170 protein-coding genes, 2 tRNA genes, 1 pseudogene and 1 riboswitch are annotated in these 169,833 nt (G+C 68.0%); of the genes and pseudogenes, 105 read left to right on the top strand and 68 right to left on the bottom strand.

Annotation, left to right across the window (positions count from 1 at the left end):
* Positions 1-254: 254 nt before the first annotated feature.
* From AB0P21_RS31625 to AB0P21_RS31615, 3 genes are all read left to right on the top strand, one after another.
* The gene (locus AB0P21_RS31625; protein WP_363701245.1) at positions 255-833 is read left to right on the top strand and encodes a hypothetical protein; all 579 of its coding nucleotides are present in this window, start codon (positions 255-257) and stop codon (positions 831-833) included.
* Positions 833-1,732 (top strand): nucleotidyl transferase AbiEii/AbiGii toxin family protein, encoded by a 900-nt coding sequence (locus AB0P21_RS31620; RefSeq protein WP_363701243.1) that lies wholly within the window; start codon positions 833-835, stop codon positions 1,730-1,732. Before AB0P21_RS31625 ends, AB0P21_RS31620 begins: the two co-directional genes overlap by 1 nt.
* Before the next feature lie 160 nt (positions 1,733-1,892).
* Positions 1,893-2,633 (top strand): GntR family transcriptional regulator, encoded by a 741-nt coding sequence (locus AB0P21_RS31615; protein WP_363701241.1) that lies wholly within the window; start codon positions 1,893-1,895, stop codon positions 2,631-2,633.
* Here the strand turns inward: AB0P21_RS31615 and AB0P21_RS31610 are convergent.
* Positions 2,630-3,079, bottom strand: coding sequence for a MarR family transcriptional regulator (locus AB0P21_RS31610; protein WP_363701239.1), 450 nt, complete (start codon positions 3,077-3,079; stop codon positions 2,630-2,632). The two genes, AB0P21_RS31615 and AB0P21_RS31610, sit on opposite strands and share 4 nt — an antisense overlap.
* A gap of 124 nt (positions 3,080-3,203) precedes the next feature.
* On the opposite strand from AB0P21_RS31610, the gene AB0P21_RS31605 reads away from it, so the two are divergent.
* Complete coding sequence (locus AB0P21_RS31605; protein ID WP_363701237.1) at positions 3,204-4,646, top strand: glycoside hydrolase family 36 protein; 1,443 nt, start codon at positions 3,204-3,206, stop codon at positions 4,644-4,646.
* A 4-nt stretch (positions 4,647-4,650) separates the two neighbouring features.
* On the opposite strand, the gene AB0P21_RS31600 is transcribed toward AB0P21_RS31605, so the two are convergent.
* Positions 4,651-5,808, bottom strand: a complete 1,158-nt coding sequence (locus AB0P21_RS31600; RefSeq protein WP_363701235.1) for an ROK family protein — start codon at positions 5,806-5,808, stop codon at positions 4,651-4,653.
* 102 nt (positions 5,809-5,910) lie between these two features.
* On the opposite strand from AB0P21_RS31600, the gene AB0P21_RS31595 reads away from it, so the two are divergent.
* The 5 genes from AB0P21_RS31595 (at position 5,911) to AB0P21_RS31575 (ending at position 10,600) form a co-directional block, all read left to right on the top strand.
* On the top strand, positions 5,911-7,200 hold the full coding sequence (locus AB0P21_RS31595; RefSeq protein ID WP_363701233.1) for an extracellular solute-binding protein: 1,290 nt from the start codon (positions 5,911-5,913) through the stop codon (positions 7,198-7,200).
* On the top strand, positions 7,197-8,075 hold the full coding sequence (locus AB0P21_RS31590; protein WP_363701231.1) for a sugar ABC transporter permease: 879 nt from the start codon (positions 7,197-7,199) through the stop codon (positions 8,073-8,075). The genes AB0P21_RS31595 and AB0P21_RS31590 overlap by 4 nt, the downstream gene beginning before the upstream one ends.
* On the top strand, positions 8,075-8,917 hold the full coding sequence (locus AB0P21_RS31585) for a carbohydrate ABC transporter permease (RefSeq protein ID WP_363701229.1): 843 nt from the start codon (positions 8,075-8,077) through the stop codon (positions 8,915-8,917). Before AB0P21_RS31590 ends, AB0P21_RS31585 begins: the two co-directional genes overlap by 1 nt.
* A 196-nt stretch (positions 8,918-9,113) precedes the next feature.
* Positions 9,114-9,680, top strand: a complete 567-nt coding sequence (locus AB0P21_RS31580) for a VanZ family protein (RefSeq protein WP_363701227.1) — start codon at positions 9,114-9,116, stop codon at positions 9,678-9,680.
* A 203-nt stretch (positions 9,681-9,883) separates the two neighbouring features.
* Entirely contained in the window at positions 9,884-10,600 is a 717-nt protein-coding gene (locus tag AB0P21_RS31575) for a hypothetical protein (RefSeq protein WP_363701225.1), read from the top strand.
* Positions 10,601-10,890: 290 nt separating this feature from the next.
* On the opposite strand, the gene AB0P21_RS31570 is transcribed toward AB0P21_RS31575, so the two are convergent.
* Entirely contained in the window at positions 10,891-12,168 is a 1,278-nt protein-coding gene (locus AB0P21_RS31570; protein WP_363701223.1) for an FAD-binding oxidoreductase, read from the bottom strand.
* Positions 12,169-12,257: 89 nt separating this feature from the next.
* Complete coding sequence (locus AB0P21_RS31565; RefSeq protein WP_363701221.1) at positions 12,258-12,740, bottom strand: Lrp/AsnC family transcriptional regulator; 483 nt, start codon at positions 12,738-12,740, stop codon at positions 12,258-12,260.
* Positions 12,741-12,899: 159 nt separating this feature from the next.
* On the opposite strand from AB0P21_RS31565, the gene AB0P21_RS31560 reads away from it, so the two are divergent.
* Genes AB0P21_RS31560 through AB0P21_RS31540 form a run of 5 tightly spaced genes read left to right on the top strand, consistent with a single transcriptional unit; the run spans position 12,900 to position 18,307 of the window.
* The gene (locus tag AB0P21_RS31560; RefSeq protein WP_363701220.1) at positions 12,900-14,087 is read left to right on the top strand and encodes a spermidine/putrescine ABC transporter substrate-binding protein; all 1,188 of its coding nucleotides are present in this window, start codon (positions 12,900-12,902) and stop codon (positions 14,085-14,087) included.
* A gap of 5 nt (positions 14,088-14,092) precedes the next feature.
* Complete coding sequence (locus AB0P21_RS31555; protein ID WP_363701218.1) at positions 14,093-15,217, top strand: ABC transporter ATP-binding protein; 1,125 nt, start codon at positions 14,093-14,095, stop codon at positions 15,215-15,217.
* Complete coding sequence (locus tag AB0P21_RS31550; RefSeq protein WP_363701216.1) at positions 15,214-16,122, top strand: ABC transporter permease; 909 nt, start codon at positions 15,214-15,216, stop codon at positions 16,120-16,122. The genes AB0P21_RS31555 and AB0P21_RS31550 overlap by 4 nt, the downstream gene beginning before the upstream one ends.
* Entirely contained in the window at positions 16,119-16,928 is an 810-nt protein-coding gene (locus AB0P21_RS31545; protein ID WP_363701214.1) for an ABC transporter permease, read from the top strand. Before AB0P21_RS31550 ends, AB0P21_RS31545 begins: the two co-directional genes overlap by 4 nt.
* Complete coding sequence (locus AB0P21_RS31540; protein WP_363701212.1) at positions 16,925-18,307, top strand: FAD-dependent oxidoreductase; 1,383 nt, start codon at positions 16,925-16,927, stop codon at positions 18,305-18,307. The genes AB0P21_RS31545 and AB0P21_RS31540 overlap by 4 nt, the downstream gene beginning before the upstream one ends.
* On the opposite strand, the gene AB0P21_RS31535 is transcribed toward AB0P21_RS31540, so the two are convergent.
* A complete protein-coding gene (locus AB0P21_RS31535; RefSeq protein WP_363701210.1) occupies positions 18,304-19,695 on the bottom strand; it encodes an aspartate aminotransferase family protein in 1,392 nt (463 codons plus the stop codon). The two genes, AB0P21_RS31540 and AB0P21_RS31535, sit on opposite strands and share 4 nt — an antisense overlap.
* Positions 19,696-19,851: 156 nt before the next feature.
* Between AB0P21_RS31535 and AB0P21_RS31530 the strand changes: the two genes are divergently transcribed.
* The 5 genes and pseudogenes from AB0P21_RS31530 to AB0P21_RS31510 all read left to right on the top strand — a co-directional run bounded on the left by AB0P21_RS31530 (position 19,852) and on the right by AB0P21_RS31510 (position 25,287).
* Positions 19,852-21,468, top strand: a complete 1,617-nt coding sequence (locus tag AB0P21_RS31530; RefSeq protein ID WP_363701208.1) for an amidohydrolase — start codon at positions 19,852-19,854, stop codon at positions 21,466-21,468.
* Between the two features lie 61 nt (positions 21,469-21,529).
* Positions 21,530-22,954 carry a gamma-aminobutyraldehyde dehydrogenase gene (locus AB0P21_RS31525; protein ID WP_363701206.1) on the top strand — a complete coding sequence of 475 codons (1,425 nt, stop codon included), beginning with the start codon at positions 21,530-21,532 and terminating at the stop codon, positions 22,952-22,954.
* Positions 22,955-22,968: 14 nt separating this feature from the next.
* Positions 22,969-23,859, top strand: a complete 891-nt coding sequence (locus AB0P21_RS31520) for a BadF/BadG/BcrA/BcrD ATPase family protein (RefSeq protein WP_363701204.1) — start codon at positions 22,969-22,971, stop codon at positions 23,857-23,859.
* 19 nt (positions 23,860-23,878) lie between these two features.
* A pseudogene (locus tag AB0P21_RS31515) lies at positions 23,879-23,962 on the top strand (N-acetylmannosamine-6-phosphate 2-epimerase); the annotation flags it as partial.
* A 68-nt stretch (positions 23,963-24,030) separates the two neighbouring features.
* Entirely contained in the window at positions 24,031-25,287 is a 1,257-nt protein-coding gene (locus tag AB0P21_RS31510; RefSeq protein WP_363701202.1) for a hypothetical protein, read from the top strand.
* A gap of 4 nt (positions 25,288-25,291) precedes the next feature.
* On the opposite strand, the gene AB0P21_RS31505 is transcribed toward AB0P21_RS31510, so the two are convergent.
* Positions 25,292-27,355 carry a YhgE/Pip domain-containing protein gene (locus tag AB0P21_RS31505; protein WP_363701200.1) on the bottom strand — a complete coding sequence of 688 codons (2,064 nt, stop codon included), beginning with the start codon at positions 27,353-27,355 and terminating at the stop codon, positions 25,292-25,294.
* Positions 27,352-28,068, bottom strand: a complete 717-nt coding sequence (locus AB0P21_RS31500) for a hypothetical protein (protein WP_363701198.1) — start codon at positions 28,066-28,068, stop codon at positions 27,352-27,354. Before AB0P21_RS31500 ends, AB0P21_RS31505 begins: the two co-directional genes overlap by 4 nt.
* Positions 28,069-28,124: 56 nt before the next feature.
* Between AB0P21_RS31500 and AB0P21_RS31495 the strand changes: the two genes are divergently transcribed.
* The gene (locus tag AB0P21_RS31495; RefSeq protein WP_363701197.1) at positions 28,125-28,730 is read left to right on the top strand and encodes a TetR/AcrR family transcriptional regulator; all 606 of its coding nucleotides are present in this window, start codon (positions 28,125-28,127) and stop codon (positions 28,728-28,730) included.
* A gap of 89 nt (positions 28,731-28,819) precedes the next feature.
* Positions 28,820-29,605 (top strand): hypothetical protein, encoded by a 786-nt coding sequence (locus AB0P21_RS31490; RefSeq protein WP_363701195.1) that lies wholly within the window; start codon positions 28,820-28,822, stop codon positions 29,603-29,605.
* Here the strand turns inward: AB0P21_RS31490 and AB0P21_RS31485 are convergent.
* Both AB0P21_RS31485 and AB0P21_RS31480 read right to left on the bottom strand, forming a co-directional pair.
* Positions 29,602-31,176, bottom strand: a complete 1,575-nt coding sequence (locus AB0P21_RS31485; RefSeq protein WP_363701193.1) for a molybdopterin-dependent oxidoreductase — start codon at positions 31,174-31,176, stop codon at positions 29,602-29,604. The genes AB0P21_RS31490 and AB0P21_RS31485 overlap by 4 nt on opposite strands.
* Positions 31,177-31,256: 80 nt before the next feature.
* A complete protein-coding gene (locus tag AB0P21_RS31480) occupies positions 31,257-31,811 on the bottom strand; it encodes a MarR family transcriptional regulator (protein ID WP_363701191.1) in 555 nt (184 codons plus the stop codon).
* Between the two features lie 196 nt (positions 31,812-32,007).
* Here AB0P21_RS31480 and AB0P21_RS31475 point away from each other — a divergent pair, with 196 nt between their 5' ends.
* Positions 32,008-32,802, top strand: coding sequence for a hypothetical protein (locus AB0P21_RS31475; protein ID WP_363701189.1), 795 nt, complete (start codon positions 32,008-32,010; stop codon positions 32,800-32,802).
* Positions 32,803-32,813: 11 nt separating this feature from the next.
* Complete coding sequence (locus AB0P21_RS31470) at positions 32,814-34,331, top strand: type IV secretion system protein (RefSeq protein ID WP_363701187.1); 1,518 nt, start codon at positions 32,814-32,816, stop codon at positions 34,329-34,331.
* Between the two features lie 112 nt (positions 34,332-34,443).
* Here AB0P21_RS31470 and AB0P21_RS31465 read toward each other — a convergent pair whose 3' ends face one another.
* A complete protein-coding gene (locus AB0P21_RS31465; RefSeq protein WP_363701185.1) occupies positions 34,444-35,634 on the bottom strand; it encodes an FAD-dependent monooxygenase in 1,191 nt (396 codons plus the stop codon).
* 107 nt (positions 35,635-35,741) lie between these two features.
* Here AB0P21_RS31465 and AB0P21_RS31460 point away from each other — a divergent pair, with 107 nt between their 5' ends.
* Positions 35,742-36,200: a MarR family transcriptional regulator gene (locus AB0P21_RS31460; RefSeq protein ID WP_363701183.1), complete on the top strand. Its 459-nt coding sequence runs from the start codon at positions 35,742-35,744 to the stop codon at positions 36,198-36,200.
* Between the two features lie 56 nt (positions 36,201-36,256).
* Here AB0P21_RS31460 and AB0P21_RS31455 read toward each other — a convergent pair whose 3' ends face one another.
* Positions 36,257-36,904, bottom strand: a complete 648-nt coding sequence (locus tag AB0P21_RS31455) for a GNAT family N-acetyltransferase (RefSeq protein WP_363701181.1) — start codon at positions 36,902-36,904, stop codon at positions 36,257-36,259.
* 70 nt (positions 36,905-36,974) lie between these two features.
* Here AB0P21_RS31455 and AB0P21_RS31450 point away from each other — a divergent pair, with 70 nt between their 5' ends.
* Complete coding sequence (locus AB0P21_RS31450) at positions 36,975-37,901, top strand: hydroxymethylglutaryl-CoA lyase (RefSeq protein ID WP_363701179.1); 927 nt, start codon at positions 36,975-36,977, stop codon at positions 37,899-37,901.
* Positions 37,902-37,927: 26 nt separating this feature from the next.
* On the opposite strand, the gene AB0P21_RS31445 is transcribed toward AB0P21_RS31450, so the two are convergent.
* The 3 genes from AB0P21_RS31445 to AB0P21_RS31435 all read right to left on the bottom strand — a co-directional run bounded on the left by AB0P21_RS31445 (position 37,928) and on the right by AB0P21_RS31435 (position 40,601).
* A complete protein-coding gene (locus tag AB0P21_RS31445; RefSeq protein WP_363701177.1) occupies positions 37,928-38,761 on the bottom strand; it encodes a helix-turn-helix transcriptional regulator in 834 nt (277 codons plus the stop codon).
* A gap of 70 nt (positions 38,762-38,831) precedes the next feature.
* Entirely contained in the window at positions 38,832-39,527 is a 696-nt protein-coding gene (locus AB0P21_RS31440; RefSeq protein ID WP_363701175.1) for an EcsC family protein, read from the bottom strand.
* Between the two features lie 159 nt (positions 39,528-39,686).
* Positions 39,687-40,601, bottom strand: a complete 915-nt coding sequence (locus tag AB0P21_RS31435) for a class I SAM-dependent methyltransferase (protein ID WP_363701173.1) — start codon at positions 40,599-40,601, stop codon at positions 39,687-39,689.
* A 97-nt stretch (positions 40,602-40,698) separates the two neighbouring features.
* Here AB0P21_RS31435 and aat point away from each other — a divergent pair, with 97 nt between their 5' ends.
* Positions 40,699-41,367 carry a leucyl/phenylalanyl-tRNA--protein transferase gene (aat, locus tag AB0P21_RS31430; RefSeq protein ID WP_363701171.1) on the top strand — a complete coding sequence of 223 codons (669 nt, stop codon included), beginning with the start codon at positions 40,699-40,701 and terminating at the stop codon, positions 41,365-41,367.
* Here the strand turns inward: aat and AB0P21_RS31425 are convergent.
* A complete protein-coding gene (locus tag AB0P21_RS31425) occupies positions 41,357-42,046 on the bottom strand; it encodes a TetR/AcrR family transcriptional regulator (RefSeq protein ID WP_363701169.1) in 690 nt (229 codons plus the stop codon). The genes aat and AB0P21_RS31425 overlap by 11 nt on opposite strands.
* A gap of 124 nt (positions 42,047-42,170) precedes the next feature.
* Here AB0P21_RS31425 and AB0P21_RS31420 point away from each other — a divergent pair, with 124 nt between their 5' ends.
* Entirely contained in the window at positions 42,171-42,632 is a 462-nt protein-coding gene (locus AB0P21_RS31420; RefSeq protein ID WP_363701167.1) for a nitroreductase/quinone reductase family protein, read from the top strand.
* Between the two features lie 6 nt (positions 42,633-42,638).
* Here AB0P21_RS31420 and AB0P21_RS31415 read toward each other — a convergent pair whose 3' ends face one another.
* On the bottom strand, positions 42,639-43,421 hold the full coding sequence (locus AB0P21_RS31415) for a DUF899 domain-containing protein (RefSeq protein WP_363701165.1): 783 nt from the start codon (positions 43,419-43,421) through the stop codon (positions 42,639-42,641).
* A gap of 130 nt (positions 43,422-43,551) precedes the next feature.
* Positions 43,552-43,980, bottom strand: coding sequence for a DUF1016 N-terminal domain-containing protein (locus tag AB0P21_RS31410; RefSeq protein ID WP_363701163.1), 429 nt, complete (start codon positions 43,978-43,980; stop codon positions 43,552-43,554).
* Between the two features lie 342 nt (positions 43,981-44,322).
* On the opposite strand from AB0P21_RS31410, the gene AB0P21_RS31405 reads away from it, so the two are divergent.
* The 5 genes from AB0P21_RS31405 to AB0P21_RS31385 all read left to right on the top strand — a co-directional run bounded on the left by AB0P21_RS31405 (position 44,323) and on the right by AB0P21_RS31385 (position 48,649).
* On the top strand, positions 44,323-45,402 hold the full coding sequence (locus AB0P21_RS31405) for an adenosine deaminase (protein WP_363701161.1): 1,080 nt from the start codon (positions 44,323-44,325) through the stop codon (positions 45,400-45,402).
* A gap of 42 nt (positions 45,403-45,444) precedes the next feature.
* On the top strand, positions 45,445-45,960 hold the full coding sequence (locus AB0P21_RS31400) for a GNAT family N-acetyltransferase (protein WP_363701159.1): 516 nt from the start codon (positions 45,445-45,447) through the stop codon (positions 45,958-45,960).
* A 67-nt stretch (positions 45,961-46,027) separates the two neighbouring features.
* The gene (locus AB0P21_RS31395) at positions 46,028-46,723 is read left to right on the top strand and encodes a PadR family transcriptional regulator (RefSeq protein ID WP_363701157.1); all 696 of its coding nucleotides are present in this window, start codon (positions 46,028-46,030) and stop codon (positions 46,721-46,723) included.
* A gap of 160 nt (positions 46,724-46,883) precedes the next feature.
* Entirely contained in the window at positions 46,884-47,873 is a 990-nt protein-coding gene (locus tag AB0P21_RS31390) for an ATP-binding cassette domain-containing protein (protein WP_363701155.1), read from the top strand.
* On the top strand, positions 47,870-48,649 hold the full coding sequence (locus tag AB0P21_RS31385; protein ID WP_363701153.1) for an ABC transporter permease: 780 nt from the start codon (positions 47,870-47,872) through the stop codon (positions 48,647-48,649). Before AB0P21_RS31390 ends, AB0P21_RS31385 begins: the two co-directional genes overlap by 4 nt.
* Before the next feature lie 4 nt (positions 48,650-48,653).
* On the opposite strand, the gene AB0P21_RS31380 is transcribed toward AB0P21_RS31385, so the two are convergent.
* A complete protein-coding gene (locus AB0P21_RS31380; protein ID WP_363701151.1) occupies positions 48,654-49,607 on the bottom strand; it encodes a helix-turn-helix domain-containing protein in 954 nt (317 codons plus the stop codon).
* An 83-nt stretch (positions 49,608-49,690) separates the two neighbouring features.
* On the opposite strand from AB0P21_RS31380, the gene AB0P21_RS31375 reads away from it, so the two are divergent.
* Positions 49,691-49,963: a hypothetical protein gene (locus AB0P21_RS31375; RefSeq protein WP_363701149.1), complete on the top strand. Its 273-nt coding sequence runs from the start codon at positions 49,691-49,693 to the stop codon at positions 49,961-49,963.
* Between the two features lie 84 nt (positions 49,964-50,047).
* On the opposite strand, the gene AB0P21_RS31370 is transcribed toward AB0P21_RS31375, so the two are convergent.
* The gene (locus AB0P21_RS31370; protein ID WP_363701147.1) at positions 50,048-51,229 is read right to left on the bottom strand and encodes a peptidoglycan DD-metalloendopeptidase family protein; all 1,182 of its coding nucleotides are present in this window, start codon (positions 51,227-51,229) and stop codon (positions 50,048-50,050) included.
* Between the two features lie 123 nt (positions 51,230-51,352).
* Here AB0P21_RS31370 and AB0P21_RS31365 point away from each other — a divergent pair, with 123 nt between their 5' ends.
* From AB0P21_RS31365 to AB0P21_RS31355, 3 genes are read left to right on the top strand one after another with little or no spacing between them, the layout of a single operon-like run.
* Complete coding sequence (locus AB0P21_RS31365; protein WP_363701145.1) at positions 51,353-53,584, top strand: NB-ARC domain-containing protein; 2,232 nt, start codon at positions 51,353-51,355, stop codon at positions 53,582-53,584.
* 33 nt (positions 53,585-53,617) lie between these two features.
* A complete protein-coding gene (locus tag AB0P21_RS31360) occupies positions 53,618-54,136 on the top strand; it encodes a hypothetical protein (RefSeq protein ID WP_363701143.1) in 519 nt (172 codons plus the stop codon).
* A gap of 41 nt (positions 54,137-54,177) precedes the next feature.
* The gene (locus AB0P21_RS31355; protein ID WP_363701142.1) at positions 54,178-55,002 is read left to right on the top strand and encodes a class I SAM-dependent methyltransferase; all 825 of its coding nucleotides are present in this window, start codon (positions 54,178-54,180) and stop codon (positions 55,000-55,002) included.
* Positions 55,003-55,008: 6 nt separating this feature from the next.
* Here AB0P21_RS31355 and AB0P21_RS31350 read toward each other — a convergent pair whose 3' ends face one another.
* Together AB0P21_RS31350 and AB0P21_RS31345 are read right to left on the bottom strand one after the other, a co-directional pair.
* On the bottom strand, positions 55,009-55,152 hold the full coding sequence (locus AB0P21_RS31350) for a hypothetical protein (RefSeq protein ID WP_363701140.1): 144 nt from the start codon (positions 55,150-55,152) through the stop codon (positions 55,009-55,011).
* 79 nt (positions 55,153-55,231) lie between these two features.
* Positions 55,232-55,741: a CbrC family protein gene (locus tag AB0P21_RS31345; protein WP_363701138.1), complete on the bottom strand. Its 510-nt coding sequence runs from the start codon at positions 55,739-55,741 to the stop codon at positions 55,232-55,234.
* Positions 55,742-55,816: 75 nt separating this feature from the next.
* Between AB0P21_RS31345 and AB0P21_RS31340 the strand changes: the two genes are divergently transcribed.
* Positions 55,817-56,674: a DNA-formamidopyrimidine glycosylase family protein gene (locus AB0P21_RS31340; protein WP_363701275.1), complete on the top strand. Its 858-nt coding sequence runs from the start codon at positions 55,817-55,819 to the stop codon at positions 56,672-56,674.
* 10 nt (positions 56,675-56,684) lie between these two features.
* Here the strand turns inward: AB0P21_RS31340 and AB0P21_RS31335 are convergent, their stop codons facing one another.
* Positions 56,685-57,665 carry a hypothetical protein gene (locus tag AB0P21_RS31335; protein ID WP_363701136.1) on the bottom strand — a complete coding sequence of 327 codons (981 nt, stop codon included), beginning with the start codon at positions 57,663-57,665 and terminating at the stop codon, positions 56,685-56,687.
* A 148-nt stretch (positions 57,666-57,813) separates the two neighbouring features.
* Between AB0P21_RS31335 and AB0P21_RS31330 the strand changes: the two genes are divergently transcribed.
* From AB0P21_RS31330 to AB0P21_RS31315, 4 genes are all read left to right on the top strand, one after another.
* Entirely contained in the window at positions 57,814-58,131 is a 318-nt protein-coding gene (locus tag AB0P21_RS31330; protein ID WP_363701134.1) for a rhodanese-like domain-containing protein, read from the top strand.
* A gap of 148 nt (positions 58,132-58,279) precedes the next feature.
* Positions 58,280-61,711, top strand: a complete 3,432-nt coding sequence (locus tag AB0P21_RS31325) for a phosphodiester glycosidase family protein (RefSeq protein WP_363701132.1) — start codon at positions 58,280-58,282, stop codon at positions 61,709-61,711.
* Positions 61,712-61,762: 51 nt separating this feature from the next.
* Entirely contained in the window at positions 61,763-62,395 is a 633-nt protein-coding gene (locus tag AB0P21_RS31320) for a flavin reductase family protein (protein ID WP_363701130.1), read from the top strand.
* Complete coding sequence (locus tag AB0P21_RS31315; RefSeq protein WP_363701128.1) at positions 62,392-63,309, top strand: LD-carboxypeptidase; 918 nt, start codon at positions 62,392-62,394, stop codon at positions 63,307-63,309. Before AB0P21_RS31320 ends, AB0P21_RS31315 begins: the two co-directional genes overlap by 4 nt.
* On the opposite strand, the gene AB0P21_RS31310 is transcribed toward AB0P21_RS31315, so the two are convergent.
* From AB0P21_RS31310 to AB0P21_RS31300, 3 genes are read right to left on the bottom strand one after another with little or no spacing between them, the layout of a single operon-like run.
* A complete protein-coding gene (locus AB0P21_RS31310) occupies positions 63,302-65,104 on the bottom strand; it encodes a S9 family peptidase (RefSeq protein WP_363701126.1) in 1,803 nt (600 codons plus the stop codon). The genes AB0P21_RS31315 and AB0P21_RS31310 overlap by 8 nt on opposite strands.
* A 57-nt stretch (positions 65,105-65,161) precedes the next feature.
* Positions 65,162-66,940 (bottom strand): ABC transporter ATP-binding protein, encoded by a 1,779-nt coding sequence (locus AB0P21_RS31305; RefSeq protein ID WP_363701124.1) that lies wholly within the window; start codon positions 66,938-66,940, stop codon positions 65,162-65,164.
* Positions 66,937-68,700, bottom strand: coding sequence for an ABC transporter ATP-binding protein (locus tag AB0P21_RS31300; RefSeq protein WP_363701122.1), 1,764 nt, complete (start codon positions 68,698-68,700; stop codon positions 66,937-66,939). The genes AB0P21_RS31305 and AB0P21_RS31300 overlap by 4 nt, the downstream gene beginning before the upstream one ends.
* Before the next feature lie 228 nt (positions 68,701-68,928).
* Here AB0P21_RS31300 and AB0P21_RS31295 point away from each other — a divergent pair, with 228 nt between their 5' ends.
* Positions 68,929-69,903 (top strand): winged helix-turn-helix domain-containing protein, encoded by a 975-nt coding sequence (locus AB0P21_RS31295; protein ID WP_363701120.1) that lies wholly within the window; start codon positions 68,929-68,931, stop codon positions 69,901-69,903.
* A 3-nt stretch (positions 69,904-69,906) separates the two neighbouring features.
* Here AB0P21_RS31295 and AB0P21_RS31290 read toward each other — a convergent pair whose 3' ends face one another.
* Positions 69,907-70,935 (bottom strand): (p)ppGpp synthetase, encoded by a 1,029-nt coding sequence (locus tag AB0P21_RS31290; protein ID WP_363701118.1) that lies wholly within the window; start codon positions 70,933-70,935, stop codon positions 69,907-69,909.
* A gap of 166 nt (positions 70,936-71,101) precedes the next feature.
* On the opposite strand from AB0P21_RS31290, the gene AB0P21_RS31285 reads away from it, so the two are divergent.
* The 6 genes from AB0P21_RS31285 (at position 71,102) to AB0P21_RS31260 (ending at position 76,998) form a co-directional block, all read left to right on the top strand.
* A complete protein-coding gene (locus AB0P21_RS31285; RefSeq protein WP_363701116.1) occupies positions 71,102-72,295 on the top strand; it encodes an ATP-binding protein in 1,194 nt (397 codons plus the stop codon).
* Between the two features lie 101 nt (positions 72,296-72,396).
* A complete protein-coding gene (locus tag AB0P21_RS31280; protein WP_363701114.1) occupies positions 72,397-73,227 on the top strand; it encodes a DUF3152 domain-containing protein in 831 nt (276 codons plus the stop codon).
* A 66-nt stretch (positions 73,228-73,293) separates the two neighbouring features.
* A complete protein-coding gene (locus tag AB0P21_RS31275; RefSeq protein WP_363701112.1) occupies positions 73,294-74,133 on the top strand; it encodes a hypothetical protein in 840 nt (279 codons plus the stop codon).
* On the top strand, positions 74,130-74,792 hold the full coding sequence (locus tag AB0P21_RS31270; protein WP_363701110.1) for an alpha/beta hydrolase: 663 nt from the start codon (positions 74,130-74,132) through the stop codon (positions 74,790-74,792). Before AB0P21_RS31275 ends, AB0P21_RS31270 begins: the two co-directional genes overlap by 4 nt.
* 22 nt (positions 74,793-74,814) lie before the next feature.
* Positions 74,815-74,943, top strand: a riboswitch (TPP riboswitch).
* Positions 74,938-76,272 carry a cytosine permease gene (locus AB0P21_RS31265; protein WP_363701108.1) on the top strand — a complete coding sequence of 445 codons (1,335 nt, stop codon included), beginning with the start codon at positions 74,938-74,940 and terminating at the stop codon, positions 76,270-76,272. Its footprint overlaps the riboswitch before it by 6 nt.
* A gap of 45 nt (positions 76,273-76,317) precedes the next feature.
* The gene (locus tag AB0P21_RS31260) at positions 76,318-76,998 is read left to right on the top strand and encodes a methyltransferase domain-containing protein (RefSeq protein ID WP_363701106.1); all 681 of its coding nucleotides are present in this window, start codon (positions 76,318-76,320) and stop codon (positions 76,996-76,998) included.
* Between the two features lie 87 nt (positions 76,999-77,085).
* On the opposite strand, the gene AB0P21_RS31255 is transcribed toward AB0P21_RS31260, so the two are convergent.
* Positions 77,086-77,652 carry a methylated-DNA--[protein]-cysteine S-methyltransferase gene (locus AB0P21_RS31255; protein ID WP_363701104.1) on the bottom strand — a complete coding sequence of 189 codons (567 nt, stop codon included), beginning with the start codon at positions 77,650-77,652 and terminating at the stop codon, positions 77,086-77,088.
* Positions 77,645-78,139, bottom strand: a complete 495-nt coding sequence (locus AB0P21_RS31250) for a sigma-70 family RNA polymerase sigma factor (protein ID WP_363701102.1) — start codon at positions 78,137-78,139, stop codon at positions 77,645-77,647. Before AB0P21_RS31250 ends, AB0P21_RS31255 begins: the two co-directional genes overlap by 8 nt.
* Positions 78,140-78,517: 378 nt before the next feature.
* Between AB0P21_RS31250 and AB0P21_RS31245 the strand changes: the two genes are divergently transcribed.
* Genes AB0P21_RS31245 through AB0P21_RS31225 form a run of 5 tightly spaced genes read left to right on the top strand, consistent with a single transcriptional unit; the run spans position 78,518 to position 83,038 of the window.
* Positions 78,518-79,084: a flavin reductase family protein gene (locus AB0P21_RS31245; protein ID WP_363701100.1), complete on the top strand. Its 567-nt coding sequence runs from the start codon at positions 78,518-78,520 to the stop codon at positions 79,082-79,084.
* 21 nt (positions 79,085-79,105) lie between these two features.
* Positions 79,106-80,161, top strand: a complete 1,056-nt coding sequence (locus tag AB0P21_RS31240) for an ABC transporter substrate-binding protein (RefSeq protein WP_363701098.1) — start codon at positions 79,106-79,108, stop codon at positions 80,159-80,161.
* Positions 80,158-81,003, top strand: coding sequence for an ABC transporter permease (locus AB0P21_RS31235; RefSeq protein WP_363701096.1), 846 nt, complete (start codon positions 80,158-80,160; stop codon positions 81,001-81,003). The genes AB0P21_RS31240 and AB0P21_RS31235 overlap by 4 nt, the downstream gene beginning before the upstream one ends.
* Positions 80,979-81,704, top strand: coding sequence for an ABC transporter ATP-binding protein (locus AB0P21_RS31230; RefSeq protein WP_363701094.1), 726 nt, complete (start codon positions 80,979-80,981; stop codon positions 81,702-81,704). Before AB0P21_RS31235 ends, AB0P21_RS31230 begins: the two co-directional genes overlap by 25 nt.
* Positions 81,701-83,038, top strand: coding sequence for an LLM class flavin-dependent oxidoreductase (locus AB0P21_RS31225; RefSeq protein ID WP_363701092.1), 1,338 nt, complete (start codon positions 81,701-81,703; stop codon positions 83,036-83,038). Before AB0P21_RS31230 ends, AB0P21_RS31225 begins: the two co-directional genes overlap by 4 nt.
* A gap of 182 nt (positions 83,039-83,220) precedes the next feature.
* Here AB0P21_RS31225 and AB0P21_RS31220 read toward each other — a convergent pair whose 3' ends face one another.
* Complete coding sequence (locus tag AB0P21_RS31220; protein WP_363701090.1) at positions 83,221-84,114, bottom strand: nucleotidyl transferase AbiEii/AbiGii toxin family protein; 894 nt, start codon at positions 84,112-84,114, stop codon at positions 83,221-83,223.
* Complete coding sequence (locus AB0P21_RS31215; RefSeq protein ID WP_363701088.1) at positions 84,111-84,692, bottom strand: type IV toxin-antitoxin system AbiEi family antitoxin domain-containing protein; 582 nt, start codon at positions 84,690-84,692, stop codon at positions 84,111-84,113. The genes AB0P21_RS31220 and AB0P21_RS31215 overlap by 4 nt, the downstream gene beginning before the upstream one ends.
* A gap of 151 nt (positions 84,693-84,843) precedes the next feature.
* On the opposite strand from AB0P21_RS31215, the gene AB0P21_RS31210 reads away from it, so the two are divergent.
* Positions 84,844-85,512 (top strand): Type 1 glutamine amidotransferase-like domain-containing protein, encoded by a 669-nt coding sequence (locus AB0P21_RS31210; RefSeq protein WP_363701086.1) that lies wholly within the window; start codon positions 84,844-84,846, stop codon positions 85,510-85,512.
* Positions 85,513-85,521: 9 nt separating this feature from the next.
* Here the strand turns inward: AB0P21_RS31210 and AB0P21_RS31205 are convergent, their stop codons facing one another.
* Positions 85,522-86,049: a GNAT family protein gene (locus AB0P21_RS31205; RefSeq protein WP_363701085.1), complete on the bottom strand. Its 528-nt coding sequence runs from the start codon at positions 86,047-86,049 to the stop codon at positions 85,522-85,524.
* A 122-nt stretch (positions 86,050-86,171) separates the two neighbouring features.
* Between AB0P21_RS31205 and AB0P21_RS31200 the strand changes: the two genes are divergently transcribed.
* Both AB0P21_RS31200 and AB0P21_RS31195 read left to right on the top strand, forming a co-directional pair.
* Entirely contained in the window at positions 86,172-86,816 is a 645-nt protein-coding gene (locus AB0P21_RS31200) for an SRPBCC domain-containing protein (RefSeq protein ID WP_363701083.1), read from the top strand.
* A 36-nt stretch (positions 86,817-86,852) separates the two neighbouring features.
* Positions 86,853-87,344, top strand: coding sequence for an SRPBCC family protein (locus tag AB0P21_RS31195; protein WP_363701081.1), 492 nt, complete (start codon positions 86,853-86,855; stop codon positions 87,342-87,344).
* 6 nt (positions 87,345-87,350) lie between these two features.
* Here AB0P21_RS31195 and AB0P21_RS31190 read toward each other — a convergent pair whose 3' ends face one another.
* A complete protein-coding gene (locus tag AB0P21_RS31190) occupies positions 87,351-88,322 on the bottom strand; it encodes a zinc-binding alcohol dehydrogenase family protein (RefSeq protein ID WP_363701273.1) in 972 nt (323 codons plus the stop codon).
* 13 nt (positions 88,323-88,335) lie between these two features.
* Positions 88,336-88,755, bottom strand: a complete 420-nt coding sequence (locus AB0P21_RS31185) for a helix-turn-helix domain-containing protein (RefSeq protein WP_363701080.1) — start codon at positions 88,753-88,755, stop codon at positions 88,336-88,338.
* A 96-nt stretch (positions 88,756-88,851) separates the two neighbouring features.
* On the opposite strand from AB0P21_RS31185, the gene AB0P21_RS31180 reads away from it, so the two are divergent.
* The gene (locus AB0P21_RS31180; protein WP_363701078.1) at positions 88,852-89,781 is read left to right on the top strand and encodes an SDR family NAD(P)-dependent oxidoreductase; all 930 of its coding nucleotides are present in this window, start codon (positions 88,852-88,854) and stop codon (positions 89,779-89,781) included.
* Here the strand turns inward: AB0P21_RS31180 and AB0P21_RS31175 are convergent.
* On the bottom strand, positions 89,778-90,479 hold the full coding sequence (locus AB0P21_RS31175) for a DUF998 domain-containing protein (protein WP_363701076.1): 702 nt from the start codon (positions 90,477-90,479) through the stop codon (positions 89,778-89,780). The genes AB0P21_RS31180 and AB0P21_RS31175 overlap by 4 nt on opposite strands.
* Before the next feature lie 54 nt (positions 90,480-90,533).
* On the opposite strand from AB0P21_RS31175, the gene AB0P21_RS31170 reads away from it, so the two are divergent.
* Positions 90,534-91,181, top strand: coding sequence for a TetR/AcrR family transcriptional regulator (locus AB0P21_RS31170; protein ID WP_363701074.1), 648 nt, complete (start codon positions 90,534-90,536; stop codon positions 91,179-91,181).
* Here the strand turns inward: AB0P21_RS31170 and AB0P21_RS31165 are convergent.
* The gene (locus AB0P21_RS31165) at positions 91,156-91,641 is read right to left on the bottom strand and encodes a hypothetical protein (protein WP_363701072.1); all 486 of its coding nucleotides are present in this window, start codon (positions 91,639-91,641) and stop codon (positions 91,156-91,158) included. The two genes, AB0P21_RS31170 and AB0P21_RS31165, sit on opposite strands and share 26 nt — an antisense overlap.
* 365 nt (positions 91,642-92,006) lie before the next feature.
* Here AB0P21_RS31165 and AB0P21_RS31160 point away from each other — a divergent pair, with 365 nt between their 5' ends.
* The 4 genes from AB0P21_RS31160 to AB0P21_RS31145 all read left to right on the top strand — a co-directional run bounded on the left by AB0P21_RS31160 (position 92,007) and on the right by AB0P21_RS31145 (position 95,092).
* On the top strand, positions 92,007-92,408 hold the full coding sequence (locus tag AB0P21_RS31160) for a helix-turn-helix domain-containing protein (protein WP_363701070.1): 402 nt from the start codon (positions 92,007-92,009) through the stop codon (positions 92,406-92,408).
* 107 nt (positions 92,409-92,515) lie between these two features.
* Positions 92,516-93,394: a glycerophosphodiester phosphodiesterase family protein gene (locus tag AB0P21_RS31155; protein ID WP_363701068.1), complete on the top strand. Its 879-nt coding sequence runs from the start codon at positions 92,516-92,518 to the stop codon at positions 93,392-93,394.
* Between the two features lie 269 nt (positions 93,395-93,663).
* On the top strand, positions 93,664-94,080 hold the full coding sequence (locus AB0P21_RS31150) for an ATP-binding protein (RefSeq protein WP_363701066.1): 417 nt from the start codon (positions 93,664-93,666) through the stop codon (positions 94,078-94,080).
* Positions 94,081-94,123: 43 nt separating this feature from the next.
* Positions 94,124-95,092 (top strand): DUF5926 family protein, encoded by a 969-nt coding sequence (locus AB0P21_RS31145; protein ID WP_363701064.1) that lies wholly within the window; start codon positions 94,124-94,126, stop codon positions 95,090-95,092.
* A 228-nt stretch (positions 95,093-95,320) separates the two neighbouring features.
* Here the strand turns inward: AB0P21_RS31145 and AB0P21_RS31140 are convergent, their stop codons facing one another.
* Positions 95,321-96,520: an arginine deiminase gene (locus tag AB0P21_RS31140; protein ID WP_363701062.1), complete on the bottom strand. Its 1,200-nt coding sequence runs from the start codon at positions 96,518-96,520 to the stop codon at positions 95,321-95,323.
* A gap of 216 nt (positions 96,521-96,736) precedes the next feature.
* Between AB0P21_RS31140 and AB0P21_RS31135 the strand changes: the two genes are divergently transcribed.
* The 3 genes from AB0P21_RS31135 to AB0P21_RS31125 are packed head-to-tail and all read left to right on the top strand — an operon-like array spanning position 96,737 to position 99,384.
* Positions 96,737-97,492, top strand: a complete 756-nt coding sequence (locus AB0P21_RS31135; RefSeq protein ID WP_363701060.1) for a glycosyltransferase — start codon at positions 96,737-96,739, stop codon at positions 97,490-97,492.
* Complete coding sequence (locus tag AB0P21_RS31130) at positions 97,489-99,057, top strand: DUF2029 domain-containing protein (protein WP_363701058.1); 1,569 nt, start codon at positions 97,489-97,491, stop codon at positions 99,055-99,057. The genes AB0P21_RS31135 and AB0P21_RS31130 overlap by 4 nt, the downstream gene beginning before the upstream one ends.
* A gap of 9 nt (positions 99,058-99,066) precedes the next feature.
* Positions 99,067-99,384, top strand: a complete 318-nt coding sequence (locus AB0P21_RS31125) for a cupin domain-containing protein (RefSeq protein WP_363701056.1) — start codon at positions 99,067-99,069, stop codon at positions 99,382-99,384.
* 37 nt (positions 99,385-99,421) lie between these two features.
* Here the strand turns inward: AB0P21_RS31125 and larC are convergent, their stop codons facing one another.
* Together larC and larB are read right to left on the bottom strand one after the other, a co-directional pair.
* The gene (larC, locus tag AB0P21_RS31120) at positions 99,422-100,696 is read right to left on the bottom strand and encodes a nickel pincer cofactor biosynthesis protein LarC (RefSeq protein WP_363701054.1); all 1,275 of its coding nucleotides are present in this window, start codon (positions 100,694-100,696) and stop codon (positions 99,422-99,424) included.
* A complete protein-coding gene (gene larB, locus AB0P21_RS31115; RefSeq protein WP_363701053.1) occupies positions 100,693-101,421 on the bottom strand; it encodes a nickel pincer cofactor biosynthesis protein LarB in 729 nt (242 codons plus the stop codon). Before larB ends, larC begins: the two co-directional genes overlap by 4 nt.
* 96 nt (positions 101,422-101,517) lie before the next feature.
* On the opposite strand from larB, the gene AB0P21_RS31110 reads away from it, so the two are divergent.
* Complete coding sequence (locus tag AB0P21_RS31110; protein WP_363701051.1) at positions 101,518-102,033, top strand: DUF4446 family protein; 516 nt, start codon at positions 101,518-101,520, stop codon at positions 102,031-102,033.
* On the opposite strand, the gene AB0P21_RS31105 is transcribed toward AB0P21_RS31110, so the two are convergent.
* Positions 102,030-103,625, bottom strand: coding sequence for a diacylglycerol kinase family protein (locus tag AB0P21_RS31105; RefSeq protein ID WP_363701049.1), 1,596 nt, complete (start codon positions 103,623-103,625; stop codon positions 102,030-102,032). The genes AB0P21_RS31110 and AB0P21_RS31105 overlap by 4 nt on opposite strands.
* A gap of 104 nt (positions 103,626-103,729) precedes the next feature.
* Between AB0P21_RS31105 and serS the strand changes: the two genes are divergently transcribed.
* A complete protein-coding gene (gene serS / locus AB0P21_RS31100) occupies positions 103,730-105,004 on the top strand; it encodes a serine--tRNA ligase (RefSeq protein WP_363701047.1) in 1,275 nt (424 codons plus the stop codon).
* Positions 105,001-105,792, top strand: a complete 792-nt coding sequence (locus AB0P21_RS31095) for an HAD family hydrolase (RefSeq protein ID WP_363701045.1) — start codon at positions 105,001-105,003, stop codon at positions 105,790-105,792. The genes serS and AB0P21_RS31095 overlap by 4 nt, the downstream gene beginning before the upstream one ends.
* Positions 105,793-105,954: 162 nt before the next feature.
* On the opposite strand, the gene AB0P21_RS31090 is transcribed toward AB0P21_RS31095, so the two are convergent.
* Complete coding sequence (locus AB0P21_RS31090) at positions 105,955-106,509, bottom strand: WhiB family transcriptional regulator (RefSeq protein WP_363701044.1); 555 nt, start codon at positions 106,507-106,509, stop codon at positions 105,955-105,957.
* 519 nt (positions 106,510-107,028) lie between these two features.
* On the opposite strand from AB0P21_RS31090, the gene AB0P21_RS31085 reads away from it, so the two are divergent.
* Positions 107,029-107,844, top strand: a complete 816-nt coding sequence (locus tag AB0P21_RS31085; protein WP_363701042.1) for an HAD family hydrolase — start codon at positions 107,029-107,031, stop codon at positions 107,842-107,844.
* Between the two features lies 1 nt (position 107,845).
* Here the strand turns inward: AB0P21_RS31085 and AB0P21_RS31080 are convergent, their stop codons facing one another.
* Positions 107,846-108,469: a bacterial proteasome activator family protein gene (locus tag AB0P21_RS31080; protein WP_363701040.1), complete on the bottom strand. Its 624-nt coding sequence runs from the start codon at positions 108,467-108,469 to the stop codon at positions 107,846-107,848.
* A 33-nt stretch (positions 108,470-108,502) separates the two neighbouring features.
* Positions 108,503-109,033: a CGNR zinc finger domain-containing protein gene (locus tag AB0P21_RS31075; RefSeq protein ID WP_363701038.1), complete on the bottom strand. Its 531-nt coding sequence runs from the start codon at positions 109,031-109,033 to the stop codon at positions 108,503-108,505.
* Positions 109,034-109,058: 25 nt separating this feature from the next.
* On the opposite strand from AB0P21_RS31075, the gene AB0P21_RS31070 reads away from it, so the two are divergent.
* Positions 109,059-109,223, top strand: a complete 165-nt coding sequence (locus AB0P21_RS31070) for a hypothetical protein (protein WP_363701036.1) — start codon at positions 109,059-109,061, stop codon at positions 109,221-109,223.
* Positions 109,224-109,260: 37 nt separating this feature from the next.
* On the opposite strand, the gene AB0P21_RS31065 is transcribed toward AB0P21_RS31070, so the two are convergent.
* The 4 genes from AB0P21_RS31065 to AB0P21_RS31050 are packed head-to-tail and all read right to left on the bottom strand — an operon-like array spanning position 109,261 to position 113,824.
* Positions 109,261-111,900, bottom strand: a complete 2,640-nt coding sequence (locus tag AB0P21_RS31065) for an FtsX-like permease family protein (protein WP_363701034.1) — start codon at positions 111,898-111,900, stop codon at positions 109,261-109,263.
* The gene (locus AB0P21_RS31060) at positions 111,900-112,619 is read right to left on the bottom strand and encodes an ABC transporter ATP-binding protein (protein WP_363701032.1); all 720 of its coding nucleotides are present in this window, start codon (positions 112,617-112,619) and stop codon (positions 111,900-111,902) included. The genes AB0P21_RS31065 and AB0P21_RS31060 overlap by 1 nt, the downstream gene beginning before the upstream one ends.
* Positions 112,616-113,206: a PadR family transcriptional regulator gene (locus AB0P21_RS31055; RefSeq protein ID WP_363701031.1), complete on the bottom strand. Its 591-nt coding sequence runs from the start codon at positions 113,204-113,206 to the stop codon at positions 112,616-112,618. The genes AB0P21_RS31060 and AB0P21_RS31055 overlap by 4 nt, the downstream gene beginning before the upstream one ends.
* Positions 113,207-113,251: 45 nt before the next feature.
* Positions 113,252-113,824, bottom strand: a complete 573-nt coding sequence (locus AB0P21_RS31050; protein ID WP_363701029.1) for a TetR family transcriptional regulator — start codon at positions 113,822-113,824, stop codon at positions 113,252-113,254.
* A gap of 74 nt (positions 113,825-113,898) precedes the next feature.
* On the opposite strand from AB0P21_RS31050, the gene AB0P21_RS31045 reads away from it, so the two are divergent.
* Positions 113,899-114,318, top strand: coding sequence for a VOC family protein (locus AB0P21_RS31045; protein ID WP_363701027.1), 420 nt, complete (start codon positions 113,899-113,901; stop codon positions 114,316-114,318).
* A 3-nt stretch (positions 114,319-114,321) separates the two neighbouring features.
* Here AB0P21_RS31045 and AB0P21_RS31040 read toward each other — a convergent pair whose 3' ends face one another.
* Genes AB0P21_RS31040 through AB0P21_RS31030 form a run of 3 tightly spaced genes read right to left on the bottom strand, consistent with a single transcriptional unit; the run spans position 114,322 to position 116,543 of the window.
* Positions 114,322-115,299: an NAD(P)H-quinone oxidoreductase gene (locus AB0P21_RS31040; protein ID WP_363701025.1), complete on the bottom strand. Its 978-nt coding sequence runs from the start codon at positions 115,297-115,299 to the stop codon at positions 114,322-114,324.
* Complete coding sequence (locus tag AB0P21_RS31035) at positions 115,280-115,960, bottom strand: aminoglycoside phosphotransferase family protein (RefSeq protein WP_363701023.1); 681 nt, start codon at positions 115,958-115,960, stop codon at positions 115,280-115,282. The genes AB0P21_RS31040 and AB0P21_RS31035 overlap by 20 nt, the downstream gene beginning before the upstream one ends.
* A gap of 10 nt (positions 115,961-115,970) precedes the next feature.
* Complete coding sequence (locus tag AB0P21_RS31030) at positions 115,971-116,543, bottom strand: NTP transferase domain-containing protein (RefSeq protein ID WP_363701021.1); 573 nt, start codon at positions 116,541-116,543, stop codon at positions 115,971-115,973.
* Positions 116,544-116,610: 67 nt separating this feature from the next.
* Here AB0P21_RS31030 and AB0P21_RS31025 point away from each other — a divergent pair, with 67 nt between their 5' ends.
* The 5 genes from AB0P21_RS31025 (at position 116,611) to AB0P21_RS31005 (ending at position 121,572) form a co-directional block, all read left to right on the top strand.
* Positions 116,611-117,402 carry a carbon-nitrogen hydrolase family protein gene (locus AB0P21_RS31025; RefSeq protein ID WP_363701019.1) on the top strand — a complete coding sequence of 264 codons (792 nt, stop codon included), beginning with the start codon at positions 116,611-116,613 and terminating at the stop codon, positions 117,400-117,402.
* Between the two features lie 65 nt (positions 117,403-117,467).
* Positions 117,468-118,505 (top strand): Rv2231c family pyridoxal phosphate-dependent protein CobC, encoded by a 1,038-nt coding sequence (cobC, locus tag AB0P21_RS31020; protein ID WP_363701017.1) that lies wholly within the window; start codon positions 117,468-117,470, stop codon positions 118,503-118,505.
* Between the two features lie 119 nt (positions 118,506-118,624).
* Positions 118,625-119,338, top strand: a complete 714-nt coding sequence (locus tag AB0P21_RS31015) for a hypothetical protein (RefSeq protein ID WP_363701015.1) — start codon at positions 118,625-118,627, stop codon at positions 119,336-119,338.
* 5 nt (positions 119,339-119,343) lie between these two features.
* The gene (locus AB0P21_RS31010) at positions 119,344-120,570 is read left to right on the top strand and encodes a cupin domain-containing protein (protein ID WP_363701013.1); all 1,227 of its coding nucleotides are present in this window, start codon (positions 119,344-119,346) and stop codon (positions 120,568-120,570) included.
* Between the two features lie 450 nt (positions 120,571-121,020).
* Positions 121,021-121,572, top strand: a complete 552-nt coding sequence (locus AB0P21_RS31005; protein ID WP_363701011.1) for a sucrase ferredoxin — start codon at positions 121,021-121,023, stop codon at positions 121,570-121,572.
* Between the two features lie 105 nt (positions 121,573-121,677).
* On the opposite strand, the gene AB0P21_RS31000 is transcribed toward AB0P21_RS31005, so the two are convergent.
* The 5 genes from AB0P21_RS31000 to AB0P21_RS30980 all read right to left on the bottom strand — a co-directional run bounded on the left by AB0P21_RS31000 (position 121,678) and on the right by AB0P21_RS30980 (position 126,306).
* Positions 121,678-122,280, bottom strand: a complete 603-nt coding sequence (locus AB0P21_RS31000) for a gamma carbonic anhydrase family protein (RefSeq protein ID WP_363701009.1) — start codon at positions 122,278-122,280, stop codon at positions 121,678-121,680.
* Between the two features lie 282 nt (positions 122,281-122,562).
* Positions 122,563-123,786 (bottom strand): MFS transporter, encoded by a 1,224-nt coding sequence (locus tag AB0P21_RS30995; RefSeq protein WP_363701007.1) that lies wholly within the window; start codon positions 123,784-123,786, stop codon positions 122,563-122,565.
* A 74-nt stretch (positions 123,787-123,860) separates the two neighbouring features.
* Positions 123,861-124,439: an MFS transporter gene (locus AB0P21_RS30990; protein WP_363701005.1), complete on the bottom strand. Its 579-nt coding sequence runs from the start codon at positions 124,437-124,439 to the stop codon at positions 123,861-123,863.
* Complete coding sequence (locus AB0P21_RS30985) at positions 124,391-125,092, bottom strand: MFS transporter (RefSeq protein ID WP_363701003.1); 702 nt, start codon at positions 125,090-125,092, stop codon at positions 124,391-124,393. The genes AB0P21_RS30990 and AB0P21_RS30985 overlap by 49 nt, the downstream gene beginning before the upstream one ends.
* A 245-nt stretch (positions 125,093-125,337) precedes the next feature.
* Entirely contained in the window at positions 125,338-126,306 is a 969-nt protein-coding gene (locus AB0P21_RS30980; RefSeq protein WP_363701001.1) for a family 43 glycosylhydrolase, read from the bottom strand.
* A 185-nt stretch (positions 126,307-126,491) separates the two neighbouring features.
* Here AB0P21_RS30980 and AB0P21_RS30975 point away from each other — a divergent pair.
* From AB0P21_RS30975 to AB0P21_RS30950, 6 genes are all read left to right on the top strand, one after another.
* A tRNA-Ser gene (locus AB0P21_RS30975) sits at positions 126,492-126,580 on the top strand.
* Between the two features lie 56 nt (positions 126,581-126,636).
* Positions 126,637-127,284, top strand: a complete 648-nt coding sequence (locus AB0P21_RS30970; RefSeq protein WP_363700999.1) for a TetR/AcrR family transcriptional regulator — start codon at positions 126,637-126,639, stop codon at positions 127,282-127,284.
* A complete protein-coding gene (locus AB0P21_RS30965) occupies positions 127,281-128,432 on the top strand; it encodes an FAD-dependent monooxygenase (protein ID WP_363700997.1) in 1,152 nt (383 codons plus the stop codon). Before AB0P21_RS30970 ends, AB0P21_RS30965 begins: the two co-directional genes overlap by 4 nt.
* Before the next feature lie 102 nt (positions 128,433-128,534).
* Positions 128,535-128,690: a hypothetical protein gene (locus tag AB0P21_RS30960; RefSeq protein WP_363700995.1), complete on the top strand. Its 156-nt coding sequence runs from the start codon at positions 128,535-128,537 to the stop codon at positions 128,688-128,690.
* Positions 128,687-128,872 (top strand): cupin domain-containing protein, encoded by a 186-nt coding sequence (locus AB0P21_RS30955; protein WP_363700993.1) that lies wholly within the window; start codon positions 128,687-128,689, stop codon positions 128,870-128,872. Before AB0P21_RS30960 ends, AB0P21_RS30955 begins: the two co-directional genes overlap by 4 nt.
* A 250-nt stretch (positions 128,873-129,122) precedes the next feature.
* Positions 129,123-130,124 (top strand): class I SAM-dependent methyltransferase, encoded by a 1,002-nt coding sequence (locus AB0P21_RS30950; protein WP_363700991.1) that lies wholly within the window; start codon positions 129,123-129,125, stop codon positions 130,122-130,124.
* A 27-nt stretch (positions 130,125-130,151) separates the two neighbouring features.
* Here AB0P21_RS30950 and AB0P21_RS30945 read toward each other — a convergent pair whose 3' ends face one another.
* A complete protein-coding gene (locus AB0P21_RS30945; protein WP_363700989.1) occupies positions 130,152-130,967 on the bottom strand; it encodes an alpha/beta hydrolase in 816 nt (271 codons plus the stop codon).
* A gap of 203 nt (positions 130,968-131,170) precedes the next feature.
* On the opposite strand from AB0P21_RS30945, the gene AB0P21_RS30940 reads away from it, so the two are divergent.
* Both AB0P21_RS30940 and AB0P21_RS30935 read left to right on the top strand, forming a co-directional pair.
* Entirely contained in the window at positions 131,171-131,905 is a 735-nt protein-coding gene (locus tag AB0P21_RS30940) for a class I SAM-dependent methyltransferase (RefSeq protein ID WP_363700987.1), read from the top strand.
* Positions 131,906-131,919: 14 nt separating this feature from the next.
* Positions 131,920-132,471 (top strand): dihydrofolate reductase family protein, encoded by a 552-nt coding sequence (locus AB0P21_RS30935; RefSeq protein WP_363700985.1) that lies wholly within the window; start codon positions 131,920-131,922, stop codon positions 132,469-132,471.
* On the opposite strand, the gene AB0P21_RS30930 is transcribed toward AB0P21_RS30935, so the two are convergent.
* The 5 genes from AB0P21_RS30930 to AB0P21_RS30910 form a co-directional block, all read right to left on the bottom strand.
* Complete coding sequence (locus AB0P21_RS30930; RefSeq protein WP_363700983.1) at positions 132,459-132,752, bottom strand: nuclear transport factor 2 family protein; 294 nt, start codon at positions 132,750-132,752, stop codon at positions 132,459-132,461. The two genes, AB0P21_RS30935 and AB0P21_RS30930, sit on opposite strands and share 13 nt — an antisense overlap.
* Positions 132,752-133,222: a nuclear transport factor 2 family protein gene (locus AB0P21_RS30925; protein WP_363700981.1), complete on the bottom strand. Its 471-nt coding sequence runs from the start codon at positions 133,220-133,222 to the stop codon at positions 132,752-132,754. The genes AB0P21_RS30930 and AB0P21_RS30925 overlap by 1 nt, the downstream gene beginning before the upstream one ends.
* A gap of 58 nt (positions 133,223-133,280) precedes the next feature.
* Entirely contained in the window at positions 133,281-134,219 is a 939-nt protein-coding gene (locus AB0P21_RS30920) for a sigma-70 family RNA polymerase sigma factor (protein WP_363700979.1), read from the bottom strand.
* A complete protein-coding gene (gene trpD, locus AB0P21_RS30915; RefSeq protein ID WP_363700977.1) occupies positions 134,204-135,241 on the bottom strand; it encodes an anthranilate phosphoribosyltransferase in 1,038 nt (345 codons plus the stop codon). Before trpD ends, AB0P21_RS30920 begins: the two co-directional genes overlap by 16 nt.
* 173 nt (positions 135,242-135,414) lie before the next feature.
* A complete protein-coding gene (locus tag AB0P21_RS30910) occupies positions 135,415-136,290 on the bottom strand; it encodes an SDR family NAD(P)-dependent oxidoreductase (RefSeq protein ID WP_363700975.1) in 876 nt (291 codons plus the stop codon).
* A 100-nt stretch (positions 136,291-136,390) separates the two neighbouring features.
* On the opposite strand from AB0P21_RS30910, the gene AB0P21_RS30905 reads away from it, so the two are divergent.
* Entirely contained in the window at positions 136,391-137,194 is an 804-nt protein-coding gene (locus tag AB0P21_RS30905; RefSeq protein ID WP_363700973.1) for a helix-turn-helix transcriptional regulator, read from the top strand.
* Here AB0P21_RS30905 and AB0P21_RS30900 read toward each other — a convergent pair.
* Complete coding sequence (locus tag AB0P21_RS30900) at positions 137,185-137,946, bottom strand: glycoside hydrolase family 16 protein (protein ID WP_363700971.1); 762 nt, start codon at positions 137,944-137,946, stop codon at positions 137,185-137,187. The genes AB0P21_RS30905 and AB0P21_RS30900 overlap by 10 nt on opposite strands.
* Before the next feature lie 92 nt (positions 137,947-138,038).
* Here AB0P21_RS30900 and sigJ point away from each other — a divergent pair, with 92 nt between their 5' ends.
* Positions 138,039-138,917 carry an RNA polymerase sigma factor SigJ gene (gene sigJ, locus AB0P21_RS30895; RefSeq protein ID WP_363700970.1) on the top strand — a complete coding sequence of 293 codons (879 nt, stop codon included), beginning with the start codon at positions 138,039-138,041 and terminating at the stop codon, positions 138,915-138,917.
* Between the two features lie 56 nt (positions 138,918-138,973).
* Positions 138,974-140,257, top strand: coding sequence for an FAD-binding oxidoreductase (locus tag AB0P21_RS30890; protein ID WP_363700968.1), 1,284 nt, complete (start codon positions 138,974-138,976; stop codon positions 140,255-140,257).
* Between the two features lie 58 nt (positions 140,258-140,315).
* On the opposite strand, the gene AB0P21_RS30885 is transcribed toward AB0P21_RS30890, so the two are convergent.
* On the bottom strand, positions 140,316-141,293 hold the full coding sequence (locus AB0P21_RS30885; protein WP_363700966.1) for an SH3 domain-containing protein: 978 nt from the start codon (positions 141,291-141,293) through the stop codon (positions 140,316-140,318).
* 179 nt (positions 141,294-141,472) lie between these two features.
* Here AB0P21_RS30885 and AB0P21_RS30880 point away from each other — a divergent pair, with 179 nt between their 5' ends.
* From AB0P21_RS30880 to AB0P21_RS30860, 5 genes are all read left to right on the top strand, one after another.
* A complete protein-coding gene (locus AB0P21_RS30880) occupies positions 141,473-142,252 on the top strand; it encodes an enoyl-CoA hydratase/isomerase family protein (RefSeq protein WP_363700964.1) in 780 nt (259 codons plus the stop codon).
* Positions 142,253-142,360: 108 nt separating this feature from the next.
* Positions 142,361-142,516, top strand: a complete 156-nt coding sequence (locus tag AB0P21_RS30875; protein ID WP_363700962.1) for a DUF6131 family protein — start codon at positions 142,361-142,363, stop codon at positions 142,514-142,516.
* A 181-nt stretch (positions 142,517-142,697) separates the two neighbouring features.
* Positions 142,698-143,051: a YciI family protein gene (locus AB0P21_RS30870; protein ID WP_363701271.1), complete on the top strand. Its 354-nt coding sequence runs from the start codon at positions 142,698-142,700 to the stop codon at positions 143,049-143,051.
* A complete protein-coding gene (locus tag AB0P21_RS30865; RefSeq protein ID WP_363700960.1) occupies positions 143,048-144,280 on the top strand; it encodes an RNA polymerase sigma factor in 1,233 nt (410 codons plus the stop codon). Before AB0P21_RS30870 ends, AB0P21_RS30865 begins: the two co-directional genes overlap by 4 nt.
* Positions 144,281-144,503: 223 nt before the next feature.
* Positions 144,504-145,199 carry a hypothetical protein gene (locus tag AB0P21_RS30860; RefSeq protein WP_363700959.1) on the top strand — a complete coding sequence of 232 codons (696 nt, stop codon included), beginning with the start codon at positions 144,504-144,506 and terminating at the stop codon, positions 145,197-145,199.
* 27 nt (positions 145,200-145,226) lie between these two features.
* On the opposite strand, the gene AB0P21_RS30855 is transcribed toward AB0P21_RS30860, so the two are convergent.
* Together AB0P21_RS30855 and AB0P21_RS30850 are read right to left on the bottom strand one after the other, a co-directional pair.
* Positions 145,227-145,775 (bottom strand): DUF4240 domain-containing protein, encoded by a 549-nt coding sequence (locus AB0P21_RS30855; RefSeq protein ID WP_363700957.1) that lies wholly within the window; start codon positions 145,773-145,775, stop codon positions 145,227-145,229.
* A gap of 195 nt (positions 145,776-145,970) precedes the next feature.
* Positions 145,971-147,083, bottom strand: coding sequence for a LacI family DNA-binding transcriptional regulator (locus AB0P21_RS30850; RefSeq protein ID WP_363700955.1), 1,113 nt, complete (start codon positions 147,081-147,083; stop codon positions 145,971-145,973).
* A gap of 369 nt (positions 147,084-147,452) precedes the next feature.
* On the opposite strand from AB0P21_RS30850, the gene AB0P21_RS30845 reads away from it, so the two are divergent.
* From AB0P21_RS30845 to AB0P21_RS30795, 11 genes are all read left to right on the top strand, one after another.
* The gene (locus tag AB0P21_RS30845; RefSeq protein WP_363700953.1) at positions 147,453-148,958 is read left to right on the top strand and encodes a sugar ABC transporter ATP-binding protein; all 1,506 of its coding nucleotides are present in this window, start codon (positions 147,453-147,455) and stop codon (positions 148,956-148,958) included.
* Positions 148,955-150,022: an ABC transporter permease gene (locus tag AB0P21_RS30840; RefSeq protein WP_363700951.1), complete on the top strand. Its 1,068-nt coding sequence runs from the start codon at positions 148,955-148,957 to the stop codon at positions 150,020-150,022. The genes AB0P21_RS30845 and AB0P21_RS30840 overlap by 4 nt, the downstream gene beginning before the upstream one ends.
* On the top strand, positions 150,012-151,091 hold the full coding sequence (locus AB0P21_RS30835; protein WP_363700950.1) for an ABC transporter permease: 1,080 nt from the start codon (positions 150,012-150,014) through the stop codon (positions 151,089-151,091). Before AB0P21_RS30840 ends, AB0P21_RS30835 begins: the two co-directional genes overlap by 11 nt.
* Positions 151,092-151,117: 26 nt before the next feature.
* Positions 151,118-152,209 (top strand): rhamnose ABC transporter substrate-binding protein, encoded by a 1,092-nt coding sequence (rhaS, locus tag AB0P21_RS30830; protein ID WP_363700948.1) that lies wholly within the window; start codon positions 151,118-151,120, stop codon positions 152,207-152,209.
* Between the two features lie 17 nt (positions 152,210-152,226).
* Entirely contained in the window at positions 152,227-152,562 is a 336-nt protein-coding gene (locus AB0P21_RS30825) for an L-rhamnose mutarotase (RefSeq protein WP_363700946.1), read from the top strand.
* A gap of 1 nt (position 152,563) precedes the next feature.
* Positions 152,564-153,721: an L-rhamnose isomerase gene (gene rhaI, locus AB0P21_RS30820; RefSeq protein ID WP_363700944.1), complete on the top strand. Its 1,158-nt coding sequence runs from the start codon at positions 152,564-152,566 to the stop codon at positions 153,719-153,721.
* Positions 153,718-155,757, top strand: a complete 2,040-nt coding sequence (locus AB0P21_RS30815) for a bifunctional aldolase/short-chain dehydrogenase (RefSeq protein ID WP_363700942.1) — start codon at positions 153,718-153,720, stop codon at positions 155,755-155,757. The genes rhaI and AB0P21_RS30815 overlap by 4 nt, the downstream gene beginning before the upstream one ends.
* Before the next feature lie 11 nt (positions 155,758-155,768).
* Positions 155,769-157,229: an L-fucose/L-arabinose isomerase family protein gene (locus AB0P21_RS30810; RefSeq protein ID WP_363700940.1), complete on the top strand. Its 1,461-nt coding sequence runs from the start codon at positions 155,769-155,771 to the stop codon at positions 157,227-157,229.
* A gap of 10 nt (positions 157,230-157,239) precedes the next feature.
* Positions 157,240-158,685, top strand: coding sequence for a rhamnulokinase family protein (locus AB0P21_RS30805; protein ID WP_363700938.1), 1,446 nt, complete (start codon positions 157,240-157,242; stop codon positions 158,683-158,685).
* A gap of 616 nt (positions 158,686-159,301) precedes the next feature.
* Positions 159,302-159,565: a LuxR C-terminal-related transcriptional regulator gene (locus AB0P21_RS30800; RefSeq protein WP_363700936.1), complete on the top strand. Its 264-nt coding sequence runs from the start codon at positions 159,302-159,304 to the stop codon at positions 159,563-159,565.
* Positions 159,566-159,708: 143 nt separating this feature from the next.
* Entirely contained in the window at positions 159,709-163,632 is a 3,924-nt protein-coding gene (locus tag AB0P21_RS30795) for a family 78 glycoside hydrolase catalytic domain (RefSeq protein ID WP_363700934.1), read from the top strand.
* Between the two features lie 3 nt (positions 163,633-163,635).
* On the opposite strand, the gene ilvA is transcribed toward AB0P21_RS30795, so the two are convergent.
* Complete coding sequence (gene ilvA / locus AB0P21_RS30790) at positions 163,636-164,877, bottom strand: threonine ammonia-lyase IlvA (RefSeq protein WP_363700932.1); 1,242 nt, start codon at positions 164,875-164,877, stop codon at positions 163,636-163,638.
* A gap of 260 nt (positions 164,878-165,137) precedes the next feature.
* Here ilvA and AB0P21_RS30785 point away from each other — a divergent pair, with 260 nt between their 5' ends.
* On the top strand, positions 165,138-166,004 hold the full coding sequence (locus AB0P21_RS30785) for a hypothetical protein (RefSeq protein WP_363700931.1): 867 nt from the start codon (positions 165,138-165,140) through the stop codon (positions 166,002-166,004).
* A 71-nt stretch (positions 166,005-166,075) separates the two neighbouring features.
* Here AB0P21_RS30785 and AB0P21_RS30780 read toward each other — a convergent pair whose 3' ends face one another.
* The 3 genes from AB0P21_RS30780 to AB0P21_RS30770 all read right to left on the bottom strand — a co-directional run bounded on the left by AB0P21_RS30780 (position 166,076) and on the right by AB0P21_RS30770 (position 169,280).
* A complete protein-coding gene (locus tag AB0P21_RS30780) occupies positions 166,076-167,035 on the bottom strand; it encodes an acetylxylan esterase (protein WP_363700929.1) in 960 nt (319 codons plus the stop codon).
* Between the two features lie 51 nt (positions 167,036-167,086).
* Positions 167,087-167,545 carry a hypothetical protein gene (locus AB0P21_RS30775; protein WP_363700927.1) on the bottom strand — a complete coding sequence of 153 codons (459 nt, stop codon included), beginning with the start codon at positions 167,543-167,545 and terminating at the stop codon, positions 167,087-167,089.
* A 151-nt stretch (positions 167,546-167,696) separates the two neighbouring features.
* On the bottom strand, positions 167,697-169,280 hold the full coding sequence (locus AB0P21_RS30770; protein WP_363700925.1) for an LCP family protein: 1,584 nt from the start codon (positions 169,278-169,280) through the stop codon (positions 167,697-167,699).
* 250 nt (positions 169,281-169,530) lie between these two features.
* On the opposite strand from AB0P21_RS30770, the gene AB0P21_RS30765 reads away from it, so the two are divergent.
* Positions 169,531-169,620, top strand: a tRNA-Ser gene (locus AB0P21_RS30765).
* The last annotated feature ends 213 nt before the right edge of the window (positions 169,621-169,833 follow it).

The following is a 169,833-nucleotide window of genomic DNA, read 5'->3' as shown; positions in this document are numbered from 1 at the left end:
ACAAGAACAAGAACAAGAACAAGAACAAGAACAAGAACAAGAACAAGAACAAGAACAAGAACAAGAACAAGAACAAGAACAAGAACAAGAACAAGTCTAAAGGGGGAGGTGCCTGGTGGCCGAGCGCTTCAAGCGACCGCTCTTAGAGGGGCGGCAGGCAGGAGGGCCAGTGGCACGCGTGTAGGAAATCGTACCCCTCAGCATCCTCAAGGGGTACGATTTCCTACATGGACGCATCTCGGTTGGAGCAGCGGATGGCGGTGCTGCCTCCGACGTTCACCGCGGCACATGCCTACGAGGCTGGACTGTCTGACCGAGACCTGGTGACGCTGGTCAGCGATGAATCAGTGGATGAACTGTCGCGCGGTGTCTACCGGCGGACAGATGCTCCGGAGACCGCTCATCTCGATCTGCTGGCAGTGCACCTGCGTGTTCCCCGTGCCGTCATCTGTGGCGAGTCTGCCCTTGCCCTTCATGAACTGATCGACGACATCCCTGCTGCGGTCCATATCGCCGTACCGCGGGGCGCGCTACGCCCTGCAATCTCCTATCCGCCGGTTGTTGTCGCGCAGTACGCGGTCAAGAACTTCGACCTCAACATCGAGCAGTACGAAGCAGCCGCAGGGGAGTTCGTCCCGGTCTATGACGCGGCCCGGAGTGTGGTCGATGCCATGCGCCATCGTCATCGCATCGGCCAAACGCTGGCTGTGGCCGCACTCGCCCGCTACGTACGAACCAGCGGGCCAGATGGGATCGGCGCCCTTCAGCAGATCGCTCGCCAACTGAACGCACTCTCCATCATCCGACCGGCCGTCGAAGCGGTGCTTGCCTGATGGTCAATCCCACTCGTGACACCACCGCTGGTCGGGTCTACAACGACCTGCGTAATTCCGCACGTCGAGCCAAGCGCTCGACGGACGAGGTCATGATCGAGTACGTCCTCGAACGGTTTCTCTACCGACTGGCCACCTCTCCGGCCGGTGGTACCAACTTCGTCCTCAAGGGTGGCCTGCTGCTGGCGCAGTTCGGCGCGCGCCGTACGACGAGAGACATCGACATCCTGGGACAGGCCTTCAGCGGTGACGACGCTGAGATCGTCCGGCGCATCACGGAGATCGCCGGAACCGAGGTCGACGACGGCGTGCTGTTCGACGCCGCGAATCTGAAGACCGTCCCGATCCGTGAGGACGGCCGCTATCACGGTTTGCGCCTGGTGATGCCGGCCTCCATCGCCCGCGCGCGTCTCAAGCTGCAGCTCGACGTCAGTCTCGGTGATCCCGTGACTCCAGAACCGCAACTCATCGACTACCAGCAACTGCTGAGCTCAGAGACCTTCAGCATCCTCGGCTACCCGCTCGCAACCGTCATCGCCGAGAAGCTCTCGACAGCCATCGAACTTGGCGACCTCAATACCCGAGACCGGGACTACGGCGATCTCTACCGCCTGCTGCGGAGCAACGCCTTCGGCGCCGACGAAATCTGGACTGCGCTCGCGACCACTGCCGCGTACCGAGGGATCACCTTGAGACCGCTCAGCTCGGTTATCGCCGATCTTCCGCAGCAGCGGCAGTCTTCCTACGCCGCCTGGCTCCGACGTCAAGGCTCAGCCGCCAGCGGGTATCCGACCGATTTCACGGACACGGTCGCGCTGGTCGCAGCCTTTGCGGACCCGTTGATCAGAGGCGAAGCGCAGCGCCGGAAGTGGGACTCTGGCCACGGTCAATGGAACTGACCCGTCGGCGAGAGTGACGGTGGCACTAGTTCCGGCTTCGCCGAAGTAGATCAGCTACCGATGGAAGCCCTTCTGTGGTTGGTTTTTGACGTCCAGGCTCGAAGGTTTCACTGGTTTCGAAAGGGTTTGCGGGGACCCTTGGCCAGTGTTAGGGAGGGGGATGCACAGTTCACTGCCCGGGAAGGCCGCTGAGATTCGGGCGTTGTTGCTGAGCTTGATCGACACGTTGGCGGAGGGGGCCGCGCTGCCGCCTGAGCGGGAGTTGGCGGTGCGGTGGAACGTGGCTCGGATGACGTTGCGGCGGGCTGTTGACGAACTGGTGATCGAGGAGTTGCTGGTTCGCCGGCATGGGAGTGGGACGTACACGGCTCGGCCGAAGGTGGCCAAGTGGTTGGGGATAATGGGGTTCTCCGAGGACATTCGGCGGCGGGGGATGCGGCCGGGGAGTCGGATGCTGGAGTTTCGGCGGGGGAAGGCTGAGCGGGCGGCGGCGCGGCGTTTGCGGATTCCGGTGGGGGATCCGGTGGTCACCTTCACCCGGCTGCGGATGGCTGACGAGATGCCGATGGTGGTGGAGCGGACCACGTTGCCGGGGAGTTATGTGCCGGGGCTCGAGGCTGAGGACCTGAGTGGATCGCTGTATGAGTTGCTGGGGAGTCGGTACGGCATCGAGTTGGTGAGTGGTACGTCGAAGTTGGAGCCGGTGATGCCTGACACCAAGACGGCCGACTGGCTCAACATCCCGGGGACCCAGCCGTGCTTGGCCTTGCACGGGGTCAGCTTCGATCGGCGTGAGCGGGTCTTCGAGTACACGTCGGGTGTGTACCGCGGTGATCGGTACGCCTTCACCGCCGAGCTGCGGATGTCGCCGACGGTGCGAGCCGACGCCAAGGGGCTTTAGCGGTTCTTCTGGTGTTCGACGATGTCCTGGAAGGCTGCCTTGAACGCCGCGTACTTCTCGCGGCCCAGCCGGCGGGCGTGACGCTCCTGCATCGTGGCCAGGATCTTGTCGGCCGCGGCCATCTGGGCCTGGCCGCGTTCGGTCGGGCAGACCAGTTTGGCGCGCCGGTCGGCGGGGTCGGGGCGGCGTACGACGTAGCCCAGCTCCTCCAGCTCGTCGACCATCGTGCCGATCACCTGTTTGTGCTGGCCGGACTGCCGGGACAGCTCGGTGGCCCGGATGCCGTCCACCTCCAGATACGCCAGTACTGCGCCGTGCCGCGGGTGCAGGTCGTCGTACCCGAGCTCGGCGAGCTTGCCGAACAGCTCCCGCTGGACGGCGAACAGAAGCTGCCCGGACAGCATGCCGAGATCAGGGTTCGTCCGGGTGCGCTCCGCCCGGCTCATCAGCAGTCCAAACACTTGATAGTCACCGCACTTGACTATCACACACCAAAAGTAGTTGCCTCGTCACTCTTTTGGTCTGGTCCGAACTCTGTTGCTGTACTGCCTGTTCCGGTTAGCGTTCCTCATGGAGCGCATCGCGGTGGTCGAAGTCGACCTGGGGGTCGGTCGCGTTTACGAGCACGGGTGGCAGAGTTGCAGCCCGAGCAGTGATCAGCCGGTCACAGGCCGGGGTCATGGTCCGAGTTCGCCCGAGTCGCAGGCAACGAGTTGTCGCCCTGGGGTCGAGCGTCCGTCGACCGGATTCCAGGGTGAGGGGTTGCTGGCCGTAGTACCGAAACCTGGTACTACGCACGTCTTCGCGACGACCAGGCCCGACCTCATACCGTCGATCCGCGCGACCCTCACCGGTACGACGCTCGTCGTCGAAGCCGATGGTCCGGTGGAGCACGTTGTCATCGAACGGCCGCTGTACGACGCACTCGGGGTCTGGGCGGAATCGTTCGCAGCCAAGCCTGCGGTGATCCGCGCTTCGCCGACCGCGTGGTCGTCGTGGCACGAGTACGGCGCGGCTGTCACTGACACCGATGTCCGGGAGAACGTCGAGGGGATCGCGAAGTACGAGCTGCCCGTTGACGTGATCCAGATCGACGACGGATGGCAGTCGAACATCGGCGATTGGCTGCGGCCGTCCACTCGGTTCGATCGCTACAGCAGCTTCCACTTCCACGGGCATCGGCTGATCCAGTCGTCGCTGGAAGGGCTGACCGGGATCACCGACTTCATTCGGATGTCGGGGTACCGGCCGGGGATCTGGGTCGCGCCGTTCATCGCCGGCGCCGACAGCGCGGTGCTTCGGCGGCATCCGGACTGGGCTGGGGCGTCGATCGGGAATGGGTGGAATCAGGAGCTGTTCGCGCTTGATCTGGCCAACGCCGACGTCCGGTCGCATCTGGTCGAGGTCTTCGGTGAGCTGGCGCAGTACTTCGATTACTTCAAGCTCGACTATCTCTTTGCCGGGGCGCTCTCGGGGTTGTCGCTGTACCGCGAGGCGCTGAGCGAGATCCGGGCTGCGGTTGGCGATGCTTATCTGGTGGGGAGTCGCGCTCCGATCCTGCCGAGCGTCGGGCTGGTCGACGCGATGCGGGTCGGGCCTGATGTGGCGCCGCACTATGAGCCACTGGCTGCTGACGATCTGGCTGGTGCGTCGCAGAGGTCTGCCGCGCTGACCACCGAGGCTCGCGCTTGGCAGCACGGCCGGTTCTGGGTCAACGCTGCCGACTCGCTGATCGCGCATCCGTCGGTGGAGCGGCGGGCTGACTGGGCGGATGTTGTTGCGCAGTACGGGGGGCATCGGACCAGCTCGGACAATATCCAGGCGTTGGATGGGTGGGGGTTGGAGATCACGCGGACGCTGTTGGGGTCGGTGCCGGCGCCGGTGCCGTTCGGGTCCGACAGCTATCCACCTGTTCCGTCGGTGGTTGTGACAGGACCGACGGGGGTTGTTACGCCGGTGGTTCTTGCTACTGCGCCGCCGGACGGGCTGGAAGGTCTGCCTACTCCAGCTTGAGCTGCTATCCCGTGACGGAGTCGGGTGCTTCCACTCTTGCTAGTAGGTGTTCTGCGGCGTGGGTGGTGGCGGTGGCTATCGCGCCTACCAAGCTCGCGCGGTCGCCCAGTGCCGACCGGACGATAGTGGGAGGAATCGGCAGCGCCGAGGAGAGTTCCGCGACGCGTTGAGCGAGGAAGTCGTTGTCGCCGATGCCGCCGCTGAGGATGACTGTTTCCGGGTCGACGACGGCGCAGATGGCGGCGACGATCTCGCTGATTCGGCGGCACTCGTCCTCCACCAGCGACACCGCGGCGGGGTCGCCCAGGCGGGCTCGTTCGAAGAGCTCGGCGACGTCGGTCAAGGCGGGGTCGAGGGCTTGGGCCTCCCGCAACAGCGCCTTGCCGCCGGCCTCGTCGGCGCTCGACGGCGTACCGCGGCGGTGCGCGTGTCCGGTCGGCAGGAACGCGACCTCGCCGGCAGCGCCATGAGCACCACGCAGCAGTACGCCGTTGTGCATGATCCCCGCGCCGACCCCGGTCCCGATCGCGATCACCGCGAACATCGACGCATCCGCCCCGGCGCCGTGTCGCTGCTCGCCGATCGCTGCGAGGTTGACGTTGTTCTCCAGCAGCACCGGCCCGTCGATCGCGTCGGACAGCTGCGAGTAGAAGTCGTACGGCTGGTCCTCGCCGACGTTCCACGCATACCGAACCATCGGATCGTGCGGATTCACCACCCCAGGAATCGACACCCCCGCGGCCAGCAGCGGCACGCCGACCCGATCAGCTGCAACCCGCGCCTCGACGAGCAACTCAACAGCCTGCCGTACGACGCTCGCCGCGCCGCGCGCCCGAGTCGACCGCTTCAGCTCGACCAGCGGCGTCCCGCTGAGGTCGCAGACCGCCGCCCGAAGGTTCGTGCCGCCGATGTCCACCCCGGCGACACAACCAGCAGCAGCCGGTACGCCGTACAGCGTCGCAGTCCGGCCAGGTAGACCACTCCGCTGCGCCACCGGCTCGGCGAGACCCAGCGACTCGAGCCGCTCCATCGCGGCAAAGACAGTCGGGCGCGACAGTGCGCACGCCACCGCGAGCTCCGACCGCGTCTGTGGTCCAGCAACCGTCAGCAGCTGGGTCAGCACGACGCTCGCGCTGGGAGTGCCGCTCACAACACGGTTCATGCGTCACCTCCGGATAGGCCTTGACTCCCGCCTCGGAGCCTGATGATACTTCCGATAAGTTAGGCAGGCTGCCTAACAAACTCGGACCAGGCGGAGTGAGTGATGGCAGCGATCGACAGGCGGACCGTTCTTCAGGCGACCGGCGGACTCGGGCTCGCGGCGTTCCTCGCCGCGTGCGGCGGCGGCAAAGGCGCCGGCACCGGCGACCAGGGCAGCGGCAAGGGCGAGGTACGCGCGCTGTTCATGAAACAGGCGGGGTACTCCGAGGACGACATCACCAAGATGACCGCCGCCTTCACCAGCGCGAACCCGGACATCACCGTCAAGCCGGAGTTCGTCGCCTACGAGGCGCTGCACGACAAGATCGTCGCGGCCGGCCCGGCGGGCACGTACGACGTGGTGCTGATCGACGTGATCTGGCCGGCCGAGTTCGGCGGCAAGAAGATGGTCACCGACGTGACCGGTCAATGGCCGAGCGAGTGGAAGTCGGGCATGCTGGCCGGCGCGGTCGCCACCGCGGAGTACGACCAGAAGCTGTACGGCGTGCCGTGGATCATGGACACCAAGTACTTCTTCTACAACGAGTCGCACCTGCAGTCGGCCAAGGTCGACGCGGCCGGCCTGGACACCTGGGACGGCGTGCTCGCGGCAGCCCGGAAGATCAAGGCGACGGGCGCAGCGAAGTACCCGCTGATCTGGTCCTGGCAGCAGGCCGAGGCGCTGGTCTGCGACTACGCGCAACTGCTCGGCGCGATGGGCGGCAAGTTCCTCGACGACTCGGGCAAGGCGGCGTTCAACACCGGCGGCGGGGTTCAGGCGTTGGAGTTCATGCGGCAGACGATCGTCGACGGGCTGACCAACCCGGCCTCGACCCAGTCGCTCGAAGCCGATGTCCAGCGGGTCTTCCAGGCCGGGCAGGCGAGCGCGGTGCTCAACTGGACCTACATGTACGGCGCGGCCAACGACGCGAAGCAGAGCAAGATCGCCGGCCAGGTCAAGGTGCTCCAGACCCCCAAGGGCTCGGCCGGCCGGCCCGGTGTCAATGGCGGGATGGCGCTTTGCGTCACCACCGGCAGCAAGAACCAGGCGGCGGCGTTCAAGTACATCAGCTACCTGACCAGCCAGCCGGAGCAAAACAAGTACGCGCTCGACTCGCTGCCGGTGTGGAAGTCGTCGTACGACGACGCCGCGGTCGTGAAGACCAACCCTGCAGTTGTTCCGCAGGCCAAGAAGCAGCTCGACGACCTGATCCTGCGACCGCAGGCGCGCAACTACAACGCCATGTCCCAGGCGCTGCAGGCCGAGCTGCAGAACGCGTTGCTGGGTCGCAAGCCCGCTCAGAAGGCGCTGGACGACGCCGCCGACAAGGCAAACAGCCTCCTGCAGTCGTGAGCAAGACCTCAGCACGCGGCGAGGGAAAGTTCGCGCTCTTCCTGCTGCTCCCGGCCGCCCTCGTCGTCTTCGGTGTCGTCCTCTACCCCGTCATCCGCACCCTGCTGATCTCGCTCTACAAAGTCGACAGCGCCATGCCCGGCAGCTACCCCTTCGCCGGAATCAGCAACTACACAAAAGTTTTCAGCGACCCCTCCTTCTACCCGGTCCTCGGTCACACCGCGTACTTCACTCTCATCTCAACCGCCGTCGAGCTGGCGCTAGGCATGGGCGTAGCCCTGCTGCTCAACGCGCCGCTGAGATTCCGCTGGCTCTGGCGCAGCCTCGTCGTGCTCCCCTGGGCCCTCCCGACGATCGTCAACGGAGCCCTCTGGCGCTGGATCTACAACGGCCAGTACGGCGTACTGAACCAGCTCCTCGGCACCGACACCCAGTGGCTCGGCTCACCCGTGCTCGCGCTCAACATGGTGATCGTCGCCGACGTCTGGAAGAACACCTCGATCGTCGCGTTCTTCCTGCTCGCCGGCCTGCAGACGATCCCCGGCGAGCTGCGCGAGGCAGCCGTGATGGACGGCGCCGGCACGCTGCGCACCTTCTGGTCGGTCGTCGTCCCACTGCTCAAACCGAGCATCGCGGTCGTCCTCGTACTGCGCACGATCGAGGCGTTCAAGGTGTTCGACATCATCTACGTGATGACCGGCGGCGGTCCCGCCTCGGGCACCCAGACCGTTGCCTACTACACCTATCTGCAGGCGTTCTCGAACCAGCTCTTCGGGTACGGCGCCGCGCTCGCCTATCTGATCGTGATCGCGGTCGGCGCGCTGGCGATGTTCTACCTGCGGATCCTCCGGCAGAACCAGTTGGCAGGTGTCTGATGCGCACTCGACCTCATCCCGTGCTCTACGTCTTCTGCGCCGTCCTCGCAATCGTTGTCCTGGGCCCCTTTGCCTGGCTGGTGATCTCCAGCCTGTCGCCGGCCAGCGAGTTGACCGCAGGCACGCTCTGGCCGGACCACCCGACGCTGGAGCGGTACCGCGACATCTTCACTTCGTCGGCCGGCGGTGACAACGTGGCCGGCACCTTCCGGATCGCGATGCTGAACAGCCTGATCGTCGCCTCCTGCACGACGCTGATCTCGCTGGTCGTCGGCTCACTGGGTGGGTACGCGTTCGCGCGGCTGCGGTTCCGCTTCCGCCGTACGACGTTGTTCGCGTTCCTGGCGATCTACATGCTGCCGCCGATCGCGCTGGTGATCCCGCTCTACCTCGCGATGGCGAACCTGCAGCTGCTCGACACCAAGCTCGGCCTGATCGTCACCTACTGCTCGATCGTGACGCCGTTCTGCCTGTGGACGATGAGCAACTTCTATCTCAGCCTCCCGGTCGAGCTGGAAGACGCAGCGCGGGTGGACGGCTGCACGCGGCTCGGTGCGCTGGTCCGGATCGTCCTACCGCTGGCTCGGCCGGGGATCGTCGCCACCGCGATGTTCGGCTTCCTGCTGGCCTGGGACGAGTTCCTATACGCGCTGATCTTCACCTCGACGACCAGCGCGAAGACGATCCCGGTCGCGATCGCCGAGTTCACCGGCAAGTTCTCCTCGGACTTCGGCCTGGTCGCGGCCGGCGGCGTACTGGCTGCGCTGCCGCCGGTGATCCTCGCGTTGCTGTTCCAGCGCTACATCGTGAGCGGCCTGACCGCGGGCTCGGTGAAGGGATGACTGAAACCATGTCCGCTTCGGTCTGCTGCAAGTCTCGATAGGCACCGATTACTGCCCCAGCGGAGAGCCTGGTCGATCGTTGGGTCACAGACAGCCACCATCTTGCAGCAACCTGCAATCGAACAGCCTATCTTGAACGACTTTGTCACGCTTAGCCGGTGGCTCCTTCGGGAGCTACGCCTTTGAAAGGTGATGCATGGTTCAGTTGTGGCGTAGCTTCGGGGGACTTGTCCCGCTTTTGGGCTTGGTGGTGATCGGCCTGGCTGTCTTGCTGCCGATGATTAGGCGCTCATCTCGCCAACGGCGGCGGTTCATCATCAACGCCCTCCTTGTTGGATGGTCGCTTGGAGTGGCTGCGGTGACCTTGTCGCCGGCGGCCGGCCAGCGCGGGCGTGCAGTGGAGGCCATCCCGTTGATGAGCATTGCGGACCTGGTGACCAACTCGGTCGACTGGCAAGTTCCAGCCGCGCAGATCGGCGGCAACGTTCTGCTGTTCGTGCCGCTGGGCATCTTGTTGATGGCGAACGCTCAGAGCGGAAGTCTGCCGGCTGGGATCCGACGCGGCTGCCTCGTAGCAGCAGTGGTAGCGGTCGTGATCGAGGTCGCGCAGTACATGCTTGGGTTCGGCCGCGTCGCATCAGTCGACGACATCATCTTGGCAGTGATCGGCACAGCAGCCGGAACGCTCATCGCCGCGGTTGTAACTCGCCGCCTCCGTCCAGCAGGTACACGCAAGCCAGTTGTCCGGTCACTTCCAAATTGACGTAGCACCGGGTGAGGACAGCGCATCGACCATGACCTTCTGGCAGCACCGCTACGACGGCCGCATCAACTTCACCGTCTTGACCCAGCTGTGGCTGCGCGAGTCGCTAAGGCAGCCTTCGGCGCGCCGCTGACACAGTGTGATCAGCTGCTCACTATGCTCACAATAGTGATCACGTACGCAGAATTGTGGGCACGGTAGCGGTGGACTTCAGTACCCCGATCAGCACCGTCATCCCGTCCCTCGACGGCCCCGTCCTCCAGGTCCTCGCGCGCTCCGACCGCATGCTGTCCGGTCGCCAGGTGCACGCCCAGGCCGGCACCGGCAGCGTCGCAGGCGTCCGATTGGTCCTCCAACGCCTGGCCTCCACCGGCCTGGTCCACGTCGACGAAGCAGGCAGCTCGCTGCTCTACCGCCTGAACCGCTCCCACCTGGCAGCCCAAGCCGTCGAACTCCTGGCCAACCTCCGCGCCACCTTTGCCGACACGCTCGCAGCCAACATCGCCTCCTGGCGCATCCCACCCCTGCACGCCAGCCTGTACGGCGCTGCCGCCCGCGGCGCCGGCAACCACAAGAGCGAAGTCACCCTGCTGCTGATCCGCTCCGACGAGGTATCCACCGACAACCTCCTCTGGGAAGAACAAGTCGGCGGCCTGATGAGCGACATAGTCGAACTCACCGGCAACCCGGTAGACGTAGACGAACTAAGCCTCCGAGACCTCGCCAACCATCATCACGCGGCTGTCCCCGTCATCGAAGACTGGCTCCACCACCCCACGCTCCTGCACGGCCCGGCCCTCCAGGCCCTACTCTCCGGCCGAGCCAGCATTGAACGCCCCATCCTCGCCGACCTACCAACCCTCCCCGACCTGGCTAACTTCCCCACCTTCCCAGCCCTAACAGCCACCGCCACCCACTAGCTCAGTCCGAGCCGCAGGTTGTCTACTGGCGCGCGGCACGCAGGCTGTGGTTGCTCGCCGCCGGCGCGCAGGAGAGTGCCTGAGGGGTACGCCGGGTGGTGGCTGGCAGAACACCCCTGCGCGCCGGCGGCGATCAGTCACCGCGAGCGTTCCGCGCGCCAGACGCGGCGGGACGTGGAAGCCGCCACCCACCTACCAGTGCGACCTGCTCGCCAACACCTCCTGCGCGCCGGCGGCGATCAGCCACCGCGAAGGTGCCGCGCGCCAGACGCGGCGGTGGAGGGGGCAGGTCATCCACCAAGAAGAGGCGACATCAGGCGGGCGATTCGGCTGTTGCGGCGGGTTAGGCATTCCTCCGTGTCGGCGGCGGTCATCGCTCGCAGGCCGGCGTTGATGCCGAGCCAACGCAGAGGTTCCGGCTCCCAGCGAGGGGAGCGGTGGTCTACCCAGGGGAGGTGAATCAGCCGGGTGTCGCGGCGGAGGATCAGGTCGGTGAGGGTGCGGCCGGCGAGGTTCGTCGTACTGACGCCGTCGCCGACATAGCCGCCCGCCCAAGCCAGGCCCGACTGATGATCGATGCCGACCGAGGCGCACCAGTCGCGTGGTACGCCGAGGGGGCCGCCCCAGGCGTGGGTGAAGGCGACATCGTCCAAGCCGTCGAACAACGAGCGCAACGTCGACTGCAGGGCACCGAAGACTCGCGGCTCGACGTCGAAGGAAGGCTTGACGCGCGAGCCGAAGTGGTACGGCGCGCCGCGCCCGCCGAAGGCCAGTCGGCCATCAGCCGTCCGCTGGCCGTAGATCACCAGATGCCGATGGTCGCTGAAGGTCGGCCGATCAGCCAACCCGATCTGATCCCATGTTGCCTCAGGCAATGGTTCGGTCGCCACCATCAGCGAGTAGACCGGTGCCAGCGTCCGCGCCTCGCCGGCCAGCGACGGCGTGAAACCCTCGGTCGCTCGCACGACCACCTCAGCCCGCAGTACGCCGTACTGCGTCACTGCCTGCCCAGCCGAGATCGACACCACCGGCGTGTGTTCATGGATCGTCACCCCAAGCCGCTCGACCACAGCAGCAAGCCCGCGCACCAACTTCCCGGGATGAAGCGCAGCGCAGTGCGGCGTAAAGGTTGCCCCCAGCACCTTCGTCGCCCGCACCTGCGAAGCAACCTCGTCCGGCTCCAGGAACCGAAGATCACCCGGCCCCCACTCACCCGCCTCTGCAACCTCGGCCCGAGCGCGAGCCAGTTGAGCGGCAGTGCGAGCCAGCACGATCGTGCCGCCCTTGTGGTAGTCGCAGTCGATCCCCTCGGCCGCGCTCACCAGGCCGACCTCGTTCACCGACGCCTGCATCGCCCGGTGCATAGCGATCGCCGAGTCGCGGCTCGAGAGAGAAGCCAACCGCTGCGACGACACCGGAAACAGCGCCGAACACCAACCCCCATTACGCCCCGACGCCCCGAACCCCACCGTCTCCGCCTCGAGCACCACGATCCGCAGCGAAGGATCCGCCTTGGCCAGGTAGTACGCCGTCCACAACCCCGTGTACCCCGCACCAACGATCGCCACGTCAGCATCCCGGTCACCCGCCAGCGCCGGCCGACCCGCAGCACCCGAAGCCCCCGCAGCGGCCGAAGCATCCGGAGCCGCCCAGAGAATCAGCGCACACCCCACGAATACGTCTGCTTGACCAACTTCAAGTACACAAACGTCTCCGTCCCCTTGACCCCAGGGATCGCCCGCACCTGCTCCGACAGCACCCGCAGCAACTGCTCGTCACTCTCGCAAAGCACCTCGGCCAGCAGATCGAACGACCCAGCCGTGATCACCACGTACTCGATCTCGTCCATCGCCGCCAGCGCCTCGGCGATCGGCTCCAGCGCACCCTCCGCCTTGACCCCGATCATCGCCTGCCGGGCGAACCCCATCTCCAGCGGATCGGTCACCGCAACGACCTGCATGATCTCGGCCTCGGTCAGCCGCTGCACCCGTTGCCGGACGGCGGCCTCGGACAACCCGACCGCCTTCCCGATCGCGGCGTACGACTTGCGCCCGTCCAGCTGGAGCTCGCGGATGATCGCCTTGGCCGTGTCATCGAGCAGTACTGCGTTCTTGTCGGGGTTCCCCGTGCGTGCGGTCACCCTGCAGATCCTCTCAGCGCCCCCGGGCCTAGGCAAGCGGCCTTACCGGAATCCGTTGCGAAATGAGCATTCAACTGCGGAATCCCTTGTCTTGGCGGAAACCGTTTGACAGTATCGCCCGCGAACGACCCTCAGGAAAGACCCTGCCAGGGAGGTCAGATGAGCCCTCGTCCGCAGCCTGTCGTCGGGCGCCGGGCCGTACTCCGGGGCGCCGCGCTCGGGCTGGGCGCCGCGGGGCTGCTGAACGCCTGTGGCATCCCGGCCGCGAAGCAGAGCGCCGACAGTTGCCTCAGCACCGACAAGTCGGCGACCGAGAAGACGCTGATCTTCTCCAACTGGCCGAGCTACATGGACGAGTCGGAGGAGAAGGTCAACGGCCAGACCGTGCTGCCGACGCTGGTCGACTTCGAGAAGCAGTCCGGCCTGAAGGTCACCTACACCGCCGACGTCAACGACAACTCCGAGTTCTACGCCAAGGTCCGCGACCAGCTCGGCTCCTGTCAGCCCTGTGGCCGCGACATCTTCGTGCTGACCGACTGGATGGCCGCCCGCACGGTCGGTCTCGGCTGGATCCAGAAGCTCGACCACGTCAAGATCCCGAACGTCGACAAGCACCTGCTCAAGCAACTCAAGGCACCCCGCTGGGACCCGAATCGCGACTACAGCGTGCCCTGGCAGACCGGTCTGACCGGCATCGCCTACAACGCGAAGTACACGAAAGAGGTCGGCAGCTATGCCGATCTGCTCAGCCGCAGCGATCTGAAGGGCAAGGTCACGCTGCTGTCCGAGATGCCCGACACGATGTCGTTCATGCTCCGGCTGGACGGCGCCGACCCGGGCAAGTTCGACGACGCCGCCTGGAGCAAGGCACTCGACCGGCTCAGCGGGTACGTCGCCTCCGGGCAGGTCCGCCGCTTCACCGGCAACGACTACGTGCAGGACCTGAACGCCGGCAACATCGTCGCCTGCGAAGCCTGGTCGGGTGACGTGCTCGCGCTGCAGGCCGACAACCCCGACATCAAGTTCGTCGTCCCCGAGGAGGGTCTCGGGCTCTGGTCGGACAACATGCTGGTGCCGAACAAGGCCACTCACAAGACCAACGCCGAAGCGCTGATGAACTACTACTACGACCCGGAGGTCGCGGCCACGCTGGCGGCCTGGGTCAACTACATCTGCCCGGTCGAGGGCGCCCGCGAAGCGATGGAGAAGATCGATCCCGAGCTGGTCGACAGCCCGCTGATCTTCCCCGACCAGACCATGCTCGACAAGACCTTCGCGTTCATGCCGCTGGACACGGCCAAGGCGAAGCTCTACGAAACCGACTTCAACCTCGCGATCGGGGGCTGACCGCCATGACTGCTGACCTAGTGCTGACCGGGATCAGTAAGGAGTTCGCCGGTCACCACGCCGTCAAACAGCTGGACCTGACCGTGCCGCAGGGCGAGTTCTTCGCACTGCTCGGCCCGTCCGGCTGCGGCAAGACCACCACCCTGCGGATGGTCGCCGGCCTGGAGGAACCGACCACCGGGACGATCAGTCTCGGCGAGCAGAACATCACCGGACTGCGGCCGTACAAGCGGCCGGTCAACACCGTCTTCCAGAACTACGCGCTCTTCCCGCACCTGGACATCTTCGAGAACGTCGCCTTCGGGCTGCGTCGCCGCAAGATCAAAGAGGTGCAGCAGAAGGTCGACGAGATGCTCGAACTCGTCGAGCTCGGCAGCTACGGCAAACGCAAGCCGGGGCAACTGTCCGGTGGCCAGCAGCAACGGGTCGCCCTCGCCCGCGCGCTGATCAACCGGCCCCAGGTGCTGCTGCTGGACGAGCCGCTGGGTGCCTTGGATCTCAAGCTCAGAAGACAGATGCAGATCGAGCTGAAGCGGATCCAGACCGAGGTCGGCATCACCTTCGTGCACGTCACGCACGACCAGGAAGAAGCGATGACGATGGCCGACACGATCGCCGTGATGAACGGTGGCGTGATCGAGCAACTGGGCTCACCGGCCGAGCTGTACGACCTGCCGGCCACCACCTTCGTCGCCAACTTCCTCGGCCAGTCCAACCTGGTCCGGGCGACCATCGTCGGCCAGACCGACGGCAACCTGGTGGTCGACGTCCAGGGCAGCAAGGTGGTTGTGCCGGTACCGCGCTGCCGCGTCACCGAGGGCGATGTCTGGATGGGGATCAGACCGGAGAAGGTCTTCCTCGCCGAGGCAGGTTCGGAGGAGGACGCCGGCGCGAACGTACTCCGCTCCGCGGTGGTGACCGATGTCAGCTACATCGGCGTCAGTACGCAGTACCTGGCGAAGTTGCCGTGGGGGCAGGAGCTGACCGTGTTCGAGCAGAACACCGGGGCTCGGGAAGCGCTGAAGGTCGGGGACGCGGTGGATCTGCACTGGCAGCCGTCCCACACGTTCGTGCTCGACGCGGCACAGGACGCGAAGGCCGGCGTCGAGGACATCGCGGACGCGGGATGAGCGCCCTCGGTCAACTGCCCGGCCCCGCAGCGGCGGCGTCGGCGTCGGCGAAGCCTGAGCGGCAAGGACGCAGCCTGACCGGGTATCTGCTGCTGCTTCCCGGCGGGCTCTGGCTGATCCTGTTCTTCGTGGTACCGATCGTGTCGTTGCTGGCGGCAAGCCTCTACAACCCGGACGGCTCGATCGAGGCCGGTTTCTCGATGACCTGGAGCTTCCACAACTACGTGGACGCACTGGCCGACTACGCGCGCCCGTTCGGTCGATCGCTCTGGTATTCGTTGCTGACAACGGCTTTCTGCCTACTGCTCGGCTATCCGCTCGCCTACGCGATCGCGTTCAAGGCAGGGCGGTGGAAGAACTTCCTGCTGGCGTTGGTGATCGCGCCGTTCTTCACCAGCTTCCTGATCCGCACGCTGTCGTGGAAGCTGCTGCTCAGCGACAACGGTTTCGTCGTGGACGCTCTGAAGGCCGTGCACATCCTCGGCTCCGACGGTCGTCTGCTGGCGACCACGGCCGCGGTGGTGACCGGGCTGACCTACAACTTCCTGCCGTTCATGATCCTGCCGCTCTACGCCAGCCTGGAGAAGATCGACCACCGGCTGATCGAGGCAGGCGGCGATCTCTTCGCCGGGCCGATCACCACCTTCCGCACGGTGACGCTGCCGCTGTCGATGCCCGGCGTCGTGGCCGGCACGTTGCTGACCTTCATCCCGGCGGCGGGCGACTACATCAACGCCCAACTCCTCGGTACGCCGAAACAACGGATGATCGGCAACGACATCCAGCGACTCTTCGCGGCCGGTGCCTACCCGACCGCCGCCGCGCTGTCGGTCACGTTGATGGCGGCCATCGTCGTCCTGGTCCTCTTCTACGTCCGCCGGGCCGGAACGGAGGAGTTGGTATGACCAGAGTCGGCCGCTGGATCGGCCAGCACCTGATCCTGTTCCTCGGACTGCTCGTGCTGCTCTACCTGTTCGCGCCGATCTTCGTCGTGATCCTGATGTCGTTCAACGCGCCCAAGAGCAAGCTGTCCTACACCTTCGACGGCTTCACCTGGGACAACTGGCAGCACCCGTGCCGGCCGTTCGGCCTCTGCGACGCGGTCGGCACCAGCCTGCAGATCGGGCTGGCCTCGACCATCGTGGCGACCGCGCTGGGCACCCTGATGGCGTTCGCGATGGTGCGCCAGCGGTTCCGCGGCCGGGCGGCCACCAACCTGTTCATCTTCCTGCCGATGGCGTCGCCGGAGATCGTGCTCGGCTCGTCGCTGCTCGCGCTCTTCGTCTCGTCCGGCTTCGGCGGCCGGCTCGGCTTCTGGACGATCCTGATCGCGCACGTGATGTTCTGCCTGTCGTTCGTCGTCGTCACGGTGAAGGCGCGGCTGACCGGGATGGACTCCCGGCTCGAACAGGCGGCGATGGATCTCTACGCCAACGAGTGGCAGACGTTCTGGCGGATCACCTTCCCGCTGGTCTTCCCCGGCATCCTGGCCGCCGCGCTGCTCAGCTTCTCGCTGTCCTTCGACGACTTCATCATCACCAACCTGAACGCCGGTACGACGGTGACGTTCCCGATGTTCGTCTGGGGCTCGGCGCAGCGCGACATCCCGCCGCAGATCAACGTGATCGGTACGGCGATGTTCCTGCTCTCGCTGGTTCTCGTCCTCGGTGGTGAGCTGGCTCGCCGCAGACGAAACGCTCGTGTCAGATGAGCGAGCTGCCTGCGCTCCGCGACGCCCAGCCCCGCGTCTTCTGGCTGGACGACCCCGCCGCGCCCCGACCCACTGACGCCCTGGTCGGCGCCCAGCGCGCCGATCTCGCCGTCGTCGGCGGCGGCTACACCGGCCTCTGGACAGCACTCCGAGCCAAGGAGCGCTACCCCCACCTCGACATCGTGGTGCTGGAAGCCTCGACCTGCGGCAACGCGGCGAGCGGCCGCAACGGCGGCTTCTGCGACGCCAGCCTGACCCACGGTTTCGGCAACGGCCGAGCCCGTTGGCCGGACGAGCTGGAGACGCTCGAGCGACTCGGCGCGGAGAACCTCGACGCCATCGGCGCCACCATCACGAAGTACGGGATCGACTGCGGCTGGGAGCGCACAGGTGAGCTGACTGTCGCGACGGCGCCCCACGAACTGGCAACTCTGGCCGAAGAGGCCAAGGCTCGCCAGGCTCTAGCTCACGACGTCAAGCTCCTTGACGCTACCGAAGTCCGCGCCGAGGTCGACTCCCCCACGTACCTGGGCGCTTTGGCCGACTACACCGGCACGGCGCTCATCGAGCCGGCCAAACTCACCTGGGGACTCAGACAAGCCTGCCTCGACCTCGGCGTACGGATCCACGAGTTCTCACCAGTCACCGGCCTGAGCGGCAACTCGTTGCGCACAGCAACAGGATCCGTCCGAGCCGACCGGATCGCCCTGGCCACCAACGCCTTCCCGTCACTGCTCAAGCGACTGCGCCTCTACACCGTCCCCGTCTACGACCTCGTCCTGATGACCGAGCCGCTCTCACCCGAGCAACTAGCAGCGATCGGCTGGCAGCACCGCCAAGGCATCGGCGACGCCTCGAACCTCTTCCACTACTACCGCCTCACCCGCGACAACCGGATCCTCTGGGGCGGCTACCTCCCGCTCTACTACTTCGGCAGCCGCATCGACCCGTCCCTCGAGCAGCGCGACAGCATCCACGAGATGCTCGCCCGGCACTTCTTCGCGACCTTCCCCCAACTCGAAGGCCTGCGCTTCACCCACCGCTGGGGCGGCGTCATCGACACCAGCACCCGTTTCTGCGCCTTCTTCGGTACTGCGTCCGCCGGCCGCGTCGCCTACGCCCTCGGCTACACCGGCCTGGGGGTAGCGGCGACCCGCTTCGGCGCCGACGTCATGCTCGACCTCCTGTACGCCGAACAAACCGAGCGCACCGAACTCCAGTTGGTCCGCGACCGCCCGCTGCCGTTCCCGCCCGAGCCGATCCGGGCCGCCGGCATCCACCTGACCAGATGGTCGATGGCCCACGCGGACTCCCACGCGGGCCATCGCAACCTCTGGCTCCGAACCCTCGACCGCCTGGGCCTCGGGTTCGACTTCTAGAGCTTGGTTTCTGCTTCGGTCAGGACGGAGCGAAGAATCTGCTCCATCTCGTCGAAGTGCGCCTGGTCGCAGATCAGCGGCGGCGACAACTGGATGACGGGGTCGCCGCGGTCGTCGGCACGGCAGTACAGACCGGCGTCGAACAGCGCCTTGGACAGGAAGCCGCGGAGCAACCGCTCGGACTCCTCGCCGTCGAAGGTCTCCTTGGTCGCCTTGTCCTTGACCAGTTCGATCCCGTAGAAGAACCCGTCACCGCGGACGTCGCCGACCAGAGGCAGGTCGAGCAGTTTCTCGAGCGTCGCACGGAACTCCCCCTCGGTGTCCCGGACGTGCTCGTTGATGCCCTCACTCTCGAAGATGTCGAGGTTGGTGAGCGCGACGGCCGCGGAGACCGGATGACCCCCGAAGGTGTAGCCGTGGGCGAACGACGCGTGCTGCTGCAGGAACGGCTCCATCAGCCGGTCCGAGGCGATCATCGCGCCCAACGGGGAGTAGCCGGAGGTGAGACCCTTCGCGCAGGTGATCATGTCCGGCTGGTAGCCGTACCGCTCGGCGCCGAACATGTGGCCGAGCCGCCCGAAGGCGCAGATCACCTCGTCGCTGACCAGCAGTACGTCGTACTGGTCGCAGATCTCGCGGACCCGCTCGAAGTACCCGGGCGGCGGCGGGAAGCAGCCGCCCGCGTTCTGCACCGGCTCCAGGAAGACGGCCGCGACGGTGTCGGGGCCTTCGCTCTCGATCGCGACGGCGATCTGGTCGGCGGCCCAGCGGCCGAACGCGACCGGGTCGTCGCCGTGGATCGGCGCGCGGTAGATGTTCGTGTTGGGGACCCGGAAGGTCGACGGCACCAGCGGCTCGAACTGCTGCTTGAGCTCCGGGATGCCGGTGATCGAGAGCGCGCCCTGGGTGGTGCCGTGGTACGCGATGGCCCGGCTGATCACCTTGTGCTTCAGCGGCTTGCCGGTCAGCTTGAAGTAGTTCTTGGCCAGCTTCCAGGCGGTCTCGACGGCCTCGCCGCCACCGCTGGTGAAGAAGACCCGGTTGAGGTCGCCGGGCGCGTAGTTGGCCACCCGCTCGGCCAGCTCGATCGCCTTCGGGTGCGCGTAGGACCACAGCGGCATGAAGGCCAGCTCGGAGGCCTGCTTGGCGGCGGCCTCGGCCAGCTCGGTGCGGCCGTGACCGAGCTGGTTCACGAACAGGCCGGCCAGCCCGTCCAGGTAGCGCTTGCCGTGGGCGTCGTAGATGTAGGCGCCGTCGCCGCGGACGATGATCGGGACCTCGGCGGTCTGGTAGCTGCCCATCCTGGTGAAATGCATCCAGAGGTGGTCGCGCGCGGACTGCTGCAGGCGGGCGAAGTCGGCGTCGTCAAGGGCGTCGGACGGCATCATCGGATTCCTTATCTCAAGCTGACCTTGGTCGCCATCCTGCCTGCCGAGGTCACGGACTGGCAAGTGATTTCGTCTGCGTGTGGCCGATATCCTGCCGATGTCAGCAGTTGCTGAGGCACTTTTCTGCGGATTCCGTACAACAAGGAGGACACTCGGGTGGACACCCTGTTCGTCAACGGCTCGGTCTTCAACGGCCTGCGGTACCAACCAGGCTGGTCGGTCGTGGTCCGCGACGGCCGAATCCTCTCGGCCGGTCCCGGCAATGACCTCGGAGGCCCGAACGCCGAAGTGGTCGACCTGCAAGGCGGTCTCCTCGTCCCCGGCTTCGTCGACGCCCACATCCACCCGGTCCAAGGCGGACTCGAGCGAGCCCGCTGCGACCTCTCTCCGGTCTCCGGCCGGGAAGCGACCCTCGCCACGGTCTCGCAGTACGCCGAAACGCACCCCGATCGCGAGTGGATCCTCGGCGGCGGCTGGCACCAACCCGACTACCTCGGCGGCGCCCCGACCGCAGCCGACCTCGACCTTGTCACCGGCAATCGCCCGGCCTTCCTAGTCAACGCCGACCACCACGGCGCCTGGGTCAACTCCCGCGCCCTCGCCCTGGCCGGCATCGACGCCCGTACGCCGGACCCCGCCGACGGCCGGATCGAACGGGCACCCGACGGCACCCCGACCGGCACCTTGCACGAAGGCGCGATGGACCTGGTCGGCCGTATCGTCCCGCCGACCACTCACGAGGAGCAGGTCGCCGCGCTGCTCGGAGCGCAGGCCTATCTCCACTCGATGGGCATCACCGGCTGGCAGGACGCGATCCTCGGCGACTACGCGAACCTCTCCGACTCGACCCCGGCGTACGTCGAACTCGCCCGCTCGGGTCGCCTCACCGCTCGCGTGAACGGCGCTCTCTGGTGGCGCCGCGACCAGGGCGCTGAGCAGCTCCCGAGCTTGGTCGATCGCCGCGAAGCCCTCCGTGAGTTCCCGCGACTCAGAGCCGGCAGCGTCAAGATCATGCAGGACGGCGTCGCCGAGAACTTCACCGCCGGCATGCTCGACCCGTACTACGACGGCTGCGGTTGCCGCACTGCCAACGCGGGCCTTTCCTTCGTCGACCCACTCGCCCTTCGCGAACACGTCACCGCGCTCGATGCCGCCGACTTCCAGGTCCATGTGCACGCCATCGGCGACCGCGCGGTCCGGGAAGCGCTGGATGCCTTCGAGGCGGCGCGATCGGCCAACGGCGAGAGCGATCAGCGGCATCACATCGCCCATCTGCAAGTGGTCCACCCCGATGACATCGGCCGGTTCGCGGCGCTGGGCGTCGCGGTGAACATGCAGGCGTTGTGGGCGGTCTACGAACCGCAGATGAACGAGCTGACGATCCCGTTCCTCGGGCCGGAGCGGACCGGATGGCAGTACCCGTTCGGTGATCTGGCGCGGTCGGGTGCTCGGCTCGCGTGCGGCTCGGACTGGCCGGTGTCGAGCCCGGACCCGTTGGCCGCAGTACAGGTTGCGGTGAATCGGCAGACGGGTGACGGGGAGTACGAGGCGTTCTTGCCGGAGCAGGCGCTCGACCTGGCGACGGCGCTGGCGGCGTACACGTCGGGGAGTGCGTGGGTGAACCATGCCGACCAGACCGGGCGAATCGCGCCGGGGATGCTCGCGGATCTCGCGGTGCTCGACCGGGACCCGTTCGCGCAGCCGGTGGAGGAGATCGGCTTGACGACGGTGGTGGCGACCTTTGTCGAAGGTGAGTGCGTCTTCGGCGCGTGAATCCGTTGTCGATTGCCAGCAGGCCTACCGAATCCGTTGTGGATGCCATTAGGCTCCCGGCATGCAGACGCTCTCGAATCTTGTGGATGGCAAGCCGGCCGGCGCACTCGGCGGTGCGACGTACGACCTGATCGACCCGACCACCGGTGAGGTCTATGCGCAGGCGCCGAAGTCCGGCGCGGAAGACGTCGACCAGGCGATGAAGGCGGCGGACCGGGCGTTCGAGACCTGGCGGGACACGACGCCGGCCGAGCGGCAGCGGATGCTGCTGAAGATCGCGGACGCGCTGGAGACGCGGGCCGACGAGTTCACCCGGGTGGAGAGCGAAAACACCGGCAAGCCGATCGCGCTGACGGCTTCGGAGGAGCTGCCGCCGTGTGTGGATCAGCTGCGGTTCTTCGCCGGGGCTGCGCGAGTGTTGGAGGGGCGGTCGGCCGGGGAGTACATGGCTGGGCACACCTCCTGGATCCGGCGGGAGCCGATCGGTGTCGTCGGTCAGGTGACGCCGTGGAACTACCCGCTGATGATGGCGATCTGGAAGATCGCGCCGGCGTTGGCCGCGGGCAACACCGTGGTGCTGAAGCCGAGCGACACCACGCCTGCGTCGACCGTGCTGCTGGCCGAGCTGTGCAACGAGTTCTTGCCGCCGGGTGTTTTCAACGTCGTCTGCGGCGATCGGGACACGGGCCGGGCGTTGGTGGATCACGAGATCCCGCAGCTGGTCGCGATCACCGGCTCGGTGCGGGCGGGGATGGAGGTCGCGTCTGCCGCGGCCCGGCAGCTCAAGCGCACGCACCTCGAGCTTGGCGGAAAGGCGCCGGTGATGGTCTTCGACGACGCCGACCTCGAAGCGGCGGCTGAGGCGATCGCGGGCGCGGGGTACTTCAATGCCGGCCAGGACTGCACCGCGGCGACCCGCGTGCTCGCCGGCCCGCGGATCCACGACGACTTCGTGGCGGCCCTCACCGAACAGGCGCGAGCCACCAAGACCGGCCGGCCCGAGGACGACGTCGCGTACGGCGCTCTGAACAACGCCGACCAGCTCCAACGCGTCAGCGGTTTCGTCGACCGGCTGCCCGACCACGCCGCTTTGCAGACCGGCGGCAACGCCATCGGCGACCGCGGCTACTTCTACGAGCCCACCGTCGTGTCAGGCCTGAACCAGGACGACGAGGCGATCCAGCAGGAGATCTTCGGCCCGGTCATCACCGTCCAGCGCTTCTCCGACGAGGACGAGGCGCTCCGCTGGGCCAACGGCGTCGAGTACGGGCTGGCCTCCTCGGTCTTCACCCGCGACCACGGCCGCGCGATGCGGATGGCCCGCCGGCTGGACTTCGGCTGCGTCTGGATCAACACCCACATCCCGATCGTCGCCGAGATGCCGCACGGTGGTTTCAAGAACTCCGGCCACGGCAAGGACCTGTCCATGTACGGCCTGGAGGACTACACCCGGATCAAGCACGTGATGTCGAACATCGAGGTCTGAGGCACCATCGCCTGATGACCCACCTGGCCTTCGACGGCGGGCAGTCCGCCCTCCGCCTCCGAGTCCTGCCCAGCGGAGTCGTGGCGGAGGGACCTGGCCATACCCACAGCAGCAACAGCCTGCAAGCAACGCTCGACGCCGTCCGGCTGACAGCGGCCAAGGCGGACCTGCCTGGCGGCGAGCCGATTGAGGTCGTGGCGCTCGGACTCACCGGCTTCCCGGCGGACCCCGCGACCGCTCGCGAGCTTGCCAGAGGAATCGCCGAGATCCTGCAAGCCACCGAGGTCCGGCTCACCCAGGACATGGTGACCGCCCACTCCGGCGCGTTACCCGGCGGCTACGGCGTAGTGGTTGCCGCAGGTACTGGCCTCGTCTGCCTGGCAGTTGATCGAGACGGCTCCTGGCACAAGATCGACGGCCACGGCTACCTCTTCGGCGACGCCGGCAGCGCGTTCGCGATCGGCCGCGCGGGCCTCGTCGCAGTGCAACGTGCCAGAGACGGCCGCGGCCCCGCGACAATCCTGGCCGACACCGAGCTCGATCCGATCAGCCTCTACGGGGCCCCGACCATCGTCGACGACATCGCCCGCTTCGCCCCCGCAGTACTGCGTGCCGCCGCCGCCACCGATCCAGTTGCCCAAGGCATCCTTTCGTGCGCGGTCGCCGACGTCGCCGAGACGATCACCACCGCAGTGAGCCGTCTCGCGGGCCGCGAGCCGGTCCCGGTCGCCTGCGTGGGCGGGCTCTTCGCCGGCGCCGGTGACCAATTCACCGAGCCACTCCGAGCAGCCCTGCCTCAACGCGCCCAGCTGACCGAGGTAGCCGGCAACTCACTCGACGGCGCCGCCCGCCTCGCCACCGAACCACCCGGCCCGTACGCCGACCTGCTGGTGATCCACCGATGATCCCCCAGGCAGTCTCGTCGTGTCCTGCCAAGCCGCCCCCGGCAATCCACTCTTCTCCCCCGAGGCAATGGCCCTGATGGCCCGCGCAGCCGAAGCCGGTGGAGGTCACAACTCGGTTGGTAGCCGCGACATCCAGGTTTGGTGGACAGCGCTGTGACGCAGGGTTAGAACATGAGCGAGCTACTGCTGGCGGCGGCCTCGCTGGACGTGACCCCGCCGCCGGGTCACAACCTTGACGGGTACTCCGCACGCGAAGGCGTCGCGACCGGTACGGCGGACCCACTGCGCGCGACGCTGATCTGGCTCAGCACCGAGGACTCACCCGGCGTGCTCTGGTTGAGCCTGGACGCGGTCGCAGCCGGTACGGCGCTGACGGCCGAGCTGGCTGCAGCCGCCGGAGCAGCGGCCAGCATCCCGCCGGAGTGCGTACTGGTCTGCGCCTCGCACACACACTCGGCACCATCAGGCTGGACCGGCCAGATCCATCCGGTCATCCCCGCGCTGCGAGAGCCCGCCGTGTACGAGCCACTCGCCGCCGCGATCGCCGCGACCCCGCTGGACCGTCACCCCGTTCGCGCGACCTGGCGCTCGATCGAGGTGATCGGCGTCGGGACCAATCGCCACCGCCGGAACGGGCCGCACGACAACACCGCAGGCGTTCTAACGTTGAACTCCGTCGCCGACGGCACGCTCAGCGCAGTACTGCTCGACTTCGCCTGCCACCCCACGACGTACGGGCCCGAGAATCTCCTGTACTCCGCCGACTGGCCCGGCGCTGCCCGCGACGCCCTGGCTGCTGACGGGCAAGTGGTGGTGGGCTTTCTCCAAGGCGCTGCAGGCGACGTCAGCCCCCGCTTCACCCGCCAGGGCCGCGGTGCCCCCGAGGTCTCCCGCCTGGGCGGCTTGCTGGCAGCCCGAGTAGCCGAAGCCCTCGCCGAGCCAGGCCTCGACCTGCCGTCCGCCGCCCCCACCATCCATCGCGCGACCGTCAGCCTGAAGGTCCGCGACCTCCCCACCCCCGCCGACCTGGCAGCTGTCGTCAACACCGCCGAAGCAGGCCTCCGCGGCGGCCTCGACGACCCCACCCAACGAATAGCCCAAACCCGCCTCGACGGTGCCCGTGGCCAAGCCCTGATGGCCGCCGCCCAACTCCCGGCGGCTCTGGACCTCCCCATCAGCGTCGTCAAACTAGGCGACGTCGCCTGGGTCCACCTCCCGGTAGAACTCTTCGCCAGCCACGGCTGCTACCTCCAGGCTGACAGCCCCCACCCCATCACCCGGGTGATCGGCTACACCGACGGCTACTTCGGCTACCTGGTGGACCCCGACGCAGCCCACCACGGCACCTACGAAGCTCTCATCACGTACTTCGACCAGCCAACCACCCAACAACTCCTCACCAGCGCGACCGAGTTGCTGTCGAGCTAGAGGACTAGAGGACCAGCTCCGGTTGGAGCTTCTTGGCGGGCCAGACGCGTTGTTTGCGGGCTGCCAGGGAGGAGGCGGCGAGGCCGGCGGCCAGCCAGGCGAGCAGGACCAGGAGGTCCTTGGGGAGGCTGTCGCCGGGGCCGCCGTACATGAGGTGGCGGACGCCGTCGATCGCGTAGCTCATCGGGAGCACGTGGTGGAAGAAGTAGAGCGGGGCCGGGATCGTCTGCCAGGGGAAGGTGCCGCCGGCGCTGACCAGTTGGATCACCATCAGGACCAGGCCGAGGAACTTGCCGACCGCTCCGAACCAAGCCGACAGGGCGTGCAGGATGGCCACGAAGGTGATCGAGGTCAGCATCAGGTAGCCGACTGTCAGCCAGGGATGGGCTGTGTCGATGCCTAGGCCGAAGATGACCGCGGTGAAGACCAGTGCTGCCTGGATCGAGCCGAAGATGGCCGGGGGAAGCCAGCCGCCGAGGGCGACGCGTACCGGTGCCTGCAGGCCGGCCAGGGCACGGGGCGACAGCGGGCGGACCAGCAGGAAGAGGACGTAGGCGCCGATCCAGCAGGACAGGCTGAGGAAGAACGGGGCCAGGCCGGCGCCGTAGCTGTCGGCAGTGGCTTGGGAGTCGTTCTTCAGGCCGACTGGAGCGCCGAGAGTCTCCGCGACTGCCTTGCGGGCTTCGGGGCTCGGGTCCGGGATCTGCTTCGCGCCGTTAGTCAGCGCGGTGTTCAGCTCTGTTGCGCCGGTCTTGAGCTTGCCGACGCCGGTAGAGAGGCTGTTGACGCCAGTGAGCAACTGCCCTTGTCCGGTGACGGCCTGCTGCTCACCAGCCGCGAGCTGCGAGGCGCCGGACTGCAGGGTGCCGATACCGCTCTTCAGCTGCGTCGCACCAGTGTTGAGCTGACCTGCGCCGGTCGCAGCGCTGCTGATGCCGCCGGTCAGTGCCGGGGTAGCGTCTGCAAGCTTCTGCGCGCCGGTCGCGACCTGCCGGGCTCCCGATGCGAGCTGGGTCAGCTGCTTCGAGGTCGACTGGATCTTGGTGTTCGCCGCGACCACCGGGCCGCGGAGCCTCGCCGTCTCGGCGGCGACCTGGTTGATCTGCGTCTGGGTGAAGCCACGTGCCTTGAGCCGCGCAGCCAAACCTTGGTCGAACGTCGTCAGGTCGCTGAGCAGCGCGCTCGACGCGGTCGCCACCTGCTTGCCGACACCCGCGATCTGTTCGTTGCCATCAGCAACTTGATCGGCGCCGTTGGCCAGCTTCCTCGTGTCGGCGGGCAAGCTCGCCGTCTTGGTCTTGAGCGTGCCGAGCCCGGAGCTCAGCTGCCCGGCGCCGTTCGCGAGATCACCGGCGCCCTTCGAAGCCTGCGTGAGTCCACCATTCAGCTTGGTCGCACCGGCGGCCAGTTGCTGCTGTGCGGTGTTGAGCTGACCAGCCCCACTCTGGAGCTTGCCGACACCGGTGGCGGCCGACGTGAGACCGCTCTGCAGCTGCCCGGCGCCGCCCGCTGCCTTGGTGATCTGACCGTGGATGGTGCTGAACCCGGCCAGCAGCTTGCTCGCCGCCGTCTCGCTCACCTGCGCCGCGACCGACTTGGTCACCTGCGCGACGACCTGGTTGGCGATCGTGTGGGCCAGGTAGTTGTTGGCGTCGTTGGTCAGCAGCTCGAGATTCGCCTGCCGGGGCTGGAACTCCGCACTCGACGCGAGATCCGCCGAGAACGTCTTCGGCAGCACCAATGCGAACTCGTACGTCCCGTTCTCCACACCCTCGGTCGCCTCGGCGCGATTCACCTGGTGCCACTCGAAACTCTTCGACTTCACCAGCTCTTCGGCGACCTGCGGGCCGACCGACAGCTTCTCGCCGGTCGACAACGTCGTACCGGAGTCCTCGACCACGACCGCGGTCGGCACCTGGTCGAGCCGTCCGTACGGGTCGTGGTTGGCGTAGAGGTAGAGGCCGCCGTACAGGGTCGGGACGAGGATCATCGCGATCACGGCCAGCTTCGGCAGCCGCCCCGCGGTCAACCGCCGCAGCTCGCTCATCGCCATCCGGATCGAGGTCATGCTTCGTCCTTCTTCTCGTCAGTCTCTGGTGCTGCTTCTTCTGCGGGCTCTTCGACCTCGACCGGTACCACGGGCTCGACCTGCACGGGATCGGGCTGATTCACCGACCCCATCTGTGCCGCCTCGACACCCAGCAACCGCGCCGAGGCGTCGGCACACGTGATGATCACGCCGTACCCACGCGATGCCAGCTCCCGGCCCACCTCGTACCAGTCGTGCGGATCGCCGCCGAGCCGGTCCGGCATCGTCAGGATCACCACCTTGACCTCAGGTCGCGCCACGGTCAGCTCGGCCAGCATCCTGGTCCGCACTCCTACCGGCAGGTGCTCCCACCGCCGCTCCGCGAACTCCGCCCACTCGTGCTCCCTAAGCCACGCGTCGACCGCCTTGCGGCCGGCCTTGCGTCCAGCGATCGCCAGCTCCTCGCCGACCACGGTCGACACCGGCAGGGCGTCCTCGGGCTCGGTGATCCCCGGCGCATCGACCACGGCGACCCGCTGCCGCAGTACGCGCTCGTCGGTCGAGCCGTCCAGCTTCACCTCCCCGCCGTTCGGCTTCAGCCGACCGGAGAGTCCGAGCGCGACAGCGACATGACCAGGTCCGGGGTACCCCGCGAGCAGGACCAGCTGATGGTCACTGACATTCACCGATGTCGCGTGCAACATCGGCGCGTGCGGACCCTGCACGCTGATCGCGTAAGCCTTGAGTTCCATCGAGCGACCCCGTTCAATACGGTTGTGTATCCAATACAGAACTGTATCCTACTGTCATGGAACCGCCCAAGCGACGTCGCTCAGCCACCCGGGCCCGGCTGCTCGAAGGTGCCCTCGAAGTCTTCGCCGAGCGTGGTTTCCACGGCGCCTCGGTGGAGGACATCTGCGATCGGGCCGGGTTCACCCGCGGCGCGTTCTACTCGAACTTCGGGTCCAAGGACGAGCTGGTGCTCGCCCTGTTCCAGGCGACCACGGATCGCCTGCTGGAGCAGATCGCCGCGCTGCTGCCGGACCTTGCGAATCAGCCAGGGACGCTGCTGGACGCAGTACTGGGGTTACTCGACGAGGCCGCCCCGGACCAGCGGCAGTGGCACCTGATCTCCACCGAGTTCACCCTGCACGCGCTCCGGCATCCCGAGGCCGCGACGGCGCTGAACCAGCAGCGCGCGATGTTCCGCGATCAGCTGACCCGGCTGGTCGAGGAGATCACCCAGGCGAGCGGGCTGCGGCTGTCGGTCCCGCCGCAGCAGTTCGTCCGGCTGGTGATCGCCGTCCACGAAGGCGCCCGGGCGCAGAGTCTGCTCGAGCCCGATCTCGTACCGGCCGGCTCGCTGGAACACACCTTCCTGCCGCTGGTGCTGGACGCGATCTCCCGCAAATGAGGGGCGACATCGCCCGGGCGTGGCGGCCTCGACGGGTGTAGCGTCTTTGACCTACTCGCACCCGGCGGCGTCTTTGGGGGATGGACACCTTGAGCAAAGGTGGGGACCACTCGAGACGATCCGGCTATGCCTTCCTGCTCGACATCGAGGTCGAGCAGGGCGATGCCGGAGTCACGGTCGTGCGCCTGGTCGGCGTGCTGTCGATCGCGACCGTACCGCGGGTTCGCGCCGCGTTGCTGAAGTGTCTGGCCGACCGGCCGACGGCCGTCATCGTCGACCTGGAGCTGCTAGCGGTCCAGCACGCGGTCGCCCTGAACGTCTTCGCGGTCGCGGCTCGGCAGGCGGCGGTCTGGTCGGGCGCTGAGCTGCTGCTGGTCTCGGGCCCCGGACTGGAGGGCCGGCTGAAGCCGCGCGCTCGGGTGCTGGGCAGGTTCGTCCGGATCTACCCGAGCATGGCGGTCGCGAAGGCGTCGACACGTCGGCCGCCGCTTCGACGCCTGGCGCTCCGGTTGCTGCCCGCCGGCCCGTCCGCGGCTTGGCTCGCGCGACGTCAGGTCCACGAGATCCTGGCTGAGTGGAGTTGCGGTGGACTCGATGCAGACGCCGCATCGATTGCCAGCGAGCTCGCCACCCATGCGATCCGTTGCTCCGACAGCGAGCCGATCCTGCGCCTGGAGTTGCGCAGTGACCTGCTGACGGTCGCGGTGACTTATCACCAAGCACCGGGTGTGACCAAGGAACTGGAGCCTCTCGGCCTCAGCATCATCACGGCTCTCGCCAAAGTGAACGGGACCTCGCCGACGCACACGGGCGGGACGGTCGACTGGTGTGTCCTTCAGGCCGATCCGACCCCGAACGCCGAGCCGCCCGGTTAGCCGACCTTGATGTCGACGCTGTGCAGCCCGGTCGAGCCGTCCGGTGCGGGCGGTGCCTGCGACTCGACCTGAGGGTTGCCCTCGGCATCGAACGCGCGAACCTGCAGGACGTGGTTCCCCCGCGGCGCGTCCCAGCTCCAGTGCCACTGCCGCCAGGTATCGACGGACGCGTCACTGGCCAGCTCGGCCTGCTGCCACGGGCCGCCGTCGACCCGGACCTCGACCTTCGAGACCCCGACATGCTGATCCCACGCCACGCCGGCCACCGTGACCGGCCCGGTCGACGCCTTCGACCGCGGCACGTCGATCCGCGACGACAGCTTGATCGGCCCGAGAGCCGACCAGCCGCGCGGCGTCCAGTACCCCTCGAACTGGTCGAACCGGCTCACCTCGATCTCGGTCAGCCACTTCGTCGCCGAGACATACCCGTACAAGCCCGGTACGACGATGCGCACCGGGAACCCGTGCTCGACCGGCAACGGCTGCCCGTTCATCGCGAACGCGAGCATCGACTCGCGATCGTCGGTCAGCGTGCTCAGCGGCGTACCGGCGGTGAATCCGTCCTTCGATGTCGACTTGATCGCGTCGGCATCAGCGGATGGCCCGGCCTCGGCCAGCAGGTCCTTCAGCAGTACGCCGGACCAGAGCGCGTTGCCGATCAGGTCACCGCCGACCTCGTTGCTGACACAGGTCAGCGTGACCCACTTGTGCACCACCTTGCGCTTCAGCAGCTCCTCGAACGACAACTCGATCTCGCGGTCGACCATCCCGTGGATGCGTAGCTTCCAGTCGCTCGGCATGATCAACGGCACCGACAACGCGGTGTCGATCCGGTAGAAGTCCTCGTTCGGCGTCGCCCACGGACCAGCTCCCACAGCCTGTACTCCGGCCGGCGGGTCGAGGCTTGGCGGGAGCGGCAGCTTGAGCGCGTCGCGGGCATCCGTGACGGCTGCCCGGCGGCCACCGACGACCTTGCCGAGCGCGCCGACCGCGATCGTGCCCAGCGTCACGCCGGTGGAGAGTTGGAGGAAGCCTCGGCGGCTGACGCCGTCCTGAGGATCGCTGACCAGGCCGGCCAGCCTGGTGGCGAAGAGGCGGAGCATGAGCAGCGCGACGATGCCTGCCACGAACGACGGGGCGAAACCGGTCTGGCCGGCGTCAGGTCGCGTCGAGGCTGCCAGGACGGCAAGGCCTGCGAGGACGATGACCACCGCTGCGCCGGCGGCGTACCGGCGTACGGAGAGGATGCCGCCGAGTGCGGCGAAGGCGAGCAGGACGATCAGGATGCCGGTCTTGAGCGCGGTCTTGTCGTGCGTCCCGAAGAGGGAGATCGCGAGATCCTTCAGCCACGGCGGGACCCGGTCGATGAAGGCCGACCCGATCGCGACCACCGGGGTCTGACGGGTGCCGAGCAGCGCGGCGGCGACCGAACCGGCGGCCAGGCCCGCGAGGGCGGCGAGAACGCCGCCGATAGCCGATCTGAGGAGCAGCCCGCTCCGGGCGGTGCGTACGGGAGCGCCGCCCCCGGGGGTGCTGAACTCATGCGGCGATCGGACCAGAGGTTGGCTCACGTCTCAACAATTGCTCGATGCGGCGCCCGGCACCAGCCAGACGCCGCATCCGTTAGTAGCGGGTAATGCGATGACTTGATTCAGACTCGGTCTGCCGCGGGGAGCGGACCGAGGTTGGGCCGGCCGTTGGGCCAGCGACGGGCGTTGTCGCGAACGCGACGGAGTCGGCCGAGGACGAGTTCCTGCTCGTCCGCCAGCTGGGACATCCACAGGCTGTCGATCTCCAGGAGGTGGTCCGGCAGCGCTTCGCGCAGCCGCCGCTTTCCCTCCTCCGTGAGAACCGCATACGAGCCGCGGGCGTCATCGGGACAGGGCTCCCGGCGCACCAGACCGAGATTCTCGGCGCGGTCGACCAGCCGGGTGATGCCACCAGTGGTGACGGTCAACTCCCGGGCGAGTGAGGTGAGACGCTGCTTCTCCCCGTGGCTACGGGCGAGCCGCAGCAACAGTTCGAACATTGCCATTTGCAGACCACTGCGCTTCAGGGAATGGCGCATCAGTTGATCGAGTTCGGCTGCTGCTTCTCGCAACAGGCCGTACGCGGTGATCACGTCGCTTTCCCAGGGTTCCGCGACGTGAGTGGGTTCTGCATCGGCGAGCGCTAGGGGCGAGCAAAGCGAAGGCGCGATGGTCATGCGCGGACTCTATTAGCTGACCCGGTCACTTCGCTACACGGGGTGACCTTTCGGCTACAGGTCGAGACGCGATCGATGCCGGATCGAGCGTGACTCAGGCGTACTTCGGCGCTACCTGTGGATAACTTTCGCCGCGGTTCGCCGATTTTTGCCAGGCTTTCCCTTGTCAGCACGCAGACCGGGAAGCAGGGATCCGATGAGTGAGAACGAAGACCAGTCGCCGTACGGGCGCGGCTTCATCGCGGCCGCCATCGTAGTAGCCGCCGTCCTCGCCTGCGGCGGCCTGCTCCTGCTCACCGGCCCCAAATCAGCCTCAACTGGTCCAACCCACGACTCGGCCAACGTCGACTCGGCCCCCACCGACCGAACCAATTCACCCGCCTCCACCACCGCGAACCCCAACAGCGCCGCCGAGCCGCAAAACCCTGCCGCCCCCTCCACTCCAGCGGCAACCCCCACCATCGCCCCCCTCCCAGACCAATCCATCCCCTCCACCAAACCCCCAACCCCCGACAGTTGGGAAGTCAGCCGCCGAGTAGTAGTCCCCCGCTCCACCACCAACGGCCCAACCACAACCGACCCCGACGGCTACCGCCACGGCTTCGCCCACTCCCCAACCGGCGCCCTGTACGCCGCCTACAACGCCATCGCAGCCCTGGCCGACCAGTCCAGAACCATCCCCACCACCCGCAAACTGATGCTCCCCGGCCGCGACACCAACGCCCTCATCGAGCACCTCAAAACCGAGCCCACCAACACCAACTCGGCCCCCACCCAACTAGCTGGCTACCGAGTCCTCGACGCCAGCCGAGACCGCGCCACGATCATGCTCGCCCTGCCGGTCGAGTCGGAGTACATGAGCGCCACCCTCACCCTCGCCTGGTACGCCGGCGACTGGCGCCTGGTGCCACCCACCAACGACAACCCCGTCGGCGCGCCGTACTCCCAGCACCGCGACCTCGACGGCTTCGTCGCCTGGAGCGGTGTCTGATGTGCGGCCAGATGGATCTCGGCTGCCACATCGAGGAAGGCTTCAAGTCCGTCGTCAGCAACCAGTTCGACGCAGTACTTCGTGAGCTGAACGAGGCGGCCCTGCAAGGCCTGCACTCGCTCTCGACCTTCTGGATCAAGGTCCCGAGCCCGACCCTCGCGAGCGGCGACGGCCAGGACTGGACCAACAGCGCCCCGGTCGCCTTCCTGCAAGGAAACCTGCACTGGCTGACCGCGACCATCTTCACCCTCGCCATCCTGATCGCCGGCCTCAGGATCGCCTGGGAGCAGCGCGCCGAACCAGTCCGACAGTTGCTCAAGGCAATGATGTTGTTCGCGCTGGTGGCGAGCGCCGGATCGGCCGTCGTGCAACTGCTGACGCTGTGGGCGGACGAGTTCTCCCAGCATCTCGTCAGCACCGCGCTGCCCGCGCGGCAGACCTTCGACGGCACCCTCGCCAACGTGGTGATGAACGGCGGCCAGACCGCGCAGAAGCTCCCCATCCTGATAGCGATGTTCGCCGGCATGATGGCGCTGGTCTCGTCGCTGATCCAGATCGTCCTGCTGCTGATCCGCTCCGCGATGCTGGTCCTGCTGGCCGGCGCCTTCCCACTGGCAGCCGCGGCCACCAACACCGAGGTCGGCAAGGCGTGGTTCAAGAAGTTCTGCGGCTGGGCGCTGGCCTTCATCGCCTACAAACCGGCCGCCGCCCTGATCTACGCCGCCGCGATCCGAATGAGCTACGACGGCATGTCCAACGAAGCAGGCGACGGCCTGGTCCAGGTCCTCACCGGCCTGATGATGCTCGCCCTGGCTGTCGTAGCGCTCCCCGCTCTGCTGCGCTTCACCGTCCCCCTTACTGCGGCTGCAGCCGGCGGTGCCGCAGCCTCCGGCGCCTCAGTAGTAGACCCCGGCGGCCTCGCGTCCGGCGCGATCAATGTCGGCCGCTCCTCCAGCTCCGGCGGCGGATCAGGTGGCGGCTCAGGCGGGCCATCCTCCCGTGGAGGCGGCATCTCCACTGCCACCGGCGCAATCGGCGTAGCTGCAGGCGGCGGTTCCGGCTCAGGCTCGGGCTCGGGCGGCGGTTCCGGCTCAGGCTCGGGTTCGGGCGCCGGTTCCGGCTCAGGCTCGGGTTCGGGCGCCGGTTCCGGCTCAGGCTCGGGTTCGGGCGGCGGTTCCGGCTCGGGCTCGGGTTCGGGCGGAGGCAGCGGGGGTGGTGGAGGAGGTGGCGGCGGCGGCGCAATCAGCGCCGCCGCAGGCGCCGCCGGCTCCGCGCTCTCAGCCTCCAAGAAAGCAACAGGTGCCATGTCCGGCGCCGTCTCCCACTCAGCCGGTGAATCCGGCGGCGGCTCCGCCTCAGGCAGTTCAAGCCCGCGCACCTCCGGCCCCGGCTCAACCTCCTCCCGCCCCAGCCCCCGAGGCAGCTCCTCTCCCCGCTCCAAACCTCCGCCGCCCCCACCACCGCCAGCCCCACCCTCACCACCAAGCGCCCCCACCTCCACCCCAACAGGCCCCACCGGCAACTGGTAACAACCACGCCTCACCCCACGGGGAACCCTCCGCGACTACCGCCACGGCCAGCTCCTGCTGCTGTCCAACAACCAACGCTTTCGGGAGATCCACCACCCCCGCCAGCGTGAGGTCAGGCTGTTGCGTAGGTCGGAAGGGTCAGCGCAGAATTGGCCGACCGGCCCGCGGTACCGGCGTCGAGGGCCGGCTCATCCGAGGCAACGGTCAGGGCTTTGTTGCGAAGAGCAAGTTCTTCGGACGTACGTGGCGCGACGGCGGCAGCTCCGGCGTATGCCAAGGCTTGGTTGAGTTCGACGAATTGCCGGGCAGCTTGTTCGTAGGCGGTGAATGCGACCGCATGATCAGCATGGGTCGCGAGCTCGCCGGCCAACAAGTACGCGGTGACCAACGCGATACTCGATCCCTGGCCCGACATGAAGGACGGCGCAGCAGCGGCATCCCCGACCAGGACCACCCGACCCTGCGACCAAGCAGGCATGTGGATCTGGCTGACCGTGTCGAAAAACAGATCGTCGGCGCAGCGCATCGCGGCCAGCATCTGGGGGAGTTGCCACGCGTTCTCCGGGAAGCGGGCAGCGACGAGTTCGCGCTGGGCCTCGGGGTTACGGAAGGCGCCGTACGGCGGGACCTCCTCGGCGAAGGTCAAGAAGCCGTGCAACGTCTCGGCCTTGCCGGGGGCGTAGAGCACGGCCGCGCGGCCAGGCACGTTCCACATCAGCGCTTCGTGCTCGAGGCCGAGCTCATTGGGCATCGTGAAGCCGGCGAAGGAGTAGCCGAGGTATCGGTGGTACTGCTCCTCAGGGCCGAAGACCAGACCGCGAGTGTTCGAGTGCAGTCCGTCCGCCCCGATGACCAGATCGAAGGTCCGCCGAGCCCCGCTGCGGAAGACCACCTCGACAGCATCGGCCCCGTTCTGCAGCGTCGCGATCGAGTCCTCGAAGATCACCTCCACCTCGTCCCGGATCGTCGCGTACAGGACGTCGGCCAGATCCCCGCGCCGTACTTCGAGATCACGCCCCTCGACCCCGCCGGTGATCGCCTCCGGGCGGATCGCCGCGATCAGGCCGCTATCCGCGTCGAGGAACGACAGCTTGCGGCTGTCGACGTGCGCCTCTTGCAGCCGCGGCAGCAGCCCCATCTGCTCGACCACCTCGATCGCAGTACCGCGGATGTCGATCGGGTAGCCCCCGCCGCGGACGGTCGCGGCCTTCTCGACGACCGTGACCTCGAATCCGTACCGATGCAGCCAATAAGCGACGGCCGGGCCGGCGATGCTGGCACCGGACACCAGGATCTTCTTCATCAGAACTCCCTCGAAAGATGTGTACTTTAGGTATCCTTTTGCAGAGCGCCACGGGCCCGTGAGTGCTGCTGCTCTCCACCATATAGATACCTAAGGTAGGTAATCAAGTGACCGAGCTGTACGAGCTGATGCCGCAGCTGACCCAGCTGAGCAACGCGCTCAACCGCGGTCACCTGGTGGAGCGCGCCATCAAGGCGACCGGGCTCCAACTGGACCGCCCCGCGATGTCGATCCTGCTCGCCCTGCAGATGGCCGACCGGCCGCTGCGGATCGGCGAGATCGCCGAGCGGATGCAGGTCGTCGGTCCCCATGTGACCCGCCAGGTGCAGGAGTTGGAGCGCCGCGGCCTGGTCCAGCGCATCGGCGACCCGAACGACCGCCGCGCCAGCCTGATCGAACCGACCCCCGTAGGCGCCGACGCGGCCCAGCTCTACCTCAAGACCCTGCTCGGCTGGCTATCCGGCGCCACCGCCGACTGGCCGGCCCAAGACCGCAAAGACCTCAGCCGCCTGCTGGCCCGATTCACCACCGACCTGTCCGCCCACCTGGCAACCCTCGAAGACTGAGGAACAACCCAGGTCGGCAGGTAGAGACGCCCTCACGTACCAGCGCCGACGACTGCCTAGTGCCGCACCAGCAGTGCTTCGGCGCCGATGGGTTGGTAGCCGGCGGCGAGGAAGGTCCGGGTGGAGGCGGCGTTGCCTGGGCTCACCTGCGACCAGATGTGAGTGCCCGCTGGGATGAGGGCCCGGGCAGCGCGGGCTAGGTGACGGCCATGGCCGGCGCCGCGGACAGCGGCAGGGACCTCCAGCGCGACCTCCAGGCGACCGGCTAGGCCTCGGCCGGTGAGCACCAACCCGCCGTATGGCGCTGAGTAGGCGCGTACGTCTTCGCGGTACCGCCAAGCCCGCTCGATCCGGGGATGCCCGCGGTCAGTCACCTCGACCAGGCCCTCGACGGCGGCAGCGCGCTCGGTGGGGTCAGTGAGCGCGGGAGCAAGGAGCATCTGGTCGATTGCGTTGACGCGGCGGCCGCTGAGTTGCTCCAGGGCGAACAGGAACGGCGGGTTGAGCGGAGCGGACAGATCACCGTCCGGGATCAGGCCAGCCACCCAGTCTGGGGAGACGTCCGCGGCGATCACAATGTGCGCGGTGAACGCCACCACGGCCAGCTCGCGCTCGGACGGCGCCGGGACGACCGTGATGCTCAGGTCTGGGGTGGGGAGGACTCCGCCTTCGACCCCGCGCAGAATGTCAGCCAGAGTTGTCATCACGAGCCATTGTGGAGGAGACCCCTCCCGGCCCTGAGAAGGCGCCAGGCTCACGAGACGGAGGCACACAGTGCGCAAGCCTGAGCTGGTCGGGGCCGAGGGACTGCCCGAGCGGGTGACGATCTACGAGGTCGGACCGCGGGACGGATTGCAGAACGAGGACGCGATCGTCGACGTGGCGGTGAAGGCAGAGTTCATCCAGCGGCTCGCCGCGGCGGGGTTGACCACCATCGAGACGACCAGTTTCGTCCACCCCAAGTGGGTGCCGCAGCTCGCCGACGCTGCCGAGCTGCTGCAGCGGCTGGACCTGCCGGAAGGCCTCCGTACGCCGGTGCTGGTGCCGAACGAGCGCGGTCTCGATCGCGCCCTCAAGGCGGGGGTCAGCGAGATCGCGATCTTCGCCAGCGCGACCGAGACGTTCGCCGCGAAGAACCTGAACTCGACGGTCGACGAGCAGTTCGCGATGTTCGCGCCGACCGTACGGCGTGCGCTGGACGAGGGTTTGAGCGTTCGCGGGTACGTGTCGATGTGTTACGGCGATCCGTGGGAGGGCGACGTACCGATCGATCAGGTGGTGAAGGTCGGAGCGCGGCTGGTCGAGCTCGGCTGCCACGAACTCTCCCTCGGCGACACGATCGGCGTCGCGACGCCGGGTCAGGTCGTCGCGCTGATCAAGGCGTTCGAGGGTGCTGGTGTGGGGGTCGACAAGCTGGCTGTGCACTTCCACGACACGTACGGGCAGGCGCTCGCCAACACGTTCACCGCGCTGCGGGAAGGCGTCACGGTGGTCGACAGCTCGGCCGGCGGACTCGGCGGTTGCCCGTACGCCGAAAGCGCGACCGGCAACCTCGCCACGGAAGACCTGCTCTGGCAGCTGGACGGCCTCGGCATCGAGACCGGTGTCGACCTGGAAAGCCTCGTCACCACCAGCGCCTGGATGGCCAAACAACTGGGCAAACCCTCCGCCAGCCGAGTCGTCCAGGCCCTGGCCGGCTGACCTATAACTGAATCAAAATAACTGAATCAAACCTCGGCCGGTTCGCGGCGGGTGAGTGGCAGGCGCTCCCGGGTGCGCTCATCCGCGGGCGTCTCCACGAACAGCATCAGGTCGGCATGAGCCGGCACCCCCAGCTCGGTGACCGTGAACGACAGCTCACCAGCAACCGGATGCAGCACCCGCCGCAGCCGGGGCTCGCCGTCCGCGACCTCGTGCTTCGACCAGAGTTGCTCGAACTCCGGACTCAGCTTCCGCAGCCGCGCCAGATCGGTCTCCCAGTCAGGGTCACCGATGTGTTCGACGTACGCCGAACGCATCCGCGCCACCAGATACGGCACCTCGGTGTCGTAGTTCAGCAACTGCTGGCGGGCCAGCGGCTCGGTGACGATGCACCAGAGCAAGTTCTTGTGGATACAAGGCAGCGTGTGCCAGTCGTGGAAGAGATCCTCATAAGCCTTGTTGGGCTGGAGGATGTCGAAGCGCCGGTTGGTGATCAGCGCCGGCAGCGGGTCGAGCGCCGCCAGGATCTCGGCCAGCACCAGCTCGTCGGCGCAGACCCCGGTCTTCGTCCGGACGGGCGTCGCCTCGGCCAGCGAGTACAGATGCGCCCGCTCCAGATCGTTGAGCCCGAGCGTCGTCGCGACCGCGTCGAGCACCTGACCGCTGACGTTGATCGACCGGCCCTGCTCGAGCCAGGTGTACCAAGTCACGCCGACCCCGGCCAGTTGCGCGAGCTCCTCGCGCCGAAGGCCCGGAGTACGGCGTCGTCCGCCCGGCGGCAGGCCAACGGCCTCGGGGGTCACCTGGGCGCGGCGCGCCTTCAGGAACTCCCCGAGCTCGGCTCGACGAGAAGTACTCACCCGATCATGCTGACAGCCGCCGCCGACAGTTTCACCCGGTTTCCCGAACTGCCACGGCTTCCCCAAACTGCTACGGCTCGATCGGTCGCCGGATCCGCCGTACCAGGCTCTCGTCGGCGTACCGCCCGATCCGGTACGTCGACCAACCGTCGACCCCCGCACCCACGGCGCCACCGAGCAGCGGAACCCGGCGCGTCACCATCAGCCCCATCCGCTTGCCGCTGATCCGCGCGATCAGCTCCCCGACCACCTCACCGGCCACCTGCCGGTCAAGCTCCGGGTCGAACACCGGCGCGGTCGCGATCGCCAGCGGCGACGTCGGCAAGCTCGATTTCTTCAGCCGGTCGGTCACCCCGTCCTCGCCGAGCAGGCAGGTGATCACCGCGGTACGAACCCGCGGATCGTCCAGGTCGTATCCGCGCAGGTGAGCGATCGACGCAACCATCCGAGCCTGTACGACGGCCAGCCCGGTCAGGTTCGCAGGCAGCGCGACGGGCAGCGTGACCAGCCCGCCGATGCTGGTGACGAACCCCTGCACCGAGGCCAGCCGGATGTGCTGCTCGATCACGGTGTCGACCGCGAGCTCCGGGTCACCGCCCTGTTTGGCCAGGTGCTTCTCGGCCACCTTCTCGGCGCCGGGGAACCGTTGGTACCCGTCGATCGCGATCTCCAGCACCTGCCGGAGTACGCCGGCCGCGGCTTGCGGGGCGAACCGCTGGGCGGCAGGCGCGAGACTGCTGGCAACGAATCTGGCTACTCCGGCCACAGCACTCCTTCACAACTCGGACACCCACCCCCGGAGTCCGGCGGGCGGGCGCAGCACTCACAACTCTACGTGCCACACCAGCGCACGCCACTCGGGAAGAACCCCGGCCGGTCCCTTGGTGACGCAGAGCCAGCAACCGGCTCGGTACCCTTCGAGCCGCTACGACAACCGTGCCCGCGTGCAGCGCGTGACGTAGGGCATCGTGAGCTTCTTGCGGCCCCGCAGGTCGAGATGCGAGTCGAGCAGCTCGGTGACCTGGTGCAGCAGCTCGTCGCGATCCTTGGCCGGCATCGTGATGACGTACGACCGGGACGCGACCAGGTCCAGCAGCTCGGCCCGGGTCAGCGGGTGCTCCCAGCGCACCTCGAAGCGCTCGGCCAGCCGGAACGGCGTACCGATCGGCGGTGCGGAGTCGATCTCCTGCCGAGCGTGCCGATGCAGCACGCGATCCAGCTCGGCCACCCACGGCACGGTGTGGTCGCGGATGTTCCAGACCAGCCCCAATGTCCCACCCGGCTTCAGTACTCGAGCGATCTCCGGCAACGCCTTCGCCGCGTCGAACCAGTGCCACGCCTGTGCAACCACGACGGCGTCAACCGCCTTGTCCTCCAGCGGAATCGCCTCAGCCGAGCCATCCCGTACGTCGGCCGACGGCACCGCCGCGACCAGTTCGTCGCGCATGGCCGCCAACGGTTCGACAGCCGTCACGGCCAGCTCCCGCGCGGCCAGCAACTGTGTGAGCTTGCCCGTGCCGGCGCCGAGGTCCAGCACCGACTTCGCAGTACCGGGGATCAGCCAGTCGACGGCAGACTCCGGGTACGGCGGTCGCCCGCGTCGGTACGCCGCTGCTGCGTCGCCGAACGAGGTCGCCTGCGCCTGCTGCGACCACCGGCGGCTCGCGCCTTGCCGGGTCATGCCGCACGCCTGCCCGATCTCCTCCCAGCTCGCCAGCCGCTGAGACCTCAGCTGCTCGATCAGCTCGGTCCGCCGGTGCTCCAGCGCCGCGATGGCCTCGGTCATCCGGGCGAGTCCGGCCAGCCCGCCGGACCCCTCGATCTGCTCGACGATCTCCATGCTCGGCAGCATATGTTGCCTATCATATCCACTGTCAACAAGTGTTGCGGTGGTGGCCGGGCGTTTCGGTCGGCGAGCGGTAGGCCAGGATGGTGACGTGCCAGTTGAACCAGCTGCCTCCGTGTGGGACTTCCCGCCGGTCGCGGTCGCCGGAGCCAGCGATGTCGTCGCGGCCGGAGCGGATCTCGAACCGGGCACCGTGCTGGCGGCGTACCGGCGGGGGCTCTTCCCGATGCCGGACAGTCACGGGCCGCTGCTGTGGTGGTCGCCGGTGGATCGCGGCGTGATCGACGTGGCCGGTTTCGCGCCGTCGCGGTCGCTGCGGCGGGCTCGGCAGCGGTTCGAGATCCGGGTCAACACGGCTTTCGACCAGGTGATCCGCGCCTGCGCCGATCCGCGTCGGCCAGGTTCGTGGATCGACGCCGACATCATCGCGGCGTACACGAAACTGCACGAGCTCGGCTGGGTCCACTCGGTCGAGGCCTGGGACGGCGACGAGCTGGCCGGTGGCCTGTACGGCGTCGCGATCGGCGGGCTGTTCGCGGGCGAGTCGATGTTCCATCACAAGACCGACGGGTCGAAGGCGGCGGTGGCCGGGTTGGTGGAACTGCTGAACGACAAGTACGCCGCCGAACGCGTGCTGGACATCCAGTGGGTGACCAGTCATCTGTCGACGCTCGGTGCGGTCGAGATCCCGCGCGAGGACTACGTCCAGCGGGTCGAGCGGGCAGTGGGGCTGCCGCTGCCCGACGCCTTCAGCGGTTGAGCCCCAGGAACGTGGCCAACTGACCCGTCGCCTCGGCGAAGAACTCGTCGGCAGGATCCATCCACCCGGCGAACTGGCCGAACAGCTCGAAGCTGATCATGCCGAAGAGCTGCGTCCAGGCGATCGCCGTACGGGCCAGGACTGACAGCGGTACGCCGGGTGCTGCGTCAGCGAGCACTTTGAGTTGCTCGGCGAGTGGTTGGCTCGGTTCTGGGGCTGTTGTTGGGGTCAGTACTCCGGAAGCCTGTGCCTGGGCGAGGATGCCGAGCAGGACGAAGGCGACTCGGCCGGCTGGCTGGATCGTGCTGTCGGGGGCTTGGTAGCCGGCGACCGGTGAGCCGTAGATGAGCGCGTACTCGTGGGGGTGTTGCCTGGCCCAGGCGCGAATGACTCGGCAGACGGCCAGCCAGGCTTCGCGGGGATCGTCCTGATGCTTGGCGGCAGCCTCCGCCTCGGCGCCCAGGGCGTCGTACGCGTCGATGATGAGTGCGGTGAGCAGGTCGTCGCGGCTGGGGAAGTAGCGGTAGAGCGCGGACGAGACCAGGCCGAGCTCGCGGGCGACGGCGCGCAGCGAGAGACGTTCGGCGCCCTCGACGGCGAGCTGGCGTCGCGCGGCGGCCTTGATCTCCTGGGTCAACTCGGCCCGGGCGCGATCACGGGCGGTCTGTCCGGCGTTCATGCTGCGCAGTCTGCCATGAGCGGCGCTCTAAAACGAGAGCACTGCTCTTGACTTGTCGAGTCGGCCTGGTGTTCACTGGTGACAACAGAGAGCACCGCTCTCGCAAACTGGGAGGTTGGGTCCGATGCAGGAGTACAACGACAAGCGCGTGGTGACCAGCGGGCACCAGAGCATGCTGGTGATGAACAAGGTCGTGGCCGGTATGACGAAGCTCGGCCTCAGCCTGATGGGCAGTCGGGTGCTGTCCGTCCAGGGCCGCAAGTCCGGCGAGTGGCGCAGCAACCCGGTCAACCTGCTGGTGATCGACGGCCAGCGTTATCTGGTGGCGCCGCGCGGGCACGTCCAGTGGGTCCGCAACCTGCGGGCCAGCGGCCACGGCAAGCTGCGGGTCGGCCGGCGGGTGGAGCTGTTCCGCGCGGAGGAGCTCGCCGATTCCGACAAGCCCGACATCATCCGGCTCTACCTGAAGAAGTGGGCCTGGGAAGTGCAGGCCTTCTTCGGTGACGACGTGCGCGCCGACTCCTCGCTCGAGACCCTGCTGCACGTCGCCCCCGGCGTACCGGTCTTCAAGATCCACACTGCGTAAGGGTTTTCAGTACTCGTCGGGCAGCCGCAGATTCGGCCCACCGACCTGAAGCCCCAGCGGCGTCGCGCGCCCCTTCGGCTCCTCCCACTCCTCCTGCCGCCCGAGCGCGGTGAGATCGAGGTACTGGTAGCCGTTGTGAAACTCCTCGATCCCGCGCCCGAAGGTCGAGTAGGTATGGAACACCTCCTCCCCGACCCGCAGAAACGCGCTGATCCCCGGCATCTCCTCGCCGTTCATGTCACTCGTCCACGGCCCACCCGTCCACGGCGTACCGACCTGGGCCAGTTCGTCCGCAGTACGGAAGTGCAGCTGGATCGGCGCTACCTGATCGTCAAGCGTGGCGTGAAAGTCGTAGTTGAACGGGCTCCCGTACGACGAGTACCACGGGAACTGCCACCCCATCCGCTCCCGATACGCAGCCAACTTCCCGTACGGCGCCCTGCTCACGGCCACCAGCGACGTGTTGCGCACATGTAGTTGCCGCAGCCGCCCGATCCCATCAGCCGCCGACGAGCAACTCGCACATCCCGCCTCCCACCCCGGCGCAAACATGAAGTGATGCATCACCAACTGCTCGCGCCCCTCGAACATCTCCAGCAACCCGACCTCCCCATCAGGCCCCTCGAACCGGTAGTCCTTCTCCACCCGAACCATCGGCAACTCCCGCCGCGCCGCATTGAGCCGATCCCGCGCCCGAGTCACCTCCTTCTCCCGCTCCAACAACTCCCGCCGAGCCCCCACCCACTCCTCCCGCGAAACCACCCGCGGGAGGTTCTCCTTGTCAGTCATCCCATTTCTCCCTTCGTCATCCGTCCCGTTCCCACCACTAGGTCGGAACAACCTGCTCCAGCTTGCGCCGCGGGCGGTCGTGCCCGGGGTTTGCGCAGCACGCTCTGCGCAAACTCCGGACGAGGGGGTGCTACTTCTGGCGATGCAAATTGGTGGTGAGGTTTTCGAGCAGGGTGGCTCGGGTCCAGGTGTCTTCGACGGCTCGTCTGGCGTACCAGAGGCGGACGTTGAGGTCGTCGAGGCGGTGGAGCAGGAGGAGGTGGTGGTGCCACGGGAGTTGCGAGAGCGGTCCGCGGGCGTAGGCCTCGTACGGCCAGGCTTCGGCGAAGTCGCGCATCTCCCGGAGGTTGCGGGGCGACAGACTTCGGTCGGTGGGGAAGCGGGTCTTGAGGTCGATGGAGAGTTGGTCCAGGACGTGGTTCGCCCAGCCGTCTCGCGATTGCCAGCGCAGGATCTCCTGGCCGATCGACCAGTTGACCAGCAGCCATTCGTTTCTCGGTCGTTCGGTCGGGATGACTGCCACGACCGCGTCCAGGAAGTCGGGGTACCAGGGCGGCATCGGAGGTCGTTCAGGAGGTTCGGCGCGAAGGCTTTTGTTGTCCATGGAGCAAAGGATGGGACCGCATGGGCCGGCGACACGAAGGCCTTTTCGGGGCAGATCAGGTTGCCCCGCGAAGGCCTGCGAGCGGAGGGTTGGCGGTCGCTCTCGAGGGCGATGCGGTGGCGCCACATCGCTCCGGCAGGAGGCTCGGCGCGCCCGGGCACCCGCGCGACGTAGGAGCGGTACTCGCGAAAGGGTGGGTGGGAGCGCCCACAGCGGTGAGCGTGCGGCGGGCGCGCGGGTCCGCAGTACCGGGGACATGAGGGCCAATTCGGCGGTGGGTTGGGGCAAGATGGCGGGATGATTACGCAGGAGGAGTTGAAGGTCGCGCCGAAGGTTTTGTTGCATGACCATCTGGATGGTGGGTTGCGGCCGGAGACTGTGCTGGAGTTGGCGGCGGAGATCGGGCACAAGTTGCCGCGGACCGATGCCGGGGAGTTGGGGCAGTGGTTCGTCGAGTCGGCAGACTCGGGGTCGTTGGAGCGGTATCTGGAGACGTTCGACCAGACCGTCGCGGTGATGCAGAACGCGGAAGCGATCAAGCGGGTTGCCAGTGAGTGCGTTCAGGATCTGGCCGCGGACGGGGTCGTGTACGCCGAGATCCGGTACGCGCCGGAGCAGCACCTGACGGCCGGGCTGAGTCTCGAGGCGGTGGTTGATGCGGTGCGTGAAGGTTTCGAGGACGGGATGGCCCGGGCCGAGCGGCCGATCGTGGCGCGGCAACTGCTGACGGCGATGCGGCATCAGGCGCGGTCGATGGAGATCGCCGAGTTGTCGGTCGCCTATCGCGACGGTGGCGTGGTCGGCTTCGACATCGCCGGCGCCGAGGCCGGGTACCCGCCCACCCGTCACCTGGACGCCTTTGAGTACCTGCAACGCGAGAACGCGCACTTCACCATCCACGCCGGTGAGGCGTTCGGGCTGCCCTCGATCTGGCAGGCGATCCAGTGGTGCGGCGCCGACCGGCTCGGCCACGGCGTGCGGATCATCGACGACATCTCGTACGACGAGAGCGCGGGCCTGGACGGCAAGGTCGAGCTCGGCCGGCTCGCGGCGTACGTGCGGGACCGGCGGATCCCGCTGGAGATGTGCCCGAGCTCCAACCTGCAGACCGGCGCGGCCGACTCGATCGCGCAGCACCCGATCGGCCTGCTCGCCAAGCTGAAGTTCCGGGTCACCGTGAACACCGACAACCGGCTGATGAGCGGTACGTCGATGAGCCGCGAGCTGGCCCTGCTGGCGGACGCCTTCGACTACGGGCTCGCCGACTTCCGCTGGTTCGCGATCAACGCGATGAAGTCCGCCTTCATCCCGTTCGACGAGCGGCTGGCCATCATCGACGGCATCATCAAGCCCTGGTACGCCGAGGCGCTCGGATAACTGCGTGGACCCGCAGGGCACGCGGGGGAAATCATCAGCGGTATGAACCCACCTCATCAACTCCGCTTCGCCGAACTGTCGGCGAAGACCATGACCGCCCTGCTCGCCGGTGATCTCGTTGCCGCGCGCACCGAATCGGGTGTCGAGCTCGGCGGCCTGTTCGTCGGCGACCGGGCGAAATGGCTGTGGAACTATCGGCTCGAGCAGCTCAGGACCCAGCCCGAAGCGGCGCCGTGGATCGCCCAGGCTGTGTTGTCCGGTCCGTCCGACACGGTGGTCGGTTACGCCGGCTTCCACGGTCCACCGGATGCCGACGGGATGGTCGAGGTCGGGTACACCGTCGACCCGCGGTACCAGCGGCAGGGGTACGCGAAGGCGATCCTGGCCGCACTGATCGAACGGATCACCGCCGACCCGGCGGTACGGGTGCTACGCGCCACGATCAGTCCGGACAACGCGGCATCGCTCGCGACCATCGCGCCCTTCGGCTTCACCCAGAACGGTGAGCAGTGGGACGAGGAGGACGGGTTGGAGCTGATCTTCGAGCGGCCGGTTTGATTACTTGACATCGGATACTCGGGAACTAATACTCGATTTCGAGTACTTGAGATCGAGGAGGTACGCCATGGCTCGGCGCAAGGTGGCCAATCCGCTGGCGTTCGCCGTGCTGGGGAGCCTCGGCGAGCGGCCGATGCACCCGTACGAGATCTCCACGATGCTCAAGAGTCGCGGCAAGGGCATGAGCATCAAGCTCAACTACGGCTCGCTCTACTCGGTCGTGGGGGCGCTCGAGAAGGCCGGGTTCATCGAGGCGGTCGAGACCGTGCGCGACGGCAACCGGCCGGAGAAGACCGTGTACGCGATCACCGCGGCCGGCCGGGCCGAGTTCGACGACTGGCTGGCCGAGCTGCTGGGCAAGCCGGAGCGCGAGTTCAGTCAGCTGGAGGCGGGCCTGGCCTACCTCCCGGCGTTCTCACCGGACAGGGTGGTCGAGCTGCTCGACCAGCGGGTGAAGGGACTGGTCGCCGAGGTCGAGCAGCTCGAGGCCGCGCACGAGTCGATGACGTCGATGAAGCTGCCGCGGATCTTCTGGGTCGAGTCCGAGTTCCGGCTCGCGCTGGTCCAGGCCGAGCTCACGTATGTCCGGCGGCTGGCCCGTGCGATCCGCACCGACGGCCTGGAGGGATCCGGCTTCTGGCGCCAGACCCACCAGCTCGTCGAGAAGCTCGGCCTCCAGCCGGCCGACCTGCTCAAGGACCCGGTCAAGTACTTCGGAGAGGAGTTCCCCTGGCTGCAGGAGATTCCACCGGACGCTAGATAAGGACGGCCCCCGGCCAGGGAGCGGCAACTCCCGGGCCAAGGGCCGCAGTTCCTCGAGTCGATCCCGCAAGCGAGACCTGGCACCCAAGGCGCAACCATCAGGATAGCCAGCTCACCCGGTATCGACTCCCAAGCCACTCAGCAAGAGGAGTCGCACCGCCATGTCACCAACCCCTGCCCTCGAGGCAACAGAGCTGGTCAAGACCTATCCCGCCGGCCGCAAGAAGCCACCGCTGCGGGCGCTCGACGGACTCAGTTTCACCGTCCCCGAAGGCGTCGTACTCGGGCTGCTCGGCCCGAACGGCGCCGGCAAGTCCACCACCGTGAAGATCCTCACCACCTTGTCGCGGGCCGATTCCGGTACTGCGCGAGTGGCCGGCCTCGACGTCGTCCAGCAGCAGGCCGAGGTCCGGCACGCGATCGGCTATGTGCCGCAGAAATCCAGCTGCGACCCAATGGCGACAGGTGTCGAGAACCTGGTCCTGAGCGGCCGGATCTACGGCCTGTCCCGCCAGCAATCAGTACGCCGGGCCGCCGAGCTGCTGGAGCGTTTCGACCTCCAGGAAGCAGCGACCCGTCAGGTTCGCACGTACTCCGGCGGCATGCAGCGCAAGCTCGATGTCGCCCTCGGCCTGGTCCATCGCCCACGCGTCCTGTTCCTCGACGAGCCGACCACCGGTCTCGACCCGGAGGCCCGCGCGGACCTCTGGAACGAGGTCGAGCGACTCTCCGGCACCGAAGGCCTCACCGTCCTGCTGACCACGCACTACCTGGAGGAAGCCGACCGGCTGGCCGATCAGCTGGCGATCGTCGACCACGGCAAGGTTGTTGCCGAAGGCACTCCTGAAGGGCTGAAAGCCGAACTCCGCGGCGATTCCGTCCAGGTCGAGCTGGTCGACCCCGATGCCGATGGCAACGTCCGGCGACTGCTCGGCACGTTGCCGGGGATCGGCGAGATCGTTGTCGAGGGCAACACTCTCAGGGCGCGGGTCGACCGCGGCGCGACGGCAGTTCCCGCGGTACTGGGAGCCCTTGAGGAGAAGGCGATTCCAGTTGCCGCCGTGACGGTCTCTAGGCCGTCACTTGACGATGTCTATCTGCAGTACACGGGTCGATCCTTCAAGACAGCTGACAAGGAGCAGGCGGCATGAGCGCGACAGTGGTGACGCACACCGGATTCGTGACCGGCCGCTGGCTGCGGGCGCAGTACCGGTCGCCTGCGCTGATCGCATTCACGTTGGTGCAGCCGGCGATCTGGTTGCTGTTGTTCGGGCAGTTGTTCAAGGGAGTCGTCGCACTGCCGGGGTTCAACGATTCGTCGTACATCGCGTTCCTGACGCCGGGCATCGTGATGATGACGGCGCTGATGACGAGCGGCTGGGCGGGCACCAGCTTCATCGCCGACATGGAGCGCGGGGTGATGGACCGGATGCTGACCTCGCCGGTACGCCGCGGCGCGCTGATGGCGGGGCAGCTGATCAGCAACGGGACCACGACGGTGATCCAGACCGTGCTGGTGTTCGCGATCGGGTTCGCGGCCGGCGCCCGGTACGACGGGGGCGTGCTCGGGTACGTCGTCACGATCGTCGCGTCGATGCTGGTCGGTACGGCGTTCGGCTCGCTTTCGAACGCGGTCGCGCTGCTCACCCGTCAGCAGGAGGCGCTGATCGGCATCTCGCAGTTCGTCTCGCTGCCGCTGACGTTCATGTCCTCGATCATGCTCGACCCGAAACTCGCGCCGCACTGGGTCGGTGTCGCGGCGCGCTACAACCCGGTCGACTGGGCGGCGATCGCTGCTCGCCAGGCGCTCTCGGCTGACCCGGACTGGGGTTCAGTCGCCCGCCATGGTGCCTATCTGCTGGCGTTCACCCTGTTGGTCGGCTACCTGTCCACCCGAGCTTTCCGCACCTACCAACGCTCGGTCTGAGCTGTCAGCTGGCGGTCTGAAACGTACGGCGATAGTCCTGCGGTGGGACGCCGACAACCCGGCGGAAGTGGTGGCGCAGCAGCGCCGCCGTGCCGAAGCCGGACTCGGTGGCGATCTGCTCGATGCCGAGTTTCGTCTGCTCCAGCAGGGTTCTGGCGTGCAGGACGCGTTGGGTGGTGACCCACTTCAGTGGGGTGGTGCCGGTCTCGGCGACGAAGCGGCGGGCGAAGGTGCGGTCGGACATCTGCGCCCGCCGGGCCAGTTCGGGCACGGTGTGCTCGATGGTCAGGTTGCCGACCATCCAGTCGAGCACCGGCTGCAGGCTCTCGCCGGACGACTCGGGGACCGGTACTTCGACGTACTGGCGCTGGCCGCCGTCTCGCTGCGGCGGCACCACCATCCGGCGGGCGATGCGGGTCGCGACCGCGCTGCCGAGCTCGCGGCGTACCAGGTGCAGGCAGGCGTCGATCCCGGCGGCGGTGCCGGCGCTGGTGATGATGTCGCCGTCGTCGACGAACAGCACGTCGGCATCGAGCTTGGCGTCGGGGAACTGCTCGCGGAACTTGTCCGCGTACCGCCAGTGGGTGGCGCAGCAACGGCCGTCGAGCAGGCCGGCCGCGCCGAGCACGAAGGCGCCCGAGCAGACGGTCAGCAGGATCGCGCCGCGCTCGTGGGCCTTGCGGAGGGCGTCGAGGATGCGTTCGTCGTACGAGCCGCGCCAGGTGGTGGCCGGCAGCGCGACCAGGTCGGCGTCCTCCAGCTCTTCCAGCCCGTACGGCGCGATCACGGCGGAGTGGCTGCTGGTGTTCATCGGCACGCCGGGCGTGGTCGAGCACACCTTGAAGTCGAACGGGGGGCAGCCGTCGTCGGTCCGGTCGATCCCGAACACCTCGGCCAGCACCCCGAACTCGAACAGAGCGACGTCCTCCATCAGGACGACAGCGATCTTCCGGAGCATGGAAGTCAGTATGGCAGGAATTAGTGCAAGACTGTCAATAGTGCCAATTGTGGCCGGATCTAGCAGGTAGCATGATTACTGCCATGACCGGAATCGTTGTTCTCGTAGTACTCGCGCTGGTAGTGATCGCGGCTCTCGAAGGCAGCAACAGGCGCAACGCCACCGGGCTCGGACACGGGCCCGACGGCAGCTGGGTTGCCGACGACCGCGATCTCGCCAGGTCCAAGCTCGACCTGCTCGCCCTCGGTGGCGCGGCAGAGCCGTTCTCCCACAAGCCCGTCGCCAACACCGGCAGCGTGACCAGCATTCGGCACGCCCGGGTCTTCAGTCACCAGCACGGCCGCCACGCGGCCTGATGCCCGCTAGCAGGTCAGCAGTAACAGCAGTGGCGGGGAGAGACCGCGAAGTCCTCTCCCCGCCACTTGTCTTGTCCGGAGGGGCTACGGGCAGGTGCCGTTCACCGGAGACGCCACCCCGGTCCACATGAACGCGTCGGTCACCCAGGTGCCGTCGCTGAGCCGGTTCCACAGGCTGGTGGTGCCCCAGCGGCCGGTGTGCGAGGTGCCGTTCTTCGAGCAGGAGACGTTCACCGTCGTGCCGTCGGCGACGCTGCCGGCCAGGGCGTAGTTGGTACCCGGTCCGGTCCGCTTGTTGACCGAGGTGCCGCCGAACGAGTCGATGATCCCCTGGGTGAAGCCCAGTACTCCGTAGTTGTAGAGCTGCTGCCCCGGGCTGCGCAGGGTGCTCCCGTGCAGTGCGGTGCCGTTGTACGCCGAGGCCGCGTTCTGGAACACCCAGCCGCCGACGTTGTGCCCGGCGATGCCGACGTACGCGCTGTTCTGCCGCAGGGCGAAGTGCACGTGGTTGCCGCTGGCCGAGCCGCCGCACGAGACGTCCGTACCGATGTTGCCGAGGAACGTGCCCTCGCTGACGGCTAGTCCGTTCGCCGCGATGTTGTTGAACAGGTGGTAGTAGTCGGTGGCGTAGCCGCGGTCGTGGATGACCCGGATCCAGCCCCTCCCGTTACCGCACATCGTGTACGCCGTACCGCCGCGTGCCGCGAGCACCTGGCCGTTGCCACCGGCCAGATCCACTGAGCTGTACGGCGTATCGGTACCGGCCCAGCCGTGTGCGCCGCCCGGCATGCTCCAGGAAGCGCCGGACGCGTACGGGAGTCGCATGCCGGTCCGGTAGTCACCACCGGCGGCTTGCGGGGCGAACGACTGCCCGAAGAGCTGCTTCTCCTTCGCCGAGACCACTGGTGAGGCTGCGGCCAGGTCGTTGAAGGCACGCTCGCCTTCGAGGCCGACCTGCCACTTCCCGTCGACCAGCTTGGCGGCGAACAGCCAGCCCTCGGGGTGGGTGTCCTGACCCTTGGGGGCCAGCGAGACGGTGGTGCCGAACACCGAGTCGCTCCCGGCGCCGCGGGTCACGTTGACCTGGATGCCGGCCGTCCTGGCCTTGCTGGACTTGGCGGCGTTGACCTTGGCGGTCACGGCTTGCTGCAGGTTGGATTGCGGCTGCGCGGCGGTCGCTGCTTGGGCTGCAGGCACGGCCAGAGCGCCGGCGAGCAGGCCGGCGCTGAGGGCCATTCCCCAGCTCCGGCGATTGTTGAACGTCATAACGAACCTCCTGATGGGGCGGAACAGGATTGGTGGCTCGAAGCTATCGATCGATTACTGAGCGTCGGTTATGTTTTGGGCTGGATGCTGTCCAGAGACTGTCCATCGGGGCGAGGTGAGGGAATGGACAGCTCAGCCCTGGTAGCGCTCGGCGCCGCCATGCTGCGCTACCGGTTGGCCCGGGGGTTGTCGCTGCGGCAGCTTGCTGGGCGGCTCGGCATGCAGGGGCACGGTGGGTTGTCGGACTACGAGAAGGGGCGTCGGCTGGCGCCGGCTGATCTGATCGAGCGGTACGAGGTCCAGCTGCGGATCACCGACGGGGAGCTTCGCGCGCTGCACGCGGCGGCGCTGGCGGAACGCGCGGTGCAGAAGACGAACGAGCAGGTGGTGCCTGGGCTTGGTGATGTGGCGCCGGCGATTGCTGAGTTACCGGCAGCGCCACCGGACTTCCAAGGCCGCGGGGCCGAGCTGGCGAGTGTGCTGGCGGCTGCGGCCGACTGCTTGGCCGGGAGTGGTCCGATCACCGTGGTGGTTGCAGGACAGCCCGGCGCAGGCAAGACGACCCTCGCGGTGCGTGCAGCGACCCAGGCCTTCGCATTGGGGCTGCGGGACGCGCAGTTCTTCGTGGAGCTCGGGGCGACTGAGCCTCAAGTGGTACTGCACCGCCTGCTGCGCGCCCTGGGAGTACCGGACGCGCAGTTGCCGCCGGACGTGAGTGGAGCGGCAGCGATGTTCAGATCGCGGTTGGCCGGGCGGCGCTGCGTGCTGGTGTTGGACAACGCTCGCGATGAGGCGCAGGTGCGAGCACTGCTGCCAGGAGCGGGACCAGTGCTCGTCGTCGTCACCAGCAGGAAGAGGCTGACCGGCCTGGCAGGAGCTAGGCGGGTAGACCTTGCAGAGTTGGCAGAGGACGACGCACGCGCCTTACTGACCGACATAGTCGGCACTGAGCGCGCAGCGGCTGAGCCGGAGGCTGCAGCGGAGGTGGTAGCGGCCTGCGGGAGGCTGCCATTGGCAGTGCGGATCGCCGGCAATCGCCTGGCCGGCTGGCCCGACTGGTCGATCGCCCACCTTGCTGAGTTGCTGCGCGACGAGCAGGGGAGGCTGGGGCGACTCACTGCGGGCGACCTGGCTGTGCGGAGCGCTTTCGCCTTGTCCTACAGGGAGATCTCGCCAATCGCCGGACGGTTGTTCCGGCGACTGGCACTCGCGCCTGGCGACGACTTCGAAGTACAGGCGGCTACTGCGTTGCTAGGTGAGCCAGCAGAGGCGGCGCTGGAGGCATTGGCTGGTGCGAGTCTCATTGGACTCGCAGTGACGCCGGGCCGCTATCGCATGCACGATCTGCTTCGCCTCTACGCGTCCGAGCTGCTCCAGGAAGAGGGGCAGCGCTGCGAGGCCGAGAAAGCCTTATTTGGTTGGCTGTTCGGGCAGGCGAGGCTAGCGGCCGCTGCGCTCGCGCCCGAGGCTCCGGAGTACCCGGGTGGTCGCACTGCTGCCTTGGCGTGGCTCGATGCCGAGGCGAGTGCACTGCTGGGCGCAGTACGGCGTACTGGTGAGCGTGTTGACGGAGAGCTCGACCCGTTGTTCAGCGACCTCACCCAACGCATCCCCTGGTACTACGACCTGCGCTGCCGCTGGTCCGACATGGTGGAGGTCGCCCAGCACGCCTGCGTCGTCGCGGATCGGTCAGGTGACGTGGCGGCGCGTGCCTTCGCCTACAGCATGCTTGGGCTCGGGCAGCTCGGCCAGCACCAGTACCGCGCGGCGCTAGTCTCCTGCGAGCTCGGATTAGCCGATGCAAGAGCAGCAGGACTAGCGGCCGAGGAGGCGGAACTGTTTGGCCGACTGGGACTCGCCTATGAAGGCCTCGGCCGGTACTCCGAGGCTGAGGCGCGCCACGCCGACCACGCCGAGCAGTGCAGGGTGCTCGGCGACAAATGGGGAGAGGCCGCCGCGATCGGCAGGAGGTCGCACGCGCTGCGCATGCTCGGCAAGCACAGTGAGGCGGCCGCCTGTCTCCGCCTGGCCCTGAAGATGCGCTCCGACCTTGGCGACGAGCGTGGAGTGGCAATGGCGGAGTACCGCTTCAGTGCTCTCCGGAACGACCAGGGGAACTACGACGAGGCGCTGCAGCGAGGGCGGCGGGCCCTGGCCGTCTTCGAGGCCCACGACGACCAGTGGGGCATCGCTGTCGTCCACTATGAGCTAGGCCGCTCGCTGGCCGGCCTCAACCGCCTCCGCGAGGCCGCTGCCGCCTATCGGACCGCAGTAGTCCGCCTCGATCAGGTTGGCGAGTGGCAGCGCCTGGCAGAGGCTTCCGCGGCCCTCGCTGACGCCCAGGCCAGGGCCTAGCAGAGATCCATACCATACGGTATGGTCTGGTCCATGGCGCAGCAGCTTCCGTGGATCTGGCAGGCGACCGCCGACGAGGTGGCCGCGGAGTACGCGTGCGATCGGTTCATTACCGGACCCACTGTCGGTTGCTGGCGAGCTGCCGACTCGACCGCAAGCGCTGAACGCCTGTTCCGCTGGCTCTGCCAGCTGCGGGTCGCGCCGTACAGCTACGACCTGGTGGACAACTTCGGCAAGGCCAGTCCGCGCACACTGACGGCCGACGTCGACCAACTGGAGCTCGGCCAGACCTTCATGACCATCTTCGAGCTGGCCGACTTCGTGCCCGGCGAACAGCTGACCCTGAGGATCGCCGATCGGCGGGCGCTCGGACTCTTCGGCGACGTCGCCGTCACCTATCTCGCGGCGACGGCGCCCGCCGGGTCGCGGCTGGTCGTCAAGCTCGCGCTCCCGGCGCGAGGCAACGCAGTACGCCGGACCGTGCTCGCCTGGGGCGACCTGCTGATGATGCGCAAACAGGTCCTCGAGCTGACTCGCCTGGCGGCCGGATAACCCCGAGACGACGCGCCACAGGCTGTGTCACAGTCTGAGCCATGCACGACTACCGCACGGTGAACCGGGCCAGCTGGGACGAACGAGTGCCGGCGCACGCCGCCTCGCCCGACTACATGCTGCAGAGGTTCGTCGACGACCCGGAGTTCCTGAGTCAGGTCGTCCAGTTCGACGTGCCGCGGCTGGGCGACATCAGCGGTCTGCGCGGGGTGCATCTGCAGTGCCACATCGGCACCGACACGATCTCGCTCGCCCGGCTCGGCGCCAGGATGAGCGGCCTGGACTTCTCCGGGCCGGCGGTGGCTCAGGCGCAGAAGTTCGCCGATGAGCTCGGGCACGACGTCGACTTCCACCAGGCCGATGTGTACGACGCGGTCGGGGTGCTCGGCGGGGCGCAGTACGACCTGGTGTTCACCGGGATCGGCGCGCTCGGCTGGCTGCCGAGCATCGAGCGCTGGGCCGCGGTCGTGGCGGGACTACTGAAGCCGGGCGGCCGGTTGTTCATCCGCGAGGGCCACCCGATGCTGTGGTCGCTCGGCGTCTCCAAGACGAGTGGCGAGATCGTGCTCGAGGCCCCGTACTTCGAGACCGAGGCGCCCCAGGTCTGGGACGAGGGTGGCACCTATGTCGAGACCGAGGTGGAGTTCAACCACAACGTGACCCACGAGTGGAACCACGGGCTCGGCGAGATCTTCACGGCGCTGCAGAAGGCCGGCCTGGAGGTCACCCACCTGGAGGAACACGACAGTGCCCCGTGGATGCCGCTGGCCGGCCACATGACCCGCGACGAGCAGGGCGAGTGGCGCCTCACGGATCAACCGGAGCGTCTCCCCGCCACCTACACCCTGCAAGCGCGGCGTCGTTAGGGCCTCTTAGTGGGCGCTCCGGCGCTGCTGCAGCTTCTGGAACAGCTCCTTGGCCTTGCGCTGGTTCTCCGGCTTGCTGGCCTCACGCTGCGCGACCTGCAGCAGCTTGGCGACGACAGCACCCTTGACCAGTGACTTCACGAAACCCATCGGGGGCCTCCTTCTTCTCTCTTACGAAGGTAGCGGTACCCACAACCATTCCCCATGGGTGATCACCCGCAGTAGACCCTCAGACGTGGTCGCAGTACGCCAGGTGAGCGCCGCAGTGCCGGCACTGGAACAGGTAGCCGGTCGACTCACCGGTGGCGGACAGGGCGCGGAGGTAGGTGTCGCTGACACCGCGCTGGACCATCTCCAGCGCCTCGGGGATGGCCAGCAGCTCCTCGTAGCCCACCTTGCCCAGGTACGCCGCCGCGTCGGCGCAGTGGAACATCCAGTGCTCCTGCTGCCACCCGCTGAACCCAGGGGTCCGGGTCAGTACTTCGGTGAGCACAGCCCGGGGCACGTCGTCCGGCACGTCCGCCACATCGGTGAACTCGGCCTCGAAGAGAGTCGCAGCCGAGCCGTCCGCGATGCACCACAGACAGAGCTCCTCGACCACTTCCTCGGCGCTGTAGACCGGCCCGGTGTAGATGAATCCCCGCTGCCGCCCACAGCACCGGCAGGGGGCGTTGCCGGTGATCACCTCGCCGGTGGCCACCGGATCCGGGTGGTAGCGAAACGTCGGTACGTCGGTCACACCCTGACCCTGGCCGACCGGCGTACGGCGTGCAAGTCACTCGGCACTGTCCGTGCCATGAGGCACACTGGGAACGTGCCCGAGTTGCCGGAGGTGGAGTCGCTGGCGGGGTTCCTGCGGGAACGTGCCGTCGAGCGGGCGTTCGTACGTGCCGACATCACCGCGATCAGCGCGCTGAAGACCTACGACCCACCGATCTCGTCGCTGGTCGGCCTGCTGATCGACGACGTGCAACGGCACGGCAAGTTCATCGACATCTCCGCGCAGGGCGTCCACCTGATCATCCACCTGGCCCGCGCCGGCTGGCTGCGCTGGCGCGAGGAGCAGTCCACCGGGCTGGTCCGCCCCGGCAAGGGCCCGATCGCCTGCCGGGTGGTGCTGGACGACGGCTCCGGCTTCGACCTGACCGAGGCCGGCACCCAGAAGAAGCTCGCCGTGTACGTCGTTCGCGACCCGGCCGAGGTGCCCGGCATCGCGAAGCTCGGTCCGGACCCGTTCACGCTGACCGTCGAGCAGTTCGGCGACATCCTGAAGGCGGCCGGCCGGGTCCAGCTCAAGGGCGTGCTGCGCAACCAGTCGGTGATCGCCGGGATCGGCAACGCGTACTCCGACGAGATCCTGCACGTGGCGAGGATGAGCCCGTTCAAACCGGCTTCGAACCTGTCCGCCGACGAGCTGCAGCAGCTCTTCGACGCGATGCACGACACCCTGCGCGACGCGGTCACCCGCTCGGCCGGCCTCGCGGTCCAGGACCTCAAGTCGGAGAAGAAGAGCGGGATGCGGGTGCACGGCCGGAAGGGCCAGAAGTGCCCGATCTGCGGTGACCTCGTCCGCGAGGTCAGCTTCGCCGACTCGTCCCTGCAGTACTGCGCGACCTGTCAGACAGGCGGCAAGCCGTTGGCCGACCGCCGCCTGTCCAAGCTGCTCAAGTAGCTCAGCTAGCTCAGGTCATCTGGTTGAACATGTCCAGCACCTCGGAGTTGAACGGGGTGGCCAGCAGGATCTGCGGACCACTGGTGGTCCGCCGGGACGTCGCGGCGAAGATGTAGCCGAGGTCCTGGTTGATCCGGTCCTTCAACCACGGGCCGCCGCTGGCGCCGCCGTTCATGTTGCAGCCGAGCGCGGCGTCGGTCGAGCCGTAGGCGTAGGTGCCGCCGTCGCAGTAGTACGGGACCTCACCGTTGAACGGCGCCTCGGCCGGCCAGCCCCAGATCCGGGTGTTGCCCTGGTCCCGGCTGTTGTTGATCGCCAGGCCGTTGCCGCCGACCGCGTCGATCAGGTTGCGGCCGTTGCGCTGCTGGAACGAGACGAAGGCCTGGTCGTAGCTGAAGTTGCTGTTGTTGATCCAGGCGTTGAAGGTCCGGGCGGTGTTCCAGTTCCACAGTCCGGCGCCGGACTGGCCGTTGTAGTACGACGGCGCGAAGACGATGTTCGCGTGCCAGCCGGCCCCTTGGCCGCCGTGCACGCAGTGGCCGGCGGTGACGATCAGGTTCTTGTAGTTGTTGTTGACCGCGGCGCCGGAGCAGACGTAGTTGGCGCCGTTCTTGGTGAAGAAGATCTTGCCGGCGGTGGTCGGCACCGGGTCGTTGAGCGGTGCCCGGCCCTGCGGCGCGACCGGGTGCGAGGCGACGCTCGGCGGTCCGGTCGGCCGTTGCGCGGCGGGAGCCTTGGCGTCACCGGGCAGGTCGGCCGGGATCGCGGTGCGAAGCTTCTCGGCGGTCCAGTAGCCGGTCGCCTCGAGCGCGCCGGCCGGCGCCTTCGATGGCAACGCGGGAGCGGTGACCGAAGAGGACGCGCCGGCGTTGGCGGCGGGTGTGTCGGTCGGAGTGGCCGCGACGGCCTGTGAGGTGGCCGCGGCGGCGAACAGCAGACCGGCGACGGTCAGCTGGAGCGATCTTTTTCCGGGCAGGACGAAATGGCGCATGGTGGCTCCTTGAATGGGCGGGAAGAGTCACTGCGTGATCACTGACAGTAGAAATGAAACGTTCCCAGAGTGCAAGGGATCGACAAATGAACGTCAGAGACCGGGACCGCCGGGTGTGCCGGCCGGCCGAGGCTGCGATGATCGAGCCATGACTCCGGAGATTCCCGCAGTGGTGGTTGCTGACGTCGATGACGCACTGCTCGCCGAAGCGTTCGTGCTCGATGTTCGCGAGCCGGACGAGTGGGCCCGCGGGCACATCGAGAACGCGGTGCACATCCCGCTCGGCCAGCTGCAGGAGCGGGTCGGCGAGGTGCCGCTCGGCCAGAAGGTGCTGTGCGTCTGCGCGGTCGGCGGCCGGTCCTCGATGGCGACCCAGTTCCTCGCGTCGCAGGGCCGGGACGCGATCAACCTGGACGGCGGCATGCAGGCCTGGGAGAGCGCCGGACGCCCGGTCGCCCTCGACTGAATCTGGCAATAATCTTCCGGTTGCCGATCAAAGACGTTACTTTGTCACCGATCGGTTGACCGGCGTACACCTACGCCTCACACGGCGGTAGGTCCCACGGCGTCGGATGGCCATGTCACGTCATGTCCGCCCGCGTCGAGGAGCCCCTGTGTCCAGGCATGCCCCGTTCCGCCGTACTGCGATCAGCGTCGTGCTGGGCGGCCTGCTGGCCGGCTCCGCCCTGAATTCAGCCGCTGCCACTCCTTGGCCGGGCCCGGACCAGCCGCCGGTCGAGGCGCAGCGGCACTCGTCCAGCGCCTCCGACATCGCCGATGTCGCGATCGCGCCGGCCGGTGAGGGGCTGGTGACCAGTCGGCAGGACAGCCCGGTCGCGCCCGGGGTCGGCTACACGGCGTTCGAGCGACTCGACGCGCGTGGCTGGTTGCGCGGTGACTTCCTGGTGGCCGACCTGGACAAGCACGGCGTGACCGTCGACTACGTGAACACCGGCAAGGTCTCGGGTGGCCAGCCGCTCAGTCAGCAGCTCGCCCGCAAGGGCGCGATCGCGGGCGTCAACGGCGACTTCTTCGACATCAACGACACCACCGCGCCGCTGGGCGTCGGGATCGAGCGGAACGGTCGCCTGATCAACGCGCCGGCCGCCGGCCACAACGACACCGCGGTGATCGGCAAGGACGGCCTCGGCCGGATCGCCCAGGTCTTCCTGCAGGGCACGGCCACCGACGACGACGCCACCAAGCTCGACCTGACCAACCTCAACTCGCCGGGCGTCAACGCCAACGGCATCGGTCTCTACACGCCCGAGTGGGGCGAGGCTGCCCGCACCAGGACCGTGGACGGCGTACCGGCTGTCCGTGAGGTGCTCCTCCGTGACGGGGTCGTCGTCTCCTCGGCCACCACCCCCGGTACGACGCCGCTGGCGGCCAACGAACTGGCTCTGATCGGCCGCGACACGGGCGCGACGGCGCTCGCCGCATTCGAGACCGGCGACAAGGTCGAGGTCCAGTACGGCCCGCGCGCCGACGCCGTGGACGCGGCCGTCGCGATCAGCGGAAACGTCCAGCTGGCCCGCGACGGGAAGGTGCCGGACGACGTACCGGATGCCGATCTGGCGCCGCGGACCGCGGTCGGGTTCACCGCGAACGGCCGCCGGATGGTGCTGCTCACGGTCGACGGTCGCGCGACCGGCTCGCGGGGGTTGTCGCTGAAGGAGATGGGGCAGCTGATGATCGGCCTCGGCGCCGACGACGTGCTGAACCTCGACGGTGGCGGCTCGTCCACGATGCTCGCCCGCTCCCCGGGCGAGGCCGCGCCCGGGATCGTCAACGACCCGTCGGACGGGGGCGAGCGGCTGGTCCCGAACGGCCTGGGACTCCTTCCAGTCAAGGGATCCGGCAAACTCAAGGGCTTCCAGCTCGAAGCAGCCGGTACTGCGGCCGAGGAAGCCGACACGGACATCTCCAAGAGCTCCCGCGTCCTGACCGGCCTCAGTCGCGTGCTGACCGCCCGCGGCCACGACGAGACCTACGCACCAGCCACCGGTACGCCGTACTGGTCGGCCGGCAGCAACGCCAGCGTCTCCAAGGGCGTCGTCACCGGTCGCCGTGCAGGCGACGTGATCATCACTGCGTCCAACGGTTCAGCCCGCGGCCGCTTCCCGATGACAGTCCTCGGTACGCCGATCCGCCTGGCGCCGTCGACCCGACAGGTGTCGGTGCCCGACGCGACCACCAAGGGTTTCTTCACTGTCAACGGCTACGACGCGGACGGCTTCTCCACCTGGATCGAGCCACGTGACGTCAAACTGAGCTACAACAGCAAGCTCGTCACAGTGGTTGCGCGAGGCAACGGATTCGACGTGACGGCGGTCGGCGCCGCGGCGGTGGCGACGGTCGTCACGGCCAAGGTGGGGTCGCTCACCACCCAGCTCAGCGTGACGGCCGGCCTGACCAGCCAGATCGTGGACGAGGTGGACGACCCGGCCCGCTGGCTGGCGAACGCAGTACCGGCCGGTGCCGCGACGGCATCGCGATCGGTTGCCGAGGGCCATGACGGCGGCCAGGCGATCGCGCTCGACTACTCCTTAACCGGCAGCACCGCCACCCGGGCGGCGTACCTGGCGCAGACTCCGCAGCAGACGCTGCCCGGGCAACCGCAGAAGCTCGGCGCCTGGGTGTTCGGCGACGGCAAGGGCGCCTGGCTGCGCGCGAACGCGTACGACGGCGCGGGTGGTTCGGCGCAGACGCTCAACTTGGCGGCGGCGGTCGACTGGACCGGCTGGAAGTACGTCGAGGCGGACATCCCGCCGGGCCTGACGATGCCGCTGCGGTTCTGGCGGATCTACGTGGTCGAGACGGTGCCGACCCGGCAGTACTCCGGCCGCATCGTGATCGACGACCTGACCGTGCGCGGCGCGCCGCCGGTCACGGTCGCGCCGCCGGCCAAGGTGATCGACCCGATGGTCGTCACGGACGGTACTGCGACGGGTGGCGGCCGCTGGAAGTTCGCCGTCATGTCGGATGCGCAGTTCACCGCCGACGACCCGAACTCGGATTTCGTGAAGCAGGCTCGCCGGACGATTCGCGAGGCACTCGCGCAGCAGCCGGACTTCCTGGTGATCAACGGTGACTTCGTGGATCGCGGGTTCGACCGGGACATCGCGCTGGCCAAGCAGATCATCGACGAGGAGGTCGGGGGCAAGGTGCCGGTGCACTACGTGCCGGGCAACCACGAGAGCTACGGGCCGGGTGACCTGTCCGAGTGGACGAAGGTGTTCGGCGCTCCGACCAGCACGTTCGACCACAAGGGCACCCGGTTCATCCTGCGTGACTCGTCGCTGGGGTCGCTGCGGGCCGGTGGGTTCGCGCAGATCCTCGACCTCAAGCAGCAGCTCGACGATGCCCGCGGCAACCGGTCGATCCGCAACGTGGTGGTGATGGCGCATCACCCGATCGACGACCCGTCGCCGACGCAGAACTCGCAGCTCGGCGATCGCAAGGAGGCGGAGCTGCTGGTGCGTTGGCTTGCGGACTTCCGCGCGTCGACCGGCAAGGGCGCGGCGTACATGGCTGCGCACGCCGGTACGTTCGCGGCGACTCGGACTGACGGAGTACTGCTGCCGATCACTGGCAACTCCGGCAAGGGGCCGGCGGCTGCTCCCGACGCCGGTGGGTTCACCGGGTGGGCGCTGGTCGGTATCGACCCCAATGCGCGGGAGGCGGCGGCCGGTGAGCGTCACTGGTCGGCCCCGGAACGCTCCTGGTTCCAGGTCGAGCTGCGGGCACACGTCGACAGTCTGGAGCTCGTTGCTCCGGCGTCGCTCAAGCTGGGCAACACCGGGCCGGTGGCGGCGACCGTAGTACAGGAGAGTCGTCGGGTGCCGGTGTCGTTCCCAGTGTCGGCCGACTGGTCCGGATCGTCCCTCCTGCACATCGGCCCGATCCGTACTGCGCCCTTCTGGGCCGTGGCCTCCTACGACCCGGCTACTGGCCTCATCACCGGTCTGCGACCCGGCACGGTCCAGCTGACCGTCACCGTCAACGGCACCACCAAAACCACCCCTGTGCGGATCTACTGGTAGCCCCCTCACACGATCGCGAGCGTCGACGTTCTATCGAACGTGAAGCGAATCGTGGAACCCAAAGTCCTGTACTTCGGTACGCCGGTGGTGTTGATCAGCTCCCGCAATCCCGACGGGACGACCAATCTCGGCCCGATGTCGTCGGCCTGGTGGCTGCATCGATCGGCGATGCTCGGGATGGCCGTCGGGTCGCAGACCGTGCAGAACCTGATGGAGCGGCCGGAGTGCGTGCTCAACCTGGTCGAGCCGGCCATGGTCGCCGCGCTCGACCGGATCGCGTTGCTGACCGGGTCCCGGGAGATGTCGGACGCCAAGCGGGCGCGGGGGTATCGGTACGAGCCGGACAAGTTCGCGGCGGCCGGGTTGACCAGGTCGCCGGGCAGCGCGGGAGTGGACGCGGTCGAGGAGAGCCCGATCAACCTCGAAGGGCGGATCGAGGCGATCCACCAGATCGGCGGCGCGGACTCGACGCTGCGGGCGCTGGAGATGTCGGTGCAGCGGGTGCAGGTGCGCGACGACCTGTTGATGAACGACGACCGCTATATCGACCCGCTGCGCTGGGACCCGTTGATCATGAAGTTCACCGAGTACTTCTCCGGCGGCGTACCGGCGTACGAGTCGTCGCTGGCCCGCGGCTGGCAGATGCCGCCGCTCCGAACCGGTGAGCTAGCGTCTGGTGCATGACTGAGGTGAGGCGGCCGGAGCGGCTGCGGGCTGGGGATCGGATCGCCGTCGTCGCACCGGCCGGGCCGCTCGACGCCGAGCGGCTCGAGCTGGGTACCAAGTACCTGCTGGACTGGGGTATCGAGGTCGAGGTGATGCCGTCCGCGCTGGCCCGCGACGAGCGACTGCCCTATCTCGCAGGGGACGACCGGGCGCGCGCCGCCGACCTTCGTGCGGCCTGGCTGGACCCGTCGTTCAAGGCGGTCTTCGCAGGGCGCGGCGGGTACGGCGTACAGCGGTTGCTGCAGCACCTCGACGTCGAGGAGCTTGCCCCGGTCACCAAGATCCTGGTCGGCTTCAGTGACATCACCGCGCTCCATGAAGTCTTCAATGCTCGCGGACTGGTCACAGTGCACAGCCCGATGGCGGCCGGGATCGGGCAGCTGCGGGTGCAGGAGTCGCATGACCGACTGCGGGACCTGCTGTTCGCTCCCGAGACTGTTGAGGACCTGCTGGCTCCCACCGGTGCCCGGACCGTCGTAGCCGGTACTGCGGAAGGCCGGCTGCTCGGGGGCAACCTGGCGCTCCTGGCCACCAGCCTGGGCAGCCCGACCTTCGCTAAGCCGGCCGGGATCGTGTTGCTGGAGGATGTCGGCGAGGAGGGCTACCGCGTCGACCGGATGCTTACCCAGCTGCTCAGGTCGGGCTGGTTCGACCAGATCACCGGGCTGGTGATCGGTGACTTCAGCGAAGCGGGTGACCGGGAGTTGGTGGCCGACGTGATCCGGGAACGCCTCGAGCCGCTCGGGCTGCCGATGGTCGAGGGCGCCGCGATCGGCCACGAGGACCTCAACCTCGCAGTACCGCTGGGGCTTCCGGTGGTGCTGGACGCTGCGGCCGGGACACTCAAGCCGCAGCTGCCGGCGTTCAGTTAGCCAGGTGCTCCCGCAGGAAGGCGAAGGCCTGCGGGTAGGCGTCCAGCCGGTTGCTGCGCTTGGCCAGGCCGTGGCCCTCGTCGGGGTAGACCAGCAGCTGACATGGGACGTCCCGCTTGCTGAGCGCCTCGGCGATCTGCTCGGCCTCCGACAGCGGCACCCGTGGATCGTTCGCGCCGTGGATGACGAACAGCGGCGCCCGGATGTCGTCCACCCGGTTCAGCGGGCTCGCGGCTTCCAGGAACTCACGATCAGTCGCCAGTACGCCGTACTCCCGCTCGCGGACCACTCGCCGGTAGGCGGAGGTGTTCTCCAGGAACGTCACCAGCGAAGCGATCCCGACGATATCCACCCCGGCCGCCCAGCGTTCCGGCTGGAAGGCGAGACCCGCAAGCACCATGTAGCCGCCGTACGAGCCGCCCCACAGGGCAGCGCGCTGGGGGTCGACTCCGATCGACGGCAGCCAGTCGTGGATCGCGCCGAGGTCCTTCACGGAGTCGAGCCGCAGGTGCTTGTCGTCCAGCGAGTACCAGCGCTTCCCGTACGTCGCTGAGCCGCGCACGTTCGGCACGATGACCGTGTGGCCGGCCGCGGCCAGTGCGGTGACCATCGGACTCCAGATGCGCATCGCCGACATCTCCGGACCACCGTGCGCCCACACCACTGCCGAGCCGTCCCCACCGCCGATCGGCCGGTACACGAACACCGGGACCTGCTCACCGTCGAAGGAGGTGACCCGGTGGCTCTCGGGATGCGCAAGCCCCTCCGGGAGCGCAGTACTCGCGGGCGCCTGCACAGCGGTGACCTCACCGGTCGCCCGCGTGTACCGGAACACGGCCAGTGGGCTGACCGGCGAGCTGTGGTTGAGCAGCGCGTAGCTACCGTCGGACGACCACAGCGGATCGGGGGCGCCGTACTGCCGGGCAGCGCAACCACCGGTCGGCAGGTCGAGCTCCGCGACGAAGGATGCGTCTGCGAGCTTGTGCAGCGCCAGGGAGACGACACCGTCATCGGTGGTGCCCACCAGCAGGTGTTCGCCGTCAGGGCAGACCCACGCAGTCAGGTCGTGCTGGTCGTCGACCAGGAGATCGGCCCAGGACGCAGTACTGAGGTCGTAGCGGCGCAGGGCCATCCGGTCGCGGCCCTCGTCGGTGGCGACCACGAACGCGGAGGAGTCGGGCAACCACGACGGCCCCTCCTGGTACGTCGGATCGTCGTACGCCGTGAGCTCGGTGACGGTCTGGGCGATCGCGTCGACCAGCAGGAGCTGCACCGAGTTGCCGGGGCCACCTGCGAGGGCGACAACCACCCAGTGCTCGTCCGGCGACACGTGTGCCGTCGACAGGTAGCCGCCGCCGTCGTACAGGACGGTCTCGGTGCCACTGGCCAGGTCGCGCATCACCAGATCGAAGTCCACCTGGTTGCGGCGGTTGGTGGTGTAGAAGATCCTGCCGGGCTTGGCATCCACCAGGTGATGGAAATGGGCCAGGTCGAGCACGAGCGGGGTGAGCGCAGGCAGCCCGTCCGGCCCGCTCGTGTCGTCCAGGTCGAGTAGCGAGAGCTGCCCTCGCTCATCGCCACCCGTGTCGTGCTCCACCACCACCTGACGACTCCCAGGCACGAACCGCGCTGCCCGGGCTGAATCGCCCAGCGCAGTCAGCGCCCGCCAACTGCCATCGGCCGCCACCTCGTGAACCTGCCGGGTCCCGCTGCCGTCGTACGCAACGAGCAGACTGCCCGCCGGGTCGACGTCGAAGGCGATCACGGTCGGCAGCGAAATCAGTGTCGTCAGCACCCGCAAATCTTCACACGCAGGAGGAGGGGCAGGCTCGTCGAGCCTGCCCCTCCACTATCAGCGTTCGCCGTGCCAGGAGTGCCAGAGGGCCGCATACGGCCCGTCGGCGCCCACCAACTCGTCGTGGCCGCCCAGCTCGACGATCCGGCCGTCCTCGACCACGGCGATCACGTCCGCGTCGTGGGCGGTGTGCAGCCGGTGGGCGATCGCGACGACCGTCCTGCCTTCCAGTACTCCGGCCAGCGACCTCTCCAGGTGGCGGGCTGCTCGCGGGTCCATCAGGGAGGTCGCCTCGTCCAGCACCAGTGTGTGCGGGTCGGCCAGGACCAGTCGGGCCAGGGCGACCTGCTGTGCCTGTGCTGGGGTCAGCGAGACGCCGCCGGAGCCGACCTCGGTGTCGAGGCCGTGCTCGAAGCCGGCGACCCAGGCGTGCGCGTCGACGGCCCGCAGTGCCGTCCACAGCTCCGCGTCCGCTGCGGACGGCCGGGCCAGCCGCAGGTTGTCGCGGACGCTGCCGACGAACACGTGGTGCTCCTGGTTCACCAGCGCCACATGGCTGCGCACCTGCTCGGCTGACATCTTGTCCAGCGCTGCCCCGCCCAAGGTGATGTCACCCACGCGCGGTGAGTAGATGCCGGCCAGCAGTCGGCCGAGCGTCGATTTCCCTGCGCCAGAAGGGCCTACCAGCGCGACCCGGGCTCCGGGCTCGACAGTCAGCGTGACGCCGTGCAGCACGTCCCGCCCTTCCAGGTAACCGAAGCGGACCTCGTCGGCCAGGACAGTGCGGCCTTCCGGCTCGTCCTGCTGACCAGCGGCCTCCTCCTCGATCTCGCGCACGCCGACCAGCCGGGCCAGCGAGACCTGGGCCACCTGCAGTTCGTCGTACCAGCGGATCATCATGTTGACCGGCTCGACCAGCATCTGGATGTAGAGCGCACCGGTGGTCAGCGCGCCGACGGTGATCCACCCCTCGATCGCCAGCCCACCACCGATCACCAGTACTGCGGCCAGCGCGACCGTGTGGGTCATGTTGATCACCGGGAACAGGATCATCCGCAGGTAGAGCGTGTAGCGCTCCCAGGCGACCCACTGGCCGATCCGGGTGTCACCGAGCTTCACCCGACGGTTGCCGAGCCGGTGCGACTCGACAGTCCGCCCTGCGTCGACAGTCTCGGCCAGTGCCGAGGCGACGGCCGCATAGCCCGCTGCCTCCGACCGGTACGCCTTGGGCGCCCGGCGGAAGTACCAGCGGCCACCGATGATCAGGATCGGCGCAGCGATCACCACTGCCACCGCAAGCTCCGGCGCGGTGACGATCAAGGCACCGATCAGCAGCCCGGCCCAGATCACCGCGATGGTCAGCTGCGGCACCGCGTCGCGCATGGCATGCGAGAGGCGGTCGACGTCCGTGGTGATTCGGGACAGCAGGTCACCCGTCCCGGCGCGCTCCAGCACGCCCGGCGGCAGCGCGACTGCCCGGACCAGGAAGTCCTCACGCAGGTCGGCGAGCATCTCCTCACCCAGTACTGCGCCGCGCAGTCGGGTGAGCCGCACGAACACCGTCTGCACGGCCAGAGCGATGACGAAGCCCATCACCACGTACGGCAGGTCGACGTCCTTCTCACCCAGCGACAGCTTCTCCACGACGTTGCCGAGCAACCAGGGCCCGACCATGCCGCTCAGCGCCGCCACCGCGTTGACCAGGGTCAGCCAGCCGAAGGCACGCCGGTGCCTGCGGAACAGGGTCTTCAGGTAGGCCCGCACTGTCGCAGTACCGGCCACCGGCAGGCGAGCCGCCTCCTGCGGGGCTGCCGGGTCGTACTCCGGGGGCTTCACAACGACTCCTCGAGAGTTGGCTCTTCTTCACGGGTGACGACCGCGCGGTAGCGCGGATTGCTGTGCAGCAGCTCGTGATGGGTGCCGACGGCATCGACCTGGCCGTCCGGAACGAACACGACCCGCTCGGCCCGGTCCAGCATCAGCGGGCTCGAGGTGAACACCACGGTGGTCCGGCCCGAGCGGAGGAACCGCAGGCTGTCCGCGATCCGTGCCTCCGTGTGGGCGTCCACAGCGCTCGTCGGCTCGTCGAGCACCAGCACTGCCGGGTCGACGTACAGGGAACGGGCCAGTGCGACCCGCTGCCGCTGCCCACCGGACAGGGAGCGTCCACGCTCGGTCAGCACGGCCGCGGTGGCGTCCGTGCCGCCGTTGGGCAGCGACTGACGCAGTACGTCGAGAATGTCCGCGCACTGAGCCGCATCGAGCGCTGCCTCGACCGAGACACTCCCACTCGCCGGTACGTCGAACAGCTCGCGCACCGTGCCCGACAGGAGCACCGGGTCCTTGTCCTGCACCAGCACCGCAGTCCTGGCGGAGTACAGCGGGAGGTCGTCCAGTGCGACGCCACCCAGCAGGACCGACGGGTCCTCCAGCTCGGCCTCAGGGCTGTGGCCGCCAAGGCGATCCGCCAGCCGGCCACCGGCATCCGGGTCGCCGGAGACCACGGCAGTGAAGCTCCCGGCCGGGACGAGCAGGCCGGACTTCGGGTCGACCAGGTCGCCCTCCGGCACCGATGCCTCCGCCAGCCCCTTGCTGCCGTCCATCCGCTGCAGCGACAGCACCCGAGCAGCGCGTCGCGCCGACACCTTGGAGAAGATGAAGGCGCTCGCCGTCTCCTCGAACGTGTGCAGCGGAACCAGCATGAAGGTGATAAACCCGTACGTCGTGACGAGCTCACCGACGCTGATCCGGCCGTCGGTGACCATGCCGACGCCGAGCCAGACGATCAGCACCAGGAACAGCCCGAACAGCAGCACCTGGATCGCCGCGATCAGCGACCACATCCGGGCGCTGCGGACCGCACTGGACCGATATTCCTGCGAGGCGTCGCGGTAGCGGTCGAGGAAGAGCTGCTCGCCACCGATGCCACGCAGTACGCGCAGCCCGGCGACGGTGTCGGCGGCCAGCTCGGTGGCGCGGCCGCCCTTGGCCCGCTGCGCGTCGGCGCGACGCTCGGCCGGACCCATCAGCGGAATGATCGAGAAGGCCAGGATCGGTACTGCGATCAGCACCACCAGCCCGAGCTGCGGCTCGTAGAAGAGCAGCCCGACGACCACGGCGAAGCAGGTCAGCAGCGCGGCCGCGAACCGGCCGAGCACCTCGACGAACCAGCCGATCTTCTCCACGTCGCCGCTGCTCACGGCGACCACCTCACCGGCTGCGATCCGGCGGGTCAGCAACGAGCCCAGCTCGGCCGCCTTGCGGGAGAGCAACTGCTGCAGGCGTGACGCGGTACAGATCCAGTTGGTCACCACGGCGCGGTGGAAGAACGCGTCGGCACCCGCCTTGGCAGCGCCCATCACGAGCAGCAGCAGGCCGGCCAGGAACAGCTTGGTCCAGGACTTGTCGATGACGGCCTGGACGGCCATCCCGACCGCGACCGGGGCGGCAGCGATGCCACCGAAGTACAGGAGTCCCCAGCAGAGCGCCACGGCCTGACCACGCAGCTGCTGGTGTTCGAGCCAGAGAATGAGTCGGAGACCGGACCGGGTGTCTGGCACACCTGGGTCGGCGAACGGAATGAGGCGCAGCGACATGACGTCCCAAAGGAACTAGTGGGTTTGTTCGAGTGACCTGAGCAGGCGAATAGAGCCAGCGTAGGCGGGCCTGCCGACAGCCCGTCAAACCGTTTATCAGCCTGTGGGCAAGGGCTGTCCACGCGCATTCCGGGCCTTGGGAGAGGGTGTCCGCTGCCCGGCCCGGCCGTCGAAGTTGCTTGACAGACCGTTCCCGCTCGCCTTCGATCGGTAGTCGAAGGGGGCGAGATGCTGCGAGTGATCTTCACCGAAGCCGACCTCGACCAGGTCCGGGTCGCGACCGCCCCTGACCCGCTGTGGGAGATCGCGAACAGCCTCGACCGGCTGCAGACCCGCCGCGGCCGCTGGGCCTACGCGCCCTGGTACCGGGCCGCCAGTGAGACCCTGACCGACTCGGTACTGCGCAAGATGGTCGGCTCACTCCTAGTGCCACTCTTCCCGCGGGCGGCGTACTTCCCCGACTTCCTCACGCCGCCTGCCTCGCTGGACGGTCTGGACGCCGGCATCGACGCAGTACTGGCTACTCCGGCCGAGCGGGTGACCAGTGAGCTCAAGACGCTGGCGCTGGTTCACCAAGCACCTTCGTGGGCGCCGCGTCTCGCCGCCGGTGATCTGCGCACCGAACTCGAGGTCGGGCTGCGGACCTACCACCAGAAGCTGATCCAGCCGCATCACCAGCTGATCGAGAAGGAGTTGGCGGCAGACCGGGCGACCCGGGCGAGGGCGTTGAAGCGGGGCGGCGTCGACCGGCTGCTCAGTGGGTTCCAGCCGCTGATGCGGTGGCGGTCACCCGTGCTGGAGGTCAGGTATCCAGTCAACCGGACGATCCGCCTCGAAGGCCGCGGCCTGCAACTCATCCCGTCGTACTTCTGCTGGCACAACGCCGTGACGCTGGCCGACGCGGACCTCTCCCCAGTCCTCATCTACCCCGTACTGCGTGAGCTCGCGACCCCCAAGGCCGGTGAGCCAACCACCGCCGCGCTGCTCGGCAAGACCCGAGCTGCCGTACTGCGGGCTACCGCCGCCGGGCTCACCGCGGGCGAGATCGCAGCGCAGGTGGGAATCGGGGCGCCGACCACCAGCCACCACCTCACGGTGCTCCGCGACAGTGGGCTGATCACGACCCAGCGCGCGGAGAAGACGGTCTTGCACGTGCTGACCCCGCTGGGCGCGGCGCTGCTGCGTCAGCGACCCCGGAGCTGAGATTCAGCTTCTCTGCAAGCCTGCGCGGGCCAGCGCCTTCAGCCGGCCGCGCAGGATCTTCTGCCGGCGTTCCTCTTCAGGAAAGAGCTCCACGTACTCCGTCCCCTTCGCCGCCAGCAGGTCGTCGTCGAGCCGCCGAACCGTGCCGGCCGGGAACCGGTGCGTCATCGCCGCCTGCACCGCCTGGCTGTCGATGTCCTGCAGCAACTCGGTCAGCTGCTCCTCGGTGGTGACGCCGAGCTGCGCCAGGATGCCGAGAATCCACGCGTAGTGGTTCGTCTTGGCATGCGGCGCGTCGGGATAACGCCTGGTCAGGTAGGTGGTCAGCGTTGCCGTGGTCAGGTCCATCGGCTCCGCGTCGGGCTCGGCCGCGGCGAGTTCGCGGTACAGCTTGTCGATCTCGGCGAACTCGTTGTCGGCCAGCTCCATCAGCGCCGCCGCGAGCAGGAACCGTCGGTCGAACTCGGGTTTGCGGTCCGGCGGGATGTCCAGCTTGTAGCGGATGTCGTGCTCGAACTCGGCCCACGCGTGCTGGACCGCGGTACGGACCTGGATCTCCATCGTCAGGTTCTTCAGCACGGCGTACTCCGGCAGCTCGCGGCGGTGCGCGTTGAGCCGGACCAGGTAGTGCTTGCTGGCGTACCCGAAGGCGCCCTGCGCGCGGGTGTGCGCGCCCATGTCGGTGTGCTCGACGATCTCGAACTCCGACTCGATCACCTCGCAGACCCGGTCCACGGCCTCGACCAGGAAGGTGATGATCCGGGCGGCGACCAGGTCGGTGATCTGATCCAGCGGGTCGTCGTACTTCGGTTTGCCGGCGTCGTCGGGATGCGGTTTCGAGGCCTTCGCCAGGAACGACTCGGGGTCCTTGGCCCGGGCGGTGGCGGAGAGGTAGTTGATCCCCTCCTCCTCGCCGATCAGCTCGTTGATCAGCGCCTCGAGCTTGCGGGCGCCGCCGACGTACTGCTGGTGCGTGCGCTCGTACTGCGCAGCGGCCTGCACGGTCCAGACCTGCAACTCAGCCCCACCCATGCGCAGACCTTAGTGCGCCTGCTGGTTCCTAGGGAGCGCTAAGCGTGTCTAGCAGAATCTAGTGTTTTCGCTAGAGAAGGTAGGAAACTGACAGATCAGCGACACGCGATCAGGTTGGCTAGCGAAATCTAAGGAAAACGCTAGACAGGCTCATAGAGTGAAATGCATGGATCCGATCCGGAATCCCTATGCGCCCGGCGCCGGTCAGCGCCCGCCAGAGCTGGCCGGTCGCGACACCGAGGTGCGGCAGTTCGAGGTGGTGCTCGAACGTGTCGCGGCGGGACGGCCGGAGCGGAGCCTGGTGCTGTCCGGGCTGCGCGGGGTCGGCAAGACGGTGCTGCTCAACACGCTCCGCAGTCAGGCGATCAAACGTGCCTGGGGCACCGGCAAGATCGAGGCCCGGCCGGACCAGAGCATCCGGCTTCCGATCGCCCAGGCGCTGCACGCGGCGATGCGCGAGCTGGGCCACCGGCACCGTGACTCGGATCGGGTCGACGAGTTCAGCGCAGTACTGAAGGCGTTCGCGCTGTGCACCGGGCTGAACGATCGCAAGGGCATCCGCTGGCAACCCCCGGTCGACGTGGTCGCCGCGAAGGGCCGCGCCGACTCGGGCGACCTCGAGATGGACCTGATCGAGCTGTTCGCGGATGCCGCCGACCTGGCCGGCGACCTGTCGGTGGGAGTCGGGCTGTTCATCGACGAGATGCAGGACATCAGCGCCGACGACCTGTCAGCTCTCTGCGCCGCCTGTCACGAGATCTCCCAGCAGAGCGCCGCACTGGTCGTCGTCGGCGCCGGGCTGCCGCACCTGCCCGCAGTACTGTCTGCCAGCAAGTCGTACTCCGAACGACTCTTCCGCTACGTCCGCGTCGACCGGCTCTCCCGCGAGGCCTGCGACCGGGCCCTGATGATCCCGGCCGAGACCGAGGGCGTCGTCTTCGACGAGGAAGCCCTGGACGAGCTCTACGCCCAGACCGACGGCTACCCGTACTTCGTCCAGGCCTTCGCCCACGCCACCTGGGACCACGCCCCGACCAGCCCGATCACCATCAAGGACGTCGCCGTAGCCGCCCCCGAAGCCTCCGCCGAACTCACCGTCGGCTTCTTCGGCTCCCGCTACGAACGAGCCACCCCCGCCGAACGCGAGTACATGCGCGCAATGGCCGAACTGGGCATCAACGCCGACGACGGCGCGGTCCCCACCTCCGAGGTCGCCACCACCCTCAACCGCAAACCCCAGTCCCTCTCCCCGGCCCGCGACGGCCTGATCAAGAAGGGCCTGGTCTTCTCCGCCGAACGCGGCACCGTCGCCTTCACCGTCCCCCACTTCGGCAAGTTCCTCCGCACCCGCACGGGCTAGTAGCTGACGGCGCACAGCCGGTGCGGGAAGTTGCTCTTTCGTGATCTAAGGCTGAGTCGATAGGGTGGCGGTCTTATGTCCATCCGGCGGAAGTGCAGCGCATGAGCGGTCGCGCGCGCCGGAGTCGTGGTGGGCGGCACAGCAGGCGTAAGTCGTACAAGGCGCAGTGGTTCTCGGTGACCGCGCTGGCGGTGCTCGGGACGGTGATGGTGGTGCATCCCGATGCCACCCGGCAGACCAATCTGGCGGCCCAGTTCAGTGGGAGTGCGGTGGCGGCGAAGGAGCCGGCCAAGGCTCCGATCGTGGTGCCGACCCAGGTGCCGTCGCCCTCGCCGACCCTGACCCTGCCGTTGCGTCCGGCACCTACCTTGACCCGGCAGCCGAGGGGCTCCAAGCCGAACGTGACGGTCTCGACCGGTCGGCTGCACGTGGTACCCGGGTTCGCGAAGGCGAGCGGGGTGCGCGACAAGCTCACCTACCGGGTCGAGATCGAGGACGGGCTGTCGGTCAACGACGCGAAGATCGCGGCCACCATCCACCAGACGCTCACCGACCCGCGCGGCTGGCAGGCTTTGCACCCAGTCAGCTTCGAGCGGTCCGACAAGGCCGACGTCGATCTGCGCATCATCGTCGCGACGCCGACGCTCACCGACAAGCTCTGCCTGCCGCTCGACACCGGCGGCGAGGTCTCCTGCCGGGTCGAGAACCGGGTGGTGCTGAACGCCAAGCGCTGGACGTACGCCGTCCCCGCGTACGCCGGCAAGATCGACCTCTACCGCAGCTACCTGGTCAACCACGAGGTGGGGCACGCGCTCGGCCACGGTCACTCGACCTGCGTCAAGGCCAACACCCCGGCCCCGGTGATGATGCAGCAGACCAAGGGCCTGGGCGGCTGCAACGCCAACGCCTGGCCGACGATCAAAGCCACCTGAGGCCGCACTCGTGAGAGCCTGTCCGGAGACGGTCTGAGCGAGCGGGCGAGCGGGAGGGTGTAGCGAATGTCGTCACAGGACTTCCCCACCTACGGCCGGGGCGACAGCCCCGATGAGCCGCGCGAGGGCGAGTACTACGCCAAGCCGGCCCCGTACGGCGGCAACACGTTCGGCCAGGGCGCCTACGCGGACCCGACCCGGCAGCAGCCGGGCCAGCAACAAGGCCAGCCGGGTCAGCAAGGCCATCAGCCCGGCACCCAGCAGTACGGCGACGCCACCCAGTACGACCACACCTACAACCAACCCCCCACCTACCGCCCCGGCCAGCCCTACGGCCCACCGGTAAACCCCCAACCCCACGAGCTGCCGACCTACGGCCGCGAAGGCGAACCAGCCCCCCGCGACCCCCGCGCAGCGCGGGTAGTCCTGCTGGCCGCGATCATCGCCGCCGTCTACGGCCTCCTGGTCATCTCCGTGCAGCGCGTCTCGCTCCGGGAGATCTCCCAGTCACCCGGCTCGCCCCTGAACCACCCGCTCCGCACCGACGTCATCGACACCATCGGCCAGCTCCTGATCGTCTTGGTCGGCTTGGCCGCCGTCGGTATGTGGCTGCGCGACGTACTGAACCGCCGCAAGGTCAACCGCCAGCCGGACCCGTACGAGCTGACCGGCCTCGGCCTGGTCGCCGTCTCGCTGGTCCCCTTGCTGATCTGGCTCATCATGGTGCTGACCACCGGCATGGGCGCGATCGACGACTCACTCGACCGCCTCCCCACCGCGTACGGCTGGGGCGGCTTCGGTCTCCTCCTGCTCGCAGTGGGCTTCGGCCTCGGCTATCGCGAGCTCAAGCCGGCCGTCCGCAACCCTGTGGTCCAGCAGGCCCCCGACCGCGCGCCTTGGGAGTGACTACCCCAGTAGTGCTGCTGCCTGGGCTGGGGCTCGGGCCGGAGTCCTATGCGCCGACAGCGCAGTACCTCAGTACGCCGTACGAGGTGGTCACGCTGCCTGGCTACGGCCACAAGGTGCACCGAGACGACGACCTACGGACAGAGGCGTTGGCAGAGCGGCTTGCCCGGCACCTGACCGAGCCCACGGTCCTGGTCGGTCACTCGGCAACCTGTCAGGTCGCAGTAGCAACAGCGCTCGCACACCCGGACTTGGTGACGGCCCTGGTGCTAGTAGCGCCCAGCGGCGACCGACGGGCATCCAGCTGGCCGACACTGATTGGCAGGTTGCTGCGCTCGGCAGTGTGGGAGTCGCCGCGGCTGGTGCCGGTTCTCCTGAAGCAGTACCTCCGGACCGGCTTGGCGTCGATGGCCAAGGCGATGGACGTCGCCCGGCGCTACGACCTCGCCGCGGCGGCCGAGAAGCTGGAGTTGCCGACCACGATCATCCGCTCGAGCCATGACCGGATCGCCCCGGAGCACTGGACCCACCAGTTGGCCGAGCGAACCGGTGGCGAGGCCTGGACCTTCCCGACCGGCTCGCACCTGCCGGTCCTGACGAACCCCGGCGAGCTGGCCGCGTTCATCAATCGGGCGGCCGGTGTATACAACCGTCAGTGACGCGTTATCGTTGACGAAGTAACAAAACCTCCGCGGGAGCTCGCACCGAATGTTGGCGGGCTGAGAGGGCGACGAGCTGATCGCAGCCGGGTCGCCGACCGCCTGAACCTGACCGGGTAATGCCGGCGTAGGGAGCAGGTCAGCCATGACCACTACTGCTGCACGCACGTCCACGTCCACCGAGGCGCCGCTGGTCCTCACCACGGACACCCCGCGCACGTTGGGATTCCTCGACCAGTTCACGCTCTGGGGCAACTTCGGCATCTCGCTGTTCGGCCCGGTGACCGGCGCGCTCGTCGCGGCGTACACGGGATCGCTGGTCAAGGGACTGCTCGCGGTCGTCGTCGGCTGCGGGCTGGGCGCGCTGGTCGTCGGTGGCGCCGCCGTCTTCGGATCGCACACCGGTGCGCCGGCGATGGCGTGTCTGCGCGGCATGTTCGGCCGCCGCGGCTCGGTGGCGCCGACGGTGCTCAACATCGCGCAGAACATCGGCTGGGCCACGATGGAGATCATCGTCATCTCCCAGGCGGCAGTGGCGGTGACGAGTGAGCGCTGGCGCTGGCTGTTCGTGCTGATCGCGGGGCTGATCGCGACCGCGATGGCCGTGCGCCCGCTGGGCAGTGTCAGGCTGCTGCGCAAGTTCATGGTCTGGCTGGTACTGCTGGCCTCGGTCTACCTGTTCATCCAGGTGCTCAGCAAGCCGGTGCACGACCTGCCGCAGGACGGCATCTTCGGCTTCTGGCCGGGCGTCGACCTGGCCGCGGCCGGTGTCGTCTCGTTCGCGCCGCTCGCCGCCGACTACACCCGGCACTCGCGCACCAACAAGGCCGCCTTCGCCGGCTCCTCCCTCGGCTACGGCCTCGCCGCGATCCTGTACTACGCACTCGGCGTGATCGCCGTCGCCACCTTGCAGACCAACAGCACCGACGTGATCACCGCGCTGGTCACCCTGCCGGCCGGCGCGATCGCCCTGTTCGTGCTGCTGGTGGACGAGGTCGACGAGGCCTACGCGAACGTCTACTCGACCACGATGGCCGCGCACAACCTGGTCGGGCACATCGACCGGCGCTGGATCTCGGTCGCGATCGGCGTGCTGGCCACCGGCCTCGCCCTCTTCGTTGATCTGGGCAACTACACGCAGTTCCTCTACCTGATCGGCTCGGTCTTCATCCCGTTGTTCGCGGTCGCGATCGCCGACTTCTTCGTGGTCAGCAAGATGAACTGGGACGTCTCCGACACCGCCCGGTTCCGCTGGCAGCCGACCGTGGCCTGGGTGTTCGGCTTCGTTGCCTACCAGCTGGTCAACCCCGGCACGGTCGAGGGCTGGTCGCCGTTCTGGCTCGACCTCCAGCAGGCGGTGTTCAACAACCAGCCGGTACCGGGCTGGCTCGGCGCGACGTACACCTCGATCGTCGTCTCGATGCTGGCCGCGATCGGCCTCGGCCGGATCGGCCGCAAGACCGGGAAGGTCTCGATCTAGCAGCTTGTACTGACAGTGACCCAGCGTGGCCGGAATACTGGCGCAATGCTGAACTCTGCACTGCGCAGCCGGGCCGAGTACGAAGAACTCGGGGTCGAGGGGCTGGCCAGTCGCACCACACCCGAACGTGATGCCGCCGTCATCACCGCCGTCGAGGAGCTGCTGGAGGGTCGCGAGTCCGTCCTCGACCTGTGCTGTGGCTACGGCCGGATCAGCCTGCCGTTGCGGCGGGCGGGCAAGGTCGTGAGCGCACTGGACATCTCCCCGAACCTGGTCGAGGCCGGCCTGGCCAAGGCCCGGGAGGAGGAGTTGTCGATCGACTGGGCGATCGGGTCGATGACGGACCTCCCGTACAAGTCGGACTCGTTCGACGCGGTGATCTGCCTGTGGACGGCGTTCCACGAGCTGTTCGCCGAGGACGAGCAGATGTCGACGATCTGGGAGATCTCCCGGGTGCTCAAGCCGGGCGGGCTGGCCGTGATCGAAGGGCCGGTCTGGGGACCGGCGACGGCCTCGGAGATCGCCAACGGGCTGCGGCAGGGGCCCGAGCACCGGATCGTCACCACCGAGCACTTCAACAGCAGCAGCGTGCACTTCATCCACGACGAGGCCAGCTACGGCCGGCTCTGCTCCGCCGCCGGGATCAAGGACTACAAGGTCTACAAGCGGGAATGGGGCGGCCGCCGCCGGCTGATCCTGGAAATCCACCAACCCAGTCACGACTAGTACGAAAAAACAGCAGGCCCCCACTCCACATTGGGGGCCTGCTGCTTTCTCCGCAGCATAAAGGAAATACCGCGGCCGCCGGAAAACTCAGCTTTTCGATTCAAGATTCAGCAAAAAACGTTTGGCCTCCAGACCGCCGGCGTACCCGGTCAGCGCCCCGCTCGCGCCGATCACCCGATGGCACGGAATCACCACACACAAAGGGTTTGCGCCGAGCGCGGTACCGACGGCGCGAGCTGCCTTGGGCCGATCGATCTCCCCCGCGACCTGCCCGTACGTCGTGGTGCGGCCGTAACTGGTGTGGTCCGGAAGATCGGTCAGCACGAGCCGCTGAAATGGCGTCGCGAGGACCAGGTCGAGCGGCAATTCAAACGCCTTTCGTTGACCAGTCAGGTATTCGTCCAGCTGTCGCCGTACGTCGTCCAGCGCGGCCGGCTGCCGTAGTACGCGGGGGGAGATCGCCCGGGCGAGACGGTTGGTCAGGGTCTCCTCGTCGCCGAAGGAGCTGGCCACGACTCGACCGTCCGCGGTGGCGAGCAGCAGGGTGCCGATCGGGGTCTCGTGCAGCGCGTAGGAGACGTCGGCGGTCGGCAGTACCGGCGGGCGGGCGGCTCCGGGAGTCAACCGGCTCAGCCGGGCTTCGAGGTCAGTCATGATCCACTCCGAGTTCGGTGCGCAGGGTCGCGAGCGCGTCGCTGACGAGTCGGCGGGATGCGGCAGGCGTGGTGTCGAGGGCGGCGGCCACGCCGTGGTGGTCCAGGTCGCCGACGTACTTGAGCGTGACGGCGACGCGTTGTCGCTCGGGCAGGTTCTGCACCGCGCCCCACAGTTCGGGATCCGGGAAGTCGGCGGCCTCCGGGCCGGCCACGGCGATCGGGGGCGCGTCGTCCAGTGGGGTCTGCGGTTTGCGGGCCCGGTGCAGGTCGGTCGCGCAGCGGGCGGTGATGGTGAGCAGCCAGCCGCGAAGGTTCTTAGCCGAGGTGAGATTGGGGTAGGCCGCGAACGCCTTCTCCCAGGCGCGTTGGGCCACGTCGTCGCCGTCGACCGGGCCGGCCAGCGCGCGGGCGAGCCGGGCGACATCGCGCCAGTGCTCGTCCACCAACGCCTGGAACGGCGGCAGGGTGACCTTCTCCGAAACCATCACGCCAGTACAACGCACTCACGCTCGGGGATGTGAGGGCAACCCGTGCGCGTGTCGTTCCAGCAGGCGGTCATTTTGGGACCGGTGTCCCGAATACTGGGATTGTCTAGTTCTTCAGTCGACTTAGATGAGAGAGTCGTTGACATGACGACGACCTTGCCGGTGCTGATCAGCAGTCTGCTGACGCGCCGTCGTGTCATCGATCAGATGCGCACCTCCAGCGCCACCTGTCGCTAGTACCAGCGCACTACCGCCTGTCCGTACGACGGCGACGACGCTCCCTGGCCTCGAGAGCCAGCTGTACCTTCATCCGCCCGGTCGCGGTGCGTTTCGGCTTGTCCGCAACCGGTCGTCCCTGCCCCGTCCCGAGGGAGAGACATGTCCGTCCATGCGTTCAACCCTGCCCTGCCCACTCGTCCCGGCCTCAGTGTCGTGCCCCCACCAGAGCCAGAGCTGGAGCGGACCGTCGATGCCGACATCTTCCGCTCGGTGTTCCGCCGGCACGCCGCGTCGGTGGTGGTGATCACCGCGGACGCGGGCAACGGCCCGGTCGGCTTCACCGCCACTTCACTGGTCTCGGTCAGCCTGCTGCCGCCGCTGGTGTCGTTCTCGATCGCCACCACCGCGTCGAGCTGGCCGACCGTGCACCGGGCCGACAGCCTGGTGATCAACTTCCTGGACGCCGGCCAGCACGAGCTCGCCGGTCAGTTCGCCACCAGCGGCATCGACCGGTTCGCCGAACCGACCCGCTGGTCGCGGCTGCGGACCGGGGAACCCGTCCTGGACGAGGCCCCGAGCTACCTGCGGGCTCTGGTCGAGCACCGCTTCGCTGTGGCCGATCACCACATCGTCGTGGCCCGGCTCGCCACCTACGCCGAACGCCGCGAGCACGAGCCGTTGCTGTACCACGACGGCCGTTACGCCACCACCGACCGGCCCTCCTGAACCCCTGTCTGGAAGAAGCTCATGCCTAACAAATCCCTTGCCGCAGTCACCGCCGCCGCCCTGGCCACCCTCACCCTGCTGTCGGGTTGCGGCGGTGACGCCACGGCCGGCGCCGGCCAGAAGCTCGCACTCGACGCCGCGCTGCCCACCGACGTACCGGACGGCGCCAAGATCGTGGTCGGCGATCCGGCCACCCAGGTGGCGTTCAAACTGTCGGGGCAGCTCGACAAGGTCTCGAAGTACGTCCAGTTCGCCAATCTGAGCGGCGGTCCGCAGACCACCGAGGCCTTCCGGGCCAAGGCGCTCGACCTCGGCTCGGTCGCGGAGATCCCGTCGATCCACGCCACCTGGACCGGTTTGCACGTGAAGATCGTCGCGTCCAAGTTTCGGCAGGACCCGCTGAACCACCCGATCTACGAGCTCGGCGTGGCGCCCGGCGTACAGGTGAAGACGCTGGAAGACCTGCGAGGCAAGAAGATCGCCTACAGCCCGGGCCAGGCGCAGGGAGCGCTGGTGCTCAAGGTGCTGAAGAAGGCCGGCCTGACCAAGGAAGACGTCAAGCTGATCGAGCTGCCGAGCACCGGGGACATCTACCCGAACGCGCTGGCGGCCAAGCAGGTCGAGGTCGCGCCGATCGGCGGCGTCTCGATCAAGCGCTACCTGACGAAGTACGGCAAGGACGGCGCGACCACCATCCGGCACGGCATCCGCGACGACGCCGGTCACCTCTACGGGCCGACCGAGTCGCTCGAGGACGCCAACAAGGCCGCCGCGATCAGGGCGTACGTCGCTGCCTGGGGTGTCGCGCAGGACTGGATCGACAAGCACCCGAAGGAATGGATCGAGGGGTACTACGTCAAGGACCAGGGCCTGACCGCGGCCGACGGCCAGTGGCTCGTCGACGCCGCCGGGCACCCGGACATCAGTGGTGACTGGAGCGAGGCGATCAAGCGGCAGCAGGAGACGATCGAACTGCTTGCCAAGGAGACCGACAAGCCGGTGATCCAGGCGAAGGACCTCTACGACCTGCGCTTCCAGCCGATCGCGGCCGATGCGATCAAGGCGGCGGCCAAATGACGCAGCTGGCGATCCCCGGCATCCGCGCCCGGGAGGAACGCGCAGTACCGCAGTCCGTACGCCGTCGGCGGCGGCTCGGGCCGGGCAATCCGATCAAGTTCGGCGCCGCCATCGGGCCGGTCCTGCTGCTGGTCATCTGGTCGATCGGCTCCGCGACCGGCCTGCTCGACCCGCGCATCCTGTCGGCGCCCTGGACCGTGGTCACCACGACCGGCGACCTGATCGCGGACGGCCGGCTGCAGTCGAACCTGTGGACCTCGTCCCAGCGTGCCTTCGCCGGTCTCGGGCTCGGCATCCTGCTCGGCACCGTGCTGGCGCTGCTGTCCGGTCTCAGCCGGATCGGCGAGGCGATCCTGGACGGCCCGATCCAGATCAAGCGCGCGATCCCGTCGCTCGCCCTGCTGCCGTTGCTGATTCTCTGGCTCGGTATCGGTGAGTCGATGAAGGTCGTCACCATCACGCTCGGCGTCTTCGTGCCGATCTACATCCACACTCACAACGGGCTGCGCACGATCGACAGCCGGTACGTCGAACTCGCCGAGACGGTCGGCCTGTCCCGCTGGGAGTTCATCCGCCGGGTGGTTCTGCCCGGCGCGCTGCCCGGCTTCCTGCTCGGCCTGCGGTTCGCGGTGACCGGCGCCTGGCTGGCGCTGGTCGTGGTCGAGCAGATCAATTCGACCAGCGGGATCGGCTACATGATGGAGCTGGCCCGAACCTACGGCCAGACGGACATCATCATCGTCGGCCTGGTCCTGTACGGCGCGCTCGGGCTGCTCTCCGACGGAGCCGTCCGGCTGATCCAGAGGAGGACGCTGTCATGGCGACGCACACTGGCGGACTGAGGACACTCGACAAGGCCGTGGAGGTTCGCGGCCTGACCCGGCGCTACGAGGATCGCGCGGTGCTCGACGATCTCGACCTGAGCATCAAGCCCGGGGAGTTCGTTGCCCTGCTGGGGAAGAGCGGTTCGGGCAAGAGCACGTTGCTGCGGGCGCTGGCCGGGTTGGACTACGGCGTCGAGGGGTCCGGTGAGCTCGGCGTACCGGAGAACGTGTCGGTGGTCTTCCAGGACTCGCGGTTGTTGCCTTGGGCCCGGGTTCTCGACAATGTCGTGCTGGGCTTGAAGAACTCCGACGAGCGCGGCCGGGAGAGTCTCGCCGAGGTGGGGTTGGCGGGACGGGAGCAGGCCTGGCCGAACGAGTTGTCCGGTGGTGAGCAGCAGCGGGTCGCGCTGGCACGGTCGCTGGTTCGCGAGCCGGCGCTGTTGCTGGCGGACGAGCCGTTCGGCGCGCTGGATGCGCTGACCCGGTTGAAGATGCACGTCCTGCTGCGAAACCTGTGCGCCAAGCACCAGCCCGCAGTACTGCTGGTCACTCACGACGTGGACGAGTCGATCGTGCTCGCCGACCGGGTGATCGTCCTCGACGAGGGCCGGATCGTCGCCGAGGAGACGATCGACCTCGCCCAGCCGCGCAGTCCCGCCGACCCAGGCTTCGCGGCCGTCCGCACCAAACTTCTTGACGCCCTGGGAGTCACGCTGTGAGCCGCCACCTGCACCTGAACGCGTTCCTGATGAGCACCGGCCACCACGAGGCCTCCTGGCGGCTGCCCGAGAGCAACCCGGTCGCCAACACCGACGTGGCGCACTATCAAAACCTGGCCCGGATCGCGGAACGCGGCAAGTTCGACTCGATCTTCTTCGCGGACTCGCCCCAGCTGATCGGCGACGTGGGTCGCCGCCCGGCCGGCTCACTCGAGCCGACCGTGCTGCTGACCGCGATCGCAGCGGTCACTACGCGACTCGGGCTGATCGCGACTGCCAGTACGACGTACAACGATCCCTACAACCTGGCCCGCCGCTTCGCGAGCGTCGACCATGTGAGCGGCGGGCGCGCGGGTTGGAACGTCGTCACCACGGCCGGCCCGGATGCGGCGAAGAACTTCAACCTGGCCGATCAACCTGCCCACGCGGAACGCTATGACCGCGCAGCGGAGTTCCTGGAGGTCGCCTACAAGCTCTGGGACTCGTGGGAAGACGACGTAACCCTTGCAGACAAGGAATCCGGCGTCTGGGGCGACAACTCCAAGGTCCAGGCGATCGAGCACGTCGGCCGCCACTTCCAGGTCCACGGCCCTCTCAACCTGCCGCGCTCGCCGCAGGGCCACCCGCTGATCGTGCAGGCCGGCTCATCGGAAGACGGCAAGGGCCTGGCCGCGCGGTACGCCGAAGCTGTCTTCACCGCCCAGCAAACGTTGGAGGACGCCCAAGCCTTCTACGCCGACCTCAAGGCCCGCACCGCCGCCCTCGGCCGCGACCCCGCAACCATCAAGATCCTCCCCGGCATCGTCCCGGTCATCGGCGGCACGGTCGAAGAAGCGCTCCGCCTGGAACGCGAACTGGACGACCTCATCAAGCCCGAATACGCCCGCAAACAACTAGCCAAAACCCTCCGCGTCTCCCCCGAGGACCTCCCGCTGGACCAGCAACTCCCCGCAGACCTCCCCGACGAAGACGAAATCGAGGGCGCCAAGAGCCGCTATACGCTGATCGTCACCCTCGCCCGCCGGGAAAAGCTCACCGTCCGAGAGCTGATCGGCCGCCTAGGCGGCGGCCGCGGCCACCGCACCTTCAGCGGCACTCCCGAGCAGGTGGCTGACGCCATCCAGGACTGGTTCGACGCCGGCGCTGCTGATGGCTTCAACATCATGCCCGCGGTGTTGCCTTCGGGTCTTGAGGTCTTCACGGATCAGGTCGTCCCGATCCTCCAGCAACGCGGCCTCTTCCGCACGGAGTACACCGGCACCACCCTGCGAGACCACTACGGCCTGGCCCGCCCTGCAGGCCGCACGCGGTCTCTGCAGGAGGCTGTCAGCTAACCACCCCCACAGACTTGCCCACCGCGTCCACTCCTCCAGGAACGCGGTGGGCAACTGTGGTTTGAGGCTAGTTGCTGTTCCGGGGCAAAGCAGTGAAGTCTCGAGAGCGAGAGCGAGAGCAAGAACATGAATTTGAAAGATGAGCTTGCTGTTGGGCTGTCCGCTCGGGTGGCAAGTGAGTACTAGTTCCAGACGGCAAGGCGCGGATCCCACTCGCGCCCGGCGACGTCGGCGCGGAGTGGTTCCTCTGCGAATCGGAGCACATCGTCGAGGACGTCGCCGAATTGTTCGGGGAGGTGGTGTGAGGTGTTGCGCCGGCGCCATGCTGCCCATCTGGTCTGGGCGATCGCTGCGTATCCGTCCAGGATCTCCGTCAAGGGGGCCAGGGTCGCGTCGCGGCCGTGGGCGACCTCCTGGATCGCCCGTTGCAGGTCGGAGCCGTTGGTCGGGTGGCGTCTGGCTAGGGTGTAGATGTCGCCGAAGTCGCGCCAGCGGGTGTTCGCGGTACCTCGCTGAACGGCAGTGACGATCTTCTCCGCGTGGACCATGTGGAGCGGATAGCCGGCGATTCTGATCGGATCGCCGCCGCGAAGTCGCGGCACCTCGACAGGCGTCGGACTGGGCCAGATCGGATCGCCCACGTTGACGTCGACATGGAACGGCAGCCGCGCGCTGGCCAGCCGGGCGTCGACGTGTACGCGCACACCGGAGTACTGGTCTTCGTCGCGGATCACCGCCGCGGTGGCGGTGCCGGGGAAGAACTCGATGCCGTCGTCGAGGTGGGCGACCGTGAGCACGGACTGTACGAGTTCAAGGACTGCTTCGGTGGAGTTGGCCAGGTTGCGCCCGGCCAGGTCGACGTCTTTGGTGGCACGGCGGGTGTCGAACGCCGCGAGCAGAACGCCGCCTTTGAGGACGAAGTTGTCGCGGACGGGACTGACAGCCAGTCGTGCGAGGAAGCCTTCGAGGACGTAGAGCTGGAGGAGTTCTTGAGTAGTGCGTCCGGTGCGCTGTGCTTGGCTTTTGAGATCGAGGTAGGCATCGCCTGCCGATGTTCCTCGCGAGACGGGGTTCAAAGAAGGATCTCCAGTGTCTGGCGCAGTGATGTCAGCGTGCGGGGGAAGGCCTTGGCCAGCCGCAGGAGTACCGATGGTTGTCCTCCCCCGCGCAGCCAGCGTTTGAGTGCTTCGTTGGCCAGGTCGGCGCCGTCGATGTGGCTTAGCCGGAATGCGTCGATGATGCTGCGCTCGGCGGAGTAGATCCCGATCGTCCGGCCTGCCCCGATGTCGAGAGAGTCTCGGCCGACGGTGAAGGTGGCGGGATCGAAGTTTCGCCATCTGACCGGGGCGGCGGTCTCTGGTGTCCAGGCGCCGCGCGGGATCGCGATGTCGATCTCCGCCGGGATGTCATCGATCAGGTCATGGCGGGCCAGCGCGGACCGCAGGCAGAGAGTCGCCTGTGAGGATTTGGCAGCGATCTCAATCAGGTCGTCGTCGCCCAGCCAGTCTGTCTTGCGATAGATCCCGCGAGACAGCGAAGTGATCTGACCGTGGGCGATCAGGTTGCGCAGCTGGCGCTCGCTGATCCGTTCGATGGCCTCGGAGTAGCGGAAGGTCTCGGGCAGCTCGCCGAGCAGCTCGTCGTCAGTAGGCACTTCACCCCCTCTCCGGCGGTAATCCTCTACAGCAACGTAACTAGTGTAGAGGATTACCTACACTTCTCGCGCGGTTGTCGGAGCCGGACTGTAGCGTTCGTCGGACAGGAGACAGGGGGCGGTTGATGGCGCAGGAAGCTGTGGAGGGATTGTGAAGCTCCTACTCACCTCCGGAGGCATCACCAACGACAGCATCCGTGAGGCGTTGGTCGGGTTGCTGGGGAAGCCGATTGCCGAGGCGCATGCGCTCTGTATTCCCACCGCACAGTGGGGGCATCCGATGCTCGGGCCTGGCACGGTACGTCGCTCTGTTGCCGGGGAGCCTCCGTTTGACCTGATGACGAGCTTGGGTTGGGCGTCCTTAGGGGTTCTCGAGCTCACTGCGTTGCCCAGCATCGGTGAGGAGCGGTGGGTGCCGTGGGTTCGCGAGGCCGACGTGTTGTTGGTGGATGGCGGCGACGCGGCGTACCTGGCCCACTGGATGCGAGAGTCCGGCCTGGCAGGCGTCATCTTGTCGCTGCCCGAGACGGTCTGGGTGGGGTTGAGTGCCGGCAGCATGGTGATGACGCCGCGGATCGGTGAAGACTTCGTCAACTGGCCTGCCGCGCCGGACGATCGCATGCTCGGGGTTGTCGACTTCTCGATCTACCCGCACCTGGACCACGAGCAGATGCCGTCGAACACGATGGCTAGTGCAGAGCGATGGGCTGCGGATATTGCCGGCCCGGCGTACGCGATCGACGACCAGACCGCCATCAAGGTGGTCGACGGGACCGTCGAGGTCATCTCCGAGGGGCAGTGGAAGGCATTCGCCGGCTAGCAAGTACTTCTAGGCGTCGAGGATCCGCTCCCACAGGAGCCCGTCTCGCCAGTTCCCGTCGAGGAAGATCGAGGAGTGCGCGACGCCGTACGGGCTGAATCCGTTGCGGCGTAGCACGCGCTGCGACGGCACGTTCTCCAAGTTCGTGGAGGCCTCGGCGCGATGCAACCCGAGTTCGTCCGACATCACCTGGAGCACCAGGCCGACGGCGTTCCCCGCGTGCCCTTGATTCTGGGCGACACTGGCGATCCAGTAGCCGACGGAACCGCGGCGCAGGTGCGGTTGCGGGAGGATTCCTCCGACGGTGACCTGCCCGATCACCTGGTCGTCGGCGAGTACCACGCCCGGCCAAGCGGTGCCGGCACGGTGTCCGGCCAGCAAGGTCTCGATCCGCTTCGCTTGACCCTCGGGTGTGAAGAAGTCGGCGGGCTGGGCGGGCTCCCACGGCCTGAAGGCCTCGACATCTCTGGCCCGATGCGCGGCGATCGTCGCCGCGTCGGCGGCCTCGATCAGACGGATCCTGGTCCTGCTGCGCATGGGCTGGTCCTTTCGAGAGGCACGACCCTACGTGATGATAGATATCAAGCTTGGCTTATATAAGTGCAAGCTGCTACGCTTTCGCTCGTCCGGCGTCGATGGATCAGCGAAGGGGACCTGACATGAAAGACGTACTGGATGAACTGGCCGCCGCGCGCCGGGTGATGGGCAAGGGCAATGTGCCTGCCGGTGAGGCGTACACCATCGAGGTGCGGCGGCGGTACGACGCTCAGGTCGACGACGTCTGGGACGCGCTGACCAGCCCGGAGCGGTTGCAGCGCTGGTTGAAGCCGGTCACCGGGGATCTGCGGCTGGGCGGGAAGTACGCGTTGGACAGCGGTGAGTGCGGCGAGATCCTCCGCTGCGAGCCGCCGCGGCTGCTGAAGGTGTCCTGGCTTTACGGGCCGGACGCCTACGCTTGGTCCGGCACGAGTGAGGTGGAGGTGCGGCTGGCCCCGGGGCCGGACGACGACACCGAGTTCGAGTTGATTCATGCGGCGATCGTCGGGGAGCCGCTCTTCCCGACGTACGGGCCTGGGGCCGGCGGCGTTGGCTGGGACCTGGCTCTCCTCGCCCTGGCCCGGCTGTTGGCCGATGGTGACACCACCGACCACGAGGGGATCGAGAAATCCCCTGAAGGACGCGAGTTCATCCGGCGCAGTGCCGCGGCTTGGGGGCAGGCTCACCTGGCCGGTGGTGGCGAGCCGGAGTTTGTCGCGGCTGCGGTTGAGGCGACCACCAAGTTCTACGCACCCGACCCGGCCTGACCGCACCTTGTCCTAGACCTAGAAGGAATCCGCGTCTTGAAGTACACGAATTCGATCGAGATCGCCCTGCCGCTGGAGAAGACGGTCCAGTTGCTCTCCGACCCGGCACAGCTGCCGATGTGGCTGCGCGGCCTGGTGCTGCACGAGCCGGTGAGTGGGGTCCACGGGGAGGTCGGTACCAAGTCCCGGGTCGTGCTGCAGTCCGGGAAGCGAGAGATGGAGCTCGCCGAAACGATCACCCGCCGGGAGCCGGCGGACCTGCACGGAATCCCTCAGGGGACCGTCGTGCGCTTCGAGCGCGAGATCGTCGGCGGGGGCATGTGGAGCGCCGCCCGCGATCGGCTGACCGAGGCTGGTCCGGAGACGACGCTCTGGGAGAGCGAGAGCGAGTACCGGTTCAGTGGTCTGCTGATGCGGCTGGTGGGGCTTGTGATGCCGAGCGCCTTCCATAAGCAGTCGCAGCAGCACCTGGAGGACTTCAAGGCGTTTGCCGAACAGGGGAAGGATGTCCGCGAAGAGGCGAAGTGATGGGAACTAGCTGATGCGGACCACGAGTTTCCCGACCGCGGCGCCGTCCTCCATGATCCGGTGAGCAAGCGCGATCTCGTCCAGAGCGAAGACCCGGTCGATCCGGATCGGGAGTTTGCCGGAGGCAACTAAGTCGACATAGCGCTGGAACGCCTCGGCGGGGAGGTCGCTGCTTTCGCCGCTGTAGGCGGTGAGGCGGACGCCGTTGGGCAGGTAGCCAATCGGGTAGAAGTCCGGGATCGTCCAGGCGTCGCTGAGCATGCCGGTGAAGCAAACAGTCCCCTGTACTGCGGTGGCTCTCAGAGTGTCGGGCAAGACATTGGTGCCGACCAGCTCCAGCGCTGCGTTGACACCCGAAGGCAAGATCTCGCGTACCTGCGCCGCGATGTTGCCGTCGTCAACCAAGGGGTGATCGACACCGAGCTCGCGCAGGAGATCGAGACGCTTCGGGTTGCGAGTGGTGGAGAAGACCGTCAAGCCTTGCTCCTTCGCCAGGACCGCAGCGGCGACCCCGACGGACGACGTACCGCCGCGGACCAGGATCGATTGTCCTGCCTGGATTCCCAGGCCGGTGTGCAGTGAGCCGTGAGCGGTCTGGAGCATCTCCGGCAAGGCGCCGAGCGTCGCCCAGTCGAGCGAGGTCGTCACCGGGGTGACCGAAGCAGCCGGTACTACGACGTACTCCGCGTAGCCGCCGTCGTAGCTGCGGCCCATCCCGCCCATCATCGCGACGATCTGCTGCCCGGGCTCGAACTCGCCGCCCGGTGCGAGGTCGATCGTGCCGGTCGCCTCGATGCCGGGGATGATCGGGAACGTCGCGCCGGTCGCCAGGCCAGCGCGGAGGTGGTACTCGGAGCGGTTCAGGCCGAACGCCTCGACCTTGATCCGGACCCAGCCCTCGCGTGGTTCGGGCCGGTCGACGGTGCTGACCGTCAGCGACTCCGGCGGGCCGGGCTTCTCCAGGACAACTGCTCGCATCTGTGTCACCGGATCAGTGTGACTCAGCAGCGCCTGGAAGACCTCGGAAGGATTCGGGGTGGGACTGGTTTCGGTTCTCGCGGATGGTGCCGTAGTTCGCCGATGCCCAGCGGATCAGTGGTACGGCGGAGTCGAGAAGGGTTTCGCCCAGCGGGGTCAGCGCGTACTCCACCCGAGGCGGTACTTCGGCGTACGCGGTACGGGAGATCAGGCCGTCCTGGGTCAGCTGGCTGAGCGTCAGGGTCAGCATCCGCTGCGAGATGCCTTCGACGAGTTCGTGCAGGTGGGAGTAGCGCTTCGCGCCGTCGTGCAGGTTGGCGACCACGAGCAGGCTCCACTTGTCGCCGATGCGATCCAGGACCTGGCGAACGAAGTCACCGTGCTCGGCCGGTAGCCGCCCGCACGCCTCACGCGCCGCTGGCTCTGTCGTCACTACGCACTTCCCGTTCCTTACGGACATCCATGTGCATTTTGTAAGGCTTCCGATTCCTACTCATCATGGCACCGGCAACGAGAAGACAGGAGCAAGATGACACCGGACGACACCCGAACCATTGTCCTGACCGGCGTCTCGCGCGGGATCGGGCTGAGTGCCGCCGAGTTGCTGGTCCGCCGCAGGCCTCAGGACCAGTACGTCGTACTGGCTCGCAAAGGCGCCGCCGCCTGCGCCGCGTCGCTGTCCAAGGCGGTCGACGGAAGCCGCGTGGTCGGTGTCGACTGCGACCTGAGCTCGCTGCAGCAGGTCAGGGATGCCGCCGGATGGATCGGTGCCGAGCTGGACGCAGGCCGGTTGGCGCCGCTCGGTGGCCTGCTGGGCAACGCCGGCGTGGTTCTTCCGACGACCAGCACAGCCACCGTGGAAGGTCACGAGACGATCTTCGGCGTCAATGTGCTCGCGCACTATCTGCTGGTCCGGCTCCTCCTGCACCACTTCGTCGCGCCGGCCTGGATCGTGCTCACCACGAGCGACACGCATTTCGGGCAGTTCCGCTACACGCTGGGCGCCGTACCGAAGCCGCGCTGGGAGTCCCCGAAGAGCTTGGCGACTCCGCGCCCGGGCGGCTTTGCGGACGGCTCTCGAGCTTATGCAACGAGCAAGCTCGGCACCATCTACCTCGTCCATGCCCTGGCCCGTCGAGTGCCGGCCGGAGTCGTCGCGTTCTCCTACAACCCGGGTCTTGTCGGTGGTACCGAACTGTTCCGTGGTGCGCCGGCCTTCATGAAAGCGGTGCTGCGCGTGTACTACTCGTCGCAGCTCGCCGTCGGCCGCGGCACGAGCACCCAGAAAGCAGGCGAGCGGCTGGCGACCACCCTGCTGGCAGATTGGTCCGGCGACAGCGGCTCGTACCTCGACCGCGGGCGCGAGACGCCTTCGTCACCAGAGTCCTACGACCTCGTCCGCGAGGAAGAACTGTGGACCGAAGCCGCCCGGCTCGCGGGGCTGGAGGAGACGACTTAGGACCAGGCGACTGCCTGTTGGGCCGGGGAGCGGCGAGTGGTCCAGACGAGGATCGCGCCGACCGTGAGTTCCCAGACCAGGATCGCGTAGAGCGCGCCGCGTTCGAGGGCGCCCTCACCGAGGATGCTGATGCTGGTGTTGGCCTTGTCGATCGAGAGCAGCGCGAGCGAGGTCAGCCCGAACAGGCCCAGCGCGATGCTGGTGGCACGGGCCACCAGTGGCGCACCGAAGCGGCGGGCGGCGATACCCGTCACGATGAGCAGGGCGTTGCCCGAGGCTGCGAGTAGTCCGCCGCCCAGGAAGTGGAGCGCGACGGTTCCGTCGGCCTCTGCCTGCTCGGAGCCGTGGAAGATCGCGATCGTCACGAAGCCGATGGCGAACACGGTCGCGAGCGCGAGGAGGACCCGGCGCCCCCATCCGTCGCGCAGTGCCGGGAACAAGGTGGCGGTGGCGGCGAGTACCAGGAGGCCCTGGGCGATGAAGCCGAGGTTCATCAGCCACGCGAGCGGGGAGTCGATCGCCCGGCCCTCGAACTGGCCGACCTCCGGCACGCCCAGGTCGCTGACGTAGTTCGTCGCGTAGCTGTAGCCGGGGAACGCGGATGCGACGGCGGCCTCGATGGCGAACAGGAGGACGCCTGCGGCGAGGTACAGCCCGCCGGCGATCGCAGTACGGCGGGAGCTGAGCAGGTTGGTCATGTGACCATAATAGTCATAAGATGATCAAAATGGTTCGCTCACTATGCTGACGGCATGATCCACCGCCCGACGAGTGCCGAGATCGACGACGCCATGCTGGATGCGGCGGCCGCGCTGTTCGCTCGACGGGGCGTCAAGGACACGGCCGTTCAGGCGGTCGCTGACGAGGTCGGCTACTCGAAGGCGGCCGTTCTGCAGCGTTTCGGCAGCAAGGCGCACCTGCTCGAGCGGGTGATCGCCCGCTGCGTCTCACTCGCCGAATCGGTGCTCGCGTCGGTCGCCGACCTGCCCGCGGGGCCGGCCCGCGACGCGCGCGCCATCGCTGTTCTCACCGACGTCGCCCTGGCGAACCCGGGATTCGTGGCGATGCTGATCGGCGCGGCCACCAATCAGCGCGGGACCGAGCTCGCCGACGGCATGGAGGCTGCCGGACTCACAACGCTGCGGGCCTTCGGGATCGACGGCTGGGACGCGTCCGCCGACGGTGCTGTCCGGGCGGTCCGCGTGGCGGGCTGCCTGGGTGCGGTGACGGTGCTGTCCGTCGTCCACGAGCCGTATCTCTCGAGCGACGACGCCCGGCCGCAGATCATCGCTGCCGCCTACGCGACCCTCCATGGCGCCGGTCCGCCGCCGGGCCTGGACGGCCCGGCGGCGACTGCGTACCGGAGTTCAGCGACTAAAGGTGCGTCTTCCGTAGGGTGATCTGGCCCTCCCAATGCACCACACCTGTCACGGCGCTTCCACCGTGCCCTCCACCGAGGCAGTCGTGGCCGCCGCCTCCGGTCGCCCCGGTGTACCGGCCGGTGCTTCCCGGCAGCACCGACCACTGTCCGTTCACGATCTCGGTGCCGCCGGGCGGAATCGATCCCTCGCTACGGACCTTGATGGTGCCGTCCTTGCACTTCCAGTCGACGATCAGCAACGAGTGGATTCCGCCGTTGGGCTCCTGCGTGACTGTTCCGGTCCCGGTCTGACGGCAGGTGCCTGCGAACTTCGAGTCGATCGTGCCGCTGACGTTGGTCGGATCCTGGACCTGATCGGCGGTGCCGACGAAAGCGACCTGGTAGGTCTTCGTGGTGGTCTGTGCCGACGCGGGTCCGGGTTGCAGCCCCAGCAGTGCCACCGCAGCGGTCGCGCCGACCGCGAACACCCTGAATTTCATTGTCCTATTCCGAGTCATTCTTTCTCCTAGGGTTGATATGCGGTGGCTTACTGCTGCAAGGCGCCGCCATTCCATGATGCCCAGCGGAAAAGGGCCCTGCAAAAGGCACATGAATGTTCGTGGTAAAGCGGGAGTCGTCGAGGAGGCTCGTCCGCCCTTCACTGCAAGGAGTCTGCGCCGGTCGGTCCCCAGCCGGGCAGCTTGGTGGACAGGCGTCCGGGATCGTTGACCTGACGCACATCAATGTGCGTTGCGCACCTCGGTGTTCGCGACCGTCGTCACCTGAATTCGCGCTCTCGGCCGTACCTCGCGGTGGTAGCGTCGAACCTGAAGGAATTCCGCGGCACCAGCTGAGGAGAATGCAGATGGAGCTCGATTTCAGCCGGGCCGTTCCGGGCGCAGGTGACTGCGGGCAGCTGCCGGTGGAGCACGGGGACTTCGTCCGTCAGGTTCTCGACCGGATCGGCGACAAATGGTCCTTGCTGGTGGTCGCGCACCTGCACGACGGCCCACGGCGCTACTCCTACCTGCACCAGGCCGTCGCCGGCATCTCGCAACGGATGCTCACGCTGGCCCTGCGTCAGCTGGCCGAGGACGGGCTGGTCGGCCGCACCGCGTACCCCGAGGTCCCGCCGCGGGTCGAGTACTCGTTGACCCCGCTCGGTCGGAGCTTCCTGACCGTGGCGACCCCGTTGGTGCACTGGGCTTCTGTTCACTACACCGAGATCCGGGAGCATCGCGAGCTGGTCCTCGCCGAAGCCCACTGAACCGGCAAACAGACTGGCCTGGGCCAGATCCGCCCAGGTAAGAGCCTTGCGGCAGGTCGGCGAGCCTGCGTGAGTTATTCACAACGCGGCGTGCCAGAGTTGTCTCCATGGCGAAACGCCCCAGCGTGGTGGCCCATCGTGGCGCCAGCGAAGTCAGTCCCGAGCACACGTTGGCGGCGTACCGCCGAGCCGTCGAGGCCGGCGCGGACGGGCTGGAGTGTGACATCCGGCTGACCGCGGACGGGCACCTGGTCTGCGTCCACGACCGGCGGATCGACCGCACCTCCAACGGCCGCGGGGTGCTGTCCACGATGAGCCTGGAGGAGCTGGACGGCTTCGACTGGGGCTCCTGGAAGAACCCGTGGTCGGAGCTCGACGACGAGGCCGAGCTGCCCGACCCGGACCTGACCAAGGTGCTCACGCTGGAACGCCTGCTGGAGACCGTCCGGGAAGCCGGCCGGCCGCTGGAGCTGGCGATCGAGACCAAACACCCCACCCGGTACGCCGGGCTGGTGGAGCGGCGGCTGATCGAGATGCTCGACCGCTTCGGCTGGGCGCACCCCCGGATCGGCTCCGAGTCGCCGGTGCGGGTGATGAGCTTCTCCTGGCTCTCCCTGCGCCGGATGCGCGTCCTGGCGCCCGGTCTGCGCACCGTGCTGCTGATGGACCGGGTCCCGCTCCGGTTTCGCGACGGCTCGCTGCCGACCGGTGTCTCGTACGCCGGTCCGAGTCTGGAGATCGTCACCGCGCACCCGGAGTACGTCGACCGGGCTCACAAGCACGGCCACCAGGTGCACGTCTGGACGGTGAACACCGAGCAGGACGTCAGACACTGCGAGAGCATCGGCGTGGACGCCCTGATCAGCGACCGTCCCGAGCTGGCGATCCAGACCCTCGCCACGCCGCCGACCTCGCCCGCGCTCCCGGTTCAGCCGCAGCGCCGCAAGCTGCACCTCCCGCTGCGCCGGTCCCAGCGCCACGACTAACGGCCCTGACCATTTCCGCGCTCATTCGAGCGGACCAGGTCCGTCCCCGGTTGCGGAGAGTTCGTGAACTGCGTCTCACTTTCGCCGTTCTGCGTGACGAACCGAATGCAATGGGTAATTTGCACGTTCAATTCTGTCGATTTCGTCTCGATTCCTCAGCTAAACGTGTGATCTTCGGCGTCGCTATGTAACGGAATACCTGCAGGGGTTTTCGCGGCCTGGATCGGGGGCAGAAGTGGGAGTGTTGTACCGACCTGAGGAGACCCTGCTTGTCCTCTGCGACCTTGCCTGCCGACGTCACTGTCGTTGACGTCGTTCTGCCGCATGAAGCGTCCGCCGTGGCGGACGCACGCCGACGTCTGGCCGGATACCTCAAGCGTCACCGGATCGCCGTCCGCGCCAGCGAGGACGCGCAACTGGTTCTGTCGGAGCTCCTCTCCAACGCGATTCGCTATGCGCCGGCCCTGCCCGGCGGCGAGGTGCGGGTCGCCTGGTGGATCGACAAGGCCGGCATCCACCTCGAGGTCGTCGACGGCCTCGGCGACACAGAGCCGCTGCGGATCACCGACGCCCACCCCGAATCGATCGGCGGCCGCGGTCTGGCGATCGTCGACATGCTCACCGCCGACTGGGGAGTCCGTACCGCGAACGACCGCCGGACCGTCTACGCCGTCGTGCACCGCTGACGCGAGTTGGTGACCGGCAGCCGGGTACTGCCAGACTGCGGGTATGGGAAAGAAGTCGCGCAACCGCGCCAACACCACCACGACCGTCACGCTGGATCCGGCCGACCTGGTCGACGTCGGCCCGCGCGAGCCCTGCCCGTGCGGATCCGGGAAGCGGTTCAAGCAGTGCCACGGCCGTGAGCAGGCGCAGGCGGCCGACAGCTTCGTGGTCCGCCCGTTCGAGGGCCTGCCGTCCGAGTGCGACCTGATCGCCTTCCGCGAGATCGTCCCGGCCGGTACCGCGGAGCTGACGCTGGCCGGCGAGCACAAGGGCAAGACCGTCAATGTGGTCACCCTGCTGCCGATGGCGATGCCGGGCCTCGTCCGCGACGACGAGACGATCTGGATCGGCCTGCAGACGCACGCCTCCTCCGGTGACCCGAGCCGCGATGTCGCGCACGCCATCACTGCGGCCCTCAAGACCGAGCCGGGCAACCCGATCCAGGTCGGCGACCTGCTCAAGGACGGCCCGCGCCTGCAGGACCTGATCGACACCTCCAAGCCGATCACCGTGAAGGTGCACGACGGCTTCGACTACTGGGTCGGCGAGAACGTCGACGACCCGACCGGCGAGGTGGCGGCCGGCCTGGAGCGCGCGAACGCGGCGGCTGCTCCGACCGTCCGGCTGGAGTCCGTCGACGCGGCGTACTGGACGCAGATCGGCGACCGTCGCTACCTGCGCTGGGTGCTGCCGCACGCCGAGGACACGGTGCTCGACGCCCTGGCCCGGCTGCACGCCGCCGGTTCGTCCGCGCTGACCGACGGAAGCCGCCTGATCGGCTCCTTCCGCGCGCTCGGTGTGCTCGCGCCGGTGTGGGAGCTGCCGGCCGACACCGAGGCCGCTGACCTGGAGAAGCCGGCGGCCGAGTTCGCTGTCGCTCTGGAGAAGGCGCTCGCCACCGAGGCGCCGCTGAGCACCGAAGAGCGCGCTGCCCGTGCGGGTCTGGCCAGCCGTCAGCTGACCATCCGCTAGTCGCTCGACCCGACACGAAGGCCCCCGCACTCGACGAGTGCGGGGGCCTTTCACGTGGACGGCCCAAGTCCTGCTGACGGGGGAGCAACAGGGCCTGGGCCTAGGCATGAAGAGTACTCATATCGGGCCCTGGCGACAACCCCCGATTTCACTCCGCGTGTCGCCGCAGATAGTTGCCTTGTCAGTCAGGTCGCTGGATGCGGCATCGCTGCCACATCCAGCGCTCGACTAGGCGGTCGTCAGCGGGTCCCGGAGTACCGGGCAGGACATGCAGCGAGGACCGCCACGACCGGAGCCGAGCTCGGAACCCGAGATCCGGATGACCTCGATCCCCGACTCCTCCAGCCGTTGGTTGGTCTCCTCGGTCCGCTCGTAGGCGATGCAGACCCGCGGTGCCAGCGCGAGGGTGTTGTTGCCGTCGTCCCATTGCTCGCGCTCGGCGGTGACCGGGTCCAGACCGGTGTCGATCCGCCGCAGGGTGTCGATCCCGAGCGCCTTGGCCGCGGCGACCAGGAACGGCTCGGACTCCGCGACGTGCAGCTCGTCGCCCTCGGCCGTGACGGCCAGTGCGCGCATCTCCTCGGCCATGTTCGGATACATCAGTACTGCGTCGACATCGACCATCGTGCAGACCGTGTCGAGGTGCATCGTCGCCCGCTGCTGCGCGATCGGCACAGCGAGAACGGTGTGCGCCAGGCCCTTCGTGAACACCCGCCGGGCCAGCCGCTCGACGCCGGCCGGAGTGGTCCGCTCGCCGACCCCCACCGCCAGTACGCCGGGGCCGAGGGCAAGCACGTCACCACCCTCGACGTGCTCCAGGCTGTGGTCGTAGACCTTCGGCGCTCCCGCGAAGCGCGGGTGGTACGTGTAGATCAGCTCGGTCAGCTGCGACTCGCGGACCCGGGCCGGCATCGCCAGCGAGGTGACGGCGACGTGATCGCGGATCCACAGACTCGAGTCCCGGGTGAAGAGCAGGTTCGGCAGCGGGTCGATCAGGAAGTCCTCGTGCGCGAGCAGTGACGTGACCAGCCCACCGGCCCGTACTTCGTCGTTGCGCACGCCGGCCATCAGAGCCTCGGCGAGCTGCTCCGGGTCGAGTGCGGTCAGCGCGGTCTGCAGGTACTCACGCAGGCTGTCGCCGAGACGAAGGTCCTCGGTCGCGCCGCTGACGGCCTCGGCCCGAGCCGCCGGGTCGGCAAGTGCCTGGGCGAGCAGTTCGTGCAGGTAGAGCACCTCGACGTTGCGGTCCCGGAGCACCTGCGCGAACGCGTCGTGCTCCTCCTGCGCGCGGCCGACCCACGGCAGCCCGTCGAAGAGCAGCTTGTCGTTGTTGCGCGGAGTGAGTCGGCGGAGCTCGTTGCCTGGCCGGTGAAGCATCACCGTCCGCAGCGGTCCGACCTCGCTGTCGACGCCATACGCCTGGGTCATCTGCCTGCCCTCTCGTCCGGATCCGGTCCCCACCAAGCTACGGCAGCCCCGCCGCAGACGCCGGGATTCGCCGTGATTCTGTCTGATTGTCCGACAATCTTGCCGGATCTCCAAGTCGGTCGTGAGGAGGACCGGCTCGATCGAAAGAACGAGATATCCACAGAGCCCGGGGACGGAGGCGGGGGATCGGCCGCCGAACAACTAGGCTGCGGTGCTGTGTCCGGTACTGATCTGCCTTCCGTCGAGCCCGTCCAGGGCGCCGTCGCGTGCGTGATCCCGGCCAAGGACGAGGCCGAGCGGATCACCGCGACGATCGACGCGGTGCGCAAGATCGCCGGTGTCGACCTGGTCGTGGTCGTCGACGACGGCTCGACCGACGGCACCGCGGAGGTCGCTGAGCGCGCCGGGGCGGTGGTTGTCCGGCACCCGCGCAACCGCGGCAAGGCGGCGGCGATGGAGACCGGAGCAGCGGCCGTGGCAGAGCGCGACGGCGCGCAGTTGCGCCATCTGTTGTTCCTCGATGCCGACCTGGCTGACTCCGCTGCCGGTGCCGAGCCGCTGATCGAGCCGGTGCTCGCGGGGCGCGCCGACATGACCATCGGGACGCTGCCGGCCCAGGTTCGGCCGGACGGCAGCAAGGCCGGCGGCCACGGATTCGTCGTACGGCTGGCGCGGTCCGGGATCGAGCAGGCCACCGGCTGGGCGCCGGAGCAGCCGTTGTCGGGTCAGCGCTGTCTGACCAGGGTCGCCTTCGAGGCCGCGCTGCCGCTGGCCCGAGGCTTCGGCGTCGAGGCCGCGTTGAGCATCGATCTCGGGCGCAAGGGTTTTCGCATCATCGAGGTGCCGATCGACGTCCGGCACCGCGCGACCGGCACCGACTGGCGTGGCCAACTGCACCGCGGCCGCCAGTTCCTGCACGTACGCCGTGCGCTCGCCGCGCGCAGCGCGCTCCCCAACCGGTCGAGCCGATGAGCACCGACAAAGCTGAAGAGGTCGCGGTCACCTCGCCGACGGCAGATCGCGACGGCAAGCGGGCGGTCGCGCTCTACCTGGCGTCGACAACGCTGATGGTCGCGGCGGGTCTGCTCGGCCCGTCGGTGGTGGTCCTGACTCTCACCAACCGGCACACCTGGCTGCCGTCGTACTGGGTGAACGCGAAGCCGAACGACTGGCTCGTGACGATGATGATCTACGTCGCGATCCTGGTCGGTGGGTACGGCGTCTTCCTGGCGGCCAAGGCGATCAAGAACGGCTGGGCCCCACGGGTCAACCGATTAGTTGCCTTAGGCATCGGCACGACGGCCGCCGTCACGCTGGTGCCGCCGATGGCGTCCGGCGACGTGCTGATCTACGCGGCGTACGGGCGGATCATGTCGCTCGGCGGCAACCCGTACACGACCGCTCCGGCGGACACCATCCGGCTCGGGTACGACCCGGTGATCGCTGCGACCGAGCGGCCGTGGCAGGGCGCGAAGAGCGTCTACGGCCCGATCGCGACCTGGATCCAGTGGTTCTCGTCCTGGGTCGGCGGCGACTCGATGCAGCTGACCGTCTGGATGCTGCAGCTGTCCGTCGCGGTCAGCCTGATCGTCTCCGGGCTGCTGCTGATGAAGCTGGTCGGCTCCGACCTGGTCGCCAAGCGCCGGGTCGCGATGCTCGCCCTGGGCAACCCGCTGCTGTTGTGGACCGTGCTGGCCGGCGCGCACAACGACGCGATCGCGGTGATGTTCGCGATCATCGCGCTGGTGCTGTTCCGGCGGCATCTGTTCTGGGCCGGCATCGTGCTCGGGATCGCCGGCTGCACCAAGCTCTCGATTGGCCTGGTCGGTGTGGCGATGCTCTGGTCGCTGCGTGCCGACCGGCGCAAGGCGCTCATCTTCTGCGGCGGCGCCGCAGTCTCGATGGCCGGCCTGTACGCCGTGGTCGGTCTCGAGGCGCTCCAGCAAGCCCGCTCGAACAGCTCGTTCATCTCCACCGGCACGCCGCACAAGGTGCTGCTCAGCTTCTTCACCCTGTTCCTGCCGAACGGCCTGGTCCGCACGGTGCTCGCGATCGCGGCCTGGGTCGGCCTGATCGTGGTCGCGATCCTGCTGTCCCAGGTGTTCCCGAAGTCGCTGGTCCCGAAGACGCATCCGGAGGACCACGCCCCCGAGGCGATCCGCTACACCGCGATCTACGGGATCGCCTGGATCGTCACCGCGATGTACTCGCTGCCCTGGTACGACGTGATCGCCTGGGTCGCGCTGGCGGCAGTGGCCGCGTCGAAGGTGGACAAGTGGATGGTCATCCGGACCACCATGATCGCGATCGCCTATGTGCCCGGCCGGGATCCCAACGCCCGGCAGGTCGCGCCGTTCCTGTCGGACTCGCTGGAGTGGTTCAGCACCCGGCTGCGGGACACCATCTGCCCGGCGGTCGAGCTCGCCGTGCTGATCGGCCTGATCGTCTGGGCCCGCCGCGGTGGCGCCCAGTGGTGGCCGTACGACTGGCCGAAACGCAAGACCCAGCCAGAGACTTCGAAGGTCGAGAGCAACTAGTCTCTGCGGATGCAGAAGCTGGTGGGGGCGGGCGAATTTCAGCGGGTCGAGCCGAATCATTTCGCGGAGCAGCTGAGGACCGAGTCGTTGTCGGTGGGGACGTACTCGATCCCTGCGGGTGGCGTCGACGATCAGGCGCCGCATCACGAGGACGAGATCTACGTGGTGACCGCCGGGCGGGCCACGATCGTGACGCCGAGCGGCGCCGAGCCGGTGGGGCCGGGGGACGTGCTGTTCGTGGCGGCGGAGGAAGAGCACCGCTTCACCGACGTCACCGAGGACCTCGCGCTGCTGGTGTTCTTCGCTCCGCCGTACTCCGGGCGCTGACGGAGCCGCTGACCGAGGCCCCGAACCGAGGCGCTGACTAGCTCCAGAGGTCGTGGCCGGCCGCGATCGCCTTGGCGAGCACGGTCTTGATCGGCTTCTTCAGCACCGCGGCGGCCGCCGCGACGTCGTCGTACTCCGGCTGCACGTTGACCACCTGACCGCCGTACCGGGCGATCTTGACGTGGATCCGCTGGCCGTCGACCTCGACGCTGGCGAACTCGCGATCGGCCGCGTGCTTGCGCACCTGCGACTCGCGCAGCCCGATCGCCGACGTCTCGGACAGGATCACCGAGCGGACCTCCTCGGCGTTCGCGCCGCCGACCAGCACCGACAGGGTGTGTGCCGGACGGCCCTTCTTCATCAGGATCGGGGTCAGCCAGGCGTCGGCCGCGCCGGCCTCCATCAGCCGCGCCAGCACCTGCGGCCAGATCCGCGGGTCGAGGTCGTCGACGTTGGTCTCGTAGACCAACTCGGTGGCCGGGCGGTCGAGTGCGTCGCCGACGATCACGCGGACGATGTTCGGCACCTCGACCGGGTCGCGGCCGCCGGCGCCGACACCGGTCTGCTGGATCCGCATCGGCGGCAGCAGCCCGAAGTCGTCAGCCAGCGAGGCGAGCAGCGCCGCGCCGGTCGGCGTCGTCATCTCGTACGGCGCGGTGCCGCCGACCACGGGCGCGTCGGCTTCGGACAGCAACGCGAGTACTGCAGGCCCCGGCACCGGGATGCCGCCGTGTTGGCCGCGCACCTGGCGGCCGCCGCCGAGCGCGATCGTTGAAACGATGATGCGATCAAGCTCCAACGCGACCGACGCGGCGGCGACCCCCACGATGTCGGCGATGGCGTCGAGCGCCCCGACCTCGTGGAAATGCACCTCGTCGGGCTCGACGCCATGAGCCTGTCCCTCGGCGCGCGCCAGGCGAGCGAAGGTGTCGAGTGCTCGGTCGCGCACCGCATCAGCCAGCCCAGCAGCCTCGATCAGCCGCCGAACCTCAGCCCAAGTCCGCGTATGCCCACCAACTTCAGCATCTTCATGCCCATGTCCGTGCCCGACATCATCATGTCCATGACCATGTCCGTGGCCGACCTCGGCATCCGGAAAGTTCTCAGGGTGGAGCTCACCAGCGACTCGAACTGAAGCTTTGGTAGCAGCGATCTGGTGCCGGCTAGTCCGCTCGACAGTGACCGACAGCGAGGCATCCACCGCAGCAACCGCCGCGTTGACCACCTCCAAATCAGCCCCGGCCGACAAGAACGCGCCGAGCAGCATGTCACCGGAGGCACCGGCCGCGCAGTCGATCCAGGCGACTCTCACTGCGACTTCACCTCCGCCGGCGCCGCGCGTCGCGCCACCCGGGCCGCGAACACCCCGGCTCCGAACCCGTTGTCGATGTTCACCACGGTCACCCCGGGCGCGCAGGAGTTGAGCATCGCCAGCAGCGCGGCCACCCCGCCGAACGAAGCGCCGTACCCGACAGAAGTCGGTACTGCGACCAGCGGCACCCCGACGAGCCCGCCCACCACGCTCGGCAACGCGCCTTCCATCCCGGCGACCACGATCAGGCAGTCGACGGCAGCGAGCCGCTCCCGCACGCTCATGATCCGGTGCAGCCCGGCCACGCCGACATCGGTGATGAAGTCGACGTTCGCCCCGAACACACCCACAGTGGTGGCAGCCTCCGCCGCGACCGGGGCGTCCGACGTACCGGCTGCTACAACCGCCACTGTCCCCCGCAGTACGGGAGCGGACCCGAGGGTCGCAGTACGGCCGACTGGGTCGACTACGGCGTCCGGCAGCGCGGCAGTGACGGCAGCCTGCGCCTCCTCACTCAGGCGGGTCGCCAGTACGGCGTTGCCCGGGTGGGTCTCGTGCAGCGTCTTGAGGAGCTCCACGACCTGCTCCGGCGTCTTGCCGGCGCCGTAGACCACCTCCGCGTCACCTGTGCGCTCCAGGCGATCCGTGTCGAGGCGGGCGTAACCGAGGTCGTGTACTCCGGGCAGGGGGCCGCCGCCGGGGCTTGAGTCAGGCAAATGAGTCACCCCGCGAATCTACGTGGCCCAGCAGCAAACGCCCGATTCGGCCCTGGGCCGACACTCAGCGCAAGCTCTTGACCACGCAGCCATTAAGCTGCGGGCGTGTCTTCGACGTTAGCCGGTGCTTTCGGGATCGCCGCTCTGTTCGTGGCGGTGCTCGCCCTCGTGTTCGCCATCCAGGCGCTCAGGGCGCAGTCCGGTGCGCCCAAGGCCGCGGCGAAGCTGCCCGCGACCCCGCAACCGCAGCCCCAGGTCCAGTCCACGGCAGCACCCCAGCCGGAGGCCAAGCCCGGCACGGTCAAGTCGGAGCTTCGCCGGCTGAGCAAGGAGCTCGAGGACGCCCGCAGCGAGCTGCGCGACACCCTGCAGCACCTGGCCGTCGTCCGGTACGACGCGTACGGCGACATGGGTGGCCGGCTGTCCTGGTCGATGGCGCTGCTCGACGACAACGGCGACGGGGTGGTGCTGACCTCGATCAACAGCCGCAACGACGCCCGCTCGTACGCCAAGGAGGTCAAGGCCTTCGAGAGCGAGTCGAAGCTGTCCCCCGAGGAGACCGAGGCCCTCGAGAACCTGCGCAAAGAGGCAGCGCAGCCCCGGCACACCCCGGAGAGCTAGTACCGGCGTTTGGGCACCCGCACGACCAACGAGCCTGGCTCCACCTCGGCGGTGAGGTTCCGGCCCGGGCCGATGCCGTCGCCGTCGAGCTGACGCTGCACATCCGCCGTGGCGACGATCTCCACCTTCCGCCCGGTGAAGCGCTCCAGGTACATCTCGGTCCGCTTCGTCCGCGTCATCACCCGCCAGAACACCAGCGGCCACTGGGTCACCCGGCGCGGGGCGATCACCACCACGTCGATCAACCCGTCGTCCGGCCGCGCGTCCGGCAGCAGCGGGATGTTCGCCTGCAGCATCCCGACGTTGCCGATCACCACGGTCCGGACCCGGCGCTCGACCTGCTCGTCGTCGTCCAGCGTGATCCGGACCTTCACCGACGGATGGTTGATGTTCTTCGCCGCCGACACCAGGTACGCCGTCCAGCCGATCTGCGCCTTCAGGATCGGCGGCGCCCCGGTGATGATCGCCGCGTCCAGCCCGAGCCCCGCCATCACCGCGAACCGGTCCGTGTCCAGCCCGTCGCCGGACACCTTGACCAGGTCGATCCGCCGGTCGCGGCCGTCCAGGATGCGCTCCAGCGCGTCGTCCAGGTCGAGCGGGATGTGCAGGTTGCGGGCCAGCAGGTTGCCCGTACCGGCCGGGATCACTCCGACCGGGATGCCGGTGTTCGCCAGCGCGGAGCAGACCACCCGGACCGTCCCGTCGCCGCCCGCGACCAGCACCAGATCCGACTCGTTCTCGATCGCGCGCTTGGCCATCGCGTTGCCCGAGTCGTCCTGACGCGTCTCCAGCCAGAGCGGATCGTCGAATCCACGGACGGCCAGCGCGCGAGTCACCTTGCGCCGGAACGCGACCCCGTCGCCGACCTTGATCGGGTTGACGATGACTGCGGCCCGCGGCGGCGTCGACGTACCGTTCCCATCCGCCGGAGTACGCCGCCGGCGTCGTCGCAGCCCGGGACGCAGCCCGAAGCCGATCGACGTCGCGGTCAGAATCGCCAGTCCGAGCGCCCAGCCACCGAGTACGTCGGAGACCCAGTGCGCGTTCAGCAGCACCCGGTCGACCGACGCGATCCACACCACCGCGATCGTCGGCAGCGTCACCAGCAGCCGGAAGCGGCGCCGCCAGCCGCGGACCGACGGCAGCACCACGCCGAGCGCCCCGGCCATCACGAAGGCGGCCGTCGCGTGCCCGGACACGTACGACCAGCCGCTGGTCTCGACTAGCGTCTGGGCAGGCCGGCTCCGGTCGAAGATGTGCAGGACCGCCTGGACCAGGCCCAGTTCGGCGCCGGCAGAGACGATCAGCCAGACGGTGAGCAGCCGTGCGCGCCGGTGCCACAGGTAGACGGCGACGATCAGGATGACGGCTCGCGAGGTCCACGGCAGGATCACCGCGCCGATCACCTGCCAGACGTCCACCATGCTCTCGTGCGCTGCGCCGTACGTCGCCACCCGGGACGCCACCGACTCGTCCCAGCGGCGCAGCGGCGGCCAGCCCCCGAAGACCAGCAAGGTCACCACGGTGAACGGCAACGCACCCAGCACGACCGTCAGCGCCCGGCCGACGTGAGTTGGTGGGTGGTGGTTCATACCCGCTGATTTCCCCCTGAAATGGCCGCTGGTGATCCGCTGGTGCCAGCTCATCATCCCGAATAGACTTCGCCGCCGCTGACACGCCCCGATACCCTGCACGTGTGATCGATGCCAAATTGCTCCGTGAGACCCCCGATGTCGTCCGTGCGTCCCTGACCAAGCGCGGCGAGAGTACCGACCTGGTCGACCAGGTGCTGGCGGCCGACAGTGATCGCCGATCGGCCATTTCGGCGTACGAGTCGCTACGGGCGGAGCAGAAGGGCCTCGGCAAGCAGGTGGCGCAGGCCAAGGGCGACGAGCGCACCGCGCTGCTCGACCGCACCAAGGCGCTGGCCGGCGAGGTGAAGGCCAACGAGGCCGCTGCCGCCGAGGCCGAGACGCGCTTCGACGAGTTGGCCGGCAAGCTGCCGAACCTGGTCGCCGACGAGGCTCCGGTCGGCGGCGAGAAGGACTTCACCGTGCTGGAGGAGATCGGCAAGCCGCGCGACTTCGCCGCCGAGGGTTTCGAGCCGCGTGACCACCTCGAGCTGGGCGAGCTGCTCGGCGCGATCGACATGGAGCGCGGCGCCAAGGTGTCCGGCGCCCGGTTCTACTTCCTCAAGGGCGTCGGCGCGCTGCTCCAGCTCGGCATGCTCCAGCTGGCGATCGCCCAGGCGGTGGAGAACGGCTTCACCCCGATGATCACGCCGAGCCTGGTCAAGCCCGAGATCATGGGCGGCACCGGCTACCTGAACGCCCACGACGACGTGTACCGGCTGGCCGAGCCTGAGCTCTACCTGGTCGGCACCTCGGAGGTGCCGCTCGCCGGGTACCACATGGACGAGATCCTGGACGTCTCCGCCGGCCCGATCCGGTACGCCGGCTGGTCGTCCTGCTACCGCCGCGAGGCGGGCTCCTACGGGAAGGACACCCGCGGGATCATCCGCGTCCACCAGTTCGACAAGGTCGAGATGTTCTCCTACTGCAGCCTGGACGACGCGGCCGCGGAGCACCAGCGGCTGCTCGGCTGGGAGAAGGAGATGCTGGACAAGATGGAGCTGGCCTACCGGGTGATCGACACCGCGACGGGTGACCTGGGCGCCTCGGCGTACCGGAAGTTCGACTGCGAGGCCTGGGTGCCGACCCAGGGCGCGTACCGCGAGCTCACCTCGACCTCGAACTGCACCGACTTCCAGGCCCGCCGGCTGAACATCCGGCACCGGGACGCGGACGGCAAGCCGCGCCCGGTCGCGACGCTGAACGGCACGCTGGCCACCACCCGCTGGCTGGTCGCGATCCTGGAGACCCACCAGCTGGCCGACGGCTCGGTCCGGGTGCCGGCCGCGCTGCGCCCGTACGTCGGTGGCCGCGAGATCCTCGAACCGGTGGGCAAATGACCCAGGGCTGGCGGCCGAAGGCCGTTGCCCTCGACATCGACGGGACGTTGATCGACCACGACGAGCGGATCTCGCCCGCCGTGGTCGACGCGGTCCGCCGCGCCGCCGCGCAGGTTCCGGTGATCCTGTGCACCGGCCGGTCCTGGCAGACCACCAGGCCGGTCGCCGAGCTGCTCGGCCTGCCGGACGGTTTTGTTGTCGCCAGCAACGGTGCGCGAACCCTGCGGTACCCGTCCGGCGAGGTGGTGGACGAGCGGACCTTCGACCCGACCACGGTGATCGCGTCGGTCCGCGAGCACGCCCCGAACGCGCGGATGGCGGTCGAGGAGCACGACGGCGGCTACCTGGTCACCGCGCCCTTCCCGGACGGCGATCTGGGCACTGCCGCGACGATCAAGGTGGTCACGGACGCCGAGCTGGCGCCGCAACCCGTGACCCGGTTGATCATCCGCGACCCCGACCAGTCCGAGAGCGACTTCGTGCAGCTGGCCGAACGCCTGGGCCTGCACGGCGTCGCCTACTTCGTCGGCTGGACGGCCTGGCTGGACATCGCGCCGGAAGGCGTCGACAAGAGCACCGGGCTGAAGGTTGCGCTGGCGCAGTACGGGCTGGAGGCGGCGGATCTGCTGGCGCTCGGCGACGGCCGCAACGACATCGAGATGCTCGTCTACGCCGGTCTCGGGGTGGCGATGGGCGCGGCGCCGGACGAGGTCAAGGTGAAAGCCGACGAGGTCACCAAATCGGTGACCGACGATGGTGTCGCCGCTGTGCTCAATCGGTATTTCTGAATCGCATCTGAGCGAACTATTCGACCCTGATCGAATAGCCGCCGGAGATAGTTTCCCCAGGCAACCAAAAAGCCCGGCCCTCCCGCAGTGACAGGAGGGCCGGGCTTTGCAGTTGTCCGATCGTCTGTTGCCGATAGTCCGCTGGCGGGCCGAGTATCGGTGTCAGGCGACGCGGGTGTTGCCAGGACGAGGTGACTGCCGCGGCCGGTCCACCACGGCGTCGAACGCGTCCAGGACGGCGCTCACCTCCGGGCGGGCCCGCGGTGCCTTGATCGCGGGGCTCTGGCCCCGACGGGCCCTGCGCAGGTGCCGCTTGACGGTGGACAGCGAGCAGCCCAGCCGCATGGCCAGGGATTCCAGGCTGTCGTTCGGGTACTGCGTCCGCAGCCGCAGCACCTCTTCGTGGCTGACCGGCCGACGCGTGCCGCGGGCACCGGCGAGCTGGTCGAAGTCGTCTGCCTGGACCTCTACGTCCAGCAGGTTCCGCATCGAGCGTCGCTGCGCGGCCGTGGTGCCGGCGACGAAGCCGCTGACATCGTGCTGCGCGACGGCGCTGAACAGGCAGTCGGTGAACAACGGGCAGGACGCGCAGACGGCCCTGGCCTCGCGGACCAACTGGTCATAGCGTTCCCGGGTCCGCCTGGTCGCCGAGGCGGGCGGCGGTTCTTCCATCAACCGGTGCTGGAAGATGTCCGTGCGTGCGGTGCAGCCGGTCATCGCCCCCTCCACGATGGAAGATGTGTCGACAGCCGCACGAGAGCTGTTGCTCCCTTGCCCCGCTATCTTGGCGCTGTTGACGATCATCATGGCTCCCCAAGTTCCAGGACCCGGATGAACGAACGATGAAGCACGCCCGAACACCTGAGCCCACTAGCTGATGGGATCGATCTGTCGCCGACCCACCCTGGTCGCCCCGCGGTGGGACGCACCGATCCATAACTCTTGACGCTGTGGATGAGGATTTGGTTGCACCCAATTCCACATCGGTATCGCGTTGGTGTTTGCCGAGGTGGGACGCATCAGAATCGTCGCTGGTTCCCCACTGGCCACCGCATGAAATCACACGAAAACCCTGCTGTGCATGGGAACGGGCTGCAATTGCAGCTTCCTGCCGTAACGGTCTGGTGACGTTGTTCAACGGTCAACCAGATTGCATGGAAACCGATGTCCAAACGCTTGCCACCGAGCCCCGAGTAGGGGTATAGGCGACTCGGTCGCAGCAGCTACGGTGGTCCGGTGCCGATCCCCGAAGCAGTTCGCCCGCCCCGTCTGGTCGCCACCGATCTTGACGGAACCTTAGTACGCAGTGATCGTTCGATCTCGCCACGGACGAAGGCCGCGGTGCTCGCGGTGCAGGAAGCCGGCGCCCAGTTCGTGATGGTGACCGCCCGGCCGCCGCGCTGGTTGCACGACCTCGGTGATCTGGTCGGCGCGCACGGTGTCGCGATTGTTGCCAACGGCGCCATTCTGTACGACGTCGTGCAACGCAAGGCGATCCGGACCGCGCTGATCGAACCGGCCGTCGGTCTCGAGGTCGCGCGCGCGATCCGGGCCGCGGTACCGGAGGTCGAGTTCGCGATCGAGCGGGCCGATCGTTACGGACAGGAACCGACCTATCTCAATCGGTGGCCGACCCCGGACGACACGTTGATCGCCGAGCTCGACGAACTGCTGTCCGAGCCGCTGGCGAAGCTGCTGGTTCGCCATCCCCAGTGGCATTCCGACGAGCTGCTGGCCAGAGTCGGCGCGGTGGTCGGAACGCGGGTGACGGCCAGCCACAGCGGCGGCCACAGCCTGGTGGAGATCTCGGCGAGCGGGGTGTCGAAGGCGGCGATGCTGGCGGAGTTCGCGACCGGCTTGGGAATCACGGCCGACGAGGTGATCGCGTTCGGCGACTCGTTGAACGATCTGCCGATGCTGGCCTGGGCCGGGACGTCGTACGGGATGGGCAACGCGCACGCCGACGTGCTGGCGATGGCCGACGTCATCTGCCCGACAAACGACGAGGACGGTGTCGCCACCGTCCTCGAAGACCTCTTCAACCTCAGGTGAACTAGAGGTACATGCCTCCGCTGCCCGGGCCGTCGGTCGCGCCCGGCTGCGGCGGGCCGGGGAAGGGCGAACCCTCCTCAGGCGCAGCGCCCGGAGGCAACTGCTGGCCGCCAGGGAGTGCGCGACGCATCTGCTCCAGCTGCTGACGCGCGGCCATCTGCTGCGCGAACAACGCGGTCTGGATGCCGTGGAACAAGCCTTCCAGCCAGCCCACCAGCTGGGCCTGCGCGATCCGCAGCTCCGCCTCGGTCGGCGTGCTGTCCTCGGTGAAGTCGAGCGTCAGCCGCTCCAGCTCCTCGACCAGCTCCGGCGCCAGCCCACTCTCCAGCTCCTTGATCGACGCCTCGTGAATCGCCCGCAGTTGCTGGCGGGAAGCCTCGTCGAGCGGCGCTGCCTTCACCTCGTCGAGCAGCTGCCGGATCATGTTCGCGACCCGCATCACCTTGGCCGGCTGCTCGACCAGTTCGGTCACCGAGCGCGGCTCGTCGCTGTCGCGCTCGTCGCTCCGGTCCCGCGGCGGCCCTTCGACAGCCATGCCGTCCGGACCGACGATCAGGATCTTGCCGTCCTCGGTCTGGGCGCCGGTCATCTGGACACCCTCGTTCTCGCCGCTGCTCTCGCTCATTACCCCATCCTAGGTCGCCAACAGTGACAGGCTTTAGGAGGTCTTCGAGCGATGTCTTCGCACTGCGTCACGGTTCGCGCACGCAGGGCTGCAGTAGCGCTGACGTCCACCGCGCGACAGGTCGGCGTACACGTTGTCGCAGCCGTCCGTCGCGCAACGGCCGAGCCGGGAGATGCCGCGGCCGGCCAGGTGCAGCGCAGTACCGGTGCTGATCAAGGTCGCGACCAATCGCCCGACCGGTACGTCGTCGGGTCGGTAGTGCATGTGCCAGCCGTCGCCCGCGTGGTTGGTGAGGCGTGGATGCTCCGTGTGCTTCGCCAGCATCGCGTTCACCAGTCGCACCCGGCTCTCCTCGTCAGGCGCATCCACGACCTCGAGCCACTCATCCAACGCAACCCGTACTGCGGCCAGGTCGGCCGCCGTCACGCGCCTGCTCCGCACGAGCCGGCTCTCGACGCCGCTCTCCTCGCAGCGCTCGGCCAACTCGATCGCGGTCGCGGCCGGATTGGTGGCCAGGTTCACGGCCAATAGGACGGCGTCGGCGCCGTAAGGGTTGAGATGCACAATGCCATTACAGCACGATGGAGTCATGACCACCAGAGACGAAGTCCACCGGCACAGTTGGCGGGTCGCGTCAGCGCATCCCGTCAGCGAAGGTCTGCTCACCTACCAGCAGTGCGAGTGCGGCCAATGGCGCGTCACCAGCACGCCGCTGCACCCGATCGCCCATCCCGACCTGGCCAGAACCAGATAGGTGCTCTAGGCAACAAGTTGCAGCGGCGTACGCGGTACTAGTCGAGCCGGCTGACCATCGGTAACCGCGACCTGGTCAGCAACCAGGCCAGCAGGCCGGCGAACAACGGCACCACGATCACGATGCCCGCGAGCTCCCGCCAGGGGATCTCGAAGTCCGGCGAACCGAACGCCGCATGCGCGGTGTAGCCGTAGAGAGCGCCAACTCCCACGCCGAGCAGGCATCCGAGCTGACCAAGCACCCAGGCCTGGGCGGCGGCGAGACTCCGTCGACGGCGCGGCGGAGCGCCGATGGCCGCCAGGGTCGCGAGGTCTGCGCGCCCCTCCGCCGCGGACAGCGAGACCGAGATCGCGACTCCGAGCAGCGTGACTACGGCCGCCGCGCCCATCAGGCCGAGAAACGCCAGCCCCGCAGGACTCTCGTACCCCTTCTCCACCTTCAGCAGGTCGTCGTACCCGAGCAACGTCGCCACCGCGTCCAGTTCGTCGTCGGTCGGCTCGCGCTTCAGTTCGTACACCGCCCGGTACGGCGTGATGGTGCCGAGCTTCTTCGCGGCCTCTGGGCTGATCAATGCCGTAATGGCCAACTGCCCGACCGTCGGGGCCGAAGTGACCAGCGCGGCGGGGTGCGGTCTGGTCGACTTGCCCTCCGAATCGTCGTCCGTCGTCAGCCTGACCGACCCGCCGGAGATCGCGGCCGCGGCCGGGACGACCACCTGGCCGGCCCGCATCGCCGCGGCGGCCTTCGGTCCGTAGTCAGGGAAGCGCTCGATGTACGCCGGGTCGACGACGACCACTGGGTAGGCCGACTGTCCCTCCGGGTTGGGCATCGGAGCGATCGCTGTCAGCGACGGCGTGTAGCCGTGATAGCTCTTCTGGCCCACCCGGACGATCTGGCCGAACTCGTACGCCGTCTTGGTCGGAAGGAGCGCACCCACCTTCTCGACCGTGGCCGGTGAGTAGGGCACCTCGCCGGCGAAGAGCAGCACGGCATCACCGTGCAGGCTGTCCGGGACGTAGTCGGCGGAGTCGGCGGCGATCGAGTTGGAGAACGCGAAGGCGATCGCCGCCGTCGCTCCGACCGACATCATGATCGCCGCTGCCGCGGGGCCGGTGCGGTGCCGATGGCGGGAAGCGTCCCGCAGCGCGAGGCGTCCGCTCAGCGGCAGGAAGCGGGCCAGTTCGGCCAGCTTGGCGACCAGGCCGGGCAGCAGCCAGACCAGTCCGATCAGTACTGCGGTGATGCCTAGCAGCACCAGGGCGATCGGCCCGGTCGGCGTCACCGAGTTGCCGTACACGTTGCTGCTCTCGGACGCGGCTTTGCGGGCTGCCCCGAGTACGCCGGCCATCCAGACGCTGCCGAGGACGCTGCACGCGATGCCGGCTCCGACCAGGATGATCGCGGGCTTGCGGAGTCTGACCACCCCGGCCGCGGCGGCGAATCGACCGCTGAGCGCCGCCATGGGCGCCATCCGTCCGGCGCTGACGGCCGGCACGACGGCCGCGGCCAGGCCGGCCAGAAGGCCCAGCAGTGCGATCGGCAGCAGCTTCGACCAGGGAATCTGGAGATCGAGCAGCAGCGACGAGAAGAGCCGCTCCCACAACGGCCGGCCCGCGAAGGTGACCACGATGGCGAGCAACAGTCCGCTGCCCGATCCGATCGCCCCCGCGAAGACGCCCTGCGCGAGGACGATGCGCCGGATGTCTCGAGGTGTCCCGCCCGCCGCGGTGACCAGGCCGAGCTCGCGGGTCTGCCGTCGCGCGCCGACCGCGAACGCAGTACCGGCCAGCAGGACGATCTCGAGTACGCCGAAGCCGATCACCAGGGCGATCACCGCGGTCGCGCCGGCATCGGCGGCAGTGCCGTACATGCTCGGCGGCGGGTCGACAATATTTGCTCTAGGCAACAATGCGAGGCCGTTGCCGAGTAGTTGGTCGCTCAGTGCGTCAGCGTCGGTGCCGGCCGGCAGCTCGGCCAGGTAGACCAGCGGAGTCTGCGGATCGACGGTGGTCAGCGGCGTGTTCGATGGACCGAAGATGGTCCGGTCGCCCGGGCCGGAGAGACTGCGGGCCAGCCCAACCACGGCGTACTGCTGGTCGGTCGGCGTGGTCAGCTTGGCGCCGGTCCGCAGCTTGTCGCCGTCCAGCAGTCCGAGGTACTTCGCCAACGCGGGCGAGATCGCGACCTCGGTGGGCTTGCCGGGCATCTGCCCGCTGTCGAGCTTGAAGGTCCCTGCGGTCAACGGGCTCCGGCCGTCCCCTGTGATCAGCCGGGCCGAGGTGATGGTGTGTGGCCCACGGAGAGAAGCCTGGCCGACCTCCTGCAGTTTGCGGGCCGTCGTACTGCCGGCCGGCAGCAGCTTCAGCGGATCGACCTTGCTGGTGTCGCGCGGCCGCTGGTTGCCGCCCAGTGGGCCGGGATCGCTGATCATCAGACTCGGTCGCTCGGGCCAGGGATTCAGCTTCCCGTACTGCGTCACGGTGACCTCTGCATCGGCCGTCCCGACGGTCTGCCGGGCGAGGCTCTCGCCGGTGGGACTGTCAGCCGTGTTGATCAGGGTGATCCAGGACGCCGCGAACACCGGTACGCCGATCAGCGCGGCGACCAGCAGAGTTCTGCCAGGGGAGCGCCGGGCTGTACGCCGGGCGATCCGCAGCGGGGGTCCCCAGCCGCCCATCAGTGGGTTTCCAGCAGGATGTCGACCTCGGGCAGCGGGCCGGACTGGCCTACCAGGACGCCATCACGCAGGTAGACGACGCGATCGGCCCAGGCGGCGTGCCGGGCGTCGTGGGTGACGAGGACGCCGGCGACGCCGTGCTGGTCGCAGCGGTCGCGGAGGAGCTGGAGGACGGCTTCGCCGGTCTCCGAGTCGAGTGCGCCGGTGGGCTCGTCGGCGAGCAGGATCCGGCGTTCACCGACGATGGCCCGGGCGATCGCGACCCGTTGCCGCTGGCCGCCGGACATCTCGTCGGGAAACCGGTCGGCCAACTCGGGGATGGCCACCTCCGTCAGCGCGGCCTCGGCGTATTTGCGGGCAGTTCGGGCGCGGGTGCCGTCCAGTTCGAGCGGCAGCATCACGTTCTCGGCGGCGGTCAGGGCCGGGATCAGGTTGAAGTCCTGGAAGACGTACCCGATCCGGCGCCGGCGCAGAGCCGCGACCGCCTTGGCGCCGAGGGTGGCCAGGTCGTTGCCGTCGACCAGGATCTCGCCGCTGGTCGGCCGGTCGAGTCCGCCGGCGCAGGTCAGCAGCGTCGACTTCCCTGAACCCGACGGGCCCATCACGGCGACGAGTTCGCCGGCTGCCACGGACAGGTCGACGCCGCGGAGGGCGTGCACGGCCTGCTCGCCGGTGCCGTGCACCCGGGAGAGATTGCGGATGTCGAGGATCGTGCTCATCGGTGGGCCCCCGCCTCTAGGTCTGATGGGTCGTCGGTGTGCACGGCCGCAGTACTGGGCTTGGCGGTCCGGCGGTGGCGGGAGAGCATCGACTCACAGTGGTCCAGCCAGCGGATCTCCGCCTCGGCGCCGAAGATCATCGACTCGAGCACCAGCAGCCAGGAGATCTCGCCATCCCGGCCGCCGCGCTTGAGCCGGGTCAGCTCCTGCATCGTCTGCATGGTCGAGGCGCGCTGCCGCTGCAGCACCGCCGTCACGTCGATCCCCGGTACGGCGAGCGCCAACGCGAGCTTGATCGCCAGCTCGTCGCGCGGCCGCGACTCCCGGGTCACCGGCGTCTCGAACCACCGCGCCAGCTCGTCCTGCCCGGCCATGGTGATCTCGTACAGGGACCGGCCGTCGTCGTCCTTGCCGGTCTGACTGGCCTGCACCAGCCCGTCGCGTTCGAGCCGGGTGAGCGTCGTGTAGACCTGCCCGATGTTCAGCGGCCAGGTCGAGTTGGTGGCCGCCTCGAACTCCCCGCGCAGTTGGTACCCGTACTTCGGCTCCGTCCGGAGCAGCGCCAGCAAGCCGTGTTTGATCGACATAGATACTGAGTATGCATACTCAGTATTCAGTGGTCAACCGGGTTTTCAGTCCTCCCGGACCAGTCGGCGTACGAGCCGCGCGGTGATGGCGTCGACGTCGTACCGGCGGCCGGTACCGGGGGTGAGTTGGTCGAAGACGAGGCCGTCGATCGCGAACCGCAGCAGCCGGACCTCCTCGGCGCCGCCGGGCAGGCCGGCTTGGACGTGGAACGAGACATCGGTGTCGAATCCCTGCTGCAGGGTGCGCGAGAGGATCTCGTTGAGCCCCGGCCGGCGGGCCGCCTCCAGGCGCAGTTCGAACAGGGCGAGGGGGAGCTCGGGGCGGCCGAGCAGGCGCTCGACGATGTAGCGGACGTAGTCGACGACCAGGTCGATCGACGGCGTCCGCTCGGCGAGTGGGGTCAGCACCGTCTCGTCGGGGGCGAGCCGCTCGAAGATCCGCTCGCCGAGGGCGCCGAGCAAGGCGTCGCGGCTACGGAAGTAGTTGGACGCAGTACCGGCCGGGAGGCCCGCGGCGGCATCGACCGCGCGGTGCGTGAGGCCTCGGGCGCCCGACTCGGCCAGTACGGCGAGGCCGGCGTCGGCGAGCTGGTTGCGGCGTTCGGGATTGCTCGGCATGTTGACAAGCCTAGCAGCTATGCACTACAACTGTTGTACTCAACCACAACAGCTGTAGTGATCAAGGAGATCAATTGCATCCCGCTTCTTTTGGCGCGACCGTCGTCACCGCACGTCCGGCCGAGGTCGCCGCGTTCTACGAACGGCACTTCGACCTGAAGATCACCCTCGATATCGGCTGGTTCATCTGCCTGCGCCGCGGCGAGGTGGACTGGGAGTTGGCCATCACCGAGCGCGGTCACGAGTCGGTGCCGGCCGCCGTCTCGGCGCTCCGGGACAGCTCGAACATCTTCGGCTTCGTCGTCGAGGATGCGGATCAGGTCGCCGCGGCCCTCACTGACGGCGGCGTCGCGTTGGAGACCGAGGTGATCACCGAGGTCTGGGGTCAGCGGCACTTCTTCGTGCGCGACCCCGAAGGCACCTGGATCGACGTCATCCAACTGGTCGCCCCGGACCCGGCCTGGCTGGCCGCCAACTTCTCCACGCCGCAGTAACCGTCAGATGGTCAGCAGGATCTTGCCGATGTGGTTGGACTCCTCGAGCGCCTGGTGCGCCTGGGCGACGGCCTCCAGCGGGTAGGTGCGGTGCACGATCGGCCGCACCTTCTTCGCTGTCACCAGCGGCCAGACATGTCCGACCACCTCGGCGAGGATCTGGCCCTTCTCCACCACCGACCGCACCCGCAGACCGGTCCCGGTGATCGAGCCGCGCCGCGACATCAGCCGCCCGAGGTCCAGCTCGCCCTTGGTCCCGCCCTGCATCCCGATCACGACCAGCCGGCCGTCGTACGCGAGCGTCTTCACGTTGTCCTGCAGGTACTTCGCGCCCATGATGTCGAGGATCACGTCGGCGCCGGCCTTGTGGGTGGCCTCGTTGACGACCGAAGCCCACTCGGCTTCCTTGTAGTTGATCGCGACGTCCGCGCCGAGCCGGGTGCAGAAATCCATCTTGTCCCGGCTGCCGACCGTGCAGAGCACCCGGGCGCCGTGCGCGACCCCGAGCTGGATCGCCATCGTGCCGATCCCGGACGAGCCGCCGTGCACGAGCAGCGTCTCGCCGTCCTTCAGGTGCGCGGTCATGAACACGTTCGACCAGACCGTCGCCACCACCTCGGGCAGCGCGGCCGCGCTGACCAGGTCGATGCCCTCCGGCACCGGCATCACCTGCGGCGCCGGGACGACCACCTTCTCGGCGTACCCGCCACCAGCGAGCAGCGCGCAACACTCGTCACCGACTGCCCACCCCTCGACCTCGGAGCCGACTGCGGCAATCGTGCCGGACACCTCGAGCCCGATCGTCCCCGGCGCCCCGGGCGGCGGCGGATAGTGCCCTTGCCGCTGCAACAGGTCGGCGCGGTTAACGCCCGCGGCGACCACATTGATGACGACCTCGTCCACCGCTGGAGTCGGATCCTCGATCTCACCGATCGTCAGCACCTCGACGCCACCGGCACCCTCACAAACGACAGCTCGCATGCCAGCCACGGTACTGCGTCAGGCTTGCGGCCGGACGATCTCGCCCATGTCGCCCGCGATGCTGTCGAGCGGATCGACGGTGCCGATCGACTTGAACCAGTCCCAGAGCTCGAGCGAGTGATAGAGCCGGTACAGCGTCATCCGCGGCCGCCAGTCGGCCGGCAGCTCGCCGTACCCATCGGTGAGCCCGCCGAGCTTGTCGGCGTTGCCCCTTCATGAAAGTTGGGTGGCAAGGAACAGGCTTCGTGGCGTTGCCGAACAGCGGGTCGAGCACTTGGTCGGTCAGATACCCGTACGCCGGTTGCGGGATGCGATGGATCTTCGCGAGCAGCTCGCCGAGTTGCCGGTAGACGGCCCGCCAGTCCGGCGGCTCGGCCTCGGACAGCGGTACTCCGTCGAGCTTCGTCAGGACGGTGAAGGCCGGGCCGACGTGCACGACCTCGGGGATCGAGCCGGCGAGTTGCTGCTGGAGGATGCCGTAGACGTAGACCTCTTTGGCCTGCTTCCAGGCCCACTCGGGCTCGTAGAGCTTCACGATCAGCGGCGCCGCGGCGTACCGGCGTACCTCGAAGACCGTGCTCAGCTGGCCACCCGACCGCGGCACGATCGCCGCGATGTCGCTGCCCGGGCAGGCCTGCTCGACCATCGCGGCGATCTCCATTGCCGCAAAGCTAGAGGCCGGGCTGGTCCGTTGTCGACGGGTTTTGGTCGTCGAGGTCTGCCCAGGAGTCGACGTCGTCGCCCGCGCGGGTCGGCGCCGACCAGCTGAGGTCCAGGTCGAGGAAGAGTCTGCGGACCGACTGGTTCTGCGGATCGCCGATCCGCTGCAACGCCGCCACCAACGCAGTACGCCGGTACGCCGCCGCCAGCCACTGCTCGCGGCTCCCCGTATCGAGCAGCCCAAACCCATCATGCTCGCCGACGCCCTCGACCAGTTGCCCGACCTCTGCGGCGGTGATCCACGGCAGATCGCAGGACAGCAGCACCACGATCGGCGCCTGGCCAACGGCGATCCCAGCCGCGATCCCCGCGACCGGTCCACCTCCGGCTGGCTCCTCCCGGGTCCACTCGACCGGCCGGCAGACCGCGCGCTCCGGCCCGACGACAACTGTCGACCTCGCCGCGATCGTTGCTGTGAGCACCCGATCCAGCAGGGACAGCCCGTCCAGCACCAGCAGCGCCTTGTCCACCCCGCCGAACCGGGTGGACCCGCCGCCGGCCAACACGACCGCATCGAACTCCATCCCCTCAGTCTGCCTCCCGTCGCCGCGAGCCCGGGTCAACTCCGCCCGGATGGGGCACCATGGAGGCGTGAAGATCGCCGTGGTGCAGACCGCCAGCTCGCACGACAAAGCCGCCAATCGTGAGTCGGTCGCGCGGCTGGTCGCCGACGCGGCGGTCGACGGAACCGACCTCGTCGTACTGCCGGAGGCGATGATGGCCGACTTCGCGAGCGAGGGTGGTTCGGTCGGCGACCTGGCAGAGGCGCTCGACGGGGAGTTCGTCGGCACACTCCGCAAGGCCGCGGCCGAGCACGGCGTCGCGATCGTGGCGGGCATGTTCGAGCGGAGCTGCGACGAGGCCCGGCCGTACAACACGCTGCTCGCGGTCGGCTCGGACGGCGACCTGCTGGGTGCCTACCGCAAGATCCACCTGTACGACGCGTTCGGCTACCGCGAGTCGGATCAGCTAACCGCGGGAGACGTGGCGCCGGTCGTCGTCCAGGTTGCCGGGCACAAGCTCGGGCTGATGACTTGTTACGACCTGCGGTTCCCCGAGTTGTCGCGGGCGCTGGTCGACGCGGGGGCCGAGGTGTTCGTCGTACCGGCTGCTTGGGTGCGTGGGCCGCTCAAGGAGCACCACTGGACCACGCTGCTGACGGCGCGCGCGATCGAGAACACCTGTTATGTCGCCGCCGCCGCCCAGAACGGCAAGAAGTACTGCGGTCTGAGCCAGATCATCGACCCGCAGGGCATCGCAGTCGCCGCCGTCGGCGAGGCGGACGGATTCGCCGCTGCCGAGATCTCGGCGGACCGGCTGGCCGAGACCCGAAAGCGCAATCCATCGCTGAAGAACCGGCGCTTCACGGTGACTTCTCGTTAGGTCTTCACGGTGACTTCTCGTTGGGTTTCGCCTCTTGTCAGGACTTTGCGGCTAGCCTCCTGCGTGTGACGCAACGGCCGGACGGTTTCGATCTCGACCACCATGGCGACCTCGAGGTCGGCCACGGCCTGGTCGACCTCGCCGTCAACGTCCGCGCCGGTACGCCGCCCGGCTGGCTGATCGAGGAGGTCGGGGCGAGCCTCACCGACCTGGCTTCCTACCCGCGACAGGACGCCGCGCTGGCTGCCGTCGCCAACCGGCATCAGCGTGACCAGTCGCAGATTCTGCTCACCGCGGGGGCGGCCGAGGCCTTCGTGCTGATCGCTCGCGCGTTCCGGCCGCGGCACCCGGTCGTCGTCCATCCGCAGTTCACCGAGCCCGAGGCCGCACTGCGGTCGGCCGGACATTTGGTCGATCGAGTCATCCTTAGTGCGGAGAACGGGTTCGTCTTCGATCCCCGCTCGGTGCCGGCCGACGCGGACCTGGTTGTGGTCGGCAACCCGACCAACCCGACGTCGGTGCTGCACCGGGCCGACGATCTCCGCGAACTGGCTCGGCCCGATCGCATTCTGGTGGTCGACGAAGCCTTCATGGACGCCGTGCCCGGTGAGCCCGAGTCGTTGGTCGGGGCGTCGATCCCGGGGCTCGTTGTGGTGCGCAGCCTGACCAAGACGTGGGGGCTGGCCGGACTTCGCGTTGGGTATGTGGTGGCGGCCCCCGGGCTGATCGAGCAGTTGGCCGCAGTACAGCCGCACTGGCCGGTGTCGACTCCTGCGCTCGCGGCGGCGGTTGCTTGCTGCAACGAGCGTGCGGTGGCCGAGGCGGCGCAAGCGGCAATCGAGCTGGATCGGCAGCGTGCTCATCTGCTGGCAGGGCTCTCGGGGACGGCCGGCGTTTCGACGTACGGGGTGGCTCGGGGGCCGTTCGTGCTGGTGCATGTGGCCGGCGCCGCAGTACTGCGGGAACGGTTGCGGGAGCGCGGTTTCGCCGTACGGCGGGGAGATACGTTCCCCGGACTGGGGGCGGATTGGCTGCGAATCGCTGTCCGTCCGGAGGAGGTCACCGACGGGTTCCTGAAGGTCTGGCAGGACCTCGCCGGGTGAGTCGTCGATCGGAGCGGAACCGAATGGCCGTTGTAACGCGGGTGCAGGTTTAGCTCGGGTCTACTTTGCGCACTGGGAGGTCGGCAAGACACTTCGGGCAGTGCGAAAGGAGCACCATCATGGGCTTGAACGACGACGACATGACGACCTCATCGGCCGACAGCGAGGGGCCGGCCGACGGCGGAGCATCGAGTGGTACGACCGATGGCGGTGCTGACGGCGGTGCCGGCGGCAACGTCTCCGGTGGCTCCGGTGACGGCGAGGGGCTGGCTGACGGCGGGACGACGGTCGGTGGTCATGACGGCGGCGCCGACGGTGGCGCTGATGGTGGAGCCGGGTCGTCCGAGGGACCTGCTGACGGTGGCGCCGTAGGTGGCGGAACCGACGGCGGTGCCGATGGCGGCGCTGGGGAGGGTCCCGCTGATGGCGGAGCTTCTCCGGGCGCGACCGACGGTGGCGCCGATGGTGGCGCTGGCGGCTACGGCTCGTCTGAGGGACCTGCCGACGGCGGCGCCGTAGGCGGCGGAACTGATGGCGGTGCCGATGGCGGCGCGGACGGTGGAGCTGGCTCGTCTGAGGGACCCGCTGACGGTGGCGCTGTTGGCGGCGGAACCGACGGCGGCGCAGACGGTGGAGCTGGCTTCGGCTCGTCCGGCTCGGGTGACGATGCAGAAGGACCCGCGGACGGCGGCGCCTCGCCTGGTGTCAGCGATGGCGGTGCTGACGGAGGTGCCGACAGTGGCGCCGAAGGACCTGCTGATGGTGGTGCCTCACCGGGTGCGACCGATGGCGGTGCTGACGGCGGTGCCGGCGGGAACTCCGGGAGTTGGTGATTCCAGTGCCGGAGAGCGGGATGCTGCCGGACGAGCGTCCCGCTCTCCGGCGCTGTGTAGCGGGTGGTCTGGACCTCGACGAGTTCGGCCGCTCCTACTGGGGTGCCCGGGCGCTGCTGTCGCACGGCGGCGACTACAGCGACCTGTTCAGCCTGCAGGACGCTGACGAGCTCCTGTCCCGCCGCGGCCTCCGTACGCCGTTCCTGCGCCTGGCCAAGAACGGGACTGTCGTCAACGACAGCCAGTTCACCGGCCCGGCCGGAGTCGGTGCGGAGATCAACGACCAGGTCCGCGACGACAAGGTGGCCGCACTCTTCGCGAGCGGCCACACCGTCGTACTGCAGGCTCTGCACCGCACTTGGCCGGCACTGGTCGACTTCGCGACGCAACTGTCGACCGACGCCGGGCACCCAGTGCAGATCAACGCCTACATCACCCCGGCCGAGTCGCAGGGCTTCTCCGCCCACTACGACGTCCACGACGTTTTCGTCCTGCAGGTGGCAGGCGAGAAGCACTGGACCGTCCACGAGCCAGTACACGCGGACCCGCTCCGCAACCAGCCGTGGACCGACCACTCCAAGGCAGTAGCCGCCGCAGCCCGCGACCGGGCCCCCGTGATCGACGAGGTACTACGCCCCGGCGACGCGCTCTACGTCCCCCGCGGCTTCCTCCACTCGGCCAAGGCACTCGGCGGCGTCAGCGCCCACCTGACCGTCGGCATGCACACGTTGACGCGCTATCTACTCGTCCAGGAGCTAGCAGCCCTAGCAGCCGACGAACCGTCTCTCCGCGCCGCGCTACCCCTCGGTTTCGACCCCGGCGACCCGTCGCAGCTCGCCACGGTCCTGGACGACGTGGCCTCGCTCCTGATCAAGCGGATCGAGCAAACCACCCCCGACGCCCTCGCCCCGCGACTGCGTCGCCGTACGTGGTCCGGCAACCGCCCAGCCCCGCTACCCCCGCTAGCCCACGCCGCCGCGATAGCTGGCCTAACCGCTGGTACGACGGTCCGCCTCCGCCCCGGCCTGCGCTTCCACCTGGTCGAGGGCGACCCGGTCCGCCTGCAACTAGCCGACCGCACAATCTCCTTGCCCAAGGCAACTTCTGCCGCTCTTTCCGTCCTCTGCTCCGGCGCGACCGTCACAGTAGGCGACCTCCCGGACCTCGACGAAGCCGACCAGTTGGTCCTGGTCCGCCGCCTCCTCACCGAAGCGGTCCTGACCACCGCCTAACCTGACCCTGTGGACCCCGACCACCCACCACTGAGATGCGCACCCGCGGCAGAACAGCGCGCCGACCCCCTGTACGCGACCGCCCCACCCGCAACCCGCTGGCTCCTAGTCGAACACCGAGGCGCCTGGCCCCGAGTAGCGCTCACCGCGCTGCGCTCCAACCCACCCGAGCCCGCCCTCGGCTCCAGCTCCAATGCCGCTCCCATGACCGGGTCCAGTACTAGCGCTGCCACCGGCTCCAGCCCCGCTCTCGGGGCCAATTCCACTCTGCCGAGCGACGATGGGCTGTCGGCTGAGGTCTTGCGCCTGTGTGCAGCAGCTGGCATCCGACCCGTACTGATCCGGCGCCACGGCCGACCCGACCGCGACAGCCCTCGCCGCTGGGCGCTCATCGATAGCCGCCCCGGACAGGAATCGATCCGCTGGGGCGACCTCCCCACCGACGAACACGTGCTGAAAGTCCTGGACGGAACCGACCCAGGCACCCCAAGCACAGACCCGATCTACCTGATCTGCGCCCACGGTCGCCACGACGCCTGCTGCGCCATGCGCGGCCGGCCCGCCGCAGCTGCTCTCTCCGCCGCCTTCCCCGAACGCACCTGGGAATGCAGCCACATCGGCGGCGACCGCTTCGCCGCCAACCTTGTCTTCCTCCCGCACAGCATCTTCTACGGCCACGTACCGACGGAGGAGGCCGTCAGCCTGGCGACCACCTACAACGAAGGCTTCGTCGTACCGAAGTACCTGCGCGGCTCAGGCGCTCACCCTGCTCCTGTCCAAGCAGCCCAACACTTCGCCCGCGAAGCCGGCGCCTCGTTGGCCGTCGACGCGTTGCTGCCGACAGCCGTACTACGTCCAACCGCCAACACCTGGCGAGTCCACCTGGACTCCGGCCAAGCGGTAACCCTCACCACCACCTCAACCAAAATCAACGCGGCGATGACCTGCAGCGCACTGCCTCCAGGGCAGTTGATCAGCTACTCGCTGACATCCCTCGAGTAGCCGACACCCGCGCAGGCTCCTTCGTCGCTCGTCTGCTGCCATGAAGGCGCGATGGCTGACAGGAGAAGGCATTTGCGGCCAACAGCTAGCACCAGAGCATGAAAGTCAGTCCTGTGTGGGCAGTTGCTGGTCGTGTTGGTGTTCGCCGAAGTACGCAGACTGCCTCGCCATGATCTCGCGCATACCGGCATCTCGGCCTACGCCGTAGACAGTGCCCGGGAAGTCGAGAGTCCGCTGGATCTCCCAGAGCTCTTCGTGCCGGTCGGGCGAGAAGAGTTCCGCAGGATTGCCGACTGCGATCCAGCCGATGGGCAGGACGGTGCCGGGGAGAAGGCGTGAGTTGACCTGGAGAACGCTGTTGATGCGGAGTTCGGCACCGGTGCCGGCGTGTGAACCTGGGAACAACGAGGCGCCCGTGGCGATGAAGACTTCGTCCTCGACCGTGGCGCCGTTCACGTGGGCGTGCGGGCCGATCAGGACCGCAGCGCCGATCATCGCGGGATGGGACGCCCGGCCGCGGACCAGGGCGTTCTCCATCACCACGGTGTTCTCTCCGAGGTGGATCTCACCGTCTTCGGCCGTCAGTACTGCGCCGTGCAGCACTCGGCTTCCTTCGCCTAGTACGACGGCTCCGCACAGCACGGCTGAGGGCGCCACGTACACGGACGATGGCACGACCGGTCTCCGGCCACGGTGTTCCAGCAGCATGGTGAATCCTCTCGTCGTGCATCACCTCGGTCTTCCTCTAGCAGTTGTACTGGGCAGGCGGGACTTCACGAAACACTCCACAGCCCGGGCCCTCACTGCCCGGGCGGCCAGCGCCGGCATCGGCTGTCCACATCGAGGTGGGAGGTCCAGCCGCTGGCGGCGAAGGTTTGGGGTGGGAGTGAAATCCGCGAGCTACGAGTAGGACATTAGAACACCTGTTCGAAGAGTGCAAGAATGCTTGACTCGTCAGGTGAGGCGTGTCGCGGCGGCCGAAAGCGAGGCTCAGGTACGCCGAGTCGCGGCGTCCGGCAGCACCCGCTCGAGCACCACGATCGCGCCTGCGGCGACCAGCGCCAGTACCGACAACGTCACCCAGGGCAGCTCGTGCCGTACCTCGAAAAGCTGCGCGAAAAACGCCGGCACCAGCACACTCGCGAAGGTGAACGAGTACTGCCAGTACGACAGGTACTTCCCCCGCCCGTTGTCAGGCGCCACCGCAGCAGCCAGCGCGTTCCCCGTAGCCGCATGCAGTACGTCGGCCCCCGCGAACACCACACTCGCCAGGATCAACCCAGGCACCACCAGGACAGCCGGCAGATGCAGCAGCGCGGCCATCAGCACACCCCATACCGCCCACAAGACTCCGGCGACGACCAGTACCGAAGTACGCCGCCGGTTCTCGGTATGCCGCACTACTAGCGTCTGCCCGGTCGCCAGTACGACGGAGATCGCCGCCAGCAGCACGCCCACGATCCACTTCGGCGCCTCCGGCAGCGCTTCGGTCACATAGACCGGGAGCCCCACACCGATCATCATCGTGCACAGCGCCAGGACGGTGTTGACGGCGATCAGTACCAGGAACGCCTTGTCCTTCCGCAGCAGCGGAGCCGGCCCACTGTCCTGCACCACCGAGGCTGCCTCATGCAGAGCCCGGATCCGCAGCAGCAACACCCCAGCGACGAAGAACGACACTGCATTGGCCCCGATGCCGATCAGGAACGGCCGCTCCCCGTCGAAGCTCAGCAGCACTCCCGCCGCCAGCGCACCGAAGCCGAACCCGGCCGACTGCATCATCCCGCCGAGCCCGAACCAGCGATCCCGATCACCCGGATCCGCCACGTCCGACAGCAGACTGAAGATCGCCGACCAGAACACCCGCTGCCCGGTGGTGGAGACCAACGCGCAGAGGAACAGCAGCCACAACGAGCGCCCGAAGAAGAAGCCGGTGAAGGCCAACCCCTGTGCGAACTGCGCCCCGATCACCAGGTTGCGCGGCCCGACCCGGTCGATCACCAAGCCGACTGCGGCCGGCGCCGCGATGGAGAACATGGTCGCGACGGTCAGCACCAACCCCGCAATACCGAGCGGGATGTCTGCGACGCGTACGAAGAACAACAGCATCAGCGGTCCAGCGCAGCCGCCGCCGAAGGAGTCGACGGCGAGCCCGGCGAGCAGCGGTACTCGACCTCGAATATTCGGCAGTCCGAGGGATGTAGCTGATGGCATCTGATTCCCCGACCGCAGTGTGGAAGCTCCCGACCGGGCAGAGTAACAATCCCCGGCCGGGAGGCTCCAACCAATTAGCGCGCAGCCGACTCCCGTACTGCGATATGCCGCAGCGGGCGCCAAGCCAGGGCGGTCACGATCACCATGCCCACGAAGGCGACCACGAACGGCGTCGCCAGACCGAACCGCTGAGCCAGTACGCCGCCCAGCAACGCCCCCGCGGCGGCACCACCCACGGAGGCCAGCGCGTAGACGTTGTTCACCCGCCCCATCAGCACGTCAGGCGTGGCGAGCTGCCTGGCCGTGGTCGACACGATGCCCCAGACAACGGCATGGACCCCGAACACCGTCATCGTCACGACCACCAAACCCGGACTCCTGGTGACAGCCAGGACGAGATGAGTGACTGTCTCCACCACCAGCCCCGCCCGGAGCAGCGTCAGACTGCCGACCCGGGGTTCGAGCAGGTGATAGACGGGCATCCCGGCGATCGCACCGATCGCACTCGCCGAGATCAGCAACCCGAACTGGGTCTCGCTCAACCCGAGCCGCTGCTTGGCGTACAGCACCCAGGTCGCGAACCCCGCCATGAAGGTCAGGTTCATCACCAGGATCGTCCACCCGAGCGTGCGAACGCCGGCGTGATTCCACACCCACTGCACGCCCTCACGGATGTCGGTCCAGAGCGCAGTACGGGGTGTGGGTTCAGCGGTGGCCGGTATGCCACCCGCGAGATCAAGGCGGCAGCCGCTGCGAACGTCACGGCGTCCACCAGCAACGGAACTCCGGTGCCGAGGGCGAACAACAGGCCGCCGATCGGCGGCCCGACAAGCTGGTTGGCCGTCGTACCGGTCGCGGTGAGGCGCGCGTTCGCCTTGCCGAGATGCTCTCTCGGTACTGCGTTGACGAGCAGCGCGCCGGCCGCGCCATCTGCCATCGTCTCCGCAGTACCGAGCAGGAACAACGTCAGGTAGACCAACCACAACGGCGAGAAGCCAACCAGTACTGCGATGCCGAGCGAGCCCAGCACCGCAGTACGGAAGATGTCGGCGGCAATGACCACCACACGGCGATCGAGCCGATCGACCAAGGCGCCGCTGAACAACGCGAACAGCAACCACGGCAACTGCTGAACGAATGCAGCGGCGCCGACGGCCAATGGATCATCGGTGATTGAGGCAACCAACAACGGGCCGGCAGCAAGCATTGCGCCATCGCCGAGATTGGAGATGGCCGCAGCCGGCCAGATCTTGCGGAAATCCTGCCCCAGTTCAGCGGGCAGGAGGAAAATGCGAAGAGAACGCATCGGAGACTCCCAGAGGGCACGACTGGACGGGTGACGTCGACCGACGCCACCGGACAGTCCGGTCAGTCACCCCGCGTCAGCAGCAGCTGATCAACGAGCCGACCGGACGGCAAAGCCATGTCCCCGGACCACTGAGCCATCACTTCCACCTCCCGTCTCCGATGCAGGACAGGCGGCAGCTCCGCCCATCACGCCGAAACCCTACCCACCGGCCACCTGGCGTGTCTCGTGGTTTGCTCGTCGGGTCAGACGACGTACGGCGCGTAATCGACGCTCGCGCCGACCCGGCGCCACTCGATCACACCGACCCGGGCATGCCGCTGCCCGGCGCCGTCGCGGAAGTGCCAGGCGATCCCCGTCTGGTTGTTGCCGATGCCCGCCACCTCGGCACCGCCCGGTCCACTGCCGAAGCCCTGGCCGGTGGCCATCACAGTCCGCAACAAGCGGAACTGGTCATGGATGGTGGGCGCGATGTAGACATCGGTGTGGTAGCTGCTGTTGCGGTAGTCGCCGCGCGAGATGAACAGATAGACCTTGTTGTTGTAGCGGATGAGGTCGGGTGCCTCCATCACCGCCTTGTTCTCCACGCTGAGCATCGTGACCCGCGCCGCGCCAGGAGCCAGTGAAACCGTGCTGCCCGAGAACCGCAGCATCACCGCCTGGATCTTGTAGTCGCCGACCGGGAAGTCGGCGGGCTGGATGTGCCCCGAGCGCCAGACCAGATAGGTGTTGTTGGCGGCCGTCTCGAAGGTCGACGGGTCGATCGCCTCCCAGCTCTCACCCGGCCGGTTGGCCGCACAGAGCAGCAGTTTCGGCGCGCTGTAGCTCTCGGCGGCGTTCGTCGACGAGACGGCCCAGTAGATGCAGTGCTCGGCGCCAGGCCGGTCGGCCGCGAAGAACAGGAAGTACTTGCCGTTGCGCTGGGTGACGTGCGGCGCCCAGACGTTGGTGTATCCACTGAGGCGCGCCGCCGTGAACGCGTTACCGACGAAGCTGAACCGAGTGCTGAGAGCCGTGCTCTTGTACATCGGCACCCGCCCGCCGGTGCCCTGCACGTGGTACGTGGCTCCGAACTTCGAGAAGCCGGGGTCGGCGATGGAGTTCGTGCTGATGTCGTGGCCGGTGGCTCCAGCGGGCACAGCGGCCAGCAGACCCCCGACGCTGGCGAGAGCAGCGATCGTGGCAACGGCCGCCAGTCGGAATCGTGGTCGCATCCGCACTCCTAGGTCAACCAGTAGGGAGTGGAAACGTACAAGCCAACCGGGTCTTTGCTGACCGATCAGGTAGCCGAACGGACCGTCCGGGGTACCGCCGACCGGACGACCAACATCGCCAGACCCCGAGCCTCGATCTGAATCCGCTCCTCTATAGTCACTTCTGGCGGTCGCGAGGCTGCCCGGGAGGGCTCGCATAGTGGCCGAGTGCGCTGGTCTTGAAAACCGGTATGGCGGGTGACCGTCATCGTGGGTTCGAATCCCACGCCCTCCGCCGGTTAAGTCTCAAAAATATTTGGGTTACCCAAAAATTAGAGCTACCGTGTCTGCATGCCCAGAGAACAAGGCCTGCGGGAGCGTAAGAAGGCCGAGCAGCGCGAGCGCATCGCGGACATCGCGGCGAGGCTGTTCGCGGAGCACGGGTACGACGGTGTGTCGGTGCTCGACGTCGCTCGCACCGCGAACGTGTCCGACCAGACGATCTACAACTACTTCCCGGCCAAGCACGACCTCGTACTCGACCGGGCCGATGAGTTCCGCGACCTGTACGGGCAGGCTGTGCTCGCTCGAACCGACGGGGCCAGCCCGGCAGATGCTCTGCGTCCGCTCGTGGCGGTGGACATCGAGCGCTACCGGGGCGACGATCCGGCGCTTGCCCGGGGCCAGTTCCCCGTGTTGTGCCGCGAAAGTGGTGCGCTGCGCCGGTTCGCACTGGAACTGCGCGAACAGCAGGTGGATCGCGTCGTGGCCGCCCTCGGGACGACCGACGCGGGCATTGCCGCGATCGTGGCCCGCGTGCACGCCGCTGCGCTGATCTGCGTCGTTCAGACCATCACCGACGAGATCGGTGCTCACATCGTCGCCGGCACCCCAACAGGCACAGCCGCGGCCGAGATGAAGCACACCGCCACGATCGCGCTCGATCATCTCGACCGTGCCTTCCGCAGCGTGCTCCAAGCAACAGGAGACTCCTCATGAAGAACACTCGTGTACTCATCTCCGGTGCCAGCCTCGCCGGCCCGGCCCTCGCCTTCTGGCTGGAGCGGTACGGATTCGAGGTCACCGTGGTGGAGAAGGCCGCCGAACTGCGTCCCGGTGGCCAGGCAGTCGACTTCAAAGGTCCCGTCCATCTCTCGGTCCTGCAGCAGATGGGCATCCTCGAGGCGGTCAAGCAGGCAAGCGTCGAGGACAGCGACGGGACGTTCGTCAACGCCAAGGGACGCACGATCGGTGTTGTCCCAGGTGCCTTCTCCGGAGGAGAGATCAACATCCCCCGCGGCGATCTCGCGCAACTGATCTACAACCTCACGGCCGGCAAATGCGAGTACGTCTTCGGCGACTCGATCACCTCCCTCACCGAGACCAGCCACGGCGTCGATGTGACGTTCGTGCACGGCTCTGCCCGTACGTTCGACATCGTGATCGGTGCCGACGGCATCCACTCCAACGTCCGCAAACTGGCCTTCGGGCCGGAGACGGACTACGTCACCCACCTCGGCTACTACTACGTCCTGGCCGACCTCGACCTCGATCTCGACGACGTCGCCTACAACGAACCCGGCCGGATGGTCGGCCTCGGCGGCAGCAAAGCCCCGGCTTTCTTCGTCTTCGCCTCCGAGCTGTTACCCCGCACCGACGACATCGAGGTGCAGAAGAAGCAGCTGATCGACGCATACCGCGGCGGCAAGTGGCGTGTGCCTGAGCTGATGGCGAAGATTCCCACCGCGTCCACCTTCTACATGGACTCGATCAGCCGCGTCACCACCCAGCACTACAGTCGAGGCCGCGTCGCCCTCCTCGGTGACTCCGCCTACGGCAATGCCCTGGGCGGCTTCGGTACCGGACTGGCCATCGTCGGCGCCTACGTGCTTGCCGGCGAACTGCTGCGCGCCGAGGGTGATCACACGAACGCCTTCGCCCAGTACGAGGCGAAGTACCGCGACTACGCCTCCGTGTCCCAGAAGATCAACGCCGGCCGCCTCCTCGCCCCCAAGAGCCGCCCCGGCATCGTCGGGCGCAACCTCCTCTTCACCACCATGAAGGTCTTCAGCCCGGCGATGAAGGCGCTCGAAGGCCCCGCCAAAAACCTCGACCTCGAAAACTACTCGGCGCTGACCACCCACTGATCTCCCACCGGCGTGCACCTGCTGATCCTGATGACCGGATCGGACCGCGCGGAGACCAGGACGAGCCTGGTCCCGGGAAGCGGCGCACAGCATCGTTGAACCATGAGCGATGACTTGATCGACCAGGTCCAGCCGAGGCTGCCGAACGCGGTGTTCATCGACGCGATCGAGCCGACCGATCTCGCGCCGGGGATCCTGCGCCGCGGGCTGCCGTCCAACGGGTTCGGGCGCGCGTCTTCGACCTGGAGCCGGGGGTGACTTGGCCGGAGGTGGACGTGCACGACCGGGACGAGCTGATCTACGTGATCTCCGGCGAACTCCTCGACCACGGCCGCAGCTACCCGGCCGGCACGTACCTCCACTACCAGAACGGCAGCCGGCACCAGCCGCGTACCGAGTCGGGCGTCCGGATCTTGGTGTTCGGCTCCGAGACCGTTTGACGAACCCGGGTTGCTCAACCGGGAGGCCGAGTCAGAAGCGCCAGCGGGTGGCGGTGAGTCCAGTTTCCTTGCCGAAGGCGAAGGCTTAGTCCGGCTGTACTGCGTAGACGTGGCGGGGGTTGTCGAGGTCGGCCGGGTCGTAGAGCTCGCCGGCTGGCCAGCACCGGTACTACGTGCGGTCGCCCGCTGGGTCTGTGGTTGCGAGCAGCTGCGAACCAGCTGTGACCGGTTGGTCCAGCATCCTGGTGGGATGAGCGGACGACTTGAGCTTGCCGTCGAAGGCCGGAAGAGCGTCGAGGGCTGGGCCGCCGGGGCGCAAGTACTGGCGTTGCTGTCCACAATCCACGAGCTCGGCTGGACGCGCTACCTGGCCGAACCGCGTGAACTCGCCGAGCTTGCCGCGTACTCCGGGCTGCCGCCGACGCGGGTGAGCGACCTCGTCGCCGTGCTGGCGGAGTACGGGGTTGTGGTGGATGACAATGGGCGGGTTCGGCTGAGTTCGCAGTACGAGGCGTTTGCTGCGGATGACGCGTGGATCGGGCTGGGCGAGATCCTTGATCGGTCCGCGGTGATGTCGAAGTTGATCGACACGGCTGTGCGGGAGCCGGGGCCGTTGCCGTTGAGTGAGGACGATGCGCTGGTGATCGCGCGGGCATCGGGTGGCCGCGCGACGGCAGAGACTCGGCGGTTGTTCGAGCAGGTGTTCCTGCCGCAGCTTCCCGAGCTGGCCGACTTGGTGCGTCGCGAGCGGTGGCTCGATGTCGGGTGTGGCGTCGCCGGGTCGAGTCTCACGCTGGCCACGCTGTTCCCAGAGATGCGATCGGTCGCGGTCGAGCTCGTACCGACGGTCGCCGCCGAAGCGCTTCGCCGGGCTGAGGCTCAGGGCGTGGCCGACCGCGTCGAGATCCGTTGCCTGGACATCCGGGAGCTGAAGGAGACCGATGAGTTCGGCGGCGCCTTCTGGGCCCAACCGTTCTTCCCCGAGTCGACCAGGGCGGAGACGCTGGCCGTGATCCGGCGCGCAATCAAACCCGGCGGGCTGCTCTTCCTGCAGGAAACGGAGCCCGAGCCGCAGCCGAGCGGCGGGCTCGCGTACGCCGTACGCCGGCTCGTCACGCGCGGGTGGGACGTGCCCTTCGGTCGAACCGCGGAGCAGTTGGCCGCGGAGGCAGAGACGGCTGGATTCGACCTGGTCAGGCTGGCCGTCACCGACGTCGGCCGCTACGTCGTCGCGCAGCGGCCGGGCCGGTGAGGCAGCTGCCGGTTCAAGACCTGCGCATCAGCGGGTTGCCTTGGCGGCCTTCTCGATGACGTTGGCGACCTGGCCGGGGTGGGAGACCAGGCTGAGGTGGCCGGCCGGTACTCGGGTGATGGTGGAGTGGGCGCGGGTGGCCATGAACAGTTGGGCGGTCGGCGTGATGATGCGGTCGCCGGTGCCAAGCACGTACCAGGACGGGATCGTGGCGTACGCCGGAGTACCGGAGAGGTCGTTGCCGGCACTGAGAGTGAGCGGCCGCTGGGCCGGGTACAGGCTCTCCGCTTCGCGGCGCGGTACGCCGGACGCGAAGGACGTCACGAAAGTGTCGTGCTTGAGGTAGAGGTCGACGTCGCCGGGTGGCCCGCCGGGATACGGGACGAAATCGAAGACCGTGGTCGGATCGACGGCCAGGGCGGAGTCCGCGCCGGCCAGCGGGAAGATCGATTCGCCTTGAGCTGGGGCGAATCCGTCGACGTACACGAGTGCTTTGACGTTCGGGTTGCCGGTCGCCGCGTTGGTGATGACGGCGCCGCCGTACGAGTGGCCGACCAGGACGATGGGTCCCGAGAGAGTGGCCAGGAAGTTGCGGACAGTGGCCGAGTCGCTGCCGAGATTGCGCAGTGGGTTCGGGGGGACTCGGACCTGGTAGCCGTCGTCCTGCAGGCGGCGAGTCACCTTCGACCAGCCGGATCCGTCGGCCCAGGCGCCGTGCACCAGGACGATGGTAGGTCTGGGTTTGCTCTGATGTGACGCTGCTGCGGGAGTCACCGCGGTCGCCACCAGGGCGAGGACGGCGAGGAGTACGCCGGCTGTCCGGCGATAGCGTTCGCTCTTCATTGGCTCAAATCCCTTCCAGGACTGGAGAAACTCCAATAAGTCGGTCTCCGGCACCGATCGTCCCCAGCCCGAAACCCTTTGTGAGCAAGGGAATTGGCCGCCTCGCCGCCCCAGGTCACGATAACGCGCCGCCGCCGATCTGAGGAGTGCGTCCGGCGGGGTCACTTTTTGCGCCGAGCCGTCGCGCTGAGTAATCTGCGGGTATGACTGCTGACCCGTATGGTGACGAACGGCTGGTAGGCCTGTACGACGAGGACAACGGCAGCGGTGACGATCACGACTACTTCCTCAAGCTCGCCGACGATCTGGCCGCCACGAAGGTCGTCGACCTCGGCTGCGGCACCGGACTCCTGACCCGGGCGTTCGCCGCGCCGGGTCGCGTTGTCATCGGCATCGATCCGAGCCCGACGATGCTCGGGTACGCGCGCCGGCAGCCGGGCGCGGACGCTGTCACCTGGATCGATGGTGACGCCGGCGCGATCGAGGGCACCGGCGACGCGGACCTGGCGGTCAGCACCGGCAACACGATGATGCACATCAGCTCCGACGATCTCCCGCGAGCCCTCGAAGCCCTCGCCGCGGTACTACGCCCCGGCGGCGTCCTCAGCTTCGAGAGCCGCAACCCCGCCGCCCGTGCGTGGGAGGAGTGGAACCCCGACGCGACGTACTTCGAACGCGGCATCCCCGGCGCCCCGGTGCGCGAGTGGATGGAGGTCACCGAGGTCGACAACGGGCGGGTCGTGTTCGACGCGCACAACGTCTTCGAGGACGGCTCCGACGCCGTCTCCACCTGCACCCTCTACTTCCGTACTGCGGAGGAGCTGACCGCCGCCCTGTCGACGGCGGGCTTCACCGACATCCAGATCTACGACTGCTGGCACCAGCAACCGGTGACCGAAGAGACCCGCCTGTTCGTCTTCCGCGCCACCAAGGCCTAGGCGAGAGTTGGGCCATGCGAGATCTGGTGGTGACCGAGAACATCACGGTCGATGGAGTGATCGACGCGAGCGAGGGCTGGTTCGGCCCAGGTGACGACGGGGAGGTGGACCAGTCCGACCTGTTGGCGGCGCTCAAGCTGCAGCGGGAAGCCGCGGACGGGTTCCTGGTCGGGCGGCAGACCTTCGAGGACATGCGCGGCTTCTGGCCGCACCAGACTGACGACCAGACCGGCATCTCCGACTACCTCAACCAGGTCACGAAGTACGTGGTCTCCACGACGCTGCAGGATCCCGACTGGGAGCACAGCGTCGTACTGCGTGACCTAGCTGCGGTAGCGGCCCTGAAAGACCAACCAGGCAAGGACATCGTCGCCACCGGCAGCATCAAGCTGGTGCACTCGCTGGCGGCCGCCGGGCTGGTCGACGAGTACCGGCTGTTCGTCTACCCGGTGGTGCTCGGCAAGGGGGAGCGCCTCTTCGCTGACGGGAGTCCTCGCGCCAACTTGCGTCTCGTGGAGTCGCTGCCCTTCCGCTCCGGCGTCACCCTCCTCCGCTACCGCTCCTGAGTCGGGAAGGACAGGTGCTGGTGGATCATCTTCCAGCCACCTTCCTCCCGCCGGAAGACGCGGGTAGCGCGGGACCAGCTGTCGACTGATCCGGCCTGCACGTGGTCGCGACCCCAGGCGACAGCCAGGTCGCCCTGCGTCTCCACCTGCAGCTCGGTCGTCTCCAGACTGACCTCATCCGCCGACTTGAGACCTGACTCGCAAACCTCCCGTACTGCGGCCTTGCCCGCGTACTCCCCGGCGTGCTCATAAGACACGACGTCGTCCGCGATCCCGTCCATCAGCCCATCGAGATCCTTCGCCGCAGTCCGTCCGCCCAATGAGTATGAAGATCCCGTACTTCGGACTTCGCGGCAGTCGTGTCCGCCAAGGCAAACGAGTGGTGCTCATGCGACACCAACCACCGGCCGTTCTCCTTGCGCAGCCCCAGCGTCAACCGCAGCCGCGACGCATTCGCCGGAAACTCGGCCGCCTCACCACACCGCAACAACGCGAAGGCGAACGCCACCTCAGCCCCGGCCGTCACGTCCAGCGACTCGATCTCGAAGACGGCGCCGGACGCCTGCCACTCGAAGAACGGCGGCCAGGTCTCGCGATATGCGTCGAGTCCACGCACCCCGGCGTACGGCGGTGGCACGTCGAACATGACGATGTCGGCCGTGTGATCCTCGAGGACCACCGCCAGGTCGCCGGTATGCACCGCGGCGGCCCAGCGCTCGATCAGCGTGCGGATCTCCTGCTCGTCGGTCATCGTTCCAGCTCTCTGTAGGAATCACTGTCACGACTAGAACCCTGGCCGAGCGCAAAACTCATCGCGGCAGCGAAGCCGGCAACCCGAAATCGGCGAAGTCGGCCTCCAGGAACGAGACCACCTCAGCGATCGCCGGCCCCCGCAGTACGAGCAGGTCCAGGCCGGCCGGCACATAGCGGTCGTTCTCCAGCATGTAGGTGCCGACTGCGAGCTGTCCGTTGGCCGACGCCGGCAGGAACCTCCACGGCACCCGCAGCGGCCCGTCGAGCAGGAACCCGCGAATCCCGTCCCGCCCCTCGAACCACTGCGGCAGCGGCGGCATCGAGTACTTCGCATCGTCGGTCAGCAGCGCCACGATCGCCTCGACGTCGCCCGCCTCCCAGGCAGTCATGTAGCGGCGAACCAGCTCCCGCTGCGCAGGCTCCCCGAGATCGGCCAGGGCGGCTTGCTGAGTCGGTGCGCCGCCCACCACCTTCCGCGCCCGCTGCAGAGCGCTGTTGACCGCAGCAACCGTCGTGTCGAGCTGGTCGGCCACCTCACTGGCAGCGAAAGCGAGGACGTCCCGCAACAGCAGTACTGCGCGTTGCAGCGCCGACAGGTGTTGCAACGAAGCCACGAAGGCCAACTCGACGCTCTCCAGCGCAACCAGGCGAGCCTCTGGGGTCAGCTGAGCAGTCCAGGACAGCCGGGACGACGGGTAAGGCTCCACCCAGCTGCCTTCAGCCGCTGGTGCAGCCACGTCGGCGGGGAGCTCCCGGCGACCCCTGCGCTCGATCAGCGTCAGGCAGCGGTTGGTGGCGATCTTGTAGAGCCAAGCCCGCACCGCCTCGCCCTCGAACCGTCCCCGGCTGTTCCAGGCCCTGAGCAACGTCTCCTGCACACAGTCCTCGGCGTCGTGATCCGAACCGAGCATTCGATAGCAGTGCGCGTGCAGCTCACCCCGCAACGGGCCGACCAACTCCTCGAAGGCGTCCTCGAGCTCTACGCGGTGATCCACCGAGCCAGTGTTTCAGCCGCACGGCCGCTGTCAATCGCCTCCGCGCAGTCGGCCAGCCCGGCCGCTAGTTGCTCTGCCAGTGGCCGGGAGGTCAGCCTGACGGCCGCAACGGCAGCAGCCGCATTGAGCAGTACTACGTCGCGCACGGGGCTGGCGTCGCCTGCCAGCACCGACTGGAGTACCTGGGCGTTCGCGGCCGCAGTACTGCCGCGTAGGTCGGCTGGTGACGACAGGGGAAGACCCAGTGAGCGGGGATCCAGCAACTCGGGTACTGCGTGGCCGTCGCGGACCACCCAGACGCAGGACGAGGCAGTAGTCGTCAGCTTGTCGAGTCCGTCATCTCCGCGGACCACTAGTGCGGTCGAGCCTCGACCGGCGAGTGCTGCGGCGATGACCGGCTGCATGCGCGCATCTGCCACGCCTACCAGCTGGTGCTGAGGGTCTGCGGGGTTGATGAGCGGTCCGAGCACGTTGAACGCCGTCGGGACGCCCAGCTCACGCCGTACTGCGGCGACGTGCCGTAGGCCGGGGTTGAAGCGTGGTGCGAACAGGTAGGTGATGCCGGCCGTTGCGGCGACTCTGGCGGCATCAGAAGGCGACAGGTCGAGGGGGATCTGGAGGTGCTCCACCAGGTCGGCTGAGCCGCCGGTCTGCGATGAGGCCGCTCGGCCGCCGTGCTTGACCACTGTCACGCCAGCAGCCGCGGCGACGATCGCTGCGATGGTCGAGATGTTGACCGCGCCGCTGCCGTCGCCGCCCGTGCCGACGATGTCGACAAATCGCCCTGGGATGGTGACGGCGGTCGCGTGCCTGCGGAGGCCGTCGGCCATCGCGACGATCTCGTCCGGTGTTTCGCCCTTGGCGCGGAGCGCGATCAGGAAGCCGGCCGCCTGCGCCGTCGTGGCGTGCCCGAGGACGACCTGGTCCATCGCCCACCAGCAGTCCGCCGGCGTGAGGCCGCGGCCGGTGAGCAGGCCGGAGATGAGCGCGGACCAGGAGCGCTTCGCAGTACGGGTGGTCATGGGCAGTCCTCGGGATCGGGCCGACCCGACGAGGCTGGGGTGCAGAGATCACAACGGCCGCCTCATCGAGGCGGCCGGTTGGTTTTACGCGTACGAGCAAGGTGGCCGCCTAGTCGACGGGCCACCAGCTGCTCAGACGCATGATCACGCTCGGACGATAGCAAAGGCGATCGTCACGCCACCAGTGCCGTCGCCAGCTCCCAGAGCCGCTCGGCGTTGCCCGGGTCGAGCGCGAACGGCGCGACTCCGCCGCCGAACATGACCGGTGGGCCGGTCAGCACGGGAGCCTCGGCGCAGTCCTCGTAGTACCGGCCGCCGGTGGTCAGGGTGGCCGCCAGGACCGAGGTTGCCGCGCCCTGCTCGATGGTCTTGCGGCGTTCGACCGGGGTCCGGAGGCCGCCGGTGTGCTGCTGGAGTCTGGTGGCGATCGCACCCGGATTGACCGCGTTGGCGACGATGCCGTCACTCGACCAGCGCCTGGTCGCCTCGACGGCGAGGAGGACGGTCGCGGTCTTCGAGTCGCCGTACGCGCCGATCGGGCTGTAGGGGCGGTAGACCCAGTCGAGGTCGTCGAAGACCGGCGGCGACATCAGGTGGGCGTTGGAGCTGAGCGAGACGATCCGCGCGCCGCCGGACCGGGCGAGGGCGGCGTGCAGGCCGGTGGTGAGGGCGAAGTGACCGAGGAAGTTCACGGCGAACTGGAGCTCGCGGCCTTCCGGCGTCCGGGTGAGCTCGGGGGTGGCCATGATGCCGGCGTTGTTGACCAGGATGTCGAGCGGTCCGTCCCAGCCGGCGACGAACGCGCGGACCGAGGCGAGATCGGCCAGCTCGAGCTCGGCGACCTGGGCGTTCTCAATGGTCGCTGCGATTTCCTTGCCTGAGGCAACGTTTCGGACGGCGAGCACGACCTCGGCGCCGGCCGCGGCGAGGGCACGGGCGGTTTCGACACCGATCCCCGAGTTGGCGCCGGTGATCAAGGCCCGCTGGCCGGTCAGGTCGAAGCCGGCCAGTACTTCGCTTGCGCTTGTTGTGAATCCGAAGGAGTTCATGTCTCGATGCTGCGCCGTGGCCGGCCGGTGAAGAAGACTCTGCTGACACTGGTACTAGCAGGGACAGGATCTGGTCGCCGGACGCAACTACTCTGGAAACGTGAGCAACCTCGGTGAGTACCTCAAGGTACGGCGTGAGCGGCTGCGCCCTGAGGACGTCGGCCTGCCAGGCGGCAGTCGCCGGCGGGTGCCCGGGTTGCGGCGTGAGGAGGTCGCGCTGCTGGCCGGCATCAGCGTCGAGTACTACCTACGGCTGGAGCAAGGCCGCGACCGGCACCCGTCGGACCAGGTGCTCGACAGCCTCGCCCGCGCGCTTCAGCTCGACACCGATGCCGAGACCTACCTCAAGAAGCTCACCGCCCCAGGGAAGCCGATACGCCGTCGCGCCGCGCGCCCCGAGCAGGTCAGCGCCGGAGTACAGAGCCTCATCGCCAGCTGGCCGACCACCCCGGCCCTTGTGCACAGCCGTTACATGTCAACCCTGGCAGCGAATCCGATAGCCGTTGCCCTAAGCCCCTTCTTTGCTCCGGGAGTCAACACCCTGCGCGCGGCCTTCCTGGAACCGGAGATGCGCGAGTTCTACGTCGACTGGGACGACATGACCGCCAAGGCGGTCGCCTACCTCCGCTCGATCATCGTCCCCACCATCGATGACCCCGAACTGGTCGCCCTGATCGGCGACCTCAGCCTGCACAGCCCTCGCTTCCGCACCCTGTGGGCCAAACAGGACGTCCGCCAGAAGTCCAGCGGGACCACCCGCTTCAACCATCCCCAGGTCGGTCCGCTGACCCTGAACTACGAAAAGCTCGCGCTCCCCGGCACCCCGACCCAGATGCTGATCACCTACCACGCCTCGCCCGGCACGCCCTCACACGAAAAGCTTGAGCTACTCGCTCACCTGTAGCCGCGGATGTAGTCGATGGTGAACGACGGGACATGGTCGGCAGGACCTTCTTCGCTGGGGAAGTCGAAGGTGGCGAGCATGAGCTGCATCGGGTACTTCGGCGGGCTCTGACAGCTGCGGACGAGAAGGTTGTCGACGTAGAAATCGGCCCGGGTGGGGGACCAGTCCACGGCGTACAGGTGGAAGTCGGTGGGATCCAGGGCAAGACGCGGCGCCTGGAAGTCTTCGGGAACGGAGGGATCGCGGAATGTGTGCAGGCCCATGCCGACCTCGACCGATTCGCCGGCGACCACGGATTTACCGAACATCTCGGTGACACAGATCTCGGCGCAGCGCTCCGGGGTGTCCTCGAGGCCGACCAGCCACAGGGCCGCCATTGAGCGCGGCGAGAGGTCGGCGCGGGCGCGGAGTTCGAGATAGCCGCCGGTCGGGGTCCAGCCCCAGAACGGCGGTTGCTCCTCGCGGACCCGCAGGCCGTCGCGGTACGGCTGCTGGCCGATCGTGCTGCCGACCGGTCCGGAGAAGTTGCCGGACTGGATACCCGAGACACGCGTCGGTGGCAGGTGGTCGCCCTCGCACCAAATGCCCTGGTCGGGCGGGACGAAGAGTCGCAGGCAGGAGTCCTCCACCTCGTACTGCGCTCCCGCCGCGGCGCGTGAACTCCACTGCGGCAGGTAGTACGGCGACCAGACGGCGGGATCGAGGGTAGGTCCGTCGAAGTGGTCCTCGAAGATCAGCTCACGCTCGGCCATCCCTCATGATCGGCGGCTGACCGCGTGGTTGTCACATGATGGGCGCTCCGATCGTCAGAGCTTTGACGGACCGCGATGGGAGATTGTGACCTGTGGATGATTTCGACCGACTGGCCGGCCAGTTCGAGCAGCATCGCGCCCAACTGCGGTCGGTGGCGTACCGGATGCTTGGGTCGGTCAGTGAGGCCGAGGATGCGGTGCAGGAGGCGTGGCTGCGGTTGAGCCGGTCGGAGGCGAGTGAGATCCAGAATCTCGGCGGCTGGCTGACCACGGTGGTCTCGCGGATCTGCCTCGACCAGCTGCGCAGCCGCAAGACGCGGCGCGAGGACCCGCTGGACGACGTCTTCGTGCCGGATCCGCTCCTGGGTCCGCTGGACCCGGAGGAGGAAGCGGTCCGGACCGACGCGGTCGGCCTGGCCATGATGGTGGTGCTGGAGCAGCTGTCGCCGGCCGAGCGCCTCGCCTTCGTGCTGCACGACATGTTCGGCCTCAGCTTCGACGAGGTCGCCGAGATCGTCGACAAGAGCCCTGCCGCCACCCGGCAGCTCGCCTCCAGGGCCCGCCGCCGGGTCCAGGTCGCACCAGTCGCTGACAACGACCTGAGCAGGCAGCGCGAAGTAGTGGACGCCTTCCTCGCCGCCTCGCGCAGCGGCGACTTCGAGGCCCTGCTGGCTCTACTCGACCCGAATGTCGTCCTCCGAGCAGACGCCGGTACTACGGCCGACGGCCCCGCCGTCTCCAAGCTGGTCCGCGGCGCCCTCGCAGTAGTCGAGCAGGCCCTCACCTTCACCCGCCTGGCGCCGCATACCCGCCCGACCCTCGTCAACGGCTACCCCGGCGCAGTGACCGTCGTCGGCGACACCTTGATGGGAATCATGGACCTCACCCTCCGCGACGGCAGGATCACCGAGATCAACATCCTCGCCGATCTCCCGCGGCTGAAAAAATTTCTGCCGATCGTGTCTATCTGAGCCGATCTCCTTCGACGTGTGTGTAAGAGGCAGGCACATGGCGAAGGAGCAGCGGGATGAGCGCGCAGGCGATTTACGAGGTCACTGGTAGCGATGTAGTCGCTGGACTGCTCGGCAGCGGGTTCAGCGGTGAGTTGCACCAGCCCGGCGACGCGCAGTACGACGTACTGCGGCAGTCGGTCGTCCCTACCTTCGACTCGAAGCCGCTGGTGGTCGCGGAGGCCTGCAGCCGGTCTGACGTGCAGGCGGCTGTCCGCACTGCCCGGCAGTACGGGTTGCCGCTCGCAGTACAGGCGACTGGGCATGGGACGCGGGTGCCTGCTGACGGCGGCATCCTGCTCAAGACCTCGACCATGACCTCAGTACTCGTCGACCCGCAGCGCAAGGTTGCCAAGGTCGGCCCTGGCACCCGCTGGGGCGCAGTGATCGACGCTGCCGGGCAGTTCGGTCTTGCGCCGCTCGCGGGCTCCTCGCGAGACGTAGGAGTCACCGGCTACACGCTGGGTGGAGGTGTTGGCTGGCTGGCTCGCAAGTACGGCTTCGCGGCCGACAGCGTGATCCGGGCCGAGGTAGTCACCGCAGACGGTCGAGTAGTCACCACCAGCGCTGACGAGCACCCCGACCTGTTCTGGGCGATCCGCGGTGGCAGCGGCAACTTCGGCATCGTCACCTCGCTCGAGTTCCGCCTGTACGACGTGCCGCAGGTCCACTCCGGCGTCGTGTACTTCGGCATCGACAACGCGGCCGAGACGCTCAAGTTCTACCGCGACTGGTCCGCCACCATCCCCAACGAGCTGAGCACCGCGATCCTGCTCACTCGCCTCCCCGGCACCACCACTCGTGCCCTGGCGATCAAGGCCTCGTACTCCGGTGATGCCGACCTGGCCGAGCACCTCCTCAAGCCGCTGTTCAACCAGGCCGGCCCGATTCTGGCCGGCGAGCTGAAGACCACGCCGTACGGCGAATCCGCGATGGGCGGCACCCCGGCCCGCTACCTGGACATGCTCGACACCCTGCCGGACGACCTCCTGGACGCGCTGGCCGAGCTGCCCACCGAGACCGTCGAGATCCGCCACTGGGGTGGCGCGATGGCTCACCCGGGTCCCGGCGCCGGTCCGGTCGGCCACCGGGAGGCGGCGTACTCGCTGATCATCGACCAGGAGGTCCCGGAGCTGGCCCCGGTACTGCGCAACACCGGCCGCACGTTCCTCAACTTCGTCGCCGACCCCGGCCAGGCAACCTCGGCGTACGCCGCAGCCGACCTGACCCGCCTCCGCGCGGTCAAGCGGGCCTACGACCCGGACAACTTCTTCCACCTGAACCACAACCTCAAGCCCTGAGAACAACGAAACGGCCCGGCCTCTCTTGAGAGGGCCGGGCCGTTTCGGTGAGGCAGGATCAGGCGGTGCCGGAGTTGCCGTACACGCTGACGTGCACGTGGTCGTAGTGGTTGGCCGTGGCGCCGCCACGGTCCTCCATCGCGCGCCAGCCTTCGCTGCTGCGCTGGACCGTCCAGATGTGCTGCTCCCAGAGCAGTTCGCTCACGCCCAGGGCCTTGCGGTTGGCCTTGAGGTAGTCGGCGATCTCCTGGCCGGTCTGGCCGCTGACCATGATGTCGAGCGCACGGCCGCTGGAGTGCTCGCTGCCGGAGTCGCCGCTGCGCAGACCGCCGTACGACGTGACGGAGGGGAACAGGTGGCAGATCGCGCGGTGCACCCGGATCGCGTCAGCCGTCAGGCCGTCCTCGACGCTGGAGCCGGACTTGCAGGCTGCCTGCGACGGGGTGCCCTCTTCGACCGGCTTGTCGACCGGCTTGGTCGCGGCCAGGTACTGCGCCTTGACCCAGCGGGAGACGCCGTCGCGGACGATCTCGGCGAAAGCCCCCTGCACCTTGCCGGTGACGGAGACCTTGCTGCCCTTCTCCAGGACGGTCAGCAAGGAGCCGGTGACCGGTGCGGACCAGACGTTGACGTCGGTGGTGGTGAACTTGCTGCCGGTGATCTTCGGCGGCAGCACGGTCTTCGCGCTCTCGGCCGCCCGGGTCTTCACCGAGCTCGGCTTCGGAATCGGAGCCTGCTTCTTCAGGTGCTTCGCGACCGGCGCGGTCTTCTTCTGCTGCTGCGGCGCCTGGGTCGGGCTCAGATCGAGCGGGGGTCGAAGGGCGTCCCGGCTGGTCGGCGCCTCACGCTTCAGCTGCAGGGGCGAGCTGGCGGCAGACACATCCTGCTGCGGGGCCTCATCGGGGAACGCGACTGCGGATCCGGTGGCCAGTAACGCCACCGCGGCGCCGGGAATCGCGACCTTCACGATGCCGGGGCCGATCACCTTCGGGCGCGCCTGGCGATGCCGCGCCTGTCTATGCCGTCCTTCAGCCACTTGAACTTCCACCCAATCCTTGCCGAGATCAAAACGTTATCGACCGGAGGATCAAAGCACACTTCCTGACGAGTCCACCAACCGACGCGGAGTTTTAACGCATTGCGAACATGCCGCACGCTCAGCGGGTGTGATCCAGGCGGCGGCATCACAGTGAGGTCTCTGCTTGACTGCGCGTTATGGACGACCTCGGGTTCACTGTCGAGACCGGCGCGGTAGCACGCTTGGTGATCGACCGGGCACCCAAACGGAACGCGCTCACCCGGGCAATGTGGGAGGCGCTACCAGGTTTGCTGGCCGAACTGGCCGCGGATCCTGCGGTCAGGGTTCTCCTCGTGACCGGCGCCGGGCCGACCTTCTCGGCGGGCGCCGACATCGGAGAGCTGGTCTCCGGGAGTGATCCGGCCGACCCGATGGCGGAACTCCGGGCGCACAATCTGCGGGCGCAGGTCGCGCTGCGGGAGTTCCCGAAGCCGACTGTCGCGGTGATTCGCGGACACTGCATCGGCGGCGGGCTGGAGATCGCGATCAACTGCGACTTCCGGTTCGCGGCGAGCGGTTCGACGTACGGGGTGACGCCGGCGCGGATCGGCGTCGTCTACCCGCCGGCCGCGATCAAGGTGCTGCTCGCGCTGGTCGGGCCTGCTACTGCGAAGTACCTGCTGTTCAGCGGTGACCTGCTGACGGCCGAAGAGGCTTATACGAAAGGCCTGGTGGACAAGGTCTTTCCCGAGGACGAACTCGACGCCGGTGCGGCCGACTTCGCCGCCACCTTGCTCTCCCGCTCCCAGCTGACCATCCGCTCGGCCAAGGAGACCGTCAACGCGCTGCTCGCCGAGACCGATGCCGACCAGCTCGCCTTCCAGCGCTACCAGGAGACGATCACCGACGGTGAGTTGGTCGAAGGCATCGCCGCGTTCCAGGGCAAGCGCGCGCCGCGTTTCCCCTGGCAGGGCTGACTCCCGGTACTCCGTTCCGCCTGGCGTGCATGCCGACGTTTGGGGCTGGGCACCAGACATCGGCGCCGCCAACCCCCGTCCTGGCGGCCAAGGAAATTAGGAGGCTTCATGCTTGTCCTCGGATTGATCCTGTTGTTGCTGGGATTCCTGTTGAAGATCTCGATCCTGTGGACGATCGGCATCGTTTTGCTCGTCGTCGGAGCAGTGTTGTTCCTGCTGGGATCGACCGGTCGTGCCGTCGGGGGACGGAAGCACTGGTTCTGATCTGACCTTCTGAGCGTCAGGACCCCGCCGGCCTTCGGGTTGGCGGGGTTCTTTCGGTCCCGACACACTGCTCTTCCTGTCGACCAGCAATACGTCGAATCGCGGCGAGTTGTTCCGACGTACCTGCTGAGAGGGGGTCGCCGGGACCTCCGCGACCGTCAGGATGGTGCCTGTGAAGTACATGCTGCTGATCTACAGCAACCCGGAGAGCTGGGCCGGACTGTCGGCCGAGCAACGCGACGGCCTGGCCCGTTCGCACGAAGAGCTGAGCCGGGAGCTCACCGAGCGGGGCATGCTGGTCAGTGCCGCCGGCCTGGCCGATCCGATCACCACCAGGACGGTCATGATCCGCGACGACACCCGGACCACCACCGACGGCCCGTACGCCGAGGCCAAGGAGCACCTGGCAGGCTTCTACCTGGTCGAGTGCGACACCATCGACGAAGCGATCGACTACGCGGCCCGGATGCCGGACGCGAAGTACCTGGCTGTGGAGGTGCGACCTGTGATGGACAACTCCGGGCTGGAGATGTGAGCGACTTCGAGCACCTGCTGCGGGAGGAGACGCCGCAGGTGCTCAGTGCGCTGGTCCGGCACTACGGGCACTTCGACCTGGCCGAGGAGGCCGTGCAGGAGGCCCTGCTCGCCGCTGCCCAGCAGTGGCCGGCGGACGGCGTACCGGACAACCCGCGGGGCTGGTTGATCCGGGTCGGCTCGCGGCGGCTGATGGACCTGCTGCGGAGCGAGTCGGCTCGGCGGCAGCGTGAGGAGAACGCGGCCAATCTGGCGGCGCCCGACGAGTTCGTTGCCTCGGCTCCGGATGTGGATGACCTCGGTGGACGCGACGACACGTTGACGCTGCTGTTCCTGTGCTGCCATCCGGCGGTGTCGGCGGCGTCGCAGATCGCCTTGACGCTCAGGGCTGTCGGCGGTTTGACCACGGCGCAGATCGCCGCCGGATTTTTGGTGCCAGAGGCAACTATGGCGCAACGGATCAGCCGGGCCAAGCGCAGTATCAAGCAGGCGGGCAGTACGTTCGAGATGCCGCCTGAGGCCGAGCGCGATGCCCGGATGGGCGCTGTGCTGCACGTTTTGTATCTGATCTTCAACGAGGGCTACACCGCGTCGTCCGGCACCTCCCTGCACAGCGCCGAGCTGACCACGGAGGCGATCCGGCTGGTGCGCGGCGTCCGGCGGCTGCTGCCGGACGACGGTGAGGTGGCCGGCCTGCTGGCGCTGATGCTGCTGACCGACGCGCGGCGGCCGGCCCGGACCGATGCCGACGGCGGCCTGATTCCGCTGGCCGAGCAGGATCGCTCGAAGTGGAACAAGGACGCGATCGTCGAAGGCGAGGCGCTCGTCACCGACGCGTTGTCGCGCACCCAGCTCGGGCCCTATCAGGTGCAGGCGGCGATCGCCGCAGTACACGGCACTGCCGAGCGGGCCGAGGACACCGATTGGCCGCAGATCGTCGCGCTGTACCAGGTGCTGGAGCAGATCTCCGACAACCCGATGGTGACGCTGAACCACGCCGTGGCGGTGGCGATGGCGACCGGGCCGAAGGAGGGGCTGGCCCTGCTGGAGCAGCTCGACTCCGACCAGCGGATCACTGAGCACCACCGGCTGGAGGCGGTCCGCGCGCACCTGCTGGAGATGTCGGGCGATCTCGAAGCGGCCCGCGCGAGCTACCTGCTGGCCGCCCGGCGGACCACGTCGATCCCTGAACGCAACTACCTTCAGTCCAAGGCGGACCGGTTGAGCTAACCGCTCGAGATCGGCGAACTCGGTAGTCCAGGTGACCCGGTCCATCGGCTGCCCCCTGCAGCAACCGATGAACCGAGCGCGGCGCCCCCCGTCCGAAGCGCCGACAGTGGTAAGTCGGTCCCGACCGGCACTTCGTCATGCGCTCGTGACCCAGATCACCTGGTGCGGCGCAAACCCCGGCGGCCGACTCGCGCCACCGCCGCCGGTGTGTCAGTTTTGGAGAGTGGATCTCACCAAGGCGTCGCTGCTGCGCGAGATGCTGACCGGGACCGAACTCGGCAGCCGGACCACCACGTTCGCCCACTCGCTGCGCAGGTTCACCACCCGGGCCGGCGGCCTGATGCTGTTCGGTCCGCCCGAGGACGAGCCCTGGCACCTCACCGCGCACCTGGACGACGAGCTGCTGCGGGCCGGGATCCGGGACATCCGCCCCTCACTGGTCCGCTGGGCGCCGCCGCCGGACGCGCCGCCGCACCTGGCGATCGGCCTCGACCGTCTCCGCGAGTCCGGCCGGGGCGAGTCGCTGCTGGTGGTCGCCGAGCAGACTCCCGCCGACTCGTTGCTGGAGCGCATCGACGACGTACGCCGCCGCGGCACGACGATCTTCAGCATCGACAACGGCAATAAGGACCTGGCGTCGCTGTCGCACGAGTCACTCGTGCCTGAGCTGCTGATCCCGAGCAGCTTCGGCACCGGCTGGGTCAGCCACCCGGTCGGTCAGGATCACGACGAGCCGGATCACGGGCGGCACGCAGTACCGGAGGAGACGCTGACAGCGCTGCGGGACGCCGTCGCCGGCTTCGAGATGACCCAGCACCTGGTCAGCCTCGCCGTCGCCGACGAGGACGCCACCCAGTCCGCAGGCTGGCGCCGCTCCCTGCGGACCTTCATCGAACGCCTCAGCGGCGAACCGAGTTAGTGTCGCCGTCAGCGAGGTAGCTCGACGCTAGCGATCCTGCAGCGCCGAGAGCAGCGGATACCGCGACTCCATCTCGTCGTCGTCATCGAAGTCGAAGTTCTCACCGACCGGCACGTCCGGAGTATCGATCCCGGCCGCCTCGACCGCCTTCCAGAAGTCACTCCGCGCGCCACCCGCAGCCCCGTAGGCATGCTCGGCCACGCCCAGCATCCCCTCCCCGTCGAACCCCTCGAACCCGTCCCCCAGGTCCTCGTCGACCACGTCAGCCAGCGAGTCCGGCCCGGCCAACGCGGCCTCCCAGACCTCCCGCCCCTGCGCGACCAGCCACCCACGGAAGTGATCGAACCCGTCATCGGAGGCACCCCCGTTGATCAGGTACGCGGCACCCCACAGCTCCCACCGATAGGACTCCGCCAGCAACCGCTCCAGCTGGACCCCGAACCCCGCGATCTCCTCCGGCGCCAACTCACCCAGCGCCTTCGTCAACGAGTCGACGACCCCATCCGGATCCGCGACCGTGTCATCCACCTCAACCCGAGCCGCCTCGACAAGCTCCCAGAACCCATCCTTGTCCACCAGGAAATCGTGGCACGAAACCCCACCTCGAAGCATCCCCCGAGGGCGGTTTTTCGAGACGATCACCAGCTGACCAGCGGGTGATCCGGGTAGGATTTGGGGTCTTCGGCCCCGAGCCGGGCGTGCTTACCGGCGTCCGCAGGGGTACGGCGGTCAGGCGACCGGCCCGGGACCGAGGCAGTGAACCAGCCGGTACTACGTATTGCCGCGAGTCGACGTCCTGACCACGAGTTCCGGGGTGAAGGTGACTCGCTGGTGTTCGTGGTCCGGGTTGGAGGACTCGTCGAGCAGCAACTCCGCAGCGGTGCGGCCCAGGAGCTGGCGGGGCTGGCGCACCGAGGTCAGCGGTACTGCGGCCGCCGCGGCGAACTCGATGTCGTCGTAGCCGACGATCGCCAGGTCTTCGGGCACCCGCAGGCCGAGGCTCACGCATTGCTGGAGCAATCCCAACGCCAGCAGGTCGTTGGCGCAGAAGGCGGCGGTCGGCCGCCGATCGGCGGGGAGTCCGGCGAGTCGTTGCCCAGCGCCCCTACCTTCGGCGACGGTCAGCGCGCCGGTCAGCACGTCCACCAGGTTGTCGGCCGGTAAGCCCGCCTTGCGCAGCGCGACCTGGGCGCCCTCGCGCCGGTCGGTGACCTGGCCGATCGTGTTCGGTCCGCCGACGAAGGCGATCCGCTCGTGCCCGAGCTCGATCAGGTGGGTGAGTGCGACCTCGCCGCCCAGGACGTCGTCGACCGCGACCGAGCAGTGCTCGCCGTCGTCGATCGCGCGGTCCACCACGACGACCGGAGTACCGCGATCGGGCAGGTTGCTGAGGCGCGGCGAGTACGGGTCGATCGGCGTGATCAGCACGCCCTGAACGCGTTGCTGCTCCAGCAGGTCCAGGTAGTTCGCCTCGCGGGTCGCGTCCTCGTTGCTGTTGCACAGGAACACCGAAAGGCCGGCCTTCTCGGCGGCCTCCTCGACGCCGCGGGCCACGTCGGTGAAGAACGGGTTACCGGCGTCGAGCATCAGGTAGGCGATGATCCGGCTGGATCCGGCGCGCAACTGTCGTGCCGACTCGTTCCGGACGAAGCCGAGCGACTCCATCGCGCTCTCGACCTTCGCGCGGGTGGTCGGGCTGACCATTTCGGGCCGGTTCAGCACGTTCGAGACCGTGCCCAGCGAGACGCCCGCGGCGGCCGCGACGTCCTTCACGCCGGCCGCTGACCGCGTCGCGCCGCCTGGCCGCAGTCGCCGGGCCTGCCGCCTCGCGCTGGGTGTGGCCTTCCGAGTCGGGTCCTTGGCGCGTCCTTGGTCGCGTCCCAACGCGGGATCCACCGGTCGGCCGGCGCCTGCTCCGGTACGCCCGGGATCCGCCGCTCGGCCCGCTCCCGCCCTCGACGGCCGAGCGGATCGACCGGTCGTGGGGCTCGGCGCGCGGGCCGGGTCCGGCGTACGGCGTGCGCGGTCCGCAGCACCACTCGGTGACACGCGGCCTCCCCGGGTTGAAACGTGATAGCTGACGAAGCGTACCCGCTTTCCTGTGGAAAACCGCAGTGTTTCCCTGCGGTTCTCCACAGACTTGCGACCAGCTCTTGACGCCCTCAGCGAGGTCCCATTACCTTCGTGCAATCTTCTTGAAACCTTTCAGCAACAGCCCGGAATCACGACCATCAGCAGCCGCCGGAGGTGAGCATGCCGACCGAAGCCCCAGTCCTGCGGGTGCGTGAGGTGTCCAAGTCGTTCGGCGCCGTCGCCGCCGTCCAGGGCGTCTCCTTCGACCTGTACGGCGGGGAGGCGCACGCGCTGGTCGGCGAGAACGGCGCCGGCAAGTCCACCATCGTGAAGATGCTGGCGGGCGTGCATCGCCCGGACGCCGGCGCTCTCGAGCTCGACGGCGCCCCGATCGAGCTGAACACCCCCGCCGACGCCAAGGCGGCCGGCATCGCGGTGATCTACCAGGAGCCCACGCTGTTCCCCGACCTGTCCGTCGCGGAGAACATCGCGATGGGCCGCCAGCCACTGGGTCGTTTCAAAACCATCGACCGGGCGGCGATGATCCAGCAGGCCGAGCGGCTCTTCCAACGGCTCGGTGTCGCCATCGAGCCGAGCCGCCCGGCGCGAGGTCTGTCGATCGCCGACCAGCAACTGGTCGAGATCGCCAAGGCCATCTCCGCCGACGCCCGGGTGGTGGTGATGGACGAGCCGACCGCGGCGCTGACCGGCGTCGAGGTGGAGCGGCTGTTCGCGGTGGCCAGGTCGCTGCGCGACGACGGCGCCGCGCTGGTCTTCATCTCGCACCGGTTCGAGGAGATCACCGCGTTGTGCGAGCGGGTCACGATCATGCGCGACGGCAAGCACGTCTCGACCGACCTGATCAGCGAGGTCAGCGTCGACGAGATGGTCCGCCGGATGGTCGGCCGCGAGCTCGGCGCGCTGTTCCCCAAACAAGAGGTGACGCCGGGCGCCGTGGTGCTAAGCGTGACCGGATTGACCCGCGACCCGGTCTTCGCCGACGTCTCCTTCGAGGTTCGCGCGGGCGAGATCGTCGCGCTGGCCGGGCTGGTCGGCTCCGGCCGGTCCGAGGTGGTGCAGTCGATCTTCGGCGTCGATCCGCGGGACGCGGGCACGGTCACAGTCGCGGGCAAGATGCTCAAGCCGGCGTCGCCGCGCGCCGCGATGGCTGCCGGGGTCGCGCTGGTCCCCGAGGACCGTCGGCAGCAGGGACTGGTGATGGAGCTGTCGATCGAGCGCAACGTGACGCTGCCCAGGTCGCGGGCGCTCTCCCAGCTCGGTTTCCTGACCGGCAGCAGTGAGCGCCGGTCGGCCAAGGAGTGGACCGAGCGACTCAAGACGAAGTACGGCCGGCTGCAGGACGAGGTCGGCACGCTGTCCGGCGGCAACCAGCAGAAGGTCGTGCTGGCCAAGTGGCTGGCGACGGCGCCGAAGCTGCTGATCGTCGACGAGCCGACCCGCGGCATCGACGTCGGCACCAAGGCCGAGGTGCACCGCTTGATGTCCAGCCTCGCCGCCGAAGGAGTCGCCGTGCTGATGGTCTCGTCGGAGCTGCCCGAGGTGCTCGGGATGGCCGACCGGGTGCTGGTGATGCGGGAGGGCCGGCTGGTGGCCGAGCTCGACCGCGAGCGGGCCACCGAGGAGTCGGTCATGTTCGCAGCGATGGGACAGGAGGCTTCGGTATGACGGCCGCGCCCACCCGCGCCAGGGACACAGCGCCGGCTCCGGCCGTCGAGGCGACCGGCGGCGGGACACCCCGGCGTTTCTCGCTCGACCTGGTCCTGCGGGCCCGCGAGCTGGGCATCGTGCTCGCGCTCGCGGCGCTGGTCGCGGTGACCGCGATCTCGAACCCCCGCTTCCTGTCCGGCCAGAGCATCCGCGACATCCTGCTCGGCACCGCGATCCTGGCCGTGCTGGCGGTCGGCCAGGCCGTGGTGGTGATCACCCGCAACATCGACCTCTCGGTCGGCTCTGTGCTCGGCCTGAGCGCCTTCGCCGTCGGCACCCTCCTGCAGAACAACCCCGGCCTGCCGGTGGTGCTCGCACTACTCATTGGTGCAGCCATCGGTGGCGTCTTCGGCGCGGTCAACGGAGTGCTCGTCCGCTACGGCAACGTCCCCGCGCTGGTGGTCACCCTCGGCACGCTGTACGTCGTTCGTGGCATCACCTACTTCTGGGCAGGCGGCCAGCAGATCAACGCCGACGAGTTGCCGCAGGGCTTCCTCGACTTCGGCAACGACACCCTGCTGGGCGTTCCGTACCTCGTCCTGATCGCCGTCCTGGTCCTGGTCGTCACCGGCCTCGTACTGCGTAACTACCGCGTCGGCCGCGAGCTCTACGCGATGGGCTCGAGTCCGCAGGCCGCGACACTGGCCGGGATCTCGGTCGGGCGTCGCACGATCGGCGCCTTCGGGGTCAGCGGTGCGCTGGCCGGTCTGGCCGGGGTGTTGTTCGCCGCTCGCTTCGGCACCATCGACGCGGCGGCCGGCACCGGCATCGAGCTGAACGTGGTCGCCGCGGTCGTGGTCGGCGGGGTCGCCGTCTTCGGCGGCAGCGGTTCGGTCTGGGGCGCCGCGCTCGGCGCGCTGCTGCTGACCACGATCGGCAGCTCGCTCGCGGTGCTGGAGATCAACCAGTTCTGGCAGCAGGCGATCGTCGGCGGGCTGATCCTGCTCGCGATCGGCGCCGACCGTCTGGTCGCCGCCCGAGTGGCCGCATCCTTGAAGAAGCGAGGCTCCCATGTCAGCTGACACCAGCATCGCCTCGAGCAGCAGCTCGGCGCCGGGCGCCGCACCGGGTGGTAGTGGCGCAGCGGGAGGTGGCGGCGCCGCCGGGTTCGCCGGGCGGTTCGCCAACTGGAACGTCGCGATCATCGTGCTGACGGTCGTGGTGCTGATCGTCGCCTCCGCGACCGTCGACAACTTCGGCACCTCGCAGAACTTCGGCTTCCTGATCCTCGACCTGCTGCCGATCGCGCTGGTCGCGCTGCCGATGACGCTGGTGATCGTGACCGGCGAGATCGACCTGTCGGTGGCCAGCACCCTCGGCCTGTCCAGCGCGGTGATGGGCTCCCTGTGGAACTCGAACCAGCCACTCGAGACGATCATCCCGCTCTGTCTGCTGCTCGGCGCCGTGCTGGGCGCGGTCAACGGGTTCTTCGTCACCGTGCTCGGCCTGCCGTCGCTGGCCGTCACGATCGGCACCCTCGCCCTGTACCGCGGCCTGGCGTTCGTCGTACTGGGTGATGGCGCGGTCGCGGACTTCCCGGTCGTCTACACCGACTGGGTCACCGGCAACCTCGCGGGTACGTCGATCCCGAACGTGCTGCTCGTCATCGTCGCGCTCGCCGTCGTCTTCGGGGTCGTGCTGCACGCGACGCCGGTCGGCCGGGCCGTCCTCGCGGTCGGCGCGAGTGAGCAGGCGGCCCGGTTCGCCGGCGTCCGCCCGGGCCGGCTCAAGTTCTGGCTGTACGTCCTGAGCGGGCTGGTCGCAGGTCTGGCCGGAGTGCTCTGGACGCTGCGCTACTCCAGCGCCCGCGCCGACAACGGCGCCGGACTCGAGCTGGCCGTGGTCGCCGCGGTCCTGCTCGGCGGCGTCTCCATCTTCGGCGGCAAGGGCGCACTGCCCGGCGTGCTCGCCGGTGTCCTCCTGCTCGCCTCGCTGCAGAACGCTCTGCGGCTGTCCGACGTCTCGAACGAAGCGCTCAACGTCGTCACCGGCGTACTGCTGATCGGCTCCGTTCTGGCTCCCAATCTTGCCAACGCCGTTCGCGGCTCGGTCCAGCGCCGCCGGCACCGGACCACTACCAATCCCCTGTAAGGCCACTTGTCCAGAAGGGACAGCTCATGTCTTTCCGCATCTCTCGCCGCCTGGCGGTACCGCTGTCGACGGTGGCCGTCGCCTCCCTCGCGCTGACCGCGTGCGGTGGCGGCACCACCAAGTCGAACACCGCGAACGAGGCGACCAACGCCCCGAGCAGCACCGGATCGGCCGCCGCCGACCCGAACGCGCCGCTCAAGGAGGGCCTGAAGATCGCCTACCTGCCCAAGCAGCTGAACAACCCGTACACCGACGTCTCGGTCGGCGGCGGCAAGGTCGCGGTCGGCGAGATCAAGGGCGAGTACAAGCTGGTCGGCCCGAACGACGCCAGCGCGTCGTCGCAGGTCAGCTACATCAACACGCTGATCCAGCAGCAGCAGGACGTGATCGTCGTCGCCGCCAACGACCCGAACGCGGTCTGCCCGTCGCTGAACCAGGCCCGCAAGGCCGGCATCAAGGTCGTCTCGTTCGACTCCGACGCCTCGAAGAACTGCCGCGACGCGTTCATCAACCAGGCCACCACCCAGGGCGTCGGCGAGAGCCTGGCGAAGATGGCGAACGAACTGGCCGGCGGCTCCGGCGAGATCGCGGTGCTGTCCGCGACGCCGAACGCGACCAACCAGAACGCCTGGATCGAGGTCCTGAAGACTGAGCTGAAGAAGCCGGAGAACGCCAAGCTCAAGCTGGTCAAGGTTGCCTACGGCAACGACGATGACCAGAAGTCGTTCACCGAGGCGCAGGGCCTGCTGCAGTCCTTCCCGAACCTCAAGGTGATCGTGTCGCCGACCACGGTCGGGATCGCCGCCGCCTCGCGGTACGTGAGCGCCTCGTCGTACAAGGGCAAGGTCGCCATCACCGGGCTCGGGCTGCCGAACCAGATGCGGCAGTACGTCAAGGACGGCACGGTGAAGAAGTTCGCCCTGTGGAACCCGGCCGACATCGGCTACCTGGCCGCCTACGCCGGCGCCGCGCTGAAGTCCGGTCAGATCACCGGCGCCGAAGGGGAGAAGTTCAAGGCCGGCAAGCTCGGCGACTACACCGTCGGCGCGGCCGGCGAGATCGTCCTCGGCCCCCCGACCGAGTTCACCGCGGCCAACATCGACCAGTTCAACTTCTGAGCCTGCCGAGACTCCTCGTGAACCGCTACTGCTTCTGCCTCCAGGTCCGGCCGGACCGGTTGGACGAGTACGTCGAACGCCACCGCGACGTGTGGCCCGACATGCAGGCCGCGCTGCGTGACAGCGGCTGGCACAACTACTCGCTCTTCCTCCGCGACGACGGCCTGCTGGTCGGGTACGTCGAGGCCGACGACCTGGAGGCGGCGCAGCAGGCGATGGCGGCGACCGAGGTGAACACCCGCTGGCAGGCGGAGATGACTGAGTTCTTCACCGGAATCAACGGGCGGCCGCCGGACCAGGCGTTCGTGCTGCTGCCCGAGATCTTCCACCTGACCCCGAGTACCGAGGACTGATATGAGCAACGTGACCGATGCACTGAGCCGTCAGGAGATCGAGCTGCCCTCGTGGGCGTTCGGCAACTCGGGGACCAGGTTCAAGGTGTTCAGCCAGCCCGGCGTCCCGCGGACGCCGGAGGAGAAGATCGCCGACGCGGCCGTCGTGCACAAGTTCACCGGGGCGGCGCCGAGCGTCGCGCTGCACATCCCGTGGGACAAGGTCGACGACTACGCCGCGCTGGGCACCTTCGCCAAGGAGCAGGGCGTCCGGCTCGGCGCGATCAACAGCAACGTCTTCCAGGACGACGACTACAAGCTGGGCAGCGTCACCAACCCGGATCCGCGGATCCGCCGGAAGGCGACCGACCACCTGCTCGAGTGCATCGACATCATGGACGCCACCGGCTCGCGAGACCTGAAGCTGTGGTTCTCCGACGGCACCAACTACCCCGGCCAGGACGACCTGTGGGATCGGCAGGACCGGCTGGCGGTGGCGCTCAGGGAGGTCTACGACCGGCTCGGCGACGACCAGCGGATGCTGCTCGAGTACAAGCTGTTCGAGCCGGCCTTCTATGCGACCGACGTGCCCGACTGGGGTACGTCGTACGCGCACTGCCTGGAGCTCGGGCCGAAGGCCGCGGTCTGCATCGACACCGGTCACCACGCGCCGGGGACCAACATCGAGTTCATCGTGGCGTTCCTGCTCCGGGCCAAGAAGCTCGGCGCGTTCGACTTCAACAGCCGGTTCTACGCCGACGACGACCTGATGGTGGGCGCGGCCGACCCGTTCCAGCTGTTCCGGATCATGAACGAGATCGTCCGCGGCGACGCGCTCGACCCTGATCGCGGGATCGCCTTCATGCTCGACCAGTGCCACAACATCGAGGCGAAGATCCCGGCCATCATCCGCTCGGTGATGAACGTCCAGGAGGCCACCGCGAAGGCGCTGCTGGTCGACCGCGACGCACTCCGCAAGGCCCAGCAGGACGGTGACGTGCTGGCCGCGAACGCCGCGATCATGGACGCCTTCAACACCGACGTCCGTCCGCTGCTCGCCGACCTGCGTGCCTCGCAAGGCCTCGACCCCGACCCGGTCGCCGCCTACCACCGCAGTGGCTACTTCGAACAGATCACCAAGGACCGAGCCGACGGCCAGCAGGCCGGATGGGGAGCATGACAGTGAGCGACACCGCAGCCGAGCTTGTTGCCAGAAGCAACAGACTGGGTGCTGATCCGCGCAACACCAACTACGCGGGCGGCAACACGTCCGCGAAGGGCACGGCCACCGACCCGGTGACCCAGCAGCCCGTCGATCTCGTCTGGGTCAAGGGTTCTGGTGGTGACCTCGGCACGCTCACCGCCACCGGTCTCGCAGTACTGCGTCAAGATCGCCTGAACGCTCTCGTCGACGTCTACCCGGGCGTGGACCGCGAGGACGAGATGGTCGCGGCCTTCGACTACTGCCTGCACGGCAAGGGTGGCGCGGCACCGTCGATCGACACCGCGATGCACGGCCTGGTCGACGCTCCGCACGTCGATCACCTGCATCCCGACTCGGGGATCGCGCTGGCCACCGCAGCCGACGGCGAGAAGCTCACCGCGGAATGCTTCGGCGACCGGGTGGTCTGGGTGCCGTGGCGCCGGCCCGGGTTCCAGCTCGGGCTGGACATCGCCCAGGTGAAGAAGGACAACCCGCAGGCGATCGGCGTCATTCTCGGCGGCCACGGCATCACCGCCTGGGGCGACACTTCCGCCGAGTGCGAGGCAAACTCGCTCGACATCATCCGCACCGCGGAGCGCTTCCTGGCCGAGCACGGCAAGCCGGAGCCGTTCGGCAGCGTAGTACCGGGGTTCGAGGCGTTGCCTGAGGCGGAGCGGCGGGCGCGCGCAGCTGCACTGGCACCGGTGATTCGTGGGCTGGCGTCGACGGACAACCCGCAGGTCGGGCACTACAACGACTCCGACGTCGTGCTGGAGTTCACCGCTCGGGAGCGGCTGGCGGAGCTGGCCGCGCTGGGCACGTCCTGCCCGGATCACTTCCTCCGGACCAAGGTTCGCCCGCTCGTGCTGGACCTGCCGCCGGCAGCGCCTCTCGACGAGGCCGTGACCAGGCTGCGGGAGCTGCACCTCGCCTATCGCGAGGACTACGCGGCGTACTACGACCGGCACGCGACGCCTGACAGCCCGCCGATGCGCGGTGCCGACCCGGCGATCGTGCTGGTCCCCGGGGTCGGCATGTTCAGCTTCGGCAAGGACAAGCAGACCGCCCGGGTCGCCGGCGAGTTCTACGTCAATGCGATCAACGTGATGCGCGGCGCCGAGGCGGTCTCGACCTACTCGCCGATCGACGAGAGCGAGAAGTTCCGGATCGAGTACTGGGCGCTGGAGGAGGCCAAGCTGCAGCGGATGCCGAAGCCGAAGCCGCTCGCCACCCGGGTGGCCTTCGTGACCGGCGCCGGCTCCGGCATCGGCAAGGCGATCGCTCAGCGGCTGGCCGCCGAGGGTGCCTGCGTCGTCGTCGCCGACCTCGACCTGGCTGCTGCTGAGGCAGTCGCCAAGGAGATCGGTACTACGGACCAAGCGGTGGCCGTCGGCGCGGACGTGTCGGACGGCGCCGCGGTGGAGGAGGCGATGCGGCAGGCCGTGCTCGCCTTCGGAGGCGTCGACCTGATCGTCAACAACGCTGGTCTGTCGATCTCGAAGCCGCTGCTGGAGACCACCGAGAAGGACTGGGACCTGCAGCACGACGTGATGGCGAAGGGGTCCTTCCTGGTCTGCCGCGCCGCCGCGAAGGTGCTGATCGACCAGGCCATCGGCGGCGACATCGTCTACATCTCCAGCAAGAACGCGGTCTTCGCCGGTCCCAACAACGTCGCGTACGGCGCGGCCAAGGCTGACCAGGCGCACCAGGTCAGGTTGCTCGCGGCCGAGCTGGGTGAGTTCGGGATCCGCGTCAACGGGGTGAACCCCGATGGTGTGGTTCGCGGTTCCGGGATCTTCGCCAAGGGCTGGGGCGCGCAACGCGCCGCGGTGTACGGCGTACCGGAGTCGGAGCTGGGTGCCTTCTACGCGCAGCGCACGTTGCTCAAGCGCGAGGTGCTGCCGGAGCACGTGGCCGCAGCCGTCTTCGCTCTCGCCGCCGGGGATCTGTCCCAGACGACCGGCCTGCACGTTCCCGTCGATGCCGGCGTCGCCGCCGCGTTCCTGCGCTAGGAGAGTTCGCCATGTGGAGCAGTGATCCGAGCCGATCGGTGGACGGGCACGGCGTACTGCCGTGGGTCGAACCACGGAAGACGCGGATCGGCCTGGTCGCGGGTGGGCTCGGCGCGTACTGGCCGCAGTTCCCCGAGCTGCTGCCACAGCTGCAGGCCTCGGCGCGGCGAGTGTCGGAGCGGTTCTCCGCGCTCGACTGCGAGGTGATCGATGTCGGCTTCATCTCGGATGCCACCGAAGGCGCTGCGGCAGCCGAGAAGCTCAGGCTCGCGGACTGCGACCTGATCGTCGGCTTCCTCACCACCTACATGACTGCCTCGATGCTCGTCCCGATCGCGCAGCGCAGTGGGGCGCCGGTGCTGCTGCTCAACCTGCAGCCCACGGAGTCGATGGATCACGCGTCGTTCGACACCGGCGCCTGGCTCGCGTACTGCGGCGCCTGCCCGCTGCCGGAGATGGCGAATGCCTTCGAGCGGTGCGGGATCGACTTCCGCTCGGTCTCCGGGTACGTCGAGGACGAGCGTGCCTGGGCGCGGATCGAGCGGTGGCTCAAGGCGGCGGGAGTGCGGGCCGCGTTGCGTCATGGCCGGCACGGTCTGCTCGGGCATCTCTACCCCGGCATGATGGACGTGATCACCGACCCGACGCTGGTCTCCGCGCAGCTCGGTGGGCACGTCGAGATCCTGGAGATCGACGACCTGCGGGTGCGGGTCGAGAAGGTCACCGAAGCCGAGACCGACGAGCGGATGAAGGTCGCCCGGGAGGTCTTCACGCTGGACGACTCGGTGATCGAGGACGACTTCCGCTGGGGCGCGACCGTGTCGGTGGCGCTGGACCGGTTGGTCGAGGACTTCCAGCTCGACACCTTGGCCTACTACCACCGTGGGCTCGACGGCGAGACGCACGAACGGGTCGCCGCAGGGATGATCCTGGGCGCATCGTTGCTCACGGCAAGGGGTATTCCGGCCGCGGGGGAGTACGAGCTGCGGACGTCGCTGGCGATGCTGGTGATGGACAAGCTGGGCGGCGGAGGTTCGTTCACCGAGCTGCAGGCGCTGAACTTCCACGACAACGTGGTCGAGATGGGGCACGACGGCCCGGCCCACTTGGCGATCAGCGCTGCCAAGCCCTTGCTGCGTGGGCTCGGGGTCTATCACGGCAAGCGCGGTTGGGGTGTGTCGGTTGAGTTCGATGTGAAGCACGGCCCGGTCACCGCGCTGGGGCTCGGTCAGCTGCGCGACGGCTCGTTCCGCCTGATCGCCTCCGAGGGCGAGGTAGTCCCGGGTCCGCTGCTCCAGATCGGCAACACCACCTCCCGCGTCGACTTCGGCTGCGACCCCGGCGAGTGGACCGATGCCTGGTCCGCCTCCGGAATCGCCCACCACTGGGCCCTCGGCACAGGGCACCGTGTCGAGGAACTGAAGGCCGTCGCCGACCTGCTCCACCTCGACCTCCGCATCGTGAAGGTCTGAGGAGCCACCCATGGGCGTGAACCTCGCAGCAGTAGACCTCGGCGCCTCCAGCGGCCGAGTCATGCTGGCTCACGTCGACGCCGCCACCGGCCGCCTGGACCTGACCGAGGCCCACCGCTTCTGGAACGGCGCAGTCCGGGTAGGCGACACCCTCCACTGGGACATCCTCGCCCTGTACCGCCAAATGCTGGTCGGCCTCTCAAAAGTCTCTGCCGTTGACGGTGTGGGGATCGACTCGTGGGCTGTCGACTACGGGCTGCTCGACGCCGACGGCAAGTTGCTCGGCAACCCTGTGCACTACCGCGACGCCAGGACGAACGGCGTGATGGAGCGGGTCCTCAAGTCCATCTCCGCCGACGAGTTGTACGCCGCGACCGGGCTGCAGCAGTTGCCGTTCAACACGATCTACCAACTGGCCGCCGAGCAGCGACTCGGGCAGGCGGCGACGTTGCTGATGATCCCCGACCTGCTCGGCTATTGGCTGACCGGCCAACAAGGAGCCGAGGCGACCAACGCGTCCACCACCCAGCTGTACGACGTACGCGCCCGCGGGTGGAGCGAGAGTCTTGCCCAGCGGATCGGCGTACCGGGTGGGTTGTTGCCGGAGATTCGCGAGGCTGGGCAGGTGATCGGGGCGTTGCTGCCGGCGGTTGCCGAGGAGACCGGGCTTGATCCGGCGACACCGGTGATCGCGGTCGGTTCGCACGACACCGCCTCGTCGGTGGTCGCGGTGCCGGCGGAGGCGGGGGAGCGGTTCGCCTACATTTCGTCGGGGACGTGGTCGCTGGTCGGGCTGGAGCTCGACGAGCCGGTGCTGACCGCCGAGGCGCAAGCGGCGAATTTCACGAACGAAGGGGGTGTCGACGGCCGGATCAGGTTCCTGCGGAACGTGATGGGGCTGTGGATTCTGCAGGAGTGCCTGCGGGTCTGGGGGGACGAGGATTTGCCCGGGCTGCTGCGCGAAGCGGCCGCGGCGCCGGCCTTCGCTGTGCTGATCGATCCGGACGATCCGAGTTTTCTTGCCCCAGGTAACATGCCGGGCCGGATCGAGGAGTACTGCGCCCGCTCCGGACAGGACGCGCCGCGATCGCGGGCAGCCGTCGCCCGGTGTGTGCTGGAGAGTCTCGCGCTGGCGTACCGCCGGACGTTGCGGCTGGCCCAGGACGTGGCCGGCCGGGAGATCGACGTTGTGCACGTGATCGGCGGTGGTTCGCAGAACGAGTTGCTGTGCCAGCTGACCGCGGACGCCTGCGGCCTGCCGGTATTGGCCGGACCGGTCGAAGCGTCCGCGCTCGGCAACGTGCTGGTGCAGGCCCGAGCACTCGGCGAACCGCTGCCCGACCTGACCGCGATGCGCGCACTGGTCCGCGCGACCCACGAGTTGCGGAGCTACCAGCCGCAAGGAAAACCGGCCGACTGGGACGCCGCCGAGTCCCGGGTGTTCGGAACAAGGTGATCCGATGACCATTCTCCAGAACGACGCCCACGCCCCGGAGAACCGCCCCCAACCGCACCACCCTCCAGAACCCCACCTCCGCGACGTGACCCGCACCCCCCAACCCCTCGACCCCCGCCACATCGACCACACCCGCGCCCCCCAGATCCGCGAACTCCCCGCTCGCGACCCCCAACCCCACAACCACCAACCCCGAGACCTCTCCCCCCGCGACACCCTGACTCGAGAACTGCCGACGCGGGCTACCACGCCCCGGGACACCCCGGTCCGGGAGCTGCCAGCACGAGCTGCCACGCCCTGGGACGCCCCGTCTCGGGAACTACCGCCTCGGGACACGCTGACCCGGGAGGCGTTCGCTCGAGAGGCTCACGCTCGGGAGATACGGGAGGCCCGAGGACGAGAGTCGCTCGGCCGCGACCTGACCTCCCGAGGCAGCCCCGCCTACGACCCAGCCGTCCACGTCGCCAGCGGGCGAGATCCGCTGGCTCGGGAGTCGGCGGCCCACGGCGTCAGCGGGCGGGATCCGCTGGTTCGTGAGGCTGGAGCGCGTGAGGCGCTGCTTCGCGAGGCACCAACTGGTGAGGTGCTTGAGCGAGACAGCCTTACGGGAGCTGCCATGTCCGACCAACTGCTCGGCCAGGATGTGCGAGCCAGGGAGGCGCTGGTGCGAACCGGCCGGGGAGCGCATCGCGAGATCAGCCACGACGACCTGCAACTGCTCCGACTGCTCGCCACCGGTCTCCCCCTGGATTCCGTGGCCCGCCGCCTGGATCTGTCCGAACGCACCGTACGCCGGCGCACCCGCGCCGCCTGTGACCGTCTCGGCTTCGGCACCGCCGTAGAAGCCATCGTCTGGGCCGCCCGCCGCGGCCTCCTCTAACACTTTTCGTCTATCGCCTCCGGCCTGTAGAGGGCCGGCAGGCCCGTGTCTGCTGCCCACCTTGGCTTACCCCGGCGCCCGCCTCTACCGAGTGCCGTGCTCCCACTGAAGATCCGCCGCATCTCCCTGAGGAGTCCGTCCAGATGTCTCTCCGCTTAAGAATCGGCAGCCTGCTGGCTGCTGCCGTCCTACTCACGCCACTCCTGCCAGCGACCGCCGCACCAACCGCGGCGACCGCGACCACAGCAGTGGCCAAGCTCAAGACCAACAGCCTCACCAACCCCCTCGGCATCGCGCCCGGCGCACCCCGCCTGAGCTGGCAGCTCGACAGCTCTCGGCGCGGCACCACCCAGACGAAGTACGAGGTGCACGTCGCTTCGGCCGCTGACAAGACCTCCACCCCGGACGTATGGAACAGCGGTGTCGTCAGCTCCGACCGCTCCGTCGACGTCCCGTACGCCGGACCCGCCCTGACGCCCTACACCCAGTACTTCTGGAGCGTCCGCGTCTGGGACGACACCGGTACTGCGTCCGCCTGGTCGCCTGCCGCCACCTTCGAGACGGCCAACCTGAAGCCGGCCGACTGGCAAGGTGACTGGATCGGCGCCGACAGCCAGCCTGGCGCGGAGTGGACCGACTACACGATCGATGCCGACCTCACGCTGACCAGGGACGCCGTCGGTGTCTTCTTCCGTGGTCGCGGTGGCAACGGCTACATGTGGCAGCTCAACCAGGAGAACGACGCCCGTCCGACCCTGCGGCCGCACGTGAAGCTCGCCACCGGCTACAACCTGCTCGGCGAGATCCCGCTCAGCGGCGTCAACCTGAAGCAGCGCAACCACCTCAAGATCACCATCGCGGGCACCACGATCACGACCTGGATCAACAACACCCAGGTCGACCAACGGACCCGCTCCGACCACAACGCCCCTGGCGTCGTCGGATTCCGCACCAACGGCGTCGAGGCCGGCGTCATCCACACCCTCAAGGTCACCAACTCGGCCGGCAAGAGCCTGATCGACACCACCTTCCCGGCCGGCGACCAGACCTTCCCCGAAGGCACTGTCCTCGCCGCGGGTGGTCTGGACGTCAAGGGCACCAGCGACCTCTGGCTGCCCGGCAAGGCGATCCCGGTCTTCCGCAAGAGCATCACGCTGCCGAAGACCAAGAAGGTCGCCAAGGCCCGGATGTACGCCGCGGCCCAGGGCATCTACGAGCTCAACCTGAACGGTCAGAAGGTCGGCGACCAGGAGCTCGCTCCCGGCTGGACCGACTACGCGCACCGGATCCAGTCGCAGAGCTACGACGTCACCAAGCTGATCGCCAAGGGCGCCAACACGATCGGCGCCGAGCTCGCCTCGGGCTGGTTCGCCGGCAACGTGGCGATGTTCGGTTCGAACAAGTACGGCAGCGAGACTGCTCTCTCCGCGCAGCTTCGGGTCACCTACACCGACGGCAGCACCGGCACCTTCGCCACCGACTCGACCTGGGAGACCGCGCCGGGCGCGGTACGGGCTGCTGATCTGCTCAGCGGCGAGACCTACGACGCACGCCGTACGCCGACCGACTGGTCGCCGGTCCAGGTCCGGACCAGCGCCACCGCCAAGCTGGCCCAGCAGACGGACCAGCCGGTCCGAGTCACCGAGGAGCTGCAGGCCAAGGCGATCGCATCGCCGACCCCCGGCGTCTACCTCTACGACCTCGGCCAGAACATGGTCGGCGTCGGCAAGTTCCAGCTCACTGGCACGCCTGGCCAGACCGTCAAGATCCGGTACGGCGAGGTGCTCAACCCCGACGGCACCCTCTACACGGACAACCTGCGCAGCGCGAAGGCCACCGACCGCTACACGTTCGCCACCAGCGGCCCCGAGACCTACCAGCCGCGTTTCACCTTCCACGGCTTCCGGTACGTCGAACTGAGCGGCCTGCCCACCGCCCCGCCGGCCAGCGCAGTCACCGGCGTGGTGATGGGCACCGACGGCGCCAAGACCAGCAGCTTCATCACCAACTCACCGCTGGTCAACAAGCTGCACAACAACATCGTCTGGGGCCAGCGCGGCAACTTCCTCTCGATCCCGACCGACACCCCGGCGCGGGACGAGCGGATGGGCTGGACGGGTGACATCAACGTCTTCGCCCGCACGGCCGTCTACAACCTGGACTCGCAGGCATTCCTCACCAAGTGGCTGCAGGACCTGCGCGACAGCCAGGGCGCGAACGGTGCCTACGCCAGCGTCGCGCCGACCGTCCCGAACTCGTTCGACGGCGGTCTCGGCAACGCGGGCTGGGCCGACGCGGGCGTCAACGTCCCGTGGACGCTCTGGCAGGCGTACGGCGACACCTCGGTCATCACCCAGCACTACGACTCGATGCGCCGGTACGTCGACTACCTGGTCGCCAGCTCCAACGGGCTCATCCGCGGCGGCGGCGACTACGGCGACTGGCTGAACCTCGACGACCCGACCCCGGGCGACCTGATCGGCACGTCGTTCATCGCCAAGGGTTCCCGGCAGCTGAGCCAGATGGCCGCCGCGATCGGCAACACGGCGGACGCCGCGAAGTACCAGAAGGTCTACGAGGACACCCGGGCTGCGTTCGCCGCGCGCTTCGTGCAGGCGGACGGCAAGATCGGCGCGGACAGCCAGACCGGCTACATCCTCGCCTTCACCAGCGACCTGGTCCCGGCGGACAAGGTCGACGCGGCCGGCAAGCACTTCGCCAACACGATCCTGCGGCGCGACACCCACCTGTCGACCGGCTTCCTGGGCGTGGACGGGCTGCTGCCGGTGCTCACCAAGATCGGCCGTTCCGACCTGGCCTACAAGCTGCTGCAGAACACCTCGTACCCGTCCTGGGGTTACGAGATCGGCAAGGGCGCGACCACGATCTGGGAGCGCTGGAACTCGATCAACCCGGACGGCACCTTCAACGACGTCGGGATGAACTCCTTCAACCACTACGCGTACGGCGCTGTCGGCGAGTGGATGTATCGCACGCTGGCCGGCGTCTCGGCCGCCGAGCCGGGCTACCGCAAGGCGGTCATCGCACCGACGCCTGGCAACGGGATCGACTCGTCCGACTACCGCTACCAGACCCCGTACGGCGAGATCGCCAGCCGCTGGAAGGGGACTGCCGACTACGGACTCACGCTCGATGTGACCGTGCCGGCCAACACCACGGCGACGGTCCGGCTCCCTGCTCCGAACGTCGCCGCGATCACCGAGAGCGGTGGTGCGCTCGGTACCGCGGACCACGTGAGCGATGTCGTCGACGAGGGCTCGACGGTCGCCATGACCGTTGCCTCGGGCACCTATAAGTTCGTGGTCGCGCCGGCCCCGATCCGGTTGACCGCTGCCATCACCCCGGCCTCCGGTGAGCCGGGCACGACCGCCACTGTGTCGGCCGTCATCAAGAACCGCTCCACCGCACCGGTCACGGGCCAGCTCGAGCTGACCGTGCCGGACGGCTGGACCGCACCGGCGACCCAGCCCGTGACGCTGGCGGCCGGGGCGCAGACCACGGTCACCACGCGCCTCGCAGTACCGGTTGACTCGAATGCTGCTCCGGCGGTGTTCGGGGTGAAGTTCCTCGATGCCGTCACACCGCCGCTCAGCTTCACGGTGACGCAGTCGCTGGAGCCGGCCAACGCGATCGACTACGTGGATCTCGGCGTGACGGCGTCCGAAACGGCGCACTCACTCGCGGCCGCGCCCTCGTCGGGGACGACGATGGAGAGCGGCCGGACCAGGCGGTACGCCGGGATGTTCGTGCCCGGTGCCTGGTTCGAGTTCAACGTCGGGATCAAGACCGGGCAACCGTTCGTGCTGCGGCTGGTCGAGACCTTCGACAAGGCGCAGGTGAAGGACTACGAGGTGCTGGTCAACGGCAAGGTGGTCAAGCACCGGGTGATCAACAAGTCGGGCGCCGGGCTGGAGACCTACCAGTTCGCCGTTGACGAGCCGGCGCTGCTGACCGGCCCGACCGTTCGGGTGCGGATCCAGCACAACGCGACCGCCGCGGGCTACGACCCGTCGATCGCCGACGTCTGGTCGCTGCCGCTGCCGTAACCGTCAGATCAGGTAGCGGAACTCGGCACTGTCGGGTTTGATCCGTTCGATGTCGAGAGGGGCCGCCTCCATCCGGTCGAGCAGACCGGTGAGGTCAGTGGGGCGGCCTATCTCGATCCCGACCAGCGCGACGCCGGTCTCCCGGTTGTTGCGCTTCACGTACTCGAAGAGCGTGACGTCGTCGTCGGGCCCGAGGACGCCGTCGAGGAACTGCCGCAAGGCACCCGGCTCCTGCGGGAAGGTCACCAGGAAGTAGTGCTTGAGTCCCTTGTGGACGAGTGAGCGCTCCAGGATCTCGCCGTACCGGCTGACGTCGTTGTTGCCGCCCGAGAGCAAGCAGACGACTGTCTGGCCCGGCTTGACCTCGACGCCATTGCCCAGCGAAGCCGCGGCAAGGGCGCCGGCCGGCTCGGCGATCAGCCCGTCCGTTTGGTAGAGCTCGAGCATCTCCGAGCAGACCAGGCCCTCGGGGACGGACGTCATCTCCACCCCGGCGGCCGAGACCAATGGCAGCGTCACATCACCGACGCGGCGGACTGCAGCGCCATCCACAAAGCTGTCCAGGTGAGGCAGGGTGACCGGCTCGCCAGCAGCCAATGCGGCCGCCATACTCGCCGCCCCAGCAGGCTCCACCCCAACCACCCGTACTCCGGGGTACCGCTGCGCGAGCCAGGTCGCGACCCCGGCGATCAGCCCGCCGCCGCCGACCGGCACCACCAGTACGTCGGGGGCCTGGCCGAGCTGCTCGACCAGCTCGATCGCCACCGTGCCCTGTCCTGCAACGGTTCTGGGATCGTCGAAAGCGGGGACCAGCGTCGCGCCGGTCTCGGCCGCCCAGGCGAGCGCGGCAGCGGCGGCATCGTCGTAGGTGTCGCCGGTCACGATCACCTCGATCTGATCACCACCCAGGGCGGCGATCCGGTCGCGCTTCTGGCGCGGCGTAGTACGGGGAACGTAGACGCGGCCCTGGACACCGAGGATGTGGCACGAGTAGGCCAGGCCCTGGCCGTGGTTGCCGGCGCTCGCGCACACCACGCCGGCCTTCTTCGAGGTGTCGTCGAGCTGGGCGATCAGGTTGTAGGCGCCGCGCAGCTTGTAGGAACGGCCGATCTGCAGGTCCTCGCGCTTCAGCCAGACGTCGGCGCCGGTGCGTGCGGAGAGTCGCAGGTTGCGCTGCAGCGGAGTACGGACCGCGACCCCGTCGAGCCGCTCGACCGCGGCCTCGATCTGCTCTGCCTCAACCATGCTTGAAGCAACTGAATGACTCGCCTGCATGACGTTCCTTCCCGTGCATCTGCACGTTCTTCAGCGATTTGCTCGCTGCACAAGACACGCTACGTCCAGAGTTCGGACGGTCGGACACCGTTGCGCAACAGGTCCTTTATTTATGCGTGAAACAGCTCCGGCCTGGGCAGTCTAGTTCTCATACGCTCACTCGGTGTAACGGCCAGGGGTCTGGACGGGATCAGCCGAGTTACCGGTCAACGGGGACTGGAGGGCAACGAATGGAATCGATTCCGTTCAGTCTGTGGGGAGATGCGTTGTGGTGTGGGCAGGAGGTCGTGCGGGAGGCTCCGCATGAGCAGGCGATCCGTCGGCTGTTTCCTGACCCGATCCCGGCGCGTGGCGCAGACCTGGACACCACCGCGGACCTGGTCCCGGAACCGCGGAACCGCTTCGACCCACGCTCGATCGCAGTTCGAGTCCAGGGGAGTGTGGTCGGCTACCTGCCGAGGGACGATGCGCACCGGTACCACCCGGTGTTGACGGAGCTGGTGGCACAGGGCCTGCAACCGCAGGTCCCGTGCCATTTGTGGGTCAGTGAATGGGAACCCGCCGATTGGGAGGGCAAGGGCGATCAAGGCACCGAGTTCCACGCCAGCGTCGCCGTCGCCCTGGGCCAGCCACACATGCTGGTCCCGGTGAACCTGCCACCACCCGGGAGCTACCACTTGCTGCCACCGGGCAGCGGGATCGTGGTACCGGGTAGTGAGGTCCATCCGGACGTACTCACACCGTTCTTCCGGCCGGAAGGCGAGTGCTGGGCGTACGGGACGATGCACGCGATCGAGGAGGAGGACGGGTTCCAGGACCGGCACCGGATGGTGGTGGAGATCAGGCTGGACGACGAACCCGTCGGCCGGCTGAGTCCGCGCCTGAGCGCCGAGTTCCTGCCCGCGGTCCACTACCTCGCGGACATGCGCGCCGAGACCGCCGTACGAGTCGCCGTCCGCGGTGACCGGACAGCATCGGAGGTGATTTTGTATGCGGCTCGGAGTCATGACCTGCCGGCGACCTGGCCGGACGGTCTGACCCGGTCTCCAGTGGCATCTCCGCCGTGGCACTACTGGGTCGGTAAAGAAGCGAACTGATTCCGAGGCGGCCGCGCAGTACTCACCAAAAAGGTGGTGGCGGGTACTGCGGGGCTACCGAGGGAATCTGGCTACAGCTTCTGACTCAGTGCCTGGAAGATCTCGTCGTGGGCGCCCGGAAGGTCGTCGTGGCCGAGGTCCGGGTAGGTGTGCAACTGCTTGGGCCCGGTCAGCTTGTTGTAGACCGCGTACTGCGTCGACGGCGGGCAGGTCTGGTCTTCCAGGCCGACGTAGAGGGTGACCTCGGCCTGCACGCGCCCCGCAAGGTGCTGCAGGTCGATGTACCCGAGCGTCGTGAACACCTCCTGCTCGCGCAGGTGCCTGGGATCGCGCTTCTTGAACCAGGTGGTGATCTCGTCGTACGGGCCCTTGTCCAGGTTGAGCTGCCAGGCGCGCTGGTAGTCGGTCAGGAACGGGTAGACGCTGGCCGTGTACTTGACCGTCGGCGTCAACGCGGCGCAGACCAGGCTGAGCCCGCCGCCCTGGCTCCAGCCGGTGGTGCCGATCCGGGTCGCGTCGACCTCTGGCAGCGCGCCGATGATGTCCGCGAGCCGGCGGGTGTCCAGGAAGACGTGCCGGTAGAGCAGCGTCTCGGGGCCACCGTCCAGGCCCTCCACCAGGTGGTTGCGCAGCGAGAAGCTGTTGGGCTGCTGGGAGTCGCTGCGGAACGCCACCTGCTCGCGGACATCCAGGGCAGCCACGGTGAACCCGCGTGCGGCGTACGGGAGCAGGTCGACCCAGTTGGGCTGCTCCCCGCCGTACCCGTGGAACATCAGCACGGCCGGGCCTTCGGCGTTGTGCGGGCGGAGCACCTTCGCGTGCACGCGGTAGCCGCCGGTGCCGGTGAAGTAGAGATGCTCGGCCTTCGCGAACGGCAGCGGGAAGTCGGTCGCCTCGGCGAACTCGACCTCCGGCTCGGTCCCGCCCAGCTCGGCCAGCGCCTTCTCCCAGAACTGGTCGAAATCGGCCGGCCGCGGGTTGGTCCCTTGGTAGCTGAGCAGTTCCTCGGACGACATCTCGAACGACAACACGGTCTGCGGACTCCCCTTGGTCAGATCTTGGTCAGCTCAAACGAATGACCCTCATTCTGCGGGGTCGGCCGGCTCGGCGGCGGTGCCGTCCCAGATCGTGTAACCGTTGGCCTTGTTCAGCCGCTCGCGGAGGTCGTTCTCGAGCTTGTCCACCTGGGCGGGGGCCAGCCACTGCACCGGGATCAGCACCGAGTGCTCCTCCTGCTTGGTCCGCAGCACGACCGCCTCACCTTGGGTGGTCGTCGTGCGCCCGACCTCGGTGATGTCGGTCCAGGCGGTCCGCAGACCTCGCACCTGGACGTCGTCGGAGCCCAGCTTGAGCAGCACCGGCGGGCGGAGCAGGATCCACAGGCCGGCCAGCAGGATCAGCCCGCCCAGCGCGCCGAACACGGCGACCCCGGCCGTCGGCACGCCGATGCCCCAGAACAGCACGGCCACCCCGAGCAGGATCAACCCAGTGGCCGGAATCCCGAGAAACCGGCCGGACCGCATCCGGTACGTCGTACGCATCGTCCCAGGATCTCAACCGCTTCCGCGGATACCGCAGGCGGGTGCTGCTGCCGCCCCCGTAAGCCGTGTCGCCGGGGTGCTGGGTGGCAGCGGGTGAGCTGGGTCAGCAGCTACGCCGCACCACCCGCGGGGCGCAGTACCGGCGTACGGGTTATTTGCCGGTTTGGCTCGGGTCGTAGGCGCAGGCGTCGTTCAGGTTCTGCGGCTGGCCGGCCGGCGGCTTCGAGGTGGTGGCGCTCGGCTTCTTGGTCGGCTTCTTCGTCGGCGAGGTGCTCGGCTTGCTGGACGGCGTCGACGCGACCGGCTTGCTCTTCGGCGCGATCGCGGCCTTGACCAGCTCGCGCATCGCCTCGTAGTTCGGGCGCTGACCGGTCGGGAAGTTCTTCGACTTGTCCAGATCGACGTTGGCGACGTTCGCGTTCTTCACCTTGAGGCCGAGCTCGATGAACGCCGGCAGGATCTCCTGCGGGATGTCGGTGCGCAGCAGCTGCTTGCCGGCGGCGGCGATCTGCTTGTAGCTCGTCACCAGCGCGGCCGGGTTCGCGCTGTTCACCAGCGCGTGGATCGTGCAGCGCTGCCGCTCCTGCCGGGACGGGTCGCTCAGTCCGTAGCGGCCGCGAGCGAACCAGAGCGCGTCGTGACCGTTCAGCTTCTGGTCCGGGCCGGGCTGCAGGTAGCCGGACGGCAGCTTGTGCCCGTTGGCACCCGGACCGGCGCCGTAGTCGCCACCGATCGGCACCTTGTAGTTGATGTTGACGGTGATCCCGCCGAGGGCGTCGATGATCTGCTCGAAGCCCTTGAGGTTGACCTGCATGTAGTAGTCGATGTCGAGGCCGAGCGCCGCGCCCGCGGACAGCTTGAGCACGTCCGCACCCATGTTGTCGGTGGCGCCCAGCAGCCCCGGGTACTTCTTCGGGATGTTGTCGTACATCGAGTCCAGGTAGTACTCCGGCTGCTCGGCCGGTCCGTTCGGGTCGTAGTACCCGTCCGGGAACTTCGCGTGCAGCGGCGAGTCCTCGGGGAATGGCATCCGCATCCAGTTGCGGCTGAGCGAGATCAGCGCGGTGTCACCGGTCTTGGTGTCGATACTCGCGACGATCACGGTGTCCGTGCGGGTGCCCTCGCGGCCGACCCCGTCGTCGGCGCCGAGCAGCACCAGGTTGAGCCGGGGGGTCTTCGCCCACGGGTCCTCTTTGTCGACCTGCGGCCGGGTGGCGCTCTTGGAGTCCTTCTCGGACTTGAAGACGCCGCCGACCAGGTCGCGCTGGGCCATCACGGTCTGCGCCGCGAACGTGGTCGGCACCGCGATACCGAAGCAGAGCAGCCCGACGAACGCCGACCCGGTGAACCGGCCGACCTGGGTCAGGCTGATCGGCCGGAGCAGCTTGTGCGAGGAGACCACGATGCAGATCCAGAGCAGGCCGACCACCAGCACCGCGCCGGTCGCCAGCAGCAGCCGGCTCGGGTCAACCGCCAGCTCGACGACCGAGTCACGCTGGGTCAGCCCGATGAACGCGGCGAGCAGCAGCAGACCGAAGTACAGGGTCATCACGAACGCGCCGAGCTTCTTGCGCCCACCGAGCACGAACCCGAGCCCCGGGATCAGCGCGCTGACCAGGGTCAGGCCGATCGCCTTGGAGACGGACCGAGTGCGGTAGGCACGCTGAGCGCGCTGACGGGTTCGGGTGGCGCGAGGCGCGGACCTACGTCCAGTTGCGCGAGTACTCCGCGTCATGGCTCCGTTCCCTGATCGACGACGTGGCGGCGTGCGGGACCGTCAGACTAAATGGTCCCCGGTACATCAGACGCCGACACGGCCTCCTTGGTTGACGTCACGTTACGACCCCCGTCGATTCCGCCAGGTTACAGGGGACCGAAACCCACCCCCAAGACGACCGCCTCCCCGGCCGACCACCCCGCTTTGCTGCCGAGCAGGTTGTCCCTATAGTCTTGGCCGTCGTCGCATCGCAGTGAGATGCGACAGAGGAGGCGTCGCCTAGTCCGGTTTATGGCGCCCGCCTGCTAAGCGGGTTGAGGGTAATCCCCTCTCGGGGGTTCAAATCCCCCCGCCTCCGCAGTAAACGAGAGCCGCCACGCCGCAAGGCGCTGGCGGCTCTCGCTGTTCGCGGGGTGCTTGGTGTGGGGGATGGTGAGCTGGGGCTCGCGCCCCGTAGTACTGGCTGGGCCTGCACCCCGTAGTACTGGCTGGGCCTGCACCCCGCAGTACTGGCTGGGCCTGCACCCCGCAGTACCGGCTGGGCCTGCACCCCGCAGTACTGGCTGGGCCT

It is taken from the genome of Kribbella sp. NPDC056861, assembly GCF_040687575.1.
Classification (GTDB): Bacteria; Actinomycetota; Actinomycetes; order Propionibacteriales; family Kribbellaceae; genus Kribbella.
Note: the sequence above shows the minus strand (reverse complement) of the source record. Positions and strands in the feature narration are given on the sequence as shown.

Excerpts from the sequence above, each read along its gene's own strand:
- AB0P21_RS31505 (WP_363701200.1), bottom strand. The coding sequence starts at position 27,355 with ATGACCTCGATCCGGATGGCGATGAGCGAGCTGCGGCGGTTGACCGCG.
- AB0P21_RS30835 (WP_363700950.1), top strand. The coding sequence starts at position 150,012 with ATGTCAGCTGACACCAGCATCGCCTCGAGCAGCAGCTCGGCGCCGGGC.
- AB0P21_RS31265 (WP_363701108.1), top strand. The coding sequence starts at position 74,938 with ATGACCACTACTGCTGCACGCACGTCCACGTCCACCGAGGCGCCGCTG.
- AB0P21_RS31230 (WP_363701094.1), top strand. The coding sequence starts at position 80,979 with ATGGCGACGCACACTGGCGGACTGAGGACACTCGACAAGGCCGTGGAG.
- AB0P21_RS31315 (WP_363701128.1), top strand. The coding sequence starts at position 62,392 with ATGACTGAGGTGAGGCGGCCGGAGCGGCTGCGGGCTGGGGATCGGATC.
- AB0P21_RS31190 (WP_363701273.1), bottom strand. The coding sequence starts at position 88,322 with ATGCGAGCAGTTGTCCTGGAGAAGCCCGGCCCGCCGGAGTCGCTGACG.
- AB0P21_RS31370 (WP_363701147.1), bottom strand. The coding sequence starts at position 51,229 with ATGACGTTCAACAATCGCCGGAGCTGGGGAATGGCCCTCAGCGCCGGC.
- AB0P21_RS30770 (WP_363700925.1), bottom strand. The coding sequence starts at position 169,280 with ATGACGCGGAGTACTCGCGCAACTGGACGTAGGTCCGCGCCTCGCGCC.
- AB0P21_RS31415 (WP_363701165.1), bottom strand. The coding sequence starts at position 43,421 with ATGACTGACAAGGAGAACCTCCCGCGGGTGGTTTCGCGGGAGGAGTGG.
- AB0P21_RS31105 (WP_363701049.1), bottom strand. The coding sequence starts at position 103,625 with ATGAACCACCACCCACCAACTCACGTCGGCCGGGCGCTGACGGTCGTG.
- AB0P21_RS31250 (WP_363701102.1), bottom strand. The coding sequence starts at position 78,139 with ATGGTTTCGGAGAAGGTCACCCTGCCGCCGTTCCAGGCGTTGGTGGAC.
- AB0P21_RS30810 (WP_363700940.1), top strand. The coding sequence starts at position 155,769 with ATGTGGAGCAGTGATCCGAGCCGATCGGTGGACGGGCACGGCGTACTG.
- AB0P21_RS30785 (WP_363700931.1), top strand. The coding sequence starts at position 165,138 with ATGGAATCGATTCCGTTCAGTCTGTGGGGAGATGCGTTGTGGTGTGGG.
- AB0P21_RS31540 (WP_363701212.1), top strand. The coding sequence starts at position 16,925 with ATGAGCGAGCTGCCTGCGCTCCGCGACGCCCAGCCCCGCGTCTTCTGG.
- AB0P21_RS31560 (WP_363701220.1), top strand. The coding sequence starts at position 12,900 with ATGAGCCCTCGTCCGCAGCCTGTCGTCGGGCGCCGGGCCGTACTCCGG.
- AB0P21_RS30815 (WP_363700942.1), top strand. The coding sequence starts at position 153,718 with ATGACAGTGAGCGACACCGCAGCCGAGCTTGTTGCCAGAAGCAACAGA.
- AB0P21_RS31205 (WP_363701085.1), bottom strand. The coding sequence starts at position 86,049 with ATGCGCAGCAGGACCAGGATCCGTCTGATCGAGGCCGCCGACGCGGCG.
- AB0P21_RS31035 (WP_363701023.1), bottom strand. The coding sequence starts at position 115,960 with ATGGAGATCGCCGCGATGGTCGAGCAGGCCTGCCCGGGCAGCGACATC.
- AB0P21_RS31375 (WP_363701149.1), top strand. The coding sequence starts at position 49,691 with ATGACCGGAATCGTTGTTCTCGTAGTACTCGCGCTGGTAGTGATCGCG.
- AB0P21_RS30795 (WP_363700934.1), top strand. The coding sequence starts at position 159,709 with ATGTCTCTCCGCTTAAGAATCGGCAGCCTGCTGGCTGCTGCCGTCCTA.
- AB0P21_RS30970 (WP_363700999.1), top strand. The coding sequence starts at position 126,637 with ATGCCCAGAGAACAAGGCCTGCGGGAGCGTAAGAAGGCCGAGCAGCGC.
- AB0P21_RS31550 (WP_363701216.1), top strand. The coding sequence starts at position 15,214 with ATGAGCGCCCTCGGTCAACTGCCCGGCCCCGCAGCGGCGGCGTCGGCG.
- AB0P21_RS31165 (WP_363701072.1), bottom strand. The coding sequence starts at position 91,641 with ATGAAATTCAGGGTGTTCGCGGTCGGCGCGACCGCTGCGGTGGCACTG.
- AB0P21_RS31040 (WP_363701025.1), bottom strand. The coding sequence starts at position 115,299 with ATGCGAGCTGTCGTTTGTGAGGGTGCCGGTGGCGTCGAGGTGCTGACG.
- AB0P21_RS31610 (WP_363701239.1), bottom strand. The coding sequence starts at position 3,079 with ATGAGCCGGGCGGAGCGCACCCGGACGAACCCTGATCTCGGCATGCTG.
- AB0P21_RS31060 (WP_363701032.1), bottom strand. The coding sequence starts at position 112,619 with ATGAGCACGATCCTCGACATCCGCAATCTCTCCCGGGTGCACGGCACC.
- AB0P21_RS31000 (WP_363701009.1), bottom strand. The coding sequence starts at position 122,280 with ATGCTGCTGGAACACCGTGGCCGGAGACCGGTCGTGCCATCGTCCGTG.
- AB0P21_RS31125 (WP_363701056.1), top strand. The coding sequence starts at position 99,067 with ATGCAGAAGCTGGTGGGGGCGGGCGAATTTCAGCGGGTCGAGCCGAAT.
- AB0P21_RS31435 (WP_363701173.1), bottom strand. The coding sequence starts at position 40,601 with ATGGAGATCGTCGAGCAGATCGAGGGGTCCGGCGGGCTGGCCGGACTC.
- AB0P21_RS30900 (WP_363700971.1), bottom strand. The coding sequence starts at position 137,946 with ATGGCCGAGCGTGAGCTGATCTTCGAGGACCACTTCGACGGACCTACC.
- AB0P21_RS30945 (WP_363700989.1), bottom strand. The coding sequence starts at position 130,967 with ATGAAGAGCGAACGCTATCGCCGGACAGCCGGCGTACTCCTCGCCGTC.
- AB0P21_RS30925 (WP_363700981.1), bottom strand. The coding sequence starts at position 133,222 with ATGACCGACGAGCAGGAGATCCGCACGCTGATCGAGCGCTGGGCCGCC.
- rhaS (WP_363700948.1), top strand. The coding sequence starts at position 151,118 with ATGTCTTTCCGCATCTCTCGCCGCCTGGCGGTACCGCTGTCGACGGTG.
- AB0P21_RS31090 (WP_363701044.1), bottom strand. The coding sequence starts at position 106,509 with ATGACCGGCTGCACCGCACGCACGGACATCTTCCAGCACCGGTTGATG.
- AB0P21_RS30800 (WP_363700936.1), top strand. The coding sequence starts at position 159,302 with ATGTCCGACCAACTGCTCGGCCAGGATGTGCGAGCCAGGGAGGCGCTG.
- AB0P21_RS31380 (WP_363701151.1), bottom strand. The coding sequence starts at position 49,607 with ATGCTCCGGAAGATCGCTGTCGTCCTGATGGAGGACGTCGCTCTGTTC.
- AB0P21_RS31355 (WP_363701142.1), top strand. The coding sequence starts at position 54,178 with ATGCACGACTACCGCACGGTGAACCGGGCCAGCTGGGACGAACGAGTG.
- AB0P21_RS31555 (WP_363701218.1), top strand. The coding sequence starts at position 14,093 with ATGACTGCTGACCTAGTGCTGACCGGGATCAGTAAGGAGTTCGCCGGT.
- AB0P21_RS31470 (WP_363701187.1), top strand. The coding sequence starts at position 32,814 with ATGGATCTCGGCTGCCACATCGAGGAAGGCTTCAAGTCCGTCGTCAGC.
- AB0P21_RS30980 (WP_363701001.1), bottom strand. The coding sequence starts at position 126,306 with ATGCGACCACGATTCCGACTGGCGGCCGTTGCCACGATCGCTGCTCTC.
- AB0P21_RS31510 (WP_363701202.1), top strand. The coding sequence starts at position 24,031 with ATGAGCGAGCTACTGCTGGCGGCGGCCTCGCTGGACGTGACCCCGCCG.
- AB0P21_RS31015 (WP_363701015.1), top strand. The coding sequence starts at position 118,625 with ATGGGCTTGAACGACGACGACATGACGACCTCATCGGCCGACAGCGAG.
- AB0P21_RS30965 (WP_363700997.1), top strand. The coding sequence starts at position 127,281 with ATGAAGAACACTCGTGTACTCATCTCCGGTGCCAGCCTCGCCGGCCCG.
- AB0P21_RS31425 (WP_363701169.1), bottom strand. The coding sequence starts at position 42,046 with ATGAACGCCGGACAGACCGCCCGTGATCGCGCCCGGGCCGAGTTGACC.
- AB0P21_RS31200 (WP_363701083.1), top strand. The coding sequence starts at position 86,172 with ATGAAAGACGTACTGGATGAACTGGCCGCCGCGCGCCGGGTGATGGGC.
- AB0P21_RS31175 (WP_363701076.1), bottom strand. The coding sequence starts at position 90,479 with ATGACCAACCTGCTCAGCTCCCGCCGTACTGCGATCGCCGGCGGGCTG.
- AB0P21_RS30910 (WP_363700975.1), bottom strand. The coding sequence starts at position 136,290 with ATGAACTCCTTCGGATTCACAACAAGCGCAAGCGAAGTACTGGCCGGC.
- AB0P21_RS31255 (WP_363701104.1), bottom strand. The coding sequence starts at position 77,652 with ATGACTGACCTCGAAGCCCGGCTGAGCCGGTTGACTCCCGGAGCCGCC.
- AB0P21_RS30985 (WP_363701003.1), bottom strand. The coding sequence starts at position 125,092 with ATGCGTTCTCTTCGCATTTTCCTCCTGCCCGCTGAACTGGGGCAGGAT.
- AB0P21_RS31410 (WP_363701163.1), bottom strand. The coding sequence starts at position 43,980 with ATGCCGCCCTGGTACCCCGACTTCCTGGACGCGGTCGTGGCAGTCATC.
- AB0P21_RS31520 (WP_363701204.1), top strand. The coding sequence starts at position 22,969 with ATGACCCACCTGGCCTTCGACGGCGGGCAGTCCGCCCTCCGCCTCCGA.
- AB0P21_RS30950 (WP_363700991.1), top strand. The coding sequence starts at position 129,123 with ATGAGCGGACGACTTGAGCTTGCCGTCGAAGGCCGGAAGAGCGTCGAG.
- AB0P21_RS31295 (WP_363701120.1), top strand. The coding sequence starts at position 68,929 with ATGCTGCGAGTGATCTTCACCGAAGCCGACCTCGACCAGGTCCGGGTC.
- AB0P21_RS31480 (WP_363701191.1), bottom strand. The coding sequence starts at position 31,811 with ATGACCATCGCGCCTTCGCTTTGCTCGCCCCTAGCGCTCGCCGATGCA.
- AB0P21_RS31400 (WP_363701159.1), top strand. The coding sequence starts at position 45,445 with ATGAACCCACCTCATCAACTCCGCTTCGCCGAACTGTCGGCGAAGACC.
- AB0P21_RS31050 (WP_363701029.1), bottom strand. The coding sequence starts at position 113,824 with ATGCCGAGCAATCCCGAACGCCGCAACCAGCTCGCCGACGCCGGCCTC.
- AB0P21_RS31385 (WP_363701153.1), top strand. The coding sequence starts at position 47,870 with ATGAGCGCGACAGTGGTGACGCACACCGGATTCGTGACCGGCCGCTGG.
- AB0P21_RS30880 (WP_363700964.1), top strand. The coding sequence starts at position 141,473 with ATGGACGACCTCGGGTTCACTGTCGAGACCGGCGCGGTAGCACGCTTG.
- AB0P21_RS31300 (WP_363701122.1), bottom strand. The coding sequence starts at position 68,700 with ATGTCGCTGCGCCTCATTCCGTTCGCCGACCCAGGTGTGCCAGACACC.
- AB0P21_RS30890 (WP_363700968.1), top strand. The coding sequence starts at position 138,974 with ATGAGCGCGCAGGCGATTTACGAGGTCACTGGTAGCGATGTAGTCGCT.
- AB0P21_RS31055 (WP_363701031.1), bottom strand. The coding sequence starts at position 113,206 with ATGTCGATCAAACACGGCTTGCTGGCGCTGCTCCGGACGGAGCCGAAG.
- AB0P21_RS31290 (WP_363701118.1), bottom strand. The coding sequence starts at position 70,935 with ATGGGTGGGGCTGAGTTGCAGGTCTGGACCGTGCAGGCCGCTGCGCAG.
- AB0P21_RS31500 (WP_363701198.1), bottom strand. The coding sequence starts at position 28,068 with ATGGAACTCAAGGCTTACGCGATCAGCGTGCAGGGTCCGCACGCGCCG.
- AB0P21_RS31585 (WP_363701229.1), top strand. The coding sequence starts at position 8,075 with ATGCGCACTCGACCTCATCCCGTGCTCTACGTCTTCTGCGCCGTCCTC.
- rhaI (WP_363700944.1), top strand. The coding sequence starts at position 152,564 with ATGAGCAACGTGACCGATGCACTGAGCCGTCAGGAGATCGAGCTGCCC.
- AB0P21_RS31245 (WP_363701100.1), top strand. The coding sequence starts at position 78,518 with ATGTCCGTCCATGCGTTCAACCCTGCCCTGCCCACTCGTCCCGGCCTC.
- AB0P21_RS31275 (WP_363701112.1), top strand. The coding sequence starts at position 73,294 with ATGTCGTCACAGGACTTCCCCACCTACGGCCGGGGCGACAGCCCCGAT.
- trpD (WP_363700977.1), bottom strand. The coding sequence starts at position 135,241 with ATGACCACCCGTACTGCGAAGCGCTCCTGGTCCGCGCTCATCTCCGGC.
- AB0P21_RS30870 (WP_363701271.1), top strand. The coding sequence starts at position 142,698 with ATGCTGCTGATCTACAGCAACCCGGAGAGCTGGGCCGGACTGTCGGCC.
- AB0P21_RS31130 (WP_363701058.1), top strand. The coding sequence starts at position 97,489 with ATGAGCACCGACAAAGCTGAAGAGGTCGCGGTCACCTCGCCGACGGCA.
- AB0P21_RS31405 (WP_363701161.1), top strand. The coding sequence starts at position 44,323 with ATGATTACGCAGGAGGAGTTGAAGGTCGCGCCGAAGGTTTTGTTGCAT.
- AB0P21_RS31390 (WP_363701155.1), top strand. The coding sequence starts at position 46,884 with ATGTCACCAACCCCTGCCCTCGAGGCAACAGAGCTGGTCAAGACCTAT.
- AB0P21_RS31285 (WP_363701116.1), top strand. The coding sequence starts at position 71,102 with ATGGATCCGATCCGGAATCCCTATGCGCCCGGCGCCGGTCAGCGCCCG.
- AB0P21_RS31395 (WP_363701157.1), top strand. The coding sequence starts at position 46,028 with ATGGCTCGGCGCAAGGTGGCCAATCCGCTGGCGTTCGCCGTGCTGGGG.
- AB0P21_RS31260 (WP_363701106.1), top strand. The coding sequence starts at position 76,318 with ATGCTGAACTCTGCACTGCGCAGCCGGGCCGAGTACGAAGAACTCGGG.
- AB0P21_RS30940 (WP_363700987.1), top strand. The coding sequence starts at position 131,171 with ATGACTGCTGACCCGTATGGTGACGAACGGCTGGTAGGCCTGTACGAC.
- AB0P21_RS31365 (WP_363701145.1), top strand. The coding sequence starts at position 51,353 with ATGGACAGCTCAGCCCTGGTAGCGCTCGGCGCCGCCATGCTGCGCTAC.
- AB0P21_RS31180 (WP_363701078.1), top strand. The coding sequence starts at position 88,852 with ATGACACCGGACGACACCCGAACCATTGTCCTGACCGGCGTCTCGCGC.
- AB0P21_RS31170 (WP_363701074.1), top strand. The coding sequence starts at position 90,534 with ATGATCCACCGCCCGACGAGTGCCGAGATCGACGACGCCATGCTGGAT.
- ilvA (WP_363700932.1), bottom strand. The coding sequence starts at position 164,877 with ATGGTTGAGGCAGAGCAGATCGAGGCCGCGGTCGAGCGGCTCGACGGG.
- AB0P21_RS31155 (WP_363701068.1), top strand. The coding sequence starts at position 92,516 with ATGGCGAAACGCCCCAGCGTGGTGGCCCATCGTGGCGCCAGCGAAGTC.
- AB0P21_RS31620 (WP_363701243.1), top strand. The coding sequence starts at position 833 with ATGGTCAATCCCACTCGTGACACCACCGCTGGTCGGGTCTACAACGAC.
- AB0P21_RS31605 (WP_363701237.1), top strand. The coding sequence starts at position 3,204 with ATGGAGCGCATCGCGGTGGTCGAAGTCGACCTGGGGGTCGGTCGCGTT.
- AB0P21_RS31465 (WP_363701185.1), bottom strand. The coding sequence starts at position 35,634 with ATGAAGAAGATCCTGGTGTCCGGTGCCAGCATCGCCGGCCCGGCCGTC.
- AB0P21_RS31030 (WP_363701021.1), bottom strand. The coding sequence starts at position 116,543 with ATGGAGTTCGATGCGGTCGTGTTGGCCGGCGGCGGGTCCACCCGGTTC.
- AB0P21_RS31145 (WP_363701064.1), top strand. The coding sequence starts at position 94,124 with ATGGGAAAGAAGTCGCGCAACCGCGCCAACACCACCACGACCGTCACG.
- AB0P21_RS31455 (WP_363701181.1), bottom strand. The coding sequence starts at position 36,904 with ATGACAACTCTGGCTGACATTCTGCGCGGGGTCGAAGGCGGAGTCCTC.
- AB0P21_RS31525 (WP_363701206.1), top strand. The coding sequence starts at position 21,530 with ATGCAGACGCTCTCGAATCTTGTGGATGGCAAGCCGGCCGGCGCACTC.
- AB0P21_RS31625 (WP_363701245.1), top strand. The coding sequence starts at position 255 with ATGGCGGTGCTGCCTCCGACGTTCACCGCGGCACATGCCTACGAGGCT.
- AB0P21_RS30995 (WP_363701007.1), bottom strand. The coding sequence starts at position 123,786 with ATGCCATCAGCTACATCCCTCGGACTGCCGAATATTCGAGGTCGAGTA.
- AB0P21_RS31420 (WP_363701167.1), top strand. The coding sequence starts at position 42,171 with ATGCAGGAGTACAACGACAAGCGCGTGGTGACCAGCGGGCACCAGAGC.
- AB0P21_RS31360 (WP_363701143.1), top strand. The coding sequence starts at position 53,618 with ATGGCGCAGCAGCTTCCGTGGATCTGGCAGGCGACCGCCGACGAGGTG.
- AB0P21_RS31160 (WP_363701070.1), top strand. The coding sequence starts at position 92,007 with ATGGAGCTCGATTTCAGCCGGGCCGTTCCGGGCGCAGGTGACTGCGGG.
- AB0P21_RS31095 (WP_363701045.1), top strand. The coding sequence starts at position 105,001 with ATGACCCAGGGCTGGCGGCCGAAGGCCGTTGCCCTCGACATCGACGGG.
- AB0P21_RS30845 (WP_363700953.1), top strand. The coding sequence starts at position 147,453 with ATGCCGACCGAAGCCCCAGTCCTGCGGGTGCGTGAGGTGTCCAAGTCG.
- AB0P21_RS31070 (WP_363701036.1), top strand. The coding sequence starts at position 109,059 with ATGACCACCAGAGACGAAGTCCACCGGCACAGTTGGCGGGTCGCGTCA.
- AB0P21_RS31535 (WP_363701210.1), bottom strand. The coding sequence starts at position 19,695 with ATGATGCCGTCCGACGCCCTTGACGACGCCGACTTCGCCCGCCTGCAG.
- AB0P21_RS31595 (WP_363701233.1), top strand. The coding sequence starts at position 5,911 with ATGGCAGCGATCGACAGGCGGACCGTTCTTCAGGCGACCGGCGGACTC.
- AB0P21_RS31475 (WP_363701189.1), top strand. The coding sequence starts at position 32,008 with ATGAGTGAGAACGAAGACCAGTCGCCGTACGGGCGCGGCTTCATCGCG.
- AB0P21_RS31280 (WP_363701114.1), top strand. The coding sequence starts at position 72,397 with ATGAGCGGTCGCGCGCGCCGGAGTCGTGGTGGGCGGCACAGCAGGCGT.
- AB0P21_RS30840 (WP_363700951.1), top strand. The coding sequence starts at position 148,955 with ATGACGGCCGCGCCCACCCGCGCCAGGGACACAGCGCCGGCTCCGGCC.
- AB0P21_RS31495 (WP_363701197.1), top strand. The coding sequence starts at position 28,125 with ATGGAACCGCCCAAGCGACGTCGCTCAGCCACCCGGGCCCGGCTGCTC.
- AB0P21_RS31350 (WP_363701140.1), bottom strand. The coding sequence starts at position 55,152 with ATGGGTTTCGTGAAGTCACTGGTCAAGGGTGCTGTCGTCGCCAAGCTG.
- AB0P21_RS30930 (WP_363700983.1), bottom strand. The coding sequence starts at position 132,752 with ATGGACGGGATCGCGGACGACGTCGTGTCTTATGAGCACGCCGGGGAG.
- AB0P21_RS31580 (WP_363701227.1), top strand. The coding sequence starts at position 9,114 with ATGGTTCAGTTGTGGCGTAGCTTCGGGGGACTTGTCCCGCTTTTGGGC.
- AB0P21_RS31600 (WP_363701235.1), bottom strand. The coding sequence starts at position 5,808 with ATGAACCGTGTTGTGAGCGGCACTCCCAGCGCGAGCGTCGTGCTGACC.
- AB0P21_RS31235 (WP_363701096.1), top strand. The coding sequence starts at position 80,158 with ATGACGCAGCTGGCGATCCCCGGCATCCGCGCCCGGGAGGAACGCGCA.
- AB0P21_RS31240 (WP_363701098.1), top strand. The coding sequence starts at position 79,106 with ATGCCTAACAAATCCCTTGCCGCAGTCACCGCCGCCGCCCTGGCCACC.
- AB0P21_RS31065 (WP_363701034.1), bottom strand. The coding sequence starts at position 111,900 with ATGGGCGGCTGGGGACCCCCGCTGCGGATCGCCCGGCGTACAGCCCGG.
- AB0P21_RS31615 (WP_363701241.1), top strand. The coding sequence starts at position 1,893 with ATGCACAGTTCACTGCCCGGGAAGGCCGCTGAGATTCGGGCGTTGTTG.
- AB0P21_RS31080 (WP_363701040.1), bottom strand. The coding sequence starts at position 108,469 with ATGAGCGAGAGCAGCGGCGAGAACGAGGGTGTCCAGATGACCGGCGCC.
- AB0P21_RS30775 (WP_363700927.1), bottom strand. The coding sequence starts at position 167,545 with ATGCGTACGACGTACCGGATGCGGTCCGGCCGGTTTCTCGGGATTCCG.
- AB0P21_RS30960 (WP_363700995.1), top strand. The coding sequence starts at position 128,535 with ATGAGCGATGACTTGATCGACCAGGTCCAGCCGAGGCTGCCGAACGCG.
- AB0P21_RS31545 (WP_363701214.1), top strand. The coding sequence starts at position 16,119 with ATGACCAGAGTCGGCCGCTGGATCGGCCAGCACCTGATCCTGTTCCTC.
- AB0P21_RS30875 (WP_363700962.1), top strand. The coding sequence starts at position 142,361 with ATGCTTGTCCTCGGATTGATCCTGTTGTTGCTGGGATTCCTGTTGAAG.
- AB0P21_RS31330 (WP_363701134.1), top strand. The coding sequence starts at position 57,814 with ATGACTCCGGAGATTCCCGCAGTGGTGGTTGCTGACGTCGATGACGCA.
- AB0P21_RS30935 (WP_363700985.1), top strand. The coding sequence starts at position 131,920 with ATGCGAGATCTGGTGGTGACCGAGAACATCACGGTCGATGGAGTGATC.
- AB0P21_RS31335 (WP_363701136.1), bottom strand. The coding sequence starts at position 57,665 with ATGCGCCATTTCGTCCTGCCCGGAAAAAGATCGCTCCAGCTGACCGTC.
- AB0P21_RS31140 (WP_363701062.1), bottom strand. The coding sequence starts at position 96,520 with ATGACCCAGGCGTATGGCGTCGACAGCGAGGTCGGACCGCTGCGGACG.
- AB0P21_RS30805 (WP_363700938.1), top strand. The coding sequence starts at position 157,240 with ATGGGCGTGAACCTCGCAGCAGTAGACCTCGGCGCCTCCAGCGGCCGA.